Annotated in this window: 227 protein-coding genes, 6 tRNA genes, 1 pseudogene and 1 riboswitch (1 of these 235 cut by a window edge); of the genes and pseudogenes, 100 read left to right on the top strand and 134 right to left on the bottom strand. The window is 41.5% G+C overall.

Features of this window, described 5'->3' with window-relative positions; translation table 11 throughout:
• Nucleotides 1–594 (bottom strand): annotated as a pseudogene (locus AB1A65_RS00005) (hypothetical protein); the annotation flags it as partial.
• Nucleotides 595–992: 398 nt separating this feature from the next.
• On the opposite strand from AB1A65_RS00005, the gene AB1A65_RS00010 reads away from it, so the two are divergent.
• Together AB1A65_RS00010 and AB1A65_RS00015 are read left to right on the top strand one after the other, a co-directional pair.
• On the top strand, nucleotides 993–2,582 hold the full coding sequence (locus AB1A65_RS00010) for a peptide chain release factor 3 (RefSeq protein ID WP_366585223.1): 1,590 nt from the start codon (nucleotides 993–995) through the stop codon (nucleotides 2,580–2,582).
• Between the two features lie 194 nt (nucleotides 2,583–2,776).
• Nucleotides 2,777–3,208 (top strand): hypothetical protein, encoded by a 432-nt coding sequence (locus tag AB1A65_RS00015; protein ID WP_366584359.1) that lies wholly within the window; start codon nucleotides 2,777–2,779, stop codon nucleotides 3,206–3,208.
• Nucleotides 3,209–3,364: 156 nt separating this feature from the next.
• On the opposite strand, the gene AB1A65_RS00020 is transcribed toward AB1A65_RS00015, so the two are convergent.
• The 28 genes from AB1A65_RS00020 to AB1A65_RS00155 all read right to left on the bottom strand — a co-directional run bounded on the left by AB1A65_RS00020 (nucleotide 3,365) and on the right by AB1A65_RS00155 (nucleotide 27,598).
• A complete protein-coding gene (locus tag AB1A65_RS00020; protein WP_366584361.1) occupies nucleotides 3,365–3,676 on the bottom strand; it encodes a DUF3467 domain-containing protein in 312 nt (103 codons plus the stop codon).
• A gap of 63 nt (nucleotides 3,677–3,739) precedes the next feature.
• Nucleotides 3,740–8,038, bottom strand: a complete 4,299-nt coding sequence (gene rpoC, locus AB1A65_RS00025) for a DNA-directed RNA polymerase subunit beta' (protein WP_366584363.1) — start codon at nucleotides 8,036–8,038, stop codon at nucleotides 3,740–3,742.
• Between the two features lie 38 nt (nucleotides 8,039–8,076).
• Nucleotides 8,077–11,886, bottom strand: coding sequence for a DNA-directed RNA polymerase subunit beta (gene rpoB, locus AB1A65_RS00030; protein WP_366584365.1), 3,810 nt, complete (start codon nucleotides 11,884–11,886; stop codon nucleotides 8,077–8,079).
• 130 nt (nucleotides 11,887–12,016) lie between these two features.
• Entirely contained in the window at nucleotides 12,017–12,400 is a 384-nt protein-coding gene (rplL, locus tag AB1A65_RS00035) for a 50S ribosomal protein L7/L12 (protein WP_116185641.1), read from the bottom strand.
• 55 nt (nucleotides 12,401–12,455) lie between these two features.
• A complete protein-coding gene (gene rplJ / locus AB1A65_RS00040; protein WP_366584367.1) occupies nucleotides 12,456–12,974 on the bottom strand; it encodes a 50S ribosomal protein L10 in 519 nt (172 codons plus the stop codon).
• 25 nt (nucleotides 12,975–12,999) lie between these two features.
• Nucleotides 13,000–13,689, bottom strand: coding sequence for a 50S ribosomal protein L1 (rplA, locus tag AB1A65_RS00045; protein WP_366584369.1), 690 nt, complete (start codon nucleotides 13,687–13,689; stop codon nucleotides 13,000–13,002).
• Nucleotides 13,690–13,709: 20 nt separating this feature from the next.
• Complete coding sequence (rplK, locus tag AB1A65_RS00050) at nucleotides 13,710–14,147, bottom strand: 50S ribosomal protein L11 (RefSeq protein WP_366584371.1); 438 nt, start codon at nucleotides 14,145–14,147, stop codon at nucleotides 13,710–13,712.
• Between the two features lie 111 nt (nucleotides 14,148–14,258).
• A complete protein-coding gene (gene nusG, locus AB1A65_RS00055) occupies nucleotides 14,259–14,810 on the bottom strand; it encodes a transcription termination/antitermination protein NusG (protein ID WP_366584373.1) in 552 nt (183 codons plus the stop codon).
• A 7-nt stretch (nucleotides 14,811–14,817) separates the two neighbouring features.
• Nucleotides 14,818–15,006: a preprotein translocase subunit SecE gene (secE, locus tag AB1A65_RS00060; RefSeq protein WP_366584375.1), complete on the bottom strand. Its 189-nt coding sequence runs from the start codon at nucleotides 15,004–15,006 to the stop codon at nucleotides 14,818–14,820.
• A 93-nt stretch (nucleotides 15,007–15,099) separates the two neighbouring features.
• Nucleotides 15,100–15,172 (bottom strand) — tRNA-Trp (locus AB1A65_RS00065).
• Between the two features lie 68 nt (nucleotides 15,173–15,240).
• Nucleotides 15,241–16,428: an elongation factor Tu gene (gene tuf, locus AB1A65_RS00070; RefSeq protein ID WP_366584377.1), complete on the bottom strand. Its 1,188-nt coding sequence runs from the start codon at nucleotides 16,426–16,428 to the stop codon at nucleotides 15,241–15,243.
• 48 nt (nucleotides 16,429–16,476) lie between these two features.
• Nucleotides 16,477–16,548 (bottom strand) — tRNA-Thr (locus tag AB1A65_RS00075).
• A gap of 166 nt (nucleotides 16,549–16,714) precedes the next feature.
• Nucleotides 16,715–16,787, bottom strand: a tRNA-Gly gene (locus AB1A65_RS00080).
• Nucleotides 16,788–16,869: 82 nt separating this feature from the next.
• Nucleotides 16,870–16,952 (bottom strand) — tRNA-Tyr (locus AB1A65_RS00085).
• Between the two features lie 22 nt (nucleotides 16,953–16,974).
• Nucleotides 16,975–17,048 (bottom strand) — tRNA-Thr (locus AB1A65_RS00090).
• Between the two features lie 101 nt (nucleotides 17,049–17,149).
• Nucleotides 17,150–17,452 carry a ribosome-associated translation inhibitor RaiA gene (gene raiA / locus AB1A65_RS00095; protein WP_366584379.1) on the bottom strand — a complete coding sequence of 101 codons (303 nt, stop codon included), beginning with the start codon at nucleotides 17,450–17,452 and terminating at the stop codon, nucleotides 17,150–17,152.
• Nucleotides 17,453–17,508: 56 nt separating this feature from the next.
• Complete coding sequence (locus AB1A65_RS00100; protein ID WP_366584381.1) at nucleotides 17,509–18,399, bottom strand: tyrosine-type recombinase/integrase; 891 nt, start codon at nucleotides 18,397–18,399, stop codon at nucleotides 17,509–17,511.
• Between the two features lie 101 nt (nucleotides 18,400–18,500).
• Nucleotides 18,501–18,695, bottom strand: a complete 195-nt coding sequence (gene rpsU / locus AB1A65_RS00105) for a 30S ribosomal protein S21 (RefSeq protein WP_366584383.1) — start codon at nucleotides 18,693–18,695, stop codon at nucleotides 18,501–18,503.
• Nucleotides 18,696–18,763: 68 nt separating this feature from the next.
• Nucleotides 18,764–19,903 (bottom strand): acyl-CoA dehydrogenase family protein, encoded by a 1,140-nt coding sequence (locus AB1A65_RS00110; RefSeq protein WP_366585225.1) that lies wholly within the window; start codon nucleotides 19,901–19,903, stop codon nucleotides 18,764–18,766.
• Nucleotides 19,904–19,939: 36 nt separating this feature from the next.
• Nucleotides 19,940–20,806 (bottom strand): helix-hairpin-helix domain-containing protein, encoded by an 867-nt coding sequence (locus AB1A65_RS00115; protein ID WP_366584385.1) that lies wholly within the window; start codon nucleotides 20,804–20,806, stop codon nucleotides 19,940–19,942.
• An 11-nt stretch (nucleotides 20,807–20,817) separates the two neighbouring features.
• Entirely contained in the window at nucleotides 20,818–22,890 is a 2,073-nt protein-coding gene (locus AB1A65_RS00120) for an amino acid carrier protein (RefSeq protein ID WP_366584387.1), read from the bottom strand.
• A 77-nt stretch (nucleotides 22,891–22,967) separates the two neighbouring features.
• Nucleotides 22,968–23,975 carry an NAD-binding protein gene (locus AB1A65_RS00125; RefSeq protein WP_366584389.1) on the bottom strand — a complete coding sequence of 336 codons (1,008 nt, stop codon included), beginning with the start codon at nucleotides 23,973–23,975 and terminating at the stop codon, nucleotides 22,968–22,970.
• Between the two features lie 2 nt (nucleotides 23,976–23,977).
• Nucleotides 23,978–24,205 (bottom strand): PspC domain-containing protein, encoded by a 228-nt coding sequence (locus AB1A65_RS00130; RefSeq protein ID WP_036383119.1) that lies wholly within the window; start codon nucleotides 24,203–24,205, stop codon nucleotides 23,978–23,980.
• A gap of 8 nt (nucleotides 24,206–24,213) precedes the next feature.
• A complete protein-coding gene (locus AB1A65_RS00135; RefSeq protein WP_366584391.1) occupies nucleotides 24,214–25,494 on the bottom strand; it encodes a DUF2851 family protein in 1,281 nt (426 codons plus the stop codon).
• A gap of 21 nt (nucleotides 25,495–25,515) precedes the next feature.
• Nucleotides 25,516–26,025 (bottom strand): DinB family protein, encoded by a 510-nt coding sequence (locus tag AB1A65_RS00140; RefSeq protein ID WP_366584393.1) that lies wholly within the window; start codon nucleotides 26,023–26,025, stop codon nucleotides 25,516–25,518.
• Nucleotides 26,026–26,028: 3 nt separating this feature from the next.
• Nucleotides 26,029–26,340: a rhodanese-like domain-containing protein gene (locus AB1A65_RS00145; protein WP_366584395.1), complete on the bottom strand. Its 312-nt coding sequence runs from the start codon at nucleotides 26,338–26,340 to the stop codon at nucleotides 26,029–26,031.
• Between the two features lie 79 nt (nucleotides 26,341–26,419).
• On the bottom strand, nucleotides 26,420–27,037 hold the full coding sequence (locus AB1A65_RS00150) for a thioredoxin family protein (RefSeq protein ID WP_366584397.1): 618 nt from the start codon (nucleotides 27,035–27,037) through the stop codon (nucleotides 26,420–26,422).
• Nucleotides 27,038–27,043: 6 nt separating this feature from the next.
• Nucleotides 27,044–27,598 carry a TlpA disulfide reductase family protein gene (locus tag AB1A65_RS00155; RefSeq protein ID WP_366584399.1) on the bottom strand — a complete coding sequence of 185 codons (555 nt, stop codon included), beginning with the start codon at nucleotides 27,596–27,598 and terminating at the stop codon, nucleotides 27,044–27,046.
• Nucleotides 27,599–27,731: 133 nt separating this feature from the next.
• Here AB1A65_RS00155 and AB1A65_RS00160 point away from each other — a divergent pair, with 133 nt between their 5' ends.
• The 11 genes from AB1A65_RS00160 (at nucleotide 27,732) to AB1A65_RS00210 (ending at nucleotide 38,003) form a co-directional block, all read left to right on the top strand.
• A complete protein-coding gene (locus tag AB1A65_RS00160; protein ID WP_366584401.1) occupies nucleotides 27,732–28,178 on the top strand; it encodes a MarR family transcriptional regulator in 447 nt (148 codons plus the stop codon).
• A gap of 7 nt (nucleotides 28,179–28,185) precedes the next feature.
• The gene (locus AB1A65_RS00165) at nucleotides 28,186–28,818 is read left to right on the top strand and encodes an NAD(P)H-dependent oxidoreductase (protein WP_366584403.1); all 633 of its coding nucleotides are present in this window, start codon (nucleotides 28,186–28,188) and stop codon (nucleotides 28,816–28,818) included.
• Nucleotides 28,819–28,855: 37 nt separating this feature from the next.
• Nucleotides 28,856–29,428: a YceI family protein gene (locus AB1A65_RS00170; RefSeq protein ID WP_366584405.1), complete on the top strand. Its 573-nt coding sequence runs from the start codon at nucleotides 28,856–28,858 to the stop codon at nucleotides 29,426–29,428.
• 243 nt (nucleotides 29,429–29,671) lie between these two features.
• Nucleotides 29,672–31,069 (top strand): anthranilate synthase component I family protein, encoded by a 1,398-nt coding sequence (locus AB1A65_RS00175; protein ID WP_366584407.1) that lies wholly within the window; start codon nucleotides 29,672–29,674, stop codon nucleotides 31,067–31,069.
• A gap of 2 nt (nucleotides 31,070–31,071) precedes the next feature.
• Nucleotides 31,072–31,641 carry an aminodeoxychorismate/anthranilate synthase component II gene (locus AB1A65_RS00180; RefSeq protein ID WP_366584409.1) on the top strand — a complete coding sequence of 190 codons (570 nt, stop codon included), beginning with the start codon at nucleotides 31,072–31,074 and terminating at the stop codon, nucleotides 31,639–31,641.
• A 70-nt stretch (nucleotides 31,642–31,711) separates the two neighbouring features.
• Nucleotides 31,712–32,707: an anthranilate phosphoribosyltransferase gene (trpD, locus tag AB1A65_RS00185; RefSeq protein ID WP_366584411.1), complete on the top strand. Its 996-nt coding sequence runs from the start codon at nucleotides 31,712–31,714 to the stop codon at nucleotides 32,705–32,707.
• A gap of 85 nt (nucleotides 32,708–32,792) precedes the next feature.
• Nucleotides 32,793–33,578, top strand: a complete 786-nt coding sequence (trpC, locus tag AB1A65_RS00190) for an indole-3-glycerol phosphate synthase TrpC (RefSeq protein ID WP_366584413.1) — start codon at nucleotides 32,793–32,795, stop codon at nucleotides 33,576–33,578.
• A 139-nt stretch (nucleotides 33,579–33,717) separates the two neighbouring features.
• On the top strand, nucleotides 33,718–34,413 hold the full coding sequence (locus tag AB1A65_RS00195; RefSeq protein WP_366584415.1) for a phosphoribosylanthranilate isomerase: 696 nt from the start codon (nucleotides 33,718–33,720) through the stop codon (nucleotides 34,411–34,413).
• A gap of 55 nt (nucleotides 34,414–34,468) precedes the next feature.
• Nucleotides 34,469–35,650: a tryptophan synthase subunit beta gene (gene trpB / locus AB1A65_RS00200; protein WP_366584417.1), complete on the top strand. Its 1,182-nt coding sequence runs from the start codon at nucleotides 34,469–34,471 to the stop codon at nucleotides 35,648–35,650.
• A gap of 65 nt (nucleotides 35,651–35,715) precedes the next feature.
• On the top strand, nucleotides 35,716–36,477 hold the full coding sequence (trpA, locus tag AB1A65_RS00205) for a tryptophan synthase subunit alpha (RefSeq protein ID WP_366584419.1): 762 nt from the start codon (nucleotides 35,716–35,718) through the stop codon (nucleotides 36,475–36,477).
• A gap of 29 nt (nucleotides 36,478–36,506) precedes the next feature.
• The gene (locus AB1A65_RS00210) at nucleotides 36,507–38,003 is read left to right on the top strand and encodes a M20/M25/M40 family metallo-hydrolase (RefSeq protein WP_366584421.1); all 1,497 of its coding nucleotides are present in this window, start codon (nucleotides 36,507–36,509) and stop codon (nucleotides 38,001–38,003) included.
• Here the strand turns inward: AB1A65_RS00210 and AB1A65_RS00215 are convergent.
• The 5 genes from AB1A65_RS00215 to AB1A65_RS00235 form a co-directional block, all read right to left on the bottom strand.
• Nucleotides 38,000–38,719, bottom strand: coding sequence for a uracil-DNA glycosylase family protein (locus AB1A65_RS00215; RefSeq protein ID WP_366584423.1), 720 nt, complete (start codon nucleotides 38,717–38,719; stop codon nucleotides 38,000–38,002). The genes AB1A65_RS00210 and AB1A65_RS00215 overlap by 4 nt on opposite strands.
• Nucleotides 38,720–38,831: 112 nt before the next feature.
• Nucleotides 38,832–41,378: a phosphoenolpyruvate carboxylase gene (locus AB1A65_RS00220; RefSeq protein WP_366584425.1), complete on the bottom strand. Its 2,547-nt coding sequence runs from the start codon at nucleotides 41,376–41,378 to the stop codon at nucleotides 38,832–38,834.
• A gap of 175 nt (nucleotides 41,379–41,553) precedes the next feature.
• Nucleotides 41,554–42,315 carry a peroxide stress protein YaaA gene (gene yaaA / locus AB1A65_RS00225; protein ID WP_366584427.1) on the bottom strand — a complete coding sequence of 254 codons (762 nt, stop codon included), beginning with the start codon at nucleotides 42,313–42,315 and terminating at the stop codon, nucleotides 41,554–41,556.
• An 89-nt stretch (nucleotides 42,316–42,404) separates the two neighbouring features.
• Complete coding sequence (locus AB1A65_RS00230; protein ID WP_366584430.1) at nucleotides 42,405–43,433, bottom strand: RluA family pseudouridine synthase; 1,029 nt, start codon at nucleotides 43,431–43,433, stop codon at nucleotides 42,405–42,407.
• Complete coding sequence (locus tag AB1A65_RS00235; RefSeq protein WP_366584432.1) at nucleotides 43,433–44,023, bottom strand: PASTA domain-containing protein; 591 nt, start codon at nucleotides 44,021–44,023, stop codon at nucleotides 43,433–43,435. Before AB1A65_RS00235 ends, AB1A65_RS00230 begins: the two co-directional genes overlap by 1 nt.
• Before the next feature lie 77 nt (nucleotides 44,024–44,100).
• Here AB1A65_RS00235 and AB1A65_RS00240 point away from each other — a divergent pair, with 77 nt between their 5' ends.
• The 5 genes from AB1A65_RS00240 to AB1A65_RS00260 all read left to right on the top strand — a co-directional run bounded on the left by AB1A65_RS00240 (nucleotide 44,101) and on the right by AB1A65_RS00260 (nucleotide 49,852).
• Nucleotides 44,101–45,075, top strand: coding sequence for a D-alanine--D-alanine ligase (locus AB1A65_RS00240; protein WP_366584433.1), 975 nt, complete (start codon nucleotides 44,101–44,103; stop codon nucleotides 45,073–45,075).
• A gap of 33 nt (nucleotides 45,076–45,108) precedes the next feature.
• Nucleotides 45,109–45,567 carry a pantetheine-phosphate adenylyltransferase gene (coaD, locus tag AB1A65_RS00245; RefSeq protein WP_366584435.1) on the top strand — a complete coding sequence of 153 codons (459 nt, stop codon included), beginning with the start codon at nucleotides 45,109–45,111 and terminating at the stop codon, nucleotides 45,565–45,567.
• Nucleotides 45,568–45,769: 202 nt separating this feature from the next.
• Nucleotides 45,770–47,614: a PAS domain-containing protein gene (locus AB1A65_RS00250; RefSeq protein WP_366584437.1), complete on the top strand. Its 1,845-nt coding sequence runs from the start codon at nucleotides 45,770–45,772 to the stop codon at nucleotides 47,612–47,614.
• The gene (locus tag AB1A65_RS00255) at nucleotides 47,598–48,011 is read left to right on the top strand and encodes a response regulator (RefSeq protein ID WP_366584439.1); all 414 of its coding nucleotides are present in this window, start codon (nucleotides 47,598–47,600) and stop codon (nucleotides 48,009–48,011) included. The genes AB1A65_RS00250 and AB1A65_RS00255 overlap by 17 nt, the downstream gene beginning before the upstream one ends.
• Nucleotides 48,012–48,103: 92 nt before the next feature.
• Nucleotides 48,104–49,852: a M14 family metallopeptidase gene (locus AB1A65_RS00260; RefSeq protein WP_366584441.1), complete on the top strand. Its 1,749-nt coding sequence runs from the start codon at nucleotides 48,104–48,106 to the stop codon at nucleotides 49,850–49,852.
• Here the strand turns inward: AB1A65_RS00260 and AB1A65_RS00265 are convergent.
• Nucleotides 49,842–50,447 (bottom strand): NUDIX domain-containing protein, encoded by a 606-nt coding sequence (locus AB1A65_RS00265; protein ID WP_366584443.1) that lies wholly within the window; start codon nucleotides 50,445–50,447, stop codon nucleotides 49,842–49,844. The two genes, AB1A65_RS00260 and AB1A65_RS00265, sit on opposite strands and share 11 nt — an antisense overlap.
• A 7-nt stretch (nucleotides 50,448–50,454) precedes the next feature.
• Between AB1A65_RS00265 and pyrE the strand changes: the two genes are divergently transcribed.
• Nucleotides 50,455–51,093 carry an orotate phosphoribosyltransferase gene (gene pyrE / locus AB1A65_RS00270; protein ID WP_366584444.1) on the top strand — a complete coding sequence of 213 codons (639 nt, stop codon included), beginning with the start codon at nucleotides 50,455–50,457 and terminating at the stop codon, nucleotides 51,091–51,093.
• Nucleotides 51,094–51,103: 10 nt separating this feature from the next.
• Nucleotides 51,104–51,502, top strand: a complete 399-nt coding sequence (locus AB1A65_RS00275; protein WP_366584446.1) for an SRPBCC family protein — start codon at nucleotides 51,104–51,106, stop codon at nucleotides 51,500–51,502.
• On the opposite strand, the gene AB1A65_RS00280 is transcribed toward AB1A65_RS00275, so the two are convergent.
• Nucleotides 51,496–52,239 (bottom strand): biotin--[acetyl-CoA-carboxylase] ligase, encoded by a 744-nt coding sequence (locus AB1A65_RS00280; protein WP_366584448.1) that lies wholly within the window; start codon nucleotides 52,237–52,239, stop codon nucleotides 51,496–51,498. The genes AB1A65_RS00275 and AB1A65_RS00280 overlap by 7 nt on opposite strands.
• A gap of 82 nt (nucleotides 52,240–52,321) precedes the next feature.
• Between AB1A65_RS00280 and rsfS the strand changes: the two genes are divergently transcribed.
• Genes rsfS through AB1A65_RS00310 form a run of 6 tightly spaced genes read left to right on the top strand, consistent with a single transcriptional unit; the run spans nucleotide 52,322 to nucleotide 57,062 of the window.
• Entirely contained in the window at nucleotides 52,322–52,699 is a 378-nt protein-coding gene (rsfS, locus tag AB1A65_RS00285; protein WP_366584450.1) for a ribosome silencing factor, read from the top strand.
• Nucleotides 52,700–52,705: 6 nt separating this feature from the next.
• The gene (gene ftsH, locus AB1A65_RS00290; protein WP_366584452.1) at nucleotides 52,706–54,670 is read left to right on the top strand and encodes an ATP-dependent zinc metalloprotease FtsH; all 1,965 of its coding nucleotides are present in this window, start codon (nucleotides 52,706–52,708) and stop codon (nucleotides 54,668–54,670) included.
• Between the two features lie 58 nt (nucleotides 54,671–54,728).
• Nucleotides 54,729–55,337, top strand: a complete 609-nt coding sequence (locus tag AB1A65_RS00295) for an LUD domain-containing protein (protein WP_366584454.1) — start codon at nucleotides 54,729–54,731, stop codon at nucleotides 55,335–55,337.
• 4 nt (nucleotides 55,338–55,341) lie between these two features.
• Nucleotides 55,342–56,145 carry a phosphatidate cytidylyltransferase gene (locus AB1A65_RS00300; protein WP_366584456.1) on the top strand — a complete coding sequence of 268 codons (804 nt, stop codon included), beginning with the start codon at nucleotides 55,342–55,344 and terminating at the stop codon, nucleotides 56,143–56,145.
• Nucleotides 56,135–56,806, top strand: coding sequence for a phosphatidylserine decarboxylase family protein (locus tag AB1A65_RS00305; protein ID WP_366584458.1), 672 nt, complete (start codon nucleotides 56,135–56,137; stop codon nucleotides 56,804–56,806). The genes AB1A65_RS00300 and AB1A65_RS00305 overlap by 11 nt, the downstream gene beginning before the upstream one ends.
• Nucleotides 56,796–57,062: an acyl-CoA-binding protein gene (locus tag AB1A65_RS00310; RefSeq protein WP_366585226.1), complete on the top strand. Its 267-nt coding sequence runs from the start codon at nucleotides 56,796–56,798 to the stop codon at nucleotides 57,060–57,062. Before AB1A65_RS00305 ends, AB1A65_RS00310 begins: the two co-directional genes overlap by 11 nt.
• Here AB1A65_RS00310 and AB1A65_RS00315 read toward each other — a convergent pair.
• Nucleotides 57,059–58,327: a sterol desaturase family protein gene (locus AB1A65_RS00315; RefSeq protein WP_366584460.1), complete on the bottom strand. Its 1,269-nt coding sequence runs from the start codon at nucleotides 58,325–58,327 to the stop codon at nucleotides 57,059–57,061. The genes AB1A65_RS00310 and AB1A65_RS00315 overlap by 4 nt on opposite strands.
• 87 nt (nucleotides 58,328–58,414) lie before the next feature.
• The gene (locus AB1A65_RS00320) at nucleotides 58,415–61,039 is read right to left on the bottom strand and encodes a valine--tRNA ligase (protein WP_366584462.1); all 2,625 of its coding nucleotides are present in this window, start codon (nucleotides 61,037–61,039) and stop codon (nucleotides 58,415–58,417) included.
• 198 nt (nucleotides 61,040–61,237) lie between these two features.
• Here AB1A65_RS00320 and AB1A65_RS00325 point away from each other — a divergent pair, with 198 nt between their 5' ends.
• Entirely contained in the window at nucleotides 61,238–61,624 is a 387-nt protein-coding gene (locus AB1A65_RS00325; protein WP_366584464.1) for a DUF1573 domain-containing protein, read from the top strand.
• 55 nt (nucleotides 61,625–61,679) lie between these two features.
• Here AB1A65_RS00325 and AB1A65_RS00330 read toward each other — a convergent pair whose 3' ends face one another.
• Entirely contained in the window at nucleotides 61,680–63,023 is a 1,344-nt protein-coding gene (locus AB1A65_RS00330; RefSeq protein ID WP_366584466.1) for an aspartyl protease family protein, read from the bottom strand.
• A 150-nt stretch (nucleotides 63,024–63,173) separates the two neighbouring features.
• Between AB1A65_RS00330 and AB1A65_RS00335 the strand changes: the two genes are divergently transcribed.
• The 9 genes from AB1A65_RS00335 (at nucleotide 63,174) to AB1A65_RS00375 (ending at nucleotide 71,981) form a co-directional block, all read left to right on the top strand.
• Nucleotides 63,174–64,370 carry a pyridoxal phosphate-dependent aminotransferase gene (locus AB1A65_RS00335; RefSeq protein WP_366584468.1) on the top strand — a complete coding sequence of 399 codons (1,197 nt, stop codon included), beginning with the start codon at nucleotides 63,174–63,176 and terminating at the stop codon, nucleotides 64,368–64,370.
• The gene (murB, locus tag AB1A65_RS00340) at nucleotides 64,367–65,383 is read left to right on the top strand and encodes a UDP-N-acetylmuramate dehydrogenase (RefSeq protein ID WP_366584470.1); all 1,017 of its coding nucleotides are present in this window, start codon (nucleotides 64,367–64,369) and stop codon (nucleotides 65,381–65,383) included. The genes AB1A65_RS00335 and murB overlap by 4 nt, the downstream gene beginning before the upstream one ends.
• Nucleotides 65,384–65,582: 199 nt before the next feature.
• On the top strand, nucleotides 65,583–66,149 hold the full coding sequence (locus tag AB1A65_RS00345) for a sigma-70 family RNA polymerase sigma factor (RefSeq protein ID WP_366584472.1): 567 nt from the start codon (nucleotides 65,583–65,585) through the stop codon (nucleotides 66,147–66,149).
• Complete coding sequence (locus tag AB1A65_RS00350; RefSeq protein ID WP_366584474.1) at nucleotides 66,146–66,904, top strand: anti-sigma factor; 759 nt, start codon at nucleotides 66,146–66,148, stop codon at nucleotides 66,902–66,904. The genes AB1A65_RS00345 and AB1A65_RS00350 overlap by 4 nt, the downstream gene beginning before the upstream one ends.
• A 75-nt stretch (nucleotides 66,905–66,979) precedes the next feature.
• Nucleotides 66,980–67,189 (top strand): membrane or secreted protein, encoded by a 210-nt coding sequence (locus AB1A65_RS00355; protein WP_366584476.1) that lies wholly within the window; start codon nucleotides 66,980–66,982, stop codon nucleotides 67,187–67,189.
• Nucleotides 67,190–67,225: 36 nt separating this feature from the next.
• On the top strand, nucleotides 67,226–67,786 hold the full coding sequence (locus AB1A65_RS00360) for a sigma-70 family RNA polymerase sigma factor (protein ID WP_366584478.1): 561 nt from the start codon (nucleotides 67,226–67,228) through the stop codon (nucleotides 67,784–67,786).
• 62 nt (nucleotides 67,787–67,848) lie between these two features.
• The gene (lipA, locus tag AB1A65_RS00365) at nucleotides 67,849–68,724 is read left to right on the top strand and encodes a lipoyl synthase (RefSeq protein WP_366584480.1); all 876 of its coding nucleotides are present in this window, start codon (nucleotides 67,849–67,851) and stop codon (nucleotides 68,722–68,724) included.
• Nucleotides 68,725–68,745: 21 nt separating this feature from the next.
• Entirely contained in the window at nucleotides 68,746–69,756 is a 1,011-nt protein-coding gene (gene gap, locus AB1A65_RS00370; protein ID WP_366584482.1) for a type I glyceraldehyde-3-phosphate dehydrogenase, read from the top strand.
• Nucleotides 69,753–71,981, top strand: coding sequence for a response regulator (locus tag AB1A65_RS00375; protein ID WP_366584484.1), 2,229 nt, complete (start codon nucleotides 69,753–69,755; stop codon nucleotides 71,979–71,981). Before gap ends, AB1A65_RS00375 begins: the two co-directional genes overlap by 4 nt.
• On the opposite strand, the gene lpxK is transcribed toward AB1A65_RS00375, so the two are convergent.
• A complete protein-coding gene (gene lpxK, locus AB1A65_RS00380) occupies nucleotides 71,978–72,973 on the bottom strand; it encodes a tetraacyldisaccharide 4'-kinase (RefSeq protein WP_366584486.1) in 996 nt (331 codons plus the stop codon). The two genes, AB1A65_RS00375 and lpxK, sit on opposite strands and share 4 nt — an antisense overlap.
• 47 nt (nucleotides 72,974–73,020) lie before the next feature.
• On the opposite strand from lpxK, the gene AB1A65_RS00385 reads away from it, so the two are divergent.
• Nucleotides 73,021–74,115 carry a Nif3-like dinuclear metal center hexameric protein gene (locus tag AB1A65_RS00385; protein WP_366584488.1) on the top strand — a complete coding sequence of 365 codons (1,095 nt, stop codon included), beginning with the start codon at nucleotides 73,021–73,023 and terminating at the stop codon, nucleotides 74,113–74,115.
• Between the two features lie 5 nt (nucleotides 74,116–74,120).
• Nucleotides 74,121–74,900 (top strand): C4-type zinc ribbon domain-containing protein, encoded by a 780-nt coding sequence (locus AB1A65_RS00390; RefSeq protein ID WP_366584490.1) that lies wholly within the window; start codon nucleotides 74,121–74,123, stop codon nucleotides 74,898–74,900.
• Between the two features lie 287 nt (nucleotides 74,901–75,187).
• On the opposite strand, the gene AB1A65_RS00395 is transcribed toward AB1A65_RS00390, so the two are convergent.
• The 5 genes from AB1A65_RS00395 to AB1A65_RS00415 form a co-directional block, all read right to left on the bottom strand.
• Complete coding sequence (locus tag AB1A65_RS00395; protein ID WP_366584492.1) at nucleotides 75,188–76,537, bottom strand: NAD(P)/FAD-dependent oxidoreductase; 1,350 nt, start codon at nucleotides 76,535–76,537, stop codon at nucleotides 75,188–75,190.
• Nucleotides 76,538–76,815: 278 nt separating this feature from the next.
• Entirely contained in the window at nucleotides 76,816–77,364 is a 549-nt protein-coding gene (locus AB1A65_RS00400) for an ATP-dependent Clp protease proteolytic subunit (protein ID WP_366584494.1), read from the bottom strand.
• An 82-nt stretch (nucleotides 77,365–77,446) separates the two neighbouring features.
• Nucleotides 77,447–78,274 (bottom strand): hypothetical protein, encoded by an 828-nt coding sequence (locus tag AB1A65_RS00405; RefSeq protein WP_366584496.1) that lies wholly within the window; start codon nucleotides 78,272–78,274, stop codon nucleotides 77,447–77,449.
• A gap of 24 nt (nucleotides 78,275–78,298) precedes the next feature.
• Nucleotides 78,299–78,490: a hypothetical protein gene (locus tag AB1A65_RS00410; RefSeq protein ID WP_366584498.1), complete on the bottom strand. Its 192-nt coding sequence runs from the start codon at nucleotides 78,488–78,490 to the stop codon at nucleotides 78,299–78,301.
• A complete protein-coding gene (locus AB1A65_RS00415; protein WP_366584500.1) occupies nucleotides 78,491–79,063 on the bottom strand; it encodes an RNA polymerase sigma factor in 573 nt (190 codons plus the stop codon).
• A 140-nt stretch (nucleotides 79,064–79,203) separates the two neighbouring features.
• Here AB1A65_RS00415 and AB1A65_RS00420 point away from each other — a divergent pair, with 140 nt between their 5' ends.
• The gene (locus AB1A65_RS00420) at nucleotides 79,204–79,887 is read left to right on the top strand and encodes a hypothetical protein (protein ID WP_366584502.1); all 684 of its coding nucleotides are present in this window, start codon (nucleotides 79,204–79,206) and stop codon (nucleotides 79,885–79,887) included.
• Between the two features lie 6 nt (nucleotides 79,888–79,893).
• Here the strand turns inward: AB1A65_RS00420 and AB1A65_RS00425 are convergent, their stop codons facing one another.
• Genes AB1A65_RS00425 through AB1A65_RS00435 form a run of 3 tightly spaced genes read right to left on the bottom strand, consistent with a single transcriptional unit; the run spans nucleotide 79,894 to nucleotide 82,861 of the window.
• Nucleotides 79,894–81,042 (bottom strand): MFS transporter, encoded by a 1,149-nt coding sequence (locus AB1A65_RS00425; RefSeq protein WP_366584504.1) that lies wholly within the window; start codon nucleotides 81,040–81,042, stop codon nucleotides 79,894–79,896.
• Nucleotides 81,043–81,070: 28 nt separating this feature from the next.
• Complete coding sequence (kynU, locus tag AB1A65_RS00430) at nucleotides 81,071–82,339, bottom strand: kynureninase (protein WP_366584506.1); 1,269 nt, start codon at nucleotides 82,337–82,339, stop codon at nucleotides 81,071–81,073.
• Nucleotides 82,340–82,396: 57 nt separating this feature from the next.
• Entirely contained in the window at nucleotides 82,397–82,861 is a 465-nt protein-coding gene (locus AB1A65_RS00435) for a GNAT family N-acetyltransferase (RefSeq protein ID WP_366584508.1), read from the bottom strand.
• A gap of 188 nt (nucleotides 82,862–83,049) precedes the next feature.
• Here AB1A65_RS00435 and AB1A65_RS00440 point away from each other — a divergent pair, with 188 nt between their 5' ends.
• Complete coding sequence (locus AB1A65_RS00440; RefSeq protein WP_366584510.1) at nucleotides 83,050–83,301, top strand: type II toxin-antitoxin system ParD family antitoxin; 252 nt, start codon at nucleotides 83,050–83,052, stop codon at nucleotides 83,299–83,301.
• Nucleotides 83,288–83,590, top strand: a complete 303-nt coding sequence (locus tag AB1A65_RS00445) for a type II toxin-antitoxin system RelE/ParE family toxin (protein ID WP_366584512.1) — start codon at nucleotides 83,288–83,290, stop codon at nucleotides 83,588–83,590. The genes AB1A65_RS00440 and AB1A65_RS00445 overlap by 14 nt, the downstream gene beginning before the upstream one ends.
• A 272-nt stretch (nucleotides 83,591–83,862) precedes the next feature.
• Here the strand turns inward: AB1A65_RS00445 and AB1A65_RS00450 are convergent, their stop codons facing one another.
• Nucleotides 83,863–83,994, bottom strand: a complete 132-nt coding sequence (locus AB1A65_RS00450; RefSeq protein ID WP_366584514.1) for a hypothetical protein — start codon at nucleotides 83,992–83,994, stop codon at nucleotides 83,863–83,865.
• Nucleotides 83,995–84,072: 78 nt separating this feature from the next.
• On the opposite strand from AB1A65_RS00450, the gene AB1A65_RS00455 reads away from it, so the two are divergent.
• The 4 genes from AB1A65_RS00455 to AB1A65_RS00470 are packed head-to-tail and all read left to right on the top strand — an operon-like array spanning nucleotide 84,073 to nucleotide 85,429.
• Nucleotides 84,073–84,264: a hypothetical protein gene (locus tag AB1A65_RS00455; protein WP_366584516.1), complete on the top strand. Its 192-nt coding sequence runs from the start codon at nucleotides 84,073–84,075 to the stop codon at nucleotides 84,262–84,264.
• A complete protein-coding gene (locus tag AB1A65_RS00460; RefSeq protein ID WP_366584518.1) occupies nucleotides 84,251–84,493 on the top strand; it encodes a type II toxin-antitoxin system ParD family antitoxin in 243 nt (80 codons plus the stop codon). The genes AB1A65_RS00455 and AB1A65_RS00460 overlap by 14 nt, the downstream gene beginning before the upstream one ends.
• Complete coding sequence (locus tag AB1A65_RS00465; protein WP_366584520.1) at nucleotides 84,480–84,773, top strand: type II toxin-antitoxin system RelE/ParE family toxin; 294 nt, start codon at nucleotides 84,480–84,482, stop codon at nucleotides 84,771–84,773. Before AB1A65_RS00460 ends, AB1A65_RS00465 begins: the two co-directional genes overlap by 14 nt.
• Before the next feature lie 14 nt (nucleotides 84,774–84,787).
• A complete protein-coding gene (locus AB1A65_RS00470; protein ID WP_366584522.1) occupies nucleotides 84,788–85,429 on the top strand; it encodes an O-methyltransferase in 642 nt (213 codons plus the stop codon).
• Here the strand turns inward: AB1A65_RS00470 and AB1A65_RS00475 are convergent.
• The 6 genes from AB1A65_RS00475 to AB1A65_RS00500 form a co-directional block, all read right to left on the bottom strand.
• A complete protein-coding gene (locus AB1A65_RS00475; protein WP_366584524.1) occupies nucleotides 85,395–85,967 on the bottom strand; it encodes a phosphatase PAP2 family protein in 573 nt (190 codons plus the stop codon). The two genes, AB1A65_RS00470 and AB1A65_RS00475, sit on opposite strands and share 35 nt — an antisense overlap.
• Nucleotides 85,968–85,970: 3 nt before the next feature.
• Complete coding sequence (locus AB1A65_RS00480) at nucleotides 85,971–86,249, bottom strand: twin-arginine translocase TatA/TatE family subunit (RefSeq protein ID WP_366584526.1); 279 nt, start codon at nucleotides 86,247–86,249, stop codon at nucleotides 85,971–85,973.
• Between the two features lie 83 nt (nucleotides 86,250–86,332).
• Entirely contained in the window at nucleotides 86,333–88,648 is a 2,316-nt protein-coding gene (locus AB1A65_RS00485) for a M1 family metallopeptidase (protein WP_366584528.1), read from the bottom strand.
• A 61-nt stretch (nucleotides 88,649–88,709) separates the two neighbouring features.
• Nucleotides 88,710–89,228, bottom strand: coding sequence for a DUF6702 family protein (locus AB1A65_RS00490; protein ID WP_366584530.1), 519 nt, complete (start codon nucleotides 89,226–89,228; stop codon nucleotides 88,710–88,712).
• Nucleotides 89,229–89,474: 246 nt separating this feature from the next.
• The gene (locus tag AB1A65_RS00495; RefSeq protein WP_366584532.1) at nucleotides 89,475–90,284 is read right to left on the bottom strand and encodes a hypothetical protein; all 810 of its coding nucleotides are present in this window, start codon (nucleotides 90,282–90,284) and stop codon (nucleotides 89,475–89,477) included.
• A complete protein-coding gene (locus AB1A65_RS00500) occupies nucleotides 90,281–91,021 on the bottom strand; it encodes a hypothetical protein (protein WP_366584534.1) in 741 nt (246 codons plus the stop codon). Before AB1A65_RS00500 ends, AB1A65_RS00495 begins: the two co-directional genes overlap by 4 nt.
• A 214-nt stretch (nucleotides 91,022–91,235) precedes the next feature.
• Here AB1A65_RS00500 and AB1A65_RS00505 point away from each other — a divergent pair, with 214 nt between their 5' ends.
• The 5 genes from AB1A65_RS00505 to AB1A65_RS00525 all read left to right on the top strand — a co-directional run bounded on the left by AB1A65_RS00505 (nucleotide 91,236) and on the right by AB1A65_RS00525 (nucleotide 96,072).
• Nucleotides 91,236–92,999, top strand: a complete 1,764-nt coding sequence (locus AB1A65_RS00505; RefSeq protein ID WP_366584536.1) for a hypothetical protein — start codon at nucleotides 91,236–91,238, stop codon at nucleotides 92,997–92,999.
• 3 nt (nucleotides 93,000–93,002) lie between these two features.
• A complete protein-coding gene (locus AB1A65_RS00510) occupies nucleotides 93,003–94,163 on the top strand; it encodes a gliding motility-associated C-terminal domain-containing protein (protein WP_366584538.1) in 1,161 nt (386 codons plus the stop codon).
• Between the two features lie 82 nt (nucleotides 94,164–94,245).
• Entirely contained in the window at nucleotides 94,246–94,980 is a 735-nt protein-coding gene (locus AB1A65_RS00515) for a M15 family metallopeptidase (RefSeq protein ID WP_366584540.1), read from the top strand.
• A 43-nt stretch (nucleotides 94,981–95,023) separates the two neighbouring features.
• The gene (locus tag AB1A65_RS00520; protein ID WP_366584542.1) at nucleotides 95,024–95,788 is read left to right on the top strand and encodes a M48 family metalloprotease; all 765 of its coding nucleotides are present in this window, start codon (nucleotides 95,024–95,026) and stop codon (nucleotides 95,786–95,788) included.
• A 116-nt stretch (nucleotides 95,789–95,904) separates the two neighbouring features.
• The gene (locus AB1A65_RS00525) at nucleotides 95,905–96,072 is read left to right on the top strand and encodes a DUF6747 family protein (protein ID WP_366584544.1); all 168 of its coding nucleotides are present in this window, start codon (nucleotides 95,905–95,907) and stop codon (nucleotides 96,070–96,072) included.
• Between the two features lie 96 nt (nucleotides 96,073–96,168).
• On the opposite strand, the gene AB1A65_RS00530 is transcribed toward AB1A65_RS00525, so the two are convergent.
• Nucleotides 96,169–96,555 carry an ankyrin repeat domain-containing protein gene (locus AB1A65_RS00530; RefSeq protein WP_366584546.1) on the bottom strand — a complete coding sequence of 129 codons (387 nt, stop codon included), beginning with the start codon at nucleotides 96,553–96,555 and terminating at the stop codon, nucleotides 96,169–96,171.
• Nucleotides 96,556–96,761: 206 nt separating this feature from the next.
• On the opposite strand from AB1A65_RS00530, the gene gpmI reads away from it, so the two are divergent.
• The 3 genes from gpmI (at nucleotide 96,762) to AB1A65_RS00545 (ending at nucleotide 100,191) form a co-directional block, all read left to right on the top strand.
• A complete protein-coding gene (gene gpmI / locus AB1A65_RS00535) occupies nucleotides 96,762–98,279 on the top strand; it encodes a 2,3-bisphosphoglycerate-independent phosphoglycerate mutase (RefSeq protein WP_366584548.1) in 1,518 nt (505 codons plus the stop codon).
• Nucleotides 98,280–98,324: 45 nt separating this feature from the next.
• Entirely contained in the window at nucleotides 98,325–99,143 is an 819-nt protein-coding gene (gene map, locus AB1A65_RS00540) for a type I methionyl aminopeptidase (RefSeq protein ID WP_366584550.1), read from the top strand.
• Between the two features lie 283 nt (nucleotides 99,144–99,426).
• The gene (locus AB1A65_RS00545; protein WP_366584552.1) at nucleotides 99,427–100,191 is read left to right on the top strand and encodes a methyltransferase domain-containing protein; all 765 of its coding nucleotides are present in this window, start codon (nucleotides 99,427–99,429) and stop codon (nucleotides 100,189–100,191) included.
• Between the two features lie 73 nt (nucleotides 100,192–100,264).
• Here AB1A65_RS00545 and AB1A65_RS00550 read toward each other — a convergent pair whose 3' ends face one another.
• From AB1A65_RS00550 to AB1A65_RS00585, 8 genes are all read right to left on the bottom strand, one after another.
• Nucleotides 100,265–101,269 (bottom strand): FAD:protein FMN transferase, encoded by a 1,005-nt coding sequence (locus AB1A65_RS00550; RefSeq protein WP_366584553.1) that lies wholly within the window; start codon nucleotides 101,267–101,269, stop codon nucleotides 100,265–100,267.
• Nucleotides 101,269–101,628 carry a Na(+)-translocating NADH-quinone reductase subunit F gene (locus AB1A65_RS00555; protein WP_366584555.1) on the bottom strand — a complete coding sequence of 120 codons (360 nt, stop codon included), beginning with the start codon at nucleotides 101,626–101,628 and terminating at the stop codon, nucleotides 101,269–101,271. The genes AB1A65_RS00550 and AB1A65_RS00555 overlap by 1 nt, the downstream gene beginning before the upstream one ends.
• 89 nt (nucleotides 101,629–101,717) lie before the next feature.
• Nucleotides 101,718–103,028, bottom strand: coding sequence for an NADH:ubiquinone reductase (Na(+)-transporting) subunit F (gene nqrF / locus AB1A65_RS00560; protein ID WP_366584557.1), 1,311 nt, complete (start codon nucleotides 103,026–103,028; stop codon nucleotides 101,718–101,720).
• 2 nt (nucleotides 103,029–103,030) lie between these two features.
• Nucleotides 103,031–103,774, bottom strand: a complete 744-nt coding sequence (gene nqrE / locus AB1A65_RS00565) for an NADH:ubiquinone reductase (Na(+)-transporting) subunit E (protein ID WP_366584559.1) — start codon at nucleotides 103,772–103,774, stop codon at nucleotides 103,031–103,033.
• An 11-nt stretch (nucleotides 103,775–103,785) separates the two neighbouring features.
• The gene (locus AB1A65_RS00570) at nucleotides 103,786–104,433 is read right to left on the bottom strand and encodes an NADH:ubiquinone reductase (Na(+)-transporting) subunit D (protein WP_366584560.1); all 648 of its coding nucleotides are present in this window, start codon (nucleotides 104,431–104,433) and stop codon (nucleotides 103,786–103,788) included.
• 1 nt (nucleotide 104,434) lies between these two features.
• Nucleotides 104,435–105,184, bottom strand: a complete 750-nt coding sequence (locus AB1A65_RS00575; protein ID WP_366584562.1) for a Na(+)-translocating NADH-quinone reductase subunit C — start codon at nucleotides 105,182–105,184, stop codon at nucleotides 104,435–104,437.
• A gap of 2 nt (nucleotides 105,185–105,186) precedes the next feature.
• Nucleotides 105,187–106,452: an NADH:ubiquinone reductase (Na(+)-transporting) subunit B gene (locus tag AB1A65_RS00580; protein ID WP_366584564.1), complete on the bottom strand. Its 1,266-nt coding sequence runs from the start codon at nucleotides 106,450–106,452 to the stop codon at nucleotides 105,187–105,189.
• A 1-nt stretch (nucleotide 106,453) separates the two neighbouring features.
• The gene (locus AB1A65_RS00585) at nucleotides 106,454–107,806 is read right to left on the bottom strand and encodes a Na(+)-translocating NADH-quinone reductase subunit A (protein ID WP_366584566.1); all 1,353 of its coding nucleotides are present in this window, start codon (nucleotides 107,804–107,806) and stop codon (nucleotides 106,454–106,456) included.
• Nucleotides 107,807–107,966: 160 nt separating this feature from the next.
• Here AB1A65_RS00585 and AB1A65_RS00590 point away from each other — a divergent pair, with 160 nt between their 5' ends.
• The 7 genes from AB1A65_RS00590 (at nucleotide 107,967) to AB1A65_RS00620 (ending at nucleotide 115,456) form a co-directional block, all read left to right on the top strand.
• The gene (locus tag AB1A65_RS00590; protein ID WP_366584568.1) at nucleotides 107,967–109,202 is read left to right on the top strand and encodes a type IX secretion system plug protein domain-containing protein; all 1,236 of its coding nucleotides are present in this window, start codon (nucleotides 107,967–107,969) and stop codon (nucleotides 109,200–109,202) included.
• 29 nt (nucleotides 109,203–109,231) lie between these two features.
• The gene (locus tag AB1A65_RS00595) at nucleotides 109,232–110,428 is read left to right on the top strand and encodes a DUF3667 domain-containing protein (protein WP_366584570.1); all 1,197 of its coding nucleotides are present in this window, start codon (nucleotides 109,232–109,234) and stop codon (nucleotides 110,426–110,428) included.
• 3 nt (nucleotides 110,429–110,431) lie between these two features.
• Complete coding sequence (gene apaG, locus AB1A65_RS00600) at nucleotides 110,432–110,818, top strand: Co2+/Mg2+ efflux protein ApaG (RefSeq protein WP_366584572.1); 387 nt, start codon at nucleotides 110,432–110,434, stop codon at nucleotides 110,816–110,818.
• Between the two features lie 76 nt (nucleotides 110,819–110,894).
• Nucleotides 110,895–112,523: an L-glutamate gamma-semialdehyde dehydrogenase gene (pruA, locus tag AB1A65_RS00605; RefSeq protein WP_366584573.1), complete on the top strand. Its 1,629-nt coding sequence runs from the start codon at nucleotides 110,895–110,897 to the stop codon at nucleotides 112,521–112,523.
• 88 nt (nucleotides 112,524–112,611) lie between these two features.
• A complete protein-coding gene (locus tag AB1A65_RS00610) occupies nucleotides 112,612–113,376 on the top strand; it encodes a creatininase family protein (RefSeq protein WP_366584575.1) in 765 nt (254 codons plus the stop codon).
• Between the two features lie 8 nt (nucleotides 113,377–113,384).
• Nucleotides 113,385–114,344: a helix-turn-helix domain-containing protein gene (locus AB1A65_RS00615; protein WP_366584577.1), complete on the top strand. Its 960-nt coding sequence runs from the start codon at nucleotides 113,385–113,387 to the stop codon at nucleotides 114,342–114,344.
• A gap of 74 nt (nucleotides 114,345–114,418) precedes the next feature.
• Nucleotides 114,419–115,456: a DJ-1/PfpI family protein gene (locus AB1A65_RS00620; RefSeq protein ID WP_366584579.1), complete on the top strand. Its 1,038-nt coding sequence runs from the start codon at nucleotides 114,419–114,421 to the stop codon at nucleotides 115,454–115,456.
• Between the two features lie 632 nt (nucleotides 115,457–116,088).
• Here AB1A65_RS00620 and rsmG read toward each other — a convergent pair.
• Nucleotides 116,089–116,724: a 16S rRNA (guanine(527)-N(7))-methyltransferase RsmG gene (gene rsmG, locus AB1A65_RS00625; RefSeq protein ID WP_366584581.1), complete on the bottom strand. Its 636-nt coding sequence runs from the start codon at nucleotides 116,722–116,724 to the stop codon at nucleotides 116,089–116,091.
• Between the two features lie 114 nt (nucleotides 116,725–116,838).
• Between rsmG and AB1A65_RS00630 the strand changes: the two genes are divergently transcribed.
• Nucleotides 116,839–117,942: an acyl-CoA desaturase gene (locus AB1A65_RS00630; protein ID WP_366584583.1), complete on the top strand. Its 1,104-nt coding sequence runs from the start codon at nucleotides 116,839–116,841 to the stop codon at nucleotides 117,940–117,942.
• Nucleotides 117,943–117,955: 13 nt separating this feature from the next.
• The gene (locus tag AB1A65_RS00635) at nucleotides 117,956–119,143 is read left to right on the top strand and encodes a pyridoxal phosphate-dependent aminotransferase (protein ID WP_366584585.1); all 1,188 of its coding nucleotides are present in this window, start codon (nucleotides 117,956–117,958) and stop codon (nucleotides 119,141–119,143) included.
• A gap of 86 nt (nucleotides 119,144–119,229) precedes the next feature.
• Here the strand turns inward: AB1A65_RS00635 and AB1A65_RS00640 are convergent, their stop codons facing one another.
• Nucleotides 119,230–120,720, bottom strand: a complete 1,491-nt coding sequence (locus AB1A65_RS00640) for a potassium transporter TrkG (RefSeq protein WP_366584587.1) — start codon at nucleotides 120,718–120,720, stop codon at nucleotides 119,230–119,232.
• Nucleotides 120,720–122,069, bottom strand: coding sequence for a Trk system potassium transporter TrkA (trkA, locus tag AB1A65_RS00645; protein ID WP_366584589.1), 1,350 nt, complete (start codon nucleotides 122,067–122,069; stop codon nucleotides 120,720–120,722). The genes AB1A65_RS00640 and trkA overlap by 1 nt, the downstream gene beginning before the upstream one ends.
• A 193-nt stretch (nucleotides 122,070–122,262) precedes the next feature.
• Here trkA and ubiE point away from each other — a divergent pair, with 193 nt between their 5' ends.
• Together ubiE and AB1A65_RS00655 are read left to right on the top strand one after the other, a co-directional pair.
• On the top strand, nucleotides 122,263–122,991 hold the full coding sequence (ubiE, locus tag AB1A65_RS00650) for a bifunctional demethylmenaquinone methyltransferase/2-methoxy-6-polyprenyl-1,4-benzoquinol methylase UbiE (protein ID WP_366584591.1): 729 nt from the start codon (nucleotides 122,263–122,265) through the stop codon (nucleotides 122,989–122,991).
• Nucleotides 122,992–122,995: 4 nt separating this feature from the next.
• A complete protein-coding gene (locus AB1A65_RS00655) occupies nucleotides 122,996–123,691 on the top strand; it encodes a porin family protein (protein ID WP_366584593.1) in 696 nt (231 codons plus the stop codon).
• A gap of 65 nt (nucleotides 123,692–123,756) precedes the next feature.
• On the opposite strand, the gene AB1A65_RS00660 is transcribed toward AB1A65_RS00655, so the two are convergent.
• Nucleotides 123,757–124,473, bottom strand: coding sequence for an RNA methyltransferase (locus AB1A65_RS00660; RefSeq protein ID WP_366584594.1), 717 nt, complete (start codon nucleotides 124,471–124,473; stop codon nucleotides 123,757–123,759).
• A 24-nt stretch (nucleotides 124,474–124,497) separates the two neighbouring features.
• Between AB1A65_RS00660 and AB1A65_RS00665 the strand changes: the two genes are divergently transcribed.
• Genes AB1A65_RS00665 through accD form a run of 3 tightly spaced genes read left to right on the top strand, consistent with a single transcriptional unit; the run spans nucleotide 124,498 to nucleotide 129,097 of the window.
• Nucleotides 124,498–127,086 carry a BamA/TamA family outer membrane protein gene (locus AB1A65_RS00665; protein ID WP_366585228.1) on the top strand — a complete coding sequence of 863 codons (2,589 nt, stop codon included), beginning with the start codon at nucleotides 124,498–124,500 and terminating at the stop codon, nucleotides 127,084–127,086.
• 55 nt (nucleotides 127,087–127,141) lie between these two features.
• Entirely contained in the window at nucleotides 127,142–128,209 is a 1,068-nt protein-coding gene (gene fbaA / locus AB1A65_RS00670; RefSeq protein ID WP_366584596.1) for a class II fructose-bisphosphate aldolase, read from the top strand.
• 27 nt (nucleotides 128,210–128,236) lie between these two features.
• The gene (gene accD / locus AB1A65_RS00675; protein ID WP_366584598.1) at nucleotides 128,237–129,097 is read left to right on the top strand and encodes an acetyl-CoA carboxylase, carboxyltransferase subunit beta; all 861 of its coding nucleotides are present in this window, start codon (nucleotides 128,237–128,239) and stop codon (nucleotides 129,095–129,097) included.
• A 42-nt stretch (nucleotides 129,098–129,139) separates the two neighbouring features.
• Here the strand turns inward: accD and AB1A65_RS00680 are convergent, their stop codons facing one another.
• The gene (locus AB1A65_RS00680; RefSeq protein WP_366584600.1) at nucleotides 129,140–130,018 is read right to left on the bottom strand and encodes a hypothetical protein; all 879 of its coding nucleotides are present in this window, start codon (nucleotides 130,016–130,018) and stop codon (nucleotides 129,140–129,142) included.
• A gap of 151 nt (nucleotides 130,019–130,169) precedes the next feature.
• Here AB1A65_RS00680 and rpsO point away from each other — a divergent pair, with 151 nt between their 5' ends.
• The 3 genes from rpsO to AB1A65_RS00695 all read left to right on the top strand — a co-directional run bounded on the left by rpsO (nucleotide 130,170) and on the right by AB1A65_RS00695 (nucleotide 134,067).
• The gene (gene rpsO, locus AB1A65_RS00685; RefSeq protein ID WP_366584602.1) at nucleotides 130,170–130,439 is read left to right on the top strand and encodes a 30S ribosomal protein S15; all 270 of its coding nucleotides are present in this window, start codon (nucleotides 130,170–130,172) and stop codon (nucleotides 130,437–130,439) included.
• Between the two features lie 220 nt (nucleotides 130,440–130,659).
• Nucleotides 130,660–132,891 carry a polyribonucleotide nucleotidyltransferase gene (locus AB1A65_RS00690; RefSeq protein ID WP_366584604.1) on the top strand — a complete coding sequence of 744 codons (2,232 nt, stop codon included), beginning with the start codon at nucleotides 130,660–130,662 and terminating at the stop codon, nucleotides 132,889–132,891.
• A 312-nt stretch (nucleotides 132,892–133,203) separates the two neighbouring features.
• Nucleotides 133,204–134,067: a sigma-70 family RNA polymerase sigma factor gene (locus AB1A65_RS00695; protein ID WP_036382919.1), complete on the top strand. Its 864-nt coding sequence runs from the start codon at nucleotides 133,204–133,206 to the stop codon at nucleotides 134,065–134,067.
• A 180-nt stretch (nucleotides 134,068–134,247) separates the two neighbouring features.
• Here AB1A65_RS00695 and AB1A65_RS00700 read toward each other — a convergent pair whose 3' ends face one another.
• Genes AB1A65_RS00700 through AB1A65_RS00715 form a run of 4 tightly spaced genes read right to left on the bottom strand, consistent with a single transcriptional unit; the run spans nucleotide 134,248 to nucleotide 139,742 of the window.
• Nucleotides 134,248–135,822, bottom strand: coding sequence for an aldehyde dehydrogenase (NADP(+)) (locus tag AB1A65_RS00700; RefSeq protein WP_366584606.1), 1,575 nt, complete (start codon nucleotides 135,820–135,822; stop codon nucleotides 134,248–134,250).
• 14 nt (nucleotides 135,823–135,836) lie between these two features.
• On the bottom strand, nucleotides 135,837–136,670 hold the full coding sequence (locus tag AB1A65_RS00705; protein ID WP_366584608.1) for a fumarylacetoacetate hydrolase family protein: 834 nt from the start codon (nucleotides 136,668–136,670) through the stop codon (nucleotides 135,837–135,839).
• Nucleotides 136,671–136,674: 4 nt separating this feature from the next.
• Nucleotides 136,675–138,006, bottom strand: coding sequence for a GntP family permease (locus AB1A65_RS00710; RefSeq protein WP_366584610.1), 1,332 nt, complete (start codon nucleotides 138,004–138,006; stop codon nucleotides 136,675–136,677).
• 14 nt (nucleotides 138,007–138,020) lie between these two features.
• Nucleotides 138,021–139,742 (bottom strand): IlvD/Edd family dehydratase, encoded by a 1,722-nt coding sequence (locus AB1A65_RS00715; RefSeq protein ID WP_366584612.1) that lies wholly within the window; start codon nucleotides 139,740–139,742, stop codon nucleotides 138,021–138,023.
• 281 nt (nucleotides 139,743–140,023) lie between these two features.
• Between AB1A65_RS00715 and AB1A65_RS00720 the strand changes: the two genes are divergently transcribed.
• The 8 genes from AB1A65_RS00720 (at nucleotide 140,024) to AB1A65_RS00755 (ending at nucleotide 149,217) form a co-directional block, all read left to right on the top strand.
• Nucleotides 140,024–141,091, top strand: coding sequence for a histidine kinase (locus AB1A65_RS00720; protein WP_366584614.1), 1,068 nt, complete (start codon nucleotides 140,024–140,026; stop codon nucleotides 141,089–141,091).
• Nucleotides 141,092–141,098: 7 nt separating this feature from the next.
• On the top strand, nucleotides 141,099–141,851 hold the full coding sequence (locus AB1A65_RS00725) for a LytTR family DNA-binding domain-containing protein (protein ID WP_366584616.1): 753 nt from the start codon (nucleotides 141,099–141,101) through the stop codon (nucleotides 141,849–141,851).
• 201 nt (nucleotides 141,852–142,052) lie between these two features.
• Nucleotides 142,053–144,263, top strand: a complete 2,211-nt coding sequence (locus AB1A65_RS00730; protein WP_366584618.1) for a DUF5916 domain-containing protein — start codon at nucleotides 142,053–142,055, stop codon at nucleotides 144,261–144,263.
• A 245-nt stretch (nucleotides 144,264–144,508) separates the two neighbouring features.
• The gene (locus AB1A65_RS00735) at nucleotides 144,509–145,786 is read left to right on the top strand and encodes a serine hydrolase domain-containing protein (protein ID WP_366584620.1); all 1,278 of its coding nucleotides are present in this window, start codon (nucleotides 144,509–144,511) and stop codon (nucleotides 145,784–145,786) included.
• 63 nt (nucleotides 145,787–145,849) lie between these two features.
• Nucleotides 145,850–146,509 carry a ribulose-phosphate 3-epimerase gene (gene rpe, locus AB1A65_RS00740; RefSeq protein WP_366584622.1) on the top strand — a complete coding sequence of 220 codons (660 nt, stop codon included), beginning with the start codon at nucleotides 145,850–145,852 and terminating at the stop codon, nucleotides 146,507–146,509.
• A complete protein-coding gene (locus AB1A65_RS00745; protein ID WP_366584624.1) occupies nucleotides 146,509–147,495 on the top strand; it encodes a YpdA family putative bacillithiol disulfide reductase in 987 nt (328 codons plus the stop codon). The genes rpe and AB1A65_RS00745 overlap by 1 nt, the downstream gene beginning before the upstream one ends.
• A 43-nt stretch (nucleotides 147,496–147,538) precedes the next feature.
• The gene (locus AB1A65_RS00750; RefSeq protein WP_366584626.1) at nucleotides 147,539–148,288 is read left to right on the top strand and encodes a hypothetical protein; all 750 of its coding nucleotides are present in this window, start codon (nucleotides 147,539–147,541) and stop codon (nucleotides 148,286–148,288) included.
• 62 nt (nucleotides 148,289–148,350) lie between these two features.
• Nucleotides 148,351–149,217, top strand: coding sequence for a hypothetical protein (locus AB1A65_RS00755; protein WP_366584628.1), 867 nt, complete (start codon nucleotides 148,351–148,353; stop codon nucleotides 149,215–149,217).
• A 270-nt stretch (nucleotides 149,218–149,487) separates the two neighbouring features.
• Here AB1A65_RS00755 and AB1A65_RS00760 read toward each other — a convergent pair whose 3' ends face one another.
• The 4 genes from AB1A65_RS00760 to AB1A65_RS00775 form a co-directional block, all read right to left on the bottom strand.
• Nucleotides 149,488–150,531, bottom strand: coding sequence for a D-alanine--D-alanine ligase (locus AB1A65_RS00760; RefSeq protein ID WP_366584630.1), 1,044 nt, complete (start codon nucleotides 150,529–150,531; stop codon nucleotides 149,488–149,490).
• Between the two features lies 1 nt (nucleotide 150,532).
• Nucleotides 150,533–151,255: an NRDE family protein gene (locus AB1A65_RS00765; RefSeq protein WP_366584632.1), complete on the bottom strand. Its 723-nt coding sequence runs from the start codon at nucleotides 151,253–151,255 to the stop codon at nucleotides 150,533–150,535.
• On the bottom strand, nucleotides 151,243–151,728 hold the full coding sequence (locus AB1A65_RS00770) for a DinB family protein (RefSeq protein WP_366584634.1): 486 nt from the start codon (nucleotides 151,726–151,728) through the stop codon (nucleotides 151,243–151,245). Before AB1A65_RS00770 ends, AB1A65_RS00765 begins: the two co-directional genes overlap by 13 nt.
• A 139-nt stretch (nucleotides 151,729–151,867) precedes the next feature.
• Nucleotides 151,868–152,311 carry a YHS domain-containing (seleno)protein gene (locus AB1A65_RS00775; protein ID WP_366584636.1) on the bottom strand — a complete coding sequence of 148 codons (444 nt, stop codon included), beginning with the start codon at nucleotides 152,309–152,311 and terminating at the stop codon, nucleotides 151,868–151,870.
• A 204-nt stretch (nucleotides 152,312–152,515) separates the two neighbouring features.
• On the opposite strand from AB1A65_RS00775, the gene AB1A65_RS00780 reads away from it, so the two are divergent.
• The 5 genes from AB1A65_RS00780 (at nucleotide 152,516) to arsB (ending at nucleotide 156,683) form a co-directional block, all read left to right on the top strand.
• A complete protein-coding gene (locus tag AB1A65_RS00780; RefSeq protein ID WP_366584638.1) occupies nucleotides 152,516–153,832 on the top strand; it encodes an AGE family epimerase/isomerase in 1,317 nt (438 codons plus the stop codon).
• A gap of 67 nt (nucleotides 153,833–153,899) precedes the next feature.
• Nucleotides 153,900–154,232, top strand: coding sequence for a metalloregulator ArsR/SmtB family transcription factor (locus tag AB1A65_RS00785; RefSeq protein WP_366584640.1), 333 nt, complete (start codon nucleotides 153,900–153,902; stop codon nucleotides 154,230–154,232).
• A 67-nt stretch (nucleotides 154,233–154,299) separates the two neighbouring features.
• Nucleotides 154,300–154,929, top strand: a complete 630-nt coding sequence (locus AB1A65_RS00790; RefSeq protein WP_366584642.1) for a hypothetical protein — start codon at nucleotides 154,300–154,302, stop codon at nucleotides 154,927–154,929.
• A gap of 71 nt (nucleotides 154,930–155,000) precedes the next feature.
• Nucleotides 155,001–155,633, top strand: coding sequence for a protein-tyrosine-phosphatase (locus AB1A65_RS00795; RefSeq protein ID WP_366584644.1), 633 nt, complete (start codon nucleotides 155,001–155,003; stop codon nucleotides 155,631–155,633).
• A 3-nt stretch (nucleotides 155,634–155,636) separates the two neighbouring features.
• Nucleotides 155,637–156,683 carry an ACR3 family arsenite efflux transporter gene (gene arsB, locus AB1A65_RS00800; RefSeq protein ID WP_366584646.1) on the top strand — a complete coding sequence of 349 codons (1,047 nt, stop codon included), beginning with the start codon at nucleotides 155,637–155,639 and terminating at the stop codon, nucleotides 156,681–156,683.
• 294 nt (nucleotides 156,684–156,977) lie between these two features.
• Here arsB and AB1A65_RS00805 read toward each other — a convergent pair whose 3' ends face one another.
• From AB1A65_RS00805 to mraZ, 17 genes are all read right to left on the bottom strand, one after another.
• Nucleotides 156,978–158,039 (bottom strand): XRE family transcriptional regulator, encoded by a 1,062-nt coding sequence (locus AB1A65_RS00805; RefSeq protein ID WP_366584649.1) that lies wholly within the window; start codon nucleotides 158,037–158,039, stop codon nucleotides 156,978–156,980.
• A 49-nt stretch (nucleotides 158,040–158,088) separates the two neighbouring features.
• Nucleotides 158,089–158,748 (bottom strand): hypothetical protein, encoded by a 660-nt coding sequence (locus AB1A65_RS00810; RefSeq protein ID WP_366584651.1) that lies wholly within the window; start codon nucleotides 158,746–158,748, stop codon nucleotides 158,089–158,091.
• A 489-nt stretch (nucleotides 158,749–159,237) separates the two neighbouring features.
• Nucleotides 159,238–159,311: transfer RNA gene (locus tag AB1A65_RS00815), tRNA-Arg, on the bottom strand.
• Nucleotides 159,312–159,462: 151 nt separating this feature from the next.
• Nucleotides 159,463–159,912, bottom strand: coding sequence for a GatB/YqeY domain-containing protein (locus AB1A65_RS00820; protein WP_366584653.1), 450 nt, complete (start codon nucleotides 159,910–159,912; stop codon nucleotides 159,463–159,465).
• A gap of 101 nt (nucleotides 159,913–160,013) precedes the next feature.
• On the bottom strand, nucleotides 160,014–162,002 hold the full coding sequence (gene ftsZ / locus AB1A65_RS00825) for a cell division protein FtsZ (protein WP_366584655.1): 1,989 nt from the start codon (nucleotides 162,000–162,002) through the stop codon (nucleotides 160,014–160,016).
• A 47-nt stretch (nucleotides 162,003–162,049) separates the two neighbouring features.
• Nucleotides 162,050–163,375 carry a cell division protein FtsA gene (gene ftsA, locus AB1A65_RS00830; RefSeq protein ID WP_366584656.1) on the bottom strand — a complete coding sequence of 442 codons (1,326 nt, stop codon included), beginning with the start codon at nucleotides 163,373–163,375 and terminating at the stop codon, nucleotides 162,050–162,052.
• A gap of 3 nt (nucleotides 163,376–163,378) precedes the next feature.
• Complete coding sequence (locus AB1A65_RS00835) at nucleotides 163,379–164,098, bottom strand: hypothetical protein (protein ID WP_366584658.1); 720 nt, start codon at nucleotides 164,096–164,098, stop codon at nucleotides 163,379–163,381.
• A complete protein-coding gene (gene murC, locus AB1A65_RS00840; RefSeq protein ID WP_366584660.1) occupies nucleotides 164,088–165,437 on the bottom strand; it encodes a UDP-N-acetylmuramate--L-alanine ligase in 1,350 nt (449 codons plus the stop codon). Before murC ends, AB1A65_RS00835 begins: the two co-directional genes overlap by 11 nt.
• On the bottom strand, nucleotides 165,434–166,522 hold the full coding sequence (murG, locus tag AB1A65_RS00845) for an undecaprenyldiphospho-muramoylpentapeptide beta-N-acetylglucosaminyltransferase (protein ID WP_366584662.1): 1,089 nt from the start codon (nucleotides 166,520–166,522) through the stop codon (nucleotides 165,434–165,436). Before murG ends, murC begins: the two co-directional genes overlap by 4 nt.
• Nucleotides 166,509–167,714 carry an FtsW/RodA/SpoVE family cell cycle protein gene (locus AB1A65_RS00850; RefSeq protein WP_366584664.1) on the bottom strand — a complete coding sequence of 402 codons (1,206 nt, stop codon included), beginning with the start codon at nucleotides 167,712–167,714 and terminating at the stop codon, nucleotides 166,509–166,511. The genes murG and AB1A65_RS00850 overlap by 14 nt, the downstream gene beginning before the upstream one ends.
• Before the next feature lie 12 nt (nucleotides 167,715–167,726).
• Nucleotides 167,727–169,061, bottom strand: a complete 1,335-nt coding sequence (gene murD / locus AB1A65_RS00855; RefSeq protein WP_366584666.1) for a UDP-N-acetylmuramoyl-L-alanine--D-glutamate ligase — start codon at nucleotides 169,059–169,061, stop codon at nucleotides 167,727–167,729.
• Nucleotides 169,062–170,282 carry a phospho-N-acetylmuramoyl-pentapeptide-transferase gene (gene mraY / locus AB1A65_RS00860; RefSeq protein ID WP_366584668.1) on the bottom strand — a complete coding sequence of 407 codons (1,221 nt, stop codon included), beginning with the start codon at nucleotides 170,280–170,282 and terminating at the stop codon, nucleotides 169,062–169,064.
• Nucleotides 170,283–170,377: 95 nt separating this feature from the next.
• Nucleotides 170,378–171,841, bottom strand: a complete 1,464-nt coding sequence (locus AB1A65_RS00865; RefSeq protein ID WP_366584670.1) for a UDP-N-acetylmuramoyl-L-alanyl-D-glutamate--2,6-diaminopimelate ligase — start codon at nucleotides 171,839–171,841, stop codon at nucleotides 170,378–170,380.
• Nucleotides 171,838–173,847 (bottom strand): penicillin-binding protein, encoded by a 2,010-nt coding sequence (locus AB1A65_RS00870; protein ID WP_366584672.1) that lies wholly within the window; start codon nucleotides 173,845–173,847, stop codon nucleotides 171,838–171,840. Before AB1A65_RS00870 ends, AB1A65_RS00865 begins: the two co-directional genes overlap by 4 nt.
• Complete coding sequence (locus tag AB1A65_RS00875; protein WP_366584674.1) at nucleotides 173,847–174,164, bottom strand: FtsL-like putative cell division protein; 318 nt, start codon at nucleotides 174,162–174,164, stop codon at nucleotides 173,847–173,849. The genes AB1A65_RS00870 and AB1A65_RS00875 overlap by 1 nt, the downstream gene beginning before the upstream one ends.
• A 114-nt stretch (nucleotides 174,165–174,278) precedes the next feature.
• Entirely contained in the window at nucleotides 174,279–175,181 is a 903-nt protein-coding gene (rsmH, locus tag AB1A65_RS00880) for a 16S rRNA (cytosine(1402)-N(4))-methyltransferase RsmH (protein WP_366584676.1), read from the bottom strand.
• Complete coding sequence (mraZ, locus tag AB1A65_RS00885) at nucleotides 175,174–175,629, bottom strand: division/cell wall cluster transcriptional repressor MraZ (protein ID WP_207097697.1); 456 nt, start codon at nucleotides 175,627–175,629, stop codon at nucleotides 175,174–175,176. The genes rsmH and mraZ overlap by 8 nt, the downstream gene beginning before the upstream one ends.
• A gap of 266 nt (nucleotides 175,630–175,895) precedes the next feature.
• Between mraZ and AB1A65_RS00890 the strand changes: the two genes are divergently transcribed.
• The 3 genes from AB1A65_RS00890 to AB1A65_RS00900 all read left to right on the top strand — a co-directional run bounded on the left by AB1A65_RS00890 (nucleotide 175,896) and on the right by AB1A65_RS00900 (nucleotide 178,199).
• Nucleotides 175,896–176,660, top strand: coding sequence for an alpha/beta hydrolase (locus AB1A65_RS00890; RefSeq protein ID WP_366584678.1), 765 nt, complete (start codon nucleotides 175,896–175,898; stop codon nucleotides 176,658–176,660).
• Between the two features lie 88 nt (nucleotides 176,661–176,748).
• A complete protein-coding gene (yihA, locus tag AB1A65_RS00895; protein WP_366584680.1) occupies nucleotides 176,749–177,360 on the top strand; it encodes a ribosome biogenesis GTP-binding protein YihA/YsxC in 612 nt (203 codons plus the stop codon).
• Between the two features lie 110 nt (nucleotides 177,361–177,470).
• Entirely contained in the window at nucleotides 177,471–178,199 is a 729-nt protein-coding gene (locus AB1A65_RS00900) for a pirin family protein (protein WP_366584682.1), read from the top strand.
• A gap of 1 nt (nucleotide 178,200) precedes the next feature.
• Here the strand turns inward: AB1A65_RS00900 and AB1A65_RS00905 are convergent, their stop codons facing one another.
• Nucleotides 178,201–178,605, bottom strand: coding sequence for a GTPase (locus AB1A65_RS00905; protein ID WP_366584684.1), 405 nt, complete (start codon nucleotides 178,603–178,605; stop codon nucleotides 178,201–178,203).
• A 70-nt stretch (nucleotides 178,606–178,675) separates the two neighbouring features.
• On the opposite strand from AB1A65_RS00905, the gene AB1A65_RS00910 reads away from it, so the two are divergent.
• Nucleotides 178,676–179,173: a hypothetical protein gene (locus AB1A65_RS00910; RefSeq protein ID WP_366584686.1), complete on the top strand. Its 498-nt coding sequence runs from the start codon at nucleotides 178,676–178,678 to the stop codon at nucleotides 179,171–179,173.
• A 1-nt stretch (nucleotide 179,174) separates the two neighbouring features.
• On the opposite strand, the gene gldC is transcribed toward AB1A65_RS00910, so the two are convergent.
• Entirely contained in the window at nucleotides 179,175–179,513 is a 339-nt protein-coding gene (gene gldC / locus AB1A65_RS00915) for a gliding motility protein GldC (RefSeq protein ID WP_207097703.1), read from the bottom strand.
• Nucleotides 179,513–180,502: a gliding motility lipoprotein GldB gene (gldB, locus tag AB1A65_RS00920; RefSeq protein WP_366584688.1), complete on the bottom strand. Its 990-nt coding sequence runs from the start codon at nucleotides 180,500–180,502 to the stop codon at nucleotides 179,513–179,515. The genes gldC and gldB overlap by 1 nt, the downstream gene beginning before the upstream one ends.
• 67 nt (nucleotides 180,503–180,569) lie before the next feature.
• On the opposite strand from gldB, the gene nadE reads away from it, so the two are divergent.
• Entirely contained in the window at nucleotides 180,570–181,358 is a 789-nt protein-coding gene (gene nadE, locus AB1A65_RS00925; protein ID WP_366584690.1) for an NAD(+) synthase, read from the top strand.
• Nucleotides 181,359–181,516: 158 nt separating this feature from the next.
• Nucleotides 181,517–182,146 (top strand): response regulator transcription factor, encoded by a 630-nt coding sequence (locus tag AB1A65_RS00930; protein ID WP_366584692.1) that lies wholly within the window; start codon nucleotides 181,517–181,519, stop codon nucleotides 182,144–182,146.
• A gap of 56 nt (nucleotides 182,147–182,202) precedes the next feature.
• Here AB1A65_RS00930 and dnaG read toward each other — a convergent pair whose 3' ends face one another.
• Nucleotides 182,203–184,176, bottom strand: coding sequence for a DNA primase (gene dnaG, locus AB1A65_RS00935; protein ID WP_366584694.1), 1,974 nt, complete (start codon nucleotides 184,174–184,176; stop codon nucleotides 182,203–182,205).
• 169 nt (nucleotides 184,177–184,345) lie between these two features.
• Between dnaG and AB1A65_RS00940 the strand changes: the two genes are divergently transcribed.
• From AB1A65_RS00940 to AB1A65_RS00950, 3 genes are read left to right on the top strand one after another with little or no spacing between them, the layout of a single operon-like run.
• Nucleotides 184,346–186,172, top strand: a complete 1,827-nt coding sequence (locus AB1A65_RS00940; protein ID WP_366584696.1) for a Xaa-Pro dipeptidyl-peptidase — start codon at nucleotides 184,346–184,348, stop codon at nucleotides 186,170–186,172.
• Between the two features lie 28 nt (nucleotides 186,173–186,200).
• Nucleotides 186,201–187,007: a hypothetical protein gene (locus tag AB1A65_RS00945; protein ID WP_366584698.1), complete on the top strand. Its 807-nt coding sequence runs from the start codon at nucleotides 186,201–186,203 to the stop codon at nucleotides 187,005–187,007.
• 41 nt (nucleotides 187,008–187,048) lie between these two features.
• On the top strand, nucleotides 187,049–187,357 hold the full coding sequence (locus AB1A65_RS00950) for a phosphoribosylpyrophosphate synthetase (protein WP_366584700.1): 309 nt from the start codon (nucleotides 187,049–187,051) through the stop codon (nucleotides 187,355–187,357).
• Nucleotides 187,358–187,360: 3 nt separating this feature from the next.
• Here AB1A65_RS00950 and AB1A65_RS00955 read toward each other — a convergent pair whose 3' ends face one another.
• Nucleotides 187,361–187,990: a 2OG-Fe(II) oxygenase gene (locus tag AB1A65_RS00955; protein ID WP_366584702.1), complete on the bottom strand. Its 630-nt coding sequence runs from the start codon at nucleotides 187,988–187,990 to the stop codon at nucleotides 187,361–187,363.
• 120 nt (nucleotides 187,991–188,110) lie between these two features.
• Here AB1A65_RS00955 and AB1A65_RS00960 point away from each other — a divergent pair, with 120 nt between their 5' ends.
• Entirely contained in the window at nucleotides 188,111–188,353 is a 243-nt protein-coding gene (locus AB1A65_RS00960) for a zinc-ribbon domain-containing protein (protein WP_366584704.1), read from the top strand.
• 16 nt (nucleotides 188,354–188,369) lie between these two features.
• On the opposite strand, the gene AB1A65_RS00965 is transcribed toward AB1A65_RS00960, so the two are convergent.
• From AB1A65_RS00965 to rsgA, 10 genes are all read right to left on the bottom strand, one after another.
• Nucleotides 188,370–189,437, bottom strand: a complete 1,068-nt coding sequence (locus AB1A65_RS00965) for a hypothetical protein (protein ID WP_366584706.1) — start codon at nucleotides 189,435–189,437, stop codon at nucleotides 188,370–188,372.
• 86 nt (nucleotides 189,438–189,523) lie between these two features.
• Nucleotides 189,524–190,246, bottom strand: coding sequence for a hypothetical protein (locus tag AB1A65_RS00970; protein ID WP_366584708.1), 723 nt, complete (start codon nucleotides 190,244–190,246; stop codon nucleotides 189,524–189,526).
• 5 nt (nucleotides 190,247–190,251) lie between these two features.
• Entirely contained in the window at nucleotides 190,252–190,827 is a 576-nt protein-coding gene (locus AB1A65_RS00975) for an RNA polymerase sigma factor (RefSeq protein WP_366584709.1), read from the bottom strand.
• A gap of 89 nt (nucleotides 190,828–190,916) precedes the next feature.
• A complete protein-coding gene (locus AB1A65_RS00980; RefSeq protein ID WP_366584711.1) occupies nucleotides 190,917–191,891 on the bottom strand; it encodes a polyprenyl synthetase family protein in 975 nt (324 codons plus the stop codon).
• Between the two features lie 365 nt (nucleotides 191,892–192,256).
• Nucleotides 192,257–193,297 (bottom strand): 23S rRNA (adenine(2503)-C(2))-methyltransferase RlmN, encoded by a 1,041-nt coding sequence (gene rlmN, locus AB1A65_RS00985; RefSeq protein WP_366584713.1) that lies wholly within the window; start codon nucleotides 193,295–193,297, stop codon nucleotides 192,257–192,259.
• A 75-nt stretch (nucleotides 193,298–193,372) separates the two neighbouring features.
• The gene (queA, locus tag AB1A65_RS00990) at nucleotides 193,373–194,422 is read right to left on the bottom strand and encodes a tRNA preQ1(34) S-adenosylmethionine ribosyltransferase-isomerase QueA (protein ID WP_366584715.1); all 1,050 of its coding nucleotides are present in this window, start codon (nucleotides 194,420–194,422) and stop codon (nucleotides 193,373–193,375) included.
• A gap of 86 nt (nucleotides 194,423–194,508) precedes the next feature.
• A complete protein-coding gene (locus AB1A65_RS00995) occupies nucleotides 194,509–195,738 on the bottom strand; it encodes a 3-phosphoshikimate 1-carboxyvinyltransferase (protein ID WP_366584717.1) in 1,230 nt (409 codons plus the stop codon).
• A 71-nt stretch (nucleotides 195,739–195,809) separates the two neighbouring features.
• Nucleotides 195,810–196,136 carry a nucleotide pyrophosphohydrolase gene (locus AB1A65_RS01000; RefSeq protein WP_366584719.1) on the bottom strand — a complete coding sequence of 109 codons (327 nt, stop codon included), beginning with the start codon at nucleotides 196,134–196,136 and terminating at the stop codon, nucleotides 195,810–195,812.
• On the bottom strand, nucleotides 196,136–196,588 hold the full coding sequence (gene dtd, locus AB1A65_RS01005; RefSeq protein ID WP_366584721.1) for a D-aminoacyl-tRNA deacylase: 453 nt from the start codon (nucleotides 196,586–196,588) through the stop codon (nucleotides 196,136–196,138). Before dtd ends, AB1A65_RS01000 begins: the two co-directional genes overlap by 1 nt.
• Entirely contained in the window at nucleotides 196,585–197,526 is a 942-nt protein-coding gene (rsgA, locus tag AB1A65_RS01010) for a ribosome small subunit-dependent GTPase A (RefSeq protein ID WP_366584723.1), read from the bottom strand. The genes dtd and rsgA overlap by 4 nt, the downstream gene beginning before the upstream one ends.
• Before the next feature lie 145 nt (nucleotides 197,527–197,671).
• On the opposite strand from rsgA, the gene AB1A65_RS01015 reads away from it, so the two are divergent.
• A complete protein-coding gene (locus AB1A65_RS01015) occupies nucleotides 197,672–198,061 on the top strand; it encodes a hypothetical protein (protein ID WP_366585230.1) in 390 nt (129 codons plus the stop codon).
• Between the two features lie 65 nt (nucleotides 198,062–198,126).
• On the opposite strand, the gene AB1A65_RS01020 is transcribed toward AB1A65_RS01015, so the two are convergent.
• The 5 genes from AB1A65_RS01020 to AB1A65_RS01040 form a co-directional block, all read right to left on the bottom strand.
• Complete coding sequence (locus AB1A65_RS01020) at nucleotides 198,127–198,801, bottom strand: head GIN domain-containing protein (protein WP_366584725.1); 675 nt, start codon at nucleotides 198,799–198,801, stop codon at nucleotides 198,127–198,129.
• A gap of 251 nt (nucleotides 198,802–199,052) precedes the next feature.
• Nucleotides 199,053–200,135 carry a bifunctional 3-deoxy-7-phosphoheptulonate synthase/chorismate mutase type II gene (locus tag AB1A65_RS01025; protein WP_366584727.1) on the bottom strand — a complete coding sequence of 361 codons (1,083 nt, stop codon included), beginning with the start codon at nucleotides 200,133–200,135 and terminating at the stop codon, nucleotides 199,053–199,055.
• Between the two features lie 8 nt (nucleotides 200,136–200,143).
• Entirely contained in the window at nucleotides 200,144–201,004 is an 861-nt protein-coding gene (locus AB1A65_RS01030; RefSeq protein ID WP_366584729.1) for a prephenate dehydrogenase, read from the bottom strand.
• A 19-nt stretch (nucleotides 201,005–201,023) separates the two neighbouring features.
• Nucleotides 201,024–202,169: an aminotransferase class I/II-fold pyridoxal phosphate-dependent enzyme gene (locus AB1A65_RS01035; protein ID WP_366584731.1), complete on the bottom strand. Its 1,146-nt coding sequence runs from the start codon at nucleotides 202,167–202,169 to the stop codon at nucleotides 201,024–201,026.
• Nucleotides 202,166–202,996, bottom strand: coding sequence for a prephenate dehydratase (locus tag AB1A65_RS01040; RefSeq protein WP_366584733.1), 831 nt, complete (start codon nucleotides 202,994–202,996; stop codon nucleotides 202,166–202,168). The genes AB1A65_RS01035 and AB1A65_RS01040 overlap by 4 nt, the downstream gene beginning before the upstream one ends.
• A 343-nt stretch (nucleotides 202,997–203,339) precedes the next feature.
• On the opposite strand from AB1A65_RS01040, the gene gldA reads away from it, so the two are divergent.
• Nucleotides 203,340–204,233, top strand: a complete 894-nt coding sequence (gene gldA / locus AB1A65_RS01045) for a gliding motility-associated ABC transporter ATP-binding subunit GldA (protein ID WP_366584734.1) — start codon at nucleotides 203,340–203,342, stop codon at nucleotides 204,231–204,233.
• A gap of 425 nt (nucleotides 204,234–204,658) precedes the next feature.
• On the opposite strand, the gene AB1A65_RS01050 is transcribed toward gldA, so the two are convergent.
• Both AB1A65_RS01050 and AB1A65_RS01055 read right to left on the bottom strand, forming a co-directional pair.
• Nucleotides 204,659–205,264: a MarR family transcriptional regulator gene (locus AB1A65_RS01050; RefSeq protein ID WP_366584736.1), complete on the bottom strand. Its 606-nt coding sequence runs from the start codon at nucleotides 205,262–205,264 to the stop codon at nucleotides 204,659–204,661.
• A 67-nt stretch (nucleotides 205,265–205,331) separates the two neighbouring features.
• Nucleotides 205,332–205,565, bottom strand: coding sequence for a thioredoxin family protein (locus AB1A65_RS01055; protein WP_366584738.1), 234 nt, complete (start codon nucleotides 205,563–205,565; stop codon nucleotides 205,332–205,334).
• 206 nt (nucleotides 205,566–205,771) lie between these two features.
• On the opposite strand from AB1A65_RS01055, the gene AB1A65_RS01060 reads away from it, so the two are divergent.
• The gene (locus tag AB1A65_RS01060; RefSeq protein WP_366584741.1) at nucleotides 205,772–207,211 is read left to right on the top strand and encodes an aminotransferase class V-fold PLP-dependent enzyme; all 1,440 of its coding nucleotides are present in this window, start codon (nucleotides 205,772–205,774) and stop codon (nucleotides 207,209–207,211) included.
• Between the two features lie 4 nt (nucleotides 207,212–207,215).
• Here AB1A65_RS01060 and AB1A65_RS01065 read toward each other — a convergent pair whose 3' ends face one another.
• From AB1A65_RS01065 to AB1A65_RS01100, 8 genes are all read right to left on the bottom strand, one after another.
• Nucleotides 207,216–209,540: a TonB-dependent receptor gene (locus AB1A65_RS01065; protein ID WP_366584743.1), complete on the bottom strand. Its 2,325-nt coding sequence runs from the start codon at nucleotides 209,538–209,540 to the stop codon at nucleotides 207,216–207,218.
• Between the two features lie 65 nt (nucleotides 209,541–209,605).
• Nucleotides 209,606–210,328 (bottom strand): helix-turn-helix transcriptional regulator, encoded by a 723-nt coding sequence (locus AB1A65_RS01070; protein WP_366584745.1) that lies wholly within the window; start codon nucleotides 210,326–210,328, stop codon nucleotides 209,606–209,608.
• Between the two features lie 49 nt (nucleotides 210,329–210,377).
• Nucleotides 210,378–210,779 carry a group III truncated hemoglobin gene (locus tag AB1A65_RS01075; protein WP_366584747.1) on the bottom strand — a complete coding sequence of 134 codons (402 nt, stop codon included), beginning with the start codon at nucleotides 210,777–210,779 and terminating at the stop codon, nucleotides 210,378–210,380.
• A 2-nt stretch (nucleotides 210,780–210,781) separates the two neighbouring features.
• Nucleotides 210,782–211,072 carry a hypothetical protein gene (locus AB1A65_RS01080; RefSeq protein WP_366584749.1) on the bottom strand — a complete coding sequence of 97 codons (291 nt, stop codon included), beginning with the start codon at nucleotides 211,070–211,072 and terminating at the stop codon, nucleotides 210,782–210,784.
• Nucleotides 211,073–211,142: 70 nt separating this feature from the next.
• Nucleotides 211,143–211,676, bottom strand: a complete 534-nt coding sequence (locus tag AB1A65_RS01085) for a Crp/Fnr family transcriptional regulator (protein WP_366584751.1) — start codon at nucleotides 211,674–211,676, stop codon at nucleotides 211,143–211,145.
• Between the two features lie 78 nt (nucleotides 211,677–211,754).
• Complete coding sequence (locus AB1A65_RS01090; protein WP_366584753.1) at nucleotides 211,755–212,840, bottom strand: serine hydrolase domain-containing protein; 1,086 nt, start codon at nucleotides 212,838–212,840, stop codon at nucleotides 211,755–211,757.
• An 83-nt stretch (nucleotides 212,841–212,923) separates the two neighbouring features.
• Nucleotides 212,924–213,697 carry a head GIN domain-containing protein gene (locus tag AB1A65_RS01095; RefSeq protein ID WP_366584755.1) on the bottom strand — a complete coding sequence of 258 codons (774 nt, stop codon included), beginning with the start codon at nucleotides 213,695–213,697 and terminating at the stop codon, nucleotides 212,924–212,926.
• Between the two features lie 56 nt (nucleotides 213,698–213,753).
• Nucleotides 213,754–214,854 carry an acyloxyacyl hydrolase gene (locus AB1A65_RS01100; RefSeq protein ID WP_366584757.1) on the bottom strand — a complete coding sequence of 367 codons (1,101 nt, stop codon included), beginning with the start codon at nucleotides 214,852–214,854 and terminating at the stop codon, nucleotides 213,754–213,756.
• A 270-nt stretch (nucleotides 214,855–215,124) separates the two neighbouring features.
• Here AB1A65_RS01100 and AB1A65_RS01105 point away from each other — a divergent pair, with 270 nt between their 5' ends.
• The 4 genes from AB1A65_RS01105 to AB1A65_RS01120 all read left to right on the top strand — a co-directional run bounded on the left by AB1A65_RS01105 (nucleotide 215,125) and on the right by AB1A65_RS01120 (nucleotide 218,467).
• On the top strand, nucleotides 215,125–217,023 hold the full coding sequence (locus AB1A65_RS01105; protein ID WP_366584759.1) for a hypothetical protein: 1,899 nt from the start codon (nucleotides 215,125–215,127) through the stop codon (nucleotides 217,021–217,023).
• A 10-nt stretch (nucleotides 217,024–217,033) separates the two neighbouring features.
• Nucleotides 217,034–217,468 (top strand): hypothetical protein, encoded by a 435-nt coding sequence (locus AB1A65_RS01110; protein WP_366584761.1) that lies wholly within the window; start codon nucleotides 217,034–217,036, stop codon nucleotides 217,466–217,468.
• Nucleotides 217,469–217,548: 80 nt separating this feature from the next.
• Nucleotides 217,549–218,031, top strand: a complete 483-nt coding sequence (locus AB1A65_RS01115) for a hypothetical protein (protein WP_366584763.1) — start codon at nucleotides 217,549–217,551, stop codon at nucleotides 218,029–218,031.
• Between the two features lies 1 nt (nucleotide 218,032).
• The gene (locus AB1A65_RS01120; protein ID WP_366584765.1) at nucleotides 218,033–218,467 is read left to right on the top strand and encodes a hypothetical protein; all 435 of its coding nucleotides are present in this window, start codon (nucleotides 218,033–218,035) and stop codon (nucleotides 218,465–218,467) included.
• Nucleotides 218,468–218,495: 28 nt separating this feature from the next.
• Here the strand turns inward: AB1A65_RS01120 and metF are convergent, their stop codons facing one another.
• The 10 genes from metF to AB1A65_RS01170 form a co-directional block, all read right to left on the bottom strand.
• Nucleotides 218,496–219,449: a methylenetetrahydrofolate reductase [NAD(P)H] gene (gene metF / locus AB1A65_RS01125; protein ID WP_366584767.1), complete on the bottom strand. Its 954-nt coding sequence runs from the start codon at nucleotides 219,447–219,449 to the stop codon at nucleotides 218,496–218,498.
• Between the two features lie 3 nt (nucleotides 219,450–219,452).
• Nucleotides 219,453–222,122, bottom strand: coding sequence for a methionine synthase (gene metH / locus AB1A65_RS01130; RefSeq protein ID WP_366584769.1), 2,670 nt, complete (start codon nucleotides 222,120–222,122; stop codon nucleotides 219,453–219,455).
• 11 nt (nucleotides 222,123–222,133) lie between these two features.
• Entirely contained in the window at nucleotides 222,134–222,601 is a 468-nt protein-coding gene (locus tag AB1A65_RS01135) for a hypothetical protein (RefSeq protein WP_366584771.1), read from the bottom strand.
• Nucleotides 222,585–223,598, bottom strand: a complete 1,014-nt coding sequence (locus AB1A65_RS01140) for a homocysteine S-methyltransferase family protein (protein WP_366585232.1) — start codon at nucleotides 223,596–223,598, stop codon at nucleotides 222,585–222,587. Before AB1A65_RS01140 ends, AB1A65_RS01135 begins: the two co-directional genes overlap by 17 nt.
• A gap of 71 nt (nucleotides 223,599–223,669) precedes the next feature.
• A riboswitch (SAM riboswitch) is annotated at nucleotides 223,670–223,768 on the bottom strand.
• A gap of 113 nt (nucleotides 223,769–223,881) precedes the next feature.
• Nucleotides 223,882–224,643 carry an SDR family oxidoreductase gene (locus tag AB1A65_RS01145; RefSeq protein ID WP_366584773.1) on the bottom strand — a complete coding sequence of 254 codons (762 nt, stop codon included), beginning with the start codon at nucleotides 224,641–224,643 and terminating at the stop codon, nucleotides 223,882–223,884.
• 83 nt (nucleotides 224,644–224,726) lie between these two features.
• Nucleotides 224,727–225,644: an AraC family transcriptional regulator gene (locus AB1A65_RS01150; protein WP_366584775.1), complete on the bottom strand. Its 918-nt coding sequence runs from the start codon at nucleotides 225,642–225,644 to the stop codon at nucleotides 224,727–224,729.
• An 86-nt stretch (nucleotides 225,645–225,730) separates the two neighbouring features.
• Entirely contained in the window at nucleotides 225,731–226,792 is a 1,062-nt protein-coding gene (locus tag AB1A65_RS01155) for an NAD(P)/FAD-dependent oxidoreductase (protein WP_366584777.1), read from the bottom strand.
• Nucleotides 226,793–226,846: 54 nt separating this feature from the next.
• Nucleotides 226,847–227,623, bottom strand: coding sequence for a uroporphyrinogen-III C-methyltransferase (gene cobA, locus AB1A65_RS01160; protein WP_366584779.1), 777 nt, complete (start codon nucleotides 227,621–227,623; stop codon nucleotides 226,847–226,849).
• Entirely contained in the window at nucleotides 227,616–229,706 is a 2,091-nt protein-coding gene (locus tag AB1A65_RS01165; protein WP_366584781.1) for a HEPN domain-containing protein, read from the bottom strand. The genes cobA and AB1A65_RS01165 overlap by 8 nt, the downstream gene beginning before the upstream one ends.
• Before the next feature lie 74 nt (nucleotides 229,707–229,780).
• Nucleotides 229,781–230,686, bottom strand: partial view of a GTP-binding protein gene (locus tag AB1A65_RS01170; protein ID WP_366584782.1) — the 3' portion only. 342 nt of this gene lie beyond the right edge of the window; 906 of the gene's 1,248 nt are visible here — the last part of the coding sequence; its start codon lies beyond the right edge, outside the window; the stop codon is at nucleotides 229,781–229,783.

The following is a 230,686-nucleotide window of genomic DNA, read 5'->3' on the forward strand; positions in this document are numbered from 1 at the left end:
CGCCAATATAAAATCACATGCGTCCAAAGGGTCAGTCCCATCCTCTTTTTCCTTTCCATTGGTCACACCATCACCATCACAATCATCTTTTTTCCATTTGTATGAAGGGGTACAATTTTGATGCGCCAATATAAAATCACATGGGTCCAAGGGGTCGGTATTGTCCTCTTTCTCTTTTTGATTGGTCACGCCATCGCCATCACAATCATCTTTTTTCCAAGCTTCAGATGGGGTACAATCTTGATGGGCCAAAATAAAACTACAAGCATCATGAGGATCCGTTCCATCCACATCCTCCTTTCCATCGGTTACTCCATCACCGTCTGAATCTTTGGAGGCTTCTAAACCAAAGCCTAGTTTGAAATCAAACGAACGGTCCATATTGAAGACACCAATGTCCAATGCATTGCCATCAATTGTATGCGAAATACCATCATCCGGCACATCCGCTCCATGAACTCTTCCGTCGCTATAAGCTTCCCGGTCCGGGGATACTTTGAAGGAGGTAACCAGCCCTAAAATAAGTAGAAGGGCCATATGTGAAATATAGCGACTTGCTTTGCTGCTAAGTCCCACAAAAGTAAAATTCTCCATAAATGAAAAGTTTTGGTCAACTATTCACCATGGCTAGTAGTTCTCGTAAGTGTAAGAAAATTGGGGCTTTTCTTATAAAATGGTGTCCAATTACGCTATAAGACACCTTTCAAATAATGTGGTCACATAATTAATGCTTTTATGGGTAATCGCCTATTTTAATCGACAAAAAGCGCATTACTCGTTATTAGTTACCACATACATTGTATTGCTTGGTTCAATGGAAAATAACATCACATAATTGTCCAAAAACCTAAACGAGGCGAAAATTAGTTTACTTTTTTGTTTCGCACAGGATGATAACCCTATTTTTTTCCAATGATATCAACAATTCCCATTCTATTAACAAATCGATGTCAAAAGTTAGAATTACCCTATTTTTGCCGAAATTTTTGTTGATGGATTTTGAAAGGGAAATAGCGAGAAGACGGACTTTCGGCATTATCTCACACCCAGATGCCGGTAAAACCACCTTGACCGAGAAGCTTTTATTGTTTGGAGGGGCCATTCAGGAAGCGGGCGCCGTAAAGAGTAACAAAATAAAAAAATCGGCCACAAGTGACTTTATGGAGATTGAGCGCCAACGGGGCATCTCGGTTGCCACTTCCGTTCTGGCCTTTATCTATAAGGACAAAAAAATCAATATTCTAGATACTCCTGGGCACAAAGATTTTGCTGAAGACACTTTTAGAACACTTACCGCCGTAGACAGTGTCATTGTGGTTATTGACGTGGCCAAAGGTGTGGAGGAGCAGACGGAAAAATTAGTGGAAGTCTGCCGAATGCGAAACATTCCCATGATAGTGTTCATCAACAAATTGGACCGCGAGGGAAAGGATGCATTTGACCTTTTGGACGAGGTTGAGCAAAAATTAGGGTTAACCGTGACCCCATTGAGTTTTCCGATAGGTATGGGCTATGATTTTAAAGGAATCTACAATATCTATGAAAAAAACATCAACCTATTTAGTGGAAACAGCAAAAAGAACATTGAAGAAACCATCGCCTTTGACAATATAGATAGTCCAGAACTTGAAAAAATCATAGGGACCAATGCCGCCGAAAACCTTCGGGACAATCTAGAACTGGTTCACGGTGTTTATCCTGATTTCGATAAGGAAGCCTACCTGAAAGGTGAGCTACAACCGGTATTCTTTGGTTCAGCATTGAACAATTTTGGGGTACGGGAGCTTTTGGACTGTTTTGTGGAAATTGCCCCTCCTCCAAGATCAAAAATGTCCGAAGAGCGTTTGGTCAAGGCCAATGAGAAGGATTTTTCAGGGTTTGTATTCAAGATTCACGCCAATATGGACCCCAAGCACCGTGATCGGTTGGCCTTTATAAAAGTGGTATCAGGTACGTTTGAACGAAACACCCCCTATTTGCATGTTCGGCAGGACAAAAAATTAAAATTTTCAAGTCCAAATGCTTTTTTTGCTGAAAAAAAAGAGATTGTGGATATTTCCTATCCCGGTGATATTGTTGGGCTTCATGATACTGGAAATTTTAAGATTGGTGATACCCTAACCAGTGGTGAAGTACTCCATTATAAAGGCATACCCAGTTTTTCTCCTGAACATTTTCGGTATATCAACAATGCAGACCCCATGAAGGCCAAGCAATTGTACAAAGGAATTGACCAATTGATGGATGAAGGGGTGGCTCAGCTTTTTACGTTGGAATTGAATGGCAGAAAAATCATAGGAACTGTGGGAGCATTACAATATGAAGTCATACAGTACCGACTGGAGCATGAATACGGTGCAAAATGCACCTATGAAAACTTCCCGGTGCATAAAGCGTGTTGGGTAGACCCAGACGACAAGAATAATGAAGAATTCAAAGAGTTTGTGCGGGTTAAGCAGAAGTTTTTAGCCAAAGATAAAAGAGGCCAGTTGGTCTTTTTGGCCGATTCCCCATTTTCCCTACAAATGACCCAACAAAAATATCCTTCGGTGAAACTTCATTTCACATCGGAGTTCGAGTAGGGTTTCTACCAAAAGTACCAAAGAAATAAGGTTTCATTTCTTTTCATACCCCTTGAAAATGAAAAAACACGTATGCCATTTGGCAAGAATCAAGCGTATCAAAAGATAAATAGTTGACTGGAATATAGCTATTTACAAAATTGGTAGCCACTTTTTTGTACTTTGTTGGTCATAATCAATTAAAACAAACTATTATGACAACTACAGTCAAACCTCCCGTTTGGTTCTGGATTATGAGCGTTATTGCGCTTCTATGGAACTTAATGGGCGTATTCAACTATTTGAACCAAGCCTTTAATCAGGTAGCGATTTTAGAAAGCTTTGACCAAGCACAACGTGAGGCTTTTGAAGGTATCCCAGCATGGGCCACAGCTGCTTTTGCCATTGCAGTTTTTGCCGGGTTGGCGGGTTCCATTGGACTTCTACTTCGCAAAAAATGGGCAAGACCACTTTTTGTCATTTCTTTGATAGCGGCGGTAGCTCAATTTATTCATTGGCTTTTTGTTTCTGGGGCGGTTGAAGCTTTTGGTCCATCTACCTACGCCATGCCCATTATTGTAGTGATTATAGGCCTTTACCTAATTTTCTTTTCAAAACAGGGTATACAAAAGGGTTGGTTGCAATAAATACCTGTACCTTAAAAAAGAAGCTTCCCAAAAAATGATAAAAATCGTCATTCAGAATTTATTTCAGAATCTATTGGAGTTGGTCAACTCTATAGATGAGAACCTGAAACAAGTTCAGGTTGACGATACACTATTTTTTGGGAAGTTAAATTTCAATTATGCTTCTCCCGTAGGCCCAAAATTCATGGGAATGGGAGGTTGTTCATAATCTTGAATGGGACCATGCGCCTGTTCAAAACGAGCTACATTGTCACTCAACGCTTTCAAAAACTTTTTGGCATGCTGCGGTGTTAACACAATTCTACTCTTCACCTTTGCTTTGGGAGCTCCTGGCATCATACTGATAAAATCAACCACAAACTCAGATGCGGAGTGATTAATAATCGCCAAATTGGAATAGATGCCCTCTGCGGTCTTCTCATCCAATTCTATATTGATTTGCTTTTGATTTTGGTCTTTTTCGGCCATATTTTCAATCTTTCAAAAAATAAAAAAGAAAACCCTGACGGTTAGGCCAGGGTTTTGTTCATATTAGAATTTGAATTCCTCTTTCCGGGCCATAATCTCATCGTACTCCTCTTTGGAGCCAACAATGATGCTATCATAATCCCTCATACCTGTACCGGCAGGAATCTTATGTCCAACAATTACGTTTTCCTTCAATCCTTCCAAGGTATCCACTTTACCGCTTACCGCAGCTTCGTTCAGTACTTTGGTAGTCTCTTGGAACGATGCAGCCGAGATAAACGACTTGGTCTGCAACGATGCTCTTGTGATACCCTGTAAGATTGGCGTAGCTGTAGCTGCAACTGCATCTCTAGCCGTTACCAAGGTTTTGTCCTCTCTTCTAAGAATAGAGTTTTCATCCCTCAATTCACGAGCGGTAATAATTTGACCTGGTTTCAATCTTTCGGAATCACCGGCATCCTCCACAACTTTCTTACCATAGATTTCATCATTCTCATTGATAAAGTCGTCTTTGTGTACCAATTGGTTCTCCAAGAAGGTGGTATCTCCAGAATCCTGGATCTGTACCTTACGCATCATTTGGCGTACCACAACCTCAAAGTGTTTGTCATTGATCTTCACACCTTGTAAGCGATATACCTCCTGAACCTCGTTCACCAAGTATTGCTGAACTGCAGATGGTCCTTTAATGGCCAAGATATCCTCTGGCGTAATGGAACCATCAGACAATGGCATACCGGCACGAACGTAGTCATTCTCCTGAACCAAAATCTGATTGGAAAGTTTCACCAAGTATTTCTTCACCTCACCCGTTTTGGATTCGATGATGATTTCTCGGTTACCACGCTTGATCTTACCAAAGGAAACCACACCATCTATCTCAGAAACAACCGCTGGGTTGGATGGGTTACGAGCCTCGAACAACTCGGTCACCCTTGGAAGACCACCGGTAATATCCCCTGCTTTTGCAGACTTACGTGGTATTTTTACCAAGATTTTACCTTCTTTGATTTTCTCTCCATCATCCACCATTATGTGGGAACCAACAGGCAAGTTGTACGAACGCAAGGTCTCTCCTTTGCCATCCTTAATCAATAAGGTTGGTATCAGTTTTTTGTTCCTTGATTCAGAAATTACCTTTTCTTGGAAACCGGTTTGTTCATCGATTTCAACTTGATAGGTAACCCCTTGCTCAATATTCTCGTAGGCAATCTGGCCTGGGAACTCAGAAACGATAACACCGTTGTAAGGATCCCATTGGCAAACCAAGGTTCCTTTGGTGATTTTTTCGCCATCCTTCACAAACAATTGCGAACCGTAAGGAATGTTATTGGTACTCAAAGTAATACCTGTTTTGGCATCCACTATCTTGATCTCAGATGTTCTAGAGATTACTATATTGGTTTTTGCACCTTCACTGTTCTCTCCTTCAACAACACGTAAATCCTCAATTTCAGCGATACCATCAAACTTGGACTCCAATTTGTTGTCCTCGGAGATGTTACCTGCGATACCACCCACGTGGAAGGTACGCAATGTCAGCTGGGTACCGGGCTCACCAATAGATTGGGCGGCAACAACACCAACAGCTTCACCTCTTTGCACCATTTTGTTGGTCGCCAAGTTTCTACCGTAGCATTTTGCACAGATTCCTTGAGGTGCCTCACATGTCAAGGCAGAACGTACTTCAATCTTTTCAATTGGAGCAGCTTCAACGCGTTTTACATCAGCTTCAGAGATTTCCTGACCAGCTTTTAGCACCAATTCCTCTGTCAACGGATTGTATACATCATGCAAGGAAACCCTACCTAGTATTCTTTCCCCTAGCGATTCAACGATTTCCTCATTCTTCTTCAATGGCTCTACTTCAATGCCTCGAAGTGTTCCACAATCCTCGATATTGATGATCACATCTTGGGAAACATCTACCAAACGACGGGTCAAGTATCCAGCATCCGCAGTTTTCAAAGCGGTATCCGCAAGACCTTTACGCGCACCGTGGGTAGAGATAAAGTATTCCAAAATCGATAGACCTTCCTTAAAGTTGGAAAGAATCGGGTTTTCAATAATCTCTCCACCACCGGCAGTCGATTTTTTAGGCTTGGCCATCAATCCACGCATACCGGTCAACTGACGAATCTGCTCTTTGGAACCCCTTGCACCAGAATCCAACATCATATATACAGAGTTGAATCCTTGTTTGTCCTCACGAATTCGCTTCATCGCCAATTCGGTCAACATGGCGTTAGTGGAAGTCCAAACATCAATAACCTGGTTATATCGCTCGTTATTGGTGATAAGACCCATGTTATAGTTCATCATGATACCATCAACCTGCTCATTGGCATCATTGATCATATCTTGTTTTTCCGCTGGAATGATGATATCTCCCAAACTGAAGGACAACCCTCCTTTGAAGGCGAAATCATAACCCATGGACTTTATCTTATCCAAGAAATCAGCCGTGGTAGGAACATCAGTAACGGCAAGAATATCCCCGATAATGTTTCGAAGCGCTTTCTTATTCAATACCTGGTTGATGAATCCTGCTTGTTCTGGCACCACCGTGTTGAACAAGACACGACCTACAGTGGTTTCAATAATTTGATTGACCAATTCACCAGCTTCATTGAAGTCCTTGGTTCTTACCTTAATGCCAGCGTTCAACGCCACTTTCTTCTCATTAAAGGCAATCTCCACTTCCTCAGAAGAATAGAAGGTCAATCCTTCACCCAATACGGGTTCTTCCTTGGTAGACTTCTTCTCTTTGGTCATATAATACAATCCCAAAACCATATCCTGGGAAGGCACGGTAATCGGAGAACCGTTGGCTGGGTTAAGGATGTTCTGTGAAGCCAACATCAACAACTGTGCTTCCAAAATAGCCTCTGGCCCCAATGGCAAGTGAACTGCCATCTGGTCCCCATCAAAATCCGCGTTAAATGCGGTACATGCCAATGGGTGCAAACGAATCGCCTTACCTTCAATCAGTTTAGGCTGGAACGCTTGGATACCCAATCGGTGCAATGTGGGGGCCCGGTTCAACAATACAGGGTGTCCTTTAAGGACATTTTCAAGGATATCCCAAACTACAGGCTCCTTTTTGTCGATAATCTTTTTGGCAGATTTTACGGTCTTTACAATACCTCTTTCAATCAACTTACGGATGATGAAAGGCTTGTACAACTCGGCTGCCATATCTTTTGGAAGACCACATTCGTACAATTTCATTTCCGGTCCAACAACGATTACGGAACGAGCGGAGTAATCCACACGTTTACCCAACAAGTTCTGACGGAAACGACCTTGTTTTCCTTTCAAGGAATCTGAAAGGGATTTTAAGGGTCTGTTCGATTCTGTTTTAACCGCAGAGGCTTTTCTGGTGTTATCGAAAAGGGAATCCACCGCTTCCTGCAGCATACGTTTTTCGTTCCTCAAGATCACCTCTGGTGCCTTGATTTCCATCAAACGCTTCAAACGGTTGTTACGGATGATTACCCTACGATACAAGTCGTTCAAATCCGAAGTGGCGAAACGACCACCATCCAATGGTACCAAAGGACGCAATTCTGGTGGAATAACCGGAATCACCTTCATGATCATCCACTCAGGGTTGTTCTCACGATTGTCTTGCGACTCACGCAAAGCTTCCACAACCTGAAGACGCTTCAACGCTTCGGTCTTACGTTGCTTTGAAGTCTCTGTGTTGGCTTTGTGACGAAGTTCGTATGACAATTGCTCCAAATCGATTCGGGACAATAGGTCGATCAAACATTCGGCACCCATTTTGGCGATGAACTTATTGGGGTCGGTATCCTCCAAATATTGGTTTTCGGAAGGAAGCGACTCCAAAATATTCAAATATTCCTCTTCGGTCAAGAAATCCAGCTTTTGAATCTCTTCTCCTTCTGGACCTTTGGCATTACCCGGCTGGATGACCACATACCTTTCGTAGTAAATGATCATGTCCAACTTTTTGGAAGGCAGTCCCAAAAGGTATCCTATTTTGTTTGGCAACGAACGGAAGTACCAGATGTGCGCTACAGGAACCACCAAATTGATGTGTCCCACACGGTCTCTACGTACTTTTTTCTCCGTTACTTCAACACCACAACGGTCACAAACAATACCGCGATAACGGATACGCTTATACTTTCCGCAAGCACATTCGTAATCCTTTACAGGACCGAAGATACGCTCGCAGAACAATCCATCACGCTCTGGTTTGTGCGTTCTATAGTTAATAGTTTCAGGCTTCAATACCTCGCCACGGGACTCGGCCAAGATTGACTCTGGAGAGGCCAATCCTATGGAAATTTTATTGAACCTTTTTGGTGCGTTATTATCTTTTATTCTAGCCATAACAATATGGTGATGATATAATTAATGTAAATAGTGTTCTACTCTTCCAATCTGATATCCAAGCCCAAACCTTTTAGTTCGTGCATCAATACGTTGAAAGATTCTGGTAATCCAGGTTCCGGCATGGTCTCGCCTTTTACAATGGATTCATAGGTCTTGGCCCTTCCGATAACGTCATCCGACTTCACAGTCAAGATTTCACGTAGTGTGGATGAAGCACCGTAGGCTTCCAATGCCCATACCTCCATCTCACCAAAACGCTGACCACCAAACTGGGCTTTACCACCCAATGGTTGTTGTGTGATCAATGAGTATGGTCCAATGGAACGTGCGTGCATCTTATCGTCTACCATGTGACCCAATTTCAACATATAGATCACCCCAACGGTAGCAGCTTGGTCAAAACGCTGACCTGTTCCACCGTCATAAAGGTGGGTATGTCCAAATCTTGGTACACCAGCTTTATCTGTAAGCTCATTGATTTCGTCCAAAGTAGCACCATCGAAAATTGGAGTCGCATATTTCTGACCCAATTTCTGTCCGGCCCAACCCAAAACGGTTTCGTAGATCTGACCAATGTTCATTCGTGAAGGTACACCCAGTGGGTTCAATACGATATCCACAGGAGTTCCATCTTCCAAGAATGGCATATCCTCTTGACGAACGATTCGGGCAACGATACCCTTGTTACCGTGACGACCCGCCATTTTATCACCTACTTTCAACTTACGTTTTTTGGCGATATAGACTTTAGCCAACTTCATGATACCTGCAGGAAGTTCATCTCCAACAGAGATGGTAAACTTGTCCCTTCTTAGGTTACCTTGAATGTCGTTCAACTTGATTTTGTAGTTGTGCAACAAATCGGCCACCAATGCATTGGTATCGTCATCCGTTGTCCAGCTTCCGCCTACCAAGTGAGCGAAATCATCAACAGCGTTCAACATTTTAATGGTGTATTTCTTTCCTTTTGGAAGTACTTCTTCACCCAAATCGTTGATAACACCTTGTGATGTTTTACCGTTGATCAATCCAAACAATTTCTCGATCAATACATCTTTCAATTGTTGGAACTTCACTTCGTAGTCCATCTCCAATCTTGAGATAGCCTCTTTATCTTCGGAACGTTTTCTTTTGTCCTTAATGGAACGCGAGAACAGTTTCTTATCGATAACCACACCACTCAATGATGGAGAGGCTTTCAAGGAAGCATCTTTTACGTCACCGGCTTTGTCACCAAAGATGGCACGCAACAGTTTTTCCTCTGGAGTTGGGTCAGATTCACCTTTAGGTGTGATCTTACCGATCAAAATATCACCAGGCTTCACTTCGGCACCGATACGAATCATACCGTACTCGTCCAAATCCTTGGTAGCTTCTTCGGAAACGTTTGGAATATCGTTGGTCAACTCTTCAGCACCCAGCTTGGTATCCCTAACTTCCAACGCGTACTCATCAATGTGGATGGAGGTAAAGATATCCTCACGTACCACTTTTTCAGAGATTACGATCGCATCCTCAAAGTTGTATCCTTTCCATGGCATGAAGGCTACCTTCATATTTCTACCCAAGGCCAACTCACCTTTTTCAGTAGCATATCCTTCACAAAGTACCTGACCTCTTTTTACCTTGTCACCTTTTCTTACGATAGGCTTCAAGTTGATGCTGGTACCCTGGTTGGTTTTTCTAAACTTCACCAAATCATAGGTCTTGGAATCTTCTTCGAAGCTTACCAAGCGTTCTTCTTCGCTACGATCGTACTTAATGGTGATTTTCTGCGCATCTACGTATTCAACGGTTCCGTCCCCTTCAGCATTAATCAACACTCGAGAATCGGTAGCTACTTGTCTTTCCAAACCAGTACCAACGATTGGTGAATCAGGACGCAACAATGGTACAGCCTGACGCATCATGTTGGAGCCCATCAACGCGCGGTTCGCATCATCATGCTCCAAGAAAGGAATCAAGGACGCGGAGATGGATGCAATCTGGTTAGGGGCAACATCGGTATACTGGATTTCAGCAGGATCTACTACAGGGAAATCACCTTCTTCACGAGCAATTACTTTTTCCCTGTCAATGGTTCCATCGTCTTTCAAAGGAATGTTCGCCTGAGCAATTTTCATTCCCTCTTCTTCCTCAGCACTAAGGTAAATGTGGTTTTTCGTATCCACTTTTCCATCTGCAACCTTGCGGTAAGGGGTTTCCAAGAAGCCCATATTGTTCACCTTTGCAAAAACAGAAAGTGAAGAGATCAAACCAATGTTTGGTCCTTCAGGTGTCTCAATAGGACACAATCTTCCGTAGTGGGTATAGTGAACGTCACGCACCTCGAAACCAGCTCTTTCACGGGAAAGACCTCCTGGTCCTAGTGCGGATAATCTTCTTTTATGTGTAATCTCGGCCAACGGGTTGGTCTGGTCCATGAATTGGGACAACTGGTTGGTTCCGAAGAACGAGTTGATCACAGAAGACAGTGTCTTCGCATTAATCAAGTCAATCGGGGTAAATACCTCGTTGTCACGAACGTTCATACGCTCACGGATGGTACGTGCCATACGTGCCAAACCTACACCAAATTGGGAAGACAATTGCTCACCAACGGTACGTACACGACGGTTGGACAAGTGATCGATATCGTCAATCTCAGCTTTGGAGTTGATCAACTCGATCAAATACTTGATAATGGTTATGATATCTTCTTTGGTAAGAACCTCTTTGTCCATACCAATGTCCAAGCCCAATTTCTTGTTCATTCTGTAACGACCAACTTCACCCAAAGAATAACGTTGATCGGAGAAGAACAATTTATCGATAATACCACGAGCGGTCTCCTCATCTGGCGGCTCGGCATTACGCAATTGTCTGTAGATATGTTCTACCGCTTCTTTTTCAGAGTTGGTAGGGTCTTTTTGTAATGTGTTGTGGATGATGGCATAGTCTGACTGTGCATTGTTCTCCTTGTGAAGTAGAATGGTCTTCACGTCGGCATCAATGATCTCGTCGATATGCTCTTTTTCCAAAACGGTATCACGATCGAGGATGATCTCGTTACGTTCGATGGAAACCACTTCACCGGTATCCTCGTCCACGAAATCCTCATGCCATGTGTTCAACACCCTGGCGGCCAATTTACGGCCCAATACTTTTTTAAGTCCGGCTTTGGAAACTTTCACTTCTTCGGATAGATCGAAGATTTCCAAGATATCCTTATCCCTTTCAAAGCCAATGGCACGGAAAAGGGTGGTTACCGGTAACTTTTTCTTTCTATCAATATAAGCGTACATAACGCCATTGATGTCAGTTGCAAATTCAATCCAAGACCCTTTGAAAGGAATTACCCGGGCTGAATACAATTTTGTACCGTTCGCATGGAACGATTGTCCAAAGAAAACCCCTGGAGATCTGTGCAACTGGGAAACCACAACTCTTTCGGCACCATTTATCACGAAGGTTCCGCTCGGAGTCATGTATGGAATTGTTCCCAAATACACATCCTGCACGATGGTTTCAAAATCTTCGTGCTCTGGATCGGTACAGTATAATTTTAAACGTGCCTTTAGAGGTACGCTATAGGTAAGTCCACGCTCAATACATTCTTGAATGGAATATCTGGGTGGATCTATAAAGTAATCCAAAAACTCAAGTACGAATTGGTTTCTGGTGTCAGTAATTGGAAAATTCTCCATGAAGGTGTTGTAGAGACCTTCGTTTCCTCTTTCATCAGATTTTGTTTCAAGCTGAAAAAAGTCTTGGAACGATTTTATCTGAATGTCCAAGAAATCCGGATAATCCGGTATGTTCTTAGCAGATGCGAAATTTACTCTTTCAGTAGTGTTTGTGAACATCAATGGACAAATTTTGATCGTGAATATTATGTGGGTTGGTGTATGGCTTTATACACTCCTTATATAAATAGGCTAAGGTCTAACCAAAAAATGGAAAGACCTTAACCAAACTTTCTATGGTAAAAGCGAATTATTTAAGCTCAACTTCTGCTCCTGCTTCTTCCAATGATTTTTTGATGCCTTCTGCTTCGTCTTTAGCAACACCTTCTTTAACAGCTTTAGGTGCACTATCAACAATATCTTTAGCGTCTTTAAGTCCAAGACCGGTCAATTCCTTAACCAATTTTACGACTGCCAATTTAGAACCACCGGCAGCTTTAAGGATTACATCAAATTCTGATTTCTCCTCAGCAGCTTCACCTTCTCCACCACCAGCGGCAGCACCACCAGCAACGGCTACTGCAGCAGCAGCAGGCTCAATACCGTATTCTTCTTTTAAAATGTCGGCCAACTCATTTACCTCTTTTACTGTTAGGTTAACCAACTGTTCTGCAAAATCTTTTAAATCTGCCATTTTTCTATCGTTTAATAAAAATGTTTAAAAATATACTTAGTTTATTGTGCGCGAATTATTCTTTCTCGGATAATGTCTTAAGGATACCGGCCAGTTTACCACCACCAGATTTAAGTCCAGAAATAACATTTTTGGCTGGTGATTGTAGCAATCCGATAATATCTCCGATTACTTCTTCTTTGGACTTGATGTTTACAAGTGCCTCCAAGTTTTCATCACCGATATAGATAGCCTCTTCAATAAAGGCTCCTTTCAACAAAGGTTTGTCCGATTTTTTTCTAAAGTCCTTGATAAGTTTCGCAGGCCCATTTCCCGTTTCGGAGAACATCATGGATGTATTTCCTTTCAACACACCGGGAAGTTCACCGAATTCCTTATCAGAAGCTTCCATTGCCTTTGCAAGCAAGGTGTTCTTAACAACCGCAAGTTTAATATTGGCCTTAAAACATGCCCTTCTTAAGTTAGAAGTGGCAACGGCATCCAATCCTGAAATATCAGCCAAATAAATATTGGCGTTTTCAGCTAACTGTGCAGTCAAATCTTCTATTACTGTTGCTTTTTCTTCTCTTGTCATAGTTAAAATATTGAACTACCAGTTATTAAACTGCTTTAGGATCCAATTGAACACTGGGACTCATGGTAGTAGACATGTAAATACTTTTCATGTAAACTCCTTTTGCTGCAGCTGGCTTCAATTTCACCAAAGTATCTATCAATTCCTTGGCGTTTCCTGCAATCTTATCAGCAGAGAATGAAGCTTTACCGATTGCAGCATGTACAATTCCAGTCTTGTCCACTTTAAAGTCAATCTTACCGGCCTTAACATCGGATACTGCTTTGGCAACATCCATGGTTACGGTTCCGGTCTTTGGATTTGGCATTAGTCCTCGTGGTCCCAAAACACGACCCAATGGACCTAATTTACCCATAACGCTTGGCATGGTGATGATGACATCAACATCTGTCCAACCGCCTTTGATCTTATCCAAATATTCATCCAACCCAACATAATCAGCACCGGCTTCTGTAGCCTCTGCCTCTTTATCTGGGGTCACCAATGCCAAAACTTTTACGTCTTTACCTGTTCCATGTGGAAGGGTAACCACGCCACGCACCATTTGATTTGCTTTTCGTGGATCTACACCCAAACGAACTGCAATATCAACGGAAGCATCAAATTTTACATTGGTTATTTCTTTTACTAAAGCAGAAGCTTCTTCCAATGAATAGAGTTTGTTCTTCTCTATTTTAGCTTGGGCTTCTTTTTGCTTTTTAGTCAATCTTGCCATTTCTTAATTGCTTTCAGATTTTAAAAAGGTCTTTGTCCTGCTATTTTCAGACCCATAGATCGTGCAGTCCCTGCAACCATACTCATTGCAGATTCCACGGTAAAAGCATTTAAATCCACCATCTTATCTTCGGCGATTTGTTTTACCTGATCCCATGTTACTGAACCATTTTTTACCCTGTTAGGTTCTCCCGATCCTTTTTTAATCTTAGCCGCTTCCAACAATTGAACTGCCGCAGGTGGTGTTTTTACAACAAACTCGAACGATTTGTCTTTGTAAACGGTGATAACAACGGGCAATACTTTGCCTGGTTTGTCCTGTGTACGAGCATTAAACTGCTTACAGAACTCCATGATGTTAACACCAGCAGCACCTAAGGCGGGTCCAACCGGTGGCGATGGATTCGCAGCACCTCCCCTAACTTGTAATTTAACTACCTTATCTACTTCTTTTGCCATTGTTTCTAATTAAATTTAAAGTGTGTCAATTGGAAGCAACACAGCTTTATATATGTAACAGCTCTATTATTCTTATCAGATTTCAGAACTCAGACATCTGACATCTGGTTATTATACTTTTTCTACTTGCATATAGCTTAGTTCCAATGGCGTTTTTCTTCCGAAAATCTTTACCATTACCTCCAGCTTACGCTTTTCTTCATTGATTTTTTCAACAGTTCCATTGAATCCATTGAAAGGTCCATCAATTACCTTAACCGTTTCTCCCAACACAAATGGAATGGCAACATTGTCTGTATTGACAGCCAACTCGTCCACTTTCCCCAGCATACGGTTTACCTCAGATTTACGTAAAGGCACTGGGTCACCTCCTTTAACTTCTCCTAAAAAGCCAATGACATTGGTGATGGAGCGTATAATGTGAACCATTTCACCGCCTAAGTTGGCCTTTATCATGATATATCCAGGAAAGTAAACTCGTTCTTTATTGATTTTCTTTCCGTTTCTGATCTGTACAACTTTTTCGGTAGGCACAAGAACCTCGTCAAGATAGTCACCAAAACCGGCACGCTCCACTTCACTTTCAATGTAGCCTTTGATCTTGTTCTCCTGACCGCTAACAGCCCTTACCACATACCATTTTTTCTCCAGAACCTCAGACATACCTATCTTAACCTATTAATTTATCAAAATACAAGCCAATCAACTTACTAAAAAGCGTATCCACGCCCCATGTTGCCAAAGCAAAAATGATGGAGAAAACTGCCACAATAACCATGAGGTTAGAGGCCTTATCCCTGTCCAACCAGGTAACGTTGTTCTTCAATTCCTCAAATGATTCTTTTACGTAAGTCAACATAGTACTTGTATTTTCTTGCACGGGAGGAGAGACTTCCCTCGACTACGCTCGGGATAAACTTCTCGTCTCACAGTGCCTTAATCTTTTTCGTCGCACGGGAGGAGAGACTCGAACTCCCGACACCTGGTTTTGGAGACCAGTGCTCTACCAACTGAGCTACACCCGTTTAATTACGCCGAAAGGTATCCCGAGTAAATCGGAACACCCTTTGGCGTACAATTTTATTGTAAATGATTAATCTAGAATCTCAGTAACCTGACCAGCACCTACTGTTCTACCTCCTTCACGGATAGCAAAACGTAGACCTACGTTCAACGCGATTGGCTGAATCAAATCTACAGTGATTGTCAAGTTGTCACCAGGCATAACCATTTCTACTCCATCAGGAAGAACAATATTTCCTGTTACGTCAGTTGTACGAACGTAGAACTGAGGACGGTAGTTGTTGTGGAATGGAGTGTGACGTCCACCTTCTTCTTTTTTAAGGATATATACCTCAGCTTTGAATTTAGCGTGCGGCTTAACAGAACCTGGCTTACAGATAACCATACCTCTTTTGATATCGGATTTTTCAATACCTCTCAAAAGAAGACCAACGTTATCCCCAGCTTCACCTCTATCCAAAATCTTACGGAACATCTCAACACCAGTAATGGTAGAAGTCAATTTCTCAGCACCCATACCAATGATTTCAACAGGGTCACCTGTGTTGGCAACACCAGTTTCAATACGACCTGTGGCAACAGTACCACGACCTGTAATGGTGAATACATCTTCGATTGGCATCAAGAATGGCTTGTCAACATCTCTTTCAGGAAGTTCGATCCAGCTATCAACAGCTTCCATCAATTCCATAACGGTATCAACCCATTTCTGCTCTCCGTTCAATGCACCAAGCGCAGAACCAGCGATAACGGGTCCGTTGTCACCATCATACTCATAGAAAGAAAGCAATTCTCTTACTTCCATTTCAACAAGCTCCAAAAGCTCTTCATCATCAACCATATCCACTTTGTTCAAGAAAACAACGATACGTGGAATACCTACCTGACGACCCAAAAGGATGTGCTCACGAGTCTGTGGCATAGGACCATCAGTAGCAGCAACAACCAAAATAGCACCGTCCATCTGGGCAGCACCAGTAACCATGTTCTTTACGTAATCCGCGTGACCAGGACAGTCAACGTGGGCGTAGTGACGGTTAGCAGTTTGATATTCAACGTGTGAAGTGTTGATAGTAATACCTCTTTCTTTCTCCTCTGGTGCATTGTCAATGGAATCAAAGCTCCTAATTTCAGAAAGACCAGCGTTTGCCAAAACAGTTGTAATAGCAGCAGTCAATGTAGTTTTACCGTGATCCACGTGTCCAATGGTACCAATATTTAAGTGGGGTTTGGAACGATCAAAAGTTTCCTTTGCCATTTTAAAATAATTTAATTCTTAGTTTATATTAGTGTACAAATCGTTTTGAGCCAATGAGGGGATTTGAACCCCTGACCTCTTCCTTACCAAGGAAACGCTCTACCCCTGAGCTACACCGGCGTAAAGTGTTGAATCGACTTCCTTTTAAGTTACATTTTTTCAAGGAAGAGATTCCTGCCTTCGCAGGAATGACAATCTTGTCTTTAGAGCGGGAGACCGGGTTTCCCTCGACTTCGCTCGGGATAAACTTCTCACCCTTTCCACAGAGTTCAAAATTTATCTTTAGAGCGGGAGACCGGGTTCGAACCGGCGACATTCAGCTTGGAAGGCTGACGCTCTACCAACTGAGCTACTCCCGCATTTTTTTTTGAGCAATTGCCCAAAAAGTTATCAACATTTCAAAAAACCTTCGTTTCCACGTTGTTTTGCCAACAACTCTTGTGGGGAGAGCAGGATTCGAACCTGCGAAGGTGAAAACCAACAGATTTACAGTCTGTCCTCGTTGGCCGCTTGAGTATCTCCCCGCCTTATTTTCAGTAACTTACGAGCCGATGGAGGGACTCGAACCCACGACCTGCTGATTACAAATCAGCTGCTCTAGCCAGCTGAGCTACATCGGCAATTTACCGGCTTTTCCACATAAAAAAAGTCCGCTATTTCTAACGGACTGCAAATGTATAGATTTATTTTTTTAATCAAAATAAATTTTCAAAAATTTTGATTAAACCTTGGCCCTCAATTTTTCCTTCTTTTTCACCAATTGTCTTTCCAATGAACTGCAGGCCGAATCAACTGCTTCCTCAAATGACTTACACTGTTTTTTAACTACAATTTTATCTCTTGGAATCGACACCATAATTTCCACAATCTTATTCTCTTTGGCACTAGTGTTTTCCACTTTTAAATAAACATCAGAATCAATGACCTTGTCATAGAACAATTCCAGCTTATCCATTCGTTTCTGAACAAAATCCAAAAGCTTACCATCAGCTACAAAATTTACCGATTGTGTGTTTACTTTCATAAGACGTAGTTTTTTGTGCTGCCTGACGACAGCGAAGTTAAACAATACAAGAAATACTATTCCTTGTTTCTAGGATGGGCCTTCTGGTGAACTTTCTTTAGTTCGGCAATGCTGTTATGTGTGTATACTTGGGTAGATGCCAAACTCGAATGACCCAATAATTCCTTTACTGAATTTAAATCTGCCCCCCTGTTCAGTAAGTGTGTTGCAAAGGTGTGCCTTAAAATATGTGGGCTCTTTTTTACCTTGGGAGACACTAAACTAAAATACTTATTTATAGTACGATAAACAAGTGTTTCGTAAATTTTAAGACCACTTTGGGTCAACAAAAGAGCGCTTGGGTCCTGCACCTTTTCCAGATTGGAACGCTGCCTCAAATAGGTTTTTATTAAGCTGGCCGTGGCAGGGAGCAATGGTATGATTCGTTCATTGTTGCGTTTGCCCAATACCTTCAGGGTATTTTGGGAAAAATCAATATTGTTCAACCTCAGGTTCACCAATTCTGCCCTACGCATTCCTGTAGCATAGAGCAATTCGATAATGAGCTTATCCCGAGTTCCTTCAAAGTCATCATCAAAAGGAATGGCCTTTAGCATTTCTTCCATTTCATGTTCAGAAAAGGGAACCTCAACCTTTTTATCGGTTTTTAAGGATTTGTGCTTTGTTAAAGGTGAAGCTGAAATATCCCCTACCTTCAAAAGAAATTTATAATAAGCCCGTAGGGAAGATATTTTTCTGTTGATACTCCTATTGGAAACTTCATTGCTGGATAAATGCACTATCCAGTTCCGAACCATGGGATACCCAATATCAATTATGGATGAAACATCATGGTGCTCTTCGCAAAAACTTGAAAACTCCCGAATATCCCGATCGTACGCCTGAATGGTATGCTTGGAGTAATTTTTCTCCAATTGCAGATAGGATATGAACGCTTGTACGGACATATTCCAAAGGTAGCCAAATGACGACTATCAGATATGTCCCAAAACAAAAAATCCCGTTTCCTAAACGAAAACGGGATATAGTATATGGTGTAAAAAGTCAGTTACACTTCCTCTTGATCTCTCAAGCTCTGGATGTACTGTGCTTTTTGAATTTCAGCTCTACGCTGTACAGAAGGCTTGGTAAACTGCTGTCTGCTTCGCAACTGACGCATGGTACCGGTCTTGTCGAACTTACGTTTGAAACGTTTTAAAGCTCTATCTATGTTCTCTCCTTCTTTTACTGGTATTATCAACATGGGCTACAACCTCCTTTCTTTTATATTTTGGTCGGCAAATATACGCTTAAAAGTATTTAGTAAACAAATTACTTTAGAATATTTCTGGAAATCACCAATTTCTGGATTTCGGTAGTACCCTCCCCTATGGTGCAAAGCTTAGCATCACGATAGAATTTCTCTACCGGAAAATCTTTGGTATAGCCATAGCCGCCATGAATCTGAACCGCATCATTGGCTATCTTAACGCACACTTCCGATGCGTACATTTTGCACATGGCACTCAATTTGGTCATGGGCCTTCCCTCATTCTTTAGAAAAGCAGCCTTGTGCAATAAAAGTTCCGATGCTTCAATCTCCGTAGCCATGTCTGCCAATTTAAAGGATATACCTTGAAACTCACTGATAGGCTTCCCGAACTGAACTCGTTCCTTGGAATATTTCAATGCTGCTTCGTATGCTCCTTTTGACACACCAAGTGACAAAGCACCAATAGAAATTCGTCCCCCATCCAAAATCTTCATGGATTGAATGAACCCATCCCCCACTTCACCCAAACGGTTGGCATCAGGGATTTTACAATCTGAAAATATCAGCTCTGCGGTTTCACTGGCCCGCATACCCAATTTATCTTCTTTTTTTCCACTGGTAAACCCTGGCGTGCCTTTTTCAACGGCAAAAGCAGTCATTCCATGACTATCCCCTTTTTCACCCGTTCTGGCTATCACCACAGCAATATCACCACTGATTCCATGTGTTATAAAGTTCTTAGCGCCATTCAAAACCCAATGATCACCGCCTTTTACGGCAGTAGTGTTCATACCCCCGGCATCAGAACCTGTGTTGTGCTCGGTAAGTCCCCAAGCCCCAATCCACTCAGCTGTGGCCAATTTTGGAATCCAACGTTGTTTTTGTTCTTCGTTTCCAAACGATAAAATATGATTGGTGCAAAGTGAGTTGTGCGCCGCAACCGAAAGTCCAATGGCCGGGTCCACTTTTGATATCTCTTCCAAAATGGCAATATATTCATGGTAACCCAAGCCAGAACCTCCCAGTTCTTCGGGAACCAAAACTCCCATAAATCCAAATTCCCCAGCTTTTTTGAAAACCTCAACAGGAAATGTCTGGGATTCATCCCATTCCATAACATGAGGAAATATGTACTGCTGCGCAAACTCCCGCGCAGACTCGGCGACCATCTTTTGAGTCTCCGAATAATCAAAGTTCATTGTGTACAAGGTATCCGTAACCATTCAAGCAATTTTTTATAAGGTCAAATATAACTTAATTCTCTCAATCCTATCGGTTGGAAACGACTTGAGGTTCTTTAATTCGTCCAGTGTTGTGTAAGCACCATTGGTTTCTCTGTAAGCGATAATTTCCTGAGCCAGATTAAAGTCAATATAAATTAAACTTGCCAACTGCTCCACTGTGGCAGAGTTTATATTGATTTTCTCGACTTTTGGCACTTCAACCACTTTAAATTGCCCCAATGTTCTTTTTATGACCTCGGGTTCCAATCCATAGACATCGTACAATTGCTCATTTACCAAAAATCCGCCCAATCTATCCCTAAATTTTATGATTCGGTTGGATAAAGTTTGCCCAATCCCCCTTACGGTCTGAAGTTCCTCTACTGTTGCAGCATTCAAGTCCTTGGTAGCTTTTCGGATTTCCGTTTGGTTTGATTTAAAGATGTTGGGATTGTTATTTTGCCGATTTTGATTTGCCCATTTCGGAAACTTAAAATAAGGAGCAATTGCAGTAAGAAGTGAATCTGATACTTGCGTTACTTCCTGAAACTCTTCTTTTGAGTTGACATACTTGTCGGCTGCTCGATGTGCCAATAACCGGTCTATTTCAATAGTGGACATTCCCAATGTATACCCTTTGTAATCTGTGATGTAATTGGGATTGAACGGAAATGTGCGAAGTGAATCTTTTGGAACAGCGTTTTTAAGGCTGTCCAACCGGGCTTGGGCAATTGTATTGAGCTCCACTTTTGGGCTTCCGTTAAACGGTTGCGCTTTTACGTAAAAATATATCCCTTGAAGCGCAAAAATAATAAGCAATAAAAAGAAAATCCCACTTCGTTCTTGCTTGTTGAACCTGAAGTGGGATTCTCCTTTCATTCGTGTTTTTTTTATTTTTTATCGACCACTACTTTTTTAAAAAGCTGGTTGGCCTTCAATTTTTTGAGATAATTGTTCAAGTCGCCCCGAACCTCTCCAGACATAATGTACAGACCTATTATATTAGGGAATGACATCGCCAAAATCATCATATCGGAAAAATCAAGTACGGCCCCCAAACTTACCGATGCTCCAACCACAACGAATATCAGAAACAGCATCTTGTATAGCATTTCGGAGCGCTTGCTCTTTCCAAACAAATACGTCCACGCCCTCATTCCGTAATACGACCATGAGATCATGGTGGAAAATGCGAAAAGGAACACTGCTACTGCCAACACATAAGGGAACCAAGATATTTGACTTCCAAATGCATCAGAGGTCAGTTGCGCCCCTGCCATACCTTCCACTTCATGCATTCCTGTAAAAATAAGCACCAAAGCTGTTAGGGTACATACTACAACGGTATCAATAAAAGGCTCCAACAAGGCCACAAATCCTTCAGATGGGGGATGGTTTGTTTTTGCGGTACTGTGGGCAATGGCCGCCGAACCAACTCCCGCTTCATTTGAAAATGCCGCACGCTGAAATCCGATGACTAAAACTCCTAAAATACCCCCTTTTAATGCGGAAGGACTAAAAGCCCCGTCAACAATTGCCGAAAATGCAGGTCCTATGTTCTGTATGTTCATAATGATTACGGCCAACGCTGCTAAAATATAAATGGAAGCCATAATGGGCACTACTTTTCCGGTTACCCTTGCAATACTATTTATTCCTCCAATAATAACAACCCCTACAAGAATTGCGGTAACCACCCCAAACCAAAAACCGTTACCCGCCAGCGCTGGAAATTGTCCTGCCAATTGCTCAAAGGATTGATTGGCCTGGAACATGTTTCCCCCACCAAAGGAAGCACCAATGGCAAGTACGGCAAAAAGACCGGCCAACACCTTTCCAAAACCTTTCAGGTTACGTTTTTCAAGTCCGTAGCGGAGATAGTTCATAGGACCTCCAAATACTCTACCGTCTGGTAATATATCACGATATTTTACGCCCAAAGTACACTCAACAAATTTTGAAGACATACCCAATAGACCGCATACAATCATCCAAAATGTTGCTCCTGCCCCACCCAAGGAAACGGCTACGGCTACACCTGCGATATTTCCAAGTCCAACAGTTCCTGAAACAGCTGTTGCCAAAGCTTGAAAGTGGGTTACCTGACCTGGTGCATTTGGATCATCGTATTTTCCTTTTGCCAAATCAAGGGAGTGCTTAAACCCTCTTATGTTGATAAAGCCCATTCTAAGGGTAAAAAACAGCGCACCAAAAACCAACCAAATTACTATGAAAGGAATTCCCTTAACAATGGGGTCACCGTTGGGGTGAATCATAGCTATGGGCTCATCATATTTTATTTCAGCAAAATAATGGGCCCCTTGTTCTATAACATGTTCTGGGTTTTCAGAGTTGAAGATTACTTTTCCTTCATCTGTCCTATGTATCAATTTACCTTTGGCATTAGCCTTGATGGTAATATCTCCTCCTTTGTCACTGGTAATGATAGCAATGTCATCTCCGACAGCCACACTTTGTCCTTCTCCCTTCAACCATTGTTTTACCACAAACCGGTCTTGGGTTTCATTGCTCCAATCAGGAATACCAATAAGTTTGACATCTGCATAGGCCACAGGGTCATAAATACCGATTGCTGCAAAAGGATCCCAAAACAAAACAGCTCCCAATGCACTTACCGCGGGTGTCATTGTTCCATTGAAGACTTCTGTAATGGACTCTGTTTCAACCTCAAACTCTTTAGTAACTGAATTTCCGGCCGCATCAGTGACCACAACGCTGTACGGAATTCCCTCAACCAAACCTTGGGCCCTTTTGGAAGTAAGGGGAGTACTTTGATTGCTCCACTTATAGGAATAGGGCTCTACTCCACCTTCCACGGAAAGCTCAATAGCTCCATCATTGATATTATTGGATACATTATACGTTTTGCCCTCTACAGTCAATTCCTGTGCATAACCCAAAGTCAGTGATACAAAGGCCAAAAAGGAAAGAAAATATTTCATATATCGGTATTAGTTAGTTATGGAAGTCGGCAATATCCAAAAAAAAAATAACGCTATCAAATTTTACAATTTTTTAACTAGCCTATTTGGAACATTTCATTGAGTTTACGTATTTGTTCCGGTCTGCCCAAAACAATGACCTTCCCCTTGGGTTCCAGTTTTAGGTCTGCCTCTGGGTTGATGATGTATGTACCATCGGGATCAATATAACCGATTATGGTACATCCTGTTTTTCTTCGAAGGTCCAAATCACGAATTGAATTACAGTCCATCTGATTGGAAAAATCCTCAATTTCCACCTCTTCCAGATTGGTAGTATGCTCTCCTTCCACAGAAAGCTTGTCCATAAACGTGATCAAATCGGGCATGACCACCAAGGATGCCATATGGTCCCCACCAATCTTATCGGGCATAATCACCTTATTGGCTCCCGCAAATTGGAGTTTTTTCAAGGAAGTAACCTGGGATGCCCTACTTATAATGAATAGGTCTCTGTTCAACTGGCGTGCAGAAAGTACAATAAACAGGTTGGCTGCGTCATCGGGAACGGCCGTGATCAAATATTGGGCACGCTCAATACCAGCCTCCAACAACACATCATCCTCATTGGCATCCCCTTCCACAAACAATACCTCCTCTGCATATCGCTCAATAATTTCTTTATCCTTTTCTATGACGACAAAGGGTTTTTTATAGGCCATTAATTTATCTGCGGCCTGCATGCCATTTCTACCAAAACCACAGACCACCACATGATTTGTTAGGTTATCTATCTCTTTTTTCACTCTCTTCTTTTTTAATGCTTCAATTGAGTTTCTCGCTAAAATGTACTCCGTAACCACAGATATGGCAAAACCAAAGATGAACACACTGGTTACTATTAAAAATACAGTAAATATCTTTGCTTCGGCATCTAAGGGCCTTACTTCGGAAAAACCAACGGTAGTGACCGTGATAATGGTCATATAGAAGGCTTCAATCCATGTGTAATCCGCCAGTAATTTATATCCTATCACCCCAAATGAAAGTACCAACACCATCAAGGAAAGAGCCAGCACTATTTTGGAACGAAAGAGTCTGATCATAATTAAAGGTCAAATACAGAAGTTCGTTTAGTGTAGATCAAATCCTTGATCCGCAACCAAAATGCGATAAAAAGATAAAGGGCGAAGCCAAAGCCGAGGGTAACAAAAGTCAAATAGATGAAAGTGGTACGAACCACCCTGGCGCGTATACCCAAACGTTCTGCAATACGCCTACAGACCTCAAAGCCCCGCTTTTGAAAATAATATAAGGTGTCGTAGAACAAAGCCATGCCTAAAATTATGTATTTCTATTCAATAAATGCGTACCCAAGGCACAGCGCAAACATTTATTTTTAGAACAATATTGGGTATGGAGTTGAATTTTGGCCTGACTTTCCATCGCATTCTTGGTTTTGGACCCCAAATTTTCAAAGCCTTTAATAATCGAGTTCTGCTCTTTCTTTATTTCTGATATCAAGGAAATTAAATCATCGTTCCAGTCTAAACCCACACGTCTTGAATAGCAAAATTTTAAGGGAACAATGGTATTGATGACCAATAAATCCATAAAACTTTTAGAGAGTTTCTTTTTGCTTTTTTTGGATGTTTTTCCGAAGGTAAAATGGTCTTCCCAATAGGAACTTGAAGCGATGTCAAAAATTGAATAGATTTCTTCAAGAGCATCAACTTCCATCAATTGGGCAAAAAGGCTCTGCTTTTTTCCATACAACTGGGCCAGTTGTGAAATCCTGATTGTGGGAAAATTGGGTGGTCGAAGTCCAAAAAACTCAGGCTTGGATAAAGCTGGCAACAGATCGAACTTTCTACTGAGATACCGGTATTCTTTTTGAAGCCTTAAAAAATAATGATCGGTGCAATGGTCCACCTCCAATAGCCCAAAATGACCGAACAACAGGCTTTCCAAATCTTCAAGTGAACCGCTTACCTTTCGGATAATGGAATATTCCAATTGCAAGGCCCTGTCCAAAAAGAAATCACCATTAACCTTAGAGCCAAAATTTTTCGCCAGAAGTGCGAACAGCACCCCCTCCCAATCGTTCTTCGACTTTTTGAGCAACACTTCTATACGTTTGCTCTTTTCTTCCAACCGTTCAATATACAGCCTGTGCAACCAGTGTTCCATCAAAAAAGAATCTATTTGGGCAAAATCTTTTTCACAGTTGATGAACTTGGGTTTGGACTTTTCAAATAAATTTTGGTAGCGCTCCAACAATTCTTTGGAAACATAATCTTTAAGTTCCAGCGTGGGTATCAACGACCCATCCTTACGGAAAACGGAAATATCATCTTCCCAGACCACATGTAGAATTACATTATCATAATTGGAATCGGTCTGATGATGGTGTGCATACCAATCCGATGATTTCAGATGAATTTCCACATTGCCTACCCAGGTTTGAGCATCAATTGCTATTTGGGCATTGAAAAAATCCGGACCTGAATACTGATTTGGGACTCCCGGGGCCTTAATGGTTATGGCTTCGTTGGCAGTTGAGGTAAGTTGTCTTCCATGAAGCTTTTTTTGCCCCCAAATAAAATGGAGCAAGTCTTCCTTCATAGGGCCAATATAGGAAATTGACTACCAATTTCCAGCATAGGTTAGCGAATCTCCCGAACTTTCCTTCAAAAAATTATATTTAATATGGTTGATTTGCCTAATGTGGAGGTAATCGTGCGCCAACCAATTGAATAAAAAGGAGCGAGCAGACATGGTGCCTAACTCGGGATGGTATAACGAATTTTCCCAAGCGAGGTCTGCAGTGGTCTTCAACCAAGCTATGGAGATTTGCCTTTCCTTATCAAATTGTTCTACTTTTTTCTCAAAATCCTGACCATTGTAATCCCGTTTTTTCACCCAACCAACGGGATCAATGGAGGCAAGGGGTGTCTCAGGATGCTGAAGTGTATGGCCCACTCTGGTTCTAAAATCTTCTTTTTCCTCATCCACCAAATGGCAGATAATTTCCAACAAGGACCAGTCTTTTGAATTGGCTTTCCAATGAATAAGGTTTTGGGGCATATCGGTCAAAGTTTCCCTAAAAACCTTTCGGTTTCGTTCCAATTCTGCTATGACCGATTCCAATTCCATGTCTTATTCAGTAATTTCTCCTTCCCAGTTCATAAAGCCACCTTCAAGATTATAGGCATTTTCAATACCGATGCTGTTCATGATGGCGCACGCCTGTCCGCTTCGATTGCCAGAACGGCAATACACATAGTAATTTTTGGACTTATCCAACTTTTCCAGTTCATCAACGAACTCCTGTCCTAAATAGATATCGATGTTGATGGCTCCCGGAATGTATCCTTCCTCAACTTCATCTTCAGTGCGTACGTCCAAAATGACTGCGTTGTCATCGTTTTCCAGTTGCTCGGCCCACTCTTCTTGTGATAAATCTGACATTTTATAACATTTAAGTCTTGCAAAAATAAAAATCCGGGAGATTACCCCGGATTTTTAATCAATTAATTTGTGATATTCTTTATACCTTAATGTTGCATCCAATGGCCCGGGTGGTCTTCACCTCAATTTCTTGCCCTGCCAACATGGCATCAACAGCATCTTCAACAAAAGTGTCCTCAACCTTTGAGGCATCTTGATAATTGTCGTCAATAGCCCCTATATACTTTACAACATTGCCCTCTGCGGTTTTCTCCAACAAATACACATGAGGTGTTCTTGTAGCTCCATATTGTGGAAAGATTTTCTGACCCTCATCCAAAAGATAAGGGAACGTAAATCCTTTTTCCGCTGCGCGTTGTTTCATTTTTTCAAAACTGTCCCCAGCCTGTATATCTGGGTTATTGGGATTGATAGCAATAACAGGCACGCCTTTGGGCTTGTACGTTTTATCCAAGGCAATAATCCTATCTTCATAGGCCACAGCATACGGGCAAGTATTACAGGTGAAAATGACCAAAAAGCCCTTTGCATCTTTATAGTCTGCAAGCGAGACCATTTTCCCATCAATGTTCTTAAGGGAAAAGTCTGTGGCGGTGTCGCCAATTTTGTAACCATCAACCATTGGGTCCGGTGTTAAGGTAAAAGCACCCAAAGAAAGTATCAAAACAAGTAGTCCAAAAATTTTCAGTGTTTTCATTTGGTGTCAGTTTAAAAATTTGTTCAACTCGGTGTTCAATTCTTCGTAGGTAAATCCGCGTTCGTAAAAGCTTCGCTTATTCTTATTATATATTAAGGTAGCAGGTATGCCCCCACTCCATTCTTGGTCCACCTTGGGAATCCAGTCATTTTGCTTGGGATCGTCCAAAATGACCACCTCAGATTTTATCCCCTTATTATCCACAAAAGGTTCCAATCGAGATTTCCACATGCTTGGCATATCCAAACTCACCAAAATAACCTCCACATTATCTTTATGTTCTGTATTTACTTTTTCAAAATAGGGAAGCTCGGCAATGCAAGGCTTGCACCAAGTGGCCCAAAAATTAATGATGTAGGTTTTATTGCCTTCTTTATGCAGCAACGGCTCTAAACCCGCAAAATCATATACAGGGAATTTGACTTCCTCTTCGATTGCAGATTGATTCTGAGCTACCTGAGTTTCATCGGAGAGTTCTTCAGTTGTTTTTTTCTTTTCCTTGTTTCCACAACCAAACACCAAAAAAAGGGCTATCATCCCAAGAGACAGTAAGTTCTTCATTTTCTGAATTTTACTCTTTAAAATTACGCAATGGGAATGGCCCTGTTTTCCTTTTAACAAAACTTTATCTGTTAAAAATTAGGATTCTCGGTCTTAAATAGAATACATTTGTATATACAAATATTGTTTATACATGAATGTCGAGGAAATTATAAAGACTTCAAAGAAGATACCGTTGGAAAGCAGGACCCTGATTCATATTACTTTGGTACACAACATGATTTATGAAATGGCAGGAAATGCGCTAAAACCATTTGAAGTTTCTATGCAACAGTTCAATGTACTTCGCATTCTACGGGGACAAAAAGGGAAACCTGCAAATCTGTCTACATTAAACGAACGGATGGTCACAAAAATGAGTAACACCACCCGATTGGTAGACAAACTTTTGGCGAAGGGATATGTTGACCGCAGTGTATGCCCATCAAACCGACGCAAAGTGGAAATCGTAATCACAGAAAAAGGCTCAGAAGCCTTGGCCAAAATGGACAAGGTAGTTGCCGAAACCGAGAATAATATCGTTAGAAATTTTAGCCTAAAAGAACTAGAAAATCTAAACCAGTTACTGGATAAATTTTAAAAGAAGAATGAACAACGTATTAGAAAATAGAACCTGGCGTTATGCCACCAAGAAATTCGATAGCACTAAAAAGGTGTCAGATGAAGATTTGGAAACCTTGCTGGAGGCCACGCGATTAAGTGCTTCATCCTACGGGTTACAACCTTATCATTTATTGGTGATATCGGACCAAAAAGTAAAAGAACAACTTAAACCCGTATCATGGAATCAGTCGCAAATTACAGATGCTTCACACATCATAGTTTTTGCAAATACCACCAATTTTGGTGAGGAACTGGTCGACGGATTCCTTAAAAACACCAGCAAAATTCGAAATATTCCTACGGAAACACTCAAGGGATATGGCGATTTTATGAAATCGAAATTATTGGGCCTTCCCGTTGAAACCAAGAGAAATTGGGCCGCAAGACAAGTTTACATTGCCTTTGGGAACATGATGCAAGCCGCAGCAGAATTAAAAATAGACTCTTGCCCCATGGAAGGGTTTGAATCAGAAGAATACAATAAAATACTTGGGTTACCAGAAAAAAACCTTACCGCCACGGTAGTGCTGGCCATAGGATATAGATCTGAAGAAGATGCTACGCAACACTTGCCCAAGGTTAGAAAATCAACTGAAGAATTAATTACATATATATAAAGTAATCATTAACCCTAAAAACAGAAATTAACAAATTATGAAAAAGAGAGTTTTAAGTTTGGTATTGACCACCGTAGTAGGTGCATCATCAATCGCTAACACAGCCGAAAAAGAAACCAAGGAAGTAAAGGCCGAAGAAAGTCAAGTAACTTGGAAAGCCTATAAATTTGGCGGTTCACATACTGGAACCGTGACATTGAAATCCGGGGCCTTGGAATTTGACGGGGAAAAATTGATTGGTGGCGAGTTTGTAGTGGACATGTCTTCCATCAACACCACTGATTTGGAAGGCGATTACAAAAACAAACTGGATGGCCACCTCAATTCAGAGGATTTCTTCGCAACGGAGGCCAACCCAACATCAACCTTGGTTTTCACCAAAGTAAAGTCCACCGGCAAAAATAGCTATGAAGTAACCGGAGACCTTACCATTAAAGGGATTACCAAGCCCGTAACTTTTGATGTTTCCGTTTATGGAAACAAAGCCACCGCAACTTTGAAAGTTGACCGAACTAAATACGACATAAAGTATAGTTCTGGTATCATCGGTACGGCCAAAGACAAATTGATTTATGATGAATTTGATTTGGTAGTTGACTTGCAGATGTAATCAGGCTCATGTTAAGTGTTTGGAAATCCCGTTCGAGAAATTCTTGGACGGGATTTCTAATTTTAAAACAAATGTTTGTTTGCTGGTTAAATTTTCCTTTCTATATTTGACACAATGAATAACAGAACAGTAAATACTTGGTGGTGGAACAACTTACTTCGAAAGTCGTGAGCTAAGTCCCCATTATAACCATACAAGAGGCTTGTCATCACGACAAGCCTTTTTTAATTTATAGCATTAAAAATGAGTTATACACTAAATACGTATTACAAAAAAATCCTGGCGGACACCATCACTCCGGTGAGTGTTTATCTAAAGATAAGGGACCAATTTCCCAATAGCATTCTTTTGGAAAGTAGCGACTACCATGCCAACGACAATAGTTTTTCATATATCTGCTGCAATCCCATTGCCTATATTAAAGTTGAGAACGAAACCATTACCCAACGGTTTCCAGATGGTAAAAAGGAAATCACTGAAATTACCCCAGATATTGATGTGACCGAGGTCATCCATAACTTTGGACAGCAATTTTCAGTAAGCCAAAACGGATTCAAATTCATTTACAATGGTCTTTTTGGATATATGGCCTACGATGCGGTTCGTTACTTTGAGGATGTGGAGATTTCAAAAAAAGACAATTCTGTTAGCGTCCCAGATATTTATTACGCAGTGTATCAGAACATCATCGCCATCAACCACTTTAAGAACGAAGCTTATTTATTTGCCCATTGTTACAATTCCGAAAGCAATGTAGGTGAGATTGAGCAGTTGTTCAACGTTCGTAATTTTGCTTCCTACAATTTTTCAAGGGAAGGCAAACCGCAATCCAATTTAAAGGATGAGGATTACAAAGAGCATGTGGAACTGGCCAAAAAACATTGCAAAAGAGGTGATGTTTTTCAATTGGTATTATCCCGAAGATTCACCCAAAAATTCAAAGGGGACGAATTCAATGTGTACCGTGCGCTACGCTCCATCAACCCCTCCCCTTACCTCTTCTATTTCGATTATGGCAACTTTAAAATATTTGGTAGCTCACCCGAAGCCCAACTCATTGTAAAAGAAGGCAAGGCTGAAATCCACCCCATTGCTGGCACCTACAAACGTACCGGAAATGACGAAAAAGATGCGGAATTGGCCAAAAAATTGGCTCAAGATGATAAGGAGAACAGTGAGCATGTGATGTTGGTGGACCTGGCCCGAAATGACCTCAGCCGCAATGGAAATACCGTCAATGTGGAAACCTATCGAGAAGTGCAATATTTCTCACACGTAATCCATTTGGTCTCCAAAGTCACCGGACAAAAGAAAAAGGACATCACCACCATGAAGGTCGTGGCGGACACGTTCCCAGCGGGAACTTTGAGCGGCGCTCCAAAGCACATGGCCATGCAACTCATTGAAAAGTATGAAAAAACAAGTCGTTCCTATTACGGTGGAGCCATTGGGTTTATGGATTTTGAGGGCAACTTTAACCACGCCATTATGATCCGCACCTTTTTGAGCAAAAACCATGAACTATATTACCAAGCCGGTGCCGGATTGGTGGCCGCCTCCAATCCCGAAGACGAACTACAGGAAACCTATAACAAACTCGGCGCATTGAACAAAGCCTTGGAAATTGCTGAAACAATCTAACGATGGGAAGAAAGATTTTAATGATAGACAATTACGATAGTTTCACCTACAACTTGGTGCACTATCTGGAGGATTTGGATTGCGAGGTAACCGTAAAAAGGAACGACCAACTTACACTGAACGAAGTAGAACCGTTCGAAAATATTGTACTTTCTCCAGGGCCTGGAATTCCCGATGAAGCCGGGTTGCTCAAGGAGATAATCAAAACCTATGCACCCACCAAGCGTATTTTTGGGGTGTGTTTGGGATTGCAGGCCATCGGTGAGGTATTTGGCGGAACTTTGGTAAACCTAGACCAAGTGTACCACGGAGTGGATACCGAAATTACGGTAACCAAGGACGACCCTATTTTCAAAGGATTGTCCAAAACGCTTCAAGTGGGACGATACCATTCTTGGGTGGTAGATACTGATGTGCCGGACGAATTGGAAGTCACTTCGGTGGATGAAAACGGACAAATTATGTCGTTTCGACATAAAAAATATGATGTGACCGCGGTTCAATTTCACCCAGAATCAGTACTCACCCCAGAAGGAAAACAAATGTTGAAGAATTGGTTGGATAGCAAATAGATTTGAGATATGAGATTTTAGAAGTGAGAAGTTTTTCAATACTCACTACTAACATCTAAATACTATTAAAATGAAAGAGACCTTAAACAAACTAATAAATCACGAGATATTGCCCAAGGAAGAGGCCAAACAAATCTTGGTGAACATCGCCAAAGGCGAATACAATCCCTCACAAATTGCGGCTTTCCTTACAGTCTACATGATGCGAAGCATCACCATTGAAGAGTTGGAAGGTTTCCGGGATGCACTCTTGGAACTCTGTGTTGCTGTGGATTTATCGGAGTACGACCCCATCGACCTATGTGGAACAGGCGGTGATGGTAAGGACACCTTCAACATTTCCACCTTAGCGTCTTTTGTAACGGCCGGGGCTGGTGTGAAAGTCACCAAGCACGGAAATTATGGGGTTTCCTCCAAATGTGGAAGTAGCAATGTGATGGAATTTTTGGGCATCAAATTCAGTAATGAAGCTGATTTTCTAAAAAAATCCATTGATGAAGCCGGAATTTGTGTGCTGCATGCCCCTTTGTTCCACCCTGCCATGAAGAATGTGGGCCCCATTCGAAGAGAACTGGCTGTAAAGACCTTTTTCAATATGTTGGGGCCCATGGTAAACCCCGCATTTCCAAAAAACCAGATGGTAGGGGTGTTCAATTTGGAATTGGCCCGAATGTACGGCTACCTCTATCAAAACACCGATAAGAAATTCACGGTGTTACATGCGTTGGATGGGTATGATGAGATTTCGCTAACGGGTGACACCAAGACCATTTCCAACAATTCAGAAAGCATGTTGGCCCCGTCGGATTTTGGTGTGGATAAGATTTCACAAGATGAAATTACAGGCGGTGAGGACATTGCCGAATCAGCCCAAATATTCTTGAATGTATTGCATGGAAAAGGCACCGAAGCCCAAAACAATGTGGTCTGCGCCAATGCAGGGATTGCCATTGCAACAGTAGAAGGCCTGACCCCAAAAGCAGGTTTTGAAAAAGCCAAGGAGTCTTTGTTGAGCGGAAAAGGATTGAAGGCGTTGAAAACATTGCAGGAATTGAGTGAAAACTAGCTGTCATGTCGAACGAATGTGAGACATCTCTACAAAAAAGATTTCTCAATCGCTAAGCTCATGTCGAAATGACAAATAACAACTTATGAATATTTTAGACAAAATAGTAGCCGATAAGCGCAAAGAGGTCGATTTGAAAAAATCACTGATTACTGTGGCCCAATTGGAACAATCCGTATTGATGGAGCACACCTCTATTTCGTTAGCGTCGGAATTAAAAAACAGCTCAACAGGAATCATTGCAGAGCACAAACGTCGCTCCCCCTCCAAATCGGTTATCAATCAAAGTTTGAATGTGCAGGATGTTGCCAAAGGTTATGCGGGAGCAGGTGTCTGCGGCATGTCCGTCCTTACCGATGGAAAATACTTTGGAGGCTCCTTGGACGATTTGGTATTGGCACGGGCTTCAGTGAATATTCCGTTGCTGCGCAAAGAATTTATCATCGATGAATACCAAATTGTGGAGGCGAGAGCCTATGGTGCCGATGTAATTTTGTTAATCGCCGCCATTTTATCTCGAGAAGAAATCAAAACCCTTTCAGAAACTGCCAAGAGTTTGGGATTGGATGTCCTTTTGGAAGTCCATAATGAAGAGGAATTGCAAAAATCCATCATGCCCAGTTTGGATATGCTCGGTGTGAACAATCGCAACTTAAAAACCTTTGAGGTGAGCTTGGAAACCAGCAAATCCCTTTCAGAGCAGATTCCAGATGATTTTGTAAAGGTTTCTGAGAGTGGCATTAGTTCCATCGAGGCGATACAAGAACTCAAACCCTACGGGTATCAAGGTTTTTTGATTGGCGAGAATTTTATGAAGACGGATGATCCTGGAAAGAATGCGAAAGAATTTATTAATGAATTAAAAAAATAATGTCATTTCGAAATGAGTCCCGATGAAAAACGGGACGATTGAGAAATCTAACTGGAGATTCCTTACTTTGATTTCGACTGCCTGCCCGTCCGGCAGGCGGGCGCTCAATCTGACAGTTCGGAATGACAAAAAGAGAAATATGAAACTGAAGATCTGCGGTATGCACCATAATCCCACCGAGGTTGCGCAATTGCAACCCGATTATTTGGGCTTTATTTTTTGGGCACCTTCCTCCCGTTATTTTGAGGGAGCCATACCCCAATTGCCTAAATCCATTAAAATAGTGGGCGTTTTTGTGGATGCTGCCGTAGAAGAGGTGTTGGAAAAAGTGAATCAATATGGGTTGGATGCAGTGCAACTGCACGGTAAGGAAAGTCCTGAATATTGCCTTGAATTAAAGGAAAACTTTCTGTCATTTCGAGCGCAGTCGAGAAAAAAGAAAGTTGTTCCCCTTGATGGGGTCTCGACTGCGCTCGACCTGACAAATTTGGAAATCATCAAAGTATTTTCCGTAAAGGACGATTTTGATTTTTCCGTTTTAAAGGACTATGAAAATGTGTGCGATTTCTTCCTTTTTGACACCAAAGGAAAGCTCCCTGGAGGGAATGGCTACACCTTTGATTGGGGCATTTTGGAAAACTATCCATCCAACAAACCCTTCTTTTTAAGTGGCGGTATTGGACCGGAATCCCTTGAAAAACTGAAAGAATTTAGGAACAGTCCAGCATCAAAATACTGTTATGCCATTGATGTGAACAGTAGGTTTGAAACCGAACCTGGACGAAAAGATATCACAGTATTGAAAGTGTTTCAAGAATCACTTTCTAAATTTTAACCAAATAATCAATTGCCAAAAAAGCGTAATTGAGAATTGTAAATTGTAAATTGATATGAGCTATCACGCAGATGAAAAAGGCTATTATGGTGAGTTTGGCGGCGCATTTATCCCAGAAATGCTTTACCCCAACTGTGAGGAGCTTAGGCAAAACTACCTCCGAATCATGGCGGAACCTTCTTTTCAAGAAGAGTTTCATCAATTGTTGAAGGATTATGTAGGCCGACCTACCCCACTCTATTTTGCCCAACGGCTTTCTGAAAAATACAACACGAAAATCTACCTGAAACGGGAAGATCTGTGCCATACCGGAGCCCACAAGGTCAATAATACTATCGGACAGATTTTGATGGCGAAAAAGCTGGGGAAACACCGAATTATAGCTGAGACGGGGGCAGGTCAACATGGAGTGGCCACCGCAACCGTTTGTGCCCTCATGGGCATTGAATGTGTGGTCTACATGGGTGAAATTGACATCGCCCGCCAAGCGCCCAATGTAGCCCGGATGAAAATGTTGGGTGCCGAAGTACGGCCTGCTAAATCTGGAAGTAGAACTTTGAAAGATGCCACCAACGAGGCCATTCGGGATTGGATCAATAATCCTGTGGACACCCATTATATTATTGGTTCCGTGGTTGGACCGCACCCGTATCCCGATATGGTAGCGCGATTTCAATCGGTGATTTCAGAAGAAATCAAGTCCCAACTTCTTGAAAAAGAAGGTCGGGAAAACCCAGATTATGTAGTAGCCTGTGTTGGAGGAGGAAGTAATGCCGCGGGAGCTTACTATCACTTTTTGGATACTCCCGAAGTGGGAATTATTGCTGTTGAAGCGGCAGGAAAAGGAATTCATACGGGAGAAAGTGCTGCCACTTCAGTTTTGGGTAAAGTGGGAATTATCCACGGCAGCAAAACCTTGCTCATGCAGACTCAAGATGGACAGATTACGGAGCCGTATTCCATTTCCGCTGGGTTGGATTATCCAGGGGTTGGCCCACTGCACGCCCATTTGTACAAATCGGGAAGAGGAGAATTCATTTCAATTACCGATGATGATGCTATGACTGCTGGGCTAGGCCTGTGTCAATTGGAGGGAATTATACCCGCTATTGAATCATCGCATGCCTTAGCCTTTTTTGAGGACCGAAAGTTCAAAAAAGATGACGTGGTTGTAGTGAACCTATCCGGTCGGGGCGATAAGGATTTACAGAATTATATTGATTATTTCAGACTATAGATGATAGACATAAGAACCAAGACACAGTTCTCACATCTCATGTCTCACATCTCAAATCTCATTTTATGAACAGAATCAAACAAAAACTACAAGAGGATGGAAAACTCCTCTCCATATATTTTACTGCAGGGTATCCCCAATTAAACGATACAGTGAAAATCATTCAAGATTTGGAAAAAAGTGGGGTTGACTTCATTGAAGTCGGCCTCCCCTTTAGCGACCCACTTGCGGACGGCCCTACCATTCAGGAAAGTTCCACCGTTGCCCTAAAAAATGGCATGCATACCGAACTTCTTTTTGAACAATTAAAGGACATTCGGAAGACCGTTTCCATTCCCTTGATCTTGATGGGGTATTTTAATCCTGTGCTTCAATATGGCGTTGAGAAATTTTGTCAAAAATGTCAGGAAATCGGTATTGATGGACTTATTCTTCCAGATTTGCCTCTGGATGTCTATCTAGATGAATACGAAGCCATCTTTAAGAAATATGGTCTCATCAATGTATTTTTGATTACTCCGCAGACTTCCGAAGATCGTATCAGGACTATTGATGCCGCTTCGGAAGGGTTTATCTACATGGTTAGTTCCGCAAGTACAACGGGTACCAAAGAAGGCTTCGGAGATGAACAAGCGGCCTATTTTAAACGTATTGCCGCCATGAATCTCAATAATCTCCAGATTGTTGGCTTTGGCATTAGCAATGCGCAAACATTTCAGCAGGCTACTGAAAAAGCAAAAGGAGCCATCATTGGTTCAGCATTCATTAAACACCTAGCTCGAAATGGTGCTAATGGTATTAGCGATTTTGTGAATCAAATTCGTTAATTTTCAGACTCAAAAACTGAACTCAAACGATGAGAAAAATTGTCTTTTTAATATCACTGCTGACGGCCATTTCGGTATCAGCACAAGATGACACGGCCATTAAATCGCAAGTTGCCGCAGCCATAACAGAATTAAGGGAATTTATTGCTATACCCAATGATGCCCTTAATGCCGATGACATTGATGACAATGTCCTATGGTTGAAACGAAAGTTTGGGGAACGTGGGTTTAACACGGCCATTCTGGAAACGGAAAACATGCCACTCTTTTTTGCGGCACTTCCAGTGGATGATGCCAAACCAACCCTACTGCTCTATATGCATTTTGATGGTCAGTCCGTGGATCCTTCTAAATGGGACCAGCCCAATCCGTATGAAGTGGTATTAAAAGCTCCAGAAGGTGATGGCTTTAAAACTATTTCTTTTGATGAACTCAATGATGACATCAATTATGATTGGCGTTTATTCGGTCGTTCCACTTCAGATGATAAATCACCGATAATTATACTGCTGAATACCATTGACCTTTTGAAAAAAGAAGGGAAAGAAATTCCATTCAATGTAAAGGTCATTTTGGATGGTGAGGAGGAAAAAAGTAGTAAACCGTTGCCCAAAGCGGTAAAGCAGTACCGTGAGCTGTTGGAGGCCGACTTTTTGGTCATCGCCGATGGCCCTGTACATCCTTCTGGCGACCCAACCGTTGTTTATGGTTGCAGGGGAATCACAACCTTGACCCTTACCACTTACGGACCCGTAAAGCCACAACACAGTGGACATTACGGCAATTATGCACCCAATCCAGGTTTTCAATTGGCCCAATTGCTTGCCAGCATGAAAGATTCCGATGGTAAAGTAACTATTCCAGGGTATTATGATGGCATTTCCATTGATGATACTACCAAAGATGTTTTAAAAAGCGTTCCTGATAGTGATGCCGAGATTTCAGATAAACTTCAGTTTAAATCTGCTGAAAAAGTGGGTGGGTTTTATCAAGAAGCGCTACAATATCCTTCCCTGAACATTCGTGGTTTGGGTTCTGGCTGGATAGGTGACAAAGCCCGGACCATTGTTCCTGAAAGCGCCACAGCGGAATTGGACCTTCGCTTGGTGGTTGAAACCGATGGCAATCAACTTAAAAAATTGGTGAAAGACCATATTACCAAACAAGGGTATACCCTATTTGACCATGTGCCTTCCAAAGAGGAACGCATGGCTCATGATAAAGTGGTAACCGTCACCGAGGGGAGCGTTACCGATGCCTTCCGAACTGATTTGGATAATCCCTACGGGCAGTTTTTAGTGAATACACTGCAGAACAGTTTTGGAAAAGATGTGATTCAAATCCGAACTACTGGAGGTACTGTACCCATTGCCCCTTTTATCAATGAATTGAAGATTCCTGCTTTTATTGTTCCCATGGTGAATCCTGATAATAATCAGCATAGCCCAAACGAAAATCTTAGAATTGGACAGTTAGCTTATGGGATCAAAGCGTTTTATGGAATGCTGACTTCTGAATTGAACTAAAAAAACTCCCGATATTGCATGACCCTGAAATCAACCGTATTGAAATCAGGGTTTTTTCTTTTAAGGTCTTTGTACAGTTGTAAGCTTCCCACGGCACGGTTGGCCGCACCAGAGGGAGCTGTTAAAGAAACGGTTTTGATGGTTCTCGACTGCCTGCCCGTCCGGCAGGCGGGCGCTCGAACTGACATATCATTTGATTTCAGCGGTAATTCAAACTCATGTATTCTTGGAACCTCATCTGATATCACTTTCAATTTCAAATTACGCTGTTTCAATTGCCTTCTGAAAAAATACTCGGGTCCATTTTTACTGTTCCCGCCAGTGAACAACAACGTAGTTATGTTTGGATAGTCTTGAAGATAACCCACTAAATCCCTGAGCACCACATTCTGCATTCCCAAATCCGAAGCATCAATCTTTTTACGCTCGGCACTGTGCACAATATCACAAACTCCTATTTTTTGCTTTCGCAAAAAATGCTCTCGTTGAGCTATTGCTTCAGCCGTATTCTCAAATTTCAGTTTTAAATCAAAAATACGGTCTAGAATGGGCCAAAGCATGCCATTGCAGCTTCCATAACAGAAATCCACATCTTCCGCTTTCAACTCACCCGTGGTGAAGCGAGGTGGTGGCAGTGTACCTATAATCAACTTCGTGGCCTCGGGAAATAAGAAGGGTTCGTAGGGATGTGTATGCTGAAATGGTTTTGAGTTCAAAGTCAAAAATTGAAGATTTTAAAATTTGAAGTCATTGCCAAAATTAGATGCTACAATCCTTGTGCGACCCTGAAACAAGTTCAGGGTGACGTTGTAACCCATAATAATTTTTTTATGCCGAGTTTCTACTGGCATTGATATTTCCGTACAGGGAACGGGTCACTATTTTCTCATACAAATCTTTGAATTCTGAATTCTGCGTAATGTGGTACAGCGCATTCTGCTGAATGACCAACAACGGTAACACAATCTTTTCCCTGATTTTTACAGATTCGCGGGAAACTGCTTCATCCTCCATAAGTATTTTTAACCCTGATATCTGCAAGAGCATCTTTTTGGAGAGTTCAAATTCATCATGCAAAATATTCCAAAATTCCCCAAATTCAGGATCCTCTTTCATGTAGCTGGTGAGATTAAAATTGGTTTTGGCCAAGGACATCATACTATTGAGCATCAATGCTTTAAAAAATGGCACCTCTCTGTACAGTTTTTTCACTTCATTGAGCCTGCCCTCATCCTTCAATTTCTGAAGCGCGGTTCCCAAACCAAAATATCCAGGTACGTTTTGCTTCAACTGGCTCCAAGAGCCTACAAAGGATATTGCCCTTAAATCGGAAAGGGTCAGTTGTGCCTTATTGCCGCGCTTGCCTGGTCTACTTCCTATATTGGCCTTTGTGTAATATTTTAGTGTACTTCTATTTTCCAAGTAAGGAATAAATTTCTCGTGTTGTTTTAGGGCATCGTACTTATCAAAACTGAGTTCTGAAAGTTCTTCCATCAACTTACGCTGGGCTCCTGAAATAACCAATTCTTTTCCAAAGATATTATTACTCAATCCAGCGGTGAGCAACTGTTCCGAGTTGTGCATAAACTGCTCTTTAGTACCGTAGGTACTGGTAATGGTCTGCCCTTGGATGGTCAACTGAATCTCATGGTTGGCCACATCTTTGGTCTGGGCCGCATAGAACCTATGGGTCTTACCTCCTCCTCTTGCTGGTGGTCCTCCCCTACCGTCAAAGAAAATGGCTTTGATTCCATTCTTCTTACAGACTTTGCTCAAGGTTTCCTTGGTTTTGAGAATAGACCAGTTAGCTTTTAGGTAACCTCCGTCCTTGGTACCATCCGAAAAGCCCAACATGATGGTATGGGTCTCATTTCTTCGTTCCAAATGCTTCCGATACGAAGGAATATCAAACAGCGTTTGCATCACTTCTTCTGAAACGTCCATACCCTTCATGGTCTCAAACAACGGAACAATGTCAAAGGTGATGTCCTTTTCATCCCATCCACACCATCTAAACAATCCAAAAACAAACAAAACGGAAAAAATATCCTCAGAGTTACTGATGATATATCGGTTGCAACCATCCTCACCATTCTTTTTCTGAATCTCGCCCAATTGCTTAATATTGGTAATGGTATCCTTTACAATATCATCCTCAAAATCATCCGCATTTAACGTGATATTTTCTTTCAACAACCATTTGATGAGTTCTTTTTCCTTAAGCTCGGAGATACTTTCTGTAATCGCCCCTTTTTGCTTCAATATGGTTTCCACAACCAATAAGTGCTTGCTATGGTCTTGGCGTATATCCAAAGTGGCAAAATGGGTCTTAAAAATATGGACCTTGTCAATGAACTTATCCAATTCATCCAAATAGAGCTCGTGATAGTTGGTCACCAGCTTTTCTCTCACATCCCGTAAATGCTCAACAATCTCCTCATAGGAAATCGGTGCTTTGGGGTCAAACATGGCATTGTACAGTTTACCGCTCAACGCATTAAGGCCACCTTGCATACCCTTGAAGGTCAATTTCTTGCGAAGACCCTTCAATTCATTATAATAGCATTTCATCAAGGTCAACCGCAATTCATCAGCCACTTGTTTGGTAATTTCCGATGTGACGAATGGGTTTCCATCGCGATCCCCTCCAGGCCAAAAGCCTAATTTCATGAGGTTATAGTTCTCAAAATCAGCATCCCTAATATTGCTTTTTACATACTGATATAATTCCCCAACTGCATCGTAGTAGGTATTCCGTAGAATGTAAATAATGTTTTTTGCCTCATCCAACGGCGTTGGCTTCTTTGCATTAATCAATGATGTAAGCCCCAATTGCTGAAGCGTAACATCAATGTCGTAAATCCTGTCTTCGTCAATAAGTGAACGCAATTCGGATATGATGTCCAATACAGCTGGAGTGTAAAATTGTGTTGGGTGGGCCGTTAAAACAATTCTGGCACTAAAGGTTGACAACTTTTTAGAAACCTTGTCCCAGTTTTTGGTACGGTTTACCAACTCAAAATAATCCTTGATGGTCAATGAGCTGCTATATTTCTGAAGTTTTGGAAAAGCAGAGTCCTCAACACTGTCATAAAGCACTACTTGACGCTCCACGTATTGAATAATACGAAACATAAAATCCAGACGCTCCCTTTCATCTTGAATGTTCACAAAATTGGAAAAGAAGACCTCCAAGATCTCTTTTGGCTCTTTACCTTCCTTAAGACCTTTTTCACATTGATCAAGCAAGAGTGGGATAAGCATACCCACATTCTCAATGTTCTTGTAGGGCAAACTTAAAAATAAGCTGTTGTATATATTGAACTTATTGGTTACCGATTTTTTAAACTCTTCTAATCGTCTGGACTGCTGCATGGGTTTCGGTGTTATATTTTTTTAGATTGAACATCCAAAGATCGGCAGAAAAGCCTAATCTGAGGATTAAATTTGGTTGTATCACAATTTAAGACAAGTGTTCCACAAACCTAACACCTTGTCTTGTTTTTTTAAAAGAAGTTTCCCCTAAATCTCGGAGAGAAAATTGCAGAAATTACCGAATGAACACGGGTTGATTTTTCTTAAGGGTATGTTCAGCACTAAACACATATCCGTCATAATCAAACCCTTTAATGTGGTCTAAGCTCTTGGCTTTGTTATCCAAAATATACCGCACCATGGAACCCCGAGCCTTTTTGGCAAAAAAACTGATTATTTTGAGTTTGTCGTTCTTCCAATCCTTAAAAATTGGTGTTATGACGGGAACTTTGAGTTTTTTTTCATCTATGGCTCCAAAATACTCGTTGCTTGCCAAGTTGACGAACAGCTCATCATCCTCCAGTTCATCATTTAAATAATCTGTGATTGGTTTTTGCCAAAACTCGTACAAGTTCTTTTTTCGCCCCACTTTTAATTGGGTGCCCATTTCTAAACGATAGGGTTGAATTAAATCCAAGGGCCTTAAAATACCATATAGACCTGAGAGAATGCGAAGGGTGTCCTGCAAGTCAGCCAGCTTCTTTTCTGGAATAGTATAGGCATCCAGTCCTTGATACACATCTCCGTTAAAGGCATATACCGCTGGTCTGGCATTGTCTGAGGTAAATGGCAATGAAAACTGTTGGTTCCGCTCCCAATTCAGCTCGGCCAAATTATCTGAAATGGACATCAGCTTGGACAACGCTTTAGGCTTTTTCTTTTTTAGGATGCCATTCAATTTTTCAGATTGTTCCAAAAATTGAGGCTGGGTATATTGAGATGTAGGCAAAGTGGTTTCAAAATCGAGCGACTTGGCCGGTGATACTACAATTTTCATTAGAAACTAATTTTTAGTAAAAATAGCGAGGTTTTTGGTATTGTGCCATGATATGCCAAAGGTGTTTTCAATCTTAAGATTGAAGGAAACTATGATTCGTTGTGTTTGGCGTATCCACGCCATTTTTCGATACAATTGATCATATCTTCCGGCAGTTCAGAATCAAAACGCATAAACTCGCCTGTCACTGGATGTTCAAAGCCCAAGGTCTTGGCATGTAGGGCCTGTCTGGGCAAAACCTTGAAGGCATTTTCCACAAACTGTTTATATTTAGTAAAGGTAGTGCCCTTTAAAATTTTATCCCCTCCGTAACGCTCATCATTGAACAGGGTGTGGCCAATATACTTCATGTGCACTCGAATCTGATGAGTTCGTCCGGTTTCCAATCGACATGAAACCAAGGTCACATAACCCAACCGTTCCAAAACCTTGAAGTGGGTCACGGCCTCTTTTCCTTCCTCACCATCCGGAAAGACCATCATCTGTAATCGATTTTTGGGATTTCGAGCAATATGGCCTTCCACGGTGCCCTCATCTTCCTCCACATTGCCCCAGACCAGAGCGACATATTCGCGCTCACTGCTTTTTTCAAAAAACTGCTGGGCCAAGTGGGTCATCGCCGTTTCGGTTTTGGCAATCACCAAAAGTCCGGAAGTGTCTTTGTCTATTCGATGTACCAAACCGGGTCGCTCCGAGCTATTGTTGGGTAAGTTATCAAAGTGATAGACAAGGGCATTAATTAAAGTGCCTGAGTAGTTTCCGTGACCGGGATGCACCACCATTCCTGCAGGTTTGTTCACCACTAAGAGAGCGTCATCCTCATGCACGATGTTCAATGGAATATTCTCTGGGGTGAGCAAAAACTCATAGGGCGGATGCTCAAACAACACCTTTACTTCATCTCCTGCCTTTACCTTGTAATTTTGTTTTACGATGGACCCGTTCACCCAAATATGGCCTTCCCTGGCTGCTTGTTGAATTTTATTTCGGGTGGCATTTTCAATAAAGTTCATCAAGAATTTATCGACCCGCAAAGGTTCCTGCCCTTTTGAAGCCACAAATTTATAATGCTCAAAAAGTTCATCTTGGGATAGTTCTTGATTTTCAGAATCGTCCATTACTCTTGGGAATCAGCCTGTACGCGTGCACTGCCGGGAATGGTTCCGTTACCGCAGATAAGCTCAACTTTTGAAGTTTTGGGCAATTTATCCCCGGGCTTAATGTATTTTCCCTTGTGCTTCATATTGTAGACCATATCCTTTCCAAGTTCATCAATATAGGTCACTCGTTCTACCTCCAAACCAACGGCCCGCAACATAGAGGCTGCATTACGTTGGGTCACTTGGATGATATCTGGCACACTTACTTTTTTATAGCCCGATGGGTTCACCGTGAAATAAATTTTTCGGTTGGACTTCACCTTGCTTCCGGCATGGGGATTTTGTTCTAAAATTGAGAATCTGGGATAATCTGGATTATAGTTGGATGAATCCAACACCTGATAGCGAAGTCCAGCTTCTTCCACTGCTGTTCGCATTTCAGATACGGACATTTTAGAGAAATCCGGGACCTCAACAAATTCGCCATGGTTGGTGGTGCTCTTTAACCATTGCAGGGCAATAAGGACCAACACCACAACAGCCACAACAGCCAACCCTAGCTGAATGAAGAATGTCTTGCTCTTTAAAAAATTCAAAAATTGCTTCATGCGAAATGCCTTATGTGGACAAATATAGGAAAGCCCGTCCTTTTTTCTTTATTTTGACTGAGCGATTCGATAAGCCAATGAAAAAAAACATTGCCATTGTAATGGGCGGTTATTCCAGCGAGTATGAAATTTCCATAAAGAGCGGTAACGTGGTTTATCGTTACATGGATAGTGAAAAATACAATCCATACCGAATTGTCATCACCAAGGACAAATGGGTTTATCTTAATGATTCGGATGAGGAGTTTCCTGTGGAAAAGTCAGATTTCAGTCTAGAACTCCAAGGCACAAAAATCAGTTTTGACTGTGTTTTTAATGCCATTCATGGAACCCCTGGAGAAGATGGTCTCCTTCAGGCTTATTTTGAATTGTTGGGCATCCCGCAAACCTCATGTAACCATTACGAAGCCGCACTTACCTTCAACAAGAGGGATTTACTGAGCACGCTTAAACCGTATGGGGTTAAATGTGCAGCGTCTTATTATTTGGATAAGGGTGATGCCATAGACGAGGATGCCATAGTGAAAAAGGTAGGGCTTCCTTGTTTTGTTAAGGCCAACAGGGCTGGCAGCAGCTATGGAATTTCCAAAGTCTATAAAAAAGAAGAGCTAAACAATGCTTTGGACAACGCTTTTTCAGAAGATGACGAAGTAATCATTGAATCATTTTTGGATGGCATTGAAGTTTCTGTGGGGGTTATCACCTACAAAAATCAAATTACAGTGCTGCCCATCACAGAGATTGTTTCTGAAAATGATTTTTTTGATTTTGAGGCCAAATATCAAGGGAAATCACAGGAAATAACCCCTGCCCGAATCTCCTCGAAACAAGAAGAAAATGTTAGGTACTGGGCAGAATACATATACAAAACCTTAGGCTTGAAAGGGTATTCCAGAAGTGAGTTCATCTTTATCGATGAAACCCCGTATTTATTGGAAGTCAATACCACACCAGGACTTACCGAGGAAAGCATTCTTCCCAAACAAGCTCAGGAAGCTGGAATATCTTTGAAAGAATTATTTACCAGTGCCATTGTAGAGGCTTTACGGTAGAAAATCAGTATTTTTAAACAAACTTTGCCATCCATGAGACGCGCCATCTTCCCTGGTTCCTTTGACCCTCTAACCTTAGGACACTATGACATCATAAAAAGGGGCATAACGCTTTTTGATGAATTGGTTATCGCCATCGGGATAAATGCCGACAAGAAATACATGTTTTCTTTGAAAGAGCGCACCAAGTTCATAAAAGAGGCTTTCAAGGATGAACCCAAAATCAAAGTGGTGACCTATGAAGGTCTAACCGTAGATTTTTGTAAAAAAATTGGGGCTGATTTTATTTTACGGGGGCTTCGCAACCCTGCGGATTTTGAATTTGAAAAAGCCATAGCACATACCAACAGAAAGCTCTCAGAAATTGAGACGGTCTTTTTGTTGACCTCCTCAGGCAAATCCTACATCAGTTCTTCCATTGTTAGGGATGTCATTAGAAATGGGGGTGATTACACAGGTTTGGTGCCCGATACCGTCATAGTAAAATCCTAATTTTTCCCTCTTTTTCTGTAACACTTCCCATAACGTTGGTAGTTAAATCTGTTGCCCTTATAAAAATCAAACCTTGACATTTATCAATAAAACAACATTTTTGAGCCTTTTCACAACAATTAATAAGTAAGAAAAATCAATACGTTTACATTGGTCAGAAATTTCTTAATTTTAAGAAAGTTTTCCTAATAACCCCCGTGTTTTGAAAACAGTTGAGAGTATTGCCCAACATTACTTACTGAAACAACTTCCTACGGCAACTGCACTTGTAGGCACCGATGGCATTCTTGTTGATGCTTCGGATTCTTGGCTGCATACCTTTGGTCTTTGTCCAAAAACTGACACCGGCATTCGTATTCATGATATTTTTAAGAACTTTAATCAAGAGTGTGGAAAAAGCTTAAAAGAATGTATCGGCAAAAGCATCACCCACACATGCAGATTCAGCAAAGGTGAGGGTTCTTCTGAACTGTGGTATGAAAATACCTTTACCCCATGGTACGACGAAAAAGAAAATTTAGTCGGTTCCATTATTCAGACCCAAAACATTACGGAAGAGATTCAAAAGGAGATTGAATTGGACAGGGTAACCAACCTGCAAAAAGCAATATCTGAAGTGGCAAAAGTAGGTTTTTGGGAATATGACTTAGCCTCGGAGCAACTCTTTTGGTGCGAAGAGACCAAAAAGATTCATAAAGTACCCTCTTCATACTCGCCCAAAGTAAACGAAGCCATTACTTTTTACAAGCAAGGATATAGTAGGAACAAGATATCCATGCTGTTTCATAAATCACTGGAAGAAGGCGTCTCTTTTAACGAGAAACTGACCATAATTACAGCCACCGGAGAAGAAAGATGGATAAAAGCCGCGGGGAAGCCTATTGAAAAAAACGGGAAGATTGTAAAGCTTTTTGGCACATTTCAAGATATCCATGACCAGGTTTTAACCGAAATGCAGACCCGGGAGAGTCAACAACTTTTGACCACACTTATTGACAATATTCCAATGAACGTATTCATCAAGGATACAGATTCCAGAAAAATTTTGGTCAATAAAGCTGAATGCGAGTACTTAGAAAAAAGCCAAGAAGAGCTGATTGGGACGACAGATTTTGACCTCTATACCAAGGAGAGTGCCAGAATCTCGCGGGATGAGGATTTGGAAGTGATGCGGTCCCAAAAACCCATGCTGGGTAAAGAAACGCTATGTATCCGAAAAAATGGGGAAACCACTCATTTTTTGACTTCAAAAATACCACTACTTGATTTGGAAGGCAAGGTAAATGGGATTATTGGAATCAGCATAGATATTTCTGGATTAAAAAAGAAGGAGGATCAATTAAGGAACCTTATCAATGTTACATCGCTACAAAACAAGAAGTTAATCAACTTTGCGCATATTGTTTCCCATAACCTTAGATCCCACTCTGCCAACTTCTCAATGCTATTGGAATTTTTGGTAAAAGAAGAGGATGAAGCCGAAAAAGAGCGCATTACAACCATGCTTTGTGGTGCTTCAAATGATCTTATGGAGACTTTGGAGGACCTTAACCAAATAGTTGACATCAACACGAATGTTAATTTGGAGAAAAAACCGATGAACCTACATGAAAGTGTAACACGGGTTGAAAAAAATCTTTCTGCCCTATTGGGTCAAAGCGAAGCGGAAATCCACAATAACGTGCCAAAAGATGTATTGGTTCAGAGTGTTCCAGCTTATTTGGATAGTATTATACTCAATCTGATAACCAACGCGGTGAAATACAAAAATCCCAGTAGAAAACCAGTCATCACCACAAACGCATGCAAACAAGATAAGACGGTCATCTTCAGTTTCACGGACAACGGACTGGGAATTGACCTAGAAAGATATGGGGAGAAAATATTTGGGATGTACAAAACGTTCCACAACAATAAAGAGGCTCGCGGGCTTGGTCTTTATATTATTAAGAACCAAATAGAGGCCATGGGCGGAAGTATAACAGTTAATAGTGAAGTAGGTAAGGGTACTACATTCAATGTGTATTTTAATGAAGAAAGTGAATAGCATATTTATCGTGGATGATGATCCAATAACGGTTTTTGGTATACGAAAAATGTTGAAGCCCGTTGCCATTTGTGAAGATGTTCAAATTTTCCAAAATGGAAAAGAAGCCTTGGACTCCATCATTCAACGAATGGAAGGAGGAGGTGATATTCCAGAGGTAATATTTTTGGACATAAACATGCCCATTATGGATGGATGGGATTTTTTGGATGAGGTAATGAAATTGAATCTATCGGAAAAAATCATCATCAACATGATTACGTCCTCCATAGATCCATTGGATTATCAAAAATGGAATGAGGCAAAGGCCAAATGCCTACATATTCTCAATTTCAAGAACAAACCTATATTTAAAATCGAGCCTACGGATTTGGATTGCATCGACCTTGCTTCCTGATCATAATATTCCGTATTTTTAAGCTTTTAACTGAATTTTTTCCATTCTAAAAGAGCTATACTATTTTGGTACGCTACGTCTTTATCCCCCTTGTGTTACTACTGGTATCCTGTGAGACGAAAACAGAGGACCAAGTAGCATCCTACCAAACGTTCTACGAAACCTCGAACGGTCTGGAAACCGCTACATATGAAGAGACTATTGCATTCTACATAAGGCTAGCCCGCGACTTTCCCGAAATCAACATCCACACCATCGGTAAAACAGACAGTGGTTATCCCCTCCACATGGTCACTTTTAATCCAGATGGCGATTTCAACTTTGAAAATGTCAGAAAGGAAAAATCCATCATCCTGATCAATAATGGTATCCATCCCGGTGAAAGTGACGGCATAGATGCAACCATGCTGCTCTATCGGGATTTGGCTACAGAAAAATTGCAACCCCCAGAGAAAACCATATTGGTCACCATTCCCATTTATAATATAGGTGGGGCACTCAATAGAAACTTAAACACCCGGGCCAACCAGAACGGACCATTGGAATATGGGTTTAGGGGCAACGCACAGAACTATGACCTTAACCGGGATTTCATTAAAATGGATACCAAGAATGCCAAAAGCTTCGCTGAAATATTCCATTTGGTAAAACCCGATGTCTTTATCGACAACCATGTGAGCAACGGTGCCGATTATCAGTATACGTTGACCCATTTGTTCACCCAGCACAATAAATTGGGAGGTGAATTGGGAGAATTTCTACACAAAGAGTTTATGCCCGATCTAGAAAATGCACTTGCTGAAAAAGATTGGGATATTACCCCATACGTCAATGTGTTCAATGTTCCGCCAGAACTTGGGTTCAGTCAATTTATGGACCACCCCAGGTATTCAACCGGGTACACTGCACTTTGGAACACCTTGGGCCTTATGGTTGAGACCCATATGCTAAAACCTTACAAACAGCGAGTTGAAGGCACATACGCCCTTATGGAAAGTCTGATTGATGTAGTGGAAAAAGAGCATGACACCATTAAATCCCTTCGAAGGGAAACAATCGAGGCCAACCCAAACCGTTCGGAATATTACTTTAATTGGACAGTGGACACCACACAAACCACCACCCTCAATTTTAAAGGATTTGAAGCCGACCGCTTACAAAGCGAGGTCACTGGATTACCTCGATTAAAATATGACCGCGACAGACCTTTCACCAAAGAAACTGTATACCGAAATTATTTTTATCCCGCGGATACGATTACGGTTCCTGCTGGCTATATCCTAAAACAAGGTTGGCAAAAGGTAATTGAACGTTTGGATGCCAACAAAATCAATTATTTTAAATTGGAAAAGGATACCACTCTGACCATTGAGGCTTATAAAATTGCTGATTTCCAAACTAGGGATATGCCTTATGAGGGACATTATCTGCACTATAACACCCAAGTGAAGAAGTATTCCAAGAAAGTTCGTTTTAGAGCCGGAGATATTGTGGTGCCAACCGCACAGACAGGTATCCGGTATATTTTGGAAACCTTGGAACCGCAAGGCGTGGATTCGTTCTTCAATTGGAATTTTTTTGATACCGTACTTCAACAAAAGGAAGGATTTTCACCCTATGTTTTTGAAGACGTTGCTTTGGAAATGCTGGAGAAAGATTCGGTGTTGCGGCAAAATTTTCTGTTCAAAAAAGAATTTGAACAAGATTTCGCTGAAAATTGGTATGCCCAATTGGATTGGATTTTTCATCAATCCAAATATTTGGAGGATGCCTATATGAACTATCCGGTATATAGAATTGCCAAAAACAGCGAAGCCGCCAATATTTTGGCTAAGCCATAGGTTTGGGATTTTCCTCAAACAATATCTTAATATTGTGATAGGAGTTTTCCAGGGCCTTTGCTGCTTTTTTGGGGCCTTTCCACTTTACCTTTACGATACCTTCTGATTTATCGCCCACCAGTTTCCCTTTATATGAAGTGGACATGGCAAACCAGTGCACCTCTTTCAGCTGGTATTCCCCAGCCCTTTTAAAAATATGGTAGGTGGTCCGTAGAAACTTATCAATAACGAGGTCCTTCACCCCGGTCTCCTCTTCCACCTCACGTAAAGCGGCATTCTCAATAGTTTCGCCCTTGTCCACCTTGCCCTTGGGCAAATCCCATTTCCCATTTCTAAAGATGAATAGAACCTTCCCCTTTGGATTGGTCACAAAACCACCTCCGGCTGCCACCACGGGAATTTTATGCCTGAACATCTTCATTAACTTTAGAATATCTGGATGGTAGATGTAAGCCTTCTTCAACTTTCCCTTTGCCAGCGACTCTATGACTTTTATGATGGAATCCTCTTCCAGTGAAAAGAGATTTCCATTGGAATTTTTTGGGCGCTCGTTTGTTAAAATCAGTGGGGACTCATTAACAAAAACTTCATACATTTGCGCAATGGTTTTAGATAAGGGAATTGCTAAAAAAACAGCAGAACTGCTTTTACAAATTAATGCAATTAAGTTGGAACCCGAAAATCCATTTACGTGGGCTTCGGGTTGGAAATCCCCAATTTATTGCGACAACAGGATAATGCTCTCGTATCCTGAAATCCGAAATTTTGTTCGTGAAGAGATGGCCAAACAGGTGGAAAACCTATACGGCAAACCTGATGTCATCGCAGGAGTGGCCACTGGGGCCATTGGTATCGGTATTTTGGTGGCCGAAGCCCTTGGGTTACCATTCATTTATGTGAGACCAGAACCCAAATCCCATGGAAGACAGAACCAGATCGAAGGCAATTTGGCATCCGGCCAAACTGTTGTGGTCATTGAAGACCTTATCAGCACTGGAAAAAGCAGCCTCAATGCCGTACGGGCGTTAAAAGAAAGTGGTGCCAACGTAAAAGGTATGCTGGCCATTTTCACCTATGGTTTTCCTGTGGCAACCACCAACTTTGAAAAAGAAGAAGTGGAACTCCATACCCTTTCAGATTATGAGCACCTTATTGAACAGGCTTCTGAAACCCACTATGTCAAAGAATCACAATTAAAAACCCTTTTGCAGTGGAAATCCAATCCACAGCAATGGAAATAATCCTTCAAACATGCACATTGAAGTCCCTAAAAAGAAAATAACTAAAAGCGACAAGGAAGTTTTTGATTTTCTTACCGACATCAAAAACTTTGAGACACTCATGCCTGCAAATATTGACAAATTTGAAGTTTTGGACGAAAAAACCTTCAAGTTTGCCCTAAAGGGCATGCCCGAAATTACGTTGCGGCTAAAAGAACAAATTCCACATGAAAAGGTAATCCTTGGAGCTGCAAGTGATAAGCTTCCATTTACCTTAACGGGCGATATTACCGCATTGAGCGATAATGAAAGTGAGGTGGCACTGAGTTTTGAAGGCGAGTTCAATGCCATGATGGCCATGATGATTAAAACTCCTATTACCAATTTCATGGAAACATTGTCATCAAACATGGATAAAATAGGTCAGTAAAGCAAGGTAACCTCTTTTAAGTCGAATTCCTTGAAGATATGATCTTCGAGTTCCAAAACTAGCTTGCCAGAGCCGGATATTCTTCGGATGAATCCCATGAACATTTCGCCATTGACATCTGTAAAGGTGGATGGCTTGTCCTTTCGGAATAAAAGACGTTCATAGGAAGGCAATAATTGGATGACGGTTTTTTGTTCAATGCCTTTAAAACGATGTTCCATTTGTTCCAAAATTTTGTGAAGGAGCTCATTCAAATCAAAAATACGCCCACTTACCGAGCTCAATGAACCTGCTTTTTCCAAATTTTTAAAGGAGGTTTGGTTTACATTCAATCCAATTCCTATGATGGAATGCTGCACCAACTGTCCTTTCATGATGTTTTCTATTAATATGCCACATATTTTCTGTGAACCTGACATTATGTCGTTGGGCCATTTTACACTGACATTGGGTATGGCAAATTCCGCAAGCACATCACAAACGGCCAAGGAAACACAGATGTTCAAATTAAATTGATGTGCGGCCTGAAGTGCGTCAAATCTTTTTAATATACTGAATGTCAAATTTTTACCTCCTTCAGTTTGCCAAGAAGACCCCATTTGCCCCCTACCCTTCAACTGATTTTTAGCCACAACCACCGTATGGTCCAAAGCATTTTTGGACCGTAAAAGACCCTTTAAATACAGATTTGTGGAGTCCGTGGCATCAAGTTTGATTATTCGTGGTAGCTCTCCCAATGTGGTACGGCTTTATGATATGTTAAATACTAAGGCTAAGAAAGCAAAAAAAACATAACTTTGTAAAAACTAAAATTTTTGAATGCAGAAAACGAAAGCAAGCGCAGATGAACTGATTGCCTTAATTTTGAATGGGATTGAAGACGTTAAAGGAGTTGACATAAATCTACTTGATCTTAGGGAAATCGAAAACACAGTCTGCGACTACTTTATAATCTGCAATGGTACTTCCAATACGCATGTAAACGCAATTGTCTCCTCCATTCAAAAGACCGTGAGCAAGGCCATACATGATAAGCCTTGGCACATTGAAGGTTCTGAGAACGCAGAATGGGTCTTAATGGATTATGTAAATGTTGTAGTACATGTATTTCAAAAACACATCAGGGAATTCTACGACATTGAGGGGCTTTGGGGAGATGCTAAAGTAACCCTAGTGGAGAGCAGCTACAATTCTTAAAAAACAATGGCAAAAGAAAACAATCCAAATAACGCTCCTAAGAAACCTCGTTTTAGTTCGTGGTGGATTTATGGTGTGGTCATCGCTTTGATTATTGGCTTCCAATTTTTTGGAGGCAGTACATTCACGAATACTGAAAAAACCACAACTTCCGAACTTCAAGAGTTTTTACGAAATGGTGACATTGATAAAATCGTCATCATTACCAATACACGTCAGGCCAAGGTTTTTTTAACCGAAGAGGGCTTAAAAAAGGATGTGCACAAAGGTGTTGCCGAAAAGCCGCTTTTTCCGAGCACAGGTCTAGTACCACAATATGTTCTGGATTATGGCGACCTTCAGATATTTCAGAATGAAATCACCGAGATAAAGAAAGAGAACAATTTAGATACCATCATTGAGTTTGATACAGAATCCAATGTATTGGGTGAGCTATTGCTCTCCCTGCTGCCATTTGCCTTGATTATCGGTATTTGGATTTACCTGATGCGAAGAATGTCCGGCGGTGCTGGAGGAGGGGCTGGTGGTCAGATTTTCAACATCGGAAAATCCAAAGCAAAGCTTTTCGACGAAAAAACAGATACCAGAACTTCTTTCAAGGATGTAGCCGGATTAGAAGGTGCCAAGGAAGAAGTCCAAGAAATTGTGGAGTTCCTTAAAAATCCTGATAAATACACCTCTTTGGGTGGTAAGATTCCAAAAGGAGCCCTCTTGGTAGGCCCTCCTGGAACCGGTAAGACTTTGTTGGCCAAAGCCGTTGCCGGTGAAGCCAAGGTTCCCTTTTTCTCATTGTCTGGTTCTGATTTTGTGGAAATGTTCGTTGGTGTGGGTGCATCACGGGTACGGGATTTGTTCAAACAAGCCAAGGATAAATCGCCAGCCATTATTTTTATTGATGAAATTGACGCCATTGGACGTGCCAGAGGAAAGAACAACTTTACCGGCTCTAATGATGAACGTGAAAATACACTCAACCAATTATTGACCGAAATGGACGGTTTTGGAACCAATACCAACGTTATTGTATTGGCCGCTACCAACCGTGCCGATGTATTGGACAAGGCCTTAATGCGTGCCGGACGATTTGACCGTCAAATCTACGTGGACCTCCCTGACCTTAACGAAAGAAAAGAAATTTTTGAAGTACACCTTCGCCCCATCAAAACTGCTGAAACCCTTGATTTGGACTTTTTGGCCAAACAAACCCCTGGTTTCTCCGGTGCCGATATTGCCAACGTTTGCAACGAAGCTGCCTTAATCGCCGCCCGAAAGGAGAAAAAAGCGGTCACCAAGCAAGATTTCTTGGATGCTGTGGATAGAATTGTGGGTGGACTGGAAAAGAAAAACAAAATCATCACTCCAGAGGAGAAAAAGACCATTGCTTACCACGAGGCAGGTCACGCCACCGTAAGTTGGATGCTGGAACATGCCGCACCTTTGGTGAAAGTCACCATTGTGCCACGTGGACAATCTTTGGGTGCCGCTTGGTACCTTCCAGAAGAGCGATTGATTGTTCGACCTGAGCAAATGCTGGACGAAATGTGCGCTACAATGGGTGGCCGTGCCGCTGAGAAGGTCATGTTCGACAAAATCTCCACCGGAGCCTTGAGCGACTTGGAAAAAGTAACCAAACAAGCTCGTGCCATGGTCACCATATATGGCCTTAATGATGAATTGGGGAACATTACCTATTATGATTCCTCCGGGCAGAACGAGTATGGTTTCACCAAGCCTTATAGTGAGGAAACCGCACAAAAAATCGACTTGGAAATTTCCAAGATGATTGAGGAGCAGTACCAACGTGCCATTAAATTATTGGCCGATAATAAAGACAAACTCACTGAGCTCGCTGACAGACTCTTGGAAAAAGAAGTTATCTTTAAGGACGATTTGGAAAAGATTTTTGGCAAGAGGCCCTTCGAGAAAGAAGAATTGAAAGAAGAAGAAGAAGAAGAAGAAGAAGCAAAATAAAATTCAAGTTCAGTTAGACGTATAAATTGATATTGAAAAAAAGCACTTGATACCATAAATGGGAGTTTTTAATAAGCTTTTTGGAGGAGGAAAAAAGGTTTCTAAGGAAACTTTGGAAACCCGTGGAGAGCATATGCCTGATTTAAAAATTCCCGTGGATGAAAAATTTACCATCTACTTTAAAAAAAATGGTGGCAAGTTCATTTACTGCGAAGATTTTGCAGAAGTTTCCGATGCGTTGAAAAGCATTATTTCTGAGAACAATTGGCAAAGCCATCTTTTCTACTCCATGAATCCACAGTTGGAGACTCGTTTTGCTTCAGAAAAAATTGAATTCACGGACAATCGGCAAGAGAGTGATATTTTCTTCACCACTTGTGAGCATTTGGTGGCCCACAATGGTTCCATTTTGGTGTGTTCCAACCAAATCAAGGAAAAAAAACTGGATGAACTCCCCTCAAACCTTATTGTCTTTGCCACTACAAGCCAATTGGTGGATTCCATTAGCGAGGCCTTGAAAATAATCAAGGAGCGCTATCAAAAAAATATTCCCAACAACATTACCACGCTGAAGCACTTCCAACCTACCCCGGAAAACAAAGATGATTTCCTTTCCTACGGCAGTGCATCAAAAAATGTATATCTTTTACTGTTAGAAGACTATTGATAACATGAAAGAAATTCTTAGGCGCTCCATTACAGGGGTCATCTACGTGGTGCTTCTTTTGGGGTCGGTTTTTTTAAGCTCGGACGCTTTCGATTTTCTGTTTATGGTATTTGGGCTAGCCTGTCTTTATGAGTTCAAGAGAATTGTGCGCCTAAAGGGATACTACATTTTCATTGCCTATTTGGCACTATGGTGGGCCTTCATCTACTTGGTTCAGGACAAAACAGCGGTGACCTTATTAATGCTGCTCACCATAACGGTAGATTTGGCCTTGCTCATGTTCCTCTTTTCCAAAAAGCACAAAAAATTTTCAGATTTTCAAAAGTTTGTAATTGCAGTCCTGTATATTGGAGGGGGTTGTATATTTCTAACCATGATTCCTTATAAAGATGATGATTTTGCCCAATTTCTTATCATGGGCATCTTTATACTGATTTGGGTAAATGATACATTTGCATATCTGGTGGGAAGGACATTAGGCCGAACAAAATTATATCCTGCAGTTTCTCCAAAAAAAACCATTGAAGGTTCTTTGGGAGGTCTTATTTTTGCATTGATAACCGCGTACATCATGTCTTGGTACGAAACCAGATTATCGCTAATGGAATGGATGGGTTTGGCTACCGTAATCGTAATCTCCGGCAGTTTGGGAGACTTACTGGAATCCAAATTCAAGCGGATGGCGGGTGTAAAAGACAGTGGGGCAATTTTGCCCGGACATGGTGGGGTTTGGGACCGATTGGATAGCTTGGTGTTTGCAGCCCCATTTGCCTATTTAGTACTTAATATATTCTCATATGTTTCATAAAGAAGGACAAAAAATAATCATCTTCACTTTTTTCGTGGTAGTAGCTGCCATCTTGGCCGCACAGTTCTATATTGAGGTGGAATGGGTGCGATTTGTTGTGCAGATAGCGGCTTTTATCCTTCTTGTGGCCATACTGCAGTTTTTCAGAAACCCCAAAAGACTGGTCACGCCGAATTTTGATGAAATTCTGGCTCCAGTGGACGGAAAAGTGGTCGTTATTGAAGAAGTGGACGAACCTGAATATTTTCAGGATAGACGCAAGCAGGTTTCCATTTTCATGTCGCCCGTGAATGTCCATGTTACCCGATATCCTGCTAGTGGAACGGTAACCTATTCCAAATACCATCCAGGAAAATACTTGGTGGCTTGGCACCCCAAATCAAGCACGGACAATGAACGTACCACTATTGTTCTGCACACCCCTAAATTTGGTGAAATAGGCTATCGACAAATTGCAGGGGCCATGGCCCGGCGCATTGTAAATTATGCCGAAGAAGGAGAACAAGTGACCCAAGGCCAAGATGCCGGGTTCATTAAATTTGGCTCTAGGGTGGATTTACTATTGCCCCTAAACTGTAATATTACGGTAAAACTGGGACAAAAGGTAACTGGCGCCCGAACCTGTATCGCTTCGTATAGAAAAGATGATGATGACCAATGATGAAGATCTAAATAATCGATTTAATGATGCGGTGGCCTTTGTAAATGGGTATACCGAACCGCTTCCTGCCGATCTTTTGCTAAAATTATACGCCTACTTTAAGATTGCCAATAAAAATTATGACAATCCAGGCAGTAGAACTCCATTGATCAATGCGTTTAAAGCGAATGCTTTGTTCCAAGCAAAAAATATAAGTATAAAAGAAGCCATGGAAAAATATATTGAGCTTGTCGATTCTGAGGTGCGGAATCTTTAGGACACCAGTTTGGACGCCACATAGGATTTCTCAAAATATGTAAAGTAGATACCACCAAAAATAGTGATGACAAAGTAGAATGCCACAAAATAGTTACCTGTTGACCAGTAGGCATGGAGTCCAAACCAGTCGTTTGTCATAAAAATCACGAGTAAACCCGCGAGTCCCCTTAAAACTTCTATCCAAACGGCATACTTGGCCCTATCCATCAATGTGGTGAATCCGTAAACACCACAAAAGACAAATGCTCCAAAAAGAAGAAGGCCATCAAAACCAATATCTGAATAATTGTAGAACATGAACAGCATCATTGCTGTGGTAACAATCAATTGAAAAATGGAATACCCTTTTAGTGCATTGGAAGCATCGGGTTTATATTTTCTGAAGTTATAGACATCTTCAATAATCTGTACTGGATATTTTTCTTTCACATCGGATGGTCGCCAACCCGTGGGCATAAACCAAATCCTAAACTTATCCCAATAATTGTTGGTGCGCCAAGCGTCCTGTATCAACCGCCATAAATGTTGAAAATTGATAACAATCGGATTCCAAGTCTGAGCGGGTTTTAGTACGCCGTATTGTGGAGGCACCTCATCCAATTCTTCTTGAAAGGTGCCAAACATTCGATCCCAAATACAAAGAATCTGACCTAGGTTTTTATCGATATATTCCGCATTGATGGCGTGGTGCACCCGATGTTGTGATGGGGTTACAATAACATATTCCAGCCACCCCATCTTACCAATATGCTGGGTGTGGTACCAAAACTGAGCAAATAAATGAATTGGGGCCAAAACAGCGATTACTTCATGCGGAACACCCAATAGTGCGGCGGGAATCAATAAAAGTGCAAAATACCCCAAGAGGTTGGAAACAGGCTGCCTCAAGGCACAAGCTAGATTAAATTCCTCACTGCTATGGTGAATGACATGTTGGTTCCAAAAAAAGTTGATATGGTGACTCAGGCGGTGGTTCCAGTACCCTGCGAAATCCAAAACCACAAAGGCAATAACCCAGACCAACCAAGTCGCTTTAATCTCTGTAAGGGCCAAATGTTCCAATAAAAATGGATAGGATACCAAAATTATCCCAAGACCCAACGAATCCTTGACCACATTGGTAAGCCCAGAGCTGAGGCTGCTTACAGTGTCCATGACATTATGCTTTTGGTTCTTTACAAAATGGCCGTAGCCTATTTCAAACAGAACCAAACCCAGAAAAAATGGGGTGGCGTACAACAAAGCGGTGGCGTAGGTTTCCATATTCCTAAATATATGAAAAAGAAGAATATACCAACCATCCCCAATTGATAAAACGCATGGATAAAACAATGGAAGGCTCACCAGAGTTTACCGCAAACTTTCCAAGCTCTTTTCCAAGGTCTCTATTTTTGCTTCGGCGTCTGCCGCCTTTTTGCGCTCTATGGCCACTACTTGCTCTGGTGCATTGTTCACAAATCGCTCGTTGCTCAATTTCTTCTGGACTGATTGTAAAAAGCCTTTGGTATAGTTGAGTTCCTCGGTAATCTTTTGAATTTCAGCCTCAACATCAATGGCTCCGCCCATGGGGATAAAGTACTCGTTACTTTTCACTCGAAAGGTTAAAGCGCCGTCTAAACTTGAATCTACCGTTTCCAATGTTGAAAGGTTGGCCAATTTTAGGATGATGGCGTTCATCTGTCCACTCACTTTTTCGGTATTGAGCATAAAGAGTTCCAAAGCTTCTTTCTGCGGAATGTTCTTTTCCTTTCGGATGGTACGCACCCCTGAAATCACTTCACTGGCAAATTCAAAATTAGAAATCAAAGATTTGTCCGCATGCCCCACTTCGGGCCATTTGGCCACAATCAATGCATTCTCTGGCGTTCGCTCTGCGATATGCTGCCAAACCTCCTCAGTTAAGAACGGCATAAAAGGATGCAATAATTTCAAGTTTTCCTCAAAAAGCTGGATGACCGCATCAAAAGTGGTCTTGTCGATAGGTTGTTGGTAGACAGGTTTTACAATTTCCAGCAACCATGAACAGAAATCGTCCCAGACCAATTTATAAATGGCCATTAGGGCATCTGAAATTCGGTATTTTGAAAAATGGTCTTCAATCTCGGCCAAAGTCTGGTTCAACTTGGAGGTATACCATTCAATTCCAATTTTTGAAGCTTCGGGTTGTTCTATTTCAGCAACCTCCCAACCTTTTATCAAACGAAAGGCATTCCAAATTTTATTGGCAAAGTTGGCGCCTTGCTGACAAAGGGTTTCATCGAACATGATATCGTTCCCTGCAGATGAACTTAATAAGAGTCCCACACGGACGCCATCGGCCCCGAAATCCTCAATAAGTTTAAGGGCATCTGGGGAATTTCCCAATTGCTTGGACATTTTTCTTCGCTGTTTATCGCGAACAAGTCCTGTGAAATAGACATTCTCAAAAGGTTTTTTGCCCCGGTAGTGGTATCCAGACATGATCATCCGTGCCACCCAGAAGAATATGATATCGGGTGCGGTCACCAAATCGTTCGTAGGGTAATAATAGTTGACCTCCTCATTATCAGGTTCCAAAATACCACCAAAAACGCTCATGGGCCATAACCAAGAAGAGAACCAGGTATCAAGGACATCCGGGTCTTGACGCAGATCAGATTCTTGGATTTTTGGATTCTTGGCTTGGGCCATTTTTAGTGCCTCTTCCTTGGTTTCAGCCACTACAAAATCATCTTGACCATCGCCATAATAATAGGCCGGTATTTGTTGACCCCACCACAATTGTCGGGAAATGTTCCAATCACGGATACCTTCCATCCAATGCCGATAGGTATTGTCGAACTTTTTGGGATAAAACTTGATATCGTTGGTTTTCAATACCCCCTCTAGTGCCGGTTTGGCCAATTCCTCCATTTTCAGGAACCATTGATCGGACAATCTCGGTTCAATCACCGCTTTGGTGCGTTCCGAAGTGCCTACTTTGTTCAAATGTTGTTCAATTTTGACCAAGAAACCTTTTTCTTCCAATTCTTTAGAGATTTCCTTTCGCACCACAAAACGGTCCTTTCCTTCATAATGAAGCCCAAAAGAGTTTAAGGTGGCATCTTCATTGAAAATATCAACTACCTCCAAATTGTGCTTATCACCTAAGTTTTTGTCGTTCTCATCATGGGCCGGGGTCACCTTTAAGCAGCCCGTACCGAATTCAATATCCACATATTCATCTTCAATAATGGGAATAACACGATTACAAATGGGAACAATCGCTTTTTTCCCTCGTAAATGGCGATATCTTTCATCATTAGGGTTGATGCAGATAGCGGTATCCCCCAAAATAGTCTCGGGCCGTGTAGTGGCAATAATCACCTTTTCCTCTGAATCTTCTATGGCATAGGCCAAATAATACAGGTTTCCTTGTCGTTCTTCATAGATTACCTCTTCATCTGAAAGGGTCGTTTTCGCCTCTGGATCCCAGTTTACCATTCGGTATCCCCTGTAAATCAACCCTTTGTTGTATAAATCCACAAAAACTTTGATCACGGAGGCTGACATATCGTCATCCATGGTGAATTTTGTGCGGTCCCAATCGCAAGAGCATCCCAATTTCTTCAATTGCTGTAGAATGACCCCTCCATAATTGTTGGTCCAATCCCAAGCATGCTTTAAAAAGTCCTCACGGGAAAGATTGGCCTTGTTGATGCCTTCCTCCCTCAATTTTCCCACTACTTTAGCCTCTGTGGCAATGGAAGCGTGGTCCATTCCGGGCACCCAGCAGGCATTCTTGCCCAAAAGCCGTGCTCTTCGGATAAGCACATCTTGCAGTGTATTGTTGAGCATGTGCCCCATATGCAGCACGCCGGTCACGTTTGGCGGGGGAATGACTATGGTATACGGCTCCCTTTCATCAGGTTTTGAACTGAAAAAATCGTGCTTCATCCAGTAGGCATACCAATGCCCTTCCACCCTATTGGGCTCATATTTTGATGGAATTTCCATTATTTCGGTATAATTTTTGTTTATAGGATACGGATTGGTTTTTGTAAGGAAAGCGTAACGTTAAATTAATGCTATTCTTCAGCTATTGACCAATCCCGAAATACGAAACAAAAATAAGTAACGTTATTACATAACAAAAGAATTTTGGATGCAGGTGATAATTCATCTACATTTGAAGTTCACCCAAAAACCAAAAAAATGAAAAAAACTGTACTTATGCTGTTTGTTGGGTTGCTTTCCCTAGGAATCCATGCCCAAGATACAGCTGCTAAGATTGAGTTTAAGAGTGAGACCATTGACTACGGTGATATTGCCAAAGGCAGTAATGGAGTCCGTGTATTTGAATTTACCAATACAGGAACAGCACCATTAGTTATCAGCAATGTTAGATCTAGCTGTGGATGCACTATTCCAAAAAAGCCTGAAGAGCCTATATTACCTGGCAAAACAGGTCAGATTGAGGTAAAATATGATACCAACAGAGTTGGTCCTATCAGAAAGGCCATCACTGTTACATCAAATGCGGATACGCCAACAAAGGTTCTTAAGATAAAAGGAACTGTTAAGGCCGAAGGAGCCAAATAAGTGGAAAAGAAATTATGTTAAAAAAAGCCCTGAAAAATTTCGGGGCTTTTTCTTTTTAGTCGTCGTCGAACACCTTTTTCAGTACGAAAGTGAACAACAAATCCTTGTTATAGCGCTCAATAAGCACCTTAATGCGCTTGCCTTCTTTTTCATTGAGCATTTTGAGGATTTCCTGAAGTTTGTAGCGGTGTATCCGTTTGCCGTTAACGGCTAAAATTACATCACCTTCGCGCAGACCAGCCTCAGCAGCCGGACTCCCCGCTCTAATACCTGACACAATGATTTCAGGCACAAGGCTTAATCGGGTTTTGTTCTCCAAGAGAATCTGTACGTTACCAAAGGTTGAGTTGTCATCTTCCCTGACCACGCCATCTAGGCCCGCAATGCTTTCCGCAATATAGCGCAACCCATTATGCTGCAGGTCTATCCCTGCCAAATTATACTGGAAGGGTGTCTTAAAATTACCGTTCTTTTTAAAGGAGACCAGCCCGTTTCGGTAGTCAAAGGTAATATTGAAGCGTTTAAGAATCTCACCTCCGACGCTTCCGTTACGGTCCCCTAAATTTTCTATGAACCCATATGATTCGCGATACGGAAAAGCCGCTTTGGCATCTTTTAGTTCAAAATCACCAATTTTAACACCACTAACTTTGGTCCTTTTTCCAAAAATATCACCACTCAGGCCACGACCCAGATAGTCCTCGTAGTTCTTTTCTGGAATCTCCAACCCCTTTTCAGGCTGATGAAAAAGCCAAAGTGCATCACTACTTCCGGTATCCACCAGTAATTTCACTGGAATATTTTCAGAATCCTTAATCAATACGGTTCCCTCTACATAGGCCTTTCTATTTTCGATGGACAAGGGAAGGGTTTGGGATTTTTTGTGCCGTTTGCGTTCGTATAGCCGTGGATTATGTAGCTTGATGTTTTTAGCATTGTAGTTGATTTCAACAATAAAATCCCTAAAAATTTCATAGCCTAGAATTCCATGTACAGCAACTCCCAGTGATGTGGAAAAATTAATTCCCTTATCCAAAACCACATATAGATCTTGGGAATAGTTCTTTGCCTTTCCCAACGTAAAGGTGTTTCCTTGCGAACTCAAGGCTTTCATGGGTTCACCACCACCAAGTCCACGGATGGTAACTTCAGAAACATTGTTAATAGGAATGGAATCTTGATCGGAAAGGTTGAAAAGAATGGGCCTGCTCACTCCTGAATCCAGCACAAACTTGAGTTCGGTACCATTAATATCCAAGGGGATGATTATAATGTTATTAATCAGTTCAAACCTGATTTTTTGAAATTTCTGGTTTTTGGGCAAAGTAAAGCCCTGCGCCATCCCAATCAGGGGCACCAACATTAAAAGAAGCACAAAAAAAAGCTTGTTTTTTTTCAATTTACTTACTTCTAAGGGATTATGCTTATTAAATATACAAATTAATCAAAGACACTCCTTTCTATTTAACATTCTAGAAAGTATATAAATAATGGTGCAATGTGTTGTTTTCAAGGGTTGGTTTTCCCATTTTTGCGTAAAAATTTGTCCATGCCAACTATTTCCAACAAAGGGAGGCAAATGCCCGCTTCCCCCATCCGTAAACTGGTTCCTTATGCCGAAGACGCAAAAAAGAGGGGAATCCATGTCATTCATCTCAATATTGGACAGCCTGATATAAAGACTCCAAAAGTTGCCTTGGATGCTGTTAGAAATCACAACATTGAAGTGTTGGCGTATAGCATGACAGAGGGGTCTGAGGAGTATCGGGAAAAAATTGCCGGGTATTATGCCCAAAAAGACATTCATGTTACCGCTAAGGAGGTAATTGTGACCACAGGGGGGTCCGAAGCTCTTTCCTTTGCCATGGGTTCCATTATGGACGCAGACGATGAAATCATCATTCCCGAGCCCTTTTATGCCAATTATAACGGATTTGCAACGGCGGCCGGGGTTAAAGTGGTTCCCATTGCCTCATCCATAGAAACTAATTTTGCACTCCCTCCCATATCGGATTTTGAGAAGTTGATAGGTCCAAAAACGAAAGCCATCCTTATCTGCAACCCCGGTAATCCAACAGGATATCTATATAGCAAGGAAGAAATTCAGCAATTGGCCGCTTTGGTCAAAAAACACGATTTATTCCTTATTGCAGATGAGGTCTATCGAGAATTCACCTATGACAACAAGCAGCATTATTCCATCTTACAGGAAGAGGGCCTTGAGGCAAATGCTATAGTGGTCGACTCCGTTTCCAAAAGATACAGCATGTGCGGTGCGCGGATTGGGTGTTTATTGTCAAAAAATAAGGATGTGATTCAGACCGCAATGAAATTCGCACAAGCGCGGTTATCACCCCCAACATTTGCTCAAATTGCCAGCGAGGCCGCTCTGGAAACTCCGAAATCCTACTTTGATGATGTCATTGAAGAATATGTTGCCCGTAGAGATGTGTTGATCACCGAACTCAAAAAACTGCCCGGTGTAAAAGTGGCCGTACCACAAGGTGCTTTCTATTGCGTAGTGGAATTACCAATAGAAGATGCTGATGATTTTGCACAGTGGCTTTTGGAAAAATTTGAAATTGATGACAGCACTGTTATGGTTGCACCAGCAGCAGGCTTCTATGCCACACCCGGTTTGGGAAAAAACCAGATTAGGATTGCCTATGTGCTGGAAAAAAACCAACTTGTAAAGGCTGTACACATTCTGGGTAAAGCCTTAAAGCAGTACAATTCCAATTCGTGAATATACAGGAAAACATATCCTTAAAGCACCACAATACCTTTGGTATAGATGTAAAAGCACGGTATTTTGTTGAAATTACCGGACTGGCACAGTTGCAGAAAATCCTTGAGCTAAAAGCCTATCCCAAAAAGTTCATTCTCAGTGGTGGAAGTAATATGCTCCTCACCAAGGACATTGATGCTTTGGTAATGCACATCAATCTTAAGGGCATCAGTATTGTTGATGAAAATGAGGACGATGTAGAAATCAAGGTGATGGCCGGTGAAAACTGGCACGAACTGGTTTTATGGAGTTTAGAAAAAGGCTATGGGGGACTGGAAAATCTTTCTTTGATTCCCGGAAATACAGGAACGGCGCCTATTCAGAACATTGGGGCTTATGGCGTTGAATTGAAGGACGTTTTTGTGAGCTGCTCCGCCATGGAAATCGAAACCGGGGAATTAGTGGCCTTTGGTCATGATGCCTGCGAGTTTGGGTATAGGGATTCCATTTTTAAAAATGAAGCAAAAGGAAAATACATCATCACCTCGGTAAACCTTAAACTCACCAAAAAGAACCACACTTTGCATACGGGGTATGGCTCCATCGAACTGGAACTAAGGGAAAAAGGCATTGTACACCCTACCATTCGGGATATTTCCAACGCAGTGATTGCCATCCGGCAGAGCAAACTACCAGACCCAAAAGAATTAGGCAATAGTGGAAGTTTTTTCAAAAACCCCATCGTTTCCCACAAAACTTATACAAAACTCATAAAAAAATATCCAAAGGTACCTTCATACGAGGTAGAAGACGGTGAGTACAAGATTCCGGCAGGTTGGCTCATTGAGCAATGTGGTTTTAAGGGAAAACGCTTTGGTGATGCGGGTGTACATGAAAAACAGGCATTGGTGCTTGTAAATTATGGAAATGCCACCGGGGCAGAAATATGGAAATTGGCCCAACACATACAGAAAGAGGTGGCTGAACAGTTTAAAATAAAAATTCAGCCAGAGGTGAATATCATAAAATAACCCCCGCATTGAAACAATAACGGGGGTTATACCAAACCAAACTAACCAAACTTATATATGTCCTATGAGCCCAAACGCTCTTTGTTTTTCAATTTTAAAGCCGGCAAATAATGCTTTTTCTACCTTAGCTTTGTTCTATATACGATTTAAACCCTATTTTAGATTTCGCCCTTTAAAATTTTATCATAGTAGACCCTGAATGAGTACACTGATTGAGAGACATATTGTTTCGCTACTAGCGGAAAAGGACGATAAAGCCATATCCTTACTGTATGAAAATTACGGGGACACCTTATTTGGTGTAGCGTACAAAGTGGTAAAAGATGAGGATTTGGCTCAAGATGTGCTTCAGGAAAGTTTCATCAAAATTTGGAAAAAAGCAGACACCTATGACGCTTCCAAGGCCAAACTTTTTACATGGTTGTTCCGCATTACACGCAACACCGCAATCGATAAATTAAGAAGCGTAAATAATAAATCCGACAAGGAAGTCCAAATAGACGTTTCAGACGTATATAACTTAGGAGTGAGTGGAATAAGTCCCGAGCATCTAGACGTTCAGGAAAACTTGCACAAACTGGAGGAAAAGTACAGAATTGTTCTTGAAGCTCTATTTTTTGAAGGAATGACGCAACAGGAAGCAAGTGACGAATTGGATATTCCCTTGGGGACCATAAAATCTAGATTAAAGATTGGTCTTAGGGAACTTGGAAAGATTTACGGTACAACCATGATGCTACTAGTATTATTAAACGTATTGCCATGAAGGAAAAAGTTAAACAATTTTTAGATTCGGACATTCTCGAAAAATATTTGGTTGGAGATGCTTCAAAAGAGGAAGCATTACAAGCCGAACGTTATATTGCCATGTACCCTGAGGTAAGGGATATCTACAATGAACTTCAAGATAATTTGGAGGCCTTCGCTAAGATGTATGCCAAGAAAACCCCTGAAGGACTCAAAGAAATCATTATTGCAAGTGCAAAACAAGAAAAGGCTGTCTTCAAGAGGTTCTATAAATATGCGGTTGCTGCAAGTGTGGCCATCATGATTTTTGCCGGGTCGTCTTATTTCTTCTGGAGCCAGAACCAAACCCTACAGCAAGAAAATACTTTGGTGACCAACAAAATCAAGTATTTGGAAGACAACATGAAGGACCAACTGGAAGATATGCGCAATCAGTTTATCGTCCTCAACAACCCAGATACCCGAAAATATCAGGTAAAAGGCCAACGCGAGGGAAAAGAACTTAAGGCTATCGCCTATATTAACCCTGTAAAAAAGCTGTCGTACATCAATGTTAGCAATGTTCCCCAATTACCGGAGAACAAATGTTTCCAAATGTGGGCCGAAGTCAATGGGGAATTAGTGAATTTGGGTGTCATCAAAGAATTTAACGACAAGGATAAACTTCTTGCCCTACCCTATGCAGATAAGGCTGTAGGTTACATTACCATTGAACCGGAAGGCGGCAACACCTCTCCCTCTGTGGAAAACATTGTGGCCAATATCAACTATTAAAAGCTCCCCCTAAAGTATTCCTAAACTACTCCTGCTTTCGTTGGGTATTTTGTACCTTTGTGCAAAAGTTGGATTATGAAGTTAGCACTATTGACCATAGGTCTATTGGCATTGGCATTTGCTGGAATCGCCATTAAAATCTGGGGTAAAAAAGATGGAAAGTTTGCCGGAACGTGTGCAAGCCAAAACCCTTACCTAAACAAAGAAGGTGAAGCTTGTGGTTTCTGCGGAAAACAGCCAGACGAACAAGAGTGCAAGAGAGATTCCATGCCAGAACTTCAGTAACCCTCCTTTTGCAACGCTTATTGCAAAACCACATTTTTGGAGAAAACCGAGCAGTTCATTAAGGAAAACATTGAAAAAGCCAAGCAGGGCAATCAGATTGCCTTTAGTACGCTTTTGGATACCTTTTGGAATGATGTATATGGTTTTCAGTTGATGCGCACCAAAAATGAAAATGATGCCGAGGACATTACCATCCGAACCTTTTCAAGGGCTTTTGACAAAATAGACACTTACGATGACACCTACGAGTTCAAAACTTGGCTCATCACCATCTCCAAAAATTTACATGTAGACCTTATTCGCAAAAGAAAGCGAAGTCTCTTGGATGAAATGGATTCCAAAGGCGACGAGGTAAAAAAAGTCTTGGACGAAACTCCTTCTGTGGAAGACCAATTGATCATTGAACAAAATCTTGCCAACTTGTTGCGGGACATCAAAAAATTGAAACCACACTATCAAAAGGTCATCAATCTGAGGTATTTTAACGAGTTGAGCTATGCCGATATCGCCAAAGAACTCAACGAACCCATGAACAATATCAAGGTAAAACTCCTGCGTGCCAAGAAGCTTTTGGCCGAAATCATTAAGAAAAAGTGAGTCGTTCTAAGACTACTGGTTTCCTTCCCAGTTTCGTATCTTTGTATCTCTAATTTTGTTGTATGAGCATAAGTTTAGCGGAAAATGTACATCCACCAAAAGGAAAACCAAAATGGCTTCGGGTAAAGCTCCCAACAGGGAAAAAATACACCCAGTTACGAGGTCTGGTGGACAAGTATGACCTGCATACTATCTGCACCTCAGGAAGTTGCCCCAATATGGGCGAATGCTGGGGAGAAGGTACGGCTACCTTTATGATATTAGGGAACATTTGCACCCGTTCCTGTGGATTCTGTGGTGTAAAAACTGGTAGACCCGAAAGCGTGGATTGGGCCGAACCCGAAAAGGTGGCACGCTCCATAAAAATCATGAACATTAAGCATGCCGTTCTCACCTCTGTGGACCGGGACGATTTAAAAGATATGGGCTCTATTATCTGGGCCGAAACCGTGAAAGCGGTCAGGAGAATGAACCCAGAAACCACCATGGAAACCCTTATCCCAGATTTTCAGGGCATTGAAACCCATTTGGATAGAATTTTGCAAGTTGCTCCCGAGGTCATCTCTCACAATATGGAAACGGTAAGAAGACTCACCCGTGAAGTTCGGATTCAGGCCAAATATGACAGAAGTTTGGAAGTTTTAAACTATTTGAAGAAAAACGGGGCCAATAGGACCAAATCTGGTATCATGCTGGGCTTGGGAGAAGAAGAAAATGAGGTGATTGCCACCATGGAAGATCTTAGAAGCGTAGATGTAGACGTGGTAACCATTGGACAATATTTACAACCTTCCAAAAAACACCTTCCTGTAAAACAGTTCATTTTGCCCGAACAGTTTAAAAAATATGAGGAAATTGGATTGGAAATGGGCTTTAGACATGTGGAGAGTGGCGCTTTGGTGAGATCCTCCTATAAGGCTCATAAACATATACACTAGGTCGTTTGACCGTCCCCTATCATGAAAAATATTGTAATCGGTATAAATGGCTTTGGCCGAATTGGCCGAACCCTTTTTAGACTGCTTCAAAACCATCCAAATATTAGCGTGGCAGTCATCAATGATTTGGCAGATGCCAAAACCTTGGCGCACCTTCTAAAATATGACAGCATTCATGGCTCATTGAGTGATGAAGTGCAATCTGATGGTAATAATATAACGGTCAAAGGCAAAAAAATCAACGTTCTAAATCATCAACATCCAAAAGATATCGATTGGAAGGCCCATGGTGTAGACCTTGTAGTTGAATCCACCGGAAAGTTCAAGAAAAGGCAGGATTTGGAGTTTCACCTAAAAAATGGCGCCAAAAAGGTAATTCTTTCTGTTCCACCTGACGATGAATTCATAAAAATGGTAGTCCTAGGGGTGAACCAAGAGATTATTGGCCCAGAGGATGACATCATCTCTAATGCTTCTTGCACCACCAACAATGCGGCACCCATGATTAAGGTGGTAAACGAACTTTGTGGCATTGAGCAGGCCTATATCACCACAGTGCATTCCTACACCTCGGACCAAAGGCTTCATGATGGCCCACATCGTGATTTAAGAAGGTCCCGCGCTGCGGCACAATCGATTATACCCACCACAACAGGTGCAGCCAAGGCCTTAACCAAGATTTTTCCCGAACTGTCTGATGTTATTGGAGGTTGTGGCATTCGCGTACCCGTACCCAATGGCTCCCTTACAGACATCACTTTTAATGTGAAAAGGGAAACTTCCATTGACGAAATAAATAGTACCTTTAAGAGATTAGCGGAAAATGAACTGAACAACATTCTCCAGTATACGGAAGACCCAATTGTTTCTATCGATATAAACAATAGTTGTCATTCTTGTACGTTTGATTCTTTGATGACCTCCGTGATTGGAAAAATGGTGAAAATTATCGGGTGGTATGACAATGAGACTGGTTATTGTTCCAGAATTGTTGATTTAATAGCTTTGCTTATAAAGAAAGATTACGTTTGACCTCGAACTTACTACACAAATGGATTGGCGTTAGGTCGCTGTTTCTGTTGTGCATGTTAATATGCACCCAAATATCCTTTGGTCAAAATCAAGATGACATTAGTTCTACGGCCAAAGTGCAGGCCATCTTTGATGAATTCACAGAATATAGGCATCAAAACAAGTTGGACCTAGCTTTGGAAACCTTGGATGAGGCTGCTAAAATTGCAGAAAGTAACGAAGATGTAAAACTTTTACTGGATACCTATCATCAATTCGCCCGCTTATATTTGGAAGAAGGTGATAGGGATACCGCTATTTTTTATTGGGATAGGGCCAGCATTCTACTAAAGGATGTCTCATACTCCTACGGCCAAGCCTTTCATCTGTATTTGGACGCAGCACTCCGTTTTGAGGAAGGCAACAACTTTCAATCCCTAAAATCCCTGGAAGAATCCAGAATGCTGAGCAACAACAGAAATCTCAGTAACAATATTCTGCTTTTAGAAGCCTATATTTTTACAAATATTGAAAAATATGACGATGCCATTAAAAACCTTCATGCGCTTATTGTAAACTCAGACGATAAGGAAAGGGCATATCTGGCCACAAAAGCCAACCTACAATTGTCCACAATCAGCATCAAGCTCAATGACATGGAAGAGGGCATTGTCCATTCCAAAGCCGCTTTGGAATTGGCAGAAAAACATGGATTCTCCAAAGAGATAAGAGCAGCGAATGAAGAGTTGTCCAAAATTTATGAATCTATTGGTCGCTATAATGAAGCTTTAAGTTACAACCGAGCGTTAGAGCAAATAAAAGACTCCATTTTTACTATTGAAAAGGCCAAACTTGATGCCGACAAAGCCGACAAACTACGGTTTGAGCACCAGATGAACGAAATAAACAAGCTCACAGCCAAGAATGAGGAATTGAGCGAATCCAAAAACCGTTCAGAAATCACAGCGATTTTAACTTCCGCTTTTTTAACAATCATCTCATTGCTCGCAGTATCCCTTTTTAGAAACAACCAAATCAAGTTAAAGACCAACGATTTGTTGTACACCAAAAACAAAGAATTGGAGTTGGCCAGGGATTCAGCGGTTTCGGCCATGGAAGCAAAGACCAATTTCCTTTCAACTGTAACCCACGAGCTTAGAACGCCTTTGTATGCCGTAACCGGCCTCACGCACCTGTTGTTGGAAGAAAATCCGGCCGAACACCAAAAAGAACACCTAAAATCATTAAAGTTTTCAGGAGAATATTTGTTGAACTTCATCAACGACATCCTTCAAATCAACAAAATAGACGCTGACAAACTGGAACCGTTGAGCATTGAGTTTAAACTAGAAAAAGTCCTCGCTGATGTTGTTGATTCCTTGCAACAGAACGCCAATGAAAATAAAACCAAACTCATTTTGGACTATGACCCCAATATTCCTAATCAGCTATTGGGTGACCCTATAAAACTATCGCAAATCTTCATGAATCTCGTAGGTAATGCCCTAAAATTCACCAAGAATGGAAAGGTTGAAGTCATTGCCAAATTATTGAAAAAAGAAGAAGACCAAGTAAAACTATATTTTGAGGTTAGGGACAACGGCATTGGAATTTCCGAAGATCAGCAGAAAAACATTTTCGATAGTTTTGAGCAGGGCTCCATCCAAATTAACCGTGAATATGGAGGTACTGGCTTGGGTCTTACCATCGTTAAAAGTTTACTCGGACTCTTTGGCAGTACCATTCAATTGGAAAGTGAGATTGACCACGGTAGTTCTTTCTTTTTTGAAATGGACCTTAAATGTGATGAGAAAGCCATTGATGAGGTTAGCTTTGAATTGAATCCGGAAGAGTTTGACTTTAAAGGACTTCATATATTGATTGTAGAGGACAATAAGATCAATCAGGTGATTACCAAGAAAATGCTCACCAAAAAAGAGATTACCTGCGATATTGCAAATAACGGTAACGAAGCCATTGACTTGGCCAAGGCCAATACGTATGATTGTATTTTAATGGATATTCACATGCCTGGCATCAGCGGTGAGGAGGCTACGCGCCAAATTCGAAAATTTGACCCAGACATACCCATTATTGCTTTGACCGCAATTTCTTTGGATGATAGTCTGGACAGTTTCTACAAAGCTGGATGTAATGATGTGGTCACCAAACCCTTTAAACCAGAGGTATTCTATCAAAAGATTGGTGAAAACATTTCCAAAAGTAAGATGCAGGGGCTCATTTAAATCAAACTTTTAAGGGTTGTCTCTAAAAACAAATGGTCCTCAGTACCAAAACTATGGGCCACTTCCACATAAAATAGATTTTTGACTCGACCCTGTAATCGCACATAGTCCTTTTCTGTAGTGAGAATCAAAGCATGGTCCCTGAACTTTTGTATATCACTTTCCGAAAAATGATGATGATCTCCAAACTTGTAATGCTCAAATTCCACCCCCTCAGATTGTAAGTACTGCACCAAAGGTTCTGGTTGTGCTATACCCGTAACTAAGGTCACCTTCTTTTTCCGAACATCAGACAAGCTCAGAGTTCCCACCTCCCCTTTTAAAATAGTGCTGTATTCCAAAGTGGCGAACAGTACTTTTTGATGTGGTAGCGGTTTTAGTTTATGCTGAATCCTATTTTTCTCCGATTGGGACAAATTCTTGGGACATTTGGTAACAATAATGCAATCGGCACGTTTAGCTTCTCTCTTGCTATCGCGAAGGTCTCCCGTAGGAAGATACCAATCATCCACATAAAGATTACCATACCTGGTCAAAAGAATGGAAAAATTAGGTTTCACCCTTCTGTGCTGAAATGCATCGTCCAGTAAAATAAGTTCTGGCTTTACTTTATTTTCCAGTTGCGTGATACCATTCCTTCGGTCCGCATCCACGGCCACAGTGATTTCAGAAAATTTTTGGTGCAATTGATAGGGCTCATCGCCCAAATCCAAAACGGAACTGTTATCATCGGCCCATAAAAAACCTTTGGACTGCCTTTTATACCCCCGACTCAATACCGCAATGGTATGCCCCTCGAACATACGAACTAAAAATTCAATCATTGGGGTTTTTCCTGTTCCACCAACACTTAAATTGCCAACACACAACGTTGGGGTTTTACAAGTATGGGATTTGAATACACCTGTGTCGTATAGAAAATTTCGCAAATGCACCACTAGGCCATAGACCAAAGAAAACGGAAACGCTATTTTACGGAGCAATTGCAACATGGGACGAAAATATAATATTTTATCTTTAGCCTACTTAAGAAAAACAAATGACCGTAAAGGATATCACAAAAATACTGGAAGAGCTGGCTCCCTTAGCCCATGCGGAGGATTTTGATAATGTAGGGTTGTTGGTAGGTGACCCAAATATGACCGTAAATGGCATATTGGTAACCTTGGACACTTTGGAAAACGTTGTGGATGAGGCAATTTCAAAAAAATACAATCTCATCGTCAGTTTCCACCCCATTATCTTTTCTGGGCTAAAAAAACTCACGGGAAGTAATTATGTACAACGGGTTGTTATGAAGGCAATTGCCAACAACATTGCCATTTATAGCATGCACACTGCGTTGGATAATAGTAAAAATGGGGTCAACGCCAAAATTTGTGAGGTCCTGGGCATAGAAAATCCTAAAATACTGATTCCCAAGTCAGGAACCATAAAAAAATTGACTACCTACGCCCCCATAAATGAGGCGGAAACGGTAAAATCTTCTCTTTTTGCAGCAGGAGCGGGTGAAATTGGAAAATACAGCAATTGTAGTTTCAGTCTGGAAGGTTCGGGTACTTTTATGGCTGGGGAAGAAGCAAACCCCACTATTGGGGATATCGGAAAGGTTCATGTGGAGAACGAAGTCCAAATCAACGTAATTTTCTCTTTTGAAAAAGAGCAGCAAATCTTGAACGCTCTTTTTGATGCACATTCCTATGAAGAAGTGGCATATGAAATCTCCGTCCTCCAAAATATAAATCAAGATATCGGAATCGGTATGGTAGGTACCTTGAAGACCGAGATGGATGAAATTGAATTTTTGGAATACGTAAAAACCAAAATGAATGCCTCCGTTGTCCGTCACACCAGATTACTGGGCAAAAAGGTAAAACGGGTTGCTGTTTTGGGAGGAAGTGGTGCTTTTGCCATTTCGGCGGCCAAAAAAGCCAAAGCGGATGTTTTCATCACGTCTGACCTAAAATACCACCAGTTTTTTGAAGCCGAAAACCAACTTGTTCTTGCGGATATTGGGCACTTTGAAACTGAGCAGTTTACAAAAGATTTATTGGTTGATTATCTTACAAAAAAAATTCCTAATTTTGCAGTCTCTTTATCGGAGAGTAAAACAAATCCCATCAAGTATTTATAAACAATATGGCGAACAAAAAAGAAAGCACCGTGGAAGAAAAATTAAGAGCATTGTACGATCTACAGCTCATTGATTCCAGGGTTGATGAAATACGCAATGTGCGGGGAGAACTCCCATTGGAAGTACAGGACTTGGAAGATGAGGTACTTGGCCTTAAAACCCGTATGGACAAACTAAAAACAGACGTTGAGACCATTAATTTTGAGATTACGGCCAAAAAGAATCTCATTGAGGAGTCCAAAGCACTTATTAAAAAATATGCGGAACAGCAAAAGAATGTCCGTAACAGCCGTGAGTTCAACTCCTTGAGCAAAGAGGTTGAGTTCCAAGAATTGGAAATTCAATTGGCGGAAAAGAACATTAAGGAGTTCAAGGCCCAAATTGAACAGAAAAAGGAAGTTATCGCTGAAACCAAAGAAAAGCTTTCTGAGCGCGAAGGTCACTTAAAGCACAAAAAAGGGGAACTGGATGCTATTCTTGCTGAAACAGAAAAAGAAGAAAAAGCTCTTTTGAAAAAGTCAGAAGAGTTTGAAGAAAAAATTGAAGATCGTTTAGTTCAAGCCTACAAAAGAATTCGTACCAATGTAAAAAATGGTCTTGCCGTGGTTCCTGTGGAGCGTGGTGCATCTGGAGGTTCGTTCTTCACTATTCCACCCCAAGTTCAGGTAGAGATTGCTTCCCGTAAAAAAATCATTACGGATGAACACAGTGGACGGATTTTGGTAGACCCACTTTTGGCAGAAGAAGAACAAGAAAGAATGCAGAATATGTTTGCGAAACTGTAAACATTTGCATTTCCTTTAAAAATAAAAGCCACCTTTTGGTGGCTTTTTTGTTTTCTTTCATTTATGGCATTTCAAAGGAGTTTACGACTGAGAAATCTATTTCCACTGCTTTTTAGATTTCTAGCTTTGCTCGAAATGACAAAAGCATTTTCAAGATTGTCATGCCGAACTTGTTTCGGCATCTCATTTCAGAATACATCTTCGATCAAATTCGTGGGGTTCGTGTCAAACTTTAAAAAGATGTCTCGACTGCGCTCGACATGACAACAAGACCCTAAAAATCCTTTCTAACTATCGCCCAATAGTTCCAGAATCTTGTTTTCTACTTCCTTGGTTTCCCATTCCGACTCAATATTTGGCATTTTCAATACCTCTTTCATAATTGATTCTTGCTCATCCCCTATGGCCAGTGCTTCGGTATACGGCCTTTCGGAGAAAGTAACCCTGGAATAAACGGGAATCCATTTGTCTGGATGTTTAGTGGAAAACCACTTTTCAATCTTCTTTTGTAATAGAAATTTAGGGTCAGCCGTTTTACTGCTCATCTCCACAAAGTTTCGGTAACTAAGCTCGGCAATGGCATCCGCATTGGGTTTTCGCTCCTCTTGGTACTTCTCAAAAATAGTATTCCAATCATCACCATGAGCTTCCATAAATTCATTCAACACATAAATATCCTCAAACCCAGCGTTCATCCCCTGCCCATAAAACGGAACAATGGCATGGGCCGAATCGCCAACCAAGGCCACTTTGTCCCAATAGGTCCACGGGTAACATTTCATGGTGACCATGGCACTGGTTGGGTTTTTGAAAAAATCCTGGGATAGGTTTTCAATATCCTTTCTGACATTGGGAAAATACGTAGCAAAAAACATTCGCGCTGCTTCTTCCGTAGTGATGCTTTCAAAAGAGACCTCCCCTTCAAAAGGTAAAAACAGCGTACAAGTAAAACTTCCATCTATATTGGGCATGGCAATGAGCATGAACTTGCCCCTTGGCCAAATATGGAACGAATTTTTATCCAATTTATGAGTTCCATCCTCATTGGCAGGTATGGTCAATTCCTTATAGCCCACATCGATGAAATCTTGGGAATAATCAAATCGGCTACGTCGCTGCATTTTGTGACGTACCCTTGAAAAGGCTCCATCACACCCGAAAATAATATCATATTGGTATTCCTTCCACTCGCTTTTTTCGGTTTCTCCAGTGTATATTTTGGCTTCGGGAAGGTTTACATCCCATACTTTTTCATTGAACCGGAATTCAACCCCCGCTTCCTCGGCCAAATCAATCATTTTTTTATTGAGGATTCCTCGAGAAATGGACCAAATGGCCTCACCCTCTTTCCCATATTTCTGAAAATAGACGGGTTTATCATTTACGTGCATTGCCCTTTTATCCAAGGGAATGGCAATTTCCTTGATGCGTTCTTCCAAACCAACTTTTCGCAAAGAACGCCATCCTCTATTGCTCATGGCCAAGTTAATGGAGCGGCCCGAAAATTTAATAGTCCTAATATCCGGTCTACGATCAAAAACCGTAACCGAATGTCCTTTTTTACGTAGATAAATGGCTAAGAGAGAACCCACCAATCCGGAACCGATGATGGCTATGTTTTTTGGCGTCTGTGTCATAAATGCCCAATGGCGAATTCCAATTACCCTGTAAAAATACGCAAATTGGGCGGCTTTAGCAGTTTCTACATTTTAAATTGAAAATCAACACATTACGAATTCAAACGCCAAGAGCAACCAATATATCACTCATTTTTAACACTTCTTTAAAGTCTGGTGACATCTTTGTTGCCGTATATATGTTAAATAAAATATTCCGCTTCGGCGTCCATATATATGCAAAAAGTCCTTCACAAAAACTTGCGAAGGACTTTTTCCCTTTTTAAGGTATTTTTATCTTATTTCAAGATTTCATCCACAATTCCGTATTCCACAGATTCTTCGGCACCCATCCAATAATCGCGATCAAAATCCTTCATGACCTTATCAAAAGGTTGACCACAGTTTTCAGCCAAAATCTTTGCGCCCAATTCCTTGGTTTTAATGATTTCCTTGGCCTGAATCTCAATATTGGAAGCCTGACCTCGTGCTCCACCACTAGGTTGGTGAATCATAACCCGTGCATGGGGTTGAATGAATCGTCTCCCCTTTTTTCCAACGGATAAAAGAATGGACCCCATAGATGCTGCCAAACCGGAACAGACTGTTGAAACGGGACTTTTAAGTTGTTTTATGGTGTCGTAAATAGCAAAACCGGAGGTAACATACCCTCCAGGGCTATTGATAATCAGTTGAATTTCCTTGTTATTTTGCAAATCCAAGTACAGTAGACGATCTATGACGTGCTTTGCGGAATCATCATCCACCATTCCCCACAAAAACACCTTGCGTTCTTCTAACAGTTTTTCTTGGATCAATTCTTGAACCTTTCCTTTCTTTTGACTCATTTTTTATGTGTTGAAAGTTTCAAAAATAATCAAATTCCGAGGAAATATTGGTGGATAATCTGCTTTTGTCCAAATACCGGTTCTACGATCTAATTTCCACCTTTTGAGCAACCACATCTTTGATGGGTATCACAAATTTTCCTGCCTTGGTTACTAACGTAAGGCTGTTGTTCTCAATGGCCTCAATAGTCCCGGAATCATCGCCAATGGTTATTTTGTCGCCCACAGCATAGGTTTTCCGAGTGTAGTAAGACCGAAGGATATCCGCTATTACATCTTTGGAGCCCAATCCCAACCCTAGACCAAAAGCCAATAAAAAGGAACCTAATATCAATGTTATGTTGTTGGTAATGATGGTAGTATCAACCCCGGCTTGGTTCAAAGCCGTAATTGACATAAAAATCACAATGATGTAAAACAATAGGTTGCTCACCAAATTGGAACCGCCCAATTCCAATGAATCAAACAAACGTTTTAAAGTGTTTTTTACCAAATTCCCAATATAAAAACCAATCATGAGCAGTACTAAAGCACTAAAGAATCTAGGCAAATAGCGCAAAAGCACTCCTATTTCGTTGGATAAAACGCCCCAGTTGAGAATATCGGCAGCTACAATCAGGAATACCAGCAATAGTCCCCATTTTACAAAACCTAGAATAATTTTTACAATATCAATTTTAAAATCCCCCTTGCCAAATATATCCATGTCATTGATGCGTTCACTCAGCGCACTAACTTTGGTGAGTTTTAAAATTTTTCCCAAAAGGAAAAGGACAATTTTTATGACCAACCATCCCACAATAAGAATGGTGATGGCTCCTATGATTTTGGGAAAAACGGTGGCTATCTCCTTTCCCATCGATGAAAATGAATTAATAGTAAGATCTTTCCAATTGTTTAGTGTCTCCATAGTTGTTGTTTATTTATGTTGTAGTTAGTTGTTGTCTCCCGAGGTTCTGAAAAGCTTTCGCAGAGCACTGCCCACGTTTAGGGAAAAGAGTGAGGCCAAGTCCATGATCAACTTTGCCGCGGCAATATCGTTCATCACTTTTTGCTTCATTTCTGGAGGGGCCTCCTTTAGTGAGGCCTCCAATTGTTTGAACGGGTTCCTGTGTTGCTTTGCCATCTATTGTAGGGTGTTATAGATTTCCATTAATTTTTCCTTTGCGCGCTTTAACCGCATTTTCACCGCACTCTCCCCAATCTCCATTAGACTTACCAATTCTTTGATACTGGCACCGTCTTGATACTTTAACAGTAAAAGAGATTTATCTTCAGCTGATATTTGCTCCAAGGCCTTTTTCAGCTTTTCTGCCTTCATTTCATACAAGCTCTGATCAGGAACCTCAGCCTTCAACTTGTATTCGGTTTCATCAACAGGAATTGATTTATCCCGCATTTTTCGTTGCTTGTTCCGGTTTACATAGTTGACGCAAAAATTATAAGTGAAAGAATATAACCACGTTGAGAATTTTGACTTGCCTTTGAATGTCTTCAACTTAATGAACAACTGCAAAAAGACATCTTGGGTCAAGTCTTCGGCCTCGCTATCAGATTTGGCAAAACCATAACACTTGTTGTACACCATTTTGGCATAGCGGTCATACAACCGCCCAAACAGTAAGGGGTCATTGTTTGCTACAATACGTTCCACTAATTCCTCATCCGATAGATGGGCACACACGTCTTCCGTTTCCAAAGATGCTCTGTCGGGGTTACTTATAACTATTAGAAACAGCTTTTTTAGAAAAGTCACACGAATGGGTTGATTTATTTAATCTGTCGAGAAAATGGCGCGCAAGATATCAAAAACATGGTATATTTGATTAAAAATCAGACATGAAGACCATCCATCCATTGTTTATCTTTTCAATCATACTTTTTACCGGTTGCAAAACCGAACCCAAGAAAGCTTCTACCGAAGCTGAACCCATGGTCGAAAAAAACATTCCTGAAAAAATTGCTGCCGCGCACGGATATGAACATTGGAAATCCGTTTCTGAAATCACTTTCACCTTTAACGTGGATAGGGACACCACCCATTTTGAGCGTAATTGGGTTTGGAAACCTAAAATGAATGAGGTCACAGCCATTTCGGGTGCCGATACGTTGACCTATAATAGAGCTTCCATGGATAGCACCGCCTATAAAAGGAATGCAGGTTTCGTGAATGACCGCTATTGGCTTTTAGCTCCTTTTAATTTGATATGGGACGCTAACAGCTATACGTTTGAACATTCGGAAGCTGAAAAAGCACCCATCAGTGGGGAAGACATGCAAAAATTGACCATTGTCTACAAAAATGAAGGTGGCTATACGCCCGGTGATGCCTATGATTTTTACTTTAAGGATGATCACATTCTTAGGGAATGGGTGTACCGAAAATCAAACCAAGAGGAGCCCTCCTTGGCCACCACTTGGGAAAATTACACCGAAATAGAGGGAGTAAAAATAGCGCAAGACCATAAAAAAGAGGATGGTAGCTTTCACCTCTATTTTACGGGTTTGTCAGTAACCGATTAACACGACTTATTTTCTTTTTTTACCAAGAAAAAACGTAATCCCCAACACAAACAAAATACAGCCTAGTAGTACAGAGAAGCTATAGACAAGGGAGGTGGTTTCGGCAACAAATCCAAGGACAACGGGCCCCAACAAAAAGCCGATATACCCCGAACCTGCAATAAAGGCTATCCCTTGTGAGCTATCCACGCCTTTTACATTGCCCCCAATACGGAACAATTCGGGCACAATTACCGAAAAACCAAGTCCATTAAATGCAAAACCAATAATGGACCATGTCGTATGCTGGGTCAAAATCAATACATAGCCAAAAGCAGCAATAAGTGCACCCAAGCCTACTATTTTTATGGGACCTATGATGGCGCTAATGCCATCGCCCAAGAATCTGCCTATGGTCATAGTGATGGAAAAGGCTAAAAATCCGGCTCCTATTAGCATTTCAGGGGCCAAAACCACCTCTTTTAGATACAACGCACTCCAATCCACAATAGCCCCTTCGCAGGCATAACAGATAAACCCAATAATTCCCAAAAGTAGTAAGGGCCTAAAAAGTCTCAAGCTGAACGGTTCTTTCTCTGCCGGAGCGGCAACAATATTAATGTAGTGTTTTTTGAAATAAAAATTAATGAAGAACACCACCATAACCGAAATTCCCATATGCAAAACAGGATTTCCAATCACGGGAATCAGAAAACTACCGAGACCTACCAAAATTCCACCTAAACTAAAAAAGCCATGTGCCGCCGACATAAAGTTTTGTTTGTCCTCCTTCTCAATCTCAGTGACCAAGGTGTTAATGGCAATATCCGTAAAACCTGTACCTGCACCAAAAAGGTACAAAGCGCCCATCAACATGTAGTAATTTGGGGCCAAAAGAGGCAACAGGGCCACAAGAGAAACACACACAACCCCTATCCATGATGCCTTTCCCACCCCTATTCTGTTGATAAGTTTGGAGGCCATGGGAAAAATGGTAAAAACACCGAGCGACAAGCAAAAAAGGGCAATACCAAGATCGGCATTGTCTATTCCCAGCTTTTCTTTGACGGAGGGAATATAAATAGCCCACGTTCCAAACCAAATATTAACACTGGCAAAAATCCATGAAGGACCAAAATATCTTGGATTGGAGAGAATGAGCAACAATGACCGCATAAGATTGGCTAATTTAAAGCAAGGCTATCTACTTTTGCAGGATGCCCTGCTTTAATATTTGCCCAAAATTGTACATATCCGAATAAGAGCAATAAAAAGGGGCCGGAGCCAATCGGATGACATTGGGTTCCCTCCAATCGGTGATAACACCATTTTTCATGAGATAATCAAACAATGACCGACCTTCACCATGCAAAAAGACAGAAAGCTGACAACCGCGCTCTTTGGGGGTGATAATCTCAAATGAACTCTCCACCTGTTTATCTATTTCATGCAGAACAAACTCCAAGTAGGCCGTGAGGGTCTTTTGTTTTTCAATGAGGTTATCCATACCGACTTCATCAAACAGTTCCAGTGAAGCTAAATACGGTGCAAGCGACAGTATGGGAGGGTTACTTAGTTGCCAAGCATCCGCAGATTCAATAGGGTCAAACTCCGGTTCCATTAAAAATCGGGTTTCCTTTTTGGTACCCCACCATCCTTCAAAGCGCGGAACATCTTTTTTACCCAAATGTTTTTCGTGTACAAAAATACCTGAGGCATTTCCGGGCCCACTGTTCATGTATTTGTAACTGCACCAGGCTGCAAAATCGGCATCCCAATCGTGCAATTTCAATTTTACGTTGCCCACGGCATGGGCCAAATCCCAACCTACAAAGGCCCCAACAGATTTGCCCGCTTTGGTGATGGCCTCCATATCCAACACCTGACCGTTGTAATAATTTACGCCGCCCATTAGAACTAAAGCCAACTCCTCACCTACTTCTTCTATCTTTTCGAGGATGTCCTCAGTTCGCCAAAAATGTTCCCCTTCCCGTTTTTTCACCTCTACTAAAGCGTCTTTTGGGTCCAAACCATGGAATCGCAACTGACTTTGCAACATATACTGATCGGAAGGAAATGCTTTTTCCTCACACAGAATTTTATAGCGTTTTGCGCTAGGGCGATAAAAGGAAACCATTAAAAGATGCAGGTTCACCGTTAGGGTATTCATCACCGAAACTTCTTTTGCACTTGCCCCAACCACCTTACCTAAACCTGCTGCCAATCGCTCGTGATAATCCCACCACGGTTTGTCTGCATAAAAATGACCTTCCACAGCGAGTTCCTTCCAATCCTTCATGACGTCATCCACAAAGGCTTGGGTTCTTTTAGGTTGTAGCCCCAGAGAATTTCCTGTAAAATAGATGACCTCCTTTCCATTCACTTTAGGAAAATGAAATTCCTTGCGGTATTTAAAAAGCTTGTCCTTCGCATCCAACTGTTGTGCGAACTCAAGGGTATTATGGAACGTCATACTTTACTTGATTTGACCCAAAAATACGATTTGTGAATCTAATTTAGGGCACCGTTATCATTCCAACCGCATTTCAATGATATGCTTTTTAAAACCAACTTTTTCATAGGCCTTTATGGCAGGGAGATTATCGTTGTAAACCGTCAACCGAATCTCTTTGAAGCCTTTTTCATGGGACCATTTCTTCAGTTCATCTACAACCAAGGCATTGATACCTTTTCCTCGATATTCCAGGTCAGTGTACATAAACCCCAAATAGGCATAAAATTCATGATCGAGATAATGCCGCGCCCGTTTTGAAATGGCATAACCCGATGATACCACCTTCTCTTCCACTTCGGCCACAATAACACAGCTATCATCATCCAAAATCATCTGTTTGAGGTTATAATAGCTCACGGGGTCTTCCTTGATAGTCACATCAAAAGGGCGTTCTGACGTAATGATGCCTTGTTCAAATTGGAGTAGTATGGGCAGGTCGTCCAAAGTGGCATTTCGAATTGTAATTTGGTCTGAAGTCATTTCAATTGAGGGTACAAGTTCTCTCCGAATGTACTTCTTTTATCTATTTTTGAAAAAATAAACCTTGATTGAGCAACTACTTGAATTAATAGCAGATTTTTTCGGTAGAACCCAAAAGCTCAAATAAAAGATTGTTTCGTAACTGATTTATCGCTAAATTGAACCATAATTAATACTATTGGTTCATTATGGGGGTTATTAGAAAATCCATAACATTTACCGAACAGCAGGATGCTTTTGTCAAAAGCTTGATTGAACAAGGCTTTTACACCAACGACAGTGAATATATTAGGGATATAATCCGAAAAGACCAAGAGCGCAGAAAGAGCATAGTTGACCTGAATGATGCACTGATAGAGGGAATAGAGAGCGGTCCATCCGATGCTACAATAGATAGCATTTGGGAAGAAGCCATGAATGAGTTCAATGGCGGTAAATAGCTATATAATCAGTGCTAAGGCAAAGGCTGATATAAAAGCTATTGCCAAGTACACCATCGAAAAATTCGGTGAAGGACAATCCCTAAAATATGCCCAGGGTCTTAAAATCACTTTACAAGAATTGGCCCAGAACCCCGAATTGGGCAAAAGATACGTTGCCGTAAAGAATCGTATGCTTTTAAGATATAGGTATAAATCACACGTGATTTTTTACCATATCGAGGAAAAAAGTATCTTCATAGTCCGGGTTTTAGGGGGAAGAATGTACTTTCCAAAGCACCTAAAGTAAGTTTAAAGAAGTGATGAGAGAAAAATGCAACTTGAAATGACCGATAGATATTTGAGAAAAAAACCAAAAGAGTTGTTCTGGCTTTGTTGTTTGGGCATTCCATATTTGATTTGGTTGTTCTCAATCTGCAAGGAATTAAATAAAAAGCTTCCAAAATACCGTGAATTTAACAAGATATTGTTTATCTCATTGGCGGGATATTGTTCACTGTATTATATTTTCGGGATTACGATGTTGTTTTCAGGGATTGGGTTAGAAACCTTGATGTCTTTTCATATAGCTGCCATGGTTTCAATGTTTTCAATGATGATAATGGCTACTTCTGCCATAATTCGGTTTGAGAAAGAATTACACCTTAAACAATCGAATGTGTTGGGCCTTTTCTTTGGAATTTGGTATTTCATGTTTGGGATTTGGGACATTCAGCCTAAACTTAACGAATATATTGAGCTTATTAAGTCCAATTAAAGTTTAAATAAACAATGCATTTCCTATCCAACATCCTAGAAGATTACATAGAAGGGCACTCCCAATCAGAACCTGAACTATTGGCAGAGCTATCTCGGGAAACCCATCTAAAAGTATTGCAGCCACGTATGATCACGGGACATTTCATAAGTGGTGCAAAAAAGTATTATATTGCATCACAAAAATGGGTTTATGGAAACAGTTAGAAAGTCAATCACTTTTACAAATCAACAAGATGGTTGGATAAAGCTTAGGGTTAAATCAGGTGACTTTACCAATGATAGTGAATATATAAGGGATTTGGTAAGAAAGGACCAGGAAGAGAACATGAAACTCGCGGAGCTCAAGGCCGCAATTGATGATGGATTGCAAAGTGGCAGAAGTAATCTCAAAATAAGTGACATTATCGCAAAAGTTGATAATGGGGAATTATAATTTATCTACCAGGGCCCAATATGACTTAGTTGGCATTTATAAATACGGTATAAAGTTTTTTGGTCCTAAACAGGCTTCCAAGTATTTATTGAATTTGGAAAGTTTTTTAGAGGAACTCGCCGAACGCCCAGAATTGGCCAAAGACGCATCGGCCATTTCAGATTCCTTAAAATACTACAGTTATAAAGCCCATGTCATTTTCTACCAATTTGATAGTGTTAACGAAATTTTTATTGTTCGGGTGTTGGGCAAACGTATGAATTTTGTTGAGCATCTTTAAAGTTCATAAAAACAATGCATTTTCTCTCCAACATACTTGAAGATTACATAGAAGACCACTCCCAATCAGAACCCAAACTATTGGCGGATTTATCACGGGAAACCCATCTAAAAGTGTTACAGCCGCGCATGATCACCGGGCATTTTCAAGGTCGGGTGTTGAGTTTGCTATCCAAAATCATTGCTCCCAAAACAATCTTGGAAATTGGAACCTACACGGGGTATTCAGCCCTTTGTTTGGCGGAAGGGCTCCGCAACAACGGGGAACTGCATACCATTGAAATCAATGAGGAACTGCATAGTTTTCAACGCAAGTATTTTGACCGAAGTGGTTTTGGACCCCAAATCATTCAACATACGGGGGATGCATTGGATATTATCCCCACCTTGGACCTTACCTTTGATTTGGTCTTTATCGATGCCCAAAAGGTAAACTACGATGCCTATTTTGAGGCTGTGATTCAAAAAACCAAACCGGGCGGTGTTATTTTATCAGACAATGTACTATGGTCAGGGAAAGTGGTGGAGCCAGTTCCCCAATCGGACAAAGCCACACTTGCTTTGAAGGCCTACAATAAAAAGTTACAAAGTGACCCACGGGTTGAAACAGTGATATTGCCCATTAGGGATGGACTGACCTTGAGTCGGGTGAAATAAATCGGTTGTGCAATTTGTAGAAAAGAATTCCGGACAGAATCCCAACAACCATTCCTACTAAAATATCTATCGGGAAATGCACCCCGACATAAATACGGCTCAAGGCAAACAAAATGGGCCAAATAAAGAACAGTGCTGCCCATTTTATGCTCTTCCGAAGGAAAAGAAACATTAGGGTGGTAATGGAAAAGGAACTTGAGGCATGCCCTGAGAAGAAACTGTAATCGGTTGGGGTTTTTAAAATACGAATCAACGTATTGATTTCTTCCGTGTTATTGGGTCGCAACCGAGCTACCGAAATTTTGGTCCAATGGGTTATGGCGGTAATAAAAATGACCAATCCAATGAGAGTCAAAAGTTTAAACCAAGCCTCGCGTTTTGGGAATTTCAGGAAAAACAGAATGACAAATAGGATGAAAAGTGGAATCCATGTAGCTATATCAGTCACCGTGGACCAAAAGCCATCATATTCTTCAATGCCCAAACTGTTGAGATAGATAAACGTATCCCTATCCCATTCGAGCAATCTTTGTAACATGGATTATTTGAGATTTCGTTTTACTGAGCCTGTAACTTCGTCAACATTTTTCTTAACGTCATCAATCTCTTTCCGGATGTCCTTGGTAAAGTCGGTATCAATACCTTGTTTATCGGCACTTTTTTGAATCTCGCGCTTAATGTCGTCCGTGGCATCCCTAAGTTGGCGCATTCCCTTGCCAAGTCCTTTAGCAATCCCAGGAATCTTATCGGCACCAAAAACCATCACCACTATAAATAGGATGAAAAAAATCTCTGCGCCGCTTATGAATAGAAAATACATACAACAAATATAATCAGAAGTTGGTAGGAAAATAAAAAAAGCCCCGTGAAATCACGAGGCCTTTTACTGTTATTTTGTTGCCCTTATTTTCCTTTGATGCTATCCTTGAATTTATCAAAGTCTGATTTCTCATCTTTTTGGGGCCAAGCATTATTGCTGGTGTCAATATCAGCAGTTTCCAACTTTGGATCTACCACAATACCCACCAACTCTTTTTGGGATGAAACCACGCGTTTTACCTCGGCGTCGTTCTTTCTCCAAATTTCTGGTGGATAAGTAACGTTCTCCTTGGTGCCATCTGCATAGGTATATTCCACAATCAACGGCATGGGAATTCCTCCCGGCTTATCAAATGTTATTTCGTAGAAATATTTAGGCTCTTTAACCTGCGCCCTTTCGGCTTCAGTCATGTTATCCATCATAAACTCCTTAAGGTTTTGGGAAGACTCGGTTGGAGATTTCCCTTTAAGCTCGGGCATGTAATCTTCACTATCTTCCTCTGCCAAGTACACCAATGGTGGCAAATCGGCCTCTGTGATATTTCTATCGGCCATGTACTTTTCCATTTGTTTGGTGGGCTTGCTGCTCACGTAGTATTTTTTAACGCCTTTCACCCCAATATCAACATAATCGGTAGTGTAGAACCAACTTCTCCAGAACCAATCCAAGTCCACGGCAGAAGCATCTTCCATGGTACGGAAAAAGTCCTCTGGGGTCGGGTGCTTGAACATCCAACGTTGTGCATAGGTTTTAAAGGCATGATCGAACAATTCCTTCCCCATTACAGTTTCCCTTAGTATGTTCAACGCAGTGGCAGGTTTACCATAAGCGTTGGGCCCTAACTGATAAACATTTTCTGGGTTTGACATGATTGGGGCAATATAACTTTGATCCCCTGCCATATAAGGTACAATGTCTGCTGGGTTTCCTCTTCGGGACGGATAGTTTTCATTGGGTGCAATGACCTCTGGAAAGTTCTTACCAAATTCCTGCTCGGTCAAATATTGCATGAAGGTATCCAGACCTTCATCCATCCATCCCCATTGACGCTCATCAGAATTCACGATCATCGGGAAGAAATTATGACCAACTTCGTGGATAATCACGCTGATCATTCCATATTTTACTTGATCGGAATACGTACCGTCTTCATTAGGTCTACCATAATTCCAGCAAATCATGGGATATTCCATCCCTTGGTTCTTGGCATGTACCGAAATTGCTTTATGATAGGGATAGGTAAAAGTATGCTTGGAATACGTCTTTAAGGTCTGCACCACGGCTTTGGTTGACTGCTCTTCCCAAAGTGGGTTTCCTTCTTTGGGATAAAGAGAAACCGCCATGATATCCTTACCATCAATATTAACCGCCTGCATATCCCAAATAAACTTACGGGAAGACGCAAAGGCATAGTCCCTTACATTGGTCGCCTTGAATTTCCAAGTTTTCTTATCGGTTGAGAAGCCCTTTTCAGCAGCTTCCGCTTCTTCTTGGGTAACAATGATTACGGGTTTGTCATAAGACTTTTTGGCATCCTTATAGCGCTTCATCATCTCTTTGGTAAAGACTTCATCTCTGTTCTGAAGCTCTCCCGTAGCATCCAAAATATGGTCTGCCGGTACGGTTATGCTCACATCATAGTTTCCAAAAGGGAGTGCAAATTCTCCACTGCCCCAAAACTGATGGTTTTGCCATCCTTCCACATCGCTGTAAACAGCCATTCTAGGAAAGAACTGGGCAATAACATAGGCTCGGTTTCCATCCTTAGGGAAATATTCATATCCAGACCGGGCTCTATTAACGGTATGATCTGGCACATTGTACCACCATTTTATAGAGAAAGAAACTTTTTCACCACTCTTAAGCGGCTCTGGAATGTTCACCCGCATCATGGTCTGATTGATGGTGTGCGACAAGGGCTTTCCACTGGCATCTTTTACCCATTCAATATTAAAACCACCATCAAAAGGTTCGCTCATGTACGTTTCGGCAAAGTTGCCTGCGGTATAGGCAATATTTACCCCATTACCATCACGCAGTGGGGATTTGGAATCCTTGGCTCGGACATTTTGGTCCAATTGCACCCAAAGAAACTCCAAATTATCCGGTGAATTGTTGTAGTAGGTAATGGTTTCTTCACCGTGAATTCTGGCATTCTTATCATCCAACTCCACACTGATATTATAATCTGCTTGTTGTTGGTAGTAATCCGGACCTGGCGCACCAGAAGCGGAACGATAGGTGTTCGGTGTTGAAAATTCTTCATACAACTGTTTAAACCTACTTTGGTTGTAGTGACCCGGCTCCCGTTCCGGTTTAGCATCTCCTTCTTCCTGGGCCATCAACGCAGCTCCAAAAAGAAATAGCGCGGAAGCAATACAATACTTAACTCTGTTCATTTTTCTATTTGATTTTTAAACGTTGAAAAATAGCTTTTTTTAACCAACTGTTAACAATACGTTACAAGTTTAACATTCCTTTATTATTTTCCTTGATGAGCACAAAACTCTTCTTGTGGCCTTTCCATTTAAGGTGAACCAAATTCTTCTGCTCTTCAAACAAATCGGTGAGGATTTCATTTTGGACTGCCATGGATTCCAGGTTTGAAAAACCAACTTTTGGAATTTCCAAATAGCAGATGACCACGTCATTATCATAGCGTTTTCCCAAAAAGGTGTATGGTGCAGTTTCGCCATTGAGTTCCACTGAAAATTTGGCCCTAAAGTACTTTTCTATGTACTCATCCGCAACTTTGGCCTCGTTCTTGGTAGCCAACTTCGCTTTTATGCCGTACCGTTCTTCCAAAACGTCATCAAGGTCATCAATAAAAATGCGACTGGTAATCTGAAAAGCATCATCTTCCTCTGCATAAACCATATTGGTAACGCTGACATAGAATTTATGGGCCGATGTGAAAGACAAAAAAAGTATGACTGCGAGTGACAATAGCAGGTTCCTTGCTGTTTTCAATTTCATCATATAAGTTTTAGACTCCTATATTGGGGCAATGTTACAGGATTTCATGGGATTTTTGTGCAAAAGACTTGCCAAAATATACTTTCTTGGACCAGAGACGATACATTAAAAAAAGAAACCAGATATAAGACGTACCAGTTATTGGTTATTCGGTTTTTAGGTTATTGAAACCTTGAACTTGACCCTTGACTCTTGACTCTTGACTCTTGACTCTTGAACTTGTCTCTTGTTTCCTGGCTCCTTAAAATTTCAATCCAAATTATTGTTCTGGCGGTAAACACGACTTTTTTCCACCATAAAATCCCATATTTTTAATTTATCTTGTGTGTCCACCGTGGTCTGAAATGCCTCATCCACTTCACAGAAGTACATAAAATCCTCTATTTTTTCCATAGGAATCTTTAAAGTGGTCACAAAAAGCGAATCCACATAAAAATCCTGCACACGTTGCGTCCGGGCGTAGGTATTGTCCACTTTCACTCGGTTCTTCAACATTTTAGTGCGACCGGTAATGGCATTGATGATTGGGTTTAGGGACACTGCGCCACCGGCACCACCCAGACCACCACCACCTTTAATGCTCATGGCAGAGGCTTCCTTAAGCAATCGTTCACTTTGGGTATAGTCCTTGGCATTGGCATTGGGAAGTCCCAAGGCTTCAGCATCCACAATTCTTGGAGGGGGGAGTTTTTCCAAATCCTTGTCCAAAACCCCTGAAAGGTTGTAGGGACTTACCACCACTTCTCGCAATTCGTTTACAAACTCCTCCATGGGAACAGTAATAAAACTGGAATTGAACAAGGTTTCGCTAATGGGCAGTACCTTTCTTTTGAAGTGAACAGCAGAAAACACCAACGTATCGTTCAGTTGCGCCCGAATGATAAAATTTCCATCAATATCAGTGATCACCGCTTGTTCCGAGGCAATATTCTGAACCACAACACCCACCACATCTTCAGTGGCACTGGTAACCTTACCCCGTAATTCTTTGGTGATGCCATCTTGGGCAGTGGTTGATAAGACCCATAAACACAGTAATGGAAAAAGAAGCTTTTTCATTCTTCATTCAACTCCGTCAAAAAGGCCTTGCTCTGTGTGACCAAAAAATCAATCAGTTGAAATTCGTTTTCCTTTCGCAGCAAGGTCTGGGAAGGAATCTTATCATCGCAGTAAAGTAGGAATGCATCTATTTTGTTTTGTGGTAACCTTAAATCGACCACAAAAAACTCATCGTCATACACATGCCGGAGCACCTCACTCACCTTTAGGGGAGCGCGTTGTTGTCCATCGGCCTCCTGCGACTTGAAAAGTGCCTTAAAAATGTTCACAAAATTCAGACCGTCACGCATGCCCCGAACCGTTCTGGATTCTGCAATGTTTTCCACTTCTGTACTCCTGTCAATCTCGTAGTCGAACTGTTTAAAATCTTCGTTCTTCACCTGCAAAAACCGCTCTTGGTTTTCTGGGGTCACAACGACCTCATCCAACTCTTGCACCTTTTCATTTACCTCAACCACCAAACGGTTGTTCGCCAATATTTCCTCTGTAATGGTCACTATCTCCAACTGGTAGGTGAGTGCCGTAAACACCAATTGGTCACCCACTTTTACCATAATGGCAAATTCCCCTTCATCATTGGTAATGGTGGCCTGGGCAGAGGTGGAGTTGATCACGTTCTCGTTGGGTACATTGGTATTCCTGTACAGCACCTTACCGCGCAACAATTGCCGGTCTTCCTGTGCCATGGCCAAGGTTGAAAAGAACAACGAAAACAAAATCAGAAGTGTATTTTTCATAAGAAAGCATTTAGCCCAAGTTAAAGAAAACCTTTGAAGGTCATATAAAAAAGTAAAGCTGTTCTAAACTTTTGTTAATTCTCCAACGGCCATGATGGAAAAAAGAGGTATCCGTTCACCTGTGAACTTCGTATTTGGTCGGGATTTCTAAGAATAATCGGATCATAAGATTAGTTTTGTGGATTCCGTTTGGAAACCTCAAATATCAAACACTGTGAAAAAGCAAATTGTTTTTTTGATCGCTGCCCTACTGGCGATCACTTCCCTGCAAGCCCAGGTAAAGATTGGTGATAATCCACAAAGCATACACCCAGCTTCCGTTTTGGAACTACAAAGTAATAATCGGGTACTTGTAATAACCCGGGTCACCGATGCTCAAATGAGTACCATTAACCCATTGCGGGGTGCCATGGTCTACAACACGGACGCTGAATGTATCCATTATTTCAATGGTACGGAGTGGATCAATATATGCGAGGAATTGGACAATTCATTTACCGTTAGTACTGAGGCCGTTTTTAATATTGCTTCTAGGGACAGCACCGTAGTGGTGACCCAAACGGAAACTCCAGACGGAATCAACTACAATTTTGAGGTAGATAAAATTACAGGTGAGAATATCAGAAACTTTTCCATATTCAGAAATAACTTGACATTAGGAATAATAGGCCAACCACAATTGCAAGATGGGGCCGTTTCTTTGCCAAAGTTGGAAGATGGAACCATTGCAGGCCAACTCATACAATGGAATGGTACCGAATGGGTGCTTATTTCGGAGGCCGATATTACGATTACCGAGATTGACGGTGTAATTGGAAATGAGGTGACCGATGCTACCGCTGGAGGTTCTTTGCAGCGAAATGGCGGAGGCACAGATGTGGACCCTTGGACACTTGATGTTGTGGATGGCGGAATTAATACTGATGAGTTGGCTACAGATGCTGTCACCTCAGATAAAATTTTGGATGGCACCATTGCTACTCTTGATTTGGATGATGATATCATTACAAATGCTAAGATGGCTACGGATGCTGTTGGATCACTTGAAATAATAAACGGTGCCGTAACCCTTGCCAAGATTGTTGATGGAACCGCGGCTGGCGAACTCATGCAATGGAACGGGACCGACTGGGTTTTGGTCGACCCATCAACATTGACCGTAACCGAGGCCGATGGGATTGTCGGCAACGAGGTGACCAACGCCACCGACGGAACCTTGACAAGGTCCGGAGCAGGAAGCTTGGCAGACCCTTACACTCTCGGAGTTAGCCCCAATGGAATCTCAGACAACGAAATCGCAAATGATGCAGTGACCCTTGCCAAGATCGCAAATGGAACCACGGCAGGCGAACTCATGCAATGGAACGGTACCGATTGGGTTTTGGTAGACCCATCAACATTGACCGTAACCGAGGCCGATGGAATTATTGGAAACGAGATTACTAACGCTACCGACGGAACCTTATTAAGATCAGGAACAGGGACGTTGGCAGACCCTTATACATTGGACGTTAACTTGCTTGGAATTGATACAGCAGAGCTTGCCAATAATGCTGTCAACTCCGCTAAAATTGAAGATGGCCAAGTTCAAACCAATGATATTGCCGATGCGAATGTGACCCCCATCAAAGTTGCTCCCTCTGCAACAAATGGTGATATCCTAACCACCGTAGGTGGAGCTGTGACATGGCAGGCTCCTGCAGTAGTTGCTATGGGAAAGGTTGATGTAACAGCCACTGCAGAGAATGCGAATGGAGCATCAGTTGTACGAAACAGTGCAGGAAACTATACCGTAACTTTTGACGTAGCACGTTTAGATCCGGATTACATTGTACAACTTACCTTACTAAATGCTGGGCCAGATGTTACCATTGAAGTTACAGGTGCTCCAACAACAAATGATTTCACAGTCCAAATTTCAGATACTGTCGGAGCACCAATAGATGCCCAATGGTATTTCACCGTAACTGACTTTTAAGACTTGAAAACCCTCCTCTACATATCCATTTTTGCGCTTGGTCTAAGTTTACAGGCCCAAGTTGGGCTATACCACAGCGGCAATATGCAGGTACACGGTAATCTGGGGTTCCATACCAATTTCATCAACGATTCCGCTTTTGATCAAACCCAAGGTCTGGTCGGGTTTTATGGAGGCAACGTGGTACAAGTTTGGGGAAACATTCCCCCTACGCTTTGGGATGCCGAGCTTATGGCACCAAATAATATGCTTTTGCGTACCACAGTAAACGTACGGAACAACCTCAATTTTATTGATGGCAACATTTTAACCACCACTGATGACCAATCGGTTTATCTAAACTTTATGGATCAGGGCTTTTTTTCAGGAGAAAATAACCTTGCCAAAGTAAGTGGGTTTGCCGCCATTAACAATCGAGACTTTTTCTTTTTCCCTGTTGGCGACCCCTATCAACTACGGCCCTTGTCTTTGGATTCTGAAGGCACGACACCCTTGGCCGTCTGTGCCTATTTTTTTGAGAACACCTCTAATCCTGAATCAATTTCTGAAGGTTTTGATGTTGATGAAAAGGTACGTGATATTGGAACAGTCAGCGACAGGGAGTTTTGGATCGTTCAAAGTGATGTTCCCGCGCAAGTGACTATTGGCTGGAACTCACGCAGTGGCCTGGAATTCATTCCTAATGTCACTTTAGAGTCTATTATTGTTGTGGGATGGAGTAAAGTTTCAAGCAAATGGATAGTGATTGGCAATTCTAGTCTAAGTGGCAACATTCGGGAAGGTTTTGTAACCTCCAAAACGTTTGTGCCCAGTGAGTATGCCGCCATTACCTTTGGTACCATTCCATTACCAACGGATACTTTTGTGGTGAACAACCCAACTTTGGGGAACTATTTTTTAAGTCCAAATGGCGACGGCACCAACGACTTTTTGGTGATTGACGGCATGGAAGAATCTCCCAACAACAGCTTGATCATTTACAATAGACTTGGACAAAAAGTCTTTGAAAAAGTCAATTACGTGAATGAATTTTATGGAGTGGCCAATGCGGGCAGTCTGTACCTTAACCAAGAAATGGGTCTACCGGAAGGCGTGTATTATTACCTTGCCACCTTAAATGATCTAGGTCTGGAATACACTGGTTTTCTCTTCTTGGACCGATAATGGCCATACCCATCGTTCCCATGAAAACCAATATGGCAACGGACTGAAAAATACTTCTTAACTTGGCACGAAAATCATTTCCATGAAGAGAAGGACTTTCATAAAAACCACCTCTGTTTCTAGCTTAGCCTGCGCCATTCCCCCTGTTTTTTCAAATTTTAACGACCCTGATTACTCCACAGACGAATTGATAGGCAAGGCCGTGATAGATCTTTTCGGCGAGGGCATCAACCTTAGAAAAGAGGCGTATGAATCTTTTGTGGCTATGAAAAAAGCGGCCTATTCAGATGGTTTTGATATTAAAATGGTGTCCAGTTATAGGGATTTTTACCATCAAGCGAGTATTTGGGAACGAAAATTCTTGCGCTTTACTGAAGATGAGGGCATGGAACCCTTACCTGCCATTGACAAAATCATTGAATATTCCACCATTCCCGGAACCAGTAGGCACCATTGGGGCACCGATATTGATATTATTGATGGTAACCCTAAAGTTTCCGGCGATGTTCTAGTACCCGAAAAATTTGAAAAAGGTGGCCCCTTTGAAAACTTCAAGCTTTGGCTCGACGAAAATTCAGAGAAATTCGGTTTCTATTTGGTCTACACCAATGAACCCAAACGAAGAGGATTTAAATATGAACCCTGGCACTACAGCTATGCCCCGCTTTCCATTGCCATGTTAACGGCCTACCGAAGACTTAACGTTCTGCGCTTATTGCAAAAAGAGGATTTTTTGGGTTCTGAACATTTTACAACAGGCTTTGTTAAGACCTACGTTCAGGACAATATTCTGGATATAAATCCAGCGTTGTTGTAGCGGTTTTTTTTTCGTATCTTCAATTGTCTGGAACACTACCATTATGAGAAGAGGAAGTTGGAGAATCCGTATCCTTATTGGACTGGCCATTGTAGCTTTCGCCTTTATTCGTCGTTGCAACAATCAAGAAGAGAACCCCTATACCGGAAGAATCCAAAATATTGATATGACCGCGGAACAGGAGATTGCCATTGGGCTGCAGAGCGCCCCAGAAATGGCGCAGCAACATGGTGGCCTTTATCCCGATGAACGCATGCAGTCGCTGGTCGATGCTGTGGGCAAAAAACTGGTCAACAACAGTATTGCCCGGGAAACACCTTATCAATATGATTTTCATCTTTTGGCGGATGACCAAACCATTAATGCCTTTGCCCTACCCGGTGGACAATGCTTTATTACCTATGCCCTGTTCTCACAACTGAACGAAGCCCAATTGGCCGGGGTATTGGGGCACGAAATTGCCCATGTGATCGGCAGGCACTCCGCCGAACGGATTGCAGAAAGCAGTTTCTGGCAGACATTGGCCACAGGTGCATCGGTGGGAGGTGATATGGGAAGTGTAGTGGCTGGCATCGGTCAAAACACCCTATTAAAAAATGGTCGGGGCGATGAATTGGAAAGTGATGAATTGGGTGTGCAATTTATGATCCAATCCGGATATGACCCCTACGAAATGATAAATGTAATGGAAATACTAAAATCCGCGGCTGGTCCAAATCGGGTGCCGGAATTTCAGAGTACCCATCCAGACCCAGAAAATCGAATTGAAAAAATAAAGGAGGCCATCAAAAAATATTCAGGTCGATAGAATTTGTACTTTATCGATAAAACAAGGGTTTTGACAAGATTTGCTTACCTTTGAGACAACCCCAAATCCTACAACCGTTTACTTCTCCCATTTGTGCTTAACATAAATGAGAACACATGGGAACACTACTACACTTTAAAAACCTCTATTTAGAGGCATTTGACGATTGTAAACCGAGCTTTATTGTACTTTTTTTAAAAGGGTATTCCGTATTTTGTGGCGTCATGTTGATTATGGCGGTATATGCGTTTTTATATAGAGCTTTCACGGGCTTTGAATTCTAAGCCTTTAAAATACTCTTTTACAGGACACTATAAGTAAATGAGAAAAAAAGCCCATCCAATTGGATGGGCTTTTTGCTTTGAATGAATAAACTCCTTTTATTTTTTCATAGCATTTTCCAAAACGGCCAATGCTTCAGTTGCATTGGATATTTCGGCATATTTTTTAGCAGTATATCCTTGATCGGAACGTCTTTTAAAATTGGCTCCGTTTTCAATGAGCATTTTCAAGATTTCGGCTTGGTTGTAACGAGCGGCAAAATGCACGGGTGCCATCCCAAGGGATTTTTCGTTGACATCTTCGCCCAATTCAATGAGTTTTTTAACCGTTTCCACATCGCCTTGAATAATGGCCTTGCAAAACGGATTGACCTCAACGGGTAGGGCGGAAACATTCAGATTAACATCTGATACAGGTTCATTGGCAGAAATGCCGGTCGTTGCTAGCATGCAAAATGCAGCTACTGTTAGGATTGTTTTTTTCATGATGAATAATTTTGTTTATAGATTAAACTGTTACAAAAATAGACTTCTGCACAGGCCTTATGTTACAGCATTAACAGTTAAATAACTAAACTTTAACAATGCTTCATTAAAGGCTCCCTAAAATTATTAAATCCGCAACCATAAAACTCCCTAAAAGCTAGGGCATCCAGTCAAATCGTTCTATTTTTGAAGCACAATTTTGCATCATGAATAAAAAAGTAATCCTAATGATTTTGGACGGCTGGGGAAAATCGCCAGACCCAAAAGTTTCGGCCATTGCGCAGGCCAATACACCCTTTGTTGATTCACTGTACACCCAATATCCCAATGCCAACCTTCTTACCGATGGTATGCATGTTGGTCTTCCAGAGGGACAAATGGGAAATAGCGAAGTGGGCCACATGAACCTTGGTGCCGGTAGAATTGTATATCAAGATCTGGCCAAAATCAATAAAGCGGTCAAAGAGGATACCCTAAAGGATGAAAACGTGTTGAAAGATGCCTTTGCGTATGCCAAGAGCAATGACAAGGCCGTTCATTTTCTAGGTTTGGTGAGCGATGGGGGCGTGCATAGCCATATGGACCACTTAAAAGCCCTAATTAAAGCAGCAGATGACTATGGGGTGCAAAAATCCTTTGTCCATGCTTTTACGGATGGACGTGATGTTGATCCAAAAAGTGGAAAAGGTTTCTTGATTGACCTCACCCATTTTTGCTCTGATAAAAACACCAAGTTGGCCACGGTAATTGGAAGATATTATGCCATGGACCGTGACAAGCGCTGGGAGCGGGTAAAATTGGCGTATGATGTAATGGTGAACACGGAAGGCGAAAAAATACGCAACATAAGTGATGCCATGCAAAAAAGTTATGATGATGGCATTACCGATGAATTTATAAAACCTTTGGTTTTAACCGATGCCAACAATCAACCCTTGACAAAAATTGTTGAGGGCGATGTTGTAATCTTTTTCAACTTTAGGACCGATCGTGGTCGTGAATTGACCCAAGCCTTGAGCCAACAGGATTTCCATGAGCAGAACATGCACAAAATGGACCTATATTACGTCACCATGACCAACTACGATGATTCCTTCAAAGGCATTAAAGTGGTCTATGACAAGGAGAATATCAAGGACACCTTGGGTGAAGTATTGGCCAAAAACAACAAAAAACAAATTCGTATTGCAGAGACGGAAAAATATCCCCACGTGACATTTTTCTTCAACGGAGGAAGGGAAGAACCTTTTGAAGGTGAACAACGAATCCTATGCCCATCGCCAAAAGTGGCTACATACGACCTTCAACCCGAAATGAGCGCCTATGATATTAGAGATGCCATCATTCCCGAACTGAAGAAGGGTGAGGCTGATTTTGTATGCCTCAACTTTGCCAACCCAGATATGGTGGGACACACAGGAGTTATGGAAGCAGCCATTAAGGCTTGCGAAACAGTGGATGAATGCGCCAAGGATGTTATTACAGCGGGATTGGAAAATAACTATTCCACTATCGTAATTGCCGACCACGGGAATTGTGATACCATGATCAATCCAGATGGAAGCCCAAATACAGCGCATACCACCAATCCAGTTCCCTTGATTCTTGTGGACAAGGATATAAAAGAAATCAAAGATGGGGTTTTAGGGGATATTGCTCCTACTATCTTAAAAATGATAGGCATTTCCCAACCCGAACTTATGACCCAAAAACCATTGGTTTAGGGCAAAATTCGCCATAATCCATAGATTCAATTTATCTTTGCGGCTATGATTCACGTTAAGACAGCAGAGGAAATTGAATTGATGCGCGAAAGTGCGCTAGTAGTTTCCAAAACTTTAGGCCTTTTGGCCAAAGAAATCAAGCCTGGTGCCATTCCCTTAAAATTGGATAAAATGGCCGAAGAGTTTATTCGGGAGCAGGGAGCTGTACCCGGGTTCTTAGGTATGTATGATTTTCCAAACACTTTAAATTGGAGTCCTAACGCACAGGTAGTCCACGGTATCCCCAACAATGAACCGCTAAAGGATGGTGATATCATTTCGGTGGATTGTGGTGCCGTAAAAAATGGCTTTCATGGGGATCATGCCTATACTTTTGAGGTAGGTGAAGTAGCCGATGAGACCAAGAAGTTACTCAAGGTCACCAAAGAATCACTTTACATTGGAATAAGGGAGTTTAAGGAGGGAAACCGCGTTGGTGATGTTGGTTATGCCATTCAAAAATACACCGAAGACCACGGATATGGCGTGGTTCGTGAATTGGTGGGACATGGTTTGGGAAAAGAGCTGCACGAAGATCCCCAAATGCCCAATTATGGAAAACGTGGTCGCGGTAAAAAATTTGTCAATGGCATGGTTGTGGCCATTGAGCCCATGATCAATATGGGCACCAGACGCATTAAGCAGTTGAAAGACGGTTGGACCATTCTCACCGCAGATGGTAAACCCAGCGCACATTTTGAACATGATGTTGCTTTAGTGGATGGAAAACCAGAGCTGCTCTCCACGTTCCAATATATTTATGACGCCTTGGGCATTACCAGCGATGAGGAGGAGGAGTTTCGGAGCAAGAAATTGGTGCTTTAGTGGTCGGTAATCTTTATATTGACACGCCCGCCTGCGGAACGGACATACAGTTGAGAGTTAATTACATCCATAGGGGAGGTCTCGACTGCGCCTGTCTGCCAACAGACGCAGGCTCGATTTGACAGCAATAAAATAATTTTTGTGAAAAAGTATTGACAGTAGTTACTTTGAACTACTTGGCAGCCTCAAAGAAGAGATTGCGATTAATTGTAAATTTTGGCGAAAATCAACTTACTTATAAGAGAGTGTTACTTTAAGCCATTTGTGAAAATTTGTGTGATTCGTGTCAGATATATTTAAGTTCTTCCTCAATCTTATCCCAAGACCCTTACTCATAAGACTAAGCTATTGGATTCGGCCACTGATTGCCTTTTCCCTAAAGGGAAAAAAGTTCACCGACCCGATTGATGGGAAGAGTTTTAGAAAGTTTTTACCGTATGGGTATGAAAATCCACGGGAAAATGTGCTATCCCCCTCTACTCTTTCCTTGGAACGGCACCGATTGCTTTGGCTCTATCTTGTTAATGAAACGGATTTCTTTACCAAACCATACAAAGTCCTTCATTTTGCCCCTGAGCAAGCTTTTTACAAACGTTTTAAAAGGTTGAAAAACATTACGTACACCACTACCGATTTAAACTCTCCCTTGGCCGATGTAAAGGCTGATATCTGTAATTTACCTTTTGAAGACGATGCTTTCGATGTGATTCTCTGCAACCATGTTTTGGAACATATTCCCAACGACACTATAGCCATGCAAGAGCTATATCGGGTAATGAAACCTGGTGGATGGGGCATTTTTCAAATTCCTCAGGATTTAAAACGTGAAAAAACCTTTGAGGATAACTCCATCACCGACAAAAAGGAGCGTGCCAGGATTTTTGGTCAGTACGACCATGTTCGCATCTACGGGAGGGACTATTTTGATAAATTGAGGAGTATTGGCTTTACCGTCGAAGAAGTGGATTACACGAAAAAGCTTCCAAAGGAAGAGGTAGAAAAATACCGTTTGGCCAAAGGGGAGATTATTCCTCTTGTCCACAAATAACTGCTAGTTCGATGGGCCCACCTGTGGACGGATAGGCAGTCAAGAAGCTTTACGGCCACAACCTATTCAATTATTATTGCTTTACAAAAGCTTCAAATCCAGAGGTCATGAACTCTTTGGTATTGCCGTTTTCATCCAAGTAAATGATATAAGCCTCAAGGTCATCATGCTTTTCCAACACCTTCTTGGATTCTTCTAAATCCATGGCCATAAAACTGGTGGCGTAGGCGTCTGCCAATGCGCAGGTATTGGCCACAACACTGGTCGCCAAAACATATGAATTCTGCGTATAGCCTGTCTTGGGATTGATGGTATGGACATATTTTTCTCCGGTTTCTGGGTCAATTCTAAACTTTCGGTAATTCCCGGATGAAGCCATGGCTTTGTCTTCCAAAGAAACAATCAATTTTAATTGACGGCCTGTTTCCACTTGGGGGTCATCAATACCTACGGTCCATTGTTTTCCTGAAACAAGATTGGTTCCCTTAGCCAAAACCTCGCCTCCTACTTCCACCAAATAATTTTCAATACCCTTGTCATCTAAAAGTGCCCCTAAACGGTCTATGGCATAGCCCTTGGCTACAGCATTAAAGTCAAAACGGATGGAAGGATTTGCCTTAGTAATGGTATTGTCGCCTTTCAACTGTACTTTATTCCATCCTACATAGCTCAGCAAGCTATCTACCCTGAGGCTATCCAACTGAATCTGTTCTCCAGGACCAAACCCCCAAGCATTGGCCAAAACGCCAATTGTGGGGTCAAAATAGCCGTTTGAGGCTTGGTGTACCTCAGTGGAAATATCAAAAACTTCTTTAAACATGTCATCCACCACCACTGTTGAGTCTCCCTCGTTGATTTTGGATATATCTGATGTGGGAAGATAGGTGGACATGGACTGATTGACTGCCTGAAAGACAGAATCAATCTCCTGCTGGTAGTCCAAGCTTTCATCAGAAATGTAAATGATGGAGTACGAAGTGCCCAAAGCGCCACCTGTATTTTGATTTTTGACCCATTGCGGAGAGTTGCATCCCAAAAACAACAATCCTACGGTAAAAAGAAGTACGTTTTTCAACATTATATTTCAATCAATCCTTGATAATCCACAATATATTCTTCATTCAAACACAATGGAAGCTCTTGGTCAGCGGCATTGGAAAGTCCAACCCCGGCAAAATAGGTCTTTGCCTCAAACTTATTGGCATGGTCTTTTACGGTCAACATTAATTCCTCATCGTACTCCCTTGGATTGAGTGGAAATTCCACATTACGAACCACGATAAAATGTAGCACCTTTTCTTTAAGACAGACATATTGTGGATTTTTCTTCAGCTTGCTGTTGATGGCCATAAACTCAAAACCATCCGCTTCAAGTTCGTGGCCTACAATGTTCATGGCCAAGTTGTGTAGTTCCTGTTCCGTTAATTCTCTTCCCATATAGATAAAAAAACCGATGCGTTGGCATCGGTTGGTTTTATAATCATTTACCTCTCGACTGCGCTCGAGGTGACATTAATAGGTTTTTCCTATCCTCCAAAATCATCGAACCTGATATTCTCATCTGGAATACCAAAGTCCTCTCCCATTTTCTGAACCGCTTTGTTCATCAATGGTGGACCACAGAAATACAGTTCAATATCTTCTGGAGTCTCATGATGGTTCAAATAGTTATCAATAACACAGTTATGGATAAATCCGACAAAACCATCACCTTCTTCGTCATTAATATCTTTTTTAACCTTCCAATTGTCCTCTTCCAAAGGTTCTGAAAGCGCCATATAGAACTTAAAGTTGGGGAAGTTTCTTTCCAATTCTTTAAAGTGTTCAATATAGAACAACTCACGTTTGGAACGTCCTCCATACCAGTAGGTCACCTTTCTATCGGTCTTCAATGTCTTGAACAAATGGTATAGGTGTGAACGCATGGGTGCCATACCTGCTCCCCCGCCCACATATAGCATTTCTGCATCAGACTCGTTGATAAAGAATTCGCCAAACGGACCTGAAATGGTTACGGGGTCACCTTCTTTAAGACTAAAAATATAGGATGATGCAATACCTGGATTTACATCCATCCATCCATTTTTAGAACGGTCCCACGGTGGGGTCGCAATACGCACGTTCAACATAATCTCGCGGCCCTCTGCTGGGTATGAGGCCATGGAATAGGCACGTTCTACCGTTTCCGGATTCTTCATGACCAAGGGCCACAAGTTGAACTTGTCCCACTCGGCCTGAAACTTATCTGGCGTTTCATGTTCCTTCGGGTGAGCCGTAATATCAATGTCAGAATATTTTATTTCGCAAGGGGGTATCTCAATTTGGATGTACCCACCGGCCTTGTAGTTCATATCCTCCGGAATCTCCACCACAAACTCTTTGATGAACGAAGCTACATTGTAGTTACGCACTACTTTGGCATCCCATTTTTTAATACCGAAAACTTCTTCTGGAATGGTAATTTCCATATCCTGCTTTACCTTGACCTGACAGGCCAACCGGGCTCCTTCACTCAACTCTTTTTTGGAAAAGTGAGGGGTTTCTGTGGGAAGTGCTTCCCCACCTCCTGAAAGTACGTGGCATTCACACTGGATACAGGTTCCACCACCACCACAAGCAGACGGTAAGAAAACCTTTTGATTCCCCAAGGTTGACAGCAAAGAGCTTCCCGAAGCTACCTCAATTTCCTTTTCACCATTTATGGTAATGGTGACAGGACCAGATGGGGATAATTTTTCCTTGGTGAACAGTAAAAGTGCCACCAACAATAACAACAATACAAGAAATGCTACTATGGTAATTAGAATGGTACCTCCAGTGCTTGCGGCTAAAATCATCTTTATTTGTTTATAACTTCGTTATAGGAAACTGCTTTTTCTTTATCCTCAATCTCCTTTTTGATTTCTTTTTCCTCTTTGTTCTCAGCTTTCACTGTAGTGGTTTCTGTTCCTTCTGGCGGATCATTGTCACCCGTTAACATTCCCCCAAAACTTTGAAACCCTATTCCCATCAAACCAGTGATGATGAATGTGATTCCCAACCCACGCAAAGGAGCAGGAACATTGGAATAGCGAATTTTTTCACGGATGGCCGCTATTGCCAAAATGGCCAAGAACCAACCAATTCCAGAACTTATTCCGTAGTTGAAGGCCAATCCTATATTAGGGATTTCACGAGTCTGCATAAATAAGGACCCACCCAAAATGGCACAGTTTACCGCAATCAATGGCAAAAAGATACCCAATGAGTTATAGAGTGCCGGAGAGAACTTCTCCACCACAATCTCCACCAATTGTACCATGGTGGCAATGGTCGCAATGAATAAGATGAAGGAAAGGAATCCCAAATCATAATCGGCATATTCTGGTCCCAACCAGGCCAACGCACCATCCTTCAACAAATATTGGTCCAACAACCAGTTCAAAGGAACAGTAACGCCCAACACGAAGATTACGGCAGCTCCCAAACCAACGGCTGTGGTTACTTTTTTGGATACGGCCAAATAGGAACACATCCCTAAAAAGACCGAAAACACCATGTTGTCTATAAAAATCGACTTAAAAAATAGCTCTAAATGCTCCATATCTTCTTAGTTTATGCTTCTTCTATCAATGCTCTGTTTCTGGAACGCTGTACCCAAATTATGATTCCCACAACTATCAAGGCTGCTGGTGGAATAATCATGAATCCATTGTTCTCGTAACCTATGGAATAGAGTCCGGTTTTGGCAACAGGGTCTCCAAGTACTTTCATTCCAAACAAAGTTCCCGAACCAAGAAGCTCTCTGAAAAATCCAACAATCACCAAAATAACTCCATATCCCAAGGCATTTCCGATACCATCCAAAAACGATCTCCAAAGTCCGTTGCCCAAAGCAAAGGCTTCAAATCGTCCCATAATGATACAGTTGGTAATAATAAGTCCCACAAATACAGAAAGCGTTTTGCTCAATTCATAGGCGAATGCTTTCAGTACTTGATCCACTACGATTACCAAGGTGGCCACAACCACCAATTGAACAATGATTCTAATTTTTGATGGAATTAGATTTCGCAATAGGGATATAACCACGTTACCCACGCCCATCACAAATAATACTGATATGGCCATTACAACGGATGCCTTGAGCTCTGCTGTGATTGCCAGCGCTGAACAAATACCCAGAACTTGAATAGTAATGGGGTTATTGTCCGCCAAAGGGTCCATTATCAGATTTGCATCTTTTTTAGATAGTAGCGCCATTTTATTTTTTTCTTACAGTTTCTAAATACGGTTTGTAAAGCTTTAAAGCGTCTTTGATCATTGCGGAAACGCCATCTCCTGTTATGGTAGCGCCAGCCAATGCATCCACTTCGTTATCGTCCTTGTTCTGGTTTAAAGGGTCATTGTTTCCTTTGGCCACGGCAATACCGGCGTAGCGGTTACCGTCCATAATGGATTCGCCTTCAAAATCGTCCATGAAAAAACGCTGATTGATGTTGGCCCCAAGCCCAGGTGTCTCTCCCTTATGGTCAAAGAAAACACCTTGCACCACCATGTTCTCATCCACGGACATAAAGCCCCAGATGGCATCCCACAGTCCTTTTCCATATAAAGGAATAATGTAGTATTCTTTTCCGTCCTTTTCACCAATCAACAAAGGTAATTCTGCATTGCCTCCACTTTTAATGGTGCTGAGCTGCTTTTTCATATCTATCAAATAGGCATCTTGCTTTTCCTTGGCCTCTGAACCTTCAATCACCAACTGTTCCTTGATGTATTTAGAAAATTCACTTTCCACATCCGAAGTTGGAACAAAGCTAACGCTGCCTTCTCCTTCATTGTCATTTACCCCCATGGCATAGAGGATATTCTGTTGCTTTTCAAACCGCTGGTTTTCATCAACCTTTGGTTTTAACCCCGATGCCAAAAAGGCTAACAGGGAGCCTACAACCACTACCATCACAACCGCAAAAATTACGGTATAGCTATTTTTTTCTGTATTGATTGCCATAATTAAGCTGTTTCCGTTTTTAATGCATCAACTTCTTCATCCGAAGCTTTGGGATAAATAGTTGCTGTCTTCAATCGTTTCAATCTCTTTTTAACGTTGCCCCGTACCACGTAATGATCAATAGTCGGTGCAAATACATTCATCAACAAAATGGCCAAGAACACCCCTTCTGGATACCCTGGGTTGAACACGCGAATCATAACGGACATGAATCCTATCAAAAATCCGTAGATCCATTTTCCCTTATTGGTCTGGGACCCTGTTACGGGATCAGTAGCCATGAACACAATACCAAAGATAAGCCCACCTACCAACAGATGCTGCCAGTATGGGAAGCTCATTAGAGCATAGAATTTGCTGTACTCTGGCAACCAACCTGCATCTACAATACCGTTGAAAATCAAGCCCATGGCCAAGGAACCCAATACGGCACTCAACATGATACGCCATGAGGCTATTTTGGAGAAAATCAAGAATAGACCTCCCAAAACAATTAGTAAGGTTGATGTCTCTCCAACAGAGCCCGGAATAAATCCGAAAAACATTTCTGCCAAGTCGTATTTTTGATACAATTCTGTTGTATTGCCCTGAGCCAAATACCCCAAAACGGTTTCCCCAGAAATGGCATCAGCGGTACCAGCCCTCTCAACGCCCTCATGTACCCAAACCTTATCCCCACTCATCCAAGTAGGATAGGCAAAGAACAAAAAGGCACGGATGGTAAGGGCGGGATTTAAAATGTTCATTCCTGTTCCCCCAAAAACTTCTTTACCAATGACAACGCCAAAGACAACGGCCACGGCTAACATCCAAAGCGGTGTGTCTACAGGAACAATCAATGGCACCAACATTCCAGTTACCAAGTAGCCTTCCTCAACTTCGTGACCTTTAATCACCGCGAACAAGAATTCTATGGCCAAACCTACTCCGTAGGAAACAATGACCAATGGCAACACGGTAGTGATTCCCACCAAAAAGTTTTCCCAAGTCAAAAAGTGTTCGAACAAGTCAAAATTCGCTGGAAAACCGTTGATGGCAGAGTAATGTTGATACCCAGCATTGAACATTCCAAACAGCAAACAGGGCACCAAGGCCATGATCACAGTGTTCATGGTACGTTTAAGATCGTCCGCTCCACGGATGTGTCCACCGGAATGTGTTGTTTCGTTCGGGGTATATAGAAATGTATGCAGCGCATTGAAGGCCGGAGCCATTTTTTTGCCCTGATACTTTAACTTTAACTGATGTAATTTTTCTTTCATTCCCATATTATCCTAGTTCTTTTTGCAACAAATCCAATCCTTCTCTGATTATCTGTTGGTGCGGTTGTTTTGAGATACATATGAATTCTGTGAGTGAAAAGTCTTCTGGGGCCACTTCATAGAGTCCCAATTGTTCCATTTCATCCAAATCCTTTACCATACAAGCCTTCAACAATTGGAGAGGATAGATGTCCAATGGGAATACTTGTTCATACTGACCGGTGACCACAAAAGCACGGTGCTCGCCATTGGTATTGGTGTCCAAATCATATTTTTTCTTTGGTTGAAGCCAAGAAAAAGTAAGTGCCCTGGTGGTTGAAATTTTATTGAAGATAGGTCTGTTCCACCCAAAAAAGTCATAATCGTCCCCTTCTGGAATGGCGGTAACTGTATTATTATAGTAGCCCAAGTACCCCTCGGTATTGGTTTTTCTACCGGTAAGCACATCACCGTTGATTAATCTATATCTATCCTCATTAACACCACTGGCATATAGGAATGTTGAAATTTCCGCTCCTATTTTAGTAGTGTAGTATTTAGGAGCCTTAATAATAGATCCTGAAAGAGCGACAATACGCTCTGCATTGAATTTACCGGTCAACAGAAGCTCTCCTATAAGCACCATATCTTGGGGAGATATGGTCCAAACCACCTCTCCTTTATTTATGGGGTCAATTTTATTGATTTGCGTTCCCACCAATCCAGCTGGATGAGGACCTGAAATTTTATGTAATTCAATACCTGAAACATCCACAAAGGGAGACCTACTGGTTTTTCCAACGGTCACATGGATTTTCCCGGGGGTCAACTTACTCAAGGCCATAACGGCAGCCCCCAACTCCTGTTCTTTACCTTTCAGTACGTAATCCGCATCAGCAGCCAACGGCGCAGTGGTATAGGCCGAAACAAAAATAGCCTTTGGTGTGGCGTCCGGGTTTGCAATTACATCATAAGGACGTTGTTTTATAAACGGCCAACCTCCATTCTGCAAAAGGAAAGTCTTAATGGTGTCTGCATCGGCAGTATCCAAATCAGGAACCTTACTTTGCGTATACTTTTGGGTTTTGTCAGCAAGAATCTTGAGAGTCAAGATTCTTCTACGCGCACCACGAACAATTTCAATCAACTCCCCACTGACCGGAGAGACAAAATGCATTTCTTCGTTGTTCTTGTTATAGAAAAGAGGTTCTCCCGCTTTTACCTCCTCACCCTGCTTGATAAGCATTTTGGGGGTGATTCCATGAAAATCATCTAGGTTTAGGGCATACACGTTACTTAAAACGGCTTTGGAAGTAGTCTGTTCTGCTGCCCCGATGAGGTTGATGTTCAACCCCTTTCTAATCCGGATGTCTTTAGACATATTGTTGTAGACCTTTTGTTATCAAAATCGGTGGCAAATTTACTACTAAAAGGGATGTTTTCATAATTATTAACCATAAAATTGGGATTACATCGACCTAAATTTTCAAGGCACACTTTTTGTTTACCTTTACCCAAAAAATAAGGCCTAAATGCGCTTTTTGATCAAACAAATATTTTTTTTGTGCTGTATAACCAGTGTTTTCGCGCAGGTTCAGCATGAGATAAATCCTCCAGAAAACATAAAGACCATCATTTTTAGAGGACCAACGGAAGATCAGTTTCCCGTTATTCAGTTGGGTGAATCCATGACCCTGGAATTTGATGACCTTACTGCCAATGAACAGGACTATTATTATAAAATAATCCACTGCGATTACGATTGGACCCCATCCCAGCTTCTAAAATCGCAGTATTTGGTGGGGAACGACAACCAGCGCATCATTGACTATGAAAACAGTTACACCACCTTGCAGCCCTATTCCAACTATAGATTGAGCATTCCTAATGAAAATGTTCGACTGAAGGTCAGTGGAAATTATGTGCTGGAAATTTATAATAGCTATGGTGACCTTCAATTTTCAAGAAGGTTTGTGGTATATCAAGATGCTTTGGCCGTAGGCGGAGTAGTGAAGCGCTCTCGGGATTTTAATTTTCTGAATGAAAAGCAGGTAGTGCAGTTTACTATTAATACCGCTGCATTTACCGTAGTAAACCCCAAGAATGAGATAAAGGTCGCCATTTTACAGAATCATTACTGGCCAACGGCCCTGTATAATATTAAGCCCCAATACACCATTGGATCTGAACTGGTCTATAAATACGATCAGGAAACCAGTTTTTATGGGGGCAATGAGTTTCTGAATTTTGATACCAAGGACCTTCGCTCTCCCACATTCGCAATCTCCCGTATTGAATTTGAGGATGTTTACCACCACTACCTGTTCACCAACGAATATAGAAACGATCAGCCTTACACCTATTTCCCCGATATCAACGGAGACTTTGTGGTACGAACCCTGCAAGGCGAAGATGTTTCACGCGAAGCGGAGTACACTAAGGTGCATTTCAGCCTTCCCTATACCAATGAGATTGGGCTGGACAATGTATATGTGGTTGGAAAGTTCAATAATTATGGTCTTTCAGAAGAAAACAAAATGACCTTCAATGAGGAGACTGGAAAATTTGAAGCTACCTTACTGATGAAACAAGGCTTTTATAACTACAAGTATGTTGTTGAACGAGCCGATGGAACTTTGGAACCCAACTTCGTGAGCGGTGATTTCCACTTTACCGAAAACAATTATCTCATTCTGGTCTACTATAGAAATTTTGGTGAGCTATATGACAGTATAATAGGTATAGGTTCCGTGAATTCCAGAACTATCAGCAATTAATTATCTTAGCTTCAAATCCTTTTTGGGGCATGGAAAAAAAAGACAGCTTGGTCAGTAAAGGCCGTTACGAACTTAGGTATAGGGGCGATCAGTGTTTAAACTGCGGACATCCTTTGGACATAAGTGACAAATATTGCCCAAGTTGCTCACAGGCCAACAGTACCAAAAAACTGTCCTTGAAAGATTTTGTGGATGAGTTTTTTTCAGGTTTAATCAATTATGACTCCAAGCTTTTAAAAACCTTGTCCGTTTTATTGGCCAGGCCAGGGACTATTACCAAGGATTATATTAATGGCAAACGGGTTACATACACCAATCCATTTCGGTTTTTATTGAGTTTGGCGTTCCTTTATTTCCTTATGGTAACCTTCAACAACCGCTTTACCGGATTAGATCGGGCCGCCTCCAGATTTGACAGAAATATTTCCATGGGATCACCGATAATGTATGATGCCAATTCAGGTTCGTTTTCGTCGGACAGTACTGAATTTAAAAAACGTACTTCGGAAGTCTTGGCGCACTTGGACCCGGCAGATGCCAATACCCCAGAAGTCAAGAAAGGTGTGAGCATTCTGGATTCCCTTATAGTGGCCACAAACTTAAAAAAAGTGAACAGGGATTCACTCATGGCCACTGACCCCTCGGGATACTTTAAAAGTTTGGAGGAGGAAAATTCCGGTATAAACAGATTTTCGTCGAAAATGGAATTTTTTGGCCGGATGATCCAAGTGGATACCCTATATAGTTTTCAACATGCACAGGAGAAATATAACATTCCTAGCAGCCTTTCCAATAAAATGGCATTTCAGGTTTCCAATAGCTTTTTACGGATAATGGATCATCCCAGCGATTTCATAAACTCAACCATATCAAAGCTGCCTTTTGTCATCTTCCTGTTTTTACCTGTGTTCGCCATCTTCATTTGGTTGGTCTACATCAGAAAAAAATATACCTACACCGATCATCTTATTTTTAGCTTTCACAACCAATCGTTATTATTTATCTTGCTCATCCTTAGCTTGGTAATAGATGCGATTTTTAAGGTGTCAAGTGCAGCTATATTTATCACTATATTTAGTGTATACCTGTTTTTGGCCATGAAGAAGTTTTACGGGCAGGGAACGTTCAAAACCATTGTTAAATATCTCTTTCTGAACACTATATTTACCTTTTTGGCGGTATTTACGGTAATCATGTTGTTTACAGGAAGTGTTTTTACCTATTAGCCTATGTTCACTCAAGTTACAAAAGGAATTAAAGTATCGGTGGAGACCACCTTTGAAGGCACATTTTTTAAGAATTACAAAATGCACTACGCCTTTGGATATACCATCACCATTGAAAACTTGAGCAAGGATGTTGTTCAGCTTACCGCTCGGCATTGGGACATCTTTGATGCCCTCAAAGACATTGAAACCATTGATGGTGAAGGCGTAATCGGTAGAAAACCGGTCATTAAGCCAGGCAAATCACATACCTATAGCTCTGGGTGTTTACTCGCTTCCCCCATTGGTGCCATGCACGGGTATTACCATATGGTGAACTTGGCCACTACAGAAGAATTTGAAGTGGAGATTCCCGCCTTCAAATTTGCCGCCCCTTTCGCCATAAACTAAATCCATATCATTTTCTATTCGGCCTTTGTTTCCTTACCTTTGATGGAATTTTTAACATCAAAAAAAGCGCATCTATATGGGAAAAGGTTTTTTTCAAGTTCCAACTGCATATAACGAACCCGTAAAAAGTTATGCCCCCGGCACTCCAGAACGTGAAGAAGTACTGAATCAGTACAACGCCTATTACAACGGACAGGTAGAAGTTCCACTTTACATCGGTTCCAAAGAAATCAAAACAGGAAACACCAAACCTATGTCTCCTCCGCACGAACACAAACATGTGGTAGGACAGTATCAATTAGCTGAAAAGAAACATGTTGAAGAAGCCATTTCCAGTTGTTTGGAAGCTAGGAAAGCTTGGGTCAATTTAACTTGGGAACAACGGGCTGCTGTTTTTATGAAAGCCGCGGAACTTATTGCAGGTCCATACAGAGCAAAAATAAATGCCGCCACCATGATGGCGCAGTCCAAGACCATCCATCAGGCGGAAATTGATGCAGCCTGTGAACTTATCGATTTTTTGAGGTTTAATGTGGAGTACATGTCACAAATCTATGCGGAGCAACCCGAATCTTCAGAAGGCATCTGGAATCGCGTGGAATACAGGCCGCTGGAAGGTTTTACCTATGCAATTACACCATTCAACTTTACCGCCATAGCGGGTAACTTGCCATCTTGTATGGCCATGATGGGTAATGTAGTGATTTGGAAACCCAGCGATAGTCAGGTCTACTCCGCCAAGGTAATCATGGATGTCTTCAAAGAAGCCGGATTGCCCGATGGTGTAATCAACATGATCACGGGTGACCCTGCAATGATTTCTGATGTGATTCTTGCCAGCCCAGATTTTGCAGGATTGCATTTTACAGGTTCTACTTTTGTATTCAAGGAACTTTGGAAACAAATCGGAAACAATATCCACAACTATAAAACTTATCCAAGAATTGTTGGGGAAACCGGTGGTAAGGATTTTATTATCGCCCATCCTACCGCTAAACCCAAACAAGTATCCACCGCCATCGTTAGGGGGGCATTTGAGCTGCAAGGACAAAAGTGTAGTGCCGCTTCGCGGGTATACCTGCCAAAGTCCACGGCCCATGAAATTTTGGATTTTGTGAAAGCTGATTTGGCATCCTTCAACAAGCCTGGTTCTCCTGCGGATATGAGCAACTTTATTACCGCGGTGATTCATGAAGGCTCTTTTGATAAATTGGCCAAATACATTGACCAAGCCAAAAAAGATGATAATGCGGAAATTATTGCTGGTGGCAATTATGACAAATCCGTAGGCTATTTTGTGGAACCCACGGTTATTTTAACCACCGACCCAAAATACACTACAATGTGTACCGAACTTTTCGGTCCCGTGGTTACCATATATATTTATGACGATAAGGATTGGGCCGACACCTTAAAATTGGTGGATGGCACTTCCGAATATGGATTGACCGGCGCTGTGCTTTCCGCAGACCGTTATGCCATTGACGAAGCCACCAAAGCATTGCAAAACTGTGCCGGTAACTTCTATATCAATGACAAGCCTACTGGAGCCGTTGTAGGCCAACAGCCTTTTGGTGGTGCAAGAGCATCAGGAACAAATGACAAGGCCGGTTCCGCACAAAACTTGTTGCGATGGGTTTCTCCAAGATTGATAAAGGAAACCTTTGTAACCCCTGAAGATTATAGATATCCATTCCTGGGATAATTATAAAAATTGACTTAAATAGATAGCCGTTATGTCCAAAATTGAGGAGATAACGGCTATTTTTATGTCCGACTAATATCTATTTCAAATGCCTAGACCTTACGTATTGGCTGAAACCAACTGGAAACACCTGAAAGATGAGTCCATTGAATTGGCCATATTGCCTTGGGCCGCCACCGAAGCTCACAATTATCACCTACCCTATTCCACCGACACCATAGAAGGAACGGCCATTGCCGAAGAGTCAGCCAAAATAGCTTGGGAACAAGGTGCAAAAGTTATGGTTCTGCCAACAATTCCATTTGGGGTGAACACAGGTCAGTCTGACATTTATCTGGATATGAACCTAAATCCCAGCACACAACTGGCCATTTTAAAAGACCTAATAACAGTTTTGGATAGGCAGGGCATTCATAAGCTTATGATTTTGAATAGTCATGGCGGAAACAATTTTAAATCGATTATCCGCGAATTGAGCCTTCTTTTTCCCAACATGTTCATTTGCTTCACTTTCTGGCCGGCTATGTTAGATCGGAAACACTATTTTAATATACCCGGAGACCATGCCGATGAAATGGAAACCAGTCTCATTCTTCATCTTACCCCAGAATTGGTATTGCCCAAAAAAGATTGGGGCAGTGGGGCCGAAAAAAAGAATAAAATCAAGGCATTTAGAGAAGGTTGGGCATGGACAGAGCGCCCATGGTCAAAAATTAGTGAAGATACCGGGGTTGGAGACCCAAGTATGGCCTCCAAAGAAAAAGGTGAACGGTTCTTTAAAGCCATTTCTGAGAAAATGGGACAACTGTTTATTGATATTGCCCAAGCGGACACCAATGACCTTTACGAATAAGAATAGAAATGTCTCAGCATCGCGTTTTTTTCATGGTTCCTCCCAAGGTTCAATTACTGGACATGACCGGTCCTGCGCATATTTTCTATGAAGCCAATGATTATGGAGTGCATATCCCCGCCCATTATCTTAGCTTGGGGACATCAATCGAGGAAATTTCTGGTGCCGGAGTGCTACTGGGGAATTTAGAACCCTTCCACACCTATGAGCTGGGGCCTAATGACTTTCTTTTTATTCCCGGTTTAGAGTCAGATTTGATTAAAAAAAATGATTTCATTCAATCTATAGAGCCTTTTTTTGAATGGCTTCGAAAACAACATGCCAATGGTGCCAAAATTTGCTCCGTGTGCACAGGCGCCTATCTTGTGGCATTTGCCAACCTTTTTAATGAACGGGAATGTACCACCCATTGGAGGTACTTGGAAGATTTTCAAACCAAATTTCCCAAAACCAAAGTGCTCTCTGACAGGTTGATTGTTAAGGATGGTAATCTTTATTCCAGCGCGGGGGTTTCCTCGGGAATTGATTTGGCCATGTTCGTACTTGAAGAGCTATTTGGACCCGTAGTGGTCACCAAAATTGCCAAAGAAGTGGTGATTTATTTGCGTCGTACCGAAAGTGACCCCCAACTCAGTGTTTTTCTACAATACAGAAACCATATCGACACCCGAATCCATCAGGTTCAGGATATGTTGGCCCAAAACCTTAGTACCAAATCTACCATAGAAGAAGTAGCTGAAAGCGTATTTATGAGTTCCCGAAATCTCACACGGTTGTTCAAGAAAACTACTGGCATAACCATTGGTGAGTACGTGGAGAAGCTTCGAGTAGAAAGGGCCATACAAATGCTAACCTCTGGTTTAAAAGTAAGTGCCGTAGCTTCGGCCTGTGGATTGCAAAGCCCAAATCAACTGCGGTCACTTCTTAAAAAGCACACTACTTCTCTCCCTTCGGATTGGCACGAATAATTGTCCCAATACTGCGGATGATTGTCCTTTGGGCACTTTTCTTTAAGGTGTACTTTTGACAAAATCATCAAAAAATGAACAAGTCAATTTTTCTTTTAGCCACCTGCCTGGTCACTTTGTGTTCCTTGGCCCAAAACAGCATCCCAATGGAATCCACGTACATTTGCCCACCCTGTGGGGCCTCTTGTGATGAAACCGAGCACGATTCACCGGGCGTTTGCTCACATTGTAATATGGTGCTCATCAAAAAAAGTGATTTAAAAACCATCGCCTTTTATCTACAGGACGGGGTTGAGGTGTTGGACTTTGCAGGGCCTATGGAGGTTTTTGCCTATGCTGGATACAAAGTTTTTACGGTCTCAGCTACCCAGCAACCCATAAAATCGCAAGGAATTCTAACCGTTACCCCAGATTACAGTGTGGATAATGCCCCTAACGCTGATATATTGGCTTTCTTTGGAGGCAATTCGGGTGCGGCCTCCCAGAACCCAAAGGTGATAGATTGGGTACAGCGGCAAAAGAACATACAATATCACTTTTCGGTCTGCACCGGAGCCTTTGTTTTGGCCGAAGCTGGAATTTTGAACGGACAGACAGCAACTACCTTTCACAATGCACTGGATGATTTAGAGAAGAACTATCCAAAAATCAATGTGCGCAAAAATGTCCGTTTTGTGGACAATGGAAAGGTCATCACCACGGCGGGGATATCAGCCGGAATAGATGGTGCTCTTCACTTAGTGGCCAAACTTCAAGGGTTGAATGCCGCCAAACGGACTGCCTACTACATGGAATATGACAATTGGAATTTGGGCAATGGATTAATTCTCTCTGATGACAACCCCTATACCAAAAGGAAAACCGACGCTTTCTTCAAAAATTTCGAGGGCAGCTATAAATACAAGAACAACACGGAATTCAATCTAACCTTTAATAAGCGGGAGGGCAACCTAGAGGCAAAAATTAATGGTGTTTCCTACCCAGTTTATCACGAAAAAGATGATATTTTCTCCGATGTAAGAAACGAACCTGTATTTTTTCAAAGAAATGAAGCTGATGTTATTATTGGATACAAGCTCAGCCAAGAAGGAGAGCTGTTTCAAAAATTATGATGTTGAGAAAACCAATTCTCTTAACTTCTAATTTATTTTGCTTCTACACTACATCCATGGTCAAAGTAGCACCTATCAATGTCCACCATGCGCCCGGATTGCCATAATAAAGTATATGTTGAACTGGGAATATGTCTTGTTTGCAATATGAAGCCCATACCTGACGAACACATTAAATATGATGGCTATACCAAAGAAGATGTCCAATTTTCAGATGGCGACCTTACCCCATGGTGACCATAATTTCCTAAATACAGCCACTGACAACCGCTACGACCTGCTTTCCTACATCAAACCATGATTGATATAAATTGGAATTTACCAGTAAGACTATTTTACCTCATATTACTCTGATTAACAATACATTACCATATATTCTAAAGTTTCCAGACCATTATTTTTGCCACAAATGACTTAAAACACATATTATTAATGTAAATTTAACGTTAATTAATTGTAAACTGAACGTAATCTGATTACTTTTATACATTAAAACCCATTTAAGATGAAAGAGCGAGTAAATGTTTGGGGGAAATTGGCCAAATGGTTCAACAGTAAATGGCAGTATGCCAAAACGTATTCCAGAAAGTGCAGAGGGGTTTACTACCGGGTATTGAACACCTAAACGTAAATCAACCCCGAAACTTCTGGGGCAGGTAGACCACCTTTTTGGTCTCAAAGAAATCCTCCTGAAAATAGTCTTTTAAATCGAAGATTTGAACGGTTTTATACTCTTTCAACTCTTCCGAAAGGTCGCCGCCCTTAAGGTAAAAAATGCCATTTTTACGTTCATGGGCGGGGTCTTTTTTTATTTTTCCCCTTGTCCAGTGAACAAATGTGGGCATAGCGGCCACGGCGCGACTAACAATAAAATCAAACTGCCCGTCTATATCTTCTACCCTCGAATGGATGGCCGTAACATTTTTCAATTGAAGTCCATCAATAACTTCCTGGACCACTTTTATTTTCTTCCCAATGGCATCTACAAGAGTAAATTTTACCTCAGGAAAGATAATGGCCAACGGAATTCCAGGAAAACCTCCACCGGTACCTACATCAAGAATTTCGGCCCCTTCATTGAATGCCTGAATCTTGGCAATCCCCAACGAATGTAGCACATGACGCAGGTAAAGTTCATCAATATCCTTTCGGGAAACCACATTTATCTTTTGATTCCAATCCTTGTATAGTGACTCTAAATCCCTGAAATGCTGTTTTTGCACATCATTGAGCGTCGTAAAATAATTGAAGACCAAATCCGCATTCATCCTAAGGCTGTTAATTTTAGCAAAATTAATACTTTTGAACAGGTTAACACCGTTCTAACAATACGATGACATTCTAAAAGGTGGTTTTTGGCTACCTTTGTAAAAATTTTTTTTATGGATAAGAGTACCATCCGGTTTTCAAGAAAGGATTCTGCACAATTTTTCAGAACCTTGAACAAAAGAGTAAACGAATACTTCAACGAAAATGAAATAAAGAAAACTGGGAACTGGAAACTTCACTTGAAAACCATAGTGATGTTCGCCATCTTTTTGACCCCCTACTTTTTGATTTTAACCCTTCACCTACCCTTTTGGGCCTACCTATTGCTCTCCATTACCATGGGCGTGGGCATGGCCGGAGTGGGCATGAATGTCATGCATGATGGCAATCACGGTTCCTATTCCAATAAAAAATGGGTGAACAAAATCATGGGTAGCAGTATTTATATTTTGGCAGGAAATGTATATAACTGGCAGGTTCAACACAATGTATTGCACCATACTTACACCAATATCCACGAACATGACGAGGATATGGAAGCCGGTAGGATTTTGCGTTTCTCAAAACATGCCGAATGGCGCAAACATCATAAATTTCAACATTTTTATTCCATTTTCCTATATGGATTGCTCACCTTCAATTGGGCTATCACCACGGATTTCCAACAAATGTACCGCTACATGAAGCGTAAGTTGAGCTATGGAAAACTACCCAATCCCGTTATTAACTGGAGTACTTTGGTAATTACTAAAATCATCTATTTGACCATTTGGATCGTACTCCCCATGATTTTTGGAGGCGTAGCATGGTGGCAGGTACTACTTGGCTTTTTTATTATGCACTATGTGGCGGGGGTAATTTTGAGCGTAGTATTCCAATTGGCACATATTGTTGATGATGCCGAACAACCTTTGCCTGATGATGCAGGCAACATGAAGAATACTTGGGCCATCCACCAATTGTTCACCACCGTAAATTTTGGCACAAAAAACAAGATTGTAAACTGGTTTACGGGCGGGCTAAACCATCAGGTAGAGCACCATATTTTCCCAAATATCAGCCACATACACTACACAAAAATTTCCAAAATTGTGAAACAGACGGCACGGGAATTTAATTTACCCTACAACGAGTATAAAACTACCAGAAAAGCTATAATTTCGCACTTCAAACATTTGAAGGAATTGGGAAAAAACCCGGCACTTCAGTACCAGTAAAATAGCAAAATCGATGAGCAACCATTTATCTGACAGGATTCAGAACATGTCCACGTCAGCAACTTTGGCCATGGCGGCCAAAGCCAGGGAATTACGAAATGAAGGAAAGGATATCATTGGCTTGAGTTTGGGTGAGCCCGACTTTAATATTCCTGATTTTATCAAGGATGCAGCAAAGCAAGCCATTGATGATAATTATAGCAGCTACACCCCAGTTGATGGCTACGCCGAGTTGAAAAAGGCCATCACCCTTAAATTTAAACGAGACAATAACTTGGATTATGGTCCAAGCCAAATTGTAGTGTCCTCAGGAGCAAAACAATCCTTGTTCAATGTGGCCATGGTAGTATTGAATCCCGGTGATGAAGTAATTCTTCCCGCCCCATATTGGGTAAGTTATAGCGATATTGTAAAGTTGGCGGAAGGTGTTCCCGTTGAAGTTCCAACAGGCATTGATACCGATTTTAAAATGACACCAGAACAATTGGAAGCGGCCATTACCCCAAAAACACGTATGCTCTGGTTCAGTTCACCATGTAACCCCAGTGGCTCTGTGTACAGCAAAGCTGAATTGGAAGGTTTGGCAGAGGTATTGAAAAAACATCCAGACATTTATGTAGTTTCTGACGAAATCTATGAGCACATCAACTTCACCAAAGGTGGACATACCAGTATTGCAGGGATTGATGGGATGTACGACAGAACGGTTACCGTAAACGGCGTATCAAAAGCATTTGCCATGACCGGATGGCGAATTGGGTATATTGGAGCTCCTGAATGGATTGCCAAGGGTTGTACCAAATTACAAGGTCAGGTGACCAGTGGGGCCAATGCCATTGCACAACGCTCAGTGATCACTGCCTTGGAAGCGCCCGTGAGCAAGATTCAGTATATGATAGACAAGTTCCATGAAAGAAGGGATTTGGTATTACAATTGTTGGGCGAAATTGAAGGGTTTAACCTTAACGTTCCCGAAGGTGCTTTTTATGTATTCCCGGACATCTCGGCTTTCTTTGGAAAGACCTTGAACGGAACAACGATCAATAATGCATCGGATTTTGCCCTATACCTGTTGGAACATGCCAATGTGGCTACCGTAACCGGTGAAGCATTTGGAAATCCCAATTGCATCCGTATCTCATACGCAGCATCAGAAAAAGAGCTTAAAGAAGCCATTGCCAGAATCAAGGCGGTGGTTTAAGAGTGCGTCATACTGAACTCGATTCAGCGTGACGATTCAGAATAGTAAATAATGAAAAACCTCCTGAATACAATTTTTGGAGGTTTTTATGTCTTTTTCCAGAAATAGGGCGTTAGGATAATCAGAACGGTAAACAGTTCCAATCGCCCTAATAACATCAAGAATCCGCACCACCATTTTCCAGCGTCGGGAAGACTGTCATAATTGCTCACGGGATTTAAGCTACCAAAAGCCGGTCCAACATTTCCCAAAGAAGAGGCCGCGCCGCCAACCGCTGAGATAAAATCAAGTCCCAAGAAGCCCAGCACCAAAGACCCTATGATAAAAAGTAGCATGTACAGCACAAAAAATGCGATCACGTTGTACACGATATGCTCTGAAACCGTCTTTTGATTATACCTAACAGGAATAATTGCGTTGGGATGCAAGGTTCGTTTAAACTCTAAAATGCCATTTTTGATGATAATCAAATGGCGCATCACCTTAATTCCACCTGCGGTAGAACCAGCAGAACCGCCCAAAAACATCAATCCAAAGAAAAAGACGGTCAAAAAAGGCGTCCAAGAAGTAAAATCCGAAGTCACAAAACCTGTAGTGGTGACCACTGCTATGACTTGAAAAAGAGAGTGCCTAAATGCACTTTCTACTCTTCCCCAGACCATTGGGTGAAATTCTGAAGCAACTACATCCGCTTTGTAGTAGATACCCAAAGCCACTAAAATGGAAAAAATGGCTATAAAGCCAAAATAGTACTTGAACTCTTCGTCTTTTAAGATGCGCTGCACCCTTCTGGTGAAGGCAAAATAGCTGAGTACAAAATTGCTGCCCGCCAAAAACATAAAAACAATAATGATGTATTGTATCAAGGGTTCGTTGTTCCAAAAGGCCAAACTGGCATTCTTGGTGGAAAAACCCCCAGTAGACATGGTAGCCAACGAATGGTTGATGGCATCGAAAAACGTCATACCGGCCAATCTCAGCAATAGGGTCTCCAAGACGGTGTATCCAAAATAAATCAACCACAGTCGTTTTGCCGTGTCCGTAATCCTGGGATGTAATTTATCACCTCCTGGACCGGGTGCTTCAGCCGCAAACAACTGCATTCCCCCAATGCCCAGCAATGGAAGAATGGCAATGGCCAAAACAATAATACCCATCCCCCCAATCCAATGGGTAAGGCTCCTCCAAAGGAGAATACCTTCAGGAAGGGATTCAATATCGTTTAAAATGGAAGCCCCAGTAGTGGTATATCCAGAAATTGTTTCAAAAAAAGCATCGGTAATGGAAGGAATTGAACCTGAAAAAAGATAAGGCAACATCCCGGAAATGGACATCACAATCCATCCAAACGTCACTACGATATAACCCTCTTTACGCTTTACTTCCTTTTTATGGCCTCGGGTGTAGAACATGGCCATCATACCAAAAAGCATGGTCACAATCGCTGCCAGGGCTATGTCTAAAGTAGCACCATCCTTAAAGATACCACTGGCAAAAGCTGCCAAAAGCATAAAAGAGCCATTGCACAGGAGCAAAAGACCCATAATATGGATGATAATACGCGTGTTGAGTCTCATTACAGGAACAACTTTTCAATCCTTGGGATGGCCTTGGGCAAACAACATACAACTACTTTGTCTCCTTCTTTAATTCTAAAGTCACCCAGTGCGATGATGCCTTCACCATTTCGGATGACCCCACCAATGCTTGCCTCCCGTGGAAAGTTTAATTCCTTGATAATCTCACCATTCACAAGTGAAGAAGCTTTTACCTCAAACTCCAAAATCTCAGCATTGAGGTTGTTCAATCGGGTCAAGGCCAACACCTCACCTTTTCGGATGTATCGGAAAATACTGTTCGCTGCAAGCAGTTTTTTATTGATGAGCGTATCCACACCAATGGAATGCGACAGCTGAAAATAATCCATGTTCTCCACCAAAGCGATAGTCTTTTTTATTTTTTTGGACTTGGCCACCAAACAGGACATGATATTGGTCTCTGAATTTCCGGTAACGGCAATAAATGCATCCATGGATTCCAAGCTTTCCTCCTCCAAAAGTTCCACATTTCGTCCATCCCCATTAATGACAAGGGCATGGGGCAGTTCATCCGCAATATCAAAAGCTTTTTCCTTGTTCTTCTCGATGAGTTTTACATTGAAACGCTTGTTGCACAGGTCACGAGCCGTTTTAAAACCTACCTTACTACCACCGAGCACCATGACATTCTTAATTTCCTGCTTCTGCATTCCAGTAAGTTTGTACAATTCTTCCACACCCTTATCCGAGGTAATAAAGTATACCTGGTCGCCTTCTTTAAAGACAGTGTCCCCACGAGGAATCAAGGTGTATTGTGTCCCCATTCGTTGCAAGGCAATGGGCATAAAATGTAATTCTGGAAAAATACGGGCGGCCTCTTTAACCATTTTACCCACGAAGGGTGCAGTCCTTGGGAGGATAACTCCGAACATGGTCAATAAACCACCTTCAAACTCATAGGTGTCGTTAAAAGCTGACTGGTTGAGCATTAACTGGATTTCCATCGCGGCCAGGCGTTCTGGTGAAATGAGTTCATCGATACCCAAATCTTGAAACCGCAAAGATTCGCGGTTGTCCATGAATTCCGTGTTTGAAATTCGGGCAATGGTACGCTTACAGCCCAACTGCTTTGCCAAAAAACAAAGGGTGATGTTGGTAGTTTCCGATGCGGTTACGCCAATAACCAGTTCTGAGGAATCAACTTGGGCATCCCGCAGCACTTGTATAGACGTGGCATCACCACGGAGCACTCGAATATCCAAATGGGTATCTGCATAGGCCAAACTCTCTTTGTCCGTATCAATCAATGTAATATCCTGTGCTTCATACGACAAAAGTTTTGCCAAATGAAACCCTACCTCACCTGCTCCTGCAATTATGATTTTCATCGATTAAAATAAGATGTGTTCTTGAATACGTTCAATCTGTGTGCTACAAATGATAAAAGAATAGTGGTCGGGACCTAAACAACATATTTTTAACAACATACGGAAGGATGTCCCATTGCTGGGCAAAATTACACAAATATTTTTGTCCACCTCCCATATTGCTAAATTGTATATTTGCCAACAAATTCTTTAGATGTCAAAAAAAGTTACGCCTTACAAGGAGTCACAGCTTGGAAAAAAGGAACAAGTACGCCAAATGTTCGACACCATTTCCAAAAATTATGATGGTCTCAACCGCGTCATTTCCTTTGGAATAGACCTAAAGTGGCGTAAGCGAATGGTGAAACTGCTCAAGGCAAAAGCTCCCCAAACCGTATTGGACATAGCCACGGGAACAGGGGATTTGGCCATTGCCATGACCCAGACCGGGGCTGAAAAAATCATTGGTCTGGATATTTCCCCCGGCATGTTGGAAGTTGGCAAGGAAAAAATAGTGGACAAAAACCTGCAGGATACCATAGAAATGGTGGTGGGCGACAGTGAGGATCTACCTTTTGAAGACAACTCTTTTGATGCGGTTACGGTTGCCTTCGGCGTGCGAAACTTTGAGAATCTGGAAAAGGGACTGGCTGAAATCTACCGTGTATTGAAACCAACAGGCACCTTTATGGTTTTGGAAACTTCCGTGCCCACAAAAACCCCTTTTAAACAAGGATATAGTTTTTATTGTAACCATATTCTTCCCACCATTGGTAAAATCTTTTCAAAAGACCGTTCGGCCTACGCATATTTGAGTGAATCTGCATCTGTTTTTCCACATGGTGAAGCCTTCAACAATATTTTGGCCAAAATTGGGTTTATAGGAATAGAGAACAAACCCCAGACATTTGGAGTTGCCTCCATTTATGTCGCCACAAAATAGATTAATGAAAAACGTCTTTCTTCTGTTCAGCTTGCTGTTGGCATGCACAACTTCCTTGGCACAGTTCACCGATGATCATATCCTTAATCTTCAGACCGAGGATAAGAAGTTCTTGAATTGGGGATATTATTTGGGTTTCAATCAATATGATTTTCAATTTGAATACAAGAATGATATTGGTCGTGATATTTTGGTCGATAAAAGCCTTGGATTCAATGTAGGCTTGATTGGAGAAATGCGTATCAATGACTATTTGGACACCCGTTTTGAGCCAGGCTTGTTGTACACCGCCAGAACTTTGGGCTTTCCCGGGTTTACCAGTCAAGCTGATGCATTGCGAGAAGTGCGGTCCACTTATATTCGTTTTCCATTGTTGCTGAAGGTCAGTGCCAAGCGTTTTGGCAACTGGAAGCCCTTTATTGAAGGTGGCGTTTACACTTCATTGAATTTAGGGAGTAAAGAAGATAGCTTAGACGATAACAGCAGTGGTGAATTTCGGATGAAAAAGAATGTCTACGGGTACGAACTGGGTTTTGGTATCGATTTTTACACCGAATACTTCAAGTTCACACCCTCCATTCGCGGTGTTTTTGCCCTTTCTGATGAGTTGGTTCCTGATGAAGACCCCAACAGTCCCTGGACCGGAAACATCAATGCCATGCGCACCAGAGGGATTTTTATCAATTTTACATTTGAGTAGCGTTGGATAATTGGATAGCGAAATTCAAAAAATCCTATCGTCCAAAAATCGAAAAATCCAGAGGTTTACCGTCTTATTTCATTCAGAAGAATAGCCGTTGCCGTGGCCACATTGAGGCTTTCCGCAGTGGGTTCACCAAATTGGGGAATTGCAATACGCTCGTTGATATATTCGGCAACCGCGGGTGATATACCATTGGCTTCATTACCCATCACCAAAATACCACCAGTTGTAAGTTCTTTTCCGTACACAGATACCCCGTCCATAAAAGCCCCAAAAACCGGTAGCTTTGAATTTTTCAGATACGCTTCAAGTTTTAGGTAGGCAATATTTACACGAGCAATGGAGCCCATTGTGGCTTGCAGCACTTTTGGATTGTAACAATCGACCGTATCATCAGAACACACCAAATTTTTTATGCCAAACCAATCGCACAACCGTATGATTGTTCCCAGGTTTCCGGGATCTCGAACCGCATCCAGCGCCAAAATCCAATCAGAATCATCTATTTTTTTGGTTTCGGGCATGTAAAAAACGCCCAGCAAGCCGTTGGGATTTGTTAAACTGCTCATTTGTTTCATGGCAGCCTTGGAAACAATCTCCGCCGTTTCAAAATCCGTTGGGTTTTGCGAATCATCAATAAATAATGCATGGGCTTTCAGGCCCCATTTCAACAACTCATCTACGGTCTTTTGGCCTTCCACCACAAACAGTCCATGTTGACTTCGGTACTTTTTTTGCTTTAAGCTTACAACTAGTTTAATTTGGTTTTTCGTAACCATCTAAATCGTGTATTTTTGGCGACTATGAAGGGTTCTTTACGTCTATTGTGCAACTGGGCAAAAATAGGGTTATTGTTGCTTATATTGGTCATTGCTGGTTGCAACACCCTTAAAAAGGTTGGTGATGAGGAATTATTGCTTACCAAAAACAACATTTATGTTGATGACGAAAAGATTACTGATAGTGAGATCAAAGGTCTAATCTCACAAAAACCGAACAGCAGTGTGCTGGGATACCCCCTTCGCTTAAATCTATACAATCTGGCCAAGGAAGACCCAGACTCCTCTTTTCAGAACTGGTTACATCGAAAAGAAAAAAGAGAAAAAAGACTCAATAACCTACTCTCCGAGAAACAGGTCAATAGGCTGCAAGAATCCTTTATGGTTAAAGGATATAGTGAGTTTTTAAAAAGGATTGGGGAACCTCCGGTGGTCATTGATACCGCTCTCACCAATAAATCGGTGAAAAGACTGGAAGCCTATTATAACAGCAAGGGTTATTTCAACAATTCCGGCACGTACCAAATTGTTGATGGTAAAAGAAAGAAAAGGGCCGAACTGGATTATCAGGTTACTTTGGGAAAACCCTTCATCATTGATACAGTACAAAAAAATATCACCTCACCTGAACTGGATTCCATTTACAGGGCTTTCTACAAACAGTCCTTTGTAAAACAGGGCGAGCAGTTCGACTTGGACAATTTTACCTTGGAACGTGAACGACTCACTACCCTTTTCCGCAATTCTGGAGTTTATAATTTTCAAGAAAGCTCCATCAATTATGATATTCTCAGGGACACTACATTGACAGCGGATGACCAATTGATGGACGTTCAGTTAAACATTAAAAAATTTAGGAGCGCCACAGACAGTACGGACACTTCGGACCCCTACAGAATCCATCGTCTAAAAAAAATCAACATCTATTCAGATTATCTTTTTGGTGACGATATCGACTCCTTAAACTCCATCGAATACGAAAACTACACCATTTACTATAAGGAGAAGCTTCGATACCGACCAAAAGCGCTTACAGATGCCATCTTTTTTGAAAAGGATAGTATTTATAGGGATATTGACCGGATTCGCACCTACCGACAGATCACCAACCTGAACACCTTTAAATATCCGAATATTGAATTTATTCCAGATACCACCCAAGCGCAGTTGATATCCAACATCTACTTGGCGCCAAGGCCCAAATTTTCATTGAACATGAATTTTGATGTAACCCACTCCAACATACAGAAAGTGGGTACGGCTTTCAGTGCATCCGTGATCACAAGAAACGTGTTCGGAGGTGCCGAAACCTTAAATATTTCTGCCCGGGGATCGATTGGTCTGTTGAGTGATGCTTCGCTTTCCAATGAAACCTTTACCTCCGAACTTGGTGGAGATATCAACATCACCTTTCCAAGGATATGGCTTCCGTTCAACACAGAAAAAATAATTCCGTACTACATGCTGCCCCAAAGTAGGCTCTTGGCAGGTACCAACTTTCAAAGAAACATTGGTCTGGACAAACAATCCTTAAACTCTATTCTCTCCTATAATTGGTCTCCTACCGATAGACTCAGGAACAATTTGGAATTACTCAATGTGGAGTTTGTGCGAAACGTAAATCCCGATAACTTTTACAACGTATACCGTAACACCTTTGCCAATTTGGACGATTTGGCAGATGATTTCCAGGACGACCCTCAATATGCTTCCTTCTTTGAAACTTATGACAATGAGATTGATTCATTGCGCCTGAGCATTCCAGAAGGTGCCAATGCTTTTGCCCAGGCCGTCTTGAACAATGAGATTCCCGTATCAGAAGAACAGCTTGATGAAGTCAACAGCATTGAAGAACGTAGGCGAAGATTAACAGAGAACAACCTCATTTTCGCCACAAACTTCACCCATACCAAAAACAGCAAGTCCGGCATCAATGACAACGATTTTTATCAATATCGAATAAAGCTGGAAAGCGCTGGCAACCTACTTTCCATGGTAGCCAATGTGGTTCCGTACAATAAAAACGATGATGGTCAGCTCCTAGTTTTTGGGGTTCCTTTTTCTCAGTATTTAAAGACCGAAATTGATTATATCCGGCATTGGCAGTTGGGTGACTCTCAAGTATTGGCCTTTCGGAGCTTTGGTGGTCTGGCTGTTCCCTACGGGAACTCCAACAATATCCCCTTTGTGCGAAGTTACTTTGCTGGAGGTTCAAACGACAACCGTGCTTGGAACGCTTATGAACTGGGGCCAGGAAAAACCAACAACATAAACGACTTCAACGAAGCCAACCTAAAGCTTGCTTTTAACTTAGAGTACCGTTTTCCCATTGCTGGGGATGTAAAAGGTGCACTTTTTGCCGATGCGGGTAATATCTGGAACGTATTTGACAATGAAAACAATCCAGATGCCATATTCTCTGGCTTCTCTTCTTTAGCCGATATAGCCTTGGGCACAGGTTTGGGTTTGCGTTATGATTTCACCTATTTTGTATTTAGGCTAGATGTTGGTTTTAAGACCTACAATCCTGCTGAGCAAGGTTCCGATCGCTGGTTCCGCGATTTCAATTTCAAAAAAGCTGTATTCAATATCGGTATCAATTATCCTTTCTAGCGGAATTATTTTATTACTTTTGTGGCCTAATTTAACTCGAAAACCATCTTAAACTATGTCCCACAATATTAAGCCAGGTGTTGCCACGGGCGATGAAGTACAAGCTATTTTTAAACACGCAAAGGAAAACGCATACGCGCTTCCAGCAGTAAATGTGGTAGGTTCCAACACTATCAATGCCGTAATGGAGACAGCCGCATCTTTGAACTCTCCTGTAATTATTCAATTTTCTAACGGAGGCGGACAGTTCAACGCAGGTAAGGGACTTTCCAACGAAAACCAAAAAGCTGCCATTTTGGGAGCTGTGGCCGGTGCCAAACACGTTCATCAATTGGCTGAGGCCTATGGTGCGACCGTAATATTGCATACCGATCACTGCGCCAAAAAATTATTGCCATGGATCGATGGTCTTTTGGAGGCAAGTGAGGAACATTTTAAAGCAACAGGTAAATCCCTGTTTAGTTCCCACATGATTGATTTATCGGAAGAACCCATTGAGGAGAACATTGAAATATGCAAAGCGTATTTGGAGCGCATGAGCAAAATGGGTATGACCTTGGAAATTGAATTGGGAATCACCGGCGGTGAAGAAGATGGTGTTGACAACACCGATGTTGATGATTCAAAACTATACACGCAACCCGAAGAGGTAGCCTACGCTTACGAGGAGCTATCAAAAGTAAGCCATAGATTCACCATTGCAGCTGCATTCGGTAACGTTCACGGCGTTTACAAACCCGGAAACGTAAAATTGACGCCAAAAATCTTGAAAAACTCCCAAGAGTTTATTTCTGAAAAATACGGTGTTGAGGAAAATCATATCGATTTTGTGTTCCACGGGGGTTCCGGTTCCACGGTGGAAGAAATTAGAGAAGCCATTGGGTATGGTGTTATCAAAATGAACATCGATACCGATTTACAATATGCCTTCCTTACAGGAATTAGGGATTATATCCAAGATAAATCCGCTTACTTGCAGGCTCAAATTGGCAATCCTGACGGAGATGACCAACCCAACAAAAAATTCTACGACCCCAGAGTGTGGCTTAGAGAGGGTGAAAAAACTTTTGTGGCTCGATTGAAGAAAGCCTTTGAAGATTTAAATAACGTCAATACCTTATAGACCTTTGTTTAATTTAATTTTGATTGCATGTCGTCTTGGTTTAAAAGAAAGGAAAAAGGAATACAGACCTTAACAGAGGAAAAAAAAGATACCCCGAAAGGATTATGGTATAAATCCCCTACTGGAAAAATTGTTGAATCTGAAGATCTTGCCAAAAACTTCTACGTTAGTCCTGAGGATGATTATCACGTTAGAATTGGCAGCAAGGAATATTTTGAGATTCTTTTTGATGATAACAAGTTCAAGGAACTGGACGAGAATATTTCCGCAAAGGACCCCTTAAAGTTTGTAGATACCAAGAAATATTCAGAACGTCTAAAGGCGGCCCAACAAAAAACAGGACTTAAGGATGCCGTTCGCACAGCGGTCGGGAAATCCATGGGCAAGGAAATTGTGATTGCCTGTATGGATTTTAGTTTTATTGGTGGTTCCATGGGCAGTGTGGTTGGCGAGAAGATTTCCCGCGCCATCGATGTGGCCAAAAAGAAAAAGGTGCCATTCCTTATGATTTCAAAATCGGGAGGTGCCCGTATGATGGAGGCTGCGCTTTCCCTTATGCAGTTGGCAAAAACATCAGCAAAACTGGCCCAATTGGCCGAGGCCAAAATCCCATACATTTCTTTGTGTACCGATCCCACAACTGGGGGAACTACAGCTTCCTATGCCATGTTGGGTGACATCAATATAGCGGAACCTGGCGCATTGATAGGATTTGCCGGTCCCCGCGTTGTAAAAGATACGGTAGGAAAAGATTTGCCGGAAGGCTTCCAAACTTCTGAATTTTTAAAAGAGCATGGGTTCTTGGATTTTATTGTCCACCGAAGAGATTTGAAAAAAAAGGTCAATCTTTATATCGACTTGATTTCAAACCAACCCATAAGAGCATAAAAAAAGCCCCGAAATCGGGGCTTTTTTATTTTCAATTCACACCTAATTTCTAAAGCGACGCAAAAATATTTCCTCTTCCGTACCATCGGCATAGGTCAAAATGCCTTTGGCATCGCAACTACCATCCCCAAAGTCCAAGCTCATCGTATTTCCAAATCTTGAAATTTCCAAAACACCGCTCACAATAAACCGACAAGACATTTCCCTGCGAAGTGGAGTGATTACTTCCTTTATAAATTCATTTCCAGCTCTGCTGACATAGGTGCGTTTACCAGTTATCAAGAAAACATTATCGCCCCAAAAACCAGTACCAAAGCCTTCTATCCATTCCCGTGTTCGGGTGCCAGTATAAGACGTGGTATTTCCATCGGGCCAAGTAGATGTAAATGTGGTATTTGCCGTGCCTTGGGGATTTCCATTTTCATTGAAGCGCACACGCACAATGCTGGCCGAACCTTCAACGGCCACACCATTGAACACAAAATCTTCCAAACTAAGACTGATGGTGTTTGAAGCGGCCTGCATATCTCTTGAATAGCTTACATAAATGGTACCGCTGATGGTGTTCCCGTTGGGCATTTCACAATCTTCCCCAAAATTCAGTGTAACATTTTTAGCAGTCTCCGTGAGTTCAATGGTAACTACGGCACAATCTGGCAAATAATCAGAATGGTAATCCATTTTGGAAGTTGTGGAGATTTCATCAGCCGCATACACATCTTCGGCAATGGCCGTGATTTCTTCGGAAATCATCTCGGCCTCATCACTAAACTTTAGTTCGGTAGCAGATATGACTTTAGTACTGGACAATTCTTCACTTGTAGATTCATCCTTGCTGCATGAAGAAAAGGTCAAAAACAGCACTCCAATGAGAAGGGACGCCATTCCAGTAAAGTTCCTTTGATCAAGATTCTTTTTCATAATGATTAAATTTATAGGTTTGGTGCTTTGACCCGCTTCAATCAAAAAGGTTTAATTTGCCTTGAAAATTCATAGATTCAAAAAAACGACTATCTTTGCACGCTGATTGAAGGTCAATCAATACATAAAAATCATTTAAATAAATATTGGAATGTATTTAACAAAAGAAGTTAAAGCCGAGATTTTCAAGAAACACGGCGGCTCTGAGAGCAACACCGGTTCTACGGAAGGGCAAATTGCATTGTTCACGCACCGTATCAACCACTTGACACAACACCTTAAAAAGAACCATAAGGATTATAACACCGAGCGTTCTTTGGTAGCTTTGGTAGGTAAAAGACGTAGTCTTTTGGATTACCTAAAGAAAAAAGACATTGAAAAATATCGTTCTTTGATCAAAGAATTGAATATTAGAAAATAAAAATTGAGGGGAGGCTTTGGCTTCCCCTTTGTTTTCGTTGGACGAGTTCCAACGACCCTAAGTCCCAAGCTGCAAATTGGGCAAACACAAAAAGCTTCACATAGTTTTTCATTGGTCAGTGCCTAAAGGCACACACAACAACAACACAACCCGACCGTCCGGATGGCGGTAGACCAAATGTTTAACGACCCGCATCTATTGCGCGGGTAAGATTATTTGTATGATTCCAAAAACTTTTAAAGAGGTCATTGACCTTGGTGACGGTAGGGAAATCTCTATCGAAACTGGTAAATTGGCAAAACAGGCCCATGGTTCTGTGGTTGTCCAATCAGGCAAGTGCATGTTATTGTGTACCGTTGTCTCTAACTACAAACAAAGCGACGTTGATTTTCTGCCCCTTACGGTGGATTATCGCGAAAAATTTGCCGCTGCTGGACGTTATCCCGGCGGATTCTTTAAACGTGAGGCCAGACCCAGCGATGGTGAGGTACTGACCATGCGTTTGGTGGACAGGGTATTGCGCCCGTTGTTCCCAAAAGATTATCACGCTGAAACGCAGGTGATGATCCAATTGATGTCGCATGACGAAGAGGTTATGCCCGATGCCATGGCCGGATTGGCCGCTTCGGCTGCCATTCAACTTTCAGATTTTCCTTTTGAATGTGCCATTTCAGAAGTTCGTGTAGGACGTGTGAATGGTGAATTTATCATCAATCCTACCAGAGCGCAACTGGATGAGTCGGATATTGACATGGTGATTGGTGCCTCCGCAGATTCTGTGATGATGGTTGAAGGGGAAATGTCTGAGATTTCCGAAGAGGAAATGGTAGAGGCCATCAAATTTGCCCACGAAGCCATTAAAGTGCAATGCGAAGCTCAGCTGAAATTGGCCGAAGCTTTCGGAAAGAAAGAAACCCGTGAATACGAACCCGAAGTTGAAGACGAAGAACTTCAGAAGAAGATTTACGACATGGCTTACGATAAAGTATATGCCGTAGCCAAAGCCGGTTCTGCTAAACATGAGCGTAGTGCTGCTTTTGAGGAAATTAAAGAAGAAATCAAGGCTACCTTCTCCGATGAAGAGTTGGAGGAAATAGGTGGATTGGTTTCCAAATACTACCACAAAGCTGAAAAAGAAGCCGTCCGTAACCTTACGTTAGAGGAAGGTTTGCGTTTGGATGGACGTAAAACCACTGATATTCGACCTATTTGGTGCGAAGTGGATTACTTGCCATCCGTACACGGTTCTGCCATCTTTACCAGAGGCGAAACCCAGGCATTGGCAACCGTAACTTTAGGAACTTCCCGTGAAGCCAATCAAATAGACATGCCGTCTTTTGAAGGTGAGGAAACTTTCTATTTGCACTATAACTTTCCTCCATTTTCTACTGGGGAAGCAAGACCAATCCGTGGTACCTCCCGTAGGGAAGTAGGTCACGGAAACTTGGCACAACGTGCCTTGAAAAAGATGATTCCGGATGATTGTCCGTATACGGTTCGTGTGGTTTCCGAAGTATTGGAATCCAACGGTTCCTCTTCCATGGCCACCGTTTGCTCTGGTACTATGGCCTTGATGGATGCTGGGGTGCAATTGAAAAAACCAGTCTCTGGTATTGCCATGGGATTGATCACCGATACCGAAACTGGCAAATATGCCGTTCTTTCGGATATTTTGGGTGATGAAGACCACTTAGGCGACATGGACTTTAAGGTAACTGGTACTGCAGATGGTATTACCGCTTGCCAAATGGACATCAAAGTAAAGGGCCTTTCCTATGAAATTTTGGTAAAAGCCTTGATGCAGGCCAAAGACGGTAGAATGCACATTCTAAAAGAATTGACCGATACCATCGCTCGGCCAAGACCTGAGGTAAAATCCTACGCACCAAAAATTGTTACCAAAATTATTCCTGGTGAGTACATTGGAGCGCTTATCGGTAAAGGTGGAGAGGTGATTCAAGAACTTCAAAAGACGACCAAGACCACTATTGTAATCAATGAAGACCCAGATACCGAAGAAGGTATTGTGGAAATCTTGGGTACGGACCAAGATGGCATCAATGCCGTATTGGCTAAAATTGATGCCTTAATGTTCAAGCCTGAAGTGGGTAGCGTTTACGAAGTAAAAGTCATCAAACTATTGGATTTTGGTGCTGTTGTGGAATACGTGGATGCCCCTGGAAACGAAGTATTGTTGCACGTTTCTGAATTGGCTTGGGAACGCACCGAAAATGTAACCGATGTGGTCAATATGGGTGATGTTATCGATGTAAAATACTTCGGTATAGATCCTAAGACCCGAAAGGAAAAAGTTTCCAGAAAGGCCTTATTGCCAAAACCCGAAGGATACCAAGAAAGACCTCGTAGCAATGACCGAGGTGGTGACCGAAGAGGGGGTGGTGACCGTAGAGGCGGAAATCGTGACCGAGATAGAAAACCGAGAAGGGATTAACTCTTTTCTGTTTACATAGTAAAAACCTCGGGGAAATCCTGAGGTTTTTTTTGTTTTTAGGAATTCTTATCGATAATCCGAAATCAATCATATTGCCCTGTCACTTCGAGCCCAGTCGAGAAGTCATTCAACTCAACTTCTTAAAAATAAGGCCTCGACTGCGCTCGACCTGACAGCTTTTTGTTTATAGGATTGATTACGGGCAATCAGAATTTTTACAAATAAATTTTACCAAATTGTAACATTTCGGTTTTTTCTACGTATAAACTAATGAGCTTCGGTTCAAAAACTTAATTTGAAGGGAAAATTTAGATGAGACAGTTAAAGATTACAAAACAGGTTACCAATAGGGAAACCGCATCGTTGGACAAGTACTTGCAGGAAATCGGGAAAGTGGATTTGATCACTGCCGATGAGGAGGTGGAGTTGGCACAGCGCATTAAAGCGGGAGACCAAGTGGCCCTGGAAAAATTAACTAAAGCCAATCTTAGGTTCGTGGTTTCTGTGGCCAAACAGTACCAAAACCAAGGGTTGACCCTCCCCGATTTGATTAATGAGGGGAATTTGGGACTAATCAAGGCTGCGCAGCGTTTCGATGAAACCCGCGGTTTTAAGTTCATTTCCTATGCGGTTTGGTGGATTCGCCAATCCATTCTACAAGCATTGGCGGAACAATCCCGTATTGTGCGTTTGCCGTTGAACAAAATTGGTTCCATCAACAAAATCAACAAAACGTTTGCTTTCTTGGAGCAAGCCCATGAGCGTGTACCTTCTGCTGAGGAAATTGCCAAAGAATTGGACATGACGGTGGAAGATGTGAAACAATCCTTGAAAAACTCAGGTCGACACGTATCCATGGATGCTCCATTGATTGATGGTGAGGATTCCAACCTATACGATGTATTGCGAAGTGGGGAATCCCCGAATCCAGATAAAGAGTTGTTGCACGAATCTTTACGCACTGAAATTGAGCGTGCTTTGGAAACCTTAACTCCTAGAGAAGCTGATGTTATCAGGCTTTACTTTGGTTTGGCCGGACAGCATTCCATGACTTTGGAAGAAATTGGTGAGACTTTTGACCTTACCAGGGAAAGAGTTCGTCAAATCAAGGAAAAGGCCATCAGACGTCTAAAACATACGTCCAGAAGTAAGATTTTAAAGACCTATTTGGGGTAAATTGTAAAATTTACACCGCAAATTACAGTTAAACTCGTCTTAAATTTTTTTTTTGGCAAGAAAATTGTAATTTAGATACCTACAACAGTTTATCATGACTGTTCGTTTTTTGATTGATGAATAAACTCCGGCTGATTACCGGAGTTTTTTCATTTTATACAATCAAGTTTTGGCGAGAGTTTATCTCTTTTTCTCCCCGTTCACCAATCGCATTATTTGTAATGGATTGCCCTGCTTTAATTCATCAGGCAATAGGGCATCCGGGAAATTTTGGTAGCACACTTGTCTTGCAAAGCGGTCAATAGCTTTGGTTCCAACAGAGGTGGACCTTGAATCTGTAGTAGCTGGATAAGGACCACCGTGCACCATAGCATGGCACACCTCAACTCCGGTCGGGAATCCGTTGATCAACAAACGGCCTACTTTTTCCTCCAAAATATCGATAAGCTCCTTATTATTCAATAAATCCTCTTCGGTACCATGGATGGTCGCAGTTAAATGACCGTGAAGGTTTCGGGCTATTTCCAACATTTCATTGGTATCGGAAGTGTTCACCAATAAAGTTGATGGTCCAAAAACCTCCTCTTCCAACAATGTATTGGATAAAAAGTTCTTACCCTCGGTGGCAAATAGATTGGCATTTCCATGATTTCCTCCCGCATCGGCACCTTTGGCCAAGAATTCTACTCCTTGTTGTGACGACAACTCCTTTACACCACCATCAAAGGCATTGTGAATACCTGAGGTAAGCATGGCTGACGAGCTGGATGCTTCCACCAAATTGGTCAACGACTTCTTAAATGATTTGGTTTCCTCAGATTCATGGGCTATGACAAGTCCTGGGTTGGTACAGAATTGGCCCACACCCAAAGTAAACGAACCATGAAGTTGTTGACTCAGTTCCTCTCCTTTTTCGGCCATGGCACCCGGTAGAATAAATACAGGGTTGGTGCTTCCCATTTCAGCATAAACGGGAATTGGGTTCGCTCGTCTAGAGGCCGCATCAAACAAAGCCCTACCACCTCCAAGAGAACCAGTAAATCCTACTGCATGGATACCATTGTGACTTACCAAGGCAGTACCCACTTCGTGAGAAATACCATGCACCATGGAAAACACGCCATCAGGCATTCCAGTTTTTTTAGCTGCGTTAACGATAGCTTCTGCCACCAATTCACAGGTTCCGGGGTGAGCTGGGTGCGCTTTCACCACCACAGGGCAACCTGCCGCCAATGCACTGGCAGTATCGCCACCCGCCACAGAAAACGCCAAAGGAAAGTTACTGGCCCCGAAAACGGCCACTGGCCCCAATGGACGTAGCATACTCCTAATATCCACTCTGGGCAATGGTTGTCTATCCGGCATGGCTTCATCAATTCGTGCGTCGACCCAAGAACCTTCCCGTAGCACGGTTGCGAACAATTTCATTTGTCCCATGGTTCTGCCCCGCTCTCCGGTAATTCTTCCTTCGGGCAGCCCCGTTTCTGCACAGGCACGTTGCACTAATGCGTCGCCAAGGGCCAATATTTCATCAGCAATGGCATCCAAAAAGGCTGCCTTTTCTGCTCCCGATTTATTTTTATAGACTTTGAAGGCTTTTTCTGCCTTTTCTACGGCGATGTTTATTTCTCCTTCAATTGCCTCGGTGAAAGCTGTCTCCAGATTTTCCCCTGTACTGGGGTTAATTCCATAAAATGTGTTGGCCCCTAAGGCCGATTTCTCATTTCCTAGGTAATTCTTGCCTTGTAATTGCATGTTTTGGGATTAATTTATCCGATTGTGTTTGTTAATGTTCCTATATTATCAATAGTGATATTAATTTCATCATTCTGTGCCAATGTAAAGCTTGCATCTGGCACGATACCGGTTCCTGTCATTAAAAAACATCCGTGAGGATAGGTCGTATGTTTGTAAAGGTACTGAACAATGTCCTCAAACTTCCGTACAATTTGGTCTACTCCTATTTCCCCCGAGAAAACCTTGTTCCCATTTCTCACGATATCCAAATAAATTTTGGAATCTTGGGGAAATGGTTCATCGGTAACCAGAATACATGGGCCTATGGCGGCGCTCCTGTCATAATTTTTAGCCTGGGGTAGGTAAAGTGGATTTTCGCCCTCAATACTTCTACTGCTCATGTCGTTGCCAATGGTATAACCTACAATCTTCCCTGTTGCAGTAATGCAAAGTGTGAGTTCTGGCTCAGGGACGTCCCAAGTGGAATCCTCCCTAATGGCAACCTTATCCAAATGTCCGACAGCCCTAGCCGCTGTTGATTTGAAAAACAGCTCTGGTCTTTCGGCATTGTACACACGTTCGTAAAAGTCGCCTCCGCCGGCTTCTTTAGCTTCTTCCTGTCGCCCCATTTTACTATTGTAGTACGTAACGCCTGTAGCCCAAATTTCTTGATTCTCGATAGGCTTCAACAAGTGGTCTGAAATCAGTTCCGGACCATTTTCAATGGGTTGATTTTGACTAACAATGGATTTGCACTTCTGAAAAAGGGAATCATCATTGATGAAATCATCCCAACTTGCGTCACTCAAGTAGTATTTTCCTTCAGATTGAAGTACTATCCCTTTTGATGTTCGATAAACTTTCATGGTTTTAATTTACAAATAGACTTATGATTAATACTGTAATTATCGAGGTCAGTCCAATGACCAAAGTTCCCAAACTATGAAGTTTGTAGCCTTGGCCAACGTTCATTCCACTCATTTGGGTCACTACCCAAAAAAAGCTGTCATTGGCATGGGAGACCACCATGGATCCGGCTCCTATGGAAACCACCAATAATGCTTTATCCATTTCACTTTCCATTCCCAAACTGGGCATCATGGGCAGCATAATGGATGCCGTGGTAATCAATGCTACCGTTGAGGATCCTTGAGCCAGTTTTATAGCCGAAGCTATCAAAAATGGCAGGAAAAAGCTAAGGTTCAAATCACTTAAAGCCTCTCCCATAACACCAGCTATTCCTGAATTTTGCAGCATCTTTCCAAAAACACCTCCTGCTCCCGTTATCAATAAAATATTGGCCGATTCCTTTAGGGCTTTCCCGACCCACCCCTCTGTAGATATTAATTCTTTTTTTAGCTTTTTGGGTAGTGAAAAAGCCAAAAACATTCCAATGACCAATGCTATTACCGGCTCTCCCAAAAATTGAAGGAAAGATTGCCATCCAGTAATCTCCTGTGCGTCAATGGCTTTCATCCTTGAATTGACCATTATCAAAATAATGGGAACTACAATGGGCAATGATGCTTTGAAAGCAGAAGGTGCGGTCTTCATTTTTTGGTCAATACTTTCCTGCGAAATATCGGGATTGGGCTCAATATATGTCCTGGCCGCAAATTTTGTGGCGAATACCAATGCCATGACCAAGGCCAATATACTAATTGGAATGGCCAAAGCCAAAACCAAACCTAAATCGGCCCCCAAAATACCTGCAGCGGCTATGGGCCCGGGGGTTGGCGGAACCAAATTATGGGTAACCGTTAATCCCATTGCCAAGGCTACCGCAGACCCAGCCAAACTGATACCAGCTTTTTTGGACAAACTTTTGTTCAATGGAGATAGTAGAATAAAACCGCTATCGGCATAAACTGGAATGGAAACAAAATATCCTAAGATTCCCATGGCGGCTGCGACACGCTTCTTTCCTACAGTCTTGATGACTGCTTCAGCCAAGGCATATGCCCCACCGGTATTTTCCAAAAATGCTCCGATAATCACTCCAAAGATGATGACAAGGCCTATTTTGCCCAATGTCCCTCCAAAACCATCATTGATGGTATCCAAAATGAGGCCATAATCCATTCCGGCTGCGAAACCAAAAAAGACAGCCACCATAAAAAGGGACAAAAATGGGTGGAGCCTTAGGTAATTAATCATTAGAATGATTAAGGCAATACTCAATAGTAAATAGACAACTAGCATAGACTGGCGATGGTTTAATGTAGGTCTCCCTTTACTTTACTTCCCGAGCCTCCGACCAAAATATCAAGGTCTGCTCCTTTTTCCGCTTGTTCCACATGGTTCAGATAGATTTTTACATAGCCACGATCGGTATGGGGTTCTGGCGGAGTCCAAACGGCCCTTCTTTTTTCCAGCTCCTCCGGTGAAACATCAAGGTGCAAGCGTCTATTTTCCACATCAAGCTCTATAAAATCCCCATTTTGAACCAGGGCAAGGTTCCCTCCTATCGCCGATTCGGGAGAGACATGCAAAACCACTGTTCCATAGGCCGTACCGCTCATTCTGCCATCGGAAATACGCACCATGTCCTTTACGCCTTGCATAATCAGCTTCTCAGGGAGGTCAACATTTCCAACTTCCGGCATACCGGGATAGCCTTTGGGCCCCACATTTTGAAGCACGATCACACTATCTGCATCAATATCCAAATCAGGGTCATCCACGCGGGCATGGTAATCGTCCATACTGGTAAACACCACGGCCTTACCCCGATGTTTCATGAGCTCTGGCGTGGCCGCTGACGGCTTTATCACAGCACCATTCTCGCATAAGTTTCCTTTTAAAACCGCGATACCTGCATCCTTTTGGAACGGGGTTTCATACTTGGAAATCACCTCCTGATTATAACAAATTGCCTTTTCACAATTCTCATGATGGGATTTCCCATTTGCAGTGACCGTTCTGTGGAGTTTGGATTTTAATTCTTTTAAAACTACAGGGAGTCCTCCCGCATAAAAATAATCTTCCATAAGGTGTTTTCCAGAAGGCATTAGGTTGACCAACAGCGGAATCTTACTTCCCAAATCATCAAAGTCCTCTAATTTCAAGGGAACTCCTATCCTGCCTGCAATGGCTATCAAATGGATAATGAGATTCGTGGAGCCACCCACGGCTGCATTGACCACGATTGCATTTTCAAAAGCTTCTCTGGTGAGCATTTTGGATAGGGTCAAATCTTCATTCACCATCTCCACTATCCGTCTTCCCGAAAGCTGGGCCATAACTTTTTTCCGTGCATCAACAGCTGGAATCGCGGATGCCCCTGGCAATGTGAGTCCCAACGCCTCCGCCATGGTGGCCATGGTCGAGGCTGTTCCCATGGTGTTGCAATGTCCTGCACTTCGGGCAGCACATATTTCAGCTTCTAAGAAATCCTCATCGGTGAATTTGTCCTTTTTTTGTTTTTCCTTGATCATCCAATTGAAGGATCCTGAGCCTATTTCCCCACCTCTAAACTTTCCATTCAGCATGGGTCCTCCGGGAACCACAATGGTAGGAAGGTCCACGCTGCAAGCCCCCATAATGGTAGATGGGGTGGTCTTGTCACAACCGGTCAACAAAACAATGCCATCCAAGGGGTTTGCCCGAATGGATTCCTCTACATCCATGCTGGCCAAATTCCTGAAGAGCATGGTGGTGGGTCTCATAATGGTCTCTCCCAAAGACATTACAGGGAATTCCAAAGGAAATCCCCCAGCTTCCAACACTCCCTTTTTTACAATCTCGGCGAATTCCCGCAAATGGCCATTGCACGGTGTCAATTCAGACCATGTATTGCAAATGCCAATCACAGGCCGCCCCCTGAACATATCATCGGGATAACCTTGATTGCGTAGCCAAGAACGGTGAACAAATCCCATCTTATCATTGCCCCCAAACCACTCTTTACTGCGCAGGTTTTTCTTGTTTGCTTTCATTAATTTCTATGATTGTTTAAATATACTCAATCGATTGCGATAAAAATACAAGGATTCATAGTCAAACAAAATTATTGCTAATCGTGATTTCCTCGGTTCCTCTTCCCGGCAAAATCGAGCTATACGTTTACGGGCTGATACGGATGTTTACCCCTAAAAACCTGCTATCTGCATATGGTTGCACCGAACATGCCCCCTATTTTGTATTTTCACCCAAAGTTAGCCAAGGCCAGAAATATGTTTCGAAAGCGGTCATATTGGCTTTAAACGAGGGCCAGAACATGATTGAAAGATTTTTTGGAACTAAATATAGAATCTATTATCACATACTTTTTTGGGTAGGCTACATCTTGTTCTATACCATTTTTTGGGGTAGCTACGAGGGAAGCAATTATTGGGATGAAACACTGCAATTATTGTTTCTACTACCATGGAAATTGATTCCCACCTACATTACCTTGTACTATTTGATGCCCAAGTACCTCTATCCCAAACGGACCTCAACCTATATTCTACTCTCCCTTATTTTGGCTATTTCAATGGCTTTGATTGACCGATACATGAACTGGAGGTTTTTATATCATTGGTTCAATCCTGAAGATGAACACTGGAAAGACCCGGTCTGGTACCTTCCCAAGGTAATCAATTCACTTTTGAGCGTATATACTCCAGTTTTTGTAGCAATGGCCATAAAACTACAACGGTTCTACTATAAAAAAGAGCAAATCAATAAGGAACTGGAAAAAGAAAAAATCGAATCTGAACTTAAATTTTTAAAGGCCCAGATACATCCCCATTTCCTTTTTAATACCTTGAACAGTATCTACTCTCTCTCCTTGGAAAAATCCGAAAAGACACCAGATGCCGTTTTGGGGCTTTCCAAGTTTTTGGACTATATGCTATATGATTGCAACGATCGTTTGATTTCAGTTCAAAAGGAATGGGAAGAACTTATGAACTTGGTTGCATTGGAACAATTGCGTTATGGAGACAAGCTCTCCATTTCAACCAGATTTGAAGATGATAGCAGCAATAGTTTTATCCCGCCATTGTTACTATTGCCTTTTGTTGAAAATGCCTTTAAACATGGGGCCGATACTTTGCTTGATGATTCCTTTATCGACATACATCTAAAATTGACCAAACAACAACTTCAATTGAAAGTGGAAAACAGTAAAGCTCCCACTGAACAAAACGAAAAGTTGGATGAGGATAAAAACATTGGTCTGAAGAATGTAAAACGTAGATTGGCACTTTTTTTCCCTGATAAACATCACTTGGAAATTCATCAGGAACCTGACCAATTTTCAGTAAAGTTGGAAATTGATCTTAGTGACGTAAATTCATAAGCTGGTTATGGACAAAACGATTACATGTATCATAGTGGACGACGAGCCTTTGGCTAGAAAAGTACTAACGAAATATGCCAGCCAAATGGACAATTTGGAGGTTGTAGCCGTATGTTCCAACGCTGTTGAAGCCTTTTGTCATTTACAAAAAGGGAATATTGACCTGGTTTTTTTAGATATTAAAATGCCGAAAATCAATGGTTTGGAACTCTTGGAATCTCTCAACCCCGTTCCTTTGGTAGTCTTCACTACGGCCTATCGCGAATTTGCCGTCAAAGCTTTTGAGCTAGACGCCATAGACTACCTTTTAAAGCCTATATCCTTAGGCCGATTTATGAAGACCATCGCCAAAGTGAACAAATTTTTGACAGGGAATCATGTAGTAGGGATGGTTGAGGGCCAACTTCAACCAAAGGATCCCATATCCAAATTAAACCCCGAACCCAGACTCCTTTATATCAAATCCCAACGGAAAACAGTAAAACTGGACTTATCTGAAATTTTATATTTGGAAAGTTTGAATGACAAGGTTACCATTCATACTTCTGATGGAGAGATCCAAACCACACAACGCATTGGATCTCTTGAGGAAAAATTACCCAAGACCAAGTTTTTGCGTATCCATAGGTCCTTTATTATCGCTTTGGATAAAATTACCGCCTTCAACACCATAATGACCGAAGTGAATGGCAAAGAACTCCCAATTGGTCGAAATTATAGATCGCATGTAATGACCATTTTGCAGGATAATCCCCTTTGACCTCACAAAAACGGTGTTAAGGATTCCTTAAATCAGCCTTCAAGGCCACTTCTGTAACCTAAATAACACCCGAACACACATTTTCGGCATTGGAGATTGCTCAAATGTTGTATGCACCTAATCTCCTGACATTTCCAAAGCCGCCTTGCGAATGTAAACTGAGGGATAGTTCTTTGATTATCATCAAAAAACGAACAGTGCATGAAATTACTATGGTCACTGACCTTACTCCTTTGGGTTATGGTAGGGTTTTCCCAAAACGGCACTGATACCAGAACACGGTATCAGTATCAAATCAAAAGAACATCAACACCCATCATTTTGGATGGGCTCGTTGAAGAAAGTGAATGGGAGGAACATGGAACGACCACTAACTTCATAAATCATTGGCCCATTGACGAAGGAGAGGCTCAATTTCAAACAGAGGTTCGATTAACTTATGACGACCAAAATCTATATGTGATGGCCAAATGCTACGATGAAGGAAAACGAATAGTACAGTCCTTGGTGCGCGACAATGATGAGGACTTTTGGGGAAGTGATAATTTCACAGTGGCTCTAGACCCGGTAAACACTAAACAGAGTGGCTTTATGTTTGGGGTAACCGCGGGTGGTGCTGAGATGGAGGGCACTCTAACCTTGGAAGGGGCACAAACCTACAGTTCGGAGAATTGGGATAATAAATGGGCCTCAAAAACGGTGCAATATGAAAATTACTGGGTAGTTGAGATTTCCATTCCCTTCAAGACCCTTAGATATAATGCCAATCAACGTCAATGGGGCATCAATTTTATTCGGGGGGACAAAAGAAACAATGTGTACAGCACGTGGACCCAATTTCCAGTAAATTTCAATGGAGTGGGCATGAACTACATGGGTTCTTTGGTTTGGGATCAAAGTCCAGAAAAAGCCAAAGGAACCTTTATTTTTAATCCCTATGTTACGTCTTCCTCTCTTCGGGATTATGAGAACAGTGAACAGAACGAGGCCCAATTGAACAGTGATCTGGGGGGTGAGGTAAAAGTGGCTTTAACCAGCAACTTGAATCTGGATTTAACCTTGTTTCCTGATTTTTCCAACGCAGATGTTGACCAGCAGGTAACGAACATTACTCGGTTTGATATCTTTTTACCTGAACAACGCAATTTCTTTCTAGAGAACAATGACATCTTTGCTAACTTCGGCACATATGATATTAGACCCTTCTTTTCCCGAAGAATAGGGCTCAATGATGGTGAAGTGATTCCCATTGACTTTGGAGGAAGGCTAACAGGAAACATTACACCCAACCTGCGCATTGGGGTTATGGATGTTCAAACCCGCCGTACAGAAGAATTCGCGGCCCAAAATTATGGTATGGTGGCCTTTCAGCAAAAAGTACTGAAACGATCCATTATCAAAGGAATGTTCATCAATCGGCAGGCCACCAGTACTACTACAGAAATGGAGTATTCCAAAAATCTAGGCTTGGAGTTCAGTTATGTTTCGGAAAGTGGTGCTCTCAACACAACTTTCATGTATCATAATTCCATCACTCCTGAAAATCTTGGAGAAACTCATTTTTATGGTTTCGAGGGGTCTTTCAATTCTAGAAGGTTTAAATCTGGATGGACCTACAATGTTGTGGGCGACAATTACATTACAGAACTGGGGGTAAACCCCCGATTGGAAAACTACAATGCCGAAACGGAAGAAACCATTCGAGTTGGCTATACCTTGGTTAATCCATGGGTACGATACCTCTTTTTTCCAGAGCGTGAGAACAGAAGGTTCAATTATCATGGTATCCGAACTTGGCACAATATGTATCTGAACAACGACGGCACATTAAATGAACGGCAAAACAACTTTGCCTATGATTTTGAATATCGAAACACTGCCAGAATGAACCTCATTGCCAGAAATCAAGAAGTAAATCTTTTGTTTCCCACGGAATTGATCGGAGATGAATTCACCCTGATCCCTGTGGGCAACTACAAATTCTCAAGGTTCGATGTTCAATACCGCTCTGATGAACGCAAAACTTTTGTTTGGAACACCCTTACCGGGTATGGCAGTTTTTATAATGGTACGCGCTTGGGCGCCATGATTCAAGGTTCGTTCCGGTTTCGCCCATGGGGCACCTTTGGGGTCACCTATGACTATAACGACATTCGCTTGGCGGATGGCTATGGAAATGCCAATCTGCATCTGGTTCGGTTCAATGGAAATATCAGTTTTTCCAACAAGCTGTTTTTAACAAATGTACTCCAGTACAATTCCAGAAATGATAATTTCAGTGCATTTTCCCGCTTGCAATGGCGCTACAGCCCAATGTCAGATATTTTTCTGATTTTTAACGAAAACCACGATACTACAGGTTTGGGAATCAAAAACAGGTCCATTGTTCTCAAAGTAACGTATTGGTTATGAAAGAAATCCTATAACCCACAGCAAAATCAGCATAGGCCGTATAAAAACTGTGAAATTTCGCAATCGATTGAAAAAAAGTAAACGCTGATTCGTTATTTCTCTAAACCAATCATAATGAAGTTGTTATATTTCTGATTTTTGAAGGGTATAGACGATTGCTTTCTCAATTAATTGGCTAACTTCCTAGACTTATTAGTCTAATCTGTTTATCTCCAAAGCCTAACAAATTTTAACCAATGCACATAATGAAACAAGCTGTATCCCTTTTATTAGTGGCCCTGTTCCTCATTGCATCATGCAAAAAACAAGAAGAAGAAAAGGTCCAGTACCTGGTAGATGAAACCGTAAAAACACGCGTCGATTCCACCCTGCAAAGTTTTGTTGATTTGGGCGATGTGGCCGGTGCCTCCGCCCTGATTTTTGAAAAAGGAGAGGAAGTCTATTACAATGCTTTTGGCTACGCTGATGTAAAAAACAAGAAGTCCATGAAGCGCAACACCCTAGTACAAATCTACTCAATGACCAAACCCATTACCGGTACTGCGTTGATGACTTTGTATGAAGAGGGCAAGTTTCAATTGGATGATCCTTTAGAGAAATACGCCCCTGAATTTGCCAACATGCAGGTCTACACAGGTTATGATTCCATTGCAGGTGAAATGATTCTGGAACCTGCCAAGCGACCCATTACCATTCGTGATATTACCAGGCACACCGCTGGTTTTTCAGGCCAAAAAAATCTTCCAGGGTTGGGTGAAGCCATAGCCGAAGCAGACGCTTTAAATAGGGAAAACACGCTAGCCGAAATGGCCAAAAAATTAAGCAGTGTACCTTTAGGGTACCATCCTGGGGAGCAATGGGAATATGGTATCTCCGTTGATGTACAGGCTTATTTGGTGGAACTTCTTTCAGGTCAGCCTTATGCAGCATATGTACAAGAGCATGTATTAGACCCTTTAAAAATGAATGATACGCGATACTTTGTTCCCGAATCGGACCGAGATAGAATGTCCTCCGCTTACAGGCATGATGGCGACTCCCTAATTCAGTTGCCCAACGAAGAGGCACATGCCTACAATTATACAAAATGGCCATTGACCCCAGGAGGTTGGGGATTTACCTCAACTTTGGATAATTATATGCGCTTTGCGCAAATGTTAGTCAATAAAGGTACTTTGGAAGGTGTCCAAGTCCTTGATTCAAGTACCGTAAAACTTATGGCCACCAACCATTTGGACGAAAGTATTGAAGAACGGTCTTGGTTGCCCAGCAAGGGACAGGTTGGGTTCGGTATTGACTTTGCCGTAAGACTGCGTCCACCAGCTTCCCCAGAAGAGAATAATGGGGTTGTGGGCGAATTCTTTTGGGATGGAGCTGCCAGCACACTTTTTTGGGTAGACCCTACCAATGAACTCACTGCTGTTCTCTTTGTTCAAGTGTTTCCGTATAACGGCACCTTGCACAAAAGGTTCAGGGATGCGGTTTACGGTCCCTTTTTACCAGAAGAAAGCACCTCTGAATAGCCCATAACCGTAGGGTAAAGTGCAACATTTCACTACCTTTGCAATGAATTAGTTGATTCTTACATGAGCAAAAAGATTATTGCACCTTCCCTACTGGCATCGGATTTTGCCAATTTACAGCGCGACATTGAAATGGTGAACCAAAGTGAGGCCGATTGGTTTCATCTGGATATCATGGATGGGATGTTTGTACCCAACATTTCCTTTGGAATGCCCGTGGTAAAGGCCATTGCCAAGCACGCCAAAAAAACCTTGGACACCCACCTGATGATCATGGATCCTGATCGGTACATCAAAACGTTTGCAGATTTAGGAGTACACAATCTAACAGTACATTACGAAACCTGTCCCCACTTGCACAGAACTCTTCAAGCCATAAAAACTGAGGGAATGAAGGCCGGAGTGGCCATGAATCCGCATACTTCCATACACGTGTTGGAAGACATCATACAAGAGGTTGACATCGTTAATTTGATGAGTGTAAACCCCGGTTTTGGAGGACAATCATTTATCGAGCACACATACAAAAAGGTGGCAGACCTCAAAAATCTCATCCTACGGAAAAATTCCAATGCCCTCATTGAAATTGATGGCGGGGTAAATGCGACCAATGTCAAAAAATTGGTGGATACCGGCGTGGACGTTTTGGTAGCGGGCAATTTTGTGTTTTCAAGTGAGAATCCAACCCAAACCATCAAAGATTTAAAAGAAGAGATTGCCTAATGCAAGATTTTGATGTTGTCATTATTGGAGGTGGACCCATTGGCATTGCCTGTGGACTGGAGGCAAAAAAGCAAGGGGTTTCCTATGTGATTATTGAAAAAGGACCCATTGTAAACTCCCTGTTCAATTATCCTATTAACATGCAGTTTTTCTCCTCTTCAGAAAAGTTGGAGATCGATGAAATTCCCTTTATCAGCAAAGAGGCCAAGCCCAAACGCAACGAGGCCTTGGAATACTATCGTAGAATTGTTACCTCTAATAATTTGAACATCCATCTCTTTGAAAAGGTTTTACAAGTTGAAAAAGGTGATCAATCCTTTACCGTAGAAACGGATAAAGACCAGTACAACGCCAAAAATATCATTGTGGCCACTGGATTTTACGATTTACCCAACAAAATCAATGTTCCAGGTGAGGACTTGCCCAAGGTTTCGCACTATTACAAAGACCCTCATTTTTATGCCAGCCAAAAATTGGCAGTTGTCGGCGCCAGTAATTCTGCCATTGATGCCGCTTTGGAGTGCTGGCGGAAAGGTGCGGAGGTGACGCTGATCATCCGTGGACCAGAAGTGGGTCAGCGGGTGAAATATTGGGTACGACCCGATATCATCAACCGGATTGAGGAAGGCAGCATCAAGGCCCATTACAATTCCACTGTAAAGGAAATCAAACCACATGAAATTATTCTGGACACTCCAGAGGGTGAACTGACTCTTGCCAATGATTTTGTGCTAGCACTAACAGGGTATAGACCCAACTTTGCATTTTTAGAAAAACTCGGCATTCAACTTTCAGCCGATGAAAAACGATTGCCCACCTATGACCCCGAAACCATGGAGACCAACGTCTCAGGACTGTTTTTAGCCGGAGTTATCTGCGGGGGAATGGAAACCCATAAATGGTTCATTGAAAATTCCCGAATCCACGCCACAATCATAATGAAGGCTATAAAGCAAAAGATGCAAATGGCGGAAAAGGATTCCTAAAACCACTTAATTTTTGTATTTTCAGGGGACACAGCACGTCACCATGAAAATGATCCAACACTTCCATTTAGCTTCCCAATATTTATCCACTGCCGGAAAAAGTTTTTTGGCTCATAAAGAGGATGACAGCCATACAAACATGAAGTTCTCTCCTGCGGAAAAAAGTTTGTTGACATGGCCCTTAGATGACACAGGAACGCAATTGGCACTGAATTATGACACTTTTAGTCTGGTATGGAAAACCACCACGCCACAATTCCTTTCCCTAAATGGAAAAACCCACGAAGAGGTAGTAACCTGGCTTAAAAAAATGGCCAAATCTTCTAAGTTTACTGCGCCGTATGAATACAACCTTCATTACAAGCTGCCCTACAGCATGGGAAATGAAGATACGTTTGAATTGATCAGCGAGGATGAAGCACAGGAACTTATCCGAATACGGACGTTGGCCCAAAACATACTGACCACTTTTTTGGAAACCGAAAATTTAAAATCGGATGTACGGGTATGGCCCCATCATTTTGACACGGGTGCTTTTGCCCATCTGCATGACGGTTCAGGAAAATCAATTGGGTTGGGATTGGCCATTCCTGATGATATGGTGGACGATTTCTATTTTTACATCAGTGGGTATCGTGGCAATACCGGCTTACGCACATGGGCATTTCCACCTTTAACATATGGAAAATGGCATAACAACGGATTTAAAGGAGGTGTTTTATCAGCATCAGAAATTACGGAAGAAATAGGGTTGCAGTTTTTTAGGGAGGCGTTGGGGGCTTATAGAATGTAAGTGCCAATAATTCAATCCTTTTATCAGTATATTTATTTTTCGAACAATTCTAAAAATAAATTATGAAGAATTTTTGCCTTACAATTTTGTTGGCTCTTGTTTTTAGTGTCTCATTTGCTCAAAAAGATTCCTTAGTAATCAATGAAGAAGTTCTCGACCCTATTCAAACAAGTGAAATTAGAGCTTATCAACTTCTCTATGAAAATTCGAATGAGATAAATAATAAAATCCTATCAACAATATATTGGTCTCTTGGAGGTATTTTCACTGTAGTACTTGCAATAATTGGCAGTACTATATTTTTCAATTTTAGATTCAATAAAAAAGAGATTGAAAATATAACCACCGATGCAATTAGACAAATTGATATTGCTAAAAATACCTTTTCAAATCAAATAGAAGAAAAGCTAAATAATTTTATAATCGAAACTCAAAAATCCCTAAATATTGAAGAACAAAACTTAACTAACACTTATAAAGAGTTACTTAAATCTTATAGCGACAACCTTGAATCTCAGATTAAGGCCAATAAGGAATTCTTTAGCGAAAAAATAATTCAAATTGAGAACAAAATAGAATTCAACCTGCAATCTACGGTTGAAAAAACTAATGAATTAAATAATAGTTTGATTAAACGTATTAAGGAAAAAGAAATTAAGTCATTGAATAATGAAGCCGAATTATGGAAATTAAGAGGGGTACCATCAAATGCATTGCGATGTCACATTAAGGAATGCTCGTTGGGATTTGATGTTGGATTCTTTTGGTTATTTGAAATGAGATTAGATAGAATATGTGCTGAGATTGATAAAATAGATGAGTTAGATAAATATTTAAAGGAAGAAATAGATGATTTTATGCTTAGAATACCCTCTTCTCTTAATGCAGAAAAAAGTGAACTCTCAAAAGCTTTGAAAAAGTTCAACTAAATAATTGCTTAAAAGTCCATTAGGGGCAAAGTAACTGATTTTCATTTAGAAAAAATATTTAAAGGAATCCCTTCTCTTTCGGATTTCTCGTCGCTCGTTCCTCTCTCTGTCGAAATGACAAAACCCAATTCAACCCAGTATGCTTTACCATCCAAAACTCCGCTCCAACGCTCTTTGACCGGTAATGTCATTCCGAACGAAGTATGAGGAGGAATCCCCTATTTAGATTTCTCGTCGCTCGTTCCTCACTCGGCCGAAATGACAAAATATTCAAATAACCCTGATTTGGGCCTCCAAAGCATGATGCTCCCGAAGCATGGCCCTTCCTCTTCTAAAACTTAAGTAGGAGTGCCCTTTTTTATGGTTGAGGATGCTCACTTCGTTCATAAGACCCCAGTGTTTGGTTATCTCACGCCATGCATGAAACAAGGAATGTTTTGGGTCATAAATATGGGTGGCCTCACCCCCAGCCCCATTGATTTCAATCACACAGAAATTTTTCCCGGCACATAATTCTTCAAAGGAGTTATAGAGGACATCCAAACGACCATAATGAAAATCCTTCATCTGGGAACAAATACCGTCTATCACTTTTTCCAAATCGGAATTCAGTTTATCAGTGATGTCCACAAACTTTGCCCCTCGGGTATGGCTTCCATATGGCACCAAAACAAATTCTTCCCCATCGCCAAGGACTTTGTTGAGTTGCTTGTCCCACTTTTCTTCTAGCGCTTTTAACTGTAAATGGCTGCGTGGATTTTTCTTGATCAATTCGACCAACGTACTTTTTCCATCTCCAACTACCGATAAAAATTCTTTGGAAACGATTCCGGTAATTTTACCTCTTTCAGCCACAGGTTTGCGCACGTAAAAGATGCCCACTTCCTTGGTAAAGGGAATAAGTTCCTGCACTAAAAAATGAGAAGGCGTACTTAGTTGGTACTTTTTGAATTCATCTTTAGTATGAATCTTTGTAACACCAAAGGCTTTTATACCAATATCCGGTTTGACTATGAACGGAAAATCAATCTTCGCCTCAACAATATGCTCCCAACCTTGTTCAGGAGTTTCTCCCTTGGCAATAAAAACAGTTTTGGGAATATACTGCTGTGGAATCATATTATAAATTTCCATTTTGGATATCATGGCCATTCCCCCATTTTTCATGGATGGATTTGCGGCATTAAAAAAGAAAAAGGAACGCGCCTTTATGGAATAGTAGAGCCACACGGGAAACAAAGGGTAATAGATGGCCCAAAACGGCCAGTATTCCCAATGGGTGAACTTGTGCCATTTTAATTTCCAAGTACTCATTTTATGGAAACTGAAAGTGAATCGTTGGCAGAAAAGGCACCTCATAAACCGCATCATTAAGCAAATCAATATGTCGCATCAGGGTTTCTCCCGGTTCAATAACAGCTTGGGTTACGCTAAAGGTCTTTAGGCCCGTTTTACGGTCAATGATGAAGCCGTTTTCAAAATCCTCATGGTTATTGGAATGAAAATCCACCACATCCCCAGCTTCAATTGAAGTTGTTTTTCTTAAAAATGTATCAAACAAGGATGCTCTTTTGTCAATAACAGCATCATCATACAAAGTCACTGAGGACCAAATATGGTCTTGCGTCTTATCCAAGGGCGTAAAATACTTTTGATTACCATCCCATCGAAACTCCAACAAACTTCCATTGAGCAATACCAGTGTAAAGGGCTCAATATTGTATAAATCCATCTGCTGAAGGGTCATTTCTGGATGTAATGAACCTATCACATCCAACAACACCAATCCCCTGCTACGTGCATAATTTTCCTTGGATTGATGCCTCACATAAGCACCATTCAGCAAAACCGAAACCACTCCATACTCATTGATGGCAAACCAAGTGCCACCTGCCTTGGGGTCTTTGGGAAACAATACTTTTACATCATTTATGATTTCCTCTTGAGGTTTATGTGCCAAAGGGCGGGAAATATGCTCATCTCTATTTGAGGTGATGAAACAGCGATCTTTATGGGAGATAAAACTTACTGTGCACATGTCTGTCGGTGTTGCATGGTGGACGGGGCCACACCAAATGATTCTGGAAGTTGAAGCGTGGTAAAATGTTCTATGCCCACCTTAATGAGGGCATGGTGGTGAATGGTATGCTCCAAATTATACATGACTTCACGGTAGTAATTGGAGTCCAAACAAGTTTCCAAATCACCCAGTTCATAGATGACCTTTAAAGGCTTGTTGGGTCGTTCCAATTGGGTTTGTATCGATTTCAACTGTTCAATGGCATACGAAAGTTCGTTCTCTATCCGATGATTCCGCTCCCTACGATCATAAGAGACGTCCGCACCGTCATACCCATGAATCAGACAGAGGTAAAGTTCAATGATATGGCGTGTGTGCTGGCCAATACTCGAATTGGATAACACTTCACATGACTTTGCGTAGCAATCCTCCGGAAGTTCCAAAAGAATCTGTTTAAACTGCTCAAGGGTATCTATGGAAGATTTGAACATGGTTATCAAGATGTTTTATAGTTTAGTCGCTTTTTAATCAATACGATCATAAGATAGAAAGAAAACACAAAACAGAGTCATTAAATCGGTAGACTCAAAATATTAAAATACATAGGGGATTGATGCATTTGATACACTATCAATTTTTGATTTTTTCCCAGTTTGTATCTGCTTTGGATTTTAATGTATTGGGAGATTTGTTAAGCCAAAGTTCCAATGTGTTGGTTTTTCCCTTGTTATAAAAAAGGTACAATTTACCATCCCTTATCTCATACGTTTCCGGGTTGATGCCCACCTTCTTACCCGAAACGGCAACGGCGTAGGCGCAATAGCCACCATATTGTGGAATGTATTTTGAAGGATTGGACCTAAACTTTTCTAGATGTTCCTTATTGGTGAATTTGTACTGGACACCATCATATTCTGTTGAAATTTCCTTTAGCCCCTCTACAGCACTTCCCTTAAAATAGGATACAACGTCATATCCGTGGGCGGCATATCCCTTTTTGGTGTTATAATCGATGGATTGTGCTTGAAGAAAAAGGCCTGTAATCAAAAATAGGCTCAATACGATTCGTTTCATGAACGGAAGGTTTGCAAATTTTAGTCCCCATGGGTGCAACTTCCTTTCAAGTAATGGTGAAAAATTTAAATTCTTCGGACAAAATCTTTAGAAATTCTAGAAGAATCCTTAAAATATCGAGATTATCCTATCTTTAAGGTGCACATATCAACCTAACTCATGAAAAACTTTTGGACACTTGCTCTTTTTCTTATCACACTGTGTATGGGATGTTCCCCAAAAGAGAAAAAAAACACTGTTTCTGAAAACGACATCCTTATTGCTGAATTTGAAACGGCGGCGTACGAAAAACTCTTGGACAAATGGTATCCTTTGGCCGTAGATACGGTTGACGGTGGCTTTTACAGCGAACTCACCTACGATTTTAAGGTCGGTGAAAATCAGAATAAAATGATTGTTACCCAAGCACGCCACGTGTGGACCAACGCCGTAGCGGCAAAATACAATCCCGAACGAAAGGAGGAATACCTCTCCAATGCCGAGTATGGATTCCAATTTTTACGAGATCACATGTGGGATAAGACCAATGGCGGTTTCCATACATTAGTCACTAAGGAAGGTGAGCCCTTGGAAGGCAACAAAACAGCCTATGGAAACTCCTTCGCGATTTATGGATTGGCTGCCTATTATGACGTTTCCAAAAATAAAGAAGCTTTAGATCTTGCGAAAAAAACCTTCAATTGGTTGGAAAAAGGCAGTCATGATAGCATAAACAAGGGATACTATCAAACCCTTTCTATGGATGGCACCCCAGTTGAACGTACAGCGGAAACACCCACAAGCTCCAATATCGGTTACAAAGATTACAACAGTTCCATCCACTTGTTGGAAGCCTTGACCACGCTTTATGAGGTGTGGCCCGATCCCATTGTAGAAGAACGTGTCAAAGAAATGTTGACATTAATCAGGGATACATTTACTACTGAAAAAGGCTATATGCTCCTTTATTTTGAGGGGGATTGGACCCCTGTATCGTTCAAAGATGCCCCAAGGGATACCATATCGGCCCATTATTATCAGGATCATGTAACCTTTGGACACGATGTGGAAACCGCTTTTTTAATGCTGGAAGCTTCCGAAGTTCTTGGTGATTGGCAGTTTGATGAAACCTTGTCTAAAGGAAAAAAAATGGTGAACCACTCACTAAAAAACGGCTGGGACAATGAACTCGGTGGATTTTATGATGGTGGTTATTATTTTAAGGGAGAGGATTCCATAACCATTGTAAATCACCATAAAAATTGGTGGACCCAAGCAGAAGGTCTGAACAGTTTACTATTAATGGATTCCTATTTCCCAAATGACACCATGAACTATCGAGCCCATTTTGACAAACTTTGGGAGTATACCAATACATATCTCATAGATCAGGAGCATGGCGGTTGGTACGCTTGGGGACTGGACACCCGACCAGAAACCAAAAATGACCCCAAAGGTCATATTTGGAAAAGTGCCTATCATAACTACCGTGCGTTGGCCCATTGTATTATGATTTTGGAGAAGGGTCATGAAGGTGAATAGTTCCTTTATTTCTCAACTTTAATGAAGTTTCAAATATTAATTGTAATATTGCAATAAAATAATAATTATGGGATTGGCCAAGACTGAAATATTTACCGAAAACCAGAATGAGCTCGCGCTCATCGGTAAAGTATTTGCCCATCCTGCGAGGGTTGCAATCTTGCAGCATCTTTTTAAGGTTCAGTCTTGTGTCTGCGGGGATTTGGTTGGTGAAATTGGACTTGCACAACCCACTGTTTCACAACACCTTAAAGAATTAAGAAATATGGGACTTATAAAGGGTGATGTTGAGGGCACCAGCGTCTGTTACTGCGTAAATGTGGAAAATTGGAACAAAATGAAAGAAAAGTTTAAGAGTTTTTTAGATCAAGAAATTTCACTGGACGAAGACTGCTGTTAGTATTTTTTTGAACATATTAATCGTTTTATTGCGATAATATAATATATAACAAATCAAAAAGTAAAACATGAAAAATAAAGTAATCTGCACATTGGCAATTCTACTCTTGAGCCTACCTATTAAAGTCGATGCTCAAAAACTAAGGGGAAAGATTGAAAAATCAATAGAGAACCTACAAGAGAAATCCTCCCTAATTTCTAAAAACCAAGCATTGCTGTTGGGCCAGTTAGCTTCTAGAATGGTTGCAAATATGGATAAAGGTGATTTTACCGTGGTTTTTGTTGATCAAACAAATGGTGAAACAAGTCAGCTCGCCAAGGTATGGCTTACCACCAGTCTTATTCATTTTGACCTCAGTGACAACTTCAACATTGAATCTGCAGGACTAGCAAGCTCAGACCAACCCATTAATCTATCAGAATTGGAGAATCTTGGCTTTAAGGTTAAAAACGATAAAGACAATCGAGGAAAATCCATTAATGTTAAATATGGTAGTGGATATTGGCACATGAAACGAAAGAATATTGAATCCCTAGCATTGGATAAGGACACTAGTATAAAAGTATATGTTGAAAATGGATTGACTGAAAAAAATGCCGAAATCCTTTTTGAGAACAACGAAGCCATTGCACGCGAAATGCTTTATGTGGCTTCTCAAATAAACGCAATGGTCCAAGCTAAAAGGAACAGCCATTAAAATCCTTTTAAACACTGTAGTTGCATCCAAACCCTAATCAAGCACAATTGCCATCATTAATAAAATAGAAAATGACACAAACACAAACCGGTATTTACCCGGAAATCTATGAAAATATCAAAAGTTTTGATACTTCACATATTTCTGGGGCGCGTAGGATAAACTTAGACCCGTTGGTTGAATTCATCCAATCCAAAGTAAATGGCAAAGAAGATATACGCCTCAATTTTATCTGCACCCATAATTCACGTAGAAGCCACCTGTCACAAATATGGGCACAGACCTTGGCTCAATTCTTTACTATAAAAAATGTGTATTGCTATTCTGGGGGAACCGAGGCCACTGCTTTATTTCCGATGGTAGTCAATACCTTAGAAAAACAAGGGTTTCATATTCAAAAGCTCTCCGAAGGCCACAATCCTGTTTATTCCATAAAATACGGAGACAATGAACACCCTATTGTTGGATTCTCCAAAAAAATGGATGATGCCTTCAACCCCAACTCCAATTTTGCCGCCATTATGACCTGTGATTCTGCAAATGAGGCCTGCCCTTTTGTCCCTGGTGCAGAAAAACGCATTCCTATAACTTTTGAAGACCCAAAAGCATTTGACGACACACCATACCAAGCTGAACAATATCATGAGCGAAGTGTACAAATTGCAACAGAACTTTGTTATGTTTTTTCAAAAATCAAGTTATAAACTATGGCTGTAAAAAAATTAAGTTTTTTAGACAGGAACTTAACTTTATGGATATTCATCGCCATGGCGATTGGGGTGGGCATTGGATATTATTTACCCTCGTTTCCGCACGTAATCAACTCATTAAATCAGGGCACAACCAATATCCCTATTGCAATAGGGCTAATTTTGATGATGTATCCGCCATTGGCTAAAGTGAACTATAGCTTATTGCCAAAAGTGTTCAAGAACACCAAGATTTTAACCATTTCCTTGGTGCTCAACTGGATTATAGGACCCGTTCTGATGTTTATTTTAGCCATTATCTTTTTAAGGGATTATCCAGAGTATATGGTAGGGTTGATCTTGATAGGGTTGGCTCGCTGTATTGCCATGGTCTTGGTCTGGAATGATCTTGCCGAAGGAAGTTCTGAGTATGGTGCGGGTCTAGTTGCCCTAAATAGCGTATTTCAAGTGTTTGCCTATAGTTTCTATGCGTGGATATTTATTACGGTTTTACCCCCCTATTTTGGTTTTGAAGGTGCCATTGTGGACATTTCAATTGCCACAATTGCTGAAAGTGTGGCCATTTATCTTGGGATTCCATTTGTACTGGGAATTTTAACCCGATGGATTCTTGTTGGAATGAAGGGAGAAGAATGGTACACGCAAAAATTTATCCCCTCCATTTCCCCAATTACCTTAGTTGCACTTTTATTTACCATCATTGTCATGTTTTCACTTAAGGGAGAACTCATTGTGGAAATCCCAATGGATGCATTGGTAATTGCTGTACCCTTATTGATATATTTCACCCTAATGTTCATTATAGGATTCTTTTTCAGCAAAGCAATGGGTGCTGAATATGACAAAACAGCATCTGTGGCCTTCACCGCAGCAGGAAACAATTTTGAATTGGCCATTGCTGTGGCCATTGCCGTGTTTGGGTTAAATTCCGGGCAAGCCTTTGCTGGTGTAATAGGACCGTTGGTAGAAGTTCCAGCTCTTATTCTGCTGGTTCGGGTGTCTTTTTGGTTGCGAAATAAATACTACAGTCCACAAACCGCATAGCTTAAATTGCCAAAATCAAAAAATAGAAATAAAAAAGCCCCGCAAAATTTTTGCGGGGCTTTTTTTGTAGTGACCCAGGGAGATATCAAATGATTCAAATTCTTATATGTAATACACTGAAAATCAAATATAAAAACCACTTAAAATGATATTTTTATGATATTTTGTTGTGTTTGTATCGGTTTACATAGGCAATTCGTTGTGCAATGGTTGTGCAGATTATATTATACGCAATTAATGAATACTGATAGTTTAAATAAGATTGTACTATATTTTCTATTTAGAAATAATTCGTTAAATAATAATTCTCAATTTTGAATTGTTTTTTTCAATTAATGTAGAATACAATTCATTGAACTTTTCTCTAGAAATGCCTAATTCTGCATAAAATGATTCTCCATCAAATAACTCTTTTACTATTTGTATCATGTTTGCAAGTACTTTTGGTTTAGAAATCTCAAAATCATTTGGCTCATTCTTTCTATAAGGTGCAAGTCTAGTTACCCACCTACGATATTGATCTTTACTCATCACAGTTTCCTTTGCCTTGTATAGAATAGCCCCGATAGAAATTTTCCAATAGGCCTTAAGCTGAAATAAATGTTCCAATGTTAAGTTTGAGAATTCGTCCATTAACATAGATTTAGGAGCTAAAAATTCTGAAGCGAATTGATTTGCTTCCTTCTCGATATCCCGATCTTTTGAAATAAATACGTCATTATGATTATGGGCGATAAGGTGTAAAAGCTCATGAGCTATTGTGAATAATTTACGTGCATTCTGAATTTTATTGTTTATCAATATTACCGGAGTTCCTTTAACATAGAAGCTAACTCCATCGAAATTCTTGTTTTGACTCGATATGAATTCATAATCAAAAAAATAGATAATGACACCGAATTTTTCTAACAAATTCACCAAGTCTTTTATCGGCCCTCTACCGAGCCCCATATAACTTCTTATTTCATTAGCTAAATATTCTGAGTCCAATTCATAATCTTCCAAATCCAATTTTGGAATCTTGTTTTCTGGTACTTCAACAAAATCTAGCAATTTGACTATATGGTTAGAGATTAACATCAACCTGGCTTCAAAAAGATCAGTGTATTTTTTTGCAATTGTAGCACTTGCTCTATAATGAACTTTTAAGTTCGGGTTACTCATGCTCTGAGAAAAAAAGCCATCTCCAAATACAGACTCCAATTTCCTGACTAAGCTGTCATCGAGAGGTTTCAGTCCTTTTTCTAAATTACTAAGCGTCGCTTGAGAGACTTCAAGTTGCTCAGAAAATGCCTTTTGGCTAAATCCCATATAGTCACGAGCTAATTTTAATGTTTCACTATTGTAAAAACTCATATAAAAAAGGATTAATGTTCTTATGAAACAGAGGTTGTCCGCATAACGTTTATTTACTACGTGGTTTCTTAATGTTTATGTCAGGTCTTAACCTGACCAAATTATTATCAGACTCATCGGTGTCTGACTTACTGGCATTAACACTGAATAAATTTGGACTAAACAAAATAGATAAGCTCTGAAGAACTTTGATTTTCATGTCCTCGTAATTAACAAGACGGACATCAACCAATCTATTAGCTTTATCCAAAATATGTCCAATGTAATAAATTGGCAAGGGCTTAGATATTCCCATTCTGCTCAAATTATCAAGCATACTCTTGGAATAATGAACCGCATTGCCAGAAAGTGCATCACGAAATCGCTTTGAATAAAATCCTGAAACTCGATTTCTATAATCCATTTTCTTGAAACAAAGCAACATCTTTCCATCCAACAAGTAATAATCCACTCCATGGGATTTAAGATGCTTTACCTTTGTCCTTAAAGAGCTCTTTATAAAAGCCTCTTGAAAAAGCTTCTTAATCTGAGCATTCATCCACACTGCTTTTGCAGTTCTATAGTCATATTGCGCAGGATCTCTATGAAATTCTCTTCGAGAATTATCTATCCCACTTTTTACTGATTCATACGCGAGTTTTAATAGCTCAACGCATGTTTCTTCGTCAATGCCTTGCATTTTCGAAGAAATTAAACTACTTTTGTTCATTGAAAAATATAAACACACAATAGTCTTCGTCTATTTGGACAACCACTATTTCAAAGAACTTTAAGAAGCACCTTTTTCCCGAAGGTGCTTTTTTAGTTAACAGCAAATATAATCATTTTCTTCTACTTGCGCAAATTGATTAAATTTTATTAGTATTTAATCAAAATCTGAACAGAAAGCCTTGTGGAAATTCTAACAATCCCAACAATTTTTTAAATACAGAGATTCGGTTAATTCTTACCAAGATTCAAACTTATCTTATGTAATAGATTGATTGGTAATATGTTGTGAAATTTTAATACCGGATTTGCACAACCATTGCACAACAAGTCCTTGTTGTACTTTGAGTTGTAATATTGAAATATTTAATTGTAATTATCTGATATACAGTACAATGACGTCACTAAACAAATTCAAAGTTGTTGTGCAATGGTTGTGCAGGAATAGGTATAATAACTAATAAGCTCCTGATAATCAGGAGCTTATCTGTGACCCAGGGAGGATTCGAACCCCCAACCCTCAGAGCCGAAATCTGATATTCTATCCAGTTGAACTACTGGGCCATATTTAACTCCTGATAATGCAGGAGACACATTTTTCAAAACACACTCAGACCGAAATCTGATATTCCCTGCCTGCGAAAGACAGGTATCCAGTTGAACCCCGCCCGTACCGAACGGACGTTCGGGCAGGTACTGGGCCGCTGTGTATTATTTAAGAACTTAATTTTGCTTTAACGATGCTGGAAATAGTCTTCCCATCCGCTTGTCCTGCCAATTCCTTGGAGACAATGCCCATAACTTTCCCCATATCCTGCATTCCAGAAGCTCCGATGGAATCGATGGTCTGTACTACCACTTTTTCAATCTCTTCCTCTGTAAGCTGTTCTGGCAAAAACTTTTCAATTACGGCTACCTGAGCCAATTCTGGTTCCGCCAAATCTTCGCGGCCTTGCTGCTGATAGATAGCTGCACTGTCCTTTCGTTGTTTTACCAATTTTTGAACGAGTTTTATCTCATCTTCTTCAGACAGTTCCGTACCAACTTTTTCCGTTTTTGCCAACAAAATGGCAGACTTGATTGCCCTCAATGATTCCAAAGCAACCGTGTCCTTGGCTTTCATCGCAGCTTTCATTTCGGCCATTACTTTTTCCTGCAAATCCATTTCTGAATATTTTGGGCTGCGAAGATAAAAAATAAACCCGAAAGTCTCTTAACAATCGGGCTTATGCTTTCCATTAAAAATGGATTTCAATTTAAACACTACTAATCAACATTATCGTGCAAAAAAGAGTTGTTGGAACGCAGTTGTAAATCATCGTTGCTGTCCTCACTCAATGTAGTCCTGGATACTTTTTGCTCTTTAGGAACGTCGTTTAAGTCCACTCCTTGTCGCTTGTAAGCAGGTTGTTTCTCTATCTCGTCAATACTGTTCCTATTGTTTTGGAACTTGTAATTGAAGTTTTTCAGTTTTTTGCGACGCTCATCAGCGCGTTCCTTCAATAATTCACTGATGGAACTGTTGAACGGGTCCATACTATTTGAGTCACCTTCACCCTGATTGGAAGCCTCCATTTTGATGGTCTTTTTCTCAAAAACCAACTCATTTTCCACCAATTTGGGCTCATGGGTCTCTGCTTTCGATTTTGCACCGGTAAGCTTGTTTTCCAGCTCCATGTACTCTTCCAAATTGTAGCGGGTCTCCCCTTCCTTCTTGTACTCCAAAACGGGCTTTACCTCTACATATTCGTTGACATCAACATCGCCAATGCCATCATCTAAATTGAAGGTAACAGTGTGTTCCTTTTCATCTTCCTCTGCCTCTGTTTCATTGTTCAAAGGCATATCAAAGCTCAAGGTAAACTGGTCTTCCTTTGCAGTGGGCGAAACCACCTCAGGATCAATCACCTCAATGTCATTGATGATGTTCTTTGCCTCGATAATGATGAAATCGTCCTCTACATATTCTGGAACTACTTCCTCATAGAACACATTAAAGTTTCGGATATAGCTTGATGTTGGAATCAAATCCGACTCTGGTTCTTTCTGCACCTGTGGCTGTACCCTTGCCTTAGGCTCAATATCATCTTCTTCCTGAGTCTCCAAAGTGTGCTTTACTATGGTAGGCTCTTGTGGTTGTACAGCTTCTTTTTCAATTTTTACCTCTTGAACAGAAGTAGCTTCAGGGGTCAAATCCTGCTCCGCAGTCTGCTCGTCCTCCAAAGTATAAAACACCTTTTTGGATTCAGTATTGACAATGTCATCCTGCTGATCCACATTAAAACCGGTTGCAATAACGGTAACTGCAATGGCTTCACCCAAACTTTCATCTTCACCCACACCCATAATGATATTGGCACCATGACCAGCTTCAATTTGGATATGATCATTGATTTCTCCGATTTCATCAATCGTAATTTCTTGTGAACCCGAAACAATCAAAAGCAGCACATTCTTGGCACCGTTGATTTTATTATCATTCAACAATGGCGAATCCAAGGCCTTCATGATAGCTTCATTAGCCCTAGCAGAACCCGTGGCAGTGGCAGAGCCCATAATGGCCGTGCCACTATTTGAAAGTACCGTTTTAGCATCCCTAAGGTCAATATTTTGTGTATAGTGATGCGTAATTACCTCTGCTATTCCCCGTGCAGCAGTGGCCAAAACTTCATCCGCCTTGGAGAATCCGGCTTTAAACCCAAGATTACCGTAAACTTCCCGTAGTTTATTATTGTTGATCACAATCAACGAATCCACGTTGGCACGCAATTTTTCTATCCCTAATTGCGCCTGTTTGTTTCGCATGGCCCCTTCAAATTGAAAGGGAATGGTAACAATCCCCACGGTAAGCACATCCATTTCCTTGGCCAATTTTGCTATCACAGGAGCTGCACCAGTTCCCGTTCCACCGCCCATACCTGCAGTAATAAAGGCCATTTTGGTAGTGTGCTCCAACATACCTTTGATGTCTTCCATGCTTTCCAAAGCTGCCTGTTCCCCAATCTCTGGATTTGCTCCTGCACCAAGTCCCTCAGTCAAGGACACCCCCAATTGAATTTTATTGGGTACCGGGCTATTTTGCAGGGCTTGTGCGTCTGTGTTGCAGATTACGAAGTCCACTCCATTAATTCCTGCTTGGAACATGTGATTGATGGCATTGCTTCCTCCACCTCCAACTCCGATTACTTTTATTACGTTGCTTTTGTTCTTGGGAAGATCAAAAGCGATGTTATCAAATTCGGCGTTCTTACTCATGACAGTTCTGTTTCTTTTACGGGGTTATTATTGTGCTTAGTATGGGGTTATTCTGCGTTATCCAAAAAGTCCTTCAATTTTTCGGACCATTTGTCAAATATTGATTTTCGTTCTTTATCGGAAGACATTGTATGGCTTTGGGTTGCTTCTTGGCCCACCAATACCTTTTCTTCTTCAGGGATTTGTTCCTCTTCATTAACCACTTGATTTCCTGTAGATTCCAAAGCGTTCATCAAAAGACCCACTGCGGTTGCATATAGTGGACTGGCCACTTCTTCATCTGAATCGCCTGCCAAATGTTCATTGGGGTATCCAATTCGGGTATCCATTCCAGTGATGTACTCCACCAACTGTTTCAAATGCTTCAACTGGCTTCCGCCTCCAGTCAAAACAATCCCTGCAATCAGTTTCTTCTTTTGCTCTTCGTGACCATAGTTCTTGATTTCTACATACACCTGTTCCACAATCTCCACCACTCTGGCATGTATGATTTTGGAAAGATTCTTCAATGTGATTTCTTTCGGTTCACGACCACGAAGTCCTGGGATGGAAACAATCTCATTGTCCTTGTTTTCCCCGGGCCATGCGGAACCAAATTTTATTTTGAGCAGTTCGGCCTGTTTTTCGATAATGGAACAACCTTCCTTGATATCTTCAGTGATGACATTACCTCCGAATGGAATAACAGCCGTATGGCGAATAATACCATCCTTAAAAATGGCCAAATCCGTGGTTCCACCTCCTATATCAATCAAGGCCACACCAGCCTCTTTTTCTTCCTGACTCAAAACTGCATCGGCAGATGCCAAGGGTTCAAGAGTGATGTTGCCCAAGTCCAATCCGGCACTTTTAATACATCTTCCAATGTTTTTGATAGAGGATACCTGTCCCACCACTACGTGGAAGTTGGCTTCCAAACGGCCACCGTACATTCCTTTGGGTTGCTTAATCTCAGTTTGACCATCCACTTTGTATTCCTGTGGTAGCACATGGATGATTTCCTCACCGGGAAGCATCACCAATTTGTAGACCTGATTACAAAGTCGGTCCAAGTCCTCGTTGTTGATGACTTCTTCCGAATCGGGTCGGGTGATATAATCGCTATGGTGAAGGCTTCTTATGTGTTGTCCTGCAATACCCACCACTACGGAACCAATTTTTAAACCCGAGTTGACCTCGGCTTGCTCCACAGCTTGCTGGATAGAGGAAATGGTCTGTGTAATATTGTTGACCACTCCACGGTGCACACCCAGACTTTTGGACTTGCCAGTTCCTAAAATCTCTATTTTCCCATACTCATTTTCCCTACCAATGATTGCGACAATTTTGGTAGTTCCAATATCCAATCCAACTGAATAATTACCCTGTTCCATACGTTATATTTTGGTGCAAACCACTTGATTGCTGAACTCTAAACTCACTATTGCATAATCTGCCAAAGACAAATCTTTTGATGCCTTGGCATAAAAAGCCATAAAATTTTTGAACTTCTCATTGAGGTTTTCCACTCCTCCCAAATTGACCACAAAATTTTCCATTCGGAATCTTAACTGGTACTTGCCTTCCTTCACAATGTGTATGCCTATGACGTTTTTCCGAAGAAAATCATCTCCATTGATATAGTTCAAAATAACATAAGCATCCTCCAAGGTTTTCCCCGTTACCTCACCTGTAATGATAGGCACCCTGGCCGAATGGTGCTTTGACAAAGGCATGCGTTCTCCCAAATCATCCAAATAAAATTTAGAGATTCCCTCTACTCTCCCAATCGGTTTACGCTGAACAATTTTGGAGATAAGCTCCCCGTTTACAGTAAGATAGACTTGGGCATTTTTAACCATAGCATTGGATTGGATTACCTCCTCTATGGTATTCAAAACTAACTGTTCTTTGTCCCTATTTTTTACAGGTCCGTAATTTTGTATTAACAATTTATTAACCGCTTCCTCGGTGATATACAAGTTGTTGTCACCCACAAATTTAACGGTGATTCCGTCCACTTTTTTCTGTTTGCTACGCTGATCGGCAAAACCGTAAAGCCCCACCACAGCCACGGACAAGCAAACCAACTTTATGTAGTCCCAATTAACTCGCATAAGCCAATTCTTTTTTGATTTTTGGCACTTCCATTCCAATGTCTCCCGCTCCCAAAGTCACCAAAACTCCTGTTTTACATTGTTTTATTTCTTTAATTAATTCCGATTTGGAAATCAATTTTTTGTGGGGGTTTTCTATTTTTTCCAATAGCCATTCTGAGGTAATCCCTTCGATAGGCTCTTCTCTGGCCGGATATATTTCCATCAATAAAATCATATCAAATTGCGAAAGACTCTCGGCAAATTCATCGGCAAAATCCCGTGTGCGTGAAAACAAATGTGGTTGAAAAATCACCGTGATTTTTTCACCGGGATGCACTTCACGAATGGCTTGATGAACCGCATCAATCTCAGCCGGATGATGTGCATAATCATCTATAAAGACAAAGTCTTTTTCCTTAATCTGATACGAAAATCTACGTTGCACTCCCTTAAAACTAGCCAAAGCCTCAGCAAGGCGGTGTGGTGGGCAGCCAGTTTGCACCGCCATTGCAAAAGCAGCTAGTCCATTGAGCAAATTATGCCTTCCGGGTTTGTTGAAACGCACTTGTTTCAATACCTCCGAAGGCGTTACTAAATCAAATAGGTAGGTTCCTTGTTCAACTTCAATATGTTCAATTCGGTAGTCCGATCCATCTTCTATTCCAAAGGTTATTCCATCCAACGAAAGTCCTTTTTTCACGAAAAGCGTTCCGCCCGGTTTTATTTTTCCAGCGAAATCCTTGAAGGACTGTTGCAACTCTTCTTTGGTGCCATAAATGTCCAAATGGTCGGCATCCATGGAAGTGATGCAGGCCACATTGGGCGAAAGCCGCAAAAAGGAACGATCAAACTCATCCGCTTCCACCACCGAATACTCAGTGCCTTCCAACACAAAATTGCTGTTGAAATCCTCCGAAACGCCACCCAAAAATGCAGTGAAGGGCATGTTACATGCCTTCATCAAATGGGCCAAAATGCAGGATGTGGTCGTTTTACCATGCGTTCCCGCCACGGCAAGACAATAGGTGTCTTTTGTGATGATGCCCAGCACTTCGGAACGTTTCCTTATTTCGAAACCGTTGTTTTTGAAAAATTGTAATTCGGAATGAGTGGCAGGTACTGCGGGAGTGTACACTACAAGAGTTCCAGCTTGTTTGAAAGTCTGTGGAATTGCATTCACATTGTCCTCAAAGTGAACCAAAACACCCTTCTCCAACAACCCCTCTGTGATTGGGGTCGGGGTTTTATCATAACCAGCCACCGGCTTTCCGATATAAATGAAATAACGGGCCAAGGCGGACATACCAATGCCTCCTATACCGATAAAATAGACGCTATGGATGTCCTTTATGTTCACTTCAATAATTTTTCAATTTCATCTACAATATGTTCCGTAGCCTTGGGCATGGCCATTTTTTTTATGTTGGTTCCGAGCTTATTTTGAAGCGCTTCGGAATCCATCAGTTTGGTGAAACTTTTTTCAAAGGCTGTGTCCAGTTCGGTTTCCCGCAACATGATCGCGGCATCTTTGGCCACCAAAGCCTTTGCATTTTGGGTCTGATGGTCCTCCGCCACATTGGGCGATGGAATGAAAATGACCGGTTTGCCCACCAAACACAATTCCGAAACGGAACCCGCTCCGGCTCGCGAAATAATCACACCCCCAGCAGCGTAGGCCAAATCCATCCGGTTGACAAAAGCCAACACTTTAACTGAATCTGATTCATGCTTTTTGTACTCATCATAATAGAGTTTGCCACACTGCCAAAGCACCTGCAACCCCATGGTCTCAAAAAAGTGCAGTTCCTTTTCTATCAATTGGTTGATACGTCGCGCTCCTAAACTTCCACCCAGAATCAAGACGGTTTTCTTGCTTTCATCCAAACCAAAAAAATCAACACCTTCCTTTGTGGTAGATTTCAAATCCACTAAATCCATGCGGATGGGGTTTCCGGTTTTCACAATTTTTTCCTTTGGAAAAAACCGCTCCATTCCGTCATAGGCCACACATATTTTCTTGGCTTTCCCAGCTAGCAGTTTGTTGGTGATTCCCGCAAAGGAATTCTGTTCTTGGAGCACACATGGAATTCCTGCACTAGCGGCCATTCGTAATAACGGACCACTGGCAAAACCTCCTGTCCCGATGGCGACATCGGGTTGAAATTGCTTTACTATTTTGCGTGCTCTTAACAAACTACTCATCAGTTTAAAAGGAAACATGAAATTTTTCAATGTCAGCTTCCGTTGTATTCCACTTATCCACAAGCCTTTTATCTCGTAACCAGCCTGTGGTACTTTTTCCATCTCCATTTTATCCTTCGCACCCACGAACAAGAACTCGGCGTTTGGGTGCCTACGTTTCAATTCATTAGCTATGGCTATGGCCGGATAAATATGTCCTCCGGTACCTCCTCCAGAAAGTATAAACCTAAATTTGTCCACTCAGTACTTCTAAAGGATTGGTCTCATCTATGTCATAGGATTGCTCCTCCAAATTCTCTATTTTGTTGCTGGCACTCAGCACAATTCCGATAGCCATACAGGTCATCCATATTGATGTTCCGCCCATACTGATTAATGGTAACGGCTGGCCCGTCACGGGAAACAATTGCACCACCACCGCCATATTGATAAAGGCTTGAAACACGATGGGCAATCCTACCCCTATCACCAATAATTTTGAAAAAACCGTCTTGGCCGAATGGGCCACCACCACAATCCGAAAGAGCAACAACAAATAGAAAAACAATAATGCTCCTCCTCCCAACAATCCATATTCCTCAATAATGATGGCAAAAATGAAATCTGATGTACTTTGGGACAACAGGTTCTTCATTACGCTCTTTCCTGCACCTTTCCCTACAATTCCGCCTTCTGCTATGGCAATTTGTGCCAAGGTTAATTGATGCAAATCGTCTTTATCGGCTTGCTCTGGATGAATAAAGGTTTCTATCCTTGATTTCCAAGTTCCCGCCCTATCCGGCAATACGTCCGGGGCTTTGAAAAGCACAAACAGAAACATTCCTGCCAGCACAATGCCCACTCCAACCATGGAGAACAAATATTTTAAAGGGTATCCGCCCAAAAAGCAAAGCACCAACACCAAAAAACAGATGATCGCCGCAGTGGAAAAGTTTTCGGGTAAAATCAACAATACTACGAGTGCCGTAGGCAACCAGAGCGGTAATATGCTCTCCTTAAAAGTGATTTGCACATCCTTAATCTTGGTCAAATAGCGAGCAATCCAAATCATTAAGACCACCGAGGCCAAAGTAGATGTCTGGAAATTGACTCCAACAAACGGAATCTTAATCCATCGATTGGCTGTAACCCCACCAATCTCCGTTTCAACAGTAAGGGTATAGGCCAACAAAAGCAATACAATGGGCATGGCAATGATGGACAGTCCTTTAAAATAGTGGGTAGGGATGCGATGCACAGCATAAATAATCCCGAACCCCAAGAACAAGAGCACAGCATGCTTTACCAAATGACCAAGTGTGGTACCATCGTCATTTACGTAGACCAAATTGGTACTTGCACTATAGACAGGCAAAAATGAGAAAAGAGCCAAGAGGGCCACAACACCCCAAATGGCTTTGTCTCCTTTCAAATTTTTGAACACTGACAACATTTCTACTGCTTTTTATAGGTTTTTTACTGCCGTTTTAAATTGATCTCCGCGATCCTCATAATTCTGGAAAAGGTCAAAACTGGCACAAGCGGGAGACAACAAAACTGAGTCACCGCGTTCGGCAATTTTATAGGCCACCTTCACCGCTTCTTCCATGGAATAGGTCTCCACCATCAGATCAATGACATTGCCAAAGGCATCTACCAATTTGGAATTGTCCATTCCCAAGCAAACGATGGCCTTCACTTTTTCCCGAACCAATGGCATCAGTTCTGCATAATTATTGCCCTTGTCTACACCACCAACAATCCAAACAATGGGTTTTTTAATGCCATCCAAGGCATAGAATGTAGCATTGACGTTGGTTGCTTTTGAATCGTTGATATACTCCACATGATTGATTTTCAACACTTTCTCCAATCTATGGGGCACCCCTTGAAACGACTGGATACTCTGACGAATCGTCTCCTTCCTGACCTTCACCAACAACGCCGCCATACTGGCTGCCATGGTGTTCTTAACGTTGTGCTGCCCTTCCAAGGCCAAAATATCTGTACTCATTTCCAAGGTTTTTTGTTCTAATTCTATTCTTATTTTATCGTCTTCCAACCATGCTCCTTCTTTCAGTTTTTGCTTTACTGAAAATGGAATCAATTTGGATTGAACGGGGTGTTCTTTTAACCATTCTAGAATCACTTCATCATCAGCGTCATAGATCAGGTAATCGTTTTCATCCTGATTCATGGCGATACGGAATTTGGATGCGATGTAGTTTTCAAATTTGTACTCATAGCGATCCAAGTGATCCGGCGTAATGTTCGTCAGCATTGCGATATGGGGTTTAAAATCCACAATCCCATCCAACTGAAAGCTGCTGATTTCCAACACATACTGGTCAAAATCTTGCTCAGCCACCATTTTTGCATAGCTATCACCGATGTTCCCCGCCATTCCCACGTTTAAACCTCCATTTTTTAAAAGATGGTAGGTGAGCATGGTGGTAGTGGTCTTGCCGTTACTTCCTGTGATTCCAATCAAGGTGGCATCGGTGTATTTTGATGCGAACTCAATTTCTGAAATCACTGGAACGCCTTTTTCAACAAGGGCTTTTACCAACGGTACCTTATCCGGAATACCTGGGCTTTTCATGACCACATCGGCATTCATGATTTTGGACTCGGTATGCTGACCGGACTCCCATTCAATCTCAAAATGTTCAAGAACTTCTATGTATTTTTCTTTGATCTCGCCTTTGTCCGAAACAAAGACCTCAAATCCTTCTTTCTGTCCCAAAATGGCGGTTCCCACACCACTTTCTCCTCCTCCAAGTATCACCAAGCGAGCCATCTATCGGATTTTTAGGGTGACAATACTGATGATTGCCAGTAAAATTCCAATAATCCAAAACCGGGTCACTATTTTGCTCTCGTGATATAATTTTTTTTGATAGTGATGATGCAAAGGCGCCATCAAAAAAATGCGCTTTCCTTCACCATATTTCTTTTTGGTACGCTTGAAGTACCCCACCTGAATCATAACAGATAATGACTCCGCAAAGAAGATTCCGCACAGAATGGGAATCAACAATTCCTTCCTGACAATAATGGCAATGACGGCGATAACTCCACCGATGGTCAAACTTCCGGTGTCTCCCATGAATACTTGAGCCGGATAGGCATTATACCATAAAAACCCAACCAAGGCCCCTACGAAAGCGGCTATGAACACCACCAATTCTCCCACTCTGGGCAGGTAAAAAATGTCCAGATAATTTGAAAACTGAATATTCCCGGAAACCCAAGCAAAAATCCCCAGGGTGAGCACAATGATAGCTGAAGAACCTGCAGCCAATCCATCAATACCATCGGTAAGATTGGCTCCGTTGGAGACTGCGGTTATGATAAAAATCACCACTGGGATGAAAATCAACCACGCATAGTCTACCATTCCATCACCCATCCAAGAAATCAACTCGGAATAATCCAGCTCATTGTTCTTGAAGAAGGGCACATTGGTTCGAACCGCTTTGGTCTCTTCACCAAATACGCGCTCCACTTGAAAATTTTCCGTGATTCGGGTGGTATCCTTTTCTTTTATGGTCACTTCTGGATGGAAGTAGAGTGTTGCCCCCACAATCAGTCCCAAAACTACCTGGCCAGCAACCTTGAACCTTCCTTTTAATCCTTTTTTATCTTTTTTGAAGATCTTGATGTAATCATCCACAAATCCAATGATCCCCATCCAAACCGTAGTAATAATTAACAGAATAATGTAAATGTTCTCCACATCAGCAAAGAGCAACACTGGAATCAGGGTAGACCAGATAATGATTAATCCCCCCATAGTAGGCGTACCTGCTTTCTGCTCCTGACCTTCCAACCCCAAATTGCGCACTGTTTCCCCTATCTGCTTTTTCTGCAAAAACAGGATAATACGCTTTCCGTAGACCATGGCTATCAAAAGAGACAACAAGACCGACATGCCCGCCCTAAATGTATAGAACTGAAAAAGTCCCGCGCCTGGCAGCTGGTATTGTTTCTCTAAATATTCGAACAAGTAGTATAGCATATTTTAGACGTTAGATATTAGAATCTAGACGTTAGACTTTTTCTTTCATTTTCCATTTCGTACTTCGTACTTTCCACTTCATATTTTGAAAAATCTTATTTGTTTAGGCTGTTTAAGGCCTCTTTTACTTCTTTTAAATCATCAAAATCTACCCGGACACCATTGGTTTCCTGATAGGTTTCGTGTCCCTTTCCAGCCACCAAAATGATGTCGTTGGCAACGGCCAACTTACAGGCTGTTTTTATGGCCTGCTTTCGATTCTCGATGGACAATACTTTTTTGACATTCTGAGCTTCCACCCCTGCTTCCATTTCCTCGATAATGGCCGAAGGTGATTCGGTACGTGGGTTGTCTGAGGTAAAAATGGCCTGGTTGCTCATTTCTGAAGCGATATGACCCATAACCGGACGCTTAGACTTATCACGGTCACCACCACACCCCACTACGGTGATGACGTTTTCATTTCCAGTCCTCAATGCATTGATTGTAATCAATACATTTTTTAATGCATCCGGCGTATGGGCATAATCAACAATAGCCGTTATTTTCTTTTTCGATATGTAATATTGAAACCGTCCATCAACGGTTTCCAATTCACTCATTAATCGTAGAATCTCAATCTTTTCCAATCCTAAAATATCCGCAGTGGCATAAATAGCCAACAGATTATAGGCGTTGAAATCTCCAATAAGTTTGGACCACAATTCGTTCTCATCCATCTTCAACAGCTGCCCGTTAAATTGCCGCTCCAAAATCTGGGCCCTGTAATCTGCATACGATTTTAGGGCATAGGTATACTTTCTGGCCTTGGTGTTCTGCAGCATTACCAGACCATTTTTGTCATCGATGTTCACTAATGCAAAGGCTGTCTTTGGAAGCCCATCGAATAATTTTTTCTTGGTATCCCGGTACTCAGCAAAAGTTTTGTGGTAGTCCAAATGATCATGACTCAAATTGGTGAAAATGGCCCCGGCAAAATGCAATCCTTCAGACCTTTTCTGATGGATACCGTGGGAACTAACCTCCATAAAACAAAACTCCACTCCAGCAGCATTCATTTTGAACAAATAGTCATTGATCGTCAAAACATCGGGTGTAGTGTGGCTGGCAGGATGCTCAACATCATCAACCATGACTTTGATGGTAGAAAGTAACCCAACCTTATAACCCGCTTTCTTTAACAGGTTGTACAGCAACGTACTTACGGTGGTCTTTCCATTGGTTCCTGTTATCCCAACCAACTTTAGGTTTTTGGAGGGATTATCATAAAAATTGGAAGCAATAATGGCCAAAGCGCTGTTACAATCAGGCACTTTCAGGTACGTTATCCCATCAACCATTAGTTCTGGTAATTCTTCGCACACAATGGCCCGTGCCCCAGAATCCACTGCCTTTTGGATGAATTTATGCCCATCGGTTACGGTACCTCGTACTGCAACAAAAACATCATCCATCGATACTTTTCGGGAATCAAAATGGACAAGGTTGACCATAATATTGGTATCCCCACTTACTGCGGAAAGGCTTACACCATATAATATGTCTTTCAACAACTTCATGAAAGTTCCAGTACTATTTTCTTTACTTTTTTAATATCCGTTCCTTTATCAATGGACTGTTTCTTTACTTTTCCATTTCCTCGAACTTCTACCTCCAACCCTAAATTTTCCAGTAGGGAAACCGCATCCATACCGGTCATTCCCTTTACATCTGGGACGGTATCATATTTTTTCTGCACTTGCGCATAATATTGTTGATACTCCTCTTCCAAGGTTTCCTTATCGTAGACCTTCTCCTCCACTTCATCCACCAAAGGTGAAATGGCATGGATTTTTTGGGCCATGGATTTAAAAACTGGACCGGAAACGTCGGCACCATAGTATCCTACACTTTTGTCAGGTTCATGGATAATCACAATACAGCTATATTTTGGGTTGTCCGCTGGAAAGTATCCTGCAAACGTGGAGATATATGCTAATTTATCTGGGTCTTTTTCTACATAGTTTTTCTGGGCGGTTCCTGTTTTACCGGCCATGGAAAAGTTTTTGGAGTAGAGTTTGTGTCCCGTTCCGTGGTTCTTCACCACCACATTCTTCATCAGTTTCTGCACTTTTTTCACGGTCTCTTTGGAACAGATAGATGAATTCAACACCTGTCTATCAAATCTCTTGACCACATCATTCCCTTCACGAACTTCTTTAATCAATCTTGGTTTTACATATGCACCATCATTGGCGATGGCATTGTAAAAGGCCAAAGTCTGCATTGGGGTAAGCGACACTTCGTAACCATGCGACATCCATCCCAAAGAGATTCCAGACCACCCTTTGTCACCAGGATATCGAATAACAGGGTCGCCCTCGCCAATGATAGGCAGCCCCAGTTTTTTGTGGAGTCTCATATTCATTAAGCGGTTCACAAACTTTTCGGGTTGTTCCTTATAATTTTCGTTGATGATTTTTGCAAAGGCTGTATTCGAGGATAGCTCAAAGGCTTTGGCTACAGAAATTTTTCCATATCCGCCCCATTTGGAATCTTTTACCACGCCATCGTAAATGCGATATCTCCCCTTTTCCGTATCGATGACCGTGCTGGTGTCGACAACTTTATCTTCCAGAGCGGCAACCAACGACATCAATTTAAAAGTGGAGCCAGGCTCATGGGACTCCCCAACAGCATAGTTCAACTTTTCATAATATTTTCCTTCGGAAGTGCGCCCCAAATTGGAAATGGCCTTTATTTCTCCTGTCTTGGTTTCCATCACCACCACACAACCATGGTCGGCCTTGTATTTTTCGAGCTGGGCTAAAAGTTCGTGATGTGCAATGTCTTGAATATTGATATCGATGGTAGAAACCACATCCAAACCATCTTGAGGTTCAACAATGTTGTCCAAACCAACGGGCTTCCATTGGCCTTTGGCAATCCGCTGCTTCAAACGCTTGCCCTCATGTCCACGCAAATAGGATTCGCCAAAAGCACCATCCAGACCGACACGGGTGTAGTATCCATTTTCATCTACACGTTCGTAACCAATACTTCGCGCAGCCATTTGACCCAATGGATACTCTCGCACCACACGATGTGTTTCAATAAAGCCTCCTTTATAAGGCCCTAAATTGAAGAGCGGAAATTGTTTTATCCTCACATAATCCAAATAATCCACATTACGGGCCACCAACTTATATCGATTTTCATTGGCCCTCGCTTTGCGAAACAATTGACGGTAATGGGATGAAGGCTTATTGAACAATTGACCCAACGAATCGGAAAGTGGGCCTACATATTTTTGAAAATTTTCGTCAGAAACGGTCTTGGCGTCAAACCGGATTTCATATTTGGGCACAGAAGCGGCCAACAAGCTTCCATCCTCCGAGTAAAGGTTTCCGCGATTGGGCTCAATGGTGAACATTTTCTCGGTTTTGCTCAGGGCAAGTTCCTTGTACTCCTCCCCTTTCACCATTTGGATATCCACCAACTTCACCACAACGGCAATGGACAAAACAAGCAGACCCCCGGCTACGAGGTACAGTCTGTTCATGATATTTTTTTCAGATATCGCCACTACTCTGCTGATTTTACTTTGATTTTCCTTGGAGGATTTTCGGATGGAACCAAACCTTGTTCTGCCACCTCTCGGCGTAAAGTGGATTCCAATTTTAATTGTTGTACTTGGGAACGGCCTTCAACAAATTCGCTGCGCAACTTTCGAACTTCTTCGTTCAAAGCAGCAATTTCCAATACTTTTTTATCGGCACGGTGACTGCTTGAAATCATCAAAGCAGCCAAAAAAGAGGCAAACAATAAAAACATCCAGTTCTTGGGAGCATCTCCGCTCACCAAAAACTTTCCTTTTAAAATGTCTAGTAATCCCTTTCTCATTCCTGTGTTCTTTTTAAATTCCCGCGCAGGCGGGAATCCACTCATATTTTATCTTTCGACTGCCCCTTCGACTTCGCTCAGGGTGACAGCTCAAGGTGACACTTCTACTTTTCGTTATATTTTTTCCGCAATGCGGAGTTTTGCGCTTCTCGCTCGGTTGTTCCTCGCTATTTCTTCTGCTGATGGTGTTATCAATCCCCCAACTTTTTTTAAAGGAACATTGATGTTTCCGTAAAAATCCTTTTCAGGCTCTCCTTCAAACTTCCCGGCCCTTATGAAGCGTTTCACTAAACGATCCTCCAAAGAGTGGTAACTGATCAGACTCAATCGACCGCCTTTTTCCAAAACCTCTGGCACTTGAACCAAAAACTCCTTCAACACCTCAATTTCTTGGTTGACTTCAATACGGATGGCTTGATAGATCTGCGCCAAAATCTTGTTCTCCTTCATCTTGGGCAGAAATCGAGCTAAAACCGTTTTAAGTTGGTCCGTGGTTTTGATGGTAACCTGCAATCTGGCTTCCACAATGACCTTGGCCATGGCGTTTGCATTGCGCAACTCACCGTATTGAAACAAAACCGACGCTAAATCTTCTTGGGAATATGAATTGACCACTTCGAAAGCAGACAATTCATCGTTTCTGTTCATCCGCATGTCCAAATCCGCATTGAAGCGAGTGGAGAAACCGCGGCTTGCCTCATCAAACTGATGGGAAGAAACCCCAAAATCCGCCAGGATTCCATCAACTTTCCGAATGCCATAGAACTTTAAATACTGCTTGAGATACCGAAAGTTTTGGTTGATCAGTTGAAATCGCTCGTCATCTAGGGCATTTTGCAATGCATCCTCATCTTGATCAAAAGCGAACAACTTTCCTTCGTCGCCCAATCGTCTCAATATTTCAGAGGAGTGTCCTCCGCCACCAAAAGTGACATCCACATACACTCCATTAGGTTTTATGTTCAATCCGTCTACCGATTCTTGCAACAGCACCGGGTTATGATACGAACTATTCATCGTCATCAAAAATCTCTTCCGCTAAATCGGCATAATCCTTCTCACCCTCAGCCAAGACTTTCTCATACTTGTCCTTATCCCAAATCTCTATCTTGTCAAAAACAGCGTTGAGCACCACTTCTTTTTCAATTCCTGCAAAATCCACAAGGTTTTTGGGTATCTGCAACCTTCCGGAATCCCCATCAATAGCGACTTCTTTCATCCCTGCCACAAAGTTTCGCACAAAAGCATCGTACTTTCGGTTGATTTTGCTTTTCTTCATCACCTTCTGCATGAGAACATCAAACTCTTGCTTGGGATAAAGCTCCAGACACTGCTGAAAAACGGACCGTTTAATTACGAACCCATCCTTTAAAACAGGCAACAACTGATTCTTCAAGGAAATGGGCAATAATACCCTTCCTTTTGAATCCGCTTTGCAATCATGTTGTCCTATGATATGGGTCACTAGAAATCAATTGGTTACTTATTACAACTCAAATATATAGATTTTATTTCCACATTTCTCCACTTAAAGACACTTTTGTTAATAAATTCCCCACTTTTAGGGTAAAAACAGAGATTTTAATCCCGAGAACAGCCTTTCAAATTTTAATGAGTTGGATTCCCTTGCTCTTGAAAACTTAAAAAAGTTGCGCCATTGATAGAAAAAACCTAAAATCCGTGTGATATGAATTGCCTATATTTGCCCCTCTTAGCACCAACTAACTATTGATGGAAGAGCATATCATTGAGGAAGGCAAATACCGATATATCGAAATGGGCGAGGGAACGCCCATGATTATCTTGCATGGTCTCATGGGTGGTTTGAGCAACTTTCAAGGGGTCTCTGATTACTTTCCTTCCAAAGGGTATCAGGTATTGATTCCCGAGCTACCCATTTACGATATGCCCCTGCTGAAAACCACAGTGAAGAACTTTGCCAAGTTTCTGGAAGAGTTTATCGAGTTCAAGGGGTTGAAGGATGTTATTCTTTTGGGAAATTCCTTGGGAGGACACATTGGTCTGCTCCATACCAAAATGTTCCCGGAGATGGTGAAGGCCTTGGTAATTACTGGAAGTTCTGGACTTTATGAAAGTGCCATGGGCGATGGGTATCCCAAACGTGGCGATTATGAGTTCATCAAAAAGAAGGCGCAAGACGTTTTTTATGACCCAGATGTAGCCACCAAGGAAATCGTGGACGAGGTTTTTGCCACCGTAAATGACCGGATGAAGTTGGTAAAAACATTGGCCATTGCCAAAAGTGCCATACGCCACAATATGTCCAAAGACCTACCTCATATGAAAACCCCAACTTGCATTATTTGGGGTGAGAATGATACGGTTACCCCACCAAACGTTGCCAAGGAATTCCATGAGCTTTTACCGGATTCTGACTTATTTTGGATTGAAAAATGTGGTCACGCCCCAATGATGGAGCACCCAGAAGATTTTAACCGCATTCTTGAAGCTTGGCTAAAAAAGCGTAATTTTTAATAGGAAACAAGACTAACAGAAGAAAGAACCAAGACGTTTTCTTTCCTCTTGATTCTTGTATCTTGCTTTACAAATCCAGACCAATAACATGAAGATTACTTCCGCCGAATTTGTCATGAGCAACTCCAATGTCGCCAAGTGCCCTAATGAGCCCTTACCCGAATATGCTTTTATCGGCCGATCCAATGTTGGCAAGTCTTCGTTGATCAATATGCTGATGGAACGCAAAGGTCTGGCCAAAACTTCCGGTCGGCCTGGGAAGACACAGCTCATCAACCATTTTAAAATCAACAACAATTGGTTTTTGGTGGATTTGCCAGGGTACGGCTATGCACGGGTTTCAAAAAAGGACAAAAAGACATTTCAAAAATATATCACGGAGTATTTTCAAAAACGGAAGCAATTGGTCTGCGGTTTTGTTTTGGTAGATATTCGCCACGACCCACAACCTGTGGATTTGGAATTTATGGAATGGCTGGGCATGAACCAAATTCCCTTTGCCATTATTTTCACCAAGGCCGACAAATTGAAACCTACGGTTATTGAAGATCAAGTCAATGCGTACCTGAAAAAGTTAACGGACAGTGTTTGGGAAGAAGCCCCCCCACATTTTACCACCTCATCCTCCAACAGATTGGGACGTGAGGAATTGTTGGACTATATTGATGCCATCAACCAAGATTTTTTCAAGAATCAATAGATTGGGCAACACCATCCAAAAAGTAAGAAAACCATAATAATTACGACTGAAATCTCATCTATGAGAGTACAACGTTTCGTTGTCTTTTTCAACTTTATAATAAGGATACTATGAAAACAGTTTTGCATAAAGCGGGCACAAGAGGCCATGCTAATCATGGATGGTTGAACAGTCATCACACCTTTAGTTTTGCAGGGTACCAGAATCCAGAACGGATGCATTTTGGGGTCTTGCGCGTATTGAACGATGACCAAGTGGATGCTGGCAGAGGATTTGGCACACATCCGCACGATAATATGGAAATCATTTCCATTCCACTGGAAGGAGATTTGGAGCATAAGGATAGCATGGGCAATGCTGCCACCATTAAAGAAGGTGATGTTCAGGTGATGAGCGCCGGAACCGGCATTCAGCATAGCGAATACAATAAAAATACCGACAAAAAGGTGAAATTCCTTCAAATTTGGGTATTCCCGAACAAACGAAATGTGGAACCCCGGTACAATCAAATCTCCATTAGGGATATTGCCAAAAAAAATGCGTTTTACCAGGTGCTCTCTCCCAATCCTGACGATGACGGCGTTTGGATTCACCAAGATGCCTGGTTCCATTTAGGGAGCTTCGACGCCGGCTCAACCGATTCGTATTCGATAAAAAAGGAAGGAAATGGAGTTTACGCCTTTATTTTGGAAGGTGATGTGGAAATCAGTGGGCAAAAATTAGAAAAAAGAGATGGTTTTGGTCTTTGGGAAACTGACACCTTCGATTTTAAATCACTTTCCGATAGTAGGGTTCTGCTTATGGAAGTGCCCATGAGCTTGGGAAGCATAGGAAGGTAACTTATTCGCAATACATATATGTCCCTTTATTGGGGCATTTTTTTGTGCGTTCCCGTATCAAATCAATTAATTCCTGTGCAGATTGCAATTCATTTAATTCTTCCGTGGGAATAAAAATCTCCAGTCCATTATTTCCTTCCAACAAAACAATGGGAAAGGTGAACTTGTGGCCAAATTTGCTCGCATAACTTTTGGTAAATTCATCCTTGTGAACAAAAGACATGGGCATTTTACTTTGTTCCCTAAATTTTTTCCAAATCCTATTTTCACCTACCAAACCAAAAGTAATATCGCACAAATTGCAATCATAGGTGGATGGACTGAACACCTTGTGCATGCTATCCAACAAAGCATTGCGCTTTCCTGAATTGGCATTGTACACAAAAAGCAACTGTTTTAGTATCATATATTCCGTTATTAGGATAAAGTTCCCGACATGCTTAATTTTTATGTTTCTTTACACTAAAACCAAAATCATGCAGAACGTCAAAAATAGCTTTACCCCAGCTTCGTATGTAAAAATACTGTCCTTTTTACATTTGGGTATTTTGGCAACACCCTTGATTTTGGCTGTATTTTTTTATTTTCAAATCCAAGATACCCATTTGAGCTTCTCCGATTCAGACGATATGTTTCTGGCCATTGTCCCCATTATTGCCGTGGGAGGCGTTTTTTTAAGTGACTTTCTTTTTAGGAAAATAGTGAAAAGTATTCCCAGCGGCATGGGTTTAAAGGAAAAACTGGCCCGGTTTCAAACGGCATGCATCATCTCTTACGCCTTGCTCGAAGGTGCTGCTCTTTTCAGTATTGTAATTTTTTACAACACTCAGAATTTCGCCTATTTGCTTATTGGGCTATTCCTCCTTTTTTATTTGTATCTGAAAAGACCCACCAAGGATAAAATTGAACATCAATTAAATCTTCAAGGGGCACAAAAAGCGCAATTCGGCAGGGTGAACCAGCCTCTGGAGTGATCTACAGTTTGTCCAATTCCAATTTTTCAGCGAAGTAGTCACAAAAATCTTTCATGGTAGCGGTCATCTTTTCATCTTGGGTGGCCTTCATAAACGTATCGGCCATGGTGGTTAAGGTTTGATGAAAAAATATCTTCATTTCATCCACAGGCATATCCTTGGTCCACAAATCAATTTTCAAAGACTCCCTGTTTTTACTGTCCCAAACCGAAAGCATCATGGCTTTGGCCTCTTCATTTTCCACACCGCCATCTTGGGCAGACCAAGTCAACGCCTCAGGTACCCGGTTTTCATCCAATCCTACCGTTAGCTTTATTTCCGAAGTATGTTTTACCGCCATTATTTTCTGGGTTTGTAGTTTGATTCTTTTAAAATTTCATCCGCAGGCATGTCCAATAATTGTTGTAAACTGATGGGGTTATTTTCCATAAAAGCCCTTACAATTTGCCAACCCAGATATCGGCCCAACCGCCCTGGAGACTCATTGTCCAGTTCCAATCCAAATTTGGAGAAAGGTGCTGGGTCCAAGAATTTTCGGTCCAACTGCGAGTCGGTACTGTACAATAGTTCACCCTCCACAAAATAGCGCCACATTTGCTCTTCGTTTGCCATGGCCCACTCCATTTCTTCATGGGTATAGCCAATCTTTTGGGCGTCTGTAATGGAGGGAAGCAATCTATCCTTTAAATAAAGTTCCTTTCCGTAATACACCATTCTAGACAAAAAAGTGCGGTTTCTTGGATAGGTAAGCACCTTTTTTGAAAATGCACTGGCCACATCCGAGGTCAAGAATTTTTTATCGAGACCAGCGGCGATATATCGTTGAATGCCTTCGTAAAAATGATGGTCCTCACCTAAATAATTGTCCAGACCGATCAAAAGGAGTGTATCCGTTAGGATGATTCGGTCGTTGTAGCGAACATCAGATGTCAATGTTACGACTTTGGGTTCCTCAAAACCGGGAAAATAGTATTTGATATGTTTAAAAAGGGATTCCAGTCCTTCTGATTCGCTCTCAAAATCGCCAAAGGCCTTGTTCACTTCTTCAGACAATTCTATTTGTAGGGTATCCGATAATTTATTGACCCAAATACTATCCGAAAACTGCTCTGGAAAGAGGTAGGGATATTTTTTCTTCAGCATTGGAATATCCGCAGCTGATGCATTGGCAAACTCGCGATCAAACCGCGATACTTTTAAATCTATCGGGACTTTGGAAATCTCCTCTTCAGTTTTATCGGTTTCCTTACATCCACCCAAAACAAGAAATAGCAAAAAAATGGAAGCAAAAATCCCAAATTGAACAAAGTATTTCACTGACCTCTTCATTTTTAAGGCAACAGGGTTTAAATTTACAGGGCACAAAGGTAATTTAATGAATCTAAAATAGTACGATATGCAAACAGAAAAGGTAATTGCACATATAGTAGACTGGCTGAAGGATTATGCCACCAGCGCAAAATGTAAAGGTTTTGTTATTGGTGTTTCTGGAGGGATAGATTCTGCTGTAACCTCAACACTTTGTGCAAAAACCGGACTCAACCTTTTGTGTGTGGAAATGCCCATTCACCAAGGTAAAGACCAAGTGACCCGGGCAGATAGGCATATCGACTGGCTTATGGAAAACTTTCCCAACGTATCCCGCCAAGAAGTGAACCTCACCCCTGTCTTTGATAGTTTGGTGGCCGCTTTTCCTGGTGTAGAAACCGAGGAGGAACGCTTTATGTCCTTGGCCAACACCCGAGCCCGACTCCGAATGACGACTCTTTATTACTTTGCTGCACTAAAAAGATATCTTGTTGCTGGAACAGGAAATAAGGTTGAAGATTTTGGAATTGGCTTTTATACTAAATATGGTGATGGTGGGGTAGACCTTAGCCCTATTGCCGATTTGGTAAAGACCGAAGTGTACGAAGTTGGAAGGGTGTTAGGTGTGAACCAAGAGATTATGGAGGCAGCTCCCACAGACGGGCTTTGGGGAGATAGCAGAACCGATGAAGACCAAATTGGGGCATCATACCCAGAGTTGGAATGGGCCATGAAAATGGATGAGGAAGGAAAAACCATTGAAGATTTTTCTGATAGGGAAAAAGAGGTTTTCGCCATCTACAAAAGATACAATACTGCTAACAAACACAAGATGATTCCTATACCCATTTGTGAGATTCCAAATGGCCTAAAATGACCCTTTAACGCAAAAAACCCAGTTTAAGACGAAAAAAACCATAGAAATTCTGGGGTTTTAAGAAAAAAATTAGAGTTTTACGTCACCAAATTGTTATCTTGCTAGCTCTGTTACATAAGTAAATAGCTAACCAACGATTATTAGTAAACTCAAACCGAATGATAAAAGTATTGATTGCTGACAATCATCCAATTGTCAGGCTTGGTATAAAACAAGTGCTCAAATCTAGCCCAGATATTGAAATCATTGCAGATGTTTCCACAACCTCAGAATTATTCGAAGCATTGAATAAAGTGGCTCCAGATGTTGTTATCTTGGAAATGGATATTCCAGAAATCAACGGGATTGCTACTTTACGTAAGATGAAACTGGAATTCCCGAATGTTAAAACCTTAATGTACAGCGGCCAATCCGAGGATGTGTATGCCTTGAGCACCATTAGAGCCGGTGCCTTTGGCTACCTTTCCAAAACTGCGGATTTGGATTATATTGTCTCCGCTGTAAAAAAGGTTAGTGAGGGCAACATGTTCATCACCAATGAACTGGCACAACGTTTGGCTTTTGATGAAGGAACACAGAAACCGAGAAGATTCTTCAGAAAATTATCTTCCAGAGAGGTTGAAGTGTTGAAGTTATTGGCCAGCGGAAAACGAAACAAGGAAGTTGCCGAAGGGCTCAACCTTAACGAAAAAACCGTAAGTACCTATAAAGCCCGTTTAATGAAAAAATTGAACGTGGATAATTTGGTGGACCTATTGCAGCAAGCCAAAGCTTTGGAACTTTATTAAATAACCAATCCAAACTAACTAGAGTTAATCCCGGGCAAATAGTCCGGGATTTCTATTTAGGAGAGTACCCGATTTAATTTGGCGTTCAACAACTTGTTCAACTGAAGATAATTCACAATTTCCTCCAAAATCTCCGTGTTATCACCTGTATGTTCTTGGGTTTGTTCTTGTAATTTTTGAATGCGATTCTTGATCAAGTTGCACCGCAGGGTAAGAATGGTCTCCCCAACCAACTGGGCCACTCCAGTTTTCTTCTCCTTTGGATATATATCTTTTCGTTCCCAATCATGCAGCACATATTGCTCCTCTTCCATTAAGATGGAAGATATTTCGGGGACCATTTCCTGGTCCAACTCTGTCATGAAAGTATTTACGGCGAAATCTTCATTTTCATTCAGGTTTTCAATGAGTTTGTAGTAAATCGTCCTGAACTGTTCGTTGGTCAATTCTATTTCATCTTCTTGTAGGTCTAAAAACACCTTTTCATAGACCTTGGCCTCTACAACTTCGGGCTCCAGAACCAATTCCCCATCCTCATTTTCCTTTAGCACCAAATCTTCAAACTCCTGTTCTTGATTTCCGTACAGTAACAGTACTTCAATGATTTTTCGCTCCAATTCATATTGTACATCCACCTTTTCAACCACTGGGTCATTTTTGACCACTTCAAAGGCTTTTCGTTCCTCTTTGAGCTTTTTGTTGACATCGGCGACCTGCTTTTTATCGATTTGGGCCAAGGTATTGTATAGCACCTCCTCCGAAATCTGCATGATCTTGGCACATTCCTGAATGTAGATTTCCTTTTGAATGCGGTCTGGAATCTTACTAATGCTATTTACGATATCCCTTACGGTATCAGCGCGCTTAATGGGGTCATTGGCAGCCTCCTTGGCCAACAAAGATGTCTTAAACTGAATAAAGTCCTTGGCATTCTCCTCCAAATAAAGGACCAAGTCTTCATAGGTGTTGTTTTTAGCAAAACTGTCCGGGTCTTCACCTTCAGGAAAGGTGCAGACCTTAACGTTCATGCCCTGTTCCAAAATCAAATCAATACCACGAAGTGATGCCCGCAAACCAGCCGCATCCCCATCGAAAAGCACAGTGATGTTTTTGGTCAAGCGATTTATCAACCTAATCTGCTCAGGTGTTAAAGCCGTTCCACTGGAAGAAACCACGTTCTCCACCCCGCGCTGGTACATCTGAATGACATCCGTGTAGCCCTCCACCAAATAACAATTATCCTCCTTGGCAATGGCCTGTTTGGCAAAATAAATGCCGTAAAGCACCTTGCTCTTGTGATAAATCTCACTTTCCGGAGAGTTGAGATATTTGGCAGCCTTTTTGTCGTTCCCCAAGATTCGGCCTCCAAAGCCTAAAACCCTACCACTCATCGAATGAATGGGAAACATGACCCGCCCCTTAAACCGATCAAAAGTTCGTTTCTCACCACCCGTTTGCTCCTTTACTATGGTAAGTCCGGTCTTTTCAAGAAATTCTAGCTGATAGGCCTCATCCAAAGCAGTTTTGGTAAAGGCTTCCCACTCATCCAAACTGTAACCCAATCCAAACTTTTTTATGGTCTCCTCTGTAAAGCCACGCTCCTTAAAGTAACTGAGCCCAATGGCCTTTCCTGGTTCGGTATCCCAAAGTATTTCAGTAAAATATTTTTGTGCATATTCCGAAACCAAATACATGCTCTCACGCTCATTCGCCTGCTCTTTCTGCTCATTGGTCTGCTCGGTCTCCTCTACTTCAATATTGTATTTTTTGGCAAGGTATTTAATGGCTTCAGGATATGTAAAATGTTCGTGTTCCATCAAAAAAGCCACTACGTTCCCCCCTTTTCCGCTACTAAAGTCCTTCCAAATCTGTTTAACGGGTGACACCATAAAACTTGGGGTACGTTCATCTGAAAAAGGGCTGAGTCCCTTAAAATTGGAACCTGATTTCTTCAACTGCACAAAATCCCCAATCACCTCCTCAACCCGGGCGGTTTCATATACATTGTCTATGGTGGTTTTTGAAATCAAATGGTTATACGTTAAGCGAGCTGTTAAAGGTAAATAAAATCAAAATTTTGGGGAATCCAATATCAAAATAGCCCTTTTAGATTTACTATCTTAGAAGCACAATGTAATATCCCCAAAATACAGATGATGGGATTTTAGTTCTAATTTGAAAATACGCAAAGAATACATCATGCAGAAAAAACAATTCCCATTCTTATTGTTGATTTCATTTTTATTGTTCGGCCAATTTGGTCTTAACGCCCAAATGGCTGAAAAAGCCACGCCTATTTTTGAAAATGGTGAAGCTCAGGTTGTTGAAGCCTTTGCCGACCCAAAAAATTGGATTCGACATGATTTGTGGGTGGAAACGGAGTTTGATTCTGACGGGGATGGGAAATTGGACAGGGTACATGTGGATGTAACACGTCCCAAACAAACTGATACCGATGGGTTAAAACTTCCCGTTGTTTATGAATCCAGTCCCTATTATGCTGGAACGGCAGGTTTGGGAGATGGTGTTATGTGGGATGTAAAACATGAACTGGGCGAGCTTGGAAAACCACGAACACATCCAGAGGTACACCGCATTGGGGAACGACCCATTATTTCCAATTCGCAAATACAAACATGGTTGCCTCGTGGTTATATTGTGGTACACTCCTCGTCCCCTGGAACGGGACTTTCCGATGGTGCTCCAACTGTAGGAGGCGATAACGAATCGCTTGCCCCAAAAGCGGTAATCGATTGGTTGTGCGGACGGGCAAAGGGATACACTGAGCGCAATGGAAATGAAGAAGTGAAAGCCTATTGGTCCACTGGAAAAGTGGGCATGACAGGAACCTCTTACAATGGCACTTTACCCTTAGCGGCCGCCACAACTGGCGTTGAAGGTTTGGAAGCCATTATTCCCATTGCGCCGAACACCTCATACTATCATTATTACCGTTCCAATGGATTGGTTCGCTCTCCAGGTGGATATCTTGGCGAGGATATTGATGTGCTTTATGATTTTATCCACAGTGGTGATAAGTCCAAAAGGGCCCGAAACAATAAAGTTATTCGTGACACTGAAATGAAAAATGGACAGGACCGTATTACAGGTGATTATAACGACTTTTGGGCTGAACGGGACTATTTAAACGACATGAAGCCTATGAAAGCCGCTTTGTTGATGTCCCATGGCTTCAACGACTGGAACGTAATGCCCGAGCACAGCTACAGAATCTATGACAAAGCCCGAGAAATGGGGCTACCTGTTCAAATTTACTATCACCAGAACGGTCATGGTGGCCCACCTCCCATTGAAATGATGAACCGTTGGTTCACCCGTTATCTATTTGGCATTGAAAATGGGGTTGAAAACGACCCAAAAGCATGGATTGTGCGAGAAGATGATGAAAGGGACCAACCTACATCATACAAGGATTATCCCAATCCAGATGCTTCTGATGTCACCCTATTTTTAACGAAAGGCGCACCTGCACGTGGAGGATTGACTAGCAACAAATCCAATAACCAAGGTAAAGAAACCCTAGTGGACAATTATTCCTTCTCTGGGTCGGCATTGGCAGAAGCCGAAGTTACCCATCATCGGTTGATTTATGTCTCACCGATACTGGCAGAGGATATACACATTTCGGGGATTCCAAAAATATCAGTGACGCTTTCCAGTAGCAAACCCGCCGCAAATCTCTCCGTTTGGTTGGTATCTTTACCGTGGAATGATAGTCGTAGGACAAAAATCACAGACAATATCATAACCCGTGGTTGGGCCGATCCACAAAATCATAATTCCATTAGTAAGAGCGAACCATTGGTTCCCAATAAATTTTACGAAGTAACATTTAACTTAATGCCAGATGACCAAATCATACCAAAAGGTCAGCAGATTGGATTGATGATTTTTTCCAGTGATCGAGAATTTACCCTCTGGCCAGAACCGGGCACCGAGTTGACCATAGATTTGGATAAAACAAAACTTACTTTACCGGTTGTAGGCGGTAAAGTAGGGTTTTAACTTAAGTAATTGACATTACCTTTTAAAAATGGGATTTGATCAAAAAGGTGAGGTAAAAATAAAGTTGCCAATTTTTAAACATGGGGAGTTTCTTTGGAAATATTTGGACCTCCACAAACTCTTGAATTTTGTCATCAAAAATGAGTTGGTTTTTACCCGTTTAGATCTTTTAGAAGATCCTATTGAGGGATTGTCCACATCCCATTTGAGAGCGGCCAATCTCGAAGACCTAATCAATGAGAGCGAGAACAAGGAGAAGGTTTCCCAAATAAAGGAAAAGTTCCCAAACCTATTAAAAGGCAAAGAATTTAGACCTGTTTTTGGAAAGCACAAGCAACAATTACAGTTTGCCAATTGTTGGTTTCATGGTGAACGGGAATCCATGGCCATGTGGAATCTCTATTCCAACAAAGATTCTGTGGCCATTAAGGTAGTTGCCGAAGACTTTATTTCGTATCTTACTAAAGCAGCGGCAAAGTTTGTGGAAGAAAACGGATATAAAGTGCATTTTATAGCTGATTCAGTAAAATACTTGCATTTAAACCCATTTGACCCAGATTTGTCCAAACAGAATTTTAGGTATTCTGCTTTTAAAAAGGACTCTTCCTATAAACACGAGCAAGAGTACCGATTACTTTTGTACGTACATTCCAAATGGCAGGAAGACCATAAATTCAAGTTTATCAAATTCCCATTAGGGGACAACGACCTTCAAATAGAAATTGTCTGCCATCCCTTAATGCAGGAATGGAAAAGAACCAACCTTGAAAATTTGGTGTCTAAGTTCAACAACGACATCCATGTAAAAAAATCGGACATATTCATGGCTGTGTAACATGCCAAGGGATGAATTGAACAAATCATAAACCTATTACAATGACACATTATGCTTTTTCCACACTATCCGAAGCTGTGAACACATTGACCCAAGATGGCTATAAGGAAGATTTTGAGGCAAATGATACTTGCATAATGGCCTTGTATTCCAAAAAGGAGTATCAACCCAACGAACTTATAATTTTGGGTTCGTACCGATTTGAAGGCATGACCAACCCAGGTGATCAGACCACCGTTTTCGCTATTGAAGCCAATGATGGCACCAAAGGCACCTTGGTGATGTCCTACAGCGCAGAGCATGGACAGAATGTGGAACTCATCCGGCAAATACCCAGTAAAAAAGCTTAAAGCCTACCCCAAGAAACGACCTATGGTTGAAGGTTGATACAGTAGCCAACCCGTTAAGCTGAATCGGCTCTTATGAGCCTCAAGAACGGCATGTGGTACTTTGGCACTTTTAAATAGTACGCATCTGGCCGCAAGGGGTTCCACCAAAAATGAGGTGTCGTCTTTTTCAAAAATTTCCAGCTCTCCACCGTCCCCTTTTTGCCAACCTTCATTCAGATAAATCACAACGGATATCATTCGGTTATTTCTATTCTCAAATTGATCTAAATGTTTATCATAGTGCCCCCCAGACGGATAATGGGCCAAATGGAACTCATACCCTGATAGGCTCAAAAAACAGTAACGATTGAACATATAGAGAATTTCATCCACCAAACTCCAAAAAGGCAGTAGCTCTACATCCCTTTTTCGGTCTAGCCAATAGGTAAAATCGCCTCGTATATTTTTATTGATTTGATTGTCCGCGCTGGTCCCAATCCCAGCTTCGGTAAAATTGGGAAGCTTTCCGAGAAAAAAAGACCGGATTTCAGCATACATTTTAGGCTGGAAAAAATGGTCAATGACCACATAATCCTTTGCGGAGAGGTCGTCCATCCAAGAAAACCACTGCTCCAAACGGTGATACGTCTTCAATTCTTAAAAATGTGCGCGAATGTAGAAAATATTTAAAAACGAAATGATTTCAGTATTTCTTTTACCACGAAAAATAAACCTATACTTTAGTATAGTGGTTCATAAAATCTTTAAGTCATCATGATTCTTTTCTTTGGAACTAGACCTGGTAAAAAGGAAACCAAAACACTACAAAACGTTTCTTGCCCGCATTGTGGACAAACGAATACCTTATCCGTTACCTGCCAACCCAATTATGCCCACTTGTTCTGGATTCCCATTTTCACCCTCAACAACGTCAAGTACGCTGAATGTTCCCATTGCAAGCGGGTGTATTATAAGGAAGAATTCACTACTGAAATGGAAAGAGCCCTTACCACATAATGCCTAGCAATTTGACTTAAAGATCGAACCGAAGTCCCACAGAGATATTATTTTGTTCTACTACTGCATCCTTAAAAATGGGGTTCAAATCATACTTTATATAAAGCAGTACGCCATCAACCCCCACATAGCCACTAAGTCCATAAATTAAGTCACTGGTGTTGTAATCCCTTTTAAGCTTATCTTTTATGTCCTCACCGTCCCGGTTATATTTCAGTTTTTGACGTGTCCCTAAATTAAATCCGCCATACCCCCCAACGCCTATCCTAAATTGGTCTCTGATGGAATATCGAATGGTTTTTTCTGTTTTTCGAAAACGCGAAGGGCCAAATTCAAAATGTACGGGAAAAACCAAATTATCCATACGCAACTTTGCTTTGTTCAAATCGTATTCAAATTCTTCCAAGACGGTTTGATCACCATTCTGTACAAAAATCTGGTTATTTTCTGGCTTTAGGCCATTGAACTGGAATGAAAATCCATAATGAAACCGCATCCAATTGGAATTCCTAAAAACCCGGGTTCTCCACTGCCAACCCATTTCAAAAAAACGACTTCCTCCAACCCTATAAGGAGAATCATCCAAGGATTGTCCTTCAATCAAGGCATTATTGAAACCTATGGCCAGTACCAAATCAGAATAGGTGCGCCTATCGTACTTGAGGTCTCTTTCCCATCTTTTGGGGCGAAATGAAAAAGCAGGTTCTCCATCAATATGAATTCCAATTCTTGTATCCTCATCATAAAAATCCTCATTTGTTAAACGCAAGACCTTGCCTTCATTCCTTTCCAGTAATGCAATTTTATTTTCAATGATTGCAGTGCGATTCTCAATATTAAGTGCTCTTCTTCTAGCCACATCTTCCTTAAGCAATTTCGCTTCGGCCTCAGAAATATCCCCGCTCTCCATACGGTTATTAATGTCTTTCACCTCCTCCTTTAACGCCTCTTTTTCTTGTTCAACGATTCGCTCTTTTTCAACTCTAAGCGCTTCTATTTCCTTTTTATAATCTTCTTGAGCTAGAAGACATTGAGAAATCAGGAACAGCAAAAGAAGTGTTACGTAAAATGTAATTGTTTTCATGATTGTTTTTGGATTATAAACCTCCCTCCTTCCCGCCCGTTTTAGGCAGGAAGTTTAGAAGGTCTGTTTTTGATTGATGAATATTCTTATTTGTTTCTGTCCGCTACTGCCGTTCTAAGTTTAAAGTAACCCGATTTAAGTGCATCAAAAATTTGGTTCCGAAACGATTCGTCCAGTTCGTCCTCTACTTCTGCAAGTAAGGCCCCGGCATCCACTGATTGCCCATTGAGATATACCCTATCTGCCAATATTTGCCGTTGGGCAGCACGCAATAACGAATCTACTTCGGCATCAGAAACGTCTTTTTTGACACTTTCCATAAGCGCAACCTGAGCCACAACCTCTTCCACTTTTTGCGCGATCAATTGGTCTGAATTTATCCGAATCTCGTCCTGAAAGGGCTCTTTTGTTTCATTTTTGACTACTGCCGAATTGTAATTGGACTGTTCTGGGCTCAATTTTTCCTTTGCTCCAGGAATCTGTGATTCAATTTTAGTTTCCGCCAGCTTGGAATCCTTTTTTTGAATTGGTTCGTTTATGGTAGTTTCCTCTTGCTGCCCATTTGGTTCCATGCTGTCAGCTTCTACCACCTGTGTTTGTTCTACCTTAGGTTTATCCATGGTAAAAAAGAAAACCGAAATCAACACTATACCCACTACGCTAGCGGCAATGGCATATAAAAACCTTGAATTTCTTTTTCTGGGTGACGGCAGTTTCACCTCTGAAGCAATTTTTTCCCAAGCATTTTTAGATGGGGAAATGGTTCGTCCTTCCAATTTGTTTTTGATATGTTTTTCGAGTTTGTCCATATCCGCTATTTTCTGTTCGCCGAACTTGATTTGGGCGACATTCCATTTAAACTTAAATTTTCTTGCAGCATTTTCCTGGCCTTGAACAATTGCGATTTTGAAGTACCCTCCGAAATCTCCAGCATTTGGGCTATTTCTTGATGATTGTAGCCTTCAATGGCGTAAAGCAAGAACACAGTTTTATATCCTTCTGGCAAGTCATCAATCAACTGCTGCACATATTCCACATCCAAAAGACCCTCATTGTCAACTGACCGTTCGCGTTGGGCATCAAAAACCTCATCATCATAGACCACAAACTGTCTTTTGCGCAAATAGGAAATGCTTTCCCTCACCATTATGGTCCGTATCCACCCTTCAAAGCTCCCTTTGTGTTGAAATGAGTCCAAATTTTTAAAGACTTTGATGAACCCATTGACCATAACATCTTCAGCAAAATGTAAATCCTTGATATATTGGCGACAGACGCTCAACATTTTAGGGGCAAACTTTTCATACAATAACCTTTGGGCCTGTGGATCTCCCTTAACAGACTTCCTAATCAAATAGTTTTCATTACCGTACAAAGTGATGATTTTCAAAAGTGTTGCTTCAAAATTGTTTCTATATAGATAGACGCCATAGAAAGCGTAAGCGTTGCCTGAAGTATCTTTTTTTGGTAAAAAAGTGGTTATTTTTTACGGTCCACCACATAATTGACCATAAGGATAAGCGAACTTTTGTACTCAGAATCTGGGTAGTTGTCCAAAATGGCCAAAGCTTCATCCTTAAATTCCAACATCTTGGTCACAGCGTAATCCAGCCCCCCTTTTTCCTTGACATAAGCAATGACCTCTTTTACCCGCTTCTTGTTCTTATTGTGATTCTTGATGGAATTGATAAGCCATTTTTTCTTCTCCTTGTCGCTATGGTTTAAGGCGTAAATCAGGGGAAGTGTCATTTTTTGTTCTTTGATATCAATTCCGGTGGGCTTCCCAATCTTTTCGGCACCATAATCAAATAGGTCGTCCTTAATTTGAAAGGCCATGCCGCAAAGCTCACCAAACTTTCTGAAGGTCTCCACCTCATCAGAATCTGGTCTCACCGAGCAAGCTCCCATACTGCAACACGCTGCAATTAGCGTCGCTGTTTTTTGACGTATGATATCGTAATAAATATCTTCGGTAATATCCAAAAGTCGGGCTTTTTCAATTTGAAGCAACTCGCCCTCGCTCATATCCCTCACCGCATTGGAAATAATATGCAGCAAATCGTAATCCTTGTTTTCCAATGAAACCAAAAGTCCCTTGGAAAATAAAAAATCGCCCACCAAAACAGCAATTTTATTCTTCCACAACGCATTGATGGAAAAAAAACCGCGGCGTTTATTGCTATCGTCCACCACATCATCATGTACCAAACTTGCGGTATGGATCAGCTCAATGATGGATGCTCCGGTATAAGTGCGTTCATTTACCTCCCCATTGAGCAGTTTGGCAGTTAAAAAAACGAACATGGGCCGCATTTGCTTGCCCTTCCGGTTAACAATGTAATACGTGATTCGGTTGAACAACGCCACTTTGGACGACATCGACTTGAGAAACTTTTCCTCAAAAAGTTGCATTTCATCCTCTATGGGTTCCCTAATCTGAGAAACTATCTTCAACGTGACGTGTTTGGAGAATTTGGTTTTGAAAGCCTAAAAGTAAAGAAAATGATAGAGTTGTTGGAAGTATCTTACAAGATTTAAGTCAGCAGCACAAAAGTATCGGTAAGTTGCAGGGTTTGGTTATTGGTTATTGGTTATTGGTTATTGGTTATTGGTTATTGGTTATTGGTTATTGGTTATTGGTTATTGGAAAATATATATTTTGAAACCAAACCCAAAAAACCCTTGCCCCTTGTCTCTTGATTTTGAACTTTTAGTTTGTTATTTGGTTATTGCGTCGTTGTCGTTCGTCTTGGCTCTTTTATCTTTTTTCTATCCTCTAGCTTCTTGTGTCTTGTCTCCTGTCTCCTAACTCCTAAAAACTAACTCTTATTGGCCAATTGCCCACAGGCCGCATCAATGTCCTTTCCTCGGGAACGACGAACAGTAACCGTGATTCCGTTTCTTTCCAGCGTGTCCTGATACATTTTTATGGCTGATTCAGAGGCTTGTTGGAATTCGCCATCATCAATAGGGTTGTACTCGATAAGGTTTACCTTGGATGGCGCAAATTTGCAGAATTTTACTAAGGCGTCTACGGCTTCTTGGGTGTCGTTGATGCCCTGCCATACCACATATTCGTATGTGATTCTATTTTTGGTCTTGCTGTACCAGTATTCCAATGCTTCGCGTAAATCTTTTAAAGGAAAAGTGGAATTAAATGGCATGATGGAAGTCCGAACCTCATCTATGGCGGAGTGAAGGGAAACCGCCAATTTAAATTTTACCTCTTCATCGGCCATCTTCCTGATCATTTTGGGAACTCCGGATGTGGACAAGGTGATTCTCTTAGGTGACATGCCTAATCCTTCGGGCGAAGTGATTTTCTCAATGGCCTGCAAAACGTTGTTGTAGTTCATCAAAGGTTCACCCATTCCCATAAATACAATGTTGCTCAAGGGTCGGTCAAAATACAGTCGACTTTCATTGTCAATGGCCACTACCTGATCGTAAATCTCATCGGGATTAAGGTTACGCATTCGTTTGAGTCTTGCTGTAGCACAAAACCGACAATCCAAACTACAACCCACCTGACTTGAAACACAGGCCGTGGTTCTTGTTTCAGTTGGAATGAGGACGGATTCCACCACCAAACCATCGTGCAAACGAACCGCATTTTTAATGGTGCCGTCAGAACTGCGTTGCATTTGATCCACCCGAATATGATTGATCACAAAATTTTCTTCCAGCATTTGACGGGTTTCCTTGGAGATATTGGTCATGGCCTCAAAAGAATGTGCGGATTTTTGCCACAACCACTCATACACTTGGTTGCCTCGGAACGCCTTATCGCCTTGCGATACAAAAAAGTCGCGGAGCTGCTCCTTGGTCAATGCGCGTATGTCCTTCTTTTGGGTTTCCACAGGATAAAGATAATCAAGAAAAAATCCCGTTGATTTTGAATCAAACGGGATTTCAGATTGTATTAAGTTTTTGAATTACAAAATCAACATGGCATCTCCGTAGGAGTAAAAACGGTATCCCTCTAAAATGGCCTGTTTGTAAGCTTTTTTGATAAGATCATGACCAGCAAATGCAGATACCATCATCAATAAGGTAGATTTTGGCAAATGGAAGTTGGTAATCATACAATTGGCTATACTGAAATCGTAAGGAGGAAAAATGAACTTGTTGGTCCATCCTTCAAACGTATTCAAGGTATGCTCAGAGGATACAGCACTTTCCAGACCACGCATTACCGTGGTGCCCACAGCACAAACCTTTCTTTTGTTATCCTTGGCCTTGTTCACCACTTCTGTTGCCTTTTCATCAATGACCAATTCCTCGCTGTCCATCTTGTGTTTGGACAGGTCTTCCACCTCAACAGGGTTAAAAGTACCCAAGCCTACATGTAAGGTAACCTCCGCAAAGTCGATTCCCTTTATTTCCAAACGCTTCAACAAATGTTTAGAGAAGTGCAAGCCAGCCGTTGGTGCCGCTACCGCTCCTTCATACTTTGCATAAATGGTTTGGTATCTTTCTTCATCTTCTGGCTCAACATCACGTTTAATGTATTTTGGCAATGGGGTCTGACCCAATTCACGCAATTTTCTTCTAAAATCGGTATAAGAACCGTCATAAAGGAAACGTAAGGTTCTACCTCTTGATGTGGTATTGTCAATCACCTCAGCTACCAAACTTTCGTCCTCACCAAAATACAATTTGTTTCCAATTCGAATCTTTCTAGCGGGGTCTACCAACACATCCCAAAGACGCTGCTCTTGGTTGAGCTCACGCAACAAGAAAACTTCAATACGTGCACCGGTCTTTTCCTTATTTCCATACAGTCGCGCAGGAAACACCTTGGTATTGTTCAACACCATTACGTCCCCCTCATCAAAATAATCAATTAGGTCTTTGAACATTTTGTGCTCAATTTTTCCAGAATCCCGATGAACTACCATCAATTTTGACTCGTCCCGGTTCTCTGAGGGATATTCGGCCAATAATTCCTTGGGTAGTTCAAAGTTGAAGTTTGATAATTTCATGTAGACTTATTTTGATTTTTTTAAAAGATGGCAAATATACAACCTCGACATAGGGGATGTCAAGTAATTTGGTGATTAAATGTCAATTACACTTCCTGAATGCCAATGCCCAGTGCGGTGAGATCTTTCCAGAAATCAGGATAGGACTTGGAAACCACACCAGCATCATTTACGAACAAGGTAGTTCGCAAACTCAAAGGCGCAAAAGCCATGGCCATTCTATGATCGTTATAGGTGTCTATGGCCGCATCTGCGATGATAGTTTTTGAAGGCTGAAGAGTTAGACTTTCAGCATCTATTGCTACGTGGGCTCCCAGTTTGGTGAGTTCGGTTTTCAAGGCTGCCAAGCGATCGGTCTCTTTTATAGGTAATGTGTGCAATCCTGTTAAATGACACCCCACACCCAGTCCCAAGCAAGTTACGGCTATGGTTTGGGCCGTATCTGGAGCATTGGAAAGGTCATATTCTACATGGGATGGAATCTTATCCGAAACTTTGGTCAAGGTAATTGTGTTGTCCAAAAAGGTGGTTTCAACCCCAAAATCGGTATAAATCTTGGCCAAAACACTATCGCCTTGCAGTGAATTACTTTTATAAGAGGACAATTGAATCTCGGTTCCCACATTGCACAAAGCCACAATGCTATAAAAATAACTCGCAGAACTCCAGTCCGATTCCACAACCAAAGTGGTGTCTTCGACCTCACTCTGCGGATGGACTTTTATATGGTTGCCCTCAAAAGAGGTTTGTACACCAATTTGCTCCAAAAGCGCCAAGGTCATTTTAATATAAGGGACGGAAGTAATCTTGCCCACCAATTCCAATTCCAGACCATTCTCCAAACTTGGAGCGATCAAAAGTAAGGATGAAATATACTGACTGCTGATATTGGCAGGCAATGAAACCTGATTTTTGATCAATTTTTTCCCAGTTATTTTGATGGGCGGGTAGCCTTCATTCTTAACATAATCGATCTCTGCACCCAGCTCTCGAAGCGCTTCCACCAAAATTTTAATGGGTCGCTCCTGCATCCGTTGCGAGCCCGTCAGAACCACTTCTTTTCCTTCTTGGGAAGCAAAATAGCCCGTTAAAAATCGCATGGCGGTACCCGCATGGTGAATGTCCACCTTACCCGTAGTTTTTTTGAGTCCTTGTTGCATCACCTCACCGTCATCGGAATTAGAGAGGTTCTCTATTTTCAGGTTTGGAAAAAGTGCCTGAAGCAACAAAGAGCGGTTGGTCTCACTTTTGGAGCCCGTTATTTGAATGCTTTTTTTAATGGTTTTTTCCTGGGGTATGGTTAGCTGAAGTCTCAATGCTTTCTTGTTTGAAATAAAGGTTCAAAACTAGAAAAAACGCGCCTAATCTCCCCCCTAGCCAGCCAACTTTATTTGAGCTTTTTGTTATTTTGGTGGCGATCATGGTCCCGTTTGGCCTTCATGTCGAGCTTTTTGTCAAACGCCTCTTGAAGATCAATCCCAGTTTGGTTGGCCAAACAGAGTACCACAAAAAGCACATCGGCCAGTTCTTCACCTAGATCTTTGGCCTTATCCGACTCTTTTTCACTTTGTTCCCCATACCTTCTGGCAATGATTCGGGCCACTTCCCCTACCTCTTCTGTAAGCTGGGCCATGTTAGTTAACTCATTAAAATAGCGTACCCCATGGTTTTTAATCCATTCGTCTACGGCTTTTTGGGCATTCTCAATATTCATTATTCTCTGTTTTTTGTATCAATTATTATGGTCACTGGGCCATCATTTAACAACTCCACTTTCATGTCGGCCCCAAAGATTCCCGTGCCAACTTTTTTCCCTAAATCTTCTTCCAGTTTTTGCACAAATGCTTCATACATGGGAATGGCCACATCGGGTTTTGCCGCTTTAATATAGGAAGGTCGATTGCCCTTTTTGGTTTGGGCATGCAATGTAAATTGACTTACCACAATACTATCTCCACCAACATCCAGCACTGAGCGATTCATCACTCCCTCACCATCATTAAAAATACGCAGGTTGGCCACTTTTTTGGAAAGCCACTCAATATCTTCGGGGCCATCGGCATCTTCAATGCCCAGCAAAACCAACAATCCGGTTTTAATTGATGAAACCGTTTTGCCATCCACTGTCACACTTGCTTTTGAAACTCTTTGTATGACTGCTCTCATGATCTTTCCCGATATGGATTTTCTTCTTCACCGGTTACCATTTGTACATAGCTTCTATAGCGGCTCCAGGCTATTTCGTCATTTTCCAAGGCTTCTTTAACAGCACATTTGGGTTCGTCCAAATGCAAACAATTATTGAATTTGCATTCTGATTTCAACTTAAAGAATTCAGGAAAATAATCCCCAATCTCATCGTCATCCATATCAACAATACCAAATCCTTTTATTCCTGGAGTATCCACGATTCTTGCTCCAAAAGAGAGATCATACATTTCAGCAAAAGTAGTAGTGTGCTGCCCCTGCAAATGTTGCTCCGATATTTCTGCCGTTTTTAATCGAAGTCCAGGCTCTAAAGCATTGACCAAGGTAGATTTTCCCACTCCGGAATGCCCCGCGAACATGCTTGTTTTATCCAGCATCAATTCCTTAACCTTGTTTACATTCTTGCCTTCCTTGGCGGCAATTTCAATGCAGTGGTAGCCAATATCTGTATATAATTTAACCAGATAACTTACCTCAACCATTTCTTCCTCATCATATACATCCATTTTGTTGAAGAGCAGCACTACGGGAATATCGTAGGCCTCTGCCGTTACCAAAAATCGATCTATAAAACTGGTGAATGTGGTAGGGTTGTTCAAAGTGACCAATAAGAAAACCTGATCTAAATTGGCCGCGATTATATGGGTCTGTTTGGACAGTTTTACGGATTTGCGGATAATATAATTATTCCTTTCCTTGATTTCCGAAATCACCCCAACGGTTTCATCGCCAATACTTTCCAACTCAAAAACCACTTCATCCCCTACAGCAATGGGATTTGTACTTTTAATTTCTTGGGTACGGAACTTTCCTTTGATTCGGCATTCGTAAAAAGTGCCTCCATCAGTTTTAACAGTATACCAGCTTCCCGTGGATTTATAAACAGTTCCGTTCACTATTTGTTCATATTTTCATTACAAAGAAACAATAATCCTTCTTTTTGTGCGTATATCTTTGTCTACAGTTTTAACTATCAACAACTTATTTATTATGAAAAAAATCATTTTTACGGCAGTGATAACCCTAGCTGCAGCATTCAGCATGAATGCCCAACAGTACAAGGTCATCACCAGCGTGGAATCCATTGTACCCAATGGCTTGGGTAGATCTAGAATCATCAATGCGCTTGAAGACAAGGATTACAAAGAGTTTACAAGTGTACAGACCGAAGACGACAACACTAGGAACAAGTCTGACCGAAGTGAAATCCGAGTAAAGAATTTTGAGGAAACCAAATTATTGAACTTCTACAACTTGGGCGGTATTCGCTTCCAGAACATTGCAGCCAATGATGCCATGATCACCTCTATGATCAATGATATGATTTCCAACGGTTGGGAATTGGCGTTTGTGGTAAGTGGTGTTGAAAGTGAAGGTGGTAAAGGTGATGGGCAAGGTATCTTTATTACCCGATACATTTTTAAAAAGTAATTCTTTTGTCACATTTTGACAAAAAAGGCCCTTTGAATAACCAAAGGGCCTTTTTATTTTCTGAATCAGTCCCGCATATAAACACGTCCCCCGGCAAAGGTCTTTTTATGTACCCTTTTGGGCTTTCCATAAACCGTTACATCACCACCCGCTTTAAGGTTGATGTCCACCATCTCCGATGCAAACACGTCGGCCTCACCTCCTGCTGATATTTTTATATCTGTACTGGAAGTTCGTAAGTTTCTCCCATCAAAAATACCTCCGGTATTGATTACAATGGATTGGTTTTCTGCCAAACCTGATGCTTCCACAATTCCGCCTGTAACTGCCCGAATATCTGCATGGGCCACATCCATTCCAATCTGTATACGAGCCCCTTCTTGGGCTCTCAACTCAATCTTGCTCTTCTTTACCAATTCGTTACAGGTAATCTTGGCCCCTTCATTGCCATCAATCACTTCCAGATTGGTATAATACACCTCGATAAAGGTATCCTCACCTTGAAACTTTTTGTCCAACTGCATACGAAGTTTCAAGACACCATTCTTGTTGGTCCATTTAATATCATCCACATTCCAACCTTTTATGGTGATTCGGTTCTCATCCGATTGGATAAGATTTACTTCAATCAAATCAAAAACCTTGATCTTATCAAAGTCACCCACTTCAGTATCAATCATACGTTGAGCAAAGAAGGTCATGGGCAGCAACAGCAAACAAAGGGTATAGATTTTTCTCATGATAGTGTTTTTTACGTCTATAAAGAGTAAAGTCTTGACCTACTGTTACAGTTTGGGCATAAAAAAACTGTTTGAAATGCAGAACTTTTAGGTTTCCGCCTCCAAACAGTTTTAAAACTATGGTTTTTTGAAACTTAAATCAATGCCAGTTCAAGTAATTCAAGTCTAAATAAGGCTTCGACCCTACCTATCGGCAGGCAGGTGCGCTCAGCCTGACATCCTAAATTGTTTATACCAAGCTTAAACTCGCATTAAGCGTTGATAATTTTCTCTTGATGGTTAATAGATTCTTGGTGAATGGCCTTGAACATCTTCAACACAAATTCCTCACTTAATCCCCGTTGTTCACCTTCCAAAATCATATTACCCAAAATGGCGTTCCAACGATTGCTCTGCAATACGGCCACGTTCTTTTGTTTTTTCAACTCACCAATACCATCAGAAACCTTCATCCGTTTTCCCAAAAGGTCAATCAATTGGTTATCCAACACATCAATTTGCGCTCTTAAGTTGCTTAATTTGCTGTTATATTCAGCTTCTTCATCGGTTTCTTTTCTGATACGGAGGTCTTTCATAATCTGAATCAATGTTTTTGGGGTTACTTGCTGCGCGGCATCACTCCAGGCATTGTCCGGATCATAATGGGTCTCTATGATCAAACCGTCAAAATTTAAATCCAAAGCCGTCTGGGATACATCAAAAATCATATCACGCTTCCCTGTAATGTGGCTGGGATCATTAATGATTGGCAAATCAGGAAATTTGGTCTGTAGTTCAATGGCCAATTGCCATTCTGGAATATTTCTGTATTTGGTCTTTTCATAGGTTGAAAACCCTCGGTGAATCACTCCCAACTTTTCAATATCTGCGGAATACAACCTTTCCACAGCACCCAACCAAAGAGAAAGGTCTGGGTTTACCGGGTTCTTCACCAGTACAATTTTATCCGTTCCTTTTAGGGCATCGGCAATTTCCTGAACTATAAACGGACTTACTGTAGATCTTGCCCCGATCCATAAAAGGTCAATATCGTGCTCCAAGGCCAAATCTACATGGGCCTTATTGGCCACCTCAGTAGCTGTCTTTAGTCCGGTTTCTTCTTTAACTTTCTGCAACCATTTTAATCCGATGGCCCCAACACCCTCAAAATTTCCTGGACGGGTGCGAGGTTTCCAAATCCCGGAACGAAAGTAGTTCACATCAGTATCCTTGAGTTCATGGGCTATTTTCAGCACCTGTTCTTCGGTTTCGGCACTACAGGGTCCTGCAATCACCAATGGATGCGATAGATTCATATCATCCAACCATTTCCTCATTTGTTTATTGTTTTCCATACTACGTTCTATTTTTTTGTAAGTGGTATTCCTTTTAGTATTTGTTTTATTTTATTGGTATTGCTCATTTCTTGATGCACACGCTCGAAATCATTATCCTCAATCAATTTTTTAAACGTAATCAGGTTTTGGATGTACTCCTCCAAAGTTTCCACTACGTTATCCTTGTTCTGTTCAAAAATAGGTGTCCACATGTCGGGCGAACTTTTTGCCAAACGGACGGTACTTTCAAAACCACTTCCCGCCATGTCAAAAATATCACGCTCATTTTTTTCTTTCTCAATTACTGTTTTTCCCAACATAAATGAGCTGATGTGTGATAAATGCGATACGTAAGCGATGTGCTTGTCGTGTGCTTCCGGGTTCATATAGCGAATACGCATACCCATTTCCTGAAAAACAGCCAATGCCCTTTCCTGAAGCTTAAAAGCGGTCTTCTCCACTTCACAGATAATATTGGTTTTGCCTTCATATAATCCTTCAATGGCCGCAGATGGCCCCGAAAACTCGGTACCTGCGATTGGGTGGCATGCCATATAGTTTCTTCGCTTGGGGTGATTGGCCACCGCTTGGCAAATTAGGCTTTTGGTTGACCCTGCATCCACAACAACCGTTTCATCCCCAGCAGCATCCAATATTTTAGGCAGCTCTTGCATTAAAGCATTTACTGGAATGCTCACAAAAACCATATCGGCCAAGGCCAAAGAACCATAATCCCCTTTTGCATCAATAAGACCCAATGCCAAGGCTTCATCAAGGTGCGATTCACTTTTATCTATACCTATGATTTCCGAACGAGGGTTTAGCTTTTTAATGTCTTTGGCAAAAGAACCTCCAATCAATCCAATACCTATAACAACAATGTTCATAACACCTTAAGAGGAATATTTAAATAAATCTTTCTATGGCTTCTTTTATTTTTTCTTCTTTCACACAGAGTGAGAATCGAATATATCCTTCTCCATTGCTACCAAAAATGGTTCCTGGAGCAATGAAAATATCTTTATCGTAGAGCACTTGGTCAATGAATTCTTCCGAGGGAGCAGCACCTTCAGGAAGCTTGCACCACACAAACATCCCAACTGCATTCTTATCATACGTGCAACCCAACCTCTCAACCAATTGGAACATCAACTCCCTCCTTTGGGTATATACCTTATCCAATGCTTCAAACCATTCTGGACCGCTTTGCAAGGCAGCCACAGCCCCTTTTTGAATGCCGTAGAACATCCCGGAATCCATATTGCTCTTCACCTTCAACACAGCATTGATATGTTCCTCTTTCCCTAAAACCATTCCTACACGCCATCCGGCCATGTTGAACGTCTTACTGAGGCTATTCAGTTCCAAAGTGCAATCTTTTGCTCCTTCTATGGACAAAATACTGGTAGGATTATTGGACAACACAAAACTGTATGGGTTATCATTGACCAATAGTATTTCATGTTTTAGGGCAAAATCAACCAAAGTTTTCAACTGTTCTTTGGTGGCCGTTGCTCCTGTCGGCATGTGTGGATAGCTGACCCACATCAATTTTACTTTGGACAAGTCTTGTTTTGATAATTCCTCCAAGTCAGGAAACCAACCGTTTTCCAAAGTGAGGTCGTATGTTCTTGGGACCCCACCCACTAAATTGGTCACGGATGCATATGTGGGATATCCCGGATTGGGCAACAAAACCTCATCGCCTACATTAAGGAAAGCCATGCTAATGTGCATAATGCCCTCTTTGGAACCCATTAATGGCAAGACTTCCGTGTTGGGGTCAACCGACACATCAAACTTTTGAAGATAGAAGTCAGCAATGGCTTCACGCAGTTGTGGGAGTCCCTGATAACTTTGGTACTGATGTGCCCCGGTATCCATAATGGAATCTCGCAAAGTCTCCAGAACTTCGGGTGATGGTGCCAAATCAGGACTTCCAATTCCCATATTGATGATGGGTTTTCCTTGGTTCATCAATCCCCGTACCTCCCGTAATTTTTTGGAGAAGTAGTATTCTTGCACGCTATGTAACCTATCGGCTGTGATCATAACAACAATGCATTTTTATATTCGCCCAAAACCGTAAAATCTTCAGACATAATCCCCAACAATGCTTTTGCCTTTGAAAAATATTCGTATTCATCAAAAGTAACATCCACAAAAAAGGCATATTTCCAAGGCGTTTCAATCACCGGAAGTGATTGAATCTTGGTAAGGTTAAGGTTACAGTCGCTCATCACGTTCAACACTGTTGCCAAACTCCCTCTTTTATGATCTGTGATAAACCGAAGTGATGCTTTATTAATTTCCTCTTTCGGTAAAACCTTATTCTGCTTTTTTAGGATAATAAAACGGGTGGCGTTGTTCTTTATGGTCTGTATTTCAGGAGCAATGATATTTAAATCATAGAGATCTGCAGCCATTTTTGGAGCAATTGCAGCAATATTAGCCAACTGACCTTCTTTAATACGTTTTGCGGTCTCTGCAGTGTCAACACTTTCTACCAATTTAATCTGCGGATAGTCCTTAAAAAACTCCTTGCACTGCAATAAGGCCATTGGGTGGGAATGCACTTCCTTGATGTCTTGCAAAGCAATACCCGGTAACGCCATAAGGTTATGGTGAATACTCAAATAGTGTTCCCCAATGATATGTATTTTATTATGGTACACCAAATTGTAATTTGGAATTATAGACCCTGCAATTGAATTCTCAATTGCCATGATTCCCTTGTCAGCGGTACCATCCAACAAATGATCAATAACGGCGTCAAACGAAAGGCATTCGAGCAGTTCTATATCTTCCCCAAAGAAATCCTTACCCACTTGATGGTGGTTAGATCCTTTTATTCCCTGTATGGCTATTTTTAAAGACATTGCAAAAAAAAAGCCCCGATTTTTACCGGGACTTTACATGTTTATATACGTTAATCGCATTCAGAACAGTCCCGTACCTCTTTGAAAAAAGAAGTAAAAGTAAAAACCGTTCCAGAAATACGTTTGTGTCATTTCAATACTAATCTGCGGCTAAGATAGCCATTCAATCCAAAATGAACAGGACTTCCTAAATTTTTTTTGATTTTTTTCAAAAAACCTGAGTTCACTGCATATTATTTTAAGTAAGCTTGCTTTTTTTAAGAATTCCATGCATTCCATAAATCAACCTCGCACTGTTTACCAAAACTTCTAAAACCGTATTTTTGGATTTAAATTCAATTGAATGTCCATCACCGTAAACAACATTACCAAAACCTTTGGTCCACAAAAAGCACTGGACGATGTCTCATTTTCCATCAATAAAGGAGAGATTGTTGGCTTTTTAGGCCCTAATGGCGCAGGAAAGTCTACCATGATGCGGATTTTGACCACCTATTACAAAGCAGACACAGGTGATGCCGAAGTCAATGGATTTAATGTCTTGACTTCGGAAAAAAGAGTTCAAAAAAGTATTGGTTACCTGCCCGAACACAACCCACTCTATTTGGAAATGTACGTAAAGGAATATTTGGCCTTTAATGCGGATGTGTACCAGGTACCCAAATCCAAAATCGGGGAGGTCATTGAAAAAACCGGACTTACCCCTGAAGCACATAAAAAGATCGGGCAATTATCCAAAGGATACCGTCAGCGTGTGGGGTTGGCCGCAGCCTTGTTGCACGACCCAGAAGTTTTGATCCTGGATGAACCCACCACCGGTCTAGACCCCAATCAATTGGTGGAAATTCGAAAGCTCATTCGCGAAATTGGGAAACAAAAGACCATCTTGCTTTCCACCCACATCATGAAAGAAGTGGAAGCCGTCTGTGATCGGGTGATCATCATCAACAAAGGAAAATTGGTGGCAGACAAAAAATTAGAAGAGCTTCGCGAATCAGAAGAGCAAATCATAGAAGTGGAGTTCGACTACCGGGTGGAAGAACAATTGCTCCAACAATTGCCCAATGCTTCCAAGGTAAAAAACATAGGTGGGTTTGTTTATGAAATCACCTTTGCCACTTCCAAAGATATGCGTCCTGCCGTTTTCGACTTTGCGCACGATAACAAATTAAAAACCCTTCAACTGAGCCGAAAGAACAAAAACTTGGAGAGTCTATTTTCGGAACTTACCCAATAATTTAAAGTTCGTTACAAGACTCCATCTAGTTTACGTTGTTCAAAAATGGCTATGAACATCCGAGTACTTATGCTCTTGGCGTTTTTGTTTGCTTTTTCGGTATTGATATCGCTAAAATGCGTACCTAAGGTACTGATCTAATCGCCTAGCCATATTCCAAAGTGATAATGCGAAATAGTATTCCCCATGCCTTTATCTAGGTTAGCACGTACCTTTGAGGGACTCCTTTTGTCAAGGTGTACAAGGAAGAGATTCATTTCACAAAAGTCAGTCAGCCTTTCCATATGTTCCGGCCAATTGGTTATGGTCTTATTAAAAAATGACCAATTTCCGCATCGGCCCTTACCCGTTCATAAAAATTACGACCAAGATTGAAATATGCTCTCTAACCCATATATCTTGCTTTTCTAATACTGTTTTCGCAATCAAGATTTCCCCTCAAATTCATTACAATCCAAACGGATATCTGAATGTTTCAATTCCTTTTCCAGTAGATGACAATAGTGTTGTGGGCCGTTTTTTGCATAAAATTTACAGGCAAAACAGGTTCGTTGTACCGTTAAAATCCCTTTTTGGTTAAGTTCGAAAATTAATTTGGATAAAACCTTAAATACATTTTCCCTGTCCTCAACTGGAATATCATTCAATTGGGACGCTAACGGATTGGCAAAGTCATCGGTTTCTCCAACAATTTCCTTACCCCGATCTGAAAGAAAAATGGAATAACTTCTACTATCTGAAGAGGAATGATCTTTTAGGATAAGTCCTTTTCGGTCCAAAACCCGAATGGCATCGCTTATGGTCGGTTTGGTTAGATTGAACTCGCGGGCCAAAAAGCTAACATTGTTGTACTCGCTTTTATGGTAGGCCACAAATATTAAAATCTGAATCTGAATGGGACTCAGGCCCAACTGCTTTGCCTTTTCCCAGAGCAATACTTTAAAGGTCTGCGAAACCCGCTCCAAACCCGCAACAATCTTACTGGATAGGTTAATTTGCTGTTCTTCTGGATTAAAAATGCTTTTTTTCATATCAAAACAATGCCCGTCGAGATTTCTCAACAGGCAAAGTTAGTAATCCTAATCATTAAAGTGGCTATTATGCCTTTACATCTTCCAAAGAAGCCCCGTAATTAATATGTAGCACTACCCCGTTGGGTGTTACCAAAGCCGGAACGGAGGTTACACCAAACTTCTCGGCTGCGGGTATTTCTTTTTGGTTTTCGCCCAAATGGACAATGTGGACACTTTCTTCTCCCATAAGATTGATGATTTCTTGTTCGGCCCCGACGCATACCGGACAACCCGCATGATAAAAAATAGATTTTTTCATTTACGTAGTATTTAAGTTAAAAGCATTATTGCTCCTACAAATATAGTAAGGATTCCTAACTATAAAAATATTGAAGATATTATTTTACCCCATATGTATTATTTAAGTGTCCATAGACTCTTATTTTTCCGGACGAACAAGCTGAAAATCAATTTTTAGGAATGTTGAATTATGGTACTTTTGCGGTGAATACGTAAAACGATTCCATGAAGAAGAACAGTGCCAGACTTGAAATGTCCAAAGAAGCCATGAAATCCTATGGGTACCAGATTGTGGATGCCCTTGTGGAGCATCACGCCACCCAAAATGAAAAGCTACCTGTGGCCTTGGGTTCCAGAGAAGAAATGGACTCCCTTTTTTTGGAAGAAGCGCCCGAAGAAGGTACCGACCCAACCCAAGTTCTGAACTTTGTTCTGGAAAAAGTCATGACCACCAGTACGTTGATGTCTCATCCAAAATCGTATTCTTTTGTTCCCGGTCCTAGTAATTATATCAGTGCCATGGCCGATACGCTGGCTACTGGTTATAACATTTTTTCGGGTGGATGGGCGGCTTCCCCTGCAGCTGCTGAACTAGAAATCGTTACCATTCAATGGCTGTTGAAGATTTTTGGGTTTCCTAAGAAAAAAGGTGGCGGTATTTTTACCAGTGGAGGTTCCATGGCCAATTTAACGGCTTTGGCAACCGCAAGGCGCATTAAATGTGGAGACGATTTTTCCAAGGCCGTCATTTATCTTTCAGACCAAGCACACTCCTCCAATATTAAGGCCATTCGAGTGTTGGGTTTTAAAAAAGAGCAGATTCGCATTATCCCCACGGACATTGAATTCAAGTTTGCCGTTAACAAACTTAAGAACTGCATTGCCAAAGATAGACTGGAAGGACTTCACCCCTTCTGCTTGATTGCCACATCGGGAACCACTAATACCGGAACGGTTGATCCTTTGATTGAACTGGCCAACATTTGCAAAAAGGAAGATATCTGGTTTCATATTGATGGTGCCTATGGCGCGGCGGCCATTCTTTCCCAAAAGGGGAAACAACTCTTAAAAGGGATTGAAAAAGCAGATTCATTAACAGTTGATCCACATAAATGGTTTTATCAACCCTATGAAATGGGCTGTTTATTGGTACGAAACCACAAACACCTAAGTCATACTTTCACTGAAAAACCGGAATATCTTCGGGATATTGAAGGGAACACTTCAGAAATTAATTTTTACGATCATGGTATCCAGTTAACTCGAAGATTTCGGGCGTTGAAGTTTTACATGTCGCTCAAAACCTTTGGGCTGAAAGAATTTCGTGATGCCATCACCTATAATATCGACTTGGCCGAAGAGGTAGAGTCCAAATTGCGGAGGAGTGCATTTTGGGAGGTTGTTTTTCCCGCGACGTTGGCGGTTATCAACTTCAGGTACAATCCCATCGAGAAAAATTACAGCGAAAAGCAATTGGATGCCCTCAACCAATACATTTCTGAAAAAGTTGTGGCTTCGCGGAAGGCCCTGCTTGTGACAACCTTATTGCATGGCCAGGTGGTACTAAGAATGTGCCTCATTAATCCAAGGACAACACTAGAGGATATTCAAGAAACCTTTGAATTGTGCGAGCATTTTGCAAAGGAAAAAGAGCAGCAATTATAGAAAATCACTTGATTCGGTTTAAATTCTCATCCACATCTTTGTTCTTGAACTTGTTCACCGAATTCCCTCCGAAGCTATATTTCACGGATAGGGCCATTTCCCGTCCATCAGCATAATACGTACCATTGGCCTCCACCCCATTGATGGAATAGCCTTCATCAAAATTCATGGCCTTGGTAATATCGTTGAACCGCAGGGCACATTGGAATTTTTTAAAAATAGTAGTGGTCACGGAAGCATTCAACACCACCATACCATTTCTTTCAATTATACCCTCTTTCCGAGGGGTGAGAGCATACCCACCAACAGACACTATAGTATCTTTGGCCACTTTCAATTGTTGATCGGTATAGACATACAGATAGGGTTGAGCCTTTGTGAACACTGCGGAAGAATCCTTTATTTTGTTGCAGGTCAGGCTCACTGAATTGGTAGAAGACCAACTTTTATGAGAAAACGGCACCGTCAATCCAGCATAAAAACCAGACTCTTTATCCATATTGTTCTCGGCCAGTAGGGCAACAGTGTCGTTTTCGGAATATCCAATCAGAAAATATCTTGGATTTTGGTTGGTATAGACCCCACCAAAGATAGAGGTGTTGCCCACTTGAAGATTCGAGGTAACTTCATTGGTAATGGTCGGAATCAAATCCACATTGTTCCCTGCTTCCAAAAATGGATTAATGAACACCCTTACGGAACTGGTTCTTGAGAAATTGGGCCGGTTGATGTTTCTGGTGTAGTTCAGTGAAAGGGTTTTGGTGCTATCGATGGTAAAGCTCAACCCTACTTTTGGAAATATCCGGGTGTTCTCCCGTTCTACCAACGGCTGTAAATCATTTTTTAGTTGACCTTTGACTTGGTTGTATTCCACTCTTGCTCCCAGATTAAAGTTGAACTTCTCACCTATACGCGACTCAGCATTTGCATAGATGGCATACAAATTTTCTTCATAATCATAGTTGGTGATTTCTTGGTTGCCCGTTCCTGGTAGAATGACCTCACTGAAGGCATCGGCTCGGGCCTCGTTCCAATTCAGCCCAAAATCCAATCGTGAATTTTCCGAGAGGCTCTGTTCAAAATCCACACGAGCAGCCAAGGATTGAATGTTGTAATCTTGGTTTCTGGTCTGGTCTAGCTCTAGTCCTTCATTGTCATAATTGTTTGAAATATCCGTGTGCAACTTCTGGTTAAAAGCAGAATACTGTATTCCCGTAAAAAGGTTCAAATTCTTGTTGAGTTGCTTGTTGAAATTGAAATTGCCACTAAAATAATCTCTCTGGTTATCATTTTGTGTTTCGGAGATGATTTCATTTACCTCGCTCCCATTTTGCAAAAGAGTTTCGGTTTCAAAACCAGCTTTATCCGTTTGGCGACGGAAAATGGTATTAAAAGAAATGTAGTCGTTATCATTGATAGGATAATAAAATCCCAATCCGCTGTTGAGCTGCATTCTCTTATTGTCCGGGATGAGCACCAAATAATCGGAAGAAATATTTTCCTCGGGGATGGCAAACGCAAAGGTGTTGCTCTCCCACTGTCCAATTGTGTTATAGTTAAGGTCCCCTCGAAGGTTCCATTTTCCATTGGAATGATTCCCATTGCCACTGATATAATTGTTTATGTTTTGTCTGAAGGACACCGTTTCACCTAAGGTCACCGCGGTACCTTTTTCAGTGTTTTGCTTTAACTGAATTAAAATTACCGCTCGTCCTTCGGCTTCATATTTTGGGGAAGGATTGTTAATGAGTTCAATACTTTCAATGGAATCAACGGAAAGTGCGATAAACTCATCGAGACTGATACGTTGGTTGCCCAAATACACAAGCGGACTTCCTTTTGCAACCACCGAAATAGATTCCCGATTTGGAGAAATTTGCACATTCGGCAGTTTTGATAACACCTCCAAAGGGTCCACCATAGAAGAAAACACCGGATTCTGGACATCAATCTTAAAATTGCCATTTTTAGTGGTGATGGGATTTTTTAAGGCGACCACCTCAACACTTTTCAACTCGGTCACATCTTCCAGGAGCTGAATGGACAATTCTAGGTTTTCAGAAATACTGATTTCTTGGGAATGGGTTTCATAACCCAATGCCGAAACTTGCAACCAATATTCTTTTTGGGCAACTTCTTTGAATTCAAAACTGCCATCCACCAAAGTGGTGTACTTGACCAAGTCTTCTTTGTTTACAGAATAGAGCAAGACATCCCCAATGGAAATTGGTTGGTTGTAGGCATCAAAAACTTTTCCCTTAATTAAAAATTGTGCTTCTGCATTTACTACTATGCCAATGGTGACGAAAATCGATAGTACATGTTTCAAGGTCATCAGGTTTTGAAACAAAGTAAATTCTGGATGATGCCATTGGAAAATTTAAGTGGTATGAATTAGGTGCTAGTACCTGTGCTGTTTTCAAAAAGTTCTTGGCGATTTCCCACGTTCAGCTTACCATAAATATTGGTGATGTGGCTTTTTACCGTACTTAGGCTTATAAACAGTTCATTGGCTATTTCTTTGTTGCTCTTGCCTTCCAAAATAAGGTTCCGTACCAAAGTTTCCTGTTTGCTCAGCGCTGGAAGAACTGGTTTTCGATGTTTTCTTGCTTGATGGATGGTCAGAAACAATAACGCCACGACAAGTAAAACAAGTCCGTAATTCAACCATTTGCTCTCCTGTAACTGTCTGTCCAAGGCTTCTTGATTCAGATAAGCAAGCTTTTCTTCTAGAAAAAGATATTCTGTTGGGGGAATGTCGCTTTCCTTGAATTTTTCCAACAAATCAATGTAATACTTGGAATTTTCGGCAATATCCCTATTTAATAGATTTTTTTCGTCCAAGACCTTTATGGCCACTAATTTCACTCTAAGTATTTGAAGAGAATCGCGGGCATAGCCAGTCAATTGGTATTCTTTCTCCTTTTGGGACAAAGTTGATGATTGCAGTTGCTCCTCAAAGTATTTGAATTTCTTCCATTCTTTTGAACCCAATTCGGAATGAATGCTGTCCTGTAATACCGTAAAGTCATTAAAAGAGAAACCCTTTGCTTCAACATGCAAATGGCCGGCCATAAAAAGTATGAAAAAAATAAAAAGAGACCTCAACACATCCATTTGGAATAAATTTCCATAAAAATCATGAAGCACGCAAGTGAACAATTTATCAGTTGTTGGCCAACGGCTTTCTTTCTTCAAAAATGGCCATAAACATACGTACACTAATATTTCGAGCCCGTTGCTTTGCTTTTTCGGCATTTGGCCCCTCAAAATGGGCATCCAAAGTTTCCATCCAATGACGGAGCCATATTCCAAAATGGTAATTCTCTATTTTATGACCCACTTTTTTATCCAATTCCGCATGGACTTTTATAGGGTTACCCTTATACTTTTGAACAAAAAGAAGGTTGGTTTCCCAAAAATCGGTCAATTTTTCCATGTGTCCTGGCCAATCCATAATGGTCGAGTTAAAAAAGCCACCAATTTCTGGGTCCTTGCGTACTTTTTCGTAAAAGCGATGTACCAATAGGGATACATCTTTTCTATTTCCAATATCCATTTTACCCATAGCTACATCAAATTTAAAATTAATACTACAGTACTGACCACAATACTTAGAATGAATAAGTTGAAAGTGACCTTTGCTGGTCTTTGCGATAATACTGAGGCATTAAATCCCATGCAGCACATTGTTACCAAAAACAGTTGCACCATTTGCAGGATTCCGGCCCCTTGGATAAGAATATACATTGCGGCAATGGACCCCAAACAACTTTGAATAATGATACCAATAGTGGAGTACCCCCGCTCCCCTTTTTTAAATTCTCTGAGGTTCTTTACATAGAGTTCCATGATTTTCATTGAATTACAATTATGGAACAAAGGTATTGGGGGCCGTGGCCATTAATTTATGACCTACATCATAAAGGTATTATCTGTAGATTTTTCTGCTTTTTATTTGTACCTCCCCTGTGTTCTCAAGCTCTTTTACAGCTCTAATCACCGTTTCCACACGTAATCCTGTGAGATCTGCCAATTGCTGCCTAGAGAGTTCTACGCGATACAATTTATCCCCGGGGATTTTATGAATGTGTTTTTTAAAATAATCCATAAGGTTAAGCAACCGGTCCGTGGCATTCTCTGTAGAAATACCGGCGACCATAGTAGCTTTGTAGTGCAATCGTTTTGCCAAGGTCTTGGTAACTTTTAAATGCGCATCTGGGTTGGATTTGAGCAACTCAAAAAACCTTGACTTTTCCAACTGCCAAACTAGACTATCTTCAACTGCCATGGCATAGGCAGGGTATTTCATTTCACCGAACAAAGGGGGTTCACCAAAACTAGAACCTTTGGAAAACAGACCTTGAATGTACTCTTTACCATCTTCATTAAGGTTACCCATCTTTATTTCACCTGAGATTACTTGATAATAAAATCTGGGTGTGGTATCAATTTCAAAGAGCATTTCTTTTTTTTGAGGCTAACCCTAAGTGCCCCGAATTTTTCCAATAAAGCTTCTGAAATCATGGTTTTTGTTTCAAATTCAAATGAGCGTGATTATGTTCTCCAAGTGGGTTTGCACTTTGGGGTCTGTGCAGTTAATCAATATTGATACGACCATTTCTTCCTTAGGATACACAAAAAAGTTGGTATATGACCCTACACTACTGCCCACATGCCCCACGAAAGACCTTTCCTCAGCATCCTGACTTACTTGAAAGCCCAAACCATAAAAAGTGGGCTTTCCATTAACAGTATGGGAGGTCAGCAACTGCTTATACGTTTCTTTTTTTAGAAGCCTTTGTTGCAATATGGCCTGACCTAATCTTGCAACATCATGACTCGTTGATAAAAATCCGCCACCAGCCAATTTATATGAATTATCTACTGAAATCGCCTTTTTGAAACCATTTGATGTTCTGGTGTAGAACTGTGCTTGCCAGAAATCCCTACCGCTTGCCCCATGCGCGGATTGGCCCTCGACCTGATCAGGTGAAAATGTATAATCCAATCCCAAAGGTTGGAGCACGTTTTCGGCCACATAATCTCGAAAAGGCTTTCCACTGGCCTCCTGCATGGCCAAAGAGAGCAAGACAAAGTCAAAACTATTGTACAAATACCCGCTACCAGGCTCAAAAAGTAGTGGATCATTCTTAAAAACCGCAATACTATCTTTTATGGAAAAATTTTGGTTCAAAGCATATTCTTTTCCACGATACCCTCGAATTCCTGCCGTGTGACTGGCCAGCTGTCTTAATGTAAAATCATATCGTTTTTTGGGATAATACGGTACATATTGATAAAATGAGCCATCCAAATCCACAATACCTTCTTCCATCATTCTTCCTAAAGCCAATCCTGTAATGCATTTGGATATACTGGCAATTCGGAATAGGGTCCGTTCTGGATCAATTGGAATCTTCTGCTCCAAATTCGCAGAACCGTATCCTTTCTTTAGTAGCGTTTCACCTTTTTTGAGAATGGTGACCGATAGCCCTGGCACCTGCTTTTCAATCACGAGATTATGAAAAATTGCATCAACCTTTTCCATACCCTTAAGTCCCCTGACCGATTTACTTCTTGGAGTGCTGGAAAACAATTGTTTGATATGTGCAAAAAGTGAGTTCAAAAGCAGTGATTTCTTTCTCCGAACATAGTGAGAAATCCAAAGACCGGAAAAGGAAATTTGGTTTAATTGAATTGAATAAAAATTCAATCTTGAAAAATAAGCCTGCCATTAAAAAGTTGCTCAACATCCACCTCGGGCGGTGTGTTTTTACTGATTACATCTCCAGTACCCCGAATTACACCACTTAAGCTTTGCTGTGGATTGATGAAAACATCATTGGAACCTCTGTGGTTTATAACAACATTTTGGGAAACAAGATTCTCAGCTTCAATCCGCGAATCCCCAGCGGCAACAGTGACATTAAAGTTGGTAGTGGCGCCGCCAACTTTAAAATAGGCTATGCCGTTCACTACAATTCTGACGGTAGTGGAATTCACTTCCAAATCAAATGAGCCATCTGTGGTTTCGGCCTCCGGATTTGTAAAACTCTCCGAAATCAGGGTTAAGTTGGGGTACTCTAAAACGCCATCGCTGGAAATCAGCAGTCCAGTACTACTCCGTATTTCAGAAATATTGGGAGAAGTGACATAAATGGTGGTGAGACCGTATTCCCGAACATAATTGCAGCTATTTTCATTTCTTAGAATAAGTCGGTCCCCATCCACTTTTGCAGAAACATCATTACGAAGGAATTCTCCAGTTTCAATTGCAACGCTTTGTTCATCTCCCTGCTTCAATACTAGATTGAGGTTCTCAAAAACTGTAATGGTATTAAAATCGGGAACGGCAACTGTTTCGAGAACTGTTTCCCCAGCATTTTGGAAGCAGTCTGGAACGTTGTCGCCGTTGCAGGACATCAACACTAAGGCTGAAAAGAATAACATGCACCTATCAACTGCCCCTTCGACTGTGCTCATGGTGACATTCTCATTTTTATATAGTCTTCTCAATACTAACATCTCAAATCTCCATACTACAATCTAATCCCTATTCCGAATTCAACAGCTTCTGCTTTGGCGCCATGTGATTTTAAGGTGATGGCCCCAAAGACTTTATCCCTAAAATACCTCTTCATTCCTACTCTATTGTACATTCTTCCCTCAAAATCAAAAGGATAGTACACATAGTATCCCAATTGGGCCACAACACTCAACTTATTCACAAAAAGTTCATGCCCAACAAACAGACCCACTCTTTTATAATCTGTGTCAGCCGCTACGTCCATTTCAGGAAAGGAGGTGGACTGAAATCGAATCAATTCCTTTAGAAAGTTGGAAAAAAAAACATCCGCTCCCAATTGAATAGCGCTTCTTTTTCCCAGACGCTTATCGGCATAGGCTGATAGAATCCAAAATCCGTATCTACCCGAATTTATGACATCACTCTCGTTCACCCCTCCACGTAGCGCAAGGTTATATCGAATTGGCTCCGTTACTTTTTCTTTGGGAACAGGTTCCAAATATTCATAAACCTTTCCTCCATCCAAATCATAGGTCAGTCCAAAATTCACGGCCATGGTGTTTGTAGAAGTATTGGGTGCCTTAAAATTGGCATTGGAATAATGGATAAGCGATAAGCCTGCCTTAACACCCAGTCCTTCAAACAAATTCTCTTTATGGTAATTGAACATGACCATGGTAGTACTCAGCAGATGGCTACCATAGGCATTATTCCTAAAGTTTTTATTCTTATCATACGGATTGGTGTTGTAGGCTACTCCTTGCGCGACCCGTAACTGAAGGTTTCTCCTGAAAAAATAAAAGTTATAATGCGCGTACAACCCAAAATTTTTTCCAAGGGTGGGATTGTTCATATCTTGATACACAAACGAAAACCCAGTATCAGGATATCCCAAGCTGGCTTCCCAATCCTCGTGTCCAAAACGTTTTCGATTAAATCCCAAAATAATCCCTCCGGGATGGTTGGTTATCAGATGTGAAATATCTGTGTTGTGCAAGAGAATGGAACCATAGAACTGGCTGACATCCAGCACATATTTCTTCGGAATCTCATCGTCTTGGGAAAACCCAAAAGCAAAGCACAAGCAGAAAATAAAACAGAAAAGGGGCCTCATGGGGCACTAAAGTAGGAAAAATAAAGCACCCAAGGGAGTTCAATTTTGACATACCCTGATGGTCACAATACTGGAGCTTAAAATACCTGCCAGATTTATTGCACATAAGTGTTCTATTGACTCAAAAAGCCCATTCATCAATTGAAAACCAGGATTAGTCAATTGGAATAATTGAAAGTAAATTCTTGTAGGTTCCTTGCTCCAAAGCTTCCAATTTTTTAGGAAATATTTTCTTAATCGGATGCAACAAGAATCCCAAATCTATATAAAATGAAAAAATCGAACTTAAAACGAGCTATTGTGTCATTGTTTTGCATGACGCTATTATTATCCTGTCAAAAAGAAGAAACCCAACCCATGATGCAAAGTGGAGAGGCACAAATTGAGGAAACAGATAGTAAGTCAATTGTTTTAGGGCAAAAACTTGAAATCCCTTACACCGTGGAGAACATGCAAACGGCTTTTGACAATCTCCTGTTCAACCTAAAAGGCAAATCCAAACACAGCAAACTGGCCAAGACCTATAAGGATGAAGAAGGCATTGAGGTACTTCCCTCCCACTACTACTATCGCTTCTTGCCCAAGGACAGTCTGGAGCATGACCTACTAGTAAAGGATACCGTCCTTCAAGTGTCCAATATACCCCTGCATTACGAAATTGAGGAGGAAGGTGATTTTTATCATGACCCCGAACTGGAAGGCGATGAGAGAGCGGATGGTCTTTCTTATCTTTATGCCGTTGTCCCTTATGATTATCCAATCCCTGAAGAAATACAAAATGAACGCTTGGACAATATGTATTTTGCCCCAGAACTGGACAAAGAAGAACCCGAAGAGGGTGAAATTGTGGTAAAACAACCCCAGAACAAAACTACCAAGGACATCCTTACCGTGGACGAGAACGGGGAGGTTTTTGAATACTTGGAACTTGAGGCACTAAAACTGACCAATAACTTGGAAGAAGATGAACTTGCTGTGCTAAAATTTTATCTGCCCAATGATTCTTCAGGCATGCTTTATAGTTATGAAGAAGCTTCTCAACTAGGCTATCAACAAAAAGACCTGGTCATAGATTTGGTTTCTGTTGAAACTTTATTGGAGCAAGAGACCCTAGCCAACCGCCGTAAATGGTATCCCAGCGGAAAAATTACAGTACAGGAAGATGCGGTGAACAAAACCGTTGGGGTTATGGGTGCTGAGGTTAAAGTACGCAAGTGGGGGCTTTTGGTGATTCGTAGGGCGCGTACTGACCGCAATGGTAATTTCAGAACCAGTAGAACCCGGACCAAACGGGTAAAATATGCAGTGCACTTTAACAGTGACAGTAGAAGGTTTAGAATCATGGCGGGGAATATGCTTGTAAGAGCAAAGCACCGGGGTACCCGCAAATACAAAAGGGCACCGTGGAATCAGCACTTTTCTTATGGCCGAAGCAAGTTCTATGCCTTGGTACACAATGCTGTTTATGATTTTTACGATAGGGCTGTGGGCAAGTTTGGATTACATCACCCCAACCAAAGCTGGTTACGGATAAGTGCAAAATATAACCAAGAGTCTGGAGACCACTTGGACATTAACCCTGGTGGAAAGTTTACGCTTTTACCTTATGCTGAAATACGGGTAGGCAGGCTGGATGATGGAAGGGCCATGGCCAGTGATGAAATTTACGCATTAGTTTCCCATGAAATGGCCCACGCCAGCCATTACCGAATGGATCGGGATTTCTTTATAAATATTAGGGCTGCCGGATGTACCTTGCAAACCATGGCCGAAAGTTGGGCTACAGGTGTTGAGACCGAAGTTACAAATGATAGGTATCTTGGACTAAGCTCTAACTATGTTTCTACTGGAAGTTATAGGAATTACCGACCTTTAAATTTATTTAACTCAGAAAGACAGGCAAGAGAAATCAAGCATAAGAGCAATAATGAATATACCCCAATCGTAATTGATCTTATAGACGATTTTAACCAAAGGTTTGAGCTTAGTATTTTAGCTTTACCTATTGATAGAGTAAAAGGTTATAGTTTGAAACAAATACAAACTTCCTTGAATCACGCACGTGGCCCCCATGGCTGGAAAGAGCGGTTAAAAAGTCAACATTATAATTCAACTGAAGGTTTTATTGATGAATTATTTGGAGTCTACATGTTTGACAACTGTAAATAAACTTGATATTATGTTAAAAAGACTTTTTTTATTATCCTTTTTCCTTACAATCATTTGTTGCGGTATTATTGAGGATACCTCGGAACCAACCTTAACGTACACCTATATCATAAAAAACCTAACTGGTTCTGAACTATTGATAATTAGTGATTTCGGAAGAGAACAATTGACTCCCAATAATAGTGAGTTTATATGTGAGACTATTTCTTCCGAAGGATATTTAGGTGGCCTTTGCTCTGGTGAACTTGAAATTCGTATTCCAAACACCAACACAGGATACCGTTGTATTGGGAGACCTAAGCTTTCTGAAAATCTATGTTTTGTTGAAGACCATTTGCTTTTTACCATATCTGAAGGCACAATTTTCACAGAAATCAAAACCCGAACTTATGAATACGTTTTGACCTCAGACCTTTTGGACAACGCCTTTGTATTACCTGAGTAGATTTAGAAAAATCCTTAGAATCCAAATAGTAAAAACACCTCCTAGGCAACCGCCTTGATGTTATCAGATTTTCCCATGAAATGGCCCACGCCAGCCATTACCGAATGGATCGGGATTTCTTTATAAATATTAGGGCTGCCGGATGTACCTTGCAAACCATGGCCGAAAGTTGGGCTATAGGTGTTGAGACCGAAGTTACCAATAACCGTTACAGGGAGTTGAATTCAAATTATCGTGCAACGGGCAGTATTGGAAACAACTTCCCTTTGAACCTATATAAATCGGACAAACAAAATAGAGAGATAAAACACGGTAGCAACTATGAATATACTCCCATTGTCATAGACTTAATAGACGATTTCAATCAAAGAGTAGAATTCAACAACCCCGCAAGACCTGTGGACAGAGTAAAAGGGTACACTCTTAAACAGATTCAGAGTTCTTTACATGGAACTCGAGGCCCTCATAGTTGGAAACAACGTTTAAAAAGTCAACATAATAATCCTACTGAAGGTTATGTTGACGAATTGTTTAATGAATATATGTACGATAACTGTAGGTAACATGAAAAAATGTATAGCTTTTTACATAATTTTTATTTTATATAGCTGTGGCAGTGGACTAGAATATGATGGCCCTGACTCACGTACCTATACTTACATTCTAAGAAACAATACCAATGTTCAACTATTAATCAAAAGTGACCAAGAATTTACGGAATTAGTACAAGATGGCGGGAAATTTCAATGTGAAATTGTTGCTGAGGATGGTTATGGTGGTGCTCTTTGCTCTTTAGAACTTGAAATTCGCATTCCTAACTCCAACAGAGGATACCGTTGTTTTGGATTAGCTTCAGATATAGAAGGTTTGTGCTTTGTAGAGGACTTTAGAGTATTTACAATATCAGAAGGCACAATTTTTACAGAAATCAATACCCGAACTTATGAATACGTTTTGACCCCAGACCTTTTGGACAATGCCTTTGAATTACCTGAGTAGATTTAAAAAAATCCTTAAAATCCAAATACTAAAACAACTCCTTGGCAACCGCTTTAATGTTATCCGATTTTCCCATGGAATAATAATGCAAAACGGGCACCCCAGCTTCCTTCAGTTCCTTGGATTGCTGAATGCACCATTCCACACCAACCTGACGGACATCCTTATTGGTCTTGCAGGACTCAACAGCATCTACCAAATCTTGTGGAATGTCCACCCGGAAGACTTGGGGCAGCAACTGTAAATGCCTTTTTACCGCGATAGGCTTAATGCCTGGAATAATGGGCACATCAATACCCATTTCGCGGGCCGCTTCCACAAAGGCAAAGAATTTTTTATTATCAAAGAACATCTGCGTCACCACATAATCGGCACCCAGTTCCACTTTTTCCTTCAACCGTTTTAAATCAGATTTAAGGGAAGGAGCTTCCATGTGCTTCTCTGGATACCCTGCTACCCCAATGCAAAAATCAGAGCAATTGTCCGTTTCTATCATTTCATGGAGATAGTTGCCGCAATTTATGTCTTGGATTTGCTTTACCAATTCAGATGCGTATAGATGCCCACCTTTGGTAGGGGCAAAATACTTTTCCTCTTTCATGGCGTCACCGCGTAGGGCCATTACATTTTCTATGCCCAAATAATGGCAATCCACCAACAAATACTCCGTTTCCTCTTTAGTAAAACCACCACAAAGTACATGGGGCACGGTGTCTACGTCATACTTATGCTTTATGGAGGCACAGATACCCAAGGTTCCTGGACGCATACGGGTGAGTTTTTTGTCCAAGAGCCCATCCCTATCAATGTACACATACTCCTCTCTGGATGTGGTGACATCGATAAATGGCGGATTAAATTCCATTAAAGGATCAATATTGTCATACAGTTCCTGAATGCTCTTCCCCTTTACCGGAGGTATAATTTCAAAACTAAAAAGGGTTTTCCCTTTTGCTTTTTTAATATGGTCGGTTACTTTCATGCTTTATGTTTCAACTATATTAGGAGCCAGCCACTTTTGGGCTTCCTCCAGTTTTATGTTTTTTCTTTTGGCAAAATCCGCTACTTGATCTTGCTCTATTTTCCCCAATCCAAAATATTTTGCTTGCGGATGTGCAAAATAGTAGCCACTAACACTGGCCGCTGGCCACATGGCCAGACTTTCAGTAAGTTCCACTCCAATCCTCTCTTTTACGCCCAGTAGTTCCCAAATGGTGATTTTCTCCAGATGGTCGGGACAGGCGGGATAACCCGGTGCGGGTCGGATTCCTTGGTATTTTTCTTTGATGAGAGCATTGTTGTCCAAATTTTCATCTACTGCGTAGCCCCATTGTTTTGTACGCACTTCTTTATGAAGATATTCCGCAAATGCTTCCGCCAAACGATCAGCCAAAGCTTTGATCATAATGGAATTGTAATCATCATGCTCTTTTTCAAATTTGGCGGCCAACTCTTGGGTGCCAAATCCTGCACTTACACAAAAACAGCCTACATAATCTTGAATTCCAGAATCTTTCGGAGCGATGAAATCCGCAAGGGCGATGTTGGGAACTCCTTCCCGTTTTTTGAGTTGCTGACGAAGGGTTCTAAAAACGAAGGTTTCATCATCTTTATCAACTTCAATGTCATCCTCATCAATTTGATGGGCAGGGAAGAGCCCAAAAACTGCCTTTGCTTTCAATAATTTTTCGTCCAAGATTCGTTTCAGAAGTTCTTTGGCATCCTTGAAAAGTTCTTTGGCCTGCTCACCCACTATATCATCAGTTAATATATCTGGATATTTCCCATGCAAATCCCAACCGCGGAAGAAAGGGGACCAATCAATAAAACCCTCCAGTTTGGTCAAATCAAAATCATCCCAAACCTCTATGCCCAATTTGTTAGGTTTTTTAATATCAGAGGAGTTCCAATCAATCTGAAATTTATTCTCCCTAGCCTGTCTCAGGGACAAATATTCCTTTGTCCGTGAACGACTCAGGAACTTATCCCTAAAGCTCTCATAATCCAGTTTAATGGATTTTTTATAGTTGATGGAGGTTTCATCTTGAAGTAAATCGCCTACCACGGTTACCGCTCTAGAGGCGTCGTTAACATGTACCACTGACTTGCTGTACACAGGGTCTATTTTTACCGCGGTATGGGCCTTGCTTGTGGTGGCACCTCCAATCAAAAGGGGAACATCAAAGTTTTGACGCTCCATTTCCTTGGCCAAAAAGACCATTTCATCCAAGGATGGGGTAATCAATCCGCTGAGACCAATAATATCCACTTGTTCTTCCTTGGCTTTATTGATGATTTTTTCCGGAGGAACCATCACGCCCAAATCTACAATCTCATAGTTATTACAGGCCAATACGACGCTCACAATGTTTTTACCAATATCGTGCACATCCCCTTTTACGGTGGCCATCAATATTTTTCCGGCGGCTTTGGCATCCTTATCTTTCGATGCTTCAATATAGGGTGTTAAGTAGGCTACTGCTTTTTTCATGACCCTGGCCGATTTCACCACTTGGGGTAGAAACATTTTTCCACTTCCGAATAAATCCCCTACCACATTCATTCCGGTCATCAAGTTACCTTCTATAACCTCCAAAGGTTTGGCGGCTTGTTGACGAGCCTCTTCGACATCTTCAATGATATATTGATCTATCCCTTTGACCAAGGCACGGGTAATTCGGTCTTGAAGAGGCTCTTCTCTCCAAGACAAATCAACCTTGCTTTCTTTGGCTGTACCCACAACCGTCTCAGCAAATTCCAATAGGCGTTCGGTAGCATCATCCCGCCTATCCAAAAGCACATCCTCCACATATTCCAATAGATCCTTGGGGATATCGTCGTACACCTCCAATAGAGTAGGGTTTACAATTCCGATGTTCATCCCGGCCTTAATGGCATGATACAAAAAGGCCGAGTTAATGGCCTCACGAACGGGGTTGTTCCCCCGGAAGGAGAATGAAACGTTACTTACCCCACCACTGACGCTGCAATAGGGAAGATTTTCCTTCACCCAACGCGTAGCCTCTATAAAATCAATAGCATTGCGCCTATGTTCTTCCATTCCCGTGGCCACAGGAAAAATATTAAGGTCGAAAATGATATCCTCTGGTGGAAAATTCACCTTATTCACCAAAACATCGTAAGACCGATTCGCGATTTCGATTCGACGCTCCAAATTATCAGCCTGACCCACTTCATCAAAAGCCATGACAATCACCGCCGCACCATAGCGCTTGATCAATTTGGCATGCCGGATAAATTCTTCCTCTCCTTCCTTTAAGCTGATGGAGTTCACCACACATTTTCCCTGCACCACCTGAAGACCAGCTTCGATAATTTCCCATTTGGAACTATCAATCATAATGGGCACGCGGGCAATATCAGGTTCAGAAACAATTAGATTCAAAAATCTGACCATAGCCACTTTTCCATCAATGAGGCCATCATCCATGTTCACATCAATAATCTGGGCACCGCCCTCCACTTGATCACGTGCAATGTCAAGGGCTTCGTCAAATTTTTCTTCTTTGATGAGTCTTAAAAACCGTTTGGAACCGGCCACATTGGTTCGTTCCCCTACATTGATGAAATTACTTTCTGGGGTAATTACCAAGGGCTCAAGTCCAGATAATTTTAAAGGTCTTATTTGGGTCATGAATCGATTTCTTACTTGATTCTAATATATTTCTCCACGATATGCCTTTTGATACCAACTTCGGGCACATCCTCTATCCCAGATTGAATCAGTGTATCTCCCTTAATCTCAATAGTAAAGGGAAATTTATGTCCTCTAAGTTCATTTACACCAATATAATCCAGCTGTTCCACGTAGGCATTCCCTTCCAAGGTATATGTACCTGCACCTCCATAGAATCCTTCGGTACTACCCTTTACTTGATTGAAAAAAGCGAAATGGTCCTTGTTCAAAATCTTTATAAACTCTGTATTGGATAGATTCTTTATTTCTAGGGAGTCTGCCGTTTTTATTTCACCGTATACCAGTTGCCAAGTTCCTATGATGTCATTTTTCATGCGGGAAGCGACAACGGTTTCCTTACCCTTTTCTTTCTCTGCGCAGGATATCAAAACCGCCAAAATCAATATTAAAATGAAACTATTATACACTTTCTTCATGCTCAAATTTGAGTTTTCTGGGAGTATATTGCTTTACAAGGTCGGCTATGGCTTTAATGTGCTCTGGAGTAGTACCACAACATCCGCCTACAATATGTACCAAGCCTTTTTCCACATATTCCTTGATTTGAGCGGCCATCTGCTCCGGGGTTTCATCATATTCCCCAAAGGCATTGGGCAATCCCGCATTGGGGTGGGCAGAAGTGGCAAATTCTGATTTGGCCGAAATCACCTCTAGGTGCGGTGTCAATTGTTTCGCTCCCAAAGCACAATTGAATCCAACGGATAAAATGGGAATGTGGGACACAGAAATAAGAAAAGCCTCCGCCGTTTGCCCCGATAAGGTCCGCCCGGAAGCATCTGTAATGGTACCACTCACCATGATGGGCACTTCAATATTGCGTTGATCCTTTACTTCTTCAATAGCAAACAGCGCAGCCTTTGCATTAAGGGTATCGAAAATAGTTTCTACCAATAAAATATCGGAACCACCATCGAGCAGGGCTTCAACTTGTTGTTTATACGCTTTTCGGAGCTCATCAAAAGAAACTGCTCTATAACCAGGGTCATTCACATCGGGTGACATACTGGCTGTTTTGTTGGTTGGGCCAATACTCCCTGCTACAAATCTGGGTTTATCCGGTTCTTTGGCCGTAAATTCCTCGGCTACTTGTTTAGCAATTTTCGCGGATTCATAATTCAGTTCGTACACCAATTCCTCCATACCGTAGTCGGCCATGGCAATGGTTGTCCCTGAAAAGGTATTGGTCTCCACAATATCGGCCCCCGCTTCAAAATATTTCCTGTGGACCTCAGCAATGGCCTTGGGCTGGGTCAATGATAACAGGTCATTGTTCCCCTGTAGATCACTGGGCCAATCTTTAAACCGGTCGCCCCTAAAATCCGCTTCTGTAAATTTATAGCGCTGCAACATGGTACCCATGGCCCCGTCCAGGACCAGAATTCGTTTTTGCAGAATGTCTTCAATTTTTTCCATAATACAATCTCCCATATAAAAGGATATGCGGAATCAAGAAAATGTGGAAAATACGGTTGGAATGTATTCTTTTGTTATCCTTCCCAATCGGGTAGAATGTAGCACCTTCTCGAAGTCGAGGGTTGCTAAGGCTTCAAAGGGTCCAATCCCTCCACCTTTCTTGATAACCTTTCAAGTTTTAAATGAACTGCGATGCAAAGTAACGGCACTCAAGACTGAAAAGCAAAAAAAGAGCCGCTATTTTTCATATTTGCGGCTCTTTTGTAAAATATGTAACAGAAGGCTAAATCATCATCCCTCCAGAGACTTCAATGCGCTGCGCATTGACCCATTTTGCATCATCCGTGCATAAGAAGGCTACGACACCTCCTATATCGCTGGGAATCCCCACTCGACCCAAAGCGGTAAAATTGACAATGGCGGTTCGTTTGCCTTCATCAGTTTTATTGGTTCCACCTCCAAAATCGGTTTCAATGGCACCCGGAGCCACAACATTTGCCCTAATTTTTCGAGCACCCAATTCCTTGGCCTGATATCGCGTAAGTGCCTCAACAGCAGCTTTCATGGATCCATATACCGCATAACCTGGGAAGGAAAAACGGGCCAATCCGCTTGAAATATTCACAATTCCTCCGCCATCGGCAAGAATGGGCAATAGGGTTTGTGTAAGCAAATACACCCCTTTAAAATGAATATCCACCAGAACATCCAATTGCTCTTCCGTGGTTTTGCCAATGGGCGTGTCTATACCAACCCCGGCATTGTTGATCAAGAAGTCAATCTTTTCAGCTCCAAAATGGGAAGCTATGCCTTTTTTTACCTCTTCTGAAAAGGAACTAAAGCTTTGGATATTGGCTACATCCAGTTGCAATGCATAGGCTTTTTGACCTATTTTTTCAATCTCACTTATGGTTTTATCGGCTTCTTCCTTGTTGCTTCGGTAGGTCAATACAACATTCAGTCCTTTTTTGGCCAGGTTGATAGCCATGTCCTCACCAAGTCCACGGCTTCCACCCGTTACCAATGCTATTTTTTCTTTGCTCATTCTATTTGATTTTTGATTCAAGAGCAAAATTAGCTAGGCATGCATGGCATGGGTTGCACGTATCAAACGCTTTTTTGTAAAAATCAAACTTTTATTTCCTTTCTGAATTGTAACGGCGAAAGAGTAGAGTATTTTTTGAAGAAATTGGAAAAATGGGCCACTTCCTCAAAACCTAAACCATATGCGACCTCAGAAATGTTCCAATCCGTATTATTGAGGAGGATTTTGGCTTCTTCAAAGATTCGGGAATGAATTATGGCCGTTGTGGTGCTTCCCGTGGTTTCTTTCAGCACCTTGTTTAAATGGTTGGGGTGCACTGCCAAACGTTCCGCAAAATCGTTGGCTGTTTTTAACCCCAATCTCTGTGAAGGTGAGTTTATTGGAAATTGGCGTTCCAGTAGTTCCACAAACAAATCGGTAATCCGGGTAGCTGCACTTTTACCATTTTCAAGGGGTTCCACTGGGTTCAATTTTTGCCCCAAGTGCAAGAGCTCAATCACATACGCCCTAATCAAATCAAATTTATAGGGATAGTCGGACGAAAGCTCCGTATTTATTTTTGCAAATAACTGCTCCAACTCCTTGTAGTTCTCATCCGAAATATTGAAAATGGGATATCCTCCCGGTTGAAACAAGGGCAGGTTGTCTAAAATTACCCCACTCTTGTCCTTTGATAAAAAAGTATCGGTAAAAACACAGAAATACCCCGATTGATCACTATCCAACGGAACATAGCGGTACGGGATCTTCGGGGAAGCAAACAACAAAGCCTTATTCTCTATATGGATTGACTTATCGGCATACTCAGCTTTGTTTCTCCCATTGATAAGACTTATTTTGAAGTAGGAGCGTTGATCATAACGCATCTCCCCTTTGTTCAAACGAGCGCGATATTCATCAATCTTAAAAACATTGAAGTGCCCAACATCCTTTCCAATATTATCTGGAATGGGTAAACTGAGCTTACTGTAAAAATCGCGTAAGGTGAACAGACTTTGCATACAGTTGTAAAATTCAAATATAGCGGATAAAAAAACACCTTCCTAAATTGCTTCGGGAAGGTGCTTCATCAAAAATTGATTTTACACTAATTGATGCTCTGCACCACTTCTTTTTTGGCTTCTTTTTTGGAACCATCGAATCCTTCAACGCCGCCAACAGTGGTATACTTCATTACATATCGCTTATCTGGATTGATAATTTGATAGGCGAACTGACACATAACTGCGGCCTCATGGAATCCAGAGAGAATCAATTTTAGTTTACCGGGATAGGTATTTACGTCACCGATGGCAAATACTCCTGGAATATTGGTCTGATAGTCCTTGGCGTTGTTCACTTTTATAGCGTTCTTTTCAATTTCCAAGCCCCAACTTCCGATGGGCCCCAGTTTTGGGGATAGACCAAACAGTGGAATAAAGAAGTCCGTTTCAACATAGGTCTGTTCTTTTGTTTCATCATTATATTTGATGACAACGGCATGAAGATCATCCTTACCATGGATTTCTTTTACCTCGGCTTCGGTGTACAACTGAATTTTACCTAGTTTGGCCAATTCCCGTGCTTTTTCCACAGAATCCAGCGCACCCCTAAACTCATTTCTTCGGTGAACCAAAGAAACTTCAGAAGCAACGTCTGCCAAGAAAATAGCCCAATCCAAAGCAGAATCACCTCCCCCTGAAATCACTACTTTCTTGTTTCGGAACTGCTCGGGGTCTTTAATCATGTACTCAACTCCTTTACTCTCGAACAACCCAATATTGGGAATCATTGGTTTTCTAGGTTCAAAAGACCCCAATCCACCTGCAATGACAACCACGGGTGCATGGTGCTGGGTACCCTTTGTGGTGGTTACAATGAATGAACCATCCTCTTGTTTCTCCAATGTTTCTGCACGCTCACCTAAAGTGAATCCGGGCTCAAAGGGCTTAATTTGTTCCATCAGTTTGTCCACTAGATCCCCGGCCAGAATCTCTGGGTAGGCGGGAATATCATAAATTGGCTTTTTTGGGTAAATCTCTGAACATTGCCCTCCTGGTTGTGCCAGCGCATCAATCAAATGGCATTTCAACTTTAGTAACCCTGCTTCAAATACGGTGAACAAACCTGTTGGTCCTGCTCCAATAATTAGTATGTCTGTTTTGATCATAATCTTGCTTTTAATCGACACCCCTAAAGTCCCCTCAAGGGGACAATCGAGGGTTTATACTTTTTCAAACAATTCTTTTCCTTTAGCTTGATATTCATTTTGAATATCCAATAAATTTTGACGGTGATTGACCACTTCGCCTATGATAATTATGGCAGGATTGGCCAACTGCTGCTCCTTTGCCTTGTGCTCAATGGAAGCAACAGTACCAATTCCCACTTTTTCATCTTCCCTAGTTCCATTTTGAATAATGGCCACGGGGGTATCTTTTTTTCCTTCTTTTTTGAAGAGATTCATGATCTCTCCCAATTTGGACATCCCCATAAGGATGACCACCGTGGCATTCGACTTCGCCGCCAAAGCCACATCTTTAGACAATTTGTGATCTTTGGTCGTACCTGTTATCACCCAAAAACTTTCAGCTGCGCCTCTTTTGGTCACAGGAATATTTTGAGTAGCAGGCACCGATACCGAAGATGAAATTCCAGGAACCATGGCCACATCGATTCCTTTTTGGGCTGCAAATTCCATTTCTTCCGCACCTCGGCCAAATACAAACGGGTCTCCTCCTTTTAAACGAACCACATGCAATCCTTGCGATGCCCGTTCCACAATCAAATCATTGATTTGCTCTTGTTGAAAATGATAGCATCCTTTTCGTTTCCCAACAAAAATTTGTTCGGCATTGGAGGCATATTTTAACAATGCGGAGTCAACCAAAGCATCATAAAGTACTACATCTGCACTTTGCAATGCCTTGATACCCTTTAGGGTAATCAGGTCCAAATCGCCTGGGCCGGCTCCTACCACTGTCAACTTTCCTCTATGCATGTTCCAACTCCAATTTTCTATAATTTTCCAAACGTTGTAACACGCTTTTGGCATCTTCCAAGTAGCTTTTAGCAAATGTTTCGGATGGTTCGTTTTTATTGAGTTGAAGGGCCAAACTTTCAAAACTTCCGTCAAAAGATACTTTTCCCGATGACACATAAAGCTCATCAAAATCCTTAATGATGCTTGCATGGGTGTTTGTCTTCACCTTTTCGGCGGTCAACAAGGCTTTAGCAGAGTTAACGATGGATTGATAGGAGTAATAAATACTGGCTGCCCATTTTCCTTCGTTGATTGCATTTTCTGCACTCTCAATTTTCTCTTGACTTTCAAGGAACAAGGTTGCTACCAAATCCACAATCACCCCGGCACATTCACCAATCCCAATCTCTTTTTTATATTTTTCCTCATTTCCCCAATCGATAAAATCTTCTGGGGTAAGGTTATCTACATCGGTAAGTGGTTTTAGAAAGTCATAGAAATACAATTGTCCTTGCTTTTCATAATACTCCGTAAAGGATTCTCCATTACTATTGGCCTCAAAATCGTCCAAGATAAGACGCAATGCCTGAGGACCTCTTTTACTTGGAATTTTGGCCACTTTGTCGGCAAAAACACCTTTTCCATTACCTAAGTTCCCCCCACCCAACAGTACTTGCAAAGCTGGGGCCACCAATTTGTCCTTGGTTCGGACAGACATTCCTTGAAAACCAATGTGTGCCATATTATGTTGCCCACAAGCATTCATACAACCACTTATCTTAATAACCACATCTGGATTATTGATGTAGTGTGGGTACTCGGCCTTGATTACGCGTTCCAACTCATCGGCGATTCCGGTACTGCTGGCAATTCCCAGGTTACAGGTATCCGTACCGGGGCAAGCGGTAATATCCAAAGCTTTGTTATAACCAGCTTCAGCAAAGCCCAATCGGCTCAATTCCTGATAAAAGAAAGGAACCAAATCCTCCTTTACATACGGAATCAATATATTTTGTCTGAGGGAAAGACGAATTTCACTAGCAGCGTAATCACGAACCAATTTGGCCAATTCCCTAGCTTTATCGGTATAGAAATCTCCTAAAAGCACCTTAATTCCAATAGCCACGTAGCCTTCTTGCTTTTGCGGTACCAAGTTGGTGGCCTTCCATTGCTCAAAGGTTTCATTGTCCGCAATGGTCACCGCCGGGGCTTCCACCTCTGCAATTTTTACTTCTGGATAACTTTCTATGTTGATGGGATAGGTTTGATGCGGAATGGCCAATTGTTCTTCTTCCAACAATTGTTTGAAACCGTCCAAACCGATGTCCTTCAACAAAAATTTCATACGGGCCTTGGCGCGACTTTTACGTTCTCCATATCGGTCAAACACACGAATTACACCTTCCATCAATGGAATAATTTTGTCCGTTGGCAGAAATTCATACAATTCGTCAGCATGACGGGGTTGGGAACCCAATCCACCGCCCAACATCACTTTAAAACCTCTTTCGCCATTCTGAATCTTGGCAATAAAGCCCAAATCGTGCATGTAGGATAATCCGGTATCGGCATCGCTGGCCGAAAAGGACACCTTGAATTTCCTTCCCATTTCTTGCCCGATGGGGTTACGTAAGAAGTACTCAAAAAGTCCCTGCGCATAGGGTGAAACATCAAAGGGTTCATCTACATCAATACCAGCTGTTTCACTTGCGGTCACATTTCTAACGGTGTTTCCACAAGCTTCGCGAATGGTAACTTCATCCCGTTCCAATTCTGCCCACAACTCAGGCGTTCTTTCCAAGTCCACATAGTGGATTTGGATATCCTGACGCGTGGTGATGTGCAGCCGTCCGCGGGAGTATTCGTCAGAAACATCGGAAATTCGTAAAAGTTGGTTGGAAGTAACCTTACCATAAGGCAACTTAATCCGTACCATTTGAACCCCGGGTTGCCGCTGTCCATAAACACCACGGGCCAAACGAAGGCTTCTGAACTTTTCCTCGTCCATTTCACCTCCTTTGAACTGGCGAATTTTCTTCTCCAAGTCAATGATGTCCTTTTCAACTACGGGATTTTCTATTTCTGTTCTAAAGCTCTTCATATCTCTATTTTTCCTATATATTTAATAGGTTATATTTTCAAATCATTCAATAAAAACTGCCGTTTTGACTCATCTTATTCGATAAAGCCTACACCAGCTGTAGTGTTGGTTCTACTGTCAATAATAATAAAGGAACCGTTGGTCCTATGGTCTTTGAACCTATCGTAAAAAATGGGTTTGTTGAACTTAAACCGCACTTTAGCAATATCATTCATCTGTAAGGCCGTTGCATTCTCCTCAATACCTGAATAATCGGGGTGGATTTTATGTTCAATGGCATCTACTTTGGCCAACACTTTATTCACTCCGTGTTGTACAATATATTTTCCGCCAGTGGTTAGATTATCGGCATCCATCCAAGAAACGGTTGCAGTAATTTGTTTGTCTATGGTAGGCAAATCACCAACCTTCACCAACATATCACCACGACTTACATTAACCTCATCTTCCAACGTAATGGTCACGGATGAACGTCTGGGTGCGGTTTCATATTCTTTATCATAGAAGTAGATGGCCTTTATTTTGGAGCGGGTCATGGAAGGCAACACTACCACTTCATCACCAACGTTTAGCTCCCCACCATATACTTTTCCTGCAAATCCCCTAAAATCATGGAATTCCTCTGTTTTGGGACGTATCACGTACTGAACAGGGAATCTTGGTGTACCGACATTATAGATATCTTGAAGATTCAATTCTTCTAAATGTTCCAGCAAGGTCTGTCCATTGTACCAAGGGGTGTTTTCTGATTTATTCACCACATTATCTCCCTTAAGGGCACTTACTGGGATGAAGGTAATTTTTTGGTCCTGATAATCCCTTTTCCCCATCAATTCTTCAAAATCAGCTTTGATATTGTTGTAGACTTCTTCGGAGAAATCCACCAAATCCATCTTGTTGATGGCCACAATCACATCTTTGATGCGCAAGAGGTTATTGATAAAAAAGTGACGATTGGTCTGCTCAATTACGCCTTTACG

The sequence above is a fragment of the Allomuricauda sp. ANG21 genome, from assembly GCF_040705235.1.
Lineage (GTDB): Bacteria > Bacteroidota > Bacteroidia > Flavobacteriales > Flavobacteriaceae > Flagellimonas > Flagellimonas marina.

Coding starts and splice junctions, on each gene's coding strand:
- AB1A65_RS00010 (WP_366585223.1), top strand. CDS start 993: ATGGATTTTGAAAGGGAAATAGCGAGAAGACGGACTTTCGGCATTATC.
- AB1A65_RS00015 (WP_366584359.1), top strand. CDS start 2,777: ATGACAACTACAGTCAAACCTCCCGTTTGGTTCTGGATTATGAGCGTT.
- AB1A65_RS00020 (WP_366584361.1), bottom strand. CDS start 3,676: ATGGCCGAAAAAGACCAAAATCAAAAGCAAATCAATATAGAATTGGAT.
- rpoC (WP_366584363.1), bottom strand. CDS start 8,038: ATGGCTAGAATAAAAGATAATAACGCACCAAAAAGGTTCAATAAAATT.
- rpoB (WP_366584365.1), bottom strand. CDS start 11,886: ATGTTCACAAACACTACTGAAAGAGTAAATTTCGCATCTGCTAAGAAC.
- rplL (WP_116185641.1), bottom strand. CDS start 12,400: ATGGCAGATTTAAAAGATTTTGCAGAACAGTTGGTTAACCTAACAGTA.
- rplJ (WP_366584367.1), bottom strand. CDS start 12,974: ATGACAAGAGAAGAAAAAGCAACAGTAATAGAAGATTTGACTGCACAG.
- rplA (WP_366584369.1), bottom strand. CDS start 13,689: ATGGCAAGATTGACTAAAAAGCAAAAAGAAGCCCAAGCTAAAATAGAG.
- rplK (WP_366584371.1), bottom strand. CDS start 14,147: ATGGCAAAAGAAGTAGATAAGGTAGTTAAATTACAAGTTAGGGGAGGT.
- nusG (WP_366584373.1), bottom strand. CDS start 14,810: ATGTCTGAGGTTCTGGAGAAAAAATGGTATGTGGTAAGGGCTGTTAGC.
- secE (WP_366584375.1), bottom strand. CDS start 15,006: ATGTTGACTTACGTAAAAGAATCATTTGAGGAATTGAAGAACAACGTT.
- tuf (WP_366584377.1), bottom strand. CDS start 16,428: ATGGCAAAGGAAACTTTTGATCGTTCCAAACCCCACTTAAATATTGGT.
- raiA (WP_366584379.1), bottom strand. CDS start 17,452: ATGAAAGTAAACACACAATCGGTAAATTTTGTAGCTGATGGTAAGCTT.
- AB1A65_RS00100 (WP_366584381.1), bottom strand. CDS start 18,399: ATGTCCGTACAAGCGTTCATATCCTATCTGCAATTGGAGAAAAATTAC.
- rpsU (WP_366584383.1), bottom strand. CDS start 18,695: ATGTTGATAATACCAGTAAAAGAAGGAGAGAACATAGATAGAGCTTTA.
- AB1A65_RS00110 (WP_366585225.1), bottom strand. CDS start 19,903: ATGAACTTTGATTATTCGGAGACTCAAAAGATGGTCGCCGAGTCTGCG.
- AB1A65_RS00115 (WP_366584385.1), bottom strand. CDS start 20,806: ATGAAAGGAGAATCCCACTTCAGGTTCAACAAGCAAGAACGAAGTGGG.
- AB1A65_RS00120 (WP_366584387.1), bottom strand. CDS start 22,890: ATGAAATATTTTCTTTCCTTTTTGGCCTTTGTATCACTGACTTTGGGT.
- AB1A65_RS00125 (WP_366584389.1), bottom strand. CDS start 23,975: ATGATCAGACTCTTTCGTTCCAAAATAGTGCTGGCTCTTTCCTTGATG.
- AB1A65_RS00130 (WP_036383119.1), bottom strand. CDS start 24,205: ATGGCTTTGTTCTACGACACCTTATATTATTTTCAAAAGCGGGGCTTT.
- AB1A65_RS00135 (WP_366584391.1), bottom strand. CDS start 25,494: ATGAAGGAAGACTTGCTCCATTTTATTTGGGGGCAAAAAAAGCTTCAT.
- AB1A65_RS00140 (WP_366584393.1), bottom strand. CDS start 26,025: ATGGAATTGGAATCGGTCATAGCAGAATTGGAACGAAACCGAAAGGTT.
- AB1A65_RS00145 (WP_366584395.1), bottom strand. CDS start 26,340: ATGTCAGATTTATCACAAGAAGAGTGGGCCGAGCAACTGGAAAACGAT.
- AB1A65_RS00150 (WP_366584397.1), bottom strand. CDS start 27,037: ATGAAAACACTGAAAATTTTTGGACTACTTGTTTTGATACTTTCTTTG.
- AB1A65_RS00155 (WP_366584399.1), bottom strand. CDS start 27,598: ATGAAGAACTTACTGTCTCTTGGGATGATAGCCCTTTTTTTGGTGTTT.
- AB1A65_RS00160 (WP_366584401.1), top strand. CDS start 27,732: ATGAATGTCGAGGAAATTATAAAGACTTCAAAGAAGATACCGTTGGAA.
- AB1A65_RS00165 (WP_366584403.1), top strand. CDS start 28,186: ATGAACAACGTATTAGAAAATAGAACCTGGCGTTATGCCACCAAGAAA.
- AB1A65_RS00170 (WP_366584405.1), top strand. CDS start 28,856: ATGAAAAAGAGAGTTTTAAGTTTGGTATTGACCACCGTAGTAGGTGCA.
- AB1A65_RS00175 (WP_366584407.1), top strand. CDS start 29,672: ATGAGTTATACACTAAATACGTATTACAAAAAAATCCTGGCGGACACC.
- AB1A65_RS00180 (WP_366584409.1), top strand. CDS start 31,072: ATGGGAAGAAAGATTTTAATGATAGACAATTACGATAGTTTCACCTAC.
- trpD (WP_366584411.1), top strand. CDS start 31,712: ATGAAAGAGACCTTAAACAAACTAATAAATCACGAGATATTGCCCAAG.
- trpC (WP_366584413.1), top strand. CDS start 32,793: ATGAATATTTTAGACAAAATAGTAGCCGATAAGCGCAAAGAGGTCGAT.
- AB1A65_RS00195 (WP_366584415.1), top strand. CDS start 33,718: ATGAAACTGAAGATCTGCGGTATGCACCATAATCCCACCGAGGTTGCG.
- trpB (WP_366584417.1), top strand. CDS start 34,469: ATGAGCTATCACGCAGATGAAAAAGGCTATTATGGTGAGTTTGGCGGC.
- trpA (WP_366584419.1), top strand. CDS start 35,716: ATGAACAGAATCAAACAAAAACTACAAGAGGATGGAAAACTCCTCTCC.
- AB1A65_RS00210 (WP_366584421.1), top strand. CDS start 36,507: ATGAGAAAAATTGTCTTTTTAATATCACTGCTGACGGCCATTTCGGTA.
- AB1A65_RS00220 (WP_366584425.1), bottom strand. CDS start 41,378: ATGCAGCAGTCCAGACGATTAGAAGAGTTTAAAAAATCGGTAACCAAT.
- yaaA (WP_366584427.1), bottom strand. CDS start 42,315: ATGAAAATTGTAGTATCACCGGCCAAGTCGCTCGATTTTGAAACCACT.
- AB1A65_RS00230 (WP_366584430.1), bottom strand. CDS start 43,433: ATGGACGATTCTGAAAATCAAGAACTATCCCAAGATGAACTTTTTGAG.
- AB1A65_RS00235 (WP_366584432.1), bottom strand. CDS start 44,023: ATGAAGCAATTTTTGAATTTTTTAAAGAGCAAGACATTCTTCATTCAG.
- AB1A65_RS00240 (WP_366584433.1), top strand. CDS start 44,101: ATGAAAAAAAACATTGCCATTGTAATGGGCGGTTATTCCAGCGAGTAT.
- coaD (WP_366584435.1), top strand. CDS start 45,109: ATGAGACGCGCCATCTTCCCTGGTTCCTTTGACCCTCTAACCTTAGGA.
- AB1A65_RS00255 (WP_366584439.1), top strand. CDS start 47,598: ATGAAGAAAGTGAATAGCATATTTATCGTGGATGATGATCCAATAACG.
- AB1A65_RS00265 (WP_366584443.1), bottom strand. CDS start 50,447: ATGTATGAAGTTTTTGTTAATGAGTCCCCACTGATTTTAACAAACGAG.
- pyrE (WP_366584444.1), top strand. CDS start 50,455: ATGGTTTTAGATAAGGGAATTGCTAAAAAAACAGCAGAACTGCTTTTA.
- AB1A65_RS00275 (WP_366584446.1), top strand. CDS start 51,104: ATGCACATTGAAGTCCCTAAAAAGAAAATAACTAAAAGCGACAAGGAA.
- rsfS (WP_366584450.1), top strand. CDS start 52,322: ATGCAGAAAACGAAAGCAAGCGCAGATGAACTGATTGCCTTAATTTTG.
- ftsH (WP_366584452.1), top strand. CDS start 52,706: ATGGCAAAAGAAAACAATCCAAATAACGCTCCTAAGAAACCTCGTTTT.
- AB1A65_RS00295 (WP_366584454.1), top strand. CDS start 54,729: ATGGGAGTTTTTAATAAGCTTTTTGGAGGAGGAAAAAAGGTTTCTAAG.
- AB1A65_RS00300 (WP_366584456.1), top strand. CDS start 55,342: ATGAAAGAAATTCTTAGGCGCTCCATTACAGGGGTCATCTACGTGGTG.
- AB1A65_RS00305 (WP_366584458.1), top strand. CDS start 56,135: ATGTTTCATAAAGAAGGACAAAAAATAATCATCTTCACTTTTTTCGTG.
- AB1A65_RS00310 (WP_366585226.1), top strand. CDS start 56,796: ATGACCAATGATGAAGATCTAAATAATCGATTTAATGATGCGGTGGCC.
- AB1A65_RS00315 (WP_366584460.1), bottom strand. CDS start 58,327: ATGGAAACCTACGCCACCGCTTTGTTGTACGCCACCCCATTTTTTCTG.
- AB1A65_RS00320 (WP_366584462.1), bottom strand. CDS start 61,039: ATGGAAATTCCATCAAAATATGAGCCCAATAGGGTGGAAGGGCATTGG.
- AB1A65_RS00325 (WP_366584464.1), top strand. CDS start 61,238: ATGAAAAAAACTGTACTTATGCTGTTTGTTGGGTTGCTTTCCCTAGGA.
- AB1A65_RS00335 (WP_366584468.1), top strand. CDS start 63,174: ATGCCAACTATTTCCAACAAAGGGAGGCAAATGCCCGCTTCCCCCATC.
- AB1A65_RS00345 (WP_366584472.1), top strand. CDS start 65,583: ATGAGTACACTGATTGAGAGACATATTGTTTCGCTACTAGCGGAAAAG.
- AB1A65_RS00350 (WP_366584474.1), top strand. CDS start 66,146: ATGAAGGAAAAAGTTAAACAATTTTTAGATTCGGACATTCTCGAAAAA.
- AB1A65_RS00355 (WP_366584476.1), top strand. CDS start 66,980: ATGAAGTTAGCACTATTGACCATAGGTCTATTGGCATTGGCATTTGCT.
- lipA (WP_366584480.1), top strand. CDS start 67,849: ATGAGCATAAGTTTAGCGGAAAATGTACATCCACCAAAAGGAAAACCA.
- gap (WP_366584482.1), top strand. CDS start 68,746: ATGAAAAATATTGTAATCGGTATAAATGGCTTTGGCCGAATTGGCCGA.
- lpxK (WP_366584486.1), bottom strand. CDS start 72,973: ATGTTGCAATTGCTCCGTAAAATAGCGTTTCCGTTTTCTTTGGTCTAT.
- AB1A65_RS00385 (WP_366584488.1), top strand. CDS start 73,021: ATGACCGTAAAGGATATCACAAAAATACTGGAAGAGCTGGCTCCCTTA.
- AB1A65_RS00390 (WP_366584490.1), top strand. CDS start 74,121: ATGGCGAACAAAAAAGAAAGCACCGTGGAAGAAAAATTAAGAGCATTG.
- AB1A65_RS00395 (WP_366584492.1), bottom strand. CDS start 76,537: ATGACACAGACGCCAAAAAACATAGCCATCATCGGTTCCGGATTGGTG.
- AB1A65_RS00400 (WP_366584494.1), bottom strand. CDS start 77,364: ATGAGTCAAAAGAAAGGAAAGGTTCAAGAATTGATCCAAGAAAAACTG.
- AB1A65_RS00405 (WP_366584496.1), bottom strand. CDS start 78,274: ATGGAGACACTAAACAATTGGAAAGATCTTACTATTAATTCATTTTCA.
- AB1A65_RS00410 (WP_366584498.1), bottom strand. CDS start 78,490: ATGGCAAAGCAACACAGGAACCCGTTCAAACAATTGGAGGCCTCACTA.
- AB1A65_RS00420 (WP_366584502.1), top strand. CDS start 79,204: ATGAAGACCATCCATCCATTGTTTATCTTTTCAATCATACTTTTTACC.
- AB1A65_RS00425 (WP_366584504.1), bottom strand. CDS start 81,042: ATGCGGTCATTGTTGCTCATTCTCTCCAATCCAAGATATTTTGGTCCT.
- kynU (WP_366584506.1), bottom strand. CDS start 82,339: ATGACGTTCCATAATACCCTTGAGTTCGCACAACAGTTGGATGCGAAG.
- AB1A65_RS00435 (WP_366584508.1), bottom strand. CDS start 82,861: ATGACTTCAGACCAAATTACAATTCGAAATGCCACTTTGGACGACCTG.
- AB1A65_RS00440 (WP_366584510.1), top strand. CDS start 83,050: ATGGGGGTTATTAGAAAATCCATAACATTTACCGAACAGCAGGATGCT.
- AB1A65_RS00445 (WP_366584512.1), top strand. CDS start 83,288: ATGGCGGTAAATAGCTATATAATCAGTGCTAAGGCAAAGGCTGATATA.
- AB1A65_RS00450 (WP_366584514.1), bottom strand. CDS start 83,994: ATGAAATACCAAATTCCAAAGAAAAGGCCCAACACATTCGATTGTTTA.
- AB1A65_RS00455 (WP_366584516.1), top strand. CDS start 84,073: ATGCATTTCCTATCCAACATCCTAGAAGATTACATAGAAGGGCACTCC.
- AB1A65_RS00460 (WP_366584518.1), top strand. CDS start 84,251: ATGGAAACAGTTAGAAAGTCAATCACTTTTACAAATCAACAAGATGGT.
- AB1A65_RS00465 (WP_366584520.1), top strand. CDS start 84,480: ATGGGGAATTATAATTTATCTACCAGGGCCCAATATGACTTAGTTGGC.
- AB1A65_RS00470 (WP_366584522.1), top strand. CDS start 84,788: ATGCATTTTCTCTCCAACATACTTGAAGATTACATAGAAGACCACTCC.
- AB1A65_RS00475 (WP_366584524.1), bottom strand. CDS start 85,967: ATGTTACAAAGATTGCTCGAATGGGATAGGGATACGTTTATCTATCTC.
- AB1A65_RS00480 (WP_366584526.1), bottom strand. CDS start 86,249: ATGTATTTTCTATTCATAAGCGGCGCAGAGATTTTTTTCATCCTATTT.
- AB1A65_RS00485 (WP_366584528.1), bottom strand. CDS start 88,648: ATGAACAGAGTTAAGTATTGTATTGCTTCCGCGCTATTTCTTTTTGGA.
- AB1A65_RS00490 (WP_366584530.1), bottom strand. CDS start 89,228: ATGATGAAATTGAAAACAGCAAGGAACCTGCTATTGTCACTCGCAGTC.
- AB1A65_RS00495 (WP_366584532.1), bottom strand. CDS start 90,284: ATGAAAAAGCTTCTTTTTCCATTACTGTGTTTATGGGTCTTATCAACC.
- AB1A65_RS00500 (WP_366584534.1), bottom strand. CDS start 91,021: ATGAAAAATACACTTCTGATTTTGTTTTCGTTGTTCTTTTCAACCTTG.
- AB1A65_RS00515 (WP_366584540.1), top strand. CDS start 94,246: ATGAAGAGAAGGACTTTCATAAAAACCACCTCTGTTTCTAGCTTAGCC.
- AB1A65_RS00520 (WP_366584542.1), top strand. CDS start 95,024: ATGAGAAGAGGAAGTTGGAGAATCCGTATCCTTATTGGACTGGCCATT.
- AB1A65_RS00525 (WP_366584544.1), top strand. CDS start 95,905: ATGGGAACACTACTACACTTTAAAAACCTCTATTTAGAGGCATTTGAC.
- AB1A65_RS00530 (WP_366584546.1), bottom strand. CDS start 96,555: ATGAAAAAAACAATCCTAACAGTAGCTGCATTTTGCATGCTAGCAACG.
- gpmI (WP_366584548.1), top strand. CDS start 96,762: ATGAATAAAAAAGTAATCCTAATGATTTTGGACGGCTGGGGAAAATCG.
- map (WP_366584550.1), top strand. CDS start 98,325: ATGATTCACGTTAAGACAGCAGAGGAAATTGAATTGATGCGCGAAAGT.
- AB1A65_RS00550 (WP_366584553.1), bottom strand. CDS start 101,269: ATGTTGAAAAACGTACTTCTTTTTACCGTAGGATTGTTGTTTTTGGGA.
- AB1A65_RS00555 (WP_366584555.1), bottom strand. CDS start 101,628: ATGGGAAGAGAATTAACGGAACAGGAACTACACAACTTGGCCATGAAC.
- nqrF (WP_366584557.1), bottom strand. CDS start 103,028: ATGATTTTAGCCGCAAGCACTGGAGGTACCATTCTAATTACCATAGTA.
- nqrE (WP_366584559.1), bottom strand. CDS start 103,774: ATGGAGCATTTAGAGCTATTTTTTAAGTCGATTTTTATAGACAACATG.
- AB1A65_RS00570 (WP_366584560.1), bottom strand. CDS start 104,433: ATGGCGCTACTATCTAAAAAAGATGCAAATCTGATAATGGACCCTTTG.
- AB1A65_RS00575 (WP_366584562.1), bottom strand. CDS start 105,184: ATGGCAATCAATACAGAAAAAAATAGCTATACCGTAATTTTTGCGGTT.
- AB1A65_RS00580 (WP_366584564.1), bottom strand. CDS start 106,452: ATGGGAATGAAAGAAAAATTACATCAGTTAAAGTTAAAGTATCAGGGC.
- AB1A65_RS00585 (WP_366584566.1), bottom strand. CDS start 107,806: ATGTCTAAAGACATCCGGATTAGAAAGGGGTTGAACATCAACCTCATC.
- AB1A65_RS00595 (WP_366584570.1), top strand. CDS start 109,232: ATGGAAAAAAAAGACAGCTTGGTCAGTAAAGGCCGTTACGAACTTAGG.
- apaG (WP_366584572.1), top strand. CDS start 110,432: ATGTTCACTCAAGTTACAAAAGGAATTAAAGTATCGGTGGAGACCACC.
- pruA (WP_366584573.1), top strand. CDS start 110,895: ATGGGAAAAGGTTTTTTTCAAGTTCCAACTGCATATAACGAACCCGTA.
- AB1A65_RS00610 (WP_366584575.1), top strand. CDS start 112,612: ATGCCTAGACCTTACGTATTGGCTGAAACCAACTGGAAACACCTGAAA.
- AB1A65_RS00615 (WP_366584577.1), top strand. CDS start 113,385: ATGTCTCAGCATCGCGTTTTTTTCATGGTTCCTCCCAAGGTTCAATTA.
- AB1A65_RS00620 (WP_366584579.1), top strand. CDS start 114,419: ATGAACAAGTCAATTTTTCTTTTAGCCACCTGCCTGGTCACTTTGTGT.
- rsmG (WP_366584581.1), bottom strand. CDS start 116,724: ATGAATGCGGATTTGGTCTTCAATTATTTTACGACGCTCAATGATGTG.
- AB1A65_RS00630 (WP_366584583.1), top strand. CDS start 116,839: ATGGATAAGAGTACCATCCGGTTTTCAAGAAAGGATTCTGCACAATTT.
- AB1A65_RS00635 (WP_366584585.1), top strand. CDS start 117,956: ATGAGCAACCATTTATCTGACAGGATTCAGAACATGTCCACGTCAGCA.
- AB1A65_RS00640 (WP_366584587.1), bottom strand. CDS start 120,720: ATGAGACTCAACACGCGTATTATCATCCATATTATGGGTCTTTTGCTC.
- trkA (WP_366584589.1), bottom strand. CDS start 122,069: ATGAAAATCATAATTGCAGGAGCAGGTGAGGTAGGGTTTCATTTGGCA.
- ubiE (WP_366584591.1), top strand. CDS start 122,263: ATGTCAAAAAAAGTTACGCCTTACAAGGAGTCACAGCTTGGAAAAAAG.
- AB1A65_RS00655 (WP_366584593.1), top strand. CDS start 122,996: ATGAAAAACGTCTTTCTTCTGTTCAGCTTGCTGTTGGCATGCACAACT.
- AB1A65_RS00660 (WP_366584594.1), bottom strand. CDS start 124,473: ATGGTTACGAAAAACCAAATTAAACTAGTTGTAAGCTTAAAGCAAAAA.
- AB1A65_RS00665 (WP_366585228.1), top strand. CDS start 124,498: ATGAAGGGTTCTTTACGTCTATTGTGCAACTGGGCAAAAATAGGGTTA.
- fbaA (WP_366584596.1), top strand. CDS start 127,142: ATGTCCCACAATATTAAGCCAGGTGTTGCCACGGGCGATGAAGTACAA.
- accD (WP_366584598.1), top strand. CDS start 128,237: ATGTCGTCTTGGTTTAAAAGAAAGGAAAAAGGAATACAGACCTTAACA.
- AB1A65_RS00680 (WP_366584600.1), bottom strand. CDS start 130,018: ATGAAAAAGAATCTTGATCAAAGGAACTTTACTGGAATGGCGTCCCTT.
- rpsO (WP_366584602.1), top strand. CDS start 130,170: ATGTATTTAACAAAAGAAGTTAAAGCCGAGATTTTCAAGAAACACGGC.
- AB1A65_RS00690 (WP_366584604.1), top strand. CDS start 130,660: ATGATTCCAAAAACTTTTAAAGAGGTCATTGACCTTGGTGACGGTAGG.
- AB1A65_RS00695 (WP_036382919.1), top strand. CDS start 133,204: ATGAGACAGTTAAAGATTACAAAACAGGTTACCAATAGGGAAACCGCA.
- AB1A65_RS00700 (WP_366584606.1), bottom strand. CDS start 135,822: ATGCAATTACAAGGCAAGAATTACCTAGGAAATGAGAAATCGGCCTTA.
- AB1A65_RS00705 (WP_366584608.1), bottom strand. CDS start 136,670: ATGAAAGTTTATCGAACATCAAAAGGGATAGTACTTCAATCTGAAGGA.
- AB1A65_RS00710 (WP_366584610.1), bottom strand. CDS start 138,006: ATGCTAGTTGTCTATTTACTATTGAGTATTGCCTTAATCATTCTAATG.
- AB1A65_RS00715 (WP_366584612.1), bottom strand. CDS start 139,742: ATGAAAGCAAACAAGAAAAACCTGCGCAGTAAAGAGTGGTTTGGGGGC.
- AB1A65_RS00720 (WP_366584614.1), top strand. CDS start 140,024: ATGATTGAAAGATTTTTTGGAACTAAATATAGAATCTATTATCACATA.
- AB1A65_RS00725 (WP_366584616.1), top strand. CDS start 141,099: ATGGACAAAACGATTACATGTATCATAGTGGACGACGAGCCTTTGGCT.
- AB1A65_RS00730 (WP_366584618.1), top strand. CDS start 142,053: ATGAAATTACTATGGTCACTGACCTTACTCCTTTGGGTTATGGTAGGG.
- AB1A65_RS00735 (WP_366584620.1), top strand. CDS start 144,509: ATGAAACAAGCTGTATCCCTTTTATTAGTGGCCCTGTTCCTCATTGCA.
- rpe (WP_366584622.1), top strand. CDS start 145,850: ATGAGCAAAAAGATTATTGCACCTTCCCTACTGGCATCGGATTTTGCC.
- AB1A65_RS00745 (WP_366584624.1), top strand. CDS start 146,509: ATGCAAGATTTTGATGTTGTCATTATTGGAGGTGGACCCATTGGCATT.
- AB1A65_RS00750 (WP_366584626.1), top strand. CDS start 147,539: ATGAAAATGATCCAACACTTCCATTTAGCTTCCCAATATTTATCCACT.
- AB1A65_RS00755 (WP_366584628.1), top strand. CDS start 148,351: ATGAAGAATTTTTGCCTTACAATTTTGTTGGCTCTTGTTTTTAGTGTC.
- AB1A65_RS00760 (WP_366584630.1), bottom strand. CDS start 150,531: ATGAGTACTTGGAAATTAAAATGGCACAAGTTCACCCATTGGGAATAC.
- AB1A65_RS00765 (WP_366584632.1), bottom strand. CDS start 151,255: ATGTGCACAGTAAGTTTTATCTCCCATAAAGATCGCTGTTTCATCACC.
- AB1A65_RS00770 (WP_366584634.1), bottom strand. CDS start 151,728: ATGTTCAAATCTTCCATAGATACCCTTGAGCAGTTTAAACAGATTCTT.
- AB1A65_RS00775 (WP_366584636.1), bottom strand. CDS start 152,311: ATGAAACGAATCGTATTGAGCCTATTTTTGATTACAGGCCTTTTTCTT.
- AB1A65_RS00780 (WP_366584638.1), top strand. CDS start 152,516: ATGGGATGTTCCCCAAAAGAGAAAAAAAACACTGTTTCTGAAAACGAC.
- AB1A65_RS00785 (WP_366584640.1), top strand. CDS start 153,900: ATGGGATTGGCCAAGACTGAAATATTTACCGAAAACCAGAATGAGCTC.
- AB1A65_RS00790 (WP_366584642.1), top strand. CDS start 154,300: ATGAAAAATAAAGTAATCTGCACATTGGCAATTCTACTCTTGAGCCTA.
- AB1A65_RS00795 (WP_366584644.1), top strand. CDS start 155,001: ATGACACAAACACAAACCGGTATTTACCCGGAAATCTATGAAAATATC.
- arsB (WP_366584646.1), top strand. CDS start 155,637: ATGGCTGTAAAAAAATTAAGTTTTTTAGACAGGAACTTAACTTTATGG.
- AB1A65_RS00805 (WP_366584649.1), bottom strand. CDS start 158,039: ATGAGTTTTTACAATAGTGAAACATTAAAATTAGCTCGTGACTATATG.
- AB1A65_RS00810 (WP_366584651.1), bottom strand. CDS start 158,748: ATGAACAAAAGTAGTTTAATTTCTTCGAAAATGCAAGGCATTGACGAA.
- AB1A65_RS00820 (WP_366584653.1), bottom strand. CDS start 159,912: ATGGATTTGCAGGAAAAAGTAATGGCCGAAATGAAAGCTGCGATGAAA.
- ftsZ (WP_366584655.1), bottom strand. CDS start 162,002: ATGAGTAAGAACGCCGAATTTGATAACATCGCTTTTGATCTTCCCAAG.
- ftsA (WP_366584656.1), bottom strand. CDS start 163,375: ATGGAACAGGGTAATTATTCAGTTGGATTGGATATTGGAACTACCAAA.
- AB1A65_RS00835 (WP_366584658.1), bottom strand. CDS start 164,098: ATGCGAGTTAATTGGGACTACATAAAGTTGGTTTGCTTGTCCGTGGCT.
- AB1A65_RS00850 (WP_366584664.1), bottom strand. CDS start 167,714: ATGTTGTCAGTGTTCAAAAATTTGAAAGGAGACAAAGCCATTTGGGGT.
- murD (WP_366584666.1), bottom strand. CDS start 169,061: ATGGCTCGCTTGGTGATACTTGGAGGAGGAGAAAGTGGTGTGGGAACC.
- mraY (WP_366584668.1), bottom strand. CDS start 170,282: ATGCTATACTACTTGTTCGAATATTTAGAGAAACAATACCAGCTGCCA.
- AB1A65_RS00865 (WP_366584670.1), bottom strand. CDS start 171,841: ATGAAGTTGTTGAAAGACATATTATATGGTGTAAGCCTTTCCGCAGTA.
- AB1A65_RS00875 (WP_366584674.1), bottom strand. CDS start 174,164: ATGAGAAAGGGATTACTAGACATTTTAAAAGGAAAGTTTTTGGTGAGC.
- rsmH (WP_366584676.1), bottom strand. CDS start 175,181: ATGAATAGTTCGTATCATAACCCGGTGCTGTTGCAAGAATCGGTAGAC.
- AB1A65_RS00890 (WP_366584678.1), top strand. CDS start 175,896: ATGGAAGAGCATATCATTGAGGAAGGCAAATACCGATATATCGAAATG.
- yihA (WP_366584680.1), top strand. CDS start 176,749: ATGAAGATTACTTCCGCCGAATTTGTCATGAGCAACTCCAATGTCGCC.
- AB1A65_RS00900 (WP_366584682.1), top strand. CDS start 177,471: ATGAAAACAGTTTTGCATAAAGCGGGCACAAGAGGCCATGCTAATCAT.
- AB1A65_RS00905 (WP_366584684.1), bottom strand. CDS start 178,605: ATGATACTAAAACAGTTGCTTTTTGTGTACAATGCCAATTCAGGAAAG.
- AB1A65_RS00910 (WP_366584686.1), top strand. CDS start 178,676: ATGCAGAACGTCAAAAATAGCTTTACCCCAGCTTCGTATGTAAAAATA.
- gldC (WP_207097703.1), bottom strand. CDS start 179,513: ATGGCGGTAAAACATACTTCGGAAATAAAGCTAACGGTAGGATTGGAT.
- gldB (WP_366584688.1), bottom strand. CDS start 180,502: ATGAAGAGGTCAGTGAAATACTTTGTTCAATTTGGGATTTTTGCTTCC.
- nadE (WP_366584690.1), top strand. CDS start 180,570: ATGCAAACAGAAAAGGTAATTGCACATATAGTAGACTGGCTGAAGGAT.
- AB1A65_RS00930 (WP_366584692.1), top strand. CDS start 181,517: ATGATAAAAGTATTGATTGCTGACAATCATCCAATTGTCAGGCTTGGT.
- AB1A65_RS00940 (WP_366584696.1), top strand. CDS start 184,346: ATGCAGAAAAAACAATTCCCATTCTTATTGTTGATTTCATTTTTATTG.
- AB1A65_RS00945 (WP_366584698.1), top strand. CDS start 186,201: ATGGGATTTGATCAAAAAGGTGAGGTAAAAATAAAGTTGCCAATTTTT.
- AB1A65_RS00950 (WP_366584700.1), top strand. CDS start 187,049: ATGACACATTATGCTTTTTCCACACTATCCGAAGCTGTGAACACATTG.
- AB1A65_RS00960 (WP_366584704.1), top strand. CDS start 188,111: ATGATTCTTTTCTTTGGAACTAGACCTGGTAAAAAGGAAACCAAAACA.
- AB1A65_RS00965 (WP_366584706.1), bottom strand. CDS start 189,437: ATGAAAACAATTACATTTTACGTAACACTTCTTTTGCTGTTCCTGATT.
- AB1A65_RS00970 (WP_366584708.1), bottom strand. CDS start 190,246: ATGGACAAACTCGAAAAACATATCAAAAACAAATTGGAAGGACGAACC.
- queA (WP_366584715.1), bottom strand. CDS start 194,422: ATGAAATTATCAAACTTCAACTTTGAACTACCCAAGGAATTATTGGCC.
- AB1A65_RS01000 (WP_366584719.1), bottom strand. CDS start 196,136: ATGAATATTGAGAATGCCCAAAAAGCCGTAGACGAATGGATTAAAAAC.
- dtd (WP_366584721.1), bottom strand. CDS start 196,588: ATGAGAGCAGTCATACAAAGAGTTTCAAAAGCAAGTGTGACAGTGGAT.
- AB1A65_RS01015 (WP_366585230.1), top strand. CDS start 197,672: ATGAATGCCCAACAGTACAAGGTCATCACCAGCGTGGAATCCATTGTA.
- AB1A65_RS01020 (WP_366584725.1), bottom strand. CDS start 198,801: ATGAGAAAAATCTATACCCTTTGTTTGCTGTTGCTGCCCATGACCTTC.
- AB1A65_RS01025 (WP_366584727.1), bottom strand. CDS start 200,135: ATGGAAAACAATAAACAAATGAGGAAATGGTTGGATGATATGAATCTA.
- AB1A65_RS01030 (WP_366584729.1), bottom strand. CDS start 201,004: ATGAACATTGTTGTTATAGGTATTGGATTGATTGGAGGTTCTTTTGCC.
- AB1A65_RS01035 (WP_366584731.1), bottom strand. CDS start 202,169: ATGATCACAGCCGATAGGTTACATAGCGTGCAAGAATACTACTTCTCC.
- AB1A65_RS01040 (WP_366584733.1), bottom strand. CDS start 202,996: ATGTCTTTAAAAATAGCCATACAGGGAATAAAAGGATCTAACCACCAT.
- gldA (WP_366584734.1), top strand. CDS start 203,340: ATGTCCATCACCGTAAACAACATTACCAAAACCTTTGGTCCACAAAAA.
- AB1A65_RS01050 (WP_366584736.1), bottom strand. CDS start 205,264: ATGAAAAAAAGCATTTTTAATCCAGAAGAACAGCAAATTAACCTATCC.
- AB1A65_RS01055 (WP_366584738.1), bottom strand. CDS start 205,565: ATGAAAAAATCTATTTTTTATCATGCGGGTTGTCCGGTATGCGTCGGG.
- AB1A65_RS01060 (WP_366584741.1), top strand. CDS start 205,772: ATGAAGAAGAACAGTGCCAGACTTGAAATGTCCAAAGAAGCCATGAAA.
- AB1A65_RS01070 (WP_366584745.1), bottom strand. CDS start 210,328: ATGGATGTGTTGAGGTCTCTTTTTATTTTTTTCATACTTTTTATGGCC.
- AB1A65_RS01075 (WP_366584747.1), bottom strand. CDS start 210,779: ATGGGTAAAATGGATATTGGAAATAGAAAAGATGTATCCCTATTGGTA.
- AB1A65_RS01080 (WP_366584749.1), bottom strand. CDS start 211,072: ATGAAAATCATGGAACTCTATGTAAAGAACCTCAGAGAATTTAAAAAA.
- AB1A65_RS01085 (WP_366584751.1), bottom strand. CDS start 211,676: ATGCTCTTTGAAATTGATACCACACCCAGATTTTATTATCAAGTAATC.
- AB1A65_RS01095 (WP_366584755.1), bottom strand. CDS start 213,697: ATGAGCACAGTCGAAGGGGCAGTTGATAGGTGCATGTTATTCTTTTCA.
- AB1A65_RS01100 (WP_366584757.1), bottom strand. CDS start 214,854: ATGAGGCCCCTTTTCTGTTTTATTTTCTGCTTGTGCTTTGCTTTTGGG.
- AB1A65_RS01105 (WP_366584759.1), top strand. CDS start 215,125: ATGAAAAAATCGAACTTAAAACGAGCTATTGTGTCATTGTTTTGCATG.
- AB1A65_RS01110 (WP_366584761.1), top strand. CDS start 217,034: ATGTTAAAAAGACTTTTTTTATTATCCTTTTTCCTTACAATCATTTGT.
- AB1A65_RS01115 (WP_366584763.1), top strand. CDS start 217,549: ATGGCCCACGCCAGCCATTACCGAATGGATCGGGATTTCTTTATAAAT.
- AB1A65_RS01120 (WP_366584765.1), top strand. CDS start 218,033: ATGAAAAAATGTATAGCTTTTTACATAATTTTTATTTTATATAGCTGT.
- metF (WP_366584767.1), bottom strand. CDS start 219,449: ATGAAAGTAACCGACCATATTAAAAAAGCAAAAGGGAAAACCCTTTTT.
- metH (WP_366584769.1), bottom strand. CDS start 222,122: ATGACCCAAATAAGACCTTTAAAATTATCTGGACTTGAGCCCTTGGTA.
- AB1A65_RS01135 (WP_366584771.1), bottom strand. CDS start 222,601: ATGAAGAAAGTGTATAATAGTTTCATTTTAATATTGATTTTGGCGGTT.
- AB1A65_RS01140 (WP_366585232.1), bottom strand. CDS start 223,598: ATGGAAAAAATTGAAGACATTCTGCAAAAACGAATTCTGGTCCTGGAC.
- AB1A65_RS01145 (WP_366584773.1), bottom strand. CDS start 224,643: ATGAGCAAAGAAAAAATAGCATTGGTAACGGGTGGAAGCCGTGGACTT.
- AB1A65_RS01150 (WP_366584775.1), bottom strand. CDS start 225,644: ATGCAAAGTCTGTTCACCTTACGCGATTTTTACAGTAAGCTCAGTTTA.
- AB1A65_RS01155 (WP_366584777.1), bottom strand. CDS start 226,792: ATGATCAAAACAGACATACTAATTATTGGAGCAGGACCAACAGGTTTG.
- cobA (WP_366584779.1), bottom strand. CDS start 227,623: ATGCATAGAGGAAAGTTGACAGTGGTAGGAGCCGGCCCAGGCGATTTG.
- AB1A65_RS01165 (WP_366584781.1), bottom strand. CDS start 229,706: ATGAAGAGCTTTAGAACAGAAATAGAAAATCCCGTAGTTGAAAAGGAC.